Origin of the sequence: Variovorax davisae (genome assembly GCF_030316845.1) — a bacterium.
Lineage (GTDB): Bacteria > Pseudomonadota > Gammaproteobacteria > Burkholderiales > Burkholderiaceae_C > Variovorax > Variovorax davisae.
Window position 1 is genome coordinate 1 of sequence record NZ_JASZYS010000011.1, and the last position, 224,849, is coordinate 224,849.

General features: G+C 70.4%; 212 protein-coding genes, 2 pseudogenes and 3 riboswitches (1 of these 217 running past the window's edge). Of the genes and pseudogenes, 103 read left to right on the top strand and 111 right to left on the bottom strand.

From position 1 onward, the window contains the following. The first annotated feature begins 193 nt into the window (after positions 1-193). The gene (gene arsC, locus QTI33_RS23225; RefSeq protein WP_444814880.1) at positions 194-553 is read left to right on the top strand and encodes an arsenate reductase (glutaredoxin); all 360 of its coding nucleotides are present in this window, start codon (positions 194-196) and stop codon (positions 551-553) included. A gap of 37 nt (positions 554-590) precedes the next feature. Here arsC and QTI33_RS23230 read toward each other — a convergent pair whose 3' ends face one another. Both QTI33_RS23230 and QTI33_RS23235 read right to left on the bottom strand, forming a co-directional pair. Next, complete coding sequence (locus QTI33_RS23230) at positions 591-1,574, bottom strand: DMT family transporter (protein WP_286508716.1); 984 nt, start codon at positions 1,572-1,574, stop codon at positions 591-593. Between the two features lie 80 nt (positions 1,575-1,654). Beyond that, entirely contained in the window at positions 1,655-1,987 is a 333-nt protein-coding gene (locus QTI33_RS23235; RefSeq protein WP_286508717.1) for a FlxA-like family protein, read from the bottom strand. Positions 1,988-2,154: 167 nt separating this feature from the next. Here QTI33_RS23235 and QTI33_RS23240 point away from each other — a divergent pair, with 167 nt between their 5' ends. Both QTI33_RS23240 and QTI33_RS23245 read left to right on the top strand, forming a co-directional pair. Next, the gene (locus QTI33_RS23240; RefSeq protein ID WP_286508718.1) at positions 2,155-2,796 is read left to right on the top strand and encodes a response regulator; all 642 of its coding nucleotides are present in this window, start codon (positions 2,155-2,157) and stop codon (positions 2,794-2,796) included. 147 nt (positions 2,797-2,943) lie between these two features. Further along, entirely contained in the window at positions 2,944-3,240 is a 297-nt protein-coding gene (locus QTI33_RS23245) for a hypothetical protein (protein WP_286508719.1), read from the top strand. Between the two features lie 34 nt (positions 3,241-3,274). On the opposite strand, the gene QTI33_RS23250 is transcribed toward QTI33_RS23245, so the two are convergent. Both QTI33_RS23250 and QTI33_RS23255 read right to left on the bottom strand, forming a co-directional pair. Further along, on the bottom strand, positions 3,275-3,916 hold the full coding sequence (locus QTI33_RS23250; RefSeq protein WP_286508720.1) for a response regulator: 642 nt from the start codon (positions 3,914-3,916) through the stop codon (positions 3,275-3,277). Between the two features lie 144 nt (positions 3,917-4,060). Then, positions 4,061-4,732, bottom strand: coding sequence for an alpha/beta hydrolase family protein (locus QTI33_RS23255; protein WP_286508721.1), 672 nt, complete (start codon positions 4,730-4,732; stop codon positions 4,061-4,063). Between the two features lie 149 nt (positions 4,733-4,881). On the opposite strand from QTI33_RS23255, the gene QTI33_RS23260 reads away from it, so the two are divergent. Then, positions 4,882-5,631 carry a metallophosphoesterase family protein gene (locus tag QTI33_RS23260; protein WP_286508722.1) on the top strand — a complete coding sequence of 250 codons (750 nt, stop codon included), beginning with the start codon at positions 4,882-4,884 and terminating at the stop codon, positions 5,629-5,631. A gap of 104 nt (positions 5,632-5,735) precedes the next feature. Here the strand turns inward: QTI33_RS23260 and QTI33_RS23265 are convergent, their stop codons facing one another. The 3 genes from QTI33_RS23265 to QTI33_RS23275 are packed head-to-tail and all read right to left on the bottom strand — an operon-like array spanning position 5,736 to position 8,363. After that, a complete protein-coding gene (locus tag QTI33_RS23265; protein WP_286508723.1) occupies positions 5,736-6,218 on the bottom strand; it encodes a cyclic nucleotide-binding domain-containing protein in 483 nt (160 codons plus the stop codon). Between the two features lie 53 nt (positions 6,219-6,271). Continuing rightward, the gene (locus tag QTI33_RS23270) at positions 6,272-8,179 is read right to left on the bottom strand and encodes an AsmA family protein (RefSeq protein WP_286508724.1); all 1,908 of its coding nucleotides are present in this window, start codon (positions 8,177-8,179) and stop codon (positions 6,272-6,274) included. A 25-nt stretch (positions 8,180-8,204) separates the two neighbouring features. Beyond that, a complete protein-coding gene (locus tag QTI33_RS23275; RefSeq protein WP_286508725.1) occupies positions 8,205-8,363 on the bottom strand; it encodes a hypothetical protein in 159 nt (52 codons plus the stop codon). Positions 8,364-8,627: 264 nt separating this feature from the next. Between QTI33_RS23275 and QTI33_RS23280 the strand changes: the two genes are divergently transcribed. From QTI33_RS23280 to QTI33_RS23315, 8 genes are all read left to right on the top strand, one after another. Next, positions 8,628-8,861: a hypothetical protein gene (locus tag QTI33_RS23280; protein WP_286508726.1), complete on the top strand. Its 234-nt coding sequence runs from the start codon at positions 8,628-8,630 to the stop codon at positions 8,859-8,861. A gap of 231 nt (positions 8,862-9,092) precedes the next feature. After that, positions 9,093-9,314, top strand: coding sequence for a hypothetical protein (locus QTI33_RS23285; RefSeq protein WP_286508727.1), 222 nt, complete (start codon positions 9,093-9,095; stop codon positions 9,312-9,314). A 19-nt stretch (positions 9,315-9,333) separates the two neighbouring features. Beyond that, the gene (locus tag QTI33_RS23290) at positions 9,334-11,544 is read left to right on the top strand and encodes a phosphocholine-specific phospholipase C (RefSeq protein WP_286508728.1); all 2,211 of its coding nucleotides are present in this window, start codon (positions 9,334-9,336) and stop codon (positions 11,542-11,544) included. Positions 11,545-11,605: 61 nt separating this feature from the next. Next, on the top strand, positions 11,606-12,382 hold the full coding sequence (locus QTI33_RS23295; protein WP_286508729.1) for a DeoR/GlpR family DNA-binding transcription regulator: 777 nt from the start codon (positions 11,606-11,608) through the stop codon (positions 12,380-12,382). Between the two features lie 147 nt (positions 12,383-12,529). Then, on the top strand, positions 12,530-13,654 hold the full coding sequence (locus QTI33_RS23300) for a sugar ABC transporter substrate-binding protein (RefSeq protein WP_286508730.1): 1,125 nt from the start codon (positions 12,530-12,532) through the stop codon (positions 13,652-13,654). An 18-nt stretch (positions 13,655-13,672) separates the two neighbouring features. Continuing rightward, entirely contained in the window at positions 13,673-15,196 is a 1,524-nt protein-coding gene (locus tag QTI33_RS23305) for a sugar ABC transporter ATP-binding protein (protein ID WP_286508732.1), read from the top strand. Continuing rightward, entirely contained in the window at positions 15,196-16,179 is a 984-nt protein-coding gene (locus QTI33_RS23310; RefSeq protein WP_286508733.1) for an ABC transporter permease, read from the top strand. The genes QTI33_RS23305 and QTI33_RS23310 overlap by 1 nt, the downstream gene beginning before the upstream one ends. Positions 16,180-16,189: 10 nt before the next feature. Next, complete coding sequence (locus tag QTI33_RS23315; RefSeq protein ID WP_286508735.1) at positions 16,190-17,158, top strand: ABC transporter permease; 969 nt, start codon at positions 16,190-16,192, stop codon at positions 17,156-17,158. Here QTI33_RS23315 and QTI33_RS23320 read toward each other — a convergent pair. Further along, positions 17,109-18,182, bottom strand: a complete 1,074-nt coding sequence (locus tag QTI33_RS23320; protein ID WP_286508736.1) for an MBL fold metallo-hydrolase — start codon at positions 18,180-18,182, stop codon at positions 17,109-17,111. The two genes, QTI33_RS23315 and QTI33_RS23320, sit on opposite strands and share 50 nt — an antisense overlap. Before the next feature lie 69 nt (positions 18,183-18,251). Here QTI33_RS23320 and QTI33_RS23325 point away from each other — a divergent pair, with 69 nt between their 5' ends. After that, positions 18,252-18,749, top strand: a complete 498-nt coding sequence (locus QTI33_RS23325) for a CinA family protein (protein WP_286508737.1) — start codon at positions 18,252-18,254, stop codon at positions 18,747-18,749. On the opposite strand, the gene QTI33_RS23330 is transcribed toward QTI33_RS23325, so the two are convergent. Together QTI33_RS23330 and QTI33_RS23335 are read right to left on the bottom strand one after the other, a co-directional pair. Beyond that, entirely contained in the window at positions 18,746-21,175 is a 2,430-nt protein-coding gene (locus QTI33_RS23330) for a mechanosensitive ion channel domain-containing protein (protein WP_286508738.1), read from the bottom strand. The two genes, QTI33_RS23325 and QTI33_RS23330, sit on opposite strands and share 4 nt — an antisense overlap. A 40-nt stretch (positions 21,176-21,215) precedes the next feature. Then, complete coding sequence (locus QTI33_RS23335; RefSeq protein WP_444814881.1) at positions 21,216-23,459, bottom strand: heavy metal translocating P-type ATPase; 2,244 nt, start codon at positions 23,457-23,459, stop codon at positions 21,216-21,218. Positions 23,460-23,598: 139 nt separating this feature from the next. Here QTI33_RS23335 and QTI33_RS23340 point away from each other — a divergent pair, with 139 nt between their 5' ends. Beyond that, positions 23,599-23,964, top strand: a complete 366-nt coding sequence (locus QTI33_RS23340; protein ID WP_286508739.1) for a hypothetical protein — start codon at positions 23,599-23,601, stop codon at positions 23,962-23,964. A gap of 43 nt (positions 23,965-24,007) precedes the next feature. Here the strand turns inward: QTI33_RS23340 and QTI33_RS23345 are convergent, their stop codons facing one another. After that, a complete protein-coding gene (locus tag QTI33_RS23345; RefSeq protein ID WP_286508740.1) occupies positions 24,008-24,391 on the bottom strand; it encodes a YidH family protein in 384 nt (127 codons plus the stop codon). Positions 24,392-24,579: 188 nt separating this feature from the next. Between QTI33_RS23345 and QTI33_RS23350 the strand changes: the two genes are divergently transcribed. Then, on the top strand, positions 24,580-25,002 hold the full coding sequence (locus QTI33_RS23350) for a Cd(II)/Pb(II)-responsive transcriptional regulator (protein ID WP_286508741.1): 423 nt from the start codon (positions 24,580-24,582) through the stop codon (positions 25,000-25,002). Positions 25,003-25,144: 142 nt separating this feature from the next. Here the strand turns inward: QTI33_RS23350 and QTI33_RS23355 are convergent, their stop codons facing one another. From QTI33_RS23355 to nirB, 4 genes are read right to left on the bottom strand one after another with little or no spacing between them, the layout of a single operon-like run. Further along, on the bottom strand, positions 25,145-26,872 hold the full coding sequence (locus QTI33_RS23355) for a bifunctional protein-serine/threonine kinase/phosphatase (RefSeq protein WP_286508742.1): 1,728 nt from the start codon (positions 26,870-26,872) through the stop codon (positions 25,145-25,147). A 13-nt stretch (positions 26,873-26,885) separates the two neighbouring features. Next, positions 26,886-27,698, bottom strand: a complete 813-nt coding sequence (locus tag QTI33_RS23360; RefSeq protein WP_286508743.1) for a formate/nitrite transporter family protein — start codon at positions 27,696-27,698, stop codon at positions 26,886-26,888. 52 nt (positions 27,699-27,750) lie between these two features. Beyond that, positions 27,751-28,095, bottom strand: a complete 345-nt coding sequence (nirD, locus tag QTI33_RS23365) for a nitrite reductase small subunit NirD (protein ID WP_286508744.1) — start codon at positions 28,093-28,095, stop codon at positions 27,751-27,753. A gap of 22 nt (positions 28,096-28,117) precedes the next feature. Further along, positions 28,118-30,643, bottom strand: coding sequence for a nitrite reductase large subunit NirB (nirB, locus tag QTI33_RS23370; RefSeq protein WP_286508745.1), 2,526 nt, complete (start codon positions 30,641-30,643; stop codon positions 28,118-28,120). Between the two features lie 621 nt (positions 30,644-31,264). Here nirB and QTI33_RS23375 point away from each other — a divergent pair. Then, on the top strand, positions 31,265-32,629 hold the full coding sequence (locus QTI33_RS23375; protein WP_286508746.1) for a homoserine dehydrogenase: 1,365 nt from the start codon (positions 31,265-31,267) through the stop codon (positions 32,627-32,629). Positions 32,630-32,644: 15 nt separating this feature from the next. On the opposite strand, the gene QTI33_RS23380 is transcribed toward QTI33_RS23375, so the two are convergent. The 3 genes from QTI33_RS23380 to QTI33_RS23390 form a co-directional block, all read right to left on the bottom strand. Further along, entirely contained in the window at positions 32,645-33,214 is a 570-nt protein-coding gene (locus tag QTI33_RS23380) for a GAF domain-containing protein (RefSeq protein WP_286508747.1), read from the bottom strand. Positions 33,215-33,289: 75 nt separating this feature from the next. After that, on the bottom strand, positions 33,290-33,733 hold the full coding sequence (locus QTI33_RS23385) for a hypothetical protein (protein WP_286508748.1): 444 nt from the start codon (positions 33,731-33,733) through the stop codon (positions 33,290-33,292). Between the two features lie 9 nt (positions 33,734-33,742). After that, positions 33,743-34,732: a hypothetical protein gene (locus tag QTI33_RS23390; protein ID WP_286508749.1), complete on the bottom strand. Its 990-nt coding sequence runs from the start codon at positions 34,730-34,732 to the stop codon at positions 33,743-33,745. 178 nt (positions 34,733-34,910) lie between these two features. Between QTI33_RS23390 and QTI33_RS23395 the strand changes: the two genes are divergently transcribed. Beyond that, the gene (locus QTI33_RS23395) at positions 34,911-36,344 is read left to right on the top strand and encodes a hypothetical protein (RefSeq protein ID WP_286508750.1); all 1,434 of its coding nucleotides are present in this window, start codon (positions 34,911-34,913) and stop codon (positions 36,342-36,344) included. A gap of 61 nt (positions 36,345-36,405) precedes the next feature. Here the strand turns inward: QTI33_RS23395 and QTI33_RS23400 are convergent, their stop codons facing one another. Both QTI33_RS23400 and QTI33_RS23405 read right to left on the bottom strand, forming a co-directional pair. Then, a complete protein-coding gene (locus tag QTI33_RS23400) occupies positions 36,406-36,969 on the bottom strand; it encodes a hypothetical protein (RefSeq protein ID WP_444814882.1) in 564 nt (187 codons plus the stop codon). 77 nt (positions 36,970-37,046) lie between these two features. Further along, entirely contained in the window at positions 37,047-37,934 is an 888-nt protein-coding gene (locus QTI33_RS23405) for a DUF3616 domain-containing protein (RefSeq protein ID WP_286508751.1), read from the bottom strand. Between the two features lie 126 nt (positions 37,935-38,060). After that, a riboswitch (cobalamin riboswitch) is annotated at positions 38,061-38,321 on the top strand. A 125-nt stretch (positions 38,322-38,446) separates the two neighbouring features. Between QTI33_RS23405 and QTI33_RS23410 the strand changes: the two genes are divergently transcribed. The 12 genes from QTI33_RS23410 to cobJ all read left to right on the top strand — a co-directional run bounded on the left by QTI33_RS23410 (position 38,447) and on the right by cobJ (position 54,511). After that, entirely contained in the window at positions 38,447-40,690 is a 2,244-nt protein-coding gene (locus tag QTI33_RS23410) for a TonB-dependent receptor (protein WP_286508752.1), read from the top strand. A gap of 23 nt (positions 40,691-40,713) precedes the next feature. Then, positions 40,714-42,231 carry a PepSY-associated TM helix domain-containing protein gene (locus tag QTI33_RS23415; protein WP_286508753.1) on the top strand — a complete coding sequence of 506 codons (1,518 nt, stop codon included), beginning with the start codon at positions 40,714-40,716 and terminating at the stop codon, positions 42,229-42,231. A gap of 12 nt (positions 42,232-42,243) precedes the next feature. Continuing rightward, positions 42,244-42,495, top strand: a riboswitch (cobalamin riboswitch). 71 nt (positions 42,496-42,566) lie between these two features. Beyond that, the gene (locus QTI33_RS23420; RefSeq protein WP_286508754.1) at positions 42,567-43,904 is read left to right on the top strand and encodes a cobyrinic acid a,c-diamide synthase CobB; all 1,338 of its coding nucleotides are present in this window, start codon (positions 42,567-42,569) and stop codon (positions 43,902-43,904) included. Positions 43,905-43,954: 50 nt separating this feature from the next. Beyond that, positions 43,955-45,022: a cobalamin biosynthesis protein CobW gene (gene cobW / locus QTI33_RS23425; RefSeq protein WP_286508755.1), complete on the top strand. Its 1,068-nt coding sequence runs from the start codon at positions 43,955-43,957 to the stop codon at positions 45,020-45,022. A 20-nt stretch (positions 45,023-45,042) separates the two neighbouring features. Beyond that, positions 45,043-48,897 (top strand): cobaltochelatase subunit CobN, encoded by a 3,855-nt coding sequence (gene cobN, locus QTI33_RS23430; protein ID WP_286508756.1) that lies wholly within the window; start codon positions 45,043-45,045, stop codon positions 48,895-48,897. Beyond that, on the top strand, positions 48,897-49,991 hold the full coding sequence (locus tag QTI33_RS23435) for a magnesium chelatase ATPase subunit I (protein ID WP_286508757.1): 1,095 nt from the start codon (positions 48,897-48,899) through the stop codon (positions 49,989-49,991). Before cobN ends, QTI33_RS23435 begins: the two co-directional genes overlap by 1 nt. Further along, positions 49,970-50,671 carry a vWA domain-containing protein gene (locus QTI33_RS23440; RefSeq protein ID WP_286508758.1) on the top strand — a complete coding sequence of 234 codons (702 nt, stop codon included), beginning with the start codon at positions 49,970-49,972 and terminating at the stop codon, positions 50,669-50,671. Before QTI33_RS23435 ends, QTI33_RS23440 begins: the two co-directional genes overlap by 22 nt. 17 nt (positions 50,672-50,688) lie before the next feature. Then, positions 50,689-51,102: a DUF1636 family protein gene (locus QTI33_RS23445; protein WP_286508759.1), complete on the top strand. Its 414-nt coding sequence runs from the start codon at positions 50,689-50,691 to the stop codon at positions 51,100-51,102. A gap of 74 nt (positions 51,103-51,176) precedes the next feature. Beyond that, positions 51,177-52,301: a ferredoxin-like domain-containing protein gene (locus QTI33_RS23450; protein ID WP_286508760.1), complete on the top strand. Its 1,125-nt coding sequence runs from the start codon at positions 51,177-51,179 to the stop codon at positions 52,299-52,301. Further along, positions 52,301-52,927, top strand: a complete 627-nt coding sequence (locus QTI33_RS23455; protein ID WP_286508761.1) for a precorrin-8X methylmutase — start codon at positions 52,301-52,303, stop codon at positions 52,925-52,927. Before QTI33_RS23450 ends, QTI33_RS23455 begins: the two co-directional genes overlap by 1 nt. Next, on the top strand, positions 52,924-53,655 hold the full coding sequence (locus tag QTI33_RS23460) for a precorrin-2 C(20)-methyltransferase (protein WP_286508762.1): 732 nt from the start codon (positions 52,924-52,926) through the stop codon (positions 53,653-53,655). Before QTI33_RS23455 ends, QTI33_RS23460 begins: the two co-directional genes overlap by 4 nt. A 58-nt stretch (positions 53,656-53,713) precedes the next feature. Beyond that, on the top strand, positions 53,714-54,511 hold the full coding sequence (gene cobJ, locus QTI33_RS23465) for a precorrin-3B C(17)-methyltransferase (RefSeq protein ID WP_286508763.1): 798 nt from the start codon (positions 53,714-53,716) through the stop codon (positions 54,509-54,511). Here the strand turns inward: cobJ and QTI33_RS23470 are convergent. Further along, positions 54,472-55,245: a cobalt-precorrin-6A reductase gene (locus QTI33_RS23470; RefSeq protein ID WP_286508764.1), complete on the bottom strand. Its 774-nt coding sequence runs from the start codon at positions 55,243-55,245 to the stop codon at positions 54,472-54,474. The genes cobJ and QTI33_RS23470 overlap by 40 nt on opposite strands. On the opposite strand from QTI33_RS23470, the gene cbiE reads away from it, so the two are divergent. The 5 genes from cbiE (at position 55,244) to cobF (ending at position 59,250) form a co-directional block, all read left to right on the top strand. After that, the gene (gene cbiE / locus QTI33_RS23475; protein WP_286508765.1) at positions 55,244-56,455 is read left to right on the top strand and encodes a precorrin-6y C5,15-methyltransferase (decarboxylating) subunit CbiE; all 1,212 of its coding nucleotides are present in this window, start codon (positions 55,244-55,246) and stop codon (positions 56,453-56,455) included. The two genes, QTI33_RS23470 and cbiE, sit on opposite strands and share 2 nt — an antisense overlap. Then, positions 56,452-56,868, top strand: coding sequence for a cobalamin biosynthesis protein (locus QTI33_RS23480; protein WP_286508766.1), 417 nt, complete (start codon positions 56,452-56,454; stop codon positions 56,866-56,868). The genes cbiE and QTI33_RS23480 overlap by 4 nt, the downstream gene beginning before the upstream one ends. After that, positions 56,865-57,647 carry a precorrin-4 C(11)-methyltransferase gene (cobM, locus tag QTI33_RS23485; RefSeq protein WP_286508767.1) on the top strand — a complete coding sequence of 261 codons (783 nt, stop codon included), beginning with the start codon at positions 56,865-56,867 and terminating at the stop codon, positions 57,645-57,647. The genes QTI33_RS23480 and cobM overlap by 4 nt, the downstream gene beginning before the upstream one ends. A 90-nt stretch (positions 57,648-57,737) precedes the next feature. Further along, a complete protein-coding gene (locus tag QTI33_RS23490) occupies positions 57,738-58,424 on the top strand; it encodes an energy-coupling factor ABC transporter permease (protein ID WP_286508768.1) in 687 nt (228 codons plus the stop codon). A gap of 34 nt (positions 58,425-58,458) precedes the next feature. After that, positions 58,459-59,250, top strand: coding sequence for a precorrin-6A synthase (deacetylating) (cobF, locus tag QTI33_RS23495; protein WP_286508769.1), 792 nt, complete (start codon positions 58,459-58,461; stop codon positions 59,248-59,250). Between the two features lie 669 nt (positions 59,251-59,919). Here cobF and QTI33_RS23500 read toward each other — a convergent pair. The 12 genes from QTI33_RS23500 to QTI33_RS23555 form a co-directional block, all read right to left on the bottom strand. Continuing rightward, entirely contained in the window at positions 59,920-60,132 is a 213-nt protein-coding gene (locus tag QTI33_RS23500) for a RyR domain-containing protein (protein ID WP_286508770.1), read from the bottom strand. Between the two features lie 472 nt (positions 60,133-60,604). After that, positions 60,605-61,108: an OsmC family protein gene (locus tag QTI33_RS23505; RefSeq protein WP_286508771.1), complete on the bottom strand. Its 504-nt coding sequence runs from the start codon at positions 61,106-61,108 to the stop codon at positions 60,605-60,607. Further along, the gene (locus QTI33_RS23510; RefSeq protein WP_286508772.1) at positions 61,105-62,484 is read right to left on the bottom strand and encodes an LLM class flavin-dependent oxidoreductase; all 1,380 of its coding nucleotides are present in this window, start codon (positions 62,482-62,484) and stop codon (positions 61,105-61,107) included. Before QTI33_RS23510 ends, QTI33_RS23505 begins: the two co-directional genes overlap by 4 nt. Before the next feature lie 3 nt (positions 62,485-62,487). After that, a complete protein-coding gene (locus tag QTI33_RS23515; protein WP_286508773.1) occupies positions 62,488-63,624 on the bottom strand; it encodes an ABC transporter substrate-binding protein in 1,137 nt (378 codons plus the stop codon). Positions 63,625-63,674: 50 nt separating this feature from the next. Further along, positions 63,675-64,415, bottom strand: a complete 741-nt coding sequence (locus QTI33_RS23520; protein ID WP_286508774.1) for an ABC transporter ATP-binding protein — start codon at positions 64,413-64,415, stop codon at positions 63,675-63,677. Beyond that, positions 64,412-65,317 carry an ABC transporter permease subunit gene (locus QTI33_RS23525; RefSeq protein ID WP_286508775.1) on the bottom strand — a complete coding sequence of 302 codons (906 nt, stop codon included), beginning with the start codon at positions 65,315-65,317 and terminating at the stop codon, positions 64,412-64,414. Before QTI33_RS23525 ends, QTI33_RS23520 begins: the two co-directional genes overlap by 4 nt. A 157-nt stretch (positions 65,318-65,474) precedes the next feature. After that, the gene (locus QTI33_RS23530) at positions 65,475-66,542 is read right to left on the bottom strand and encodes an ABC transporter ATP-binding protein (RefSeq protein WP_286508776.1); all 1,068 of its coding nucleotides are present in this window, start codon (positions 66,540-66,542) and stop codon (positions 65,475-65,477) included. A 23-nt stretch (positions 66,543-66,565) separates the two neighbouring features. Continuing rightward, positions 66,566-67,468 (bottom strand): carbohydrate ABC transporter permease, encoded by a 903-nt coding sequence (locus QTI33_RS23535; RefSeq protein ID WP_286508777.1) that lies wholly within the window; start codon positions 67,466-67,468, stop codon positions 66,566-66,568. Then, on the bottom strand, positions 67,455-68,363 hold the full coding sequence (locus tag QTI33_RS23540) for a carbohydrate ABC transporter permease (RefSeq protein ID WP_286508778.1): 909 nt from the start codon (positions 68,361-68,363) through the stop codon (positions 67,455-67,457). Before QTI33_RS23540 ends, QTI33_RS23535 begins: the two co-directional genes overlap by 14 nt. 11 nt (positions 68,364-68,374) lie before the next feature. Then, a complete protein-coding gene (locus tag QTI33_RS23545) occupies positions 68,375-69,733 on the bottom strand; it encodes an ABC transporter substrate-binding protein (protein WP_286508779.1) in 1,359 nt (452 codons plus the stop codon). Positions 69,734-69,747: 14 nt separating this feature from the next. Further along, positions 69,748-70,704, bottom strand: coding sequence for a TauD/TfdA dioxygenase family protein (locus QTI33_RS23550; protein WP_286508780.1), 957 nt, complete (start codon positions 70,702-70,704; stop codon positions 69,748-69,750). A 131-nt stretch (positions 70,705-70,835) separates the two neighbouring features. Continuing rightward, positions 70,836-72,443 (bottom strand): rhodanese-like domain-containing protein, encoded by a 1,608-nt coding sequence (locus QTI33_RS23555; protein ID WP_286508781.1) that lies wholly within the window; start codon positions 72,441-72,443, stop codon positions 70,836-70,838. A 132-nt stretch (positions 72,444-72,575) separates the two neighbouring features. Here QTI33_RS23555 and QTI33_RS23560 point away from each other — a divergent pair, with 132 nt between their 5' ends. Then, entirely contained in the window at positions 72,576-73,511 is a 936-nt protein-coding gene (locus QTI33_RS23560) for a fatty acid desaturase (protein ID WP_286508782.1), read from the top strand. Here QTI33_RS23560 and QTI33_RS23565 read toward each other — a convergent pair. Next, on the bottom strand, positions 73,459-74,655 hold the full coding sequence (locus QTI33_RS23565) for an MFS transporter (RefSeq protein WP_286508783.1): 1,197 nt from the start codon (positions 74,653-74,655) through the stop codon (positions 73,459-73,461). The genes QTI33_RS23560 and QTI33_RS23565 overlap by 53 nt on opposite strands. 137 nt (positions 74,656-74,792) lie before the next feature. Between QTI33_RS23565 and mgrA the strand changes: the two genes are divergently transcribed. From mgrA to QTI33_RS23585, 4 genes are all read left to right on the top strand, one after another. Then, entirely contained in the window at positions 74,793-75,833 is a 1,041-nt protein-coding gene (mgrA, locus tag QTI33_RS23570; protein ID WP_286508784.1) for an L-glyceraldehyde 3-phosphate reductase, read from the top strand. Between the two features lie 181 nt (positions 75,834-76,014). Continuing rightward, a complete protein-coding gene (locus QTI33_RS23575; RefSeq protein ID WP_286508785.1) occupies positions 76,015-76,269 on the top strand; it encodes a hypothetical protein in 255 nt (84 codons plus the stop codon). A 37-nt stretch (positions 76,270-76,306) separates the two neighbouring features. After that, positions 76,307-76,903, top strand: coding sequence for a malonic semialdehyde reductase (locus QTI33_RS23580; protein WP_286508786.1), 597 nt, complete (start codon positions 76,307-76,309; stop codon positions 76,901-76,903). Between the two features lie 18 nt (positions 76,904-76,921). Beyond that, positions 76,922-77,473: a cupin domain-containing protein gene (locus tag QTI33_RS23585; RefSeq protein ID WP_286508787.1), complete on the top strand. Its 552-nt coding sequence runs from the start codon at positions 76,922-76,924 to the stop codon at positions 77,471-77,473. Between the two features lie 21 nt (positions 77,474-77,494). Here the strand turns inward: QTI33_RS23585 and QTI33_RS23590 are convergent, their stop codons facing one another. After that, a complete protein-coding gene (locus QTI33_RS23590; protein WP_286508788.1) occupies positions 77,495-77,851 on the bottom strand; it encodes a winged helix-turn-helix transcriptional regulator in 357 nt (118 codons plus the stop codon). A 100-nt stretch (positions 77,852-77,951) separates the two neighbouring features. On the opposite strand from QTI33_RS23590, the gene QTI33_RS23595 reads away from it, so the two are divergent. Then, positions 77,952-78,704: an SDR family oxidoreductase gene (locus QTI33_RS23595; RefSeq protein WP_286508789.1), complete on the top strand. Its 753-nt coding sequence runs from the start codon at positions 77,952-77,954 to the stop codon at positions 78,702-78,704. A gap of 6 nt (positions 78,705-78,710) precedes the next feature. Here the strand turns inward: QTI33_RS23595 and QTI33_RS23600 are convergent, their stop codons facing one another. From QTI33_RS23600 to QTI33_RS23620, 5 genes are all read right to left on the bottom strand, one after another. Further along, positions 78,711-80,054: an LLM class flavin-dependent oxidoreductase gene (locus QTI33_RS23600; protein WP_286508790.1), complete on the bottom strand. Its 1,344-nt coding sequence runs from the start codon at positions 80,052-80,054 to the stop codon at positions 78,711-78,713. Between the two features lie 30 nt (positions 80,055-80,084). Beyond that, complete coding sequence (locus QTI33_RS23605) at positions 80,085-80,909, bottom strand: MetQ/NlpA family ABC transporter substrate-binding protein (protein WP_286508791.1); 825 nt, start codon at positions 80,907-80,909, stop codon at positions 80,085-80,087. Between the two features lie 10 nt (positions 80,910-80,919). Beyond that, positions 80,920-82,164 carry an acyl-CoA dehydrogenase family protein gene (locus QTI33_RS23610; RefSeq protein WP_286508792.1) on the bottom strand — a complete coding sequence of 415 codons (1,245 nt, stop codon included), beginning with the start codon at positions 82,162-82,164 and terminating at the stop codon, positions 80,920-80,922. Between the two features lie 12 nt (positions 82,165-82,176). After that, complete coding sequence (locus tag QTI33_RS23615) at positions 82,177-83,106, bottom strand: TauD/TfdA dioxygenase family protein (protein ID WP_286508793.1); 930 nt, start codon at positions 83,104-83,106, stop codon at positions 82,177-82,179. Between the two features lie 110 nt (positions 83,107-83,216). Further along, positions 83,217-84,479, bottom strand: a complete 1,263-nt coding sequence (locus tag QTI33_RS23620) for an acyl-CoA dehydrogenase family protein (RefSeq protein WP_286508794.1) — start codon at positions 84,477-84,479, stop codon at positions 83,217-83,219. Between the two features lie 146 nt (positions 84,480-84,625). On the opposite strand from QTI33_RS23620, the gene QTI33_RS23625 reads away from it, so the two are divergent. The 7 genes from QTI33_RS23625 to QTI33_RS23655 all read left to right on the top strand — a co-directional run bounded on the left by QTI33_RS23625 (position 84,626) and on the right by QTI33_RS23655 (position 93,143). Next, the gene (locus QTI33_RS23625) at positions 84,626-86,011 is read left to right on the top strand and encodes an LLM class flavin-dependent oxidoreductase (protein ID WP_286508795.1); all 1,386 of its coding nucleotides are present in this window, start codon (positions 84,626-84,628) and stop codon (positions 86,009-86,011) included. Further along, positions 86,008-87,399 (top strand): LLM class flavin-dependent oxidoreductase, encoded by a 1,392-nt coding sequence (locus tag QTI33_RS23630; protein ID WP_286508796.1) that lies wholly within the window; start codon positions 86,008-86,010, stop codon positions 87,397-87,399. Before QTI33_RS23625 ends, QTI33_RS23630 begins: the two co-directional genes overlap by 4 nt. Positions 87,400-87,508: 109 nt before the next feature. Continuing rightward, positions 87,509-89,107, top strand: a complete 1,599-nt coding sequence (locus QTI33_RS23635) for an ABC transporter substrate-binding protein (protein WP_286508797.1) — start codon at positions 87,509-87,511, stop codon at positions 89,105-89,107. A 7-nt stretch (positions 89,108-89,114) separates the two neighbouring features. Next, the gene (locus QTI33_RS23640; protein WP_286508798.1) at positions 89,115-90,065 is read left to right on the top strand and encodes an ABC transporter permease; all 951 of its coding nucleotides are present in this window, start codon (positions 89,115-89,117) and stop codon (positions 90,063-90,065) included. A gap of 11 nt (positions 90,066-90,076) precedes the next feature. Beyond that, positions 90,077-90,997, top strand: coding sequence for an ABC transporter permease (locus QTI33_RS23645; protein WP_286508799.1), 921 nt, complete (start codon positions 90,077-90,079; stop codon positions 90,995-90,997). A gap of 6 nt (positions 90,998-91,003) precedes the next feature. Continuing rightward, positions 91,004-92,704, top strand: a complete 1,701-nt coding sequence (locus QTI33_RS23650) for a dipeptide ABC transporter ATP-binding protein (protein ID WP_286508800.1) — start codon at positions 91,004-91,006, stop codon at positions 92,702-92,704. Positions 92,705-92,714: 10 nt separating this feature from the next. Next, positions 92,715-93,143 carry a GNAT family N-acetyltransferase gene (locus QTI33_RS23655; protein ID WP_286508801.1) on the top strand — a complete coding sequence of 143 codons (429 nt, stop codon included), beginning with the start codon at positions 92,715-92,717 and terminating at the stop codon, positions 93,141-93,143. A 5-nt stretch (positions 93,144-93,148) separates the two neighbouring features. Here the strand turns inward: QTI33_RS23655 and QTI33_RS23660 are convergent, their stop codons facing one another. The 18 genes from QTI33_RS23660 to QTI33_RS23745 all read right to left on the bottom strand — a co-directional run bounded on the left by QTI33_RS23660 (position 93,149) and on the right by QTI33_RS23745 (position 113,176). Beyond that, positions 93,149-94,495: an LLM class flavin-dependent oxidoreductase gene (locus QTI33_RS23660; protein ID WP_286508802.1), complete on the bottom strand. Its 1,347-nt coding sequence runs from the start codon at positions 94,493-94,495 to the stop codon at positions 93,149-93,151. A gap of 43 nt (positions 94,496-94,538) precedes the next feature. Then, positions 94,539-95,402 (bottom strand): ABC transporter ATP-binding protein, encoded by an 864-nt coding sequence (locus QTI33_RS23665; RefSeq protein WP_286508803.1) that lies wholly within the window; start codon positions 95,400-95,402, stop codon positions 94,539-94,541. 22 nt (positions 95,403-95,424) lie between these two features. Further along, a complete protein-coding gene (locus tag QTI33_RS23670) occupies positions 95,425-96,252 on the bottom strand; it encodes an ABC transporter permease (protein WP_286508804.1) in 828 nt (275 codons plus the stop codon). Beyond that, positions 96,249-97,124: an ABC transporter permease gene (locus tag QTI33_RS23675; RefSeq protein ID WP_286508805.1), complete on the bottom strand. Its 876-nt coding sequence runs from the start codon at positions 97,122-97,124 to the stop codon at positions 96,249-96,251. Before QTI33_RS23675 ends, QTI33_RS23670 begins: the two co-directional genes overlap by 4 nt. Continuing rightward, the gene (locus tag QTI33_RS23680) at positions 97,114-98,235 is read right to left on the bottom strand and encodes an ABC transporter substrate-binding protein (RefSeq protein WP_286508806.1); all 1,122 of its coding nucleotides are present in this window, start codon (positions 98,233-98,235) and stop codon (positions 97,114-97,116) included. Before QTI33_RS23680 ends, QTI33_RS23675 begins: the two co-directional genes overlap by 11 nt. A 34-nt stretch (positions 98,236-98,269) precedes the next feature. Beyond that, a complete protein-coding gene (locus tag QTI33_RS23685) occupies positions 98,270-99,784 on the bottom strand; it encodes an amidohydrolase family protein (protein WP_286508807.1) in 1,515 nt (504 codons plus the stop codon). A gap of 84 nt (positions 99,785-99,868) precedes the next feature. Continuing rightward, the gene (locus QTI33_RS23690; protein WP_286508808.1) at positions 99,869-100,726 is read right to left on the bottom strand and encodes an ABC transporter ATP-binding protein; all 858 of its coding nucleotides are present in this window, start codon (positions 100,724-100,726) and stop codon (positions 99,869-99,871) included. Next, positions 100,708-101,685: an ABC transporter ATP-binding protein gene (locus QTI33_RS23695; protein WP_286508809.1), complete on the bottom strand. Its 978-nt coding sequence runs from the start codon at positions 101,683-101,685 to the stop codon at positions 100,708-100,710. Before QTI33_RS23695 ends, QTI33_RS23690 begins: the two co-directional genes overlap by 19 nt. Then, positions 101,682-102,512 carry an ABC transporter permease gene (locus tag QTI33_RS23700; RefSeq protein WP_286508810.1) on the bottom strand — a complete coding sequence of 277 codons (831 nt, stop codon included), beginning with the start codon at positions 102,510-102,512 and terminating at the stop codon, positions 101,682-101,684. The genes QTI33_RS23695 and QTI33_RS23700 overlap by 4 nt, the downstream gene beginning before the upstream one ends. Further along, the gene (locus QTI33_RS23705) at positions 102,509-103,513 is read right to left on the bottom strand and encodes an ABC transporter permease (RefSeq protein WP_286508811.1); all 1,005 of its coding nucleotides are present in this window, start codon (positions 103,511-103,513) and stop codon (positions 102,509-102,511) included. The genes QTI33_RS23700 and QTI33_RS23705 overlap by 4 nt, the downstream gene beginning before the upstream one ends. A 16-nt stretch (positions 103,514-103,529) precedes the next feature. Further along, complete coding sequence (locus QTI33_RS23710) at positions 103,530-105,134, bottom strand: ABC transporter substrate-binding protein (protein ID WP_286508812.1); 1,605 nt, start codon at positions 105,132-105,134, stop codon at positions 103,530-103,532. 37 nt (positions 105,135-105,171) lie between these two features. Beyond that, positions 105,172-106,389 (bottom strand): SfnB family sulfur acquisition oxidoreductase, encoded by a 1,218-nt coding sequence (locus QTI33_RS23715; protein WP_286508813.1) that lies wholly within the window; start codon positions 106,387-106,389, stop codon positions 105,172-105,174. Positions 106,390-106,405: 16 nt separating this feature from the next. Then, the gene (locus QTI33_RS23720) at positions 106,406-107,776 is read right to left on the bottom strand and encodes an LLM class flavin-dependent oxidoreductase (protein WP_286508814.1); all 1,371 of its coding nucleotides are present in this window, start codon (positions 107,774-107,776) and stop codon (positions 106,406-106,408) included. Between the two features lie 239 nt (positions 107,777-108,015). Beyond that, positions 108,016-109,266: an ROK family protein gene (locus tag QTI33_RS23725; RefSeq protein WP_286508815.1), complete on the bottom strand. Its 1,251-nt coding sequence runs from the start codon at positions 109,264-109,266 to the stop codon at positions 108,016-108,018. A 17-nt stretch (positions 109,267-109,283) separates the two neighbouring features. Further along, positions 109,284-110,078: an ATP-binding cassette domain-containing protein gene (locus QTI33_RS23730; RefSeq protein WP_286508816.1), complete on the bottom strand. Its 795-nt coding sequence runs from the start codon at positions 110,076-110,078 to the stop codon at positions 109,284-109,286. Position 110,079: 1 nt separating this feature from the next. Continuing rightward, positions 110,080-111,045, bottom strand: a complete 966-nt coding sequence (locus QTI33_RS23735) for an ABC transporter permease (RefSeq protein ID WP_286508817.1) — start codon at positions 111,043-111,045, stop codon at positions 110,080-110,082. 28 nt (positions 111,046-111,073) lie between these two features. Further along, entirely contained in the window at positions 111,074-112,075 is a 1,002-nt protein-coding gene (locus QTI33_RS23740) for a sugar ABC transporter substrate-binding protein (protein WP_286508818.1), read from the bottom strand. A gap of 852 nt (positions 112,076-112,927) precedes the next feature. Continuing rightward, complete coding sequence (locus tag QTI33_RS23745) at positions 112,928-113,176, bottom strand: hypothetical protein (protein WP_286508819.1); 249 nt, start codon at positions 113,174-113,176, stop codon at positions 112,928-112,930. An 846-nt stretch (positions 113,177-114,022) separates the two neighbouring features. Here QTI33_RS23745 and QTI33_RS23750 point away from each other — a divergent pair. The 12 genes and pseudogenes from QTI33_RS23750 (at position 114,023) to QTI33_RS23805 (ending at position 127,151) form a co-directional block, all read left to right on the top strand. Beyond that, positions 114,023-115,378, top strand: coding sequence for an aromatic ring-hydroxylating oxygenase subunit alpha (locus tag QTI33_RS23750; protein WP_286508820.1), 1,356 nt, complete (start codon positions 114,023-114,025; stop codon positions 115,376-115,378). Positions 115,379-115,393: 15 nt separating this feature from the next. Continuing rightward, positions 115,394-116,077 carry an aromatic-ring-hydroxylating dioxygenase subunit beta gene (locus QTI33_RS23755; protein ID WP_286508821.1) on the top strand — a complete coding sequence of 228 codons (684 nt, stop codon included), beginning with the start codon at positions 115,394-115,396 and terminating at the stop codon, positions 116,075-116,077. Between the two features lie 144 nt (positions 116,078-116,221). Continuing rightward, positions 116,222-116,404 carry a hypothetical protein gene (locus QTI33_RS23760; protein WP_286508822.1) on the top strand — a complete coding sequence of 61 codons (183 nt, stop codon included), beginning with the start codon at positions 116,222-116,224 and terminating at the stop codon, positions 116,402-116,404. A gap of 212 nt (positions 116,405-116,616) precedes the next feature. Beyond that, on the top strand, positions 116,617-117,606 hold the full coding sequence (locus QTI33_RS23765) for a LysR family transcriptional regulator (protein WP_286508823.1): 990 nt from the start codon (positions 116,617-116,619) through the stop codon (positions 117,604-117,606). Between the two features lie 11 nt (positions 117,607-117,617). After that, positions 117,618-119,123 (top strand): flavin-containing monooxygenase, encoded by a 1,506-nt coding sequence (locus QTI33_RS23770; protein WP_286508824.1) that lies wholly within the window; start codon positions 117,618-117,620, stop codon positions 119,121-119,123. Next, entirely contained in the window at positions 119,120-120,094 is a 975-nt protein-coding gene (locus QTI33_RS23775) for an ABC transporter permease (protein WP_286508825.1), read from the top strand. The genes QTI33_RS23770 and QTI33_RS23775 overlap by 4 nt, the downstream gene beginning before the upstream one ends. Beyond that, positions 120,091-120,999, top strand: coding sequence for an ABC transporter permease (locus QTI33_RS23780; RefSeq protein WP_286508826.1), 909 nt, complete (start codon positions 120,091-120,093; stop codon positions 120,997-120,999). The genes QTI33_RS23775 and QTI33_RS23780 overlap by 4 nt, the downstream gene beginning before the upstream one ends. Next, positions 120,996-121,985: pseudogene (locus tag QTI33_RS23785) on the top strand (ABC transporter ATP-binding protein); the annotation flags it as partial. The gene QTI33_RS23780 and the pseudogene QTI33_RS23785, both read left to right, overlap by 4 nt. Before the next feature lie 30 nt (positions 121,986-122,015). After that, entirely contained in the window at positions 122,016-123,062 is a 1,047-nt protein-coding gene (locus tag QTI33_RS23790) for an ABC transporter ATP-binding protein (RefSeq protein WP_286508962.1), read from the top strand. Positions 123,063-123,098: 36 nt separating this feature from the next. Beyond that, positions 123,099-124,664: an ABC transporter substrate-binding protein gene (locus QTI33_RS23795; protein ID WP_286508827.1), complete on the top strand. Its 1,566-nt coding sequence runs from the start codon at positions 123,099-123,101 to the stop codon at positions 124,662-124,664. 11 nt (positions 124,665-124,675) lie between these two features. Further along, the gene (locus QTI33_RS23800) at positions 124,676-125,995 is read left to right on the top strand and encodes an acyl-CoA thioesterase/bile acid-CoA:amino acid N-acyltransferase family protein (protein WP_286508828.1); all 1,320 of its coding nucleotides are present in this window, start codon (positions 124,676-124,678) and stop codon (positions 125,993-125,995) included. Next, a complete protein-coding gene (locus tag QTI33_RS23805; protein WP_286508829.1) occupies positions 125,988-127,151 on the top strand; it encodes a CMD domain protein in 1,164 nt (387 codons plus the stop codon). The genes QTI33_RS23800 and QTI33_RS23805 overlap by 8 nt, the downstream gene beginning before the upstream one ends. Here the strand turns inward: QTI33_RS23805 and QTI33_RS23810 are convergent, their stop codons facing one another. Both QTI33_RS23810 and QTI33_RS23815 read right to left on the bottom strand, forming a co-directional pair. Continuing rightward, entirely contained in the window at positions 127,152-127,670 is a 519-nt protein-coding gene (locus QTI33_RS23810; RefSeq protein ID WP_286508830.1) for a septal ring lytic transglycosylase RlpA family protein, read from the bottom strand. It lies immediately after the preceding gene. Positions 127,671-127,691: 21 nt separating this feature from the next. Then, positions 127,692-127,973, bottom strand: coding sequence for a hypothetical protein (locus QTI33_RS23815; RefSeq protein ID WP_286508831.1), 282 nt, complete (start codon positions 127,971-127,973; stop codon positions 127,692-127,694). Positions 127,974-128,220: 247 nt separating this feature from the next. Here QTI33_RS23815 and QTI33_RS23820 point away from each other — a divergent pair, with 247 nt between their 5' ends. Further along, a complete protein-coding gene (locus tag QTI33_RS23820) occupies positions 128,221-129,564 on the top strand; it encodes a CHASE2 domain-containing protein (RefSeq protein ID WP_286508832.1) in 1,344 nt (447 codons plus the stop codon). 10 nt (positions 129,565-129,574) lie between these two features. Next, on the top strand, positions 129,575-129,919 hold the full coding sequence (locus tag QTI33_RS23825) for a hypothetical protein (RefSeq protein WP_286508833.1): 345 nt from the start codon (positions 129,575-129,577) through the stop codon (positions 129,917-129,919). Here the strand turns inward: QTI33_RS23825 and QTI33_RS23830 are convergent. Further along, entirely contained in the window at positions 129,909-130,748 is an 840-nt protein-coding gene (locus tag QTI33_RS23830) for an alpha/beta fold hydrolase (protein ID WP_286508834.1), read from the bottom strand. The genes QTI33_RS23825 and QTI33_RS23830 overlap by 11 nt on opposite strands. 119 nt (positions 130,749-130,867) lie before the next feature. Here QTI33_RS23830 and QTI33_RS23835 point away from each other — a divergent pair, with 119 nt between their 5' ends. Continuing rightward, complete coding sequence (locus QTI33_RS23835) at positions 130,868-131,959, top strand: GlxA family transcriptional regulator (RefSeq protein ID WP_286508835.1); 1,092 nt, start codon at positions 130,868-130,870, stop codon at positions 131,957-131,959. Positions 131,960-132,143: 184 nt separating this feature from the next. On the opposite strand, the gene QTI33_RS23840 is transcribed toward QTI33_RS23835, so the two are convergent. The 8 genes from QTI33_RS23840 to kdpF form a co-directional block, all read right to left on the bottom strand. Then, positions 132,144-133,247 carry a site-specific integrase gene (locus QTI33_RS23840; RefSeq protein ID WP_286508836.1) on the bottom strand — a complete coding sequence of 368 codons (1,104 nt, stop codon included), beginning with the start codon at positions 133,245-133,247 and terminating at the stop codon, positions 132,144-132,146. Positions 133,248-133,347: 100 nt separating this feature from the next. Then, entirely contained in the window at positions 133,348-133,695 is a 348-nt protein-coding gene (locus tag QTI33_RS23845; RefSeq protein ID WP_286508837.1) for a GFA family protein, read from the bottom strand. A 102-nt stretch (positions 133,696-133,797) separates the two neighbouring features. After that, a complete protein-coding gene (gene kdpE / locus QTI33_RS23850; protein WP_286508838.1) occupies positions 133,798-134,490 on the bottom strand; it encodes a two-component system response regulator KdpE in 693 nt (230 codons plus the stop codon). Positions 134,491-134,493: 3 nt separating this feature from the next. Further along, positions 134,494-137,238 (bottom strand): DUF4118 domain-containing protein, encoded by a 2,745-nt coding sequence (locus QTI33_RS23855; protein WP_286508839.1) that lies wholly within the window; start codon positions 137,236-137,238, stop codon positions 134,494-134,496. Between the two features lie 49 nt (positions 137,239-137,287). After that, positions 137,288-137,866 (bottom strand): potassium-transporting ATPase subunit KdpC, encoded by a 579-nt coding sequence (gene kdpC / locus QTI33_RS23860; RefSeq protein ID WP_286508840.1) that lies wholly within the window; start codon positions 137,864-137,866, stop codon positions 137,288-137,290. Between the two features lie 10 nt (positions 137,867-137,876). Further along, positions 137,877-139,973, bottom strand: a complete 2,097-nt coding sequence (gene kdpB, locus QTI33_RS23865; RefSeq protein ID WP_286508841.1) for a potassium-transporting ATPase subunit KdpB — start codon at positions 139,971-139,973, stop codon at positions 137,877-137,879. Between the two features lie 10 nt (positions 139,974-139,983). Further along, positions 139,984-141,789: a potassium-transporting ATPase subunit KdpA gene (gene kdpA / locus QTI33_RS23870; protein ID WP_286508842.1), complete on the bottom strand. Its 1,806-nt coding sequence runs from the start codon at positions 141,787-141,789 to the stop codon at positions 139,984-139,986. Then, positions 141,789-141,887, bottom strand: coding sequence for a K(+)-transporting ATPase subunit F (gene kdpF / locus QTI33_RS23875; RefSeq protein WP_286508843.1), 99 nt, complete (start codon positions 141,885-141,887; stop codon positions 141,789-141,791). Before kdpF ends, kdpA begins: the two co-directional genes overlap by 1 nt. A gap of 282 nt (positions 141,888-142,169) precedes the next feature. Here kdpF and QTI33_RS23880 point away from each other — a divergent pair, with 282 nt between their 5' ends. Further along, positions 142,170-142,358, top strand: a complete 189-nt coding sequence (locus tag QTI33_RS23880; RefSeq protein WP_286508844.1) for a DUF2970 domain-containing protein — start codon at positions 142,170-142,172, stop codon at positions 142,356-142,358. Positions 142,359-142,390: 32 nt separating this feature from the next. Here the strand turns inward: QTI33_RS23880 and QTI33_RS23885 are convergent, their stop codons facing one another. Further along, entirely contained in the window at positions 142,391-142,918 is a 528-nt protein-coding gene (locus QTI33_RS23885) for an Rrf2 family transcriptional regulator (protein WP_286508845.1), read from the bottom strand. A 139-nt stretch (positions 142,919-143,057) separates the two neighbouring features. Then, positions 143,058-143,405, bottom strand: coding sequence for a hypothetical protein (locus QTI33_RS23890; RefSeq protein WP_286508846.1), 348 nt, complete (start codon positions 143,403-143,405; stop codon positions 143,058-143,060). 109 nt (positions 143,406-143,514) lie between these two features. Between QTI33_RS23890 and QTI33_RS23895 the strand changes: the two genes are divergently transcribed. Genes QTI33_RS23895 through QTI33_RS23905 form a run of 3 tightly spaced genes read left to right on the top strand, consistent with a single transcriptional unit; the run spans position 143,515 to position 145,641 of the window. After that, on the top strand, positions 143,515-144,408 hold the full coding sequence (locus tag QTI33_RS23895; RefSeq protein WP_286508847.1) for an SPFH domain-containing protein: 894 nt from the start codon (positions 143,515-143,517) through the stop codon (positions 144,406-144,408). Positions 144,409-144,460: 52 nt separating this feature from the next. Beyond that, positions 144,461-144,622, top strand: a complete 162-nt coding sequence (locus QTI33_RS23900) for a type II toxin-antitoxin system antitoxin (protein ID WP_286508848.1) — start codon at positions 144,461-144,463, stop codon at positions 144,620-144,622. Beyond that, positions 144,619-145,641, top strand: coding sequence for a serine hydrolase domain-containing protein (locus QTI33_RS23905; protein WP_286508849.1), 1,023 nt, complete (start codon positions 144,619-144,621; stop codon positions 145,639-145,641). Before QTI33_RS23900 ends, QTI33_RS23905 begins: the two co-directional genes overlap by 4 nt. On the opposite strand, the gene QTI33_RS23910 is transcribed toward QTI33_RS23905, so the two are convergent. From QTI33_RS23910 to QTI33_RS23985, 17 genes and pseudogenes are all read right to left on the bottom strand, one after another. After that, entirely contained in the window at positions 145,638-146,150 is a 513-nt protein-coding gene (locus tag QTI33_RS23910; RefSeq protein ID WP_286508850.1) for a hypothetical protein, read from the bottom strand. The two genes, QTI33_RS23905 and QTI33_RS23910, sit on opposite strands and share 4 nt — an antisense overlap. 92 nt (positions 146,151-146,242) lie before the next feature. Then, positions 146,243-146,449, bottom strand: a complete 207-nt coding sequence (locus QTI33_RS23915) for a hypothetical protein (RefSeq protein WP_286508851.1) — start codon at positions 146,447-146,449, stop codon at positions 146,243-146,245. A 21-nt stretch (positions 146,450-146,470) separates the two neighbouring features. Then, positions 146,471-146,848 carry a VOC family protein gene (locus QTI33_RS23920; protein WP_286508852.1) on the bottom strand — a complete coding sequence of 126 codons (378 nt, stop codon included), beginning with the start codon at positions 146,846-146,848 and terminating at the stop codon, positions 146,471-146,473. A 25-nt stretch (positions 146,849-146,873) separates the two neighbouring features. After that, positions 146,874-148,349 (bottom strand): SRPBCC family protein, encoded by a 1,476-nt coding sequence (locus tag QTI33_RS23925; protein ID WP_286508853.1) that lies wholly within the window; start codon positions 148,347-148,349, stop codon positions 146,874-146,876. An 8-nt stretch (positions 148,350-148,357) separates the two neighbouring features. Next, positions 148,358-148,795 carry an SRPBCC family protein gene (locus tag QTI33_RS23930; protein ID WP_286508854.1) on the bottom strand — a complete coding sequence of 146 codons (438 nt, stop codon included), beginning with the start codon at positions 148,793-148,795 and terminating at the stop codon, positions 148,358-148,360. Positions 148,796-148,798: 3 nt separating this feature from the next. Next, positions 148,799-150,487 (bottom strand): flotillin family protein, encoded by a 1,689-nt coding sequence (locus QTI33_RS23935; protein WP_286508855.1) that lies wholly within the window; start codon positions 150,485-150,487, stop codon positions 148,799-148,801. 15 nt (positions 150,488-150,502) lie between these two features. Next, positions 150,503-151,333, bottom strand: a complete 831-nt coding sequence (locus QTI33_RS23940) for a phosphoenolpyruvate hydrolase family protein (protein WP_286508856.1) — start codon at positions 151,331-151,333, stop codon at positions 150,503-150,505. 24 nt (positions 151,334-151,357) lie between these two features. After that, the gene (locus tag QTI33_RS35185; protein ID WP_353506355.1) at positions 151,358-152,605 is read right to left on the bottom strand and encodes a Tm-1-like ATP-binding domain-containing protein; all 1,248 of its coding nucleotides are present in this window, start codon (positions 152,603-152,605) and stop codon (positions 151,358-151,360) included. A gap of 492 nt (positions 152,606-153,097) precedes the next feature. Then, positions 153,098-153,595, bottom strand: a pseudogene (locus QTI33_RS35190) (ABC transporter ATP-binding protein); the annotation flags it as partial. Beyond that, complete coding sequence (locus QTI33_RS23950; RefSeq protein ID WP_286508858.1) at positions 153,595-154,413, bottom strand: ABC transporter ATP-binding protein; 819 nt, start codon at positions 154,411-154,413, stop codon at positions 153,595-153,597. The gene QTI33_RS23950 and the pseudogene QTI33_RS35190, both read right to left, overlap by 1 nt. Positions 154,414-154,426: 13 nt before the next feature. Beyond that, positions 154,427-155,680 (bottom strand): ABC transporter substrate-binding protein, encoded by a 1,254-nt coding sequence (locus QTI33_RS23955; protein WP_286508859.1) that lies wholly within the window; start codon positions 155,678-155,680, stop codon positions 154,427-154,429. Positions 155,681-155,696: 16 nt separating this feature from the next. Next, the gene (locus QTI33_RS23960; RefSeq protein ID WP_286508860.1) at positions 155,697-156,851 is read right to left on the bottom strand and encodes a branched-chain amino acid ABC transporter permease; all 1,155 of its coding nucleotides are present in this window, start codon (positions 156,849-156,851) and stop codon (positions 155,697-155,699) included. Next, complete coding sequence (locus QTI33_RS23965) at positions 156,848-157,792, bottom strand: branched-chain amino acid ABC transporter permease (protein ID WP_286508861.1); 945 nt, start codon at positions 157,790-157,792, stop codon at positions 156,848-156,850. The genes QTI33_RS23960 and QTI33_RS23965 overlap by 4 nt, the downstream gene beginning before the upstream one ends. Next, the gene (locus tag QTI33_RS23970) at positions 157,789-159,072 is read right to left on the bottom strand and encodes a metal-dependent hydrolase family protein (RefSeq protein WP_286508862.1); all 1,284 of its coding nucleotides are present in this window, start codon (positions 159,070-159,072) and stop codon (positions 157,789-157,791) included. The genes QTI33_RS23965 and QTI33_RS23970 overlap by 4 nt, the downstream gene beginning before the upstream one ends. Before the next feature lie 12 nt (positions 159,073-159,084). Next, positions 159,085-160,377, bottom strand: coding sequence for a metal-dependent hydrolase family protein (locus tag QTI33_RS23975; RefSeq protein WP_286508863.1), 1,293 nt, complete (start codon positions 160,375-160,377; stop codon positions 159,085-159,087). 2 nt (positions 160,378-160,379) lie between these two features. Continuing rightward, on the bottom strand, positions 160,380-161,180 hold the full coding sequence (locus QTI33_RS23980; RefSeq protein WP_286508864.1) for an alpha/beta fold hydrolase: 801 nt from the start codon (positions 161,178-161,180) through the stop codon (positions 160,380-160,382). 3 nt (positions 161,181-161,183) lie between these two features. Further along, a complete protein-coding gene (locus QTI33_RS23985; protein WP_286508865.1) occupies positions 161,184-162,050 on the bottom strand; it encodes a fumarylacetoacetate hydrolase family protein in 867 nt (288 codons plus the stop codon). Positions 162,051-162,218: 168 nt separating this feature from the next. On the opposite strand from QTI33_RS23985, the gene QTI33_RS23990 reads away from it, so the two are divergent. Together QTI33_RS23990 and QTI33_RS23995 are read left to right on the top strand one after the other, a co-directional pair. Beyond that, the gene (locus tag QTI33_RS23990) at positions 162,219-162,929 is read left to right on the top strand and encodes a TetR/AcrR family transcriptional regulator (RefSeq protein ID WP_286508866.1); all 711 of its coding nucleotides are present in this window, start codon (positions 162,219-162,221) and stop codon (positions 162,927-162,929) included. A gap of 5 nt (positions 162,930-162,934) precedes the next feature. Continuing rightward, on the top strand, positions 162,935-163,789 hold the full coding sequence (locus QTI33_RS23995; RefSeq protein ID WP_286508867.1) for an alpha/beta hydrolase: 855 nt from the start codon (positions 162,935-162,937) through the stop codon (positions 163,787-163,789). A 7-nt stretch (positions 163,790-163,796) separates the two neighbouring features. Here the strand turns inward: QTI33_RS23995 and QTI33_RS24000 are convergent, their stop codons facing one another. Next, positions 163,797-164,522 carry an OmpW/AlkL family protein gene (locus QTI33_RS24000; protein WP_286508868.1) on the bottom strand — a complete coding sequence of 242 codons (726 nt, stop codon included), beginning with the start codon at positions 164,520-164,522 and terminating at the stop codon, positions 163,797-163,799. A gap of 902 nt (positions 164,523-165,424) precedes the next feature. Here QTI33_RS24000 and QTI33_RS24005 point away from each other — a divergent pair. The 3 genes from QTI33_RS24005 to QTI33_RS24015 all read left to right on the top strand — a co-directional run bounded on the left by QTI33_RS24005 (position 165,425) and on the right by QTI33_RS24015 (position 170,403). Further along, positions 165,425-167,269: an extracellular solute-binding protein gene (locus QTI33_RS24005; protein ID WP_286508869.1), complete on the top strand. Its 1,845-nt coding sequence runs from the start codon at positions 165,425-165,427 to the stop codon at positions 167,267-167,269. Between the two features lie 137 nt (positions 167,270-167,406). Further along, positions 167,407-169,038 carry a long-chain fatty acid--CoA ligase gene (locus tag QTI33_RS24010; RefSeq protein ID WP_286508870.1) on the top strand — a complete coding sequence of 544 codons (1,632 nt, stop codon included), beginning with the start codon at positions 167,407-167,409 and terminating at the stop codon, positions 169,036-169,038. Positions 169,039-169,191: 153 nt separating this feature from the next. Beyond that, positions 169,192-170,403, top strand: coding sequence for a glycosyltransferase family 4 protein (locus QTI33_RS24015; RefSeq protein ID WP_286508871.1), 1,212 nt, complete (start codon positions 169,192-169,194; stop codon positions 170,401-170,403). Positions 170,404-170,415: 12 nt separating this feature from the next. On the opposite strand, the gene QTI33_RS24020 is transcribed toward QTI33_RS24015, so the two are convergent. Further along, entirely contained in the window at positions 170,416-171,381 is a 966-nt protein-coding gene (locus tag QTI33_RS24020; protein WP_286508872.1) for a LysR family transcriptional regulator, read from the bottom strand. A gap of 124 nt (positions 171,382-171,505) precedes the next feature. On the opposite strand from QTI33_RS24020, the gene QTI33_RS24025 reads away from it, so the two are divergent. Together QTI33_RS24025 and QTI33_RS24030 are read left to right on the top strand one after the other, a co-directional pair. Next, positions 171,506-172,858, top strand: a complete 1,353-nt coding sequence (locus tag QTI33_RS24025; protein ID WP_286508873.1) for an MFS transporter — start codon at positions 171,506-171,508, stop codon at positions 172,856-172,858. Between the two features lie 33 nt (positions 172,859-172,891). Beyond that, a complete protein-coding gene (locus QTI33_RS24030; protein ID WP_286508963.1) occupies positions 172,892-173,275 on the top strand; it encodes a DUF2784 domain-containing protein in 384 nt (127 codons plus the stop codon). Here QTI33_RS24030 and QTI33_RS24035 read toward each other — a convergent pair. Next, a complete protein-coding gene (locus tag QTI33_RS24035; RefSeq protein WP_286508874.1) occupies positions 173,208-174,125 on the bottom strand; it encodes an alpha/beta hydrolase in 918 nt (305 codons plus the stop codon). The genes QTI33_RS24030 and QTI33_RS24035 overlap by 68 nt on opposite strands. Before the next feature lie 55 nt (positions 174,126-174,180). After that, on the bottom strand, positions 174,181-175,383 hold the full coding sequence (locus QTI33_RS24040; protein ID WP_286508875.1) for an MFS transporter: 1,203 nt from the start codon (positions 175,381-175,383) through the stop codon (positions 174,181-174,183). 85 nt (positions 175,384-175,468) lie between these two features. Here QTI33_RS24040 and QTI33_RS24045 point away from each other — a divergent pair, with 85 nt between their 5' ends. Then, positions 175,469-176,104, top strand: a complete 636-nt coding sequence (locus QTI33_RS24045; RefSeq protein WP_286508876.1) for a TetR/AcrR family transcriptional regulator — start codon at positions 175,469-175,471, stop codon at positions 176,102-176,104. Here QTI33_RS24045 and QTI33_RS24050 read toward each other — a convergent pair. From QTI33_RS24050 to QTI33_RS24125, 16 genes are all read right to left on the bottom strand, one after another. After that, positions 176,091-176,294: a hypothetical protein gene (locus QTI33_RS24050; protein ID WP_286508877.1), complete on the bottom strand. Its 204-nt coding sequence runs from the start codon at positions 176,292-176,294 to the stop codon at positions 176,091-176,093. The genes QTI33_RS24045 and QTI33_RS24050 overlap by 14 nt on opposite strands. A 26-nt stretch (positions 176,295-176,320) precedes the next feature. After that, positions 176,321-176,989, bottom strand: a complete 669-nt coding sequence (locus tag QTI33_RS24055) for a retropepsin-like aspartic protease family protein (RefSeq protein ID WP_286508878.1) — start codon at positions 176,987-176,989, stop codon at positions 176,321-176,323. Positions 176,990-177,107: 118 nt separating this feature from the next. Then, positions 177,108-177,911 carry a fumarylacetoacetate hydrolase family protein gene (locus QTI33_RS24060; RefSeq protein WP_286508879.1) on the bottom strand — a complete coding sequence of 268 codons (804 nt, stop codon included), beginning with the start codon at positions 177,909-177,911 and terminating at the stop codon, positions 177,108-177,110. Further along, positions 177,908-178,288, bottom strand: coding sequence for an oxalurate catabolism protein HpxZ (gene hpxZ / locus QTI33_RS24065; protein WP_286508880.1), 381 nt, complete (start codon positions 178,286-178,288; stop codon positions 177,908-177,910). The genes QTI33_RS24060 and hpxZ overlap by 4 nt, the downstream gene beginning before the upstream one ends. Before the next feature lie 25 nt (positions 178,289-178,313). Further along, positions 178,314-179,165, bottom strand: coding sequence for an ABC transporter ATP-binding protein (locus QTI33_RS24070; RefSeq protein ID WP_286508881.1), 852 nt, complete (start codon positions 179,163-179,165; stop codon positions 178,314-178,316). Then, positions 179,162-180,379, bottom strand: coding sequence for an FAD-dependent monooxygenase (locus tag QTI33_RS24075; RefSeq protein ID WP_286508882.1), 1,218 nt, complete (start codon positions 180,377-180,379; stop codon positions 179,162-179,164). Before QTI33_RS24075 ends, QTI33_RS24070 begins: the two co-directional genes overlap by 4 nt. A gap of 5 nt (positions 180,380-180,384) precedes the next feature. Next, a complete protein-coding gene (locus QTI33_RS24080; protein ID WP_286508883.1) occupies positions 180,385-181,164 on the bottom strand; it encodes an ABC transporter permease in 780 nt (259 codons plus the stop codon). Beyond that, the gene (locus QTI33_RS24085) at positions 181,164-182,162 is read right to left on the bottom strand and encodes an ABC transporter substrate-binding protein (protein ID WP_286508884.1); all 999 of its coding nucleotides are present in this window, start codon (positions 182,160-182,162) and stop codon (positions 181,164-181,166) included. The genes QTI33_RS24080 and QTI33_RS24085 overlap by 1 nt, the downstream gene beginning before the upstream one ends. After that, positions 182,149-182,685, bottom strand: coding sequence for a VOC family protein (locus QTI33_RS24090; RefSeq protein WP_286508885.1), 537 nt, complete (start codon positions 182,683-182,685; stop codon positions 182,149-182,151). The genes QTI33_RS24085 and QTI33_RS24090 overlap by 14 nt, the downstream gene beginning before the upstream one ends. Before the next feature lie 191 nt (positions 182,686-182,876). Further along, a complete protein-coding gene (locus tag QTI33_RS24095) occupies positions 182,877-183,782 on the bottom strand; it encodes a LysR family transcriptional regulator (RefSeq protein ID WP_286508886.1) in 906 nt (301 codons plus the stop codon). 5 nt (positions 183,783-183,787) lie between these two features. Further along, positions 183,788-184,552, bottom strand: coding sequence for an SDR family NAD(P)-dependent oxidoreductase (locus tag QTI33_RS24100; RefSeq protein ID WP_286508887.1), 765 nt, complete (start codon positions 184,550-184,552; stop codon positions 183,788-183,790). 70 nt (positions 184,553-184,622) lie between these two features. Next, the gene (locus QTI33_RS24105) at positions 184,623-185,120 is read right to left on the bottom strand and encodes a hypothetical protein (protein ID WP_286508888.1); all 498 of its coding nucleotides are present in this window, start codon (positions 185,118-185,120) and stop codon (positions 184,623-184,625) included. Positions 185,121-185,291: 171 nt separating this feature from the next. Continuing rightward, complete coding sequence (locus tag QTI33_RS24110) at positions 185,292-185,468, bottom strand: DUF3606 domain-containing protein (protein WP_286508889.1); 177 nt, start codon at positions 185,466-185,468, stop codon at positions 185,292-185,294. 102 nt (positions 185,469-185,570) lie between these two features. Further along, a complete protein-coding gene (locus tag QTI33_RS24115) occupies positions 185,571-187,493 on the bottom strand; it encodes a GspE/PulE family protein (RefSeq protein WP_286508890.1) in 1,923 nt (640 codons plus the stop codon). Positions 187,494-187,624: 131 nt separating this feature from the next. After that, on the bottom strand, positions 187,625-189,193 hold the full coding sequence (locus tag QTI33_RS24120) for a phospholipase D family protein (protein WP_286508891.1): 1,569 nt from the start codon (positions 189,191-189,193) through the stop codon (positions 187,625-187,627). After that, on the bottom strand, positions 189,190-189,753 hold the full coding sequence (locus tag QTI33_RS24125) for a BPSL1445 family SYLF domain-containing lipoprotein (protein WP_286508892.1): 564 nt from the start codon (positions 189,751-189,753) through the stop codon (positions 189,190-189,192). Before QTI33_RS24125 ends, QTI33_RS24120 begins: the two co-directional genes overlap by 4 nt. Before the next feature lie 109 nt (positions 189,754-189,862). Continuing rightward, positions 189,863-189,962: riboswitch (glycine riboswitch) on the top strand. A gap of 316 nt (positions 189,963-190,278) precedes the next feature. Here QTI33_RS24125 and QTI33_RS24130 point away from each other — a divergent pair. The 10 genes from QTI33_RS24130 to msuE all read left to right on the top strand — a co-directional run bounded on the left by QTI33_RS24130 (position 190,279) and on the right by msuE (position 202,988). After that, positions 190,279-190,737, top strand: a complete 459-nt coding sequence (locus QTI33_RS24130) for a MarR family winged helix-turn-helix transcriptional regulator (protein ID WP_286508893.1) — start codon at positions 190,279-190,281, stop codon at positions 190,735-190,737. A gap of 56 nt (positions 190,738-190,793) precedes the next feature. Continuing rightward, a complete protein-coding gene (locus QTI33_RS24135) occupies positions 190,794-192,368 on the top strand; it encodes an ABC transporter substrate-binding protein (RefSeq protein ID WP_286508894.1) in 1,575 nt (524 codons plus the stop codon). 2 nt (positions 192,369-192,370) lie between these two features. After that, positions 192,371-193,312, top strand: a complete 942-nt coding sequence (locus QTI33_RS24140) for an ABC transporter permease (RefSeq protein WP_286508895.1) — start codon at positions 192,371-192,373, stop codon at positions 193,310-193,312. Between the two features lie 9 nt (positions 193,313-193,321). Continuing rightward, the gene (locus tag QTI33_RS24145) at positions 193,322-194,269 is read left to right on the top strand and encodes an ABC transporter permease (protein ID WP_286508896.1); all 948 of its coding nucleotides are present in this window, start codon (positions 193,322-193,324) and stop codon (positions 194,267-194,269) included. Between the two features lie 4 nt (positions 194,270-194,273). Further along, positions 194,274-195,935 carry a dipeptide ABC transporter ATP-binding protein gene (locus QTI33_RS24150; protein WP_286508897.1) on the top strand — a complete coding sequence of 554 codons (1,662 nt, stop codon included), beginning with the start codon at positions 194,274-194,276 and terminating at the stop codon, positions 195,933-195,935. Positions 195,936-195,961: 26 nt separating this feature from the next. Next, the gene (locus QTI33_RS24155; protein WP_286508898.1) at positions 195,962-197,353 is read left to right on the top strand and encodes an amidase; all 1,392 of its coding nucleotides are present in this window, start codon (positions 195,962-195,964) and stop codon (positions 197,351-197,353) included. Between the two features lie 16 nt (positions 197,354-197,369). Then, complete coding sequence (locus tag QTI33_RS24160) at positions 197,370-198,872, top strand: M81 family metallopeptidase (RefSeq protein WP_286508899.1); 1,503 nt, start codon at positions 197,370-197,372, stop codon at positions 198,870-198,872. A gap of 54 nt (positions 198,873-198,926) precedes the next feature. Further along, positions 198,927-200,084 carry a M20 aminoacylase family protein gene (locus QTI33_RS24165; protein ID WP_286508964.1) on the top strand — a complete coding sequence of 386 codons (1,158 nt, stop codon included), beginning with the start codon at positions 198,927-198,929 and terminating at the stop codon, positions 200,082-200,084. Between the two features lie 305 nt (positions 200,085-200,389). Beyond that, a complete protein-coding gene (locus QTI33_RS24170) occupies positions 200,390-202,288 on the top strand; it encodes an FAD-binding monooxygenase (RefSeq protein WP_286508965.1) in 1,899 nt (632 codons plus the stop codon). A gap of 121 nt (positions 202,289-202,409) precedes the next feature. After that, positions 202,410-202,988, top strand: a complete 579-nt coding sequence (msuE, locus tag QTI33_RS24175) for an FMN reductase (protein WP_286508900.1) — start codon at positions 202,410-202,412, stop codon at positions 202,986-202,988. Between the two features lie 35 nt (positions 202,989-203,023). On the opposite strand, the gene QTI33_RS24180 is transcribed toward msuE, so the two are convergent. Both QTI33_RS24180 and QTI33_RS24185 read right to left on the bottom strand, forming a co-directional pair. Next, positions 203,024-204,010 (bottom strand): CysB family HTH-type transcriptional regulator, encoded by a 987-nt coding sequence (locus tag QTI33_RS24180; RefSeq protein WP_286508901.1) that lies wholly within the window; start codon positions 204,008-204,010, stop codon positions 203,024-203,026. 130 nt (positions 204,011-204,140) lie between these two features. After that, positions 204,141-205,469, bottom strand: coding sequence for an LLM class flavin-dependent oxidoreductase (locus tag QTI33_RS24185; RefSeq protein ID WP_286508902.1), 1,329 nt, complete (start codon positions 205,467-205,469; stop codon positions 204,141-204,143). A 204-nt stretch (positions 205,470-205,673) separates the two neighbouring features. Here QTI33_RS24185 and QTI33_RS24190 point away from each other — a divergent pair, with 204 nt between their 5' ends. The 19 genes from QTI33_RS24190 (at position 205,674) to QTI33_RS24280 (ending at position 223,885) form a co-directional block, all read left to right on the top strand. Next, entirely contained in the window at positions 205,674-206,702 is a 1,029-nt protein-coding gene (locus QTI33_RS24190) for a sulfonate ABC transporter substrate-binding protein (protein ID WP_286508903.1), read from the top strand. A 19-nt stretch (positions 206,703-206,721) separates the two neighbouring features. Continuing rightward, on the top strand, positions 206,722-206,925 hold the full coding sequence (locus tag QTI33_RS24195; RefSeq protein ID WP_286508904.1) for a hypothetical protein: 204 nt from the start codon (positions 206,722-206,724) through the stop codon (positions 206,923-206,925). Positions 206,926-206,947: 22 nt separating this feature from the next. Then, complete coding sequence (locus QTI33_RS24200) at positions 206,948-207,907, top strand: aliphatic sulfonate ABC transporter substrate-binding protein (protein ID WP_286508905.1); 960 nt, start codon at positions 206,948-206,950, stop codon at positions 207,905-207,907. Between the two features lie 34 nt (positions 207,908-207,941). Further along, entirely contained in the window at positions 207,942-209,237 is a 1,296-nt protein-coding gene (locus QTI33_RS24205; RefSeq protein WP_286508906.1) for an O-acetylhomoserine aminocarboxypropyltransferase/cysteine synthase family protein, read from the top strand. 39 nt (positions 209,238-209,276) lie between these two features. After that, a complete protein-coding gene (locus QTI33_RS24210) occupies positions 209,277-210,086 on the top strand; it encodes an ABC transporter permease (protein ID WP_444814884.1) in 810 nt (269 codons plus the stop codon). 2 nt (positions 210,087-210,088) lie between these two features. Then, positions 210,089-210,874, top strand: coding sequence for an ABC transporter permease (locus QTI33_RS24215; protein ID WP_286508907.1), 786 nt, complete (start codon positions 210,089-210,091; stop codon positions 210,872-210,874). A gap of 16 nt (positions 210,875-210,890) precedes the next feature. Next, complete coding sequence (locus tag QTI33_RS24220; RefSeq protein WP_286508908.1) at positions 210,891-211,661, top strand: ABC transporter ATP-binding protein; 771 nt, start codon at positions 210,891-210,893, stop codon at positions 211,659-211,661. 32 nt (positions 211,662-211,693) lie between these two features. Continuing rightward, positions 211,694-212,800 (top strand): ABC transporter substrate-binding protein, encoded by a 1,107-nt coding sequence (locus tag QTI33_RS24225; RefSeq protein WP_286508909.1) that lies wholly within the window; start codon positions 211,694-211,696, stop codon positions 212,798-212,800. Beyond that, entirely contained in the window at positions 212,797-213,306 is a 510-nt protein-coding gene (locus tag QTI33_RS24230) for an SDR family NAD(P)-dependent oxidoreductase (RefSeq protein WP_286508910.1), read from the top strand. The genes QTI33_RS24225 and QTI33_RS24230 overlap by 4 nt, the downstream gene beginning before the upstream one ends. A 10-nt stretch (positions 213,307-213,316) precedes the next feature. Next, entirely contained in the window at positions 213,317-214,201 is an 885-nt protein-coding gene (locus QTI33_RS24235; RefSeq protein ID WP_286508911.1) for a CmcJ/NvfI family oxidoreductase, read from the top strand. Beyond that, positions 214,198-215,562, top strand: coding sequence for an LLM class flavin-dependent oxidoreductase (locus QTI33_RS24240; RefSeq protein ID WP_286508912.1), 1,365 nt, complete (start codon positions 214,198-214,200; stop codon positions 215,560-215,562). Before QTI33_RS24235 ends, QTI33_RS24240 begins: the two co-directional genes overlap by 4 nt. A gap of 110 nt (positions 215,563-215,672) precedes the next feature. Further along, on the top strand, positions 215,673-216,152 hold the full coding sequence (locus QTI33_RS24245) for a rhodanese-like domain-containing protein (RefSeq protein ID WP_286508913.1): 480 nt from the start codon (positions 215,673-215,675) through the stop codon (positions 216,150-216,152). Positions 216,153-216,179: 27 nt separating this feature from the next. Further along, entirely contained in the window at positions 216,180-217,106 is a 927-nt protein-coding gene (gene epsC / locus QTI33_RS24250; protein ID WP_286508914.1) for a serine O-acetyltransferase EpsC, read from the top strand. A 66-nt stretch (positions 217,107-217,172) separates the two neighbouring features. Further along, complete coding sequence (locus QTI33_RS24255) at positions 217,173-218,111, top strand: family 2A encapsulin nanocompartment shell protein (protein ID WP_286508915.1); 939 nt, start codon at positions 217,173-217,175, stop codon at positions 218,109-218,111. A gap of 17 nt (positions 218,112-218,128) precedes the next feature. Next, a complete protein-coding gene (locus tag QTI33_RS24260; RefSeq protein WP_286508967.1) occupies positions 218,129-220,114 on the top strand; it encodes a family 2A encapsulin nanocompartment cargo protein cysteine desulfurase in 1,986 nt (661 codons plus the stop codon). A 124-nt stretch (positions 220,115-220,238) separates the two neighbouring features. After that, the gene (locus tag QTI33_RS24265; RefSeq protein WP_286508916.1) at positions 220,239-221,123 is read left to right on the top strand and encodes a TauD/TfdA dioxygenase family protein; all 885 of its coding nucleotides are present in this window, start codon (positions 220,239-220,241) and stop codon (positions 221,121-221,123) included. An 8-nt stretch (positions 221,124-221,131) separates the two neighbouring features. Continuing rightward, positions 221,132-222,142 (top strand): ABC transporter substrate-binding protein, encoded by a 1,011-nt coding sequence (locus tag QTI33_RS24270; RefSeq protein ID WP_286508917.1) that lies wholly within the window; start codon positions 221,132-221,134, stop codon positions 222,140-222,142. A 4-nt stretch (positions 222,143-222,146) separates the two neighbouring features. Beyond that, positions 222,147-223,016 (top strand): ABC transporter ATP-binding protein, encoded by an 870-nt coding sequence (locus QTI33_RS24275; protein ID WP_286508918.1) that lies wholly within the window; start codon positions 222,147-222,149, stop codon positions 223,014-223,016. After that, a complete protein-coding gene (locus tag QTI33_RS24280; RefSeq protein WP_286508919.1) occupies positions 223,013-223,885 on the top strand; it encodes an ABC transporter permease in 873 nt (290 codons plus the stop codon). The genes QTI33_RS24275 and QTI33_RS24280 overlap by 4 nt, the downstream gene beginning before the upstream one ends. Before the next feature lie 13 nt (positions 223,886-223,898). Here the strand turns inward: QTI33_RS24280 and panE are convergent, their stop codons facing one another. Continuing rightward, positions 223,899-224,849: the 3' portion of a 2-dehydropantoate 2-reductase gene (gene panE, locus QTI33_RS24285; protein ID WP_286508920.1), read on the bottom strand. It continues 9 nt past the right edge of the window; only the last 951 of its 960 coding nucleotides appear in the window; the start codon falls outside the window, past its right edge — the gene reads right to left on this strand; the stop codon is at positions 223,899-223,901.

A 224,849-nucleotide genomic window follows, 5' to 3' on the forward strand; every position in this document is an offset into this window, starting at 1 on the left:
CCAAGCTGCGCGAGAAGGTCAAGCCGGTGATCGACAAGCACGCCGCCGCGGTCGGCGAGCCGACCGTCAAGGAGCTGATGGCGGAGATCGCCAAGGTGCGCAAGTAGGGGGGCGGCCTTGGCCGCGGTGCGGCCGGCGACACAATGGAGCCTTCGGCGTTTCGTCCCGGAATGCCACCGGACCCACCATCGTCATGAGCCAGATCACCATCTATCACAACCCCGCCTGCGGCACCTCGAGAAACGTGCTGGCGCTGATCCGCGAGGCGGGCGAAGCGCCCACCGTCGTCGAATACCTGAAGCATCCGCCCGACCGCGCGACGCTCGAGCAACTCGTCGCCGCCACGGGCGGTTCCGTGCGTGCGCTGCTGCGCCAGAAGGGCACGCCCTACGAGGAGCTCGGCCTGGGCGATGCGAAGTGGTCGGACGAAGCGCTGATCGACTTCATGCTGGCGCATCCGATCCTGCTCAATCGGCCGATCGTGGTAACGCCGCTGGGCACGCGCCTGTGCCGCCCCTCCGAGTCGGTGCTCGACATCCTGCCGCGCCGGTAGACGGCGGCCGATGGGCGCTGGGTCCCGCTGCCCGGGCTCAGGTCCGCGCGGTGGCCTTCGCGCCGATGCCGGCGCCGCTCGGCGCACCCGGCCCGGCCTGGGTCACGCGCCAGATGCCGTAGCACACGAGCACCAGCGCGAGGCCGTTGCGCCACTCGAGAATGCTCTCGCCGAGAAAGACCGCCGACAGCAGCGCGCCGAACACCGGCACCATGAAGTTGAACGCGGTGACCAGGCTCACGCGGTTGTACTTGAGCAGCAGGCTCCAGATCGAGATCGCGAGCGACGACAGCAGCGCCAGGTAGGCCAGCAGCGCCGACGACGCCAGCGTGAAGCCCGCCAACCCGCCGCCCATCGCATAGCCGGCCGCCAGCAGCGCCGCACCGCCGATCGCCAACTGCCAGCCGGTCATGACGATCGGATCGAGGCCCTGCGAGATGCGCTTGCCGTAGATGCTGGCGGCCGCCAGCACGAAGGCCGCGATCACCACGAAGCCCTCGCCGAGCAGCGTGAAATCGAGCTCGAGCAGGCCGCCCAGGCCGTTGCCCAGGTTGACGACCATCACGCCCGCGAAGCCCACCGCGCAGCCCACGGCCTTGCCGTAGCTGAGGCGGTCGTTCCGGTACAGGAAATGCGCCATCAGCACGCTGAAGAAGGTGCCGGTGGCGTTCATGATCGAACCCTTCACACCCGTGGTGTGGGCCAGGCCGATGTAGAAGAAGACGTACTGCAGGGTGGTCTGGGCCAGCCCCAGGAGCGCGATCTGTCCCCAGGCCCGGGCGCCGAGCCCGCGCACCGGCTTGCCGCTGAGCGCGGCGTAGGCCACGAGGGACAGGCCGGCGATCGCGAAGCGCCAGCCGGCGAACACCAGCTTCGACGCGACGTCGGCCGGGGCGATGCCGAACAGGGCGTAGCCGTTCTTGATCGCGGGGAAGGAACTGCCCCACAGCAGGCAGCAGAACAGGGCCAGCAGGAAGACGACCTTGCGGTCGGCGAGGAACGGGTGTTTGGGGGACGGCAAGGCGGGGCTCCGGAGGCGGCGTGATGAGGCGGTCACCTGCCCCAGAGCGGTGCATTCTATTCGTCCGCCATCGGGCTGCCTCAGGCCACGGTGTCGATCCTGCTGCCGGAGGTCAGGCTCGCGTTCGAGGGCGCGCTGCCCGACGCCGTGCTGCCAGCTGCCTGGACGCCCCCCTGCGGGGCCGCTTTCTGCGCTGCGGCGGCCTGCAGGGCGGCGATCTGCGCCTCGATCAGCGCGATCTGCTGGGCGACGAGCATCGTCTGCTGCTGCGTCGCCGCCGTGTCCTCGCCCTCCTGCAGGGTGGTGAGCTGCTTTTGCAGGGCAGTGAGCTGGCGCTGCAACACGGCCAGCTGGGAGCCAGTGTCTTTGGATGCGGATGCGGCAGTGCCGGAGGACGAGACAGCGGAAACCATGATTTCTCCCTAAGGGTCACGTCGATCCTGCGGCAAGAATTAGGAGAAATCGAGGATATCGACCGGAGCGGGCCCGGCCGATGGGGTTCGACATTTCTCCGAGTACTATTGCTTTATCACATGGTGTCAGCCATTGAACCAGAATTGTTTGGCCTGAGAAATGAAACGTGACAATCCGCTTGATCATTGCCGATGACCATCCCCTCATCCGAATTGGATTGAGGATGTTGCTAAAAAACAGGTCGGAATTTTCTATAATTGCAGAAGCCAATTCTTCAAATGCATTGTTGGATGCGCTGCGCCAGCATTCGGCCGATCTCCTGATCACCGATTTCTCGATGCCGGACGGGGAGACGCCCGACGGCCTCGGTTTGATCCAGCGACTGCGGCGCGACCACCGGGACTTGCCGATCATCGTGCTCACGATGATCGCCAATGCGGGCGTGCACGCCAGCATGCTGCGAAGCGGCGTCCGCGGCCTGGTCGACAAGTCGTCCGACATCGGCGAAGTCGTGCTGGCCCTCGATGCCGTCAATGCGGGACGGGACTATGTCAGTCCGTCGTTCCGAAAGAGCCTGTTGGATATGAAGCACCCGTGCCGCGACGGGATGTCGGCCCGGCTGTCGCCGCGCGAAACCGAGGTGCTGCGGCTTTTCGCCTCCGGGCTGACGGTGTCGTCGATCTCCGAGCGGCTGTCGCGCAGCGTCAAGACGGTGAGCAGCCAGAAATCGGTCGCGATGATGAAACTCGGCCTGAAGACCGACCACGACATCTTTTTCTATGCGCGCGAGCACGGCATGAAGTACTGACCCGGCCTGGCCCGCCCCGTGGAGCGCCGTGCGGCTCCTTTGTTTTAGGAATGTTCCGATGGGTTTCGACGGCTGCAGCTTTTAGATTGCATCTCGTGCGTATTGGGCAGTAAACCGCTGCATGAACGCCTGGAAAAAAAGCCGAACGTGAATTCCGAACATTTCGACGTCGAGTACGTGGAGGCCGCCAAGGCTCCCGCCCTGGACGCCTGCGGGGACGAGAACCTGTTGTGCAACTATCCCGGCCCGGGTTTTCTGCGCCTGCGCTGGGCCGAGTGGTGCGGCCTGGCGCGCGACTGCAAGGGAAACTGGCTCGAACTGCCCGACGCCGCGCAGCAGCGGGCGGCGCACAAGGTCAGGGTGGCCATCGTCCAGGGCGCCGCCATGGCGCCGGTCTACGTCGTCGATGCGCTGCGCGTCGACCCGCCGGCACTGGCGGTCTGAGTCCAGGCTGCGCGACCGGCGGACAGGACCACGTTCACGAGGTCAGCCCGTGCTCGCTGGCGTAGACGAAGATGTCGAGGTCGTTCTTGAGCCCGAGCTTGACCATCGCATCGTTCTTCTGCCGGCTCACGGTCTTGATGCTGCGCGACAGGCGCTCCGCGATGTCCGACACCGTGAGCCCGGATGCGAACAGCCGCAGCACTTCGACTTCGCGCGGAGAAAGCCGCGCGGATTCGCCGCTGTCCCGGTCGAACTGGCTCTGGCGCAGCCCTTCCCTGAAGGTCTCGCTGACGTAGTTGCGGCCCTGCGCGACCGCCTGGATGGCCAGCGAGATCTCGGCCATGCCCGCACCCTTGTCGATCAGGCCGCGCGCGCCGGCCTCGAGGATGGTGCCGTGCACGCCGACATTGGCGAGCATGGTCAGCACGATGATGGGCAGTGCCGGATGGTCGCGGCGCACCCTCTGGATCAGCCCGAGGCCATCCGCCGCCTGTCCGCCGGGCATCGAGAAATCGGTGATCAGCAGGTCGGCGGGGGTTTCGCGCAGCACCGACAGCAGCCGGTCCGCCGAATCGGCCTCGGCCACCACCGCGAGCCCGGGGTCGTTGCCAAGCAGTACCCGCACGCCGGCCCGGATCAGCGGATGGTCGTCGGCGAGGATCACGCGCAGGGTCATGGCGGTAGGGGCTTCGTCCTGAGGGTGTGACGATACCGTCCATGCCGCAGCCGTAGGGAATTTTTCTGATTCGCTTCGACGAAAAAGCCCAATGCTGCTCGGATCCGGCCCGGACCCCGGCGAGCGCGCCTGGGGCCTTGCGGCTCAGCGCAGCATCCAGGCCGCGGCGCCGTCGAGCACCTCGGCCATCACCTCGGCGTCGCTGCGGCCCGAGCGCACCAGCACGTGAAAGGAATGATCGGCCTCGGCGATCCGCAGCAGCGTGGCGGCGGGACCGAGCTTCGCCACCAACTGCTCGATGCGGTCGAACGCCGCCAGCTTGTCGCGCGTGCCCTGGACGAACAGCATCGGCACCCGCACGTCGAACAGGTGGCGCGCGCGATCGCTGGACGGCGCGCCGGCCGGATGGAGCGGAAAGCCCAGGAACACCAGGCCCGCGACGCCCGGCAGCGGCGCCAGCGACTGCGCCTGCGAAGTCATGCGGCCGCCGAATGACTTGCCGCCCGCGAACAGCGGCAGCCCGGGCCACCGGCCCGCGGCATGCGCCACGGCGGCGCGCACCGCGGCGTGGGCGACGGCCGGCGCGTCGGTGCGCTTCGAGCCGCGCTCCATGTAGGGGAACTGGTAGCGCAGCGTCGCGATGCCGCGCTGCGCCAAACCATCGGCCGCCCCGGCCATGAACGCGTGCGCCATGCCGGCGCCGGCCCCATGGGCGAGCACGTAGCAGGCGCGCGCCGCGGGCGGCGACAGCAGCAGGGCGGAGACGGTCTGCCCGTCGTCGAGGCGGAGGGTGGCGGACTGGGCGTCGGTCGTCATGGGCGGGGTCTCCGGAGGTCTGCGCCGGCTCGGCGCGGTCGTCAATACGCAATCTGGCGGTGCGCGGCGCGGCCGTTTGCGTCGGTCTGCGGGCCTTGCCGCGCCGGCCCGGACCCGACAATGCGAGCTCCGTCGCTGCAGCCCCCGTCGTGCGCATTCTCCTCGTCTCCGACCTTCACTACGCCTTGCCCCAACTCGACTGGGTGGTGCGCTCGGCCCCCTCCTTCGACCTGGTGGTGCTGGCCGGCGACCACCTGGACGTCGGCTCGGCGGTGTCGCTCGACGCCCAGTCGGTCGTCCTGCTGCGCTACTTTTCGCTGATGCGGCCGGCCCTGTCGCTGGTGGTGGCCTCGGGCAACCACGACCTGACGGGGCCGGACCGGCACGGCGAACGGGCGGCCCTGTGGCTGGCGGAGTGTCGACGCGCCGGGGTCTCGACCGACGGCGAATCGCTGGCCATCGGTGACACCCTGATCACCATCTGCCCCTGGTGGGATGGCCCGGCCGGGCGCGCGGCGCTCGAACGGCAGCTGGCCGCGGATGCGGCAAGACGCCCCGTGCGCTGGGTCTGGATCTACCACTGGCCGCCGCTGGGCTCGCCGACCTGCTGGACCGGCAAGCGTGAATATGGCGACGCCGACCTGGCGGCCTGGATTGCCGAGTACCAACCCGAGCTGGTGCTGTGCGGCCACGTGCACGAGCCGCCGTTCAAGCCGGCGGGCGCCTGGGCCGACCGCATGGGCGCCACCTGGGTGTTCAATGCCGGCAAGCAGATCGGGCCGGTGCCGGCCCACATCGTGATCGACCTGGCCGCCGGCTCGGCCTCCTGGCATTCGATGATGGGCGAGGAAGCGCTGGCGCTGGAGGCCGAGCGCGCCCCCGTGCGTTCGGTCTTCTGAGCCCCCACGCTCCGGCGCTTCGTGTGGGTCGCCGCCCTCCGAGGGGGCCGCAGGCCGCCCTGGGGTGGCCCGGCGCCTGAGCCTCCAACGGCGCGATCGGGGCGTCAGTAGTCGGGATTGGGCTCGCGCGCCGAGCCGGCTCGCGCCGGCGGCCCCTGGCGGTGGGCCAGGTGGCCCAGCACCTCGGACACCATGGCCAGGCCCGGCGAATCGCCGTACTGGTGCTTGAGATCGACGAGGTAGGTGGTGACCAGATTCAGGCGCTCGGCCAGGCCGGCGGCGATGACCCGGGTGATGGCCGGGTCGCTCATCAGAAAGGCCCGGCCGTCGGCCGCGAAGCGAACGATGCTGGGGGCGCTCGCCACCACCGTGGCGCTGTAGGGCGAGTCCAGCAGCAGGGAGATCTCGCCGATCGCCGCCCCGGGGCGGCTGACCGAATTGATCGCCACGCCCGCCTTGCTGACCAGCAACGTGCCCGAGACCAGGATCCAGAGGCCGTCGCCCGCCTCGCCTTCGCGCACCACCGTGTCGCCGGCCGCAAGCCTGATTTCAGGCAGACCGGCGCAGCGCTGAAGGAGTTCGTCCATCCGCCGATGTTAGGCCAACGGCCGCCGGACGACGAGGCCGGGGCGCCGCCGTCCTACCGGGCGGGTGCGGCATTTCGCCACGGCAGCAGGTGGCGCCGTGGCGGCGCCGCCTTCGCCGTCGGACGGCCCGCCGCGGCGGCCGGCTTGCCCTCGGCCTGGGCGCAGCTCGAGGGCGCGCCGCTGAGGGGGCGCAGCATCGGCGCCAGCAGCGTGATGCCGCCGGTCGCCGCCGCCGCGCCGACGTTGGCCGCCTGGCGCACCGCGCCGCGCGGGTTGATGCTGAGGACGGGGGCGTCGAGCGGGCCCTGCAGCACCAGCAGGTCGACCAGGCTGCCCGGATTCAGGTCGAGGCCGCGCTTGACCTGCGGATGGAACGCGAGCGAGAGGGTGCGCCGGGCGAGGTTGATCTCGCCGCTGGCCGAGATCGCCATCTGCCGCGTCTCGACCGCGATCGAACGGTCGATGGCCGCCACCCCGTTGCGCAGCGCAAGCCGCACCACGGCGCATTGCACGAGCAGGTTGTCGCGCGACTGGCCGGTCGGGATCAGGGCGTCGATCAGGCGCGCCAGGATGTCGCGATCCATCGAGGCGGCCCGGCCGACCAGCCCGACGTCGCGGGCGGTCAGCAGCGCTTCGCCGCTCGACGAGCCGGCCAGCGCCCAGGCCGTGCGGCCGCTCATCGCGAGCTTGGCGTCGAGGTTGGCACGGCCGCCCTTGAACAGCCGGGCGCCGCCGCGCACGGCCTCCAGCGATTCGATCGCCATCGATCGGGCGCTCAGCTGCAAGTCGATGCGCGGCGCGGCGTCCGGCGGCAGCCCGACCCGAAGCTGGCCGCGGGCCTGGCCGCCCGCGATCGTGAAGCTGAACGGCTCGACCTCCAGCCGACCGGGTTCGAAGGCGACCCGGGCCTGGAGCGCCGACAGGGCCGGCAGGCCCGCGACGGCCCAGGTCGGCGCCGAGAGTTCGGCCTCGAGCCGGATGGGCGAGCCTGCCGAGGCCTTCAGGCTGGCGTGGCCGGCCAGGCGCTGCCCGGCCAGCGACAGCTGGATCGCATCGGCGCGCCATTGCCCCGGCGTGTGCGTGAGCGTGGCCTGCCACGCGAGGGGGAGGGGGACCGTGGCCGCCGCGTCGCCCCAGGGCGCCAGCGCCTTGGCGGACGTGACCTGCAGCGCCACCTTGGCATCCAGCGCCCCCGCGTGCGCGCCGGTGCCCATGCTTCCTTGCAGCGACGCCGATACGCCCTCGCCCGTGGCCCGCAGGTCGAGCGGCCACTCGGCGGCGCCGGCCAGCAGGGCATCGAGCGGGCCGGTGTGGCCTTCGACGGCCCAGCGCTGGGGGCCCAGCGCCAGGCCGGCGTTCAGCTGGCTGCGCCCGTCGCCCGCCGCCTCGGCGACCAGCGATTCGATGTGCAGTTCCTGCGCAGCGCCGTCGCGGCCCTGGCGATAGCTGATGCGGGCATCGGTCGCGGCCAGCCGGTCGAGCGAGATTTGCGGCACCGCCCGGCCGGGGCCGCCCCCGCCGGCCGCTGCCGCCAGGCGCCAGTTGTACCGGCCGCTGCCATCGGATTCGAAGCGCAGTTCGCCGCCCTCGATGTCGACGCTGCGGATGCGCACGATGCCCGACAGCAGCTCGCGCAGATCGATCTCGAAGCCGATGTGGCGGGCCCGCAGCATGTCGGGCTCCGTGCCCCACTCGGCATTGGCGAGGGCCACCTGGGTGGCGTCGATCGTGAGCCGGGGCAGCAGGTGCAGCGTGAGTTCGCCGTCGATGCGAAAGGCGCGCCCGGTCGCTGTCGTGACGCTCTCCGCGAGCATCGCCGCCAGCCGTTGCGGGGGGTAGGCCCGCCGCAGCGCGACCCAGGCAGCGGCCAGCAGCAGGCCGAGGATGCACAGCGCGATCAGCACCCCGCGCGCGATGCGCCGCGCGCGGCCTGGCTCCTCGCGGACGGGGCTGTTCTCCATCCGCGCATTCTGCGGCCTGCCCGGGTCACTTGAAGGGTTGGTCGCGGATCGTCTCGGCCGACTTGCGCAGTTGGGCCTCGATCTCCTGTGCGATGTCGTCGCGGCGCTGCCTGCGGAGATAGACCGCCACAGCCCCGACCAGCACCGCGGACAGTGCGACAAAGCCGTAGACGCCCACTTCCATCTCCCGCTCTCCCTGTTGCCGGCTGGGGGACCCAACGAAAGGCCCTCCGCCGACTTTCGTCCGCGCGGAGGGCCCCCGCGGTCCCGGAGTGCCCGATGGGGTGTTGCCGAGACCGTGGAGCGACTATGCGACGGGTGGGGCGGCCCCGGGGTTCAGCGGCGAACGCAAGAACAGGACGGACGTTTCCTACTCGACCGTACCCGAAGCACCGCGCCGCGATGGATGCCGGCATACTGTTGCGCTCAACGAGGAAGAGACAGGACCGTGGCCCCAGCTGAACTGACCTTCGTCTACAAGGGCTACCGGGTGCTGACCTCCACCAGCGCGTCGCCGTACCGCCGCTACTGGGCGTGGGTGTCCTTCGATCTCTTCCCCGGCATCCCCGGCGCGCATCCGCGGCATCTCGTGCCCGGCGAATTTTCCGACCCGCACGCCGCCCTCGTCGCCGCCGACGGCTACGCCAAGGCCAAGATCGACCGTGGCGAGGTGTGGAGCTGATCGGCCCGCGCAGCGCACCCTGACTCTCTTCCACCGACGTCGCCTGGCAGCGACGCAGGACGCCTCTGCGCTTGTCAAAGCGCTGACATGTGGCGCGGCCATCATTGTGGCATCCAGAGTGTTTGTGGAAATTCGTGCAAATGCAAGTGTTGCCTCATTGGCAACGAGACGCACCCGGCGCGCTCTGGAGGTTCGCCCACCCGACATCCACTCACGAAAGAAAGAGATTCCATGCCTGCGCGTTTCGCTTCCTCCTTCTCCGAACCCCGGCCCGGTTGGCGTGCGGTTCTGCTCGGCCTCGCAACCGTCTTCGCGCTGAGCGCCTGCGGCGGCGGCGGCAGCAGCGCTGCGATCGCACCGGTCACCGGCGGCACCGCGACCGCGCCGGGGACCGCCGGCACGCCCGCGGCGCCGGACACCTCCGCCAAACCCGAAATGCGCTGCGCGCCCTGATCCCGTACGGAACCCCCCCATGACTTCACGACGCAATTTCCTGCGCGGCGCCGCCACCACCGGCATCGCCGCCGCCACGCTCGCCTCCTTTCCGCCCGCCATCCGCCGCGCGCTCGCCATTCCCGCCAACAACGCGACCGGAACGATCATGGACGTCGAGCACGTCGTGATCCTGATGCAGGAGAACCGCTCGTTCGACCACTACTTCGGCACGCTCGCCGGCGTGCGTGGCTTCGGCGACCGGTTCACGATCCCGCTGCCCGACGGCCGCACGGTGTGGGAGCAGGAATACCTGGCCGGCCAGATCGTGACGCCCTACTACCTCGACAGCACCAAGGGCAACGCGCTGCGCGTCAAGGGCACGCCGCACGACTGGAACGACGGCCAGAACGCCTGGGACGGCGGCCGCCTGAGCAAGTGGCCCACCTACAAGAAGACATCGACCGCGCCCTTCACGCAGTCGATGGGCTACTACCGCGAGGCCGAACTGAAGTTCCAGTTCGCGCTGGCCAATGCCTTCACGGTGTGCGATGCCTACCACTGCGCGATGCACACCGGCACCAACTCCAACCGCAGCTTCCACTGGACCGGCACCAACGGCCCGACCGGCGCCAACGTGGCGATGGTCACCAACGAATGGGACGACATCGGCCCCTCGACCCAGGGCTACGACTGGACCACCTACCCCGAGCGCCTCGAGAAGGCCGGCGTCAGCTGGATCGTCTACCAGAACATGCCGTCGAACTACACCGACAACCCGCTGTGCGGCTTCAAGCAGTACCGCCTTGCCAACGAGGCCTCGGGCAAGCCCGTGAGCCACGACGGCAGCGTGGTGTCGCCGGCCTACGACCCGGCCACCGACAACGTCGGCAACCCGCTCTACAAGGGCATCGCCAACACGATGCCGGACGGCGGCTTCCTCGCCACTTTCAAGCAGGACATCCTGAACGGCAAGCTGCCGCAGGTCAGCTGGGTGGTCGGGCCCTCGACCTACTCGGAGCACCCGAGCCCGTCGAGCCCGGTGCAGGGCGCCTGGTACATCCAGGAGGTGCTGGACGCGCTCACCGCCGTGCCCGAGGTCTGGAGCAAGACCGTGCTGATCGTCAACTTCGACGAGAACGACGGCTTCTTCGACCACGTCCCTTCGCCGGCGGCGCCTTCGAAGGATGCGGGTGGCGTGGCCGCCGGCAAGACCACGCTGAGCGATGCCGACATGGGCGTCGAGTACTTCACCCATCCGGCGCCCCCCGGCACGGCCGACCAGGACACGCCGGACGGCCGCGTGTACGGCCCCGGCATGCGCGTGCCGATGTACGTCATCTCGCCCTGGAGCCGCGGCGGCTGGGTCAACTCGCAGGCCTTCGACCACACCTCGGTGCTGCGCTTCCTCGAGGCCCGCTTCGGCGTCAAGGAGAACAACATCAGCGCGTTCCGGCGCGCGGTGTGCGGCGACCTCACGAGCGTCTTCAACTTCGCGACGCCGAACACCGAGGTGCTGCCGACGCTGGCCGGGCGCACGACCAAGGCCGACGCCGACACGCTGCGGGCGTCGCAGGATGCCCTCACGCAGGTGGCGCTGCCCGGCACCGCGACATTGCCCAAGCAGGCCACCGGCACGCGTCCCTCGCGCGCGCTGCCCTACGAGCTGCACACCAGCGCGCGCTGCGACGCCACGAGCGGCAAGGTGCAGCTGCTGTTCGCCAACACCGGCAAGCAGGCCGCGGTGTTCCACGTCTACGACAAGCTGCACCTGGACCGTCTGCCGCGCCGCTACATGGTGGAAGCGGGCAAGACGCTGGATGACAGCTGGGCCGCGATAACCGACGACGCCGGCCTCTACGACCTCTGGGTGCTCGGGCCAAACGGCTTCCACCGCCACTTCAAGGGCGATCTCAACGCGCTGCGCGCCAACGACGTGGCCCAGCCCGAAGTGCGGGTGTGCTACGACATCACTAACGGCAATGTGTACCTGACGATGATCAACACGGGCAAGAAGGCGGCCGGCTTCACGGTCAAGGCCAAGGCCTATCGCGGCGATGGTCCGTGGACGGTCCCGGTCGCCGGCAACACCACGGTCGACCAGCATTGGGAGCTCGCGGCCAGCGGCCAGTGGTATGACTTCGCCGTGACCTGCGACACCGACCCGCGCTACTACCGGCGCTTCGCCGGCCGGGTCGAGACCGGCAAGCACACGGTCAGCGATCCGGCCATGGGCATGGCCGACCTCTGACCGGGGCGGCGCCGCGGCGTGCATCATGGCGCTTGTCGCCGCGGCGCCCCAACCTCCTCCCATGCTTCAAGAAGAACGATTGCTGCGCATCCGCAGCCTGCTGGCCACCTTCTCCCGCCTGAGCGTCGAGCGGGTGGTTCAGGACCTGGACGTGTCGCGCGAAACCGTGCGGCGCGACCTGGTCGCGCTCGAGGGGCTCGGCGAGCTGCGCCGGGTCCATGGTGGCGCCGTCGCCACCACGCCGTCCCCCGAGCCGCCGCTGGCGCTGCGGCTGATCGCGCGGCAGAAGGAGAAGCGCGCCATCGCCAAGGCCGCGCTCGGCCTGCTGCAGCCGGGCCAGACCGTGTTCCTCGATGCCGGCAGCACGACGGCGATCCTGGCCGAGGAGATCGCCGGCCTCAGCGGCATGACGGTGATCACGAACTCGCTCGCCATCGCGCTCAAGCTGGCGGGTGCCGACGAGGGCCGCGTGTCGGGCAACGCGGTGCGGCTGCTGGGCGGCCAGATCGACGTCAAGACGCAGGCCACCCACGGCGACGGCACGCTCGAGGACCTCCGCCGCTTCCGTGCCGACCTCGCCCTGCTGTCGCCGGTGGGCCTGCATCCGAAGCACGGCGCCATGAGCTTCGAGCACCACGAAGCCGCCGTCGCGCGCGCCATGGCGCAACAGGCGCAGCAGGTGGTGATCCTGGCCGACCACAGCAAGATCGGCCAGGCCAGCCGCGTGACCTACGTTCGCAGCGCCGACATCGACATCATGGTCACCGACGCCAGGTCGCGCGAGATCGCGGCGCTGGCGGCGCTGCGCAAGGTCTGCGCGCGGGTGATCGTGGCCTGAGGGCAAGGGTAATCACCAAGCGGCCCGCGAGACGACACATTCGTATGATGACCGTGCCTCCCGCGCGCCGGACGACGCGCGGGGGGTGCACGGCATTGTTCGTCCGACGGCCGGTCCTGCGCGACCGAGCCTCCCAAGGAGACAGCAATGATCTTTCGCACACGCATTGCCGCGGCGGTCGCCGCATGCCTCGCCACCGGCGCCGTCATGGCGGCCGGCCCGGCAGTGGTCGGCGGACCCGGCGAGAACCCGGCCTGCTTCAAGCCCTGGGACGCCAGCACCAAGTACTTCCAGTGGCCGGCCAAGAAGGGGCCGTACCGCATCGCGCTGGCCAACGGCTTCGTCGGCAACACCTGGCGCATCCAGATGATCAAGATGGCCAAGGCCTACGCGGCGACGCCGGAGATGAAGCCGCAGATCAAGGAATTCAAGATCGTCTCCACCGGCACCGACGTCGCCGCCCAGATCGCGGCCATGGACAACTTCATCAACTCGGGCTACGACGCCATCGTCACGATCGCGGTCAATCCGACGGCCTTCGCGCCGGTCATCAAGCGCGCCAACGCCGCGGGCATCGTCGTCGTGCCTTTCGACAACGTGCTCGACAGCACCGAGGTGATGATGGTCAACGAAGACCAGAACGCGATGGGCGCGCAGTCGGGCGAATGGCTGGTCAAGAACATCCCGTCGAAGAGCGGCCGGCTGCTCGAAGTGCGCGGCGTTCCGGGCAACTCGGTCGACCGCGACCGCCACTTGGGCTTCCGCAAGGTGGTCGAGGCGCCGGGCAACAAGTTCGAGGTCGTCGAAGTGGTCGGCAACTGGGACGACGGCACGGCGCAGAAGGCGGTGGCCGACGCCGTGGCGGTGCACAAGAGCTTCGACGGCATGTACACGCAAGGCGGATCGACCGGCTCGGTGCGGGCGCTGATCGATGCCAAGCACAAGATGATTCCGGTGGCCGGCGAGGCCGAGAACGGCTTCCGCAAGCTGTGCGTCGAGCGCGCCAAGGACGGCCTGCTCTGCACCTCGATGGGCCAGTCGCCGGGGCTGGTCGCGATCTCGATGAAGGCGGCCGTCGCGGCGCTGCAGGGCAAGGTGATGCCGCAGCTGATCTCGGTGCCGATCCCGACCGCCACCCACCCCGACTTCAAGGCCGGCGAGAACTACTTCCCCGACCTGACCGACAACTTCTTCACCACCAACGACTTCCCGCCCTGCGGCGTGACCTTGAAAGCGACCGACATCATGTCGAAGGACGAGAAGAACAACTGACGCCACGGACGCTTCGGTTTGGCCCCGGTCCTCGAGCTGGTCGACGTCTCCAAGCGCTATGGCGGCGTGCGGGCGCTCGACCACGCGCAGTTCGCCTGTGCGCCGGGGCGCATCCATGCGCTGCTGGGCGAGAACGGCGCCGGCAAGTCGACCCTGATCAAGATCATGGCCGGGGTCGTGCAGCCCGACGAGGGCCGCATCGTGCTCGAAGGCACCGATCGCCGCTTCGCGCATCCGCAGCACGCGGTGGCGGCGGGGATCGCCTGCATCTTCCAGGAGCTGTCGCTGATGCCGCACCTGAGCGTGGCCGACAACATCTGCATCACCAATCCGCCGACGCGCCTCGGCCTGATCGACCGCCGGGCCCAGCGCCGCGTGGCCGAGGCGGCGCTGGCGCGCGCCGGGGCAGAGGACGTCCATCCGCTGGCGCCGGTCGACAGCCTCTCGCTGTCGCGCCGCCAGATGGTCGAGATCGCCAAGGCCCTGTCGCGTGAGCCGAAGATCCTGATCCTCGACGAGGCCACCTCGGCCCTCACCGCGGCCGACGTGCAGCGGGTCTACGGCCTGCTCAAGCGGCTGCGCGACGAGGGCCTAGCGATCGTCTACATCTCGCACCGCATGAACGAGATTGCGGAACTGGCGGACGAATGCTCGGTGTTCCGCAACGGCCGGCACGTGGCGACCTTCGCCGCCGGCAGCCAGAGCGATGCGCAGACGGTCGAGATGATGATCGGCCGCGACATCGCGCATGCCTTCCCGCCCAAGCCGCCGGCCCGCAGCGCCGCCGAGACGGCGCCGCCCGCGCTCGACGTGCGCGGCCTGTGCTGGAGCGGCCGGCTGCACGACATCCGGCTGGCCGTCCACCCGGGCGAGATCGTCGGCCTCGGCGGGCTCGACGGCCAGGGCCAGCGCGAATTCTTCCTGGCGCTGTTCGGCGTCCTGCGCGGCGTGACGGGCGAGGTGCGCCAGGGCGGCGAGACGGTCTCGGCCGGCAGCCCGCGACAGGCCAAGCGCCGCGGGATCGGCATCGCCCTGGTGCCGGAGGACCGCAAGACCGACGGCCTGATGCTGCCGATGTCGGTGCGCGACAACCTGAGCTTCGCGGCGCTCGAGCGCCTGAGCCGGGCCGGTGTCGTCATCGCGTCGGCGGAGGCCGAGGCCACGGCCGCGATGGTCCGCAGGCTGTCGATCAAGGCGCCCGAACTCGGCGAGCCGGCGGCCACGCTGTCGGGCGGCAACCAGCAGAAGGTCGTGATCGCCAAGTGGCTGATGAACGCGCCGCGCATCGTGCTGCTCAGCGACCCCACGCGCGGCATCGATGTCGGCACCAAGCAGGAGATCTATGTGCTGCTTCGGCGCTTGGCGGAGGAGGGCGCCGCCGTGCTGCTGTATTCGACCGACTATGCCGAGCTGATCGGCTGCTGCGACCGGGTCGCCGTGTTCTTCGACGGCCGCATCGTGCGCTGGCTGGCCGGCGCCGAGCTGACCGATCATGCGCTGGTGGCCAGTGCCCTCAACCTCACGGCGGAGACCTTGCATTGATGCGCGGCGACTGGCGCTTCCGGTTGCGCGAGCAGCGCGCCTGCTGGACCGCCGCCGCCCTGTTCGTGCTGATCTTCGCGCTCTACATCGCCAAGCACCAGACCGGCTGGAACGTGCCGGTGCTGACCACCGCCGCCAACAAGGGCGTGCTGCTGGCGATCGTCGCGATGGCGCAGACCTTGCCGGTGCTGACCTCGGGCATCGACCTGTCGGTCGGCATGGTGTTCGTGCTGGCGAACTGCCTCGCCTCGCACCTGGTGGTCGGCACGCCCCTGCAGGCGGCGGCCGGCGTGCTCGCCGTGCTGGCCGTCGGCGCGCTGTGCGGCTGGATCAACGGCGCGATCATCGTCTATGGCCGGCTGCAGCCGATCATCACGACGCTGGCCACCGGCGCGATCTATTTCGGCTTCGCGCTGGGCCTGCGGCCGGTGCCGGGCGGCGATGTCCACGCCGGGCTGGCCGACGCGCTCACCGGCGCGCTGCCGGGCGGCGTGCCGGCGATGGGGGTGGTGCTGCTGGCGGTGGTGCTGCTGGTCTGGGTGCCTTACCGCCGCTCGGCGGTCGGCCGCGCGGCGCTGGCGATCGGCTCGGCCGAGGCGGCCGCCTACATGTCGGGCGTGAACATCGGCCGCACCCGGCTCGTGACCTACACGCTGGCCGGCTTCCTGGCCTCGATCGGCGGGCTGCTGCTGACCTTCGTCACCTATTCCGGCGAGGCCTCGGCGGCGATCGGCGGCGTCTACACGCTGAATTCCATCGCCGCCGTGGTCATCGGCGGCACCTCGCTGGCGGGCGGCGCGGGCAGCGCCATCGGCTCGGTGTTCGGCGCACTGGTGCTGCGCACCATCGGCGACCTGCTCTTCGTGTTCGATCTCGAGCCGCTGTGGCAGCCGCTGTTCCAGGGCGTCATCCTGCTGGCCGCGGTCAGCCTCGGGGCGCTGCGGCTGCTCAAGGTGGGCAACCGGCTCGACCTCTTCAAGTGACGCCGCCACCGTGACCGCGCTCGCCCTTCGCCTGAGGCGTTCCCGCCACCTGCCGGTCGTTGCGGCGGCGGCCTGCACGCTCGGGCTGCTGCTGGTCGGCAGCCTCTACTCGCGGAACTTCCTGTCGGCCGACTATCTGTTGCTGCAGTTGCAGATCGCCTCGTTCCTGGGCCTCATCGCGACCGGCGCGATGCTGGTCATCCTGCTCGGCGGCATCGACCTGTCGGTGCCATGGCTGGTGACCGTCGGTGGTGTGATGTCGGCGGCCGCGGCCGGCTGGTGGGGGAGTGCCGGGGAGTGGCTCGCGATGCCCTTCGGCATTCTCTGCGGCGGACTGTTCGGGGTCGTCAACGGCATCGGCGTGGCCTACCTGCGGGTGCCGTCGATGATCTTCACGCTCGGCATCAATGCGGTGGCCCAGGGGCTGATCGTGGTCCAGACCGGCGGCTTCGCGCCGCAGGACCGCGCCACGCCGGCCATGCACCTGCTGGCCACCGGGCGGTCGCTGCTCGGCATTCCCAACCCGCTGCTGGTGTGGATCGTGGTCGGCGGCTGCACCCTGTTCCTGCTGCATCGCACGACGCTGGGCCGCGCCATCTACGGCGTCGGCAACAGCGAGCGCGCCGCCTACCTGTCGGGAGTGGACACGCGGCGGGTCACGCTGCTGTGCTTCGCGATCGCCGGCGCCTGCTCGGCGGCGGCCGGCGTGCTGTTGACCGGCTATTCGACCAAGGCCTACCAGGCCATGGGCGACGCCTACCAGCTGCCCGCGATCGCCGCGGTGGTGCTGGGCGGCACCCACATCCTCGGCGGCCGGGGCTCCTATGTCGGCACGGTGGTGGGCGTGATCCTGATCACGCTGCTGCAGTCGATCCTGTCCGTGATGCAGATCCCCGAGATGGGACGCCAGGTGATCTACGGCGCCGTGATCATCGCGATGCTGCTGATGTATGGCCGGGGGCGCCGGCATTCGCAGTAGGCTCCAGCGGATAGCCGGCCTCGCGCCAGGCCTTCATGCCGCCGTCCAGCGCCACCGCGTGCAGGAAGCCCATCTCCCGCAGCGTGGCCGCTGCCAAGGTCGAGATGTAGCCCAGCTCGCAGCAGGTCAGGATGCGCCGCGTCGGGTCCGGCAACTCCTGGTTGACGCGCAGTTCGAGCTGCCCGCGCGGCAGCAGCCGGGCGCCGGGGATGTGGCCGGCCTCGAAGGCATCGCGCTCGCGCACGTCGAGCACGATCAGGTCGTCTTCGGCGGCCTCGACGCGGCCCTTGAGCTCGACCAGCGACATGAAGGGCACCGACGACGTGGCCTCGGCCAGCAGCCGCGCCACGGTCTTGCCGCCGCTCATGTTGGTGCGCAGGGCCTCCGTGATGTGGGTCGGCATCGTCAGGTTGAGGCTGCGCATCATCTCGACGAAGGCGGCGCGTTCGCGTTTCTGCAGCCGCGGGTTCGACGCCAGCTCCTCGGCGATCGTCGAATGGCTGCGGCCCTTGTAGTCGTGGGCCGGGTACACCTTGAGCGCCGGATCGAGATGCAGCACGCGGTTGAAGAGGCTGTCGTAAAGCGCCTCGGGGTCGCCGCTCGGCAGATCGGTGCGGCCGGTGCCGCCGATCAGCAAGGTGTCGCCGGTGAAGAGCCGGTCGCCGACCTGGATGCACATCGAGTCGGCCGTGTGGCCGGGCGTGTGCAGCACCTGCAGGCGCATCTCGCCGACCACGATCATCTCGCCGTCGCCAAGCCGCATGTCGACGAAGGGCGCCGGGCTGGCGCGCTGCATCACGACCGGCACGGCGAGCTGGCGCGCCAGTTCCTTGGTGGCCGAGAAATGATCGGCGTGGGTGTGGGTGTCGATGAGGTAGCGGATGCGCACCCCGTTCTGGGCGGCGAGGGCCACGTAGTGGTCGATCTGGCTCAGCGCCGGATCGATCAGGACGGCGGCGCGGGTCTGGTCGCAGCCCACGAGGTAGGACTGACAGCCGCCGGTTGCAACTTGCTCGAAGATCATGGTGGGCCTCGCTGGCGGTCGAGTCTAGCGGGCTCTGCGGCCAGGGCAAAGCGCCCTTACGATAGCCGCATGTCCGACCTGCCACCGCTCGCCATCCTCGCCGCCCGCGTCGGCGCCACCCTGAAGGAGCGCGGCCAGACGGTCGCGGTCACCGAATCCTCGGCCGGCGGGCTGGTCTCGGCGGCGCTGCTGGCGATCCCCGGGGCCTCGGCCTTCTTCCTCGGCGGTGCCGTGGTCTACACCCGGCGCGCCGGCAAGGCCCTGCTCGGCCTCACGCCCGCCGACGTCGCCGGCCTGCGCGGTGAGACCGAGCCCTATGCCGCGCTGGTCGCCAACCGGGTCCGCCAGCAGCTGCGAGCCACCTGGGGCCTGGCCGAAAGCGGGGCGGCGGGCCCGTCGGGCAGCCCCTACGGCGACGCGCCCGGCCATGTGTGCCTGGCGGTGGCGGGCGCGGAGACGTCGACCCGGACCATCGCGACCGGCGAAGCCGAACGGGCGCTCAACATGGACCTGTTCGCGCGCCATCTGCTGGCGCTGTTCGACAACGTCCTGCAGGCGCAGGCTTAGGCCGGCGCTGCGGGCTCCTTGCCCGCCAGCGCCTGCGCGAACTCCGCCGACAGGCCGCGCAGGTGCAGGTCGCTCTGCGGCCGGGGCACCTCGATGCCGGCTTCCGCCAGGCCTTCGCGCACCGCCACCGCCAGGTTGCTGCGCACCACCACCCAGCTGACGCTGTCGGTGGTCCAGGCGCGCAGGCTGAAGTCGAGGGCGCCGGCGGTCAGGCCGGTCATGAGGGCGGCAGGTTCCGGCACGGTGGCCACGCCATCGACGGCGCGGGCGATCGCGAGCAGCAGCTCGATGGTGGTGCGCGGCGGCACGTCGGGGCCGGTGCTGACGTTGATGTCGATGCGCCGGCGCGTGCCCCGCAGCGTCCAGTTGACCAGCTTGTCGGCCAGCAGCATGCCGTTGGGCACCACCACGTCGGCGCCTTCGAAGGTGGTCACGATGGTGGCCCGCATGCCGATCTGGCGCACCGTGCCCGACATGCCCGCGACGTCGACCACGTCGCCCGGCTGGATCGGCCGCTCGAACATCAGGATCAGGCCGGCGACGAAGTTCTTCACGATGTCCTGCAGCCCGAAGCCGATGCCGACGCCGAGGGCGCCGAACACGATGGCCAGCTGCCCGATCGGGAAGCCCAGCACGGCCAGCGCCGACAGCAGGCCGACCAGCAGGATCGTGTAGTAGCTCAGGGTCGAGATGCTGTTGCCCACGCCGCGCGTGAGGGCGAGCGAGGGCAGGATGTCTTCGGCCAGCAGCATGCGGATCGTGCGCGCCAGCCAGAAGGCCAGGAAGGCGGCGGCGACGAAAGCCGCGATGTTGCCGAGGCTGAGCGACACCACGCCGATCGTGAAGCCGTAGGAGAGGATCGCCAGCAGGAAATCCGACAGCGGGCGATAGATGCGAAAGGCCTGCAGCCCGATGACGACGCAGGCGACCGCCATCAGCGTGCGGCCGATCCTGGCGCCGGCGTCGATCAGCGAACTGGTGTTGCGCGCGCCCGGGCGCGCCGGCCCGGGTCGCGCCAGCAGCACCCTGAACAGCGCCACCAGCACCGTGGCGCCGGCGTACATGACCAGGGCGAGGTAGCTGGTGTCGAGCACGGCGCTGGTCAGCATGGTCGCCAGCGACACGTTGCCCAGCAGGTTCGAGACCGCGGCCGCCGCCAGCACCACCGAGGCGGCGCCGAGCAGGTAGATCATCGGGGGCGGACTGGACGGCGCCTCCGCCGTGCCGGCGGCGCGGCGCGCCCGCGCGACCAGCCAGACCAGGGTGCCGGCCATCGCCAGGTCCATCAGGAGCAGCATGCTGCGGTAGAGGAACTCGTTGCCGAGCAGCAGCGAGGCCAGCACGTTCAGGAAGTAGAACACCGCGCTGAGGTAGGCCCAGGGGCCGACGGCCTGCAGGATCCGCTCGGGCAGCAGCCGCAGCACGGGCACCCAGGCCAGCAGCATGGCGGCCTGCTGGCGGATGGCCGGACCCTGGAAGTCGAACACCACCGCGCCGAGCGCCAGCAGCACCAGCCAGGCCGCCCAGGGGCGGGTCAGCGCCTGCAGCGAGGCGGCGCTCGCATGGCCCTGGGCGATCAGCTGCCCGGCGCGAAGGCGCAGCCAGAACAGCAGCGGCAGCAGCACCAGGCCGACCGCCACCAGCACCCGCAGCACGGGGGCGTTGGCGGCATCGTGGTCGCGCGCGAACGCGGTCTCGATGGCCAGGCTCTTGCGCAGGCTCACGTTGGCGGTCTCGGCGGCGTGCCCGGCGGCAGCGCCCTGCCACAGGGCCGGCGAATCCATCGACAGCAGGCGCCGGTCGAGTTCCTCGACCTGGGTCAGCACTGCCGTCTGGCCGGCCTCGACCTCGGCCGCCAGCACGCTCGCCTGGCGCCCGAGATCCAGCAGTTCGGCCAGCGGTTGCGCGACCCGCTGCTCGGCCTGCTCGATCTGCGCGACCAGCTCGTCGATGCGCTGCAGCAGCGCCGGCGCCAGCTCGGCCGACCCCGCGCGCGTGGCCTGCCAGGCGGCACGGCGGGCGGCCAGCGAGGCGGCATCCTCGGCGTGCGCGTGGGTGGTGCGCGAGAGGCGGGCGCGGCCGTCGGCGATCTCGCGGGCATAGAGCTGCCAGTGCCGCTGCAGGCTTTCGAGGCGGCGCACCGGCAGCGCGGAGAGGTCGGTGCCGGTGGCCAGCGTCGACAGCTGCTCGACGGCGGCGGACTGGCGGGCCAGCACGTCGTGCGAGCGCTGCAGGTCTTCAGGCGACGCGGTCCGGCGCATGGCCGCCTGGACGAACTGCTCGTCGGCGTCGGCGCGGGCCGTGATGTCGGCGGTGGCGATCGGGGCGGCCGCCGTGGCGGCGGGCGGTGCGTCGGCTGCCGTCGCCGCCGGTGCGCCGACGAGCCACAGCGCGCAGGCGATGAAGGCGAGGAGGCGCGTGGGCATGGTGGGTCGCGGCGATGTTGCTTTCGAAGCCGCCAGCGTGTCAAGGCGATCGAAGAGGCCGGCGCACGCCGTGCAGCAGCCGCAGGCCGTTGGCCACCACCAGCAGGCTGGCGCCCATGTCGGCGAAGACGGCCATCCACATGGTCGCGCTGCCGAACACCGCCAGCACGAAGAACACCGCCTTGATGCCGAGCGCCAGCGCGATGTTCTGCCACAGCACCGCGTGCGTGCGGCGCGACAGGCGGATCGTCTCCGCGATCCGGCCGAGGTCGTCGTTCATGATCACGACGTCGGCCGCTTCCATCGCGGTGTCGGTGCCGGCGCCGCCCATCGCGAAGCCGATGTCGGCCTGCGCCAGGGCCGGCGCGTCGTTGATGCCGTCGCCGGTCATGGCCGTCGGGCCGTAGCGCTGGCGCATGCCCTGGATGGCCGCCAGCTTGTCTTCCGGCAGCAGGCCGCCGCGGGCATCGTCGATGCCGGCCTCGCGAGCGACCGCGAGCGCGGTCGCCTGGTTGTCGCCGGTCAGCATGACGGGGGTGACGCCGAGCGCGCGCAGCGCGGCGATGGCCTTCACCGAACCGGGCTTGATCGTGTCGGCCACCGCGAACAGCGCCAGCACGCCGCCCTCGTCCGCCAGCAGGGTGACGGTGCGGCCCTGGGCTTCGTGGACCGCCAGTTCGGCTTCGAGCGCCGGATCGGCCTGGCCGCGTTCGCTGACCAGGCGGTGGTTGCCGAGCACCATCGTGCGGCCGTCGACCACGCCCTCGACGCCGCGGCCCGGCAGGGCCTTGAAGCCGTCCACCGCCAGCGCGTCGCCCTCGATGCCCAGGGCGATCGCGGCCGACACCGGATGGTCGGAGCGCGCCGCGAGGCGCTTGGCCCATTGCCGGGCCTGGTGCTCGTCGGTCGCGCGCCACGCCTTGGAGGCCACCAGCCTCGGCTTGCCTTCGGTCAGGGTGCCGGTCTTGTCGAGCGCCACCGCCTTGAGCCGGCGGGCCTGCTCGAGGTGGCTGCCGCCCTTGATCAGGATGCCGCGCCGCGCAGCCGCCGCCAGCCCGCTGACCACCGTGACCGGCGTGGAAATCACCAGCGCGCAGGGGCAGGCGATCACCAGCAGCACCAGCGCCTTGTAGATGGCGGCCAGCCAGGGCCAGCCCAGCAGCAGCGGCGGCAGCAGCGCCACCGCCAGCGCGAGGGCGAACACGGCGGGCGTGTAGATGGCGGCGAAGCGGTCGACGAAGCGCTGGGTCGGGGCGCGCGTGCCTTGCGCTTCCTCGACGGCGTGGATGATCCGCGCCAGCGTCGAGTCGCTGGCGGCCGCGGTGACGCGGAACGCCAGCTCGCCGTTCTGGTTGATCGTGCCGGCGAAGACCGGGCTGCCCGGCGCCTTGTCGGCCGGAATGCTCTCGCCGGTGACCGGCGCCTGGTCGATGCTGCTGTGGCCCTGCGTGACCACGCCGTCGAGCACCACCCGCTCGCCGGGCTTGACGCGCGCGATCGCGCCGATCGCGATCTCGGTTGCCAGCATGCGGCGCCAGCTGCCGTCGGGCTGTGCCACCTCGGCGTCGGCGGGCGCGAGATCGACCAGCCCCTTGATCGCGTTGCGAGCCCGGTCCACCGCCCGCGCCTCGATCAGCTCGGCGATGGCATACAGGGCCATCACCATGGCGGCTTCCGGCCACTGGCCGATGACGAAGGCGCCGGTGACGGCGACCGACATCAGGGCGTTGATGTTGAGCTTGCCGTGCCTGAGCGCGCCCAGGCCCTTGGCGTAGGTCTCGACCCCGGCCAGCCAGATCGCCGCGGCCGCGATCGCCATGCCGGCCGCCTTCCAGGCCACGAGGTCGGGGGCGAAGAAGGAGATCGCCTCGGCAGCCGCCGCCAGCGCGAGGGCCGTCGCCAACCGCAGGTGGCCGCCGGTCGCGCCGTGCGCGTGCAGCGCGTCTTCAGACGCTGGCGCCGGCTGGGCCGCCGTCGCCAGCGGCTCGGGCACGAAGCCGGCCTTGCGGATGGCCGCCAGCGCGAGCGGCACCGCGGCGTCGCTGCCGTCGATGCGCAGCGTGCGCTGGCCGAGGCGGAAATGCAGTCCGCGAATCCCGGCGATCGGCTCCACCAGGCGGCGAATCTCGGACTCTTCCACCGTGCAGTCCATGGTGGCGATGCGGAAGGTGTTCGCCGCCGCGCCGGGCTCGGCCCGCGCCGGCTCGGGCGCGCGCAGCGGCGTGGCCGCGCAGCAGGCATCCGCTGCGGCCGCCGGGGCGTGGGGGTGGTGGTGTTGGGCCATGTCGTCGTCGCTTTCGGGGGGTATTTCACACCCTATACCCAGTACAAGGTCAAGCCGGGCGGGCTCGGGTGTCGGGCAGGCTGGTCAAAGGGTTCTGCCTGCCGGACAATCCAGCTCACCCTCACCGAGGAGCAGCACCATGACCCCCAGCCCCGTGCATGCGGTGATCACTTGCGTCGCCCTGGTGGCGAGCACGGCGGCGCTCGCACAATCCGGTCTCGACGCCGCCCAGGCGCGCTACGAGCGCACGATGGCGTACTGCAACGGCGGAAACCTGCCGCGCCCGCAACGCGATGCCTGCGTGCGCGATGCGGGGATGGCGTGGGACCGGGCCCAACGCGGACTGCCGCCCCTGGAAGACGTCACTTCGCCCGGCGGCCGTGCCGTGGTGGTCGTTCCGCGAGGCGCGCCGCCGCCCTTGAGCGACTCCGACACCGTGACCTCGCCGGACGGCGACTCGACGATCGTCCTGCCGGCGGACGGCTCCAGGCCCTTGGCGCAGTGACGGCCTGAATCGGCCCTCCAGGAGGGCGGCCGGCGAGCGCTGGTCAGAGCACCCTGAAGCTGATGCCCAGGAAAGCGCACAGTCCCGTGACCGCCATGATCAGCGCCATGACGAACGAGGGCTGGAACATGCGGAAGTCCTTGGCCTCGCGCAGCTTCTTGATCCGGTACCCGTACTCGAGCACGCCCATCAGCATCGCCACCGTTCCCAGGCCGGTCAGGAACAGCCCCATGTCGCGCGGCACGTGGCTTGCCGTCACGGTACCGCCCTGTTCACGGAAGCCTTCGAGAATCTTGTAGATCGTGAAGCCGAAGCTGATCATGGACAGCGCCGTCCGCACCCATGCCATCAGCGAGCGGTCCGCAGCCATCAAGGTGCGATCGATCGCCAGATCGGTGTTGAACTGCGCCAGCTCGCTGGAGGACATCTGCGGTCGTGCGGCCCCGTCCGGGGTCGAGGTGGTCGGCGTGGCTGGAGGTGGGCCTTGCATGGGGATCCGTTTCGCATGGTTGCGCGCTGCGACAGGGGCATTGTGCCAAGTCCCGTCCCGACGGACCCCTGGTTGACGCCATCATTTGAAAGATGGAGCATGTCTTCACTTAATCTCACGACACCATGAAGATCGGCGACCTGAGCAATGCAACCGGTGTCGACGTCGGCACCATCCGCTTCTACGAACGGGCCGGCCTGCTGGCAGCGCCCGCGCGCCAGCCCAACGGCTACCGGGCCTACGGGCAGGCGCACCTGGAGGGCCTGTCCTTCGTGCGCCATTGCCGGGCGCTGGACATTCCCCTGAGCGACATCAAGAAGCTGCTGGATTTCGCGGCAACGCCGCGGCAGGACTGCGCCGACATCAACCAGTTGGTCGACGAGCAGATCGAGCGCGTGCGCGCCCGCCTCAAGAGCCTCCAGGCCCTGGAGAAGCAGCTGACCGTGCTGCGCGGGCGCTGCTCGCAGCCGCACGCCACCCAGGAGTGCGGCATCCTCAGCGAGCTCGTTTCGGCAGCGCACGGCGAGGCCTGCGCCTGCCACTCATGATGAAACACCCCCGAAGCGCCTGCGGCGCCGCCACCTCGAGGGGGCGATAGCAGCGGCCCGGCAAAGCCGGTTCCGCGGCATCCCTGGCGTTTGGCTGTGCCGGTTTCATGCATCGGTGATATGCACCGCGCCCGCGGTGCGCTCACTTCCCGGCCAGCTGCAGCCCCAGCAGGACCACCGTGGCCGCGCCCAGCAGCGCGGTGGCGCACTGCCAGAACCGCACCGGGTGCCGCTCGATCAGCGGCGCGCTGCGGGGCCGCAGGAACTCCGGCCCCGGCGCCTTCAGGTCGTGCACGAATTCCGACACCGCCTGCTGGCGCCGGGCCGGGTCCGGGTGCAGCGCCTTCTGCAGCACCGCATCGACCCAGGCCGGCAGGTCGGGCCGGAACTGGCGCACCGGCAGGTAGCGCAGGCGCTTCGCGTCGGCGCCCGAACGCACGCGTGATGCGTGCAGGCCGTACGGCAATTGCTTCGTGAGCATCTGATAGACGATCACGGCCAGCGAGAACAGGTCGGAGCGCGTGCTGCCGCCCTGGCCGACGAAGTATTCCGGCGCGGTGTACTGCAAGGTGCCGGCGATGGCGAGCGCGCGCCGGTCCCGGGCGCTGTCGGCCAGGCCCGCCACGTGCGTCGATGCCAGGTCGATGATCTTGACGGTGCCGGCGCGATCGATCATCACGTTCTCGGGCCGGATGTCCTGGTGCAGCATCTCCTTGCCATGCAGCGCCTGCAGCCCCTTGGCCAACTGGGCGACGATGCTGCGCACGCTGTCCAGCGAAGGCCTGTGATGGTCGACCATCCATTGCGCCAGCGTCTGGCCATCGACGTACTCCATGGCGACGAACAGGTGGCCGCGCGTGCGTTCGACCGTGCCGGCCTTGACGACGTGGGCGCTGTCGACCCGGCGTGCCACCCATTCCTCGAGGACGAAGCGGTCCAGGTAGTCGGGGTCGTCGCGCAGGTCGACCGACGGCAGCTTGAGCACCACCTGCTGCCCGCGCGCCTCGTCCACCGCCAGGTGCACGTGGCTGCGGGCGCTGACCTGAAGCTCGCGCACCAGGGTGAAGCCCTCGAAGCGCGCCCGCGGCGCGAGCGCGGGCGGGATCGCCAGCCCCTCGCGCTGCGCCTGCAGCTGCGCGGCATCGGCCGCCGGCAGCTCATCGATGCGCAGCAGCTGCACGGTGCGGTCGTCGTCGCCCCGCGCGCCCGCCACCAGCAGGCGGGCGGCTTCGTCGAGGTCGTCACCGTAGCGCGCGAGCGCATGGTGCACCGCGCGGGCGTCGAGGCCGGCGCAGGCGCCGTCCGTGGCCAGCAGGTAGACCTCGCCGACTTCCGCCTCCCAGCAGCGGTAGTCGATCTCCACGTTGGGGCCCGCCCCCAGGGCGCGCCCGAGGTACGACTCGACCGACGACAGGTGAACCCGGTGGTCCTCCGTGAGCTGCTCCAGGGCCTGCGGATGCAGCCGGTAGATGCGCGCGTCGCCGACGTGCAGCAGGTGCACCTCCCGGCCCTTGAGGACCAGGGCGCTGAAGGTGCAGACGTAGCCGCTGTCCTTGTCGAAGCGGGCGTCGCTGCGCATCGTCTGGGCATGCAGCCAGGCGTTGGTGGCGGCCAGCACCCGCTGGGCGGAGCGGCGCACCGACCAGGCCTCGGAGGTCGCGTAGTAGTCGTCGAGGAAGCCGCGCACCGCCGCGGCGCTGGCGACCTGGCTGACGCGGCTGGAGCCGATGCCGTCGGCGATCGCGATCGCGATGCCCTTGGTCGCCCGCAGCGATCCCTCCGCCAGCATGGCACCGTGAAAATCCTGGTTGACCCGCCCCGGTCCGGCCAGCGATTGCTGGCCGAGCGTCACGCGCAAGGCGCTGCCCATGGCGCTGGCTTGTTCAGCCCACGACGCGCTTCGGCGCCGTCTTGTAGTGCGTCGCGTACAGCGTCGCGCCGACGAAGGTCAGGCCGCCGACCAGGTTGCCGAGCACGGTCGGGATCTCGTTCCAGATCAGGTAGTCCATCAGCGTGAACTTGCCGCCCAGCAGCAGGCCGGTGGGGAACAGGAACATGTTGACGATCGAATGCTCGAAGCCCATGTAGAAGAAGATCATCACGGGCATCCACATGCCGATGGCCTTGCCCGACACCGTGGTCGACATCATCGCGGCGACCACGCCGGTGGACACCATCCAATTGCACATCACGCCGCGGATGAACAGGGTCAGCATGCCGGCGGCGCCGTGCGCGGCATAGCCCAGCGTGCGGCCCTCGCCGATGTGGCCGAGCTTCTCGCCGACGGCGTTGGGCGCCTCGCTGAAGCCGAAGGTGAAGATGATCGCCATGAAGACCGCGACCGTCAGCGCGCCGGCGAAGTTGCCGACGAACACCAGCCCCCAGTTGCGAAAGCATCCGCGCCAGGTCGCGCCGGGGCGCTTGTCGAGCACGGCCAGCGGCACCAGCGTGAAGACGCCCGTCAGCAGGTCGAAGCCCATCAGGTACAGCATGATGAAGCCGACCGGGAACAGCATCGCGCCGACCAGCGGGTTGCCGGTGTTGACGGTCACGGTCACGGCGAAGGCCGCCGCCAGCGCCAGGATGGCACCGGCCATGTAGGAGCGGATCAGCGTGTCGCGGGTGGACATCAGCAGCTTGGATTCGCCGGCGTCGACCATCTTGGTCACGAACTCGGCAGGGGCTAGGTAGGCCATGGGGATTCCTTGGAAGCTTGAAGAAGAAGTGGAGCCGTGCAGGCAGCGGGGATCAGGCGAGCGCGACCAGCACGCGGCCTTCGTGGACGCGCACCGCATGGGCGCGCACCGAGTGCTCGGGCGCCTCGAGGCATTCGCCGCTCTGCAGGTCGAAGTGGTTCTTGTAGAGCGGCGAGGCGACGACGATGCGCTCGCCGATGCTGCCCACCAGCCCGCGCGAGAGCACGCTGGCGCCGGCCTTCGGGTCGACGTTGTCGATGGCATAGAGCGCCTGTGGCCGGCCGACCCGGAAGATCGCGACATGCACGCCCTCGACCAGGGCGCAGACGCCGGTATCGGGCAGGATGTCGCCGTCGGCGCAGACGGCGGTCCAGTGGCGTGCTTCGGTGGTGGTCATCTCGAATGTCCTCGTGTGTTGTTCAGGCGGTGGCGACATCGGCATCGGCGCGTTCATCGACGCGGGCCGGCCGGATCTGGCCGCGCTCCTGCACGAAGACGATGTGCTCGTCCGGCTTCTCGCTGTTGACGAAGGAGCGGAAGCGCGCGCGCGTGTCCGGGTCGTTCACCGCCGTCTTCCACTCGCACTGGTAGGTGTCGACCACGTGCTGCATCTGGGCTTCGAGCTCCGCGCCGAGCCCCAGTGTGTCCTCGATCAGCACGCCCTTCAGGTAGTCGAGGCCGCCCTCGAGGTTGTCGCGCCAGGTGCTGGTGCGCTGCAGGCGGTCGGCGGTGCGCACGTAGAACATCAGGAAGCGGTCGATCAGCCGGACCAGTTCTTCCTTGCCGAGGTCCGAGGCGATCAGTTCGGCATGGCGCGGCTTCATGCCGCCGTTGCCGCAGACGTAGAGGTTCCAGCCCTTGTCGGTGGCGATGATGCCGACGTCCTTGCCCTGCGCCTCGGCGCATTCGCGGGTGCAGCCCGAGACGCCGAACTTGATCTTGTGCGGCGCCCGCAGGCCCTTGTAGCGGTTCTCCAGCTCCACCGCGAGGCCCACGCTGTCGGCCACGCCGAAGCGGCACCAGGTCGAGCCGACGCAGCTCTTCACGGTGCGCAGCGACTTGCCGTAGGCATGGCCCGATTCGAAGCCGGCGGCGATCAGCTCCTCCCAGATCGGCGGCAGCTGCTCGACGCGGGCGCCGAACAGGTCCACGCGCTGGCCGCCGGTGATCTTGGTGTAGAGGCCGTACTTCTTCGCCACCTGGCCGACCGCGATCAGGCCTTCGGGCGTGACTTCGCCGCCGGGCATGCGCGGCACCACCGAGTAGCTGCCGTCCTTCTGGATGTTGCCGAGGAAGTAGTCGTTGCTGTCCTGCAGCGCCGCCAGGTCCTTCTTGAGCACGAACTCGTTCCAGCAGGACGCGAAGATGCTGGCGGCGGTGGGCTTGCAGACCACGCAGCCCAGGCCCTTGCCATGCCTGGCCAGCAGGTCGTCGAAGCTGCGGATCTCGCCGACGCGGATCAGGTGGTAGAGCTCCTGGCGCGAATAGGGGAAGTGCTCGCAGAGGTGGTTGTCGACCGCCAGGCCGCGCCTGGCCATCTCGGCCTTCATCACCTGGGCCACCAGCGGCACGCAGCCGCCGCAGGTGGCGCCGGCCTTGGTGCAGGCCTTGAGGTCGGCGGTGCTGCAGGCGCCTTCGCCGACGGCCGCGCAGATCTGTCCCTTGGTGACGCTGTTGCACGAGCAGATCTGGGCGCTGTCGGGCAGTGAATCGACGCCCAGGCCGGGCTTGGCCTTGCCGTCGCTCGAAGGCAGGATCAGGAATTCAGGCTCGGTCGGAAGCTGGATGCCGTTGAGCGCCATCTGCAGCAGGGTGCCGTACTCGGCCGCGTCGCCGACCAGCACCGCACCCAGCAGCTGCTTGCCGTCCTCGCTGACCACGATCTTCTTGTAGATCTGCTTGTGCTCGTTGACGTACTGGTAGGCGCGCGACTTGGGCGTCCTGCCGTGGGCGTCGCCGATGCTGGCCACGTCCACGCCCATCAGCTTGAGCTTGGTGCTCATGTCGGCGCCGGTGAAGGCGGCGTCGTCCTGCCCGGCGATGTGCCTGGCGGCCACGCGGGCCATGTCGTAGCCCGGCGCCACCAGGCCGAAGGTCTGCTCGTTCCAGGAGGCGCATTCGCCGATGGCGTAGACGTTGCGGTCGCTGGTGCGGCAGTGGCTGTCGATCGCCACGCCGCCGCGCGGACCGACTGCCAGCTGGCACTGGCGCGCCAGCTCGTCGCGCGGCCGGATGCCGGCGGAGAACACGATCATGTCGGTCTCCAGATGCGTGCCGTCCGCGAACACCATGCGATGTCGCGCGGTCGCGCCGTCGGTGATCTCGACCGTGTTGCGGCCGGTGTGCACGTGCAGGCCCAGGCCCTCGATGCTGTTGCGCAGCGCGCGGCCGCCGCCCTCGTCGACCTGGACCGCCATCAGCCGCGGCGAGAACTCGACCACGTGGGTCTCCAGGCCCATGTCGCGCAGCGCCTTGGCGCATTCGAGGCCCAGCAGGCCGCCGCCCACCACCACGCCGGTCTTCGAGCGGGCGCCGCTGGCCTTCATGGCCTCCAGGTCCTCGATGGTGCGGTAGACGAAGCAGTGCGGGCGGTCGCGGCCCGGCACCGCCGGCACGAAGGGCGCCGAGCCGGTGGCCAGCACCAGCTTGTCGTAATGCACCACTTCGCCGTCGGCCGTGGTGATCGTGTTGTTGCGGCGTTCGATGGCCGCGGCCCTGGCGGCCAGCCGCAGCGTGAAGCCGCTGCGCTCGAAGAAGCCGGGTTCGACCAGCGAGAGGTCTTCGGCGGTCTTGCCAGCGAAGAATTCGGACAGGTGCACCCGGTCGTAGGCCGGGCGGGGCTCCTCGCACAGCACGGTGACCTGCGCCTGCGAAAGCCCGAGCTCATGGAGTTGCTCGAGAAACTTGTGGCCCACCATGCCGTGGCCAATCACTGCGATTTTCATGTCGGATCCTGCACGCATCCGCCCGTGGCCGGGTGCAGGCCGCCATGACTGGCTGTGGATCAGCCGATGGCAGCAGGCCCCCGCGTGGAACGGATGCGACTTGGGTTGGAACAGGCGAACCGGCGGCGTCGTTGCTCTCGGTTCACTCGGATCCCTCGCCATCGTTAGCGGAGGCACTGCAAAAATCCGCGACAACGGCGTCGGCGGAACAGCGATGGATTCCAAGCAACATCCGTGCCTGCGTCTTTGGCCTGGCGGGGGGCGCCTTCGCAGGGAAATCCGGCGCCCCGGTTCTCGCAGCCGTGCACCATGCGCCGATGTGGCGCAGCGCTCGCCGGTTTGGTGCGGGCGAGGTCGTCCTGTACACTGCCCGACCATGTCGTGCCGATTCCTCCCTGCCGCATCGAGCGCCGCCCCCATGGGCCGCATGATGTCGCCTGCCTTCGCGCGGGCGAATGGGGCATTGGGTACACGAATGATTACCACCATTACCACCGCGGCCACCTGAGCACGCGCAGGTGGCCGTTTCGGCAGCCACCTGGTGTTCTCGCTCTCCCCGAACGAATCCGACCCAGCTCTGGCAGCTGGGTTTTTTGTTTGTTCGTCCGTTCGGAGATCTTCATGTACCGCGATCCAGTCCAGTCCCTCGAGTCCGCCTGCAGCCGCCTTCCCGCGGCGACCCGTCCCTTGCGCGTCGGCATGATCGGCATCGGCACCGTGGGTTCGGGCACCTTCCGCGTGCTGGCACGCAACCAGGCCGAGATCGCGGGGCGGGCGGGGCGCGGGATCGAGGTGGTGATCGTGGCGGCCCGCAACCTCGGGCGGGCCGCGACCATCGTCGACGGCCGAGCCGCATTGACCGCCGACCCGCTGCAGGTCGCGACCCATCCCGAAGTCGACGTGGTGGTGGAAGTGGCCGGCGGCACCGGCCCGGCGCGCGACTGGGTGCTGGCGGCCATCGCGCACGGCAAGCACGTGGTCACGGCCAACAAGGCGCTGCTGGCGGTGCACGGCGGCGAGATCTTCGCCGCCGCCCGGCAGCGCGGCGTCAGCGTGGCCTATGAAGCGGCGGTGGCCGTGAGCATCCCGATCATCAAGGCGCTGCGCGAGGGCCTGACGGCCAACCGCATCGAATGGGTGGCGGGCATCATCAATGGCACCACCAACTTCATCCTCGGCAAGATGCGCGACGAGGGCATCGACTTCGGCAGCGCGCTCGCGCAGGCCCAGGCCCTGGGCTATGCCGAGGCCGACCCGGGCTTCGACATCGAGGGCGTCGATGCCGCCCACAAGCTCACGCTACTGGCCGCCAATGCCTTCGGCATGCCGCTGCGTTTCGCGGATGCGCAGGTGGAGGGCATCGCGGCCCTGCAGGCGCTGGACGTGGCCGGCGCCGGGCAACTGGGCTATCGCGTGAAGCTGCTGGGCATCGCCCGGCGCCGCGCGGAGGGCGTGGAACTGCGCGTGCAGCCGGCGCTGGTGCCCGCCGCCCACCTCATGGCGCAGGTCGATGGCGCGATGAACGCCATCATGGTCAAGGCCGATGCGGCGGGACTCACGATGTACTACGGCGCGGGCGCCGGATCGGAGCAGACCGCGTCGGCCGTGATCGCCGACCTGGTCGACGTGGCGCGGCTGGACGGCACCCGGGCGGCGCAGCGCGTGCCGCACCTGGGTTTCCATGTCCATGCCATGCAGGCCCTGCCGGTGCTGTCGCGCGCGGCCGTGTGCAGTGCGCACTATCTGCGGGTGCCGCTGCAGGCTGCGTCTCAGGCGGAGGCGCTGGGCGCCTTGCTGGCGGAGCAGGGCGTGCCCGTGCGCCGGGTGCTGCTGGCGGCCGGGGAGGCGGGCCATGGCCCGCAGGCGCTGGTGTTGACGGCGGCGGCGGCGCAGGGGGCGGTCGACCGGGCGGTGCATGCGCTGCAGGGCCATGCGGCGGTGGCTGGCGCGATCGTCACGCTGCGGGTCGAGGAACTGGCCCCCTGAGGCGGGCCGGCGCGGCTACGGCAGCAGCCGCCAGTTCGCGCTGGTTTGTTCGAACTCCCGCGCCCGCTGGGCATCTATCTTCCGTGCCGCGAGCTGGGCGCACATCTCGAGCTTCTTGAGGTCGCGCTCGGTCAGGGCCTGGTTGGCCGAGAAGCTGAAGCAGCAGAAGGTGCCGTAGACCCGCCCGTCGGTCAGCACGATCGGCGTGCTCATGTGGGCGCCGATCGGAAAGTCCGTCGCTGGCAACTCGGCCTTGTCCGGCAGGGATGCCACGTCGTGGACCAGGCGCGGCATGCGGCCATCGACCACCCGCTGGCAGAAGCCCTCCTCGAGCGAGGAGGAGCCGCCTTCGGCGATCACCGCGGCCCCGGGTCGGGTTTCGACGCGGCGGAACACGCGACGGCCATCGACGAACTCCGAGACGAACACCACGTCCATCTTGAGGTGGTCCTTGACCAGCCGCAGCACTTCGGAGACGGAAGGGTCGATCAGCGCGTCCGCGCCTTCGGAGGTGGCGACCAGCAGCTCGGAGATGCGGACTTCGAAGGCGTCGGGGGGGAAGTAGTCAAGCGCGTCGAAACTCATCTGAAACGGGATTCTCGAGTGGAGGAGATGTCCAAGCATAAGACAGTCGTCGACGCGCCGACACGGGATCGCCTGCTAACGCCTTGTCCTGCAGTTGCTCAGGACCACTGAAAAATCGTCGTCGTCCATGCCGATGCTCGCCTCTTCGAACGTGCCGTAGATGGTCGCCCCGACCTTGAAGCTCTTGTCGAACTTCTCGCAGTTGTAGGCAACGACGAACTCCTTGCGAGGCTTGATGGCCTGGAACGCCCAGTTGTTGGGAAGTGCTTCCTTGTAGTGCTTGACCACCTTCAGCTCGACGAGCTTGTCCTCGAGTTGCCGCGTCGACTTGGACGCGCCGCCATCGCCCCCTGCGTATTGGCTGCCCTTTCTTGCCGCCGCGGCGTTCGTCTTGAGGATGCCTTCCAGTTCCTGCGCCTTCATCGGGACAAGGGCCGGGTCCGGCGCGGGCGCGCTGCCCGCGCTGCAGCCGGTCAGGAAAATCTTCAAGTCGAGATACGCGTCCGTCTTCGTGCGCACGGCGACGCGCTAGATCGTGCCGTTGACCCATCCAGCCTGCTCGAAGCCCTTGTTCCACGTGTCGCAGCCGTACACGACGGACGGGTCGCGCCGTGAAGAGCTGACGAACACGTTCTTCTCGTTGCTGAGGGTGTGCTGCATCTGGTGCAGCGGGCCATGGTGCAGGGGCGCGCGCAACTGGACGGACTCAGCGACGACGAAGAACGAGTCTTCGCGCGGCCTGAAGGCAAGGCCTTCCTGGCCCTGTTTCCGGTGCTCTCGAGCTCGATCGAGCGGCTCGACGAGAAGATCGACAAGGCCAAGCTGAACCTGTTGGAGCAGCAGGCCGGACGCGAGCTGCATGGCGCTCGCGGGGTCTACGAGACCTACGGCGCGGCCATGAAGGAGCTGCGCAAGCAGTGGACCAACTATGCCAACGGGACCAGTCCGCAGCTGGACGAAGAAGTCAGGCGCCAGCAGCGCGAGGGCTGGGAGCGCTACGAGAAGGACTTGGCGCGCCGAGGCTGGAAACCCTGGAGCGTGCCGTCCCGATACCGGCCTGCGGTGGCCAATCAGGTCCGCAAAGACCTGCCAGTGCCGGCGGACTGGCAGCCCCATGACATCCGCGGCTTCTACAGGGCCGTGGACGAGCAGGTCAGGGACAAGGCGCGTCGCCGGTCCGACGGTTCCATCCGCGTCGGCGGCCAGCGCGTGCCGGCGGGGCTGGAGTTCAAGGACTTCGTGCTGCATCCGGCGATCCAGGGCGACCTGCGGCGTCAGCTGGAATTGCCGGACAAGGTGGTGGTGGCACCCGGCTACGAATCGGGCGAGCAGTTCGTCGCCCAGTTCTACAAGCCGCTGGTGCAAGCTGTCGCCTCCGAGCCATTGCAGCGTTACACGGCGCCCCTGGCTTCGTTCGAAGCAGGCGGCATCCACGAGAGCCTCGGACGCGACGCGGCCCGGGCTGCGCTGGTTCCCCCGATCGCGCTCCTGTGCTCGCTCATGGGCGCCATGGGTCATCTCGCCAAGCTCCTCTTTCTCGGCGTCAAGGCGCCGGGGACCGTTCTCGACTCGGGCAGGGCCCGCGCCTGCTTCCGATGGGCATGGCTCGTGCCGGTGGTCACGGTCGTGTCGCTGTGGACGGCGTTGAGCGTCATGGGCCGGGCACGACGATTCGACCTATCGGCGCTTCCTGCCCGTGGGGGACGTCCTGAGCGGCTTCGAGCACAGGCTCGGCCATCAGTATCGATGCGAGGTCTGCAGTGGCCAGGGGCAGTTGCGCTGCAGCGGCTGCAGCGGCCGTGGCAACGTTCGATGCTTTTCCTGCCATGGCCAGGGCAGGCTCGACTGCTCGGTCTGCGGCGGCACGAGCAAGCGGGAATGCAGTCGATGCAGCGGAAGAGGGAGCTACAACGAAAGCTACACCCATCAGGTCTGGGACACGGCCGCCAAGATGTATGTCAGCAAGAGCGACTGGCGATGGGTCGCCTGCCCGGCATGCAACGGGGGCAAAGTCAACTGCAACCACTGCGACTATGCCGGGAAGGTTCAATGCGCGGGTTGCGCAGGCCGAGGCGTCTGCGACTGCGGCGCCTGCAATGCGACGGGGCGGGTCGATTGCAGTCATTGCGCCGCGATGGGATGCCGCCATTGCCTGGGACGCCTGAGCTGCAAGATCGAGTCGCAGGACCAACTGACGCTGCTCCACGGCGACCAGGAGGCGATGGACCTGGTGCTGGCCAACATCGACGTGAAACGGCTGCCCGAGTACGGTCGCCGCGGCCGGGCGAGCCACCACCGGCGCGGCGAGCGCGCCGTCGACAGCACCTACCCGGTGAGCGTGGAGGTCACGCGGGCGCACATGGCCGCCGCAGAGCGGTCTTTCGCGATTCACGCCTTCGGCAAACAGCACGAGATCTTCGATTTCAAGAACATCGTCGGGCATCTGCTCGCCAAGGACCTGCACGGCTTGCAGACCTGCGTGCAGCCCGGTCATCGCGATGCCGCCGGGCTGACGCGCCTCGTCGATCGGGCCAATGCATTCCTGGAATCCGAGATCAACCTGCAGATCGCCGAAAGCGTTCTCGCATCGAAGAGCGCCGAGCAGGCGATCGCGCAGGTGCGGTCTCGCCACCAGGGTCTGGTGGACGAACGCTATGTCGCGCAGGCCTCCGCCGCGCTGCAGCAGACGCTGGAGAAGCTGTTCGGCGCCCGGATGCTCAAGCCGGGGATGTACTGGGTGGGTTTGCTGACGATGGCCACCTGTGCCCTGACGCTCTCCCATGGGTCGGGCGGCTGGTACAACGTGGCCGTCTCCGTGCTCGGCGCGGGTCCGGTCTGGGCTGGCATGGAGTGGCAAGCGCGGCGGCGCGTTGGCGCGGACTTCGACAGTTTGGCGCTGGGGGCGCGCATGAAGACCCTCATCGACAAATCGGGGCTCGCGTGGCGGATGCGCGGCGCTGCCTTCCTCATCGCATGCGCCTTCGCCGGCGCGGCTTTCTGGGCAACCCAGTATCTGGGCTCAAGGTACAAGGCGCACTTCGGCGGACCTGAAGGCGTCGCGGCCCGGAGCGAGGCACCGCAGCAGCATCGGGTCGTGCGTCAGCCGCGCGAAGCCGCAAGCTCCGCTTGATCGACCGGTCGCCCGTGCCGCGCTGCCAGCCTCCGGGCGACGCCGGAGCCTGGCCCGTCCCTCACTGGGGCGCGTTTCTTCGAGCCTCCGCGCGCACCTGGGCTGCATTGGGCATGGTCGAGACGACCTTGCTGTTCACGCGCGATCCGCTGGTCACGTTCTGATCGGGGGCGGCCGCAGCAGCTTCCGCCTGGGCGCGGACCACGGCGGGGTCGGCCGTCGAGGTGAAGGGGTCCGCGCCGCGCGAGCCGCGCGTCACGTTCTGATTCGGGGCGCGCGCCGTGTCGACGGCCTGCTGCTGGACTGCCGCGGGGTCGGCCACCGAATTGAACGCTTCGGCGCCGCGCGATCCGCGGGTGACGTTCTGGTTGGGAGCATGGGCGGCGGCGATCGCTTCGGCCTCGACCTCGGCGCGGCTGCGGCCGGCCTGTGCATGCACCGAGCTTGCAAGCATCCATGCAATGGCCGTGGTCGTGACGATCTTGATGATGGGCGAGGCTTTCATGTCGGGTTCCTTGGAATGACGCAGCGGCTGATGTGCCGGCTTCGACCCAAGGCTATGGGCCGCGCATTGCGCGCCGATGACGGCCTGCGATACCCCTTCGTTGCGTGGGTGCTTCGGCATCGTGACCGTGGGCTGCGGCGTCGGCCGCGTCGCGCGAAGCGCTCGGCCCGAACCTGTCGCGCCCCCTGCGGGCGAGGTCAAGATGCAGGCTGCAGTTGATCGAGGCCGATCCAGAGATAGTTCGCGGGCCGTCCGGCCTTGCGATCGCCGTCGTCGCTGACCATGATGATGCCCGCCGCCTTGTCGATGACCGCGGGGCTCACGCCCTCGACGCGCGCCAGGTCCTTCAGGCCCGGAACCACGAGCCGGCGCACGGCATTGCTTCGCCAGCCATTCCAGAGCCAGAGAGAGAAGCGGCCGGGCGCGCGCGATACGGGGCCGCCGACGACCAGGTACTGCCCCAGCGCGGGAAGGAACGACAGGGCGCGGATGCCGTCGCCATCGAGATCCAGTTCATCGAGTTGGGGCGAGAGGCGGGGCTCCTCGCCCGCCTCGAAGATGGCCGTCGGATTGACGATCCCGGCAATGATCGCGCGGCCTTCGTGCAGCGGGCTGCGAAAGCCGACCAGCAGATGATGCTCGAACGGGTCGAATTCCAGCGCCTCGATGTTGAGTCCGCCAGCGGCCTTGACCTCCCGGATCTCGGCCGCCGAGGCCAGCACGGGATGCTGCGTCGTCATGGCTTGCTTCAGTCCCCCGACGACCCTGGGAGCGACGACCCGGTTGCCGTCGACCCGGAAGCGCACCAGTCGCTCGCGCGACTTCTTCGCATGACCTTCATCGTCACGAGAATGGGAGGTGATGGCGTAGGCGAAGCCGGATCGATCCAGGGCGAGCCCTTCGAGATCGTCCAGCTTCCAGAAGTCGCTGAAGGTCTGGAGCAGGGTGGCGGTGAGCGCCACGCTGTGGACGTCGCCCGCGTCGATCGTGACCAGCGTGAAGGGGTGGTCCTTCTCGTCCTCGACGACGAGAAGACGCCCATCCGGCAATTGCCGGATCGCGGACGGCTCGTAGACGCCGGTCAAGGGTCGAAATTGCGGTGGTTCCAGGTTGGCCACCGCTGCATTATCTGCTCATGGGTCCGCTTTCGCCGCCCCATCGGCGCTTCCTATAATCCGCCCCGACGGAAGATCGCTCCCTGCTGGAGCGACCTCCGCCACGGTTCGAAGGTGCCCCCCAGGCCGGCCATGGTCCGGGAGGTTAAACGGGAAGCAGGTGCGCGCGTCATGACGCGCAATGCCTGCGCTGCCCCCGCAACGGTCAGCGGATAGAGAAGTTTCGAGTGAGCACCTGCGGGTGTTCGCAGCCACTGCGTTCGGATCGAACGTGGGAAGGCGAGGCTTCTGTCGTCGTGCGCATGCGCATGACGGCAACCCGCGAGCCCGGATACCGGCCTTCGCAATCGCCTTCGGACGCTGCGGGAGTGCGTTTGTCCGGGCTGCTCGGCACCTGCGTGCCGGGTCGGCATCGGCTCGTGCAATTGCGGCGTGTGTCTCTTTGAAAAGCCCAGCGGGAATGCGGGCTAGAGGAACAGCCAATGTGCAAGTCTGCCGAACTCGGCATCCGGACCCGGGTTTCGGGTCCGTTCGCGTCCCCCCACATCACGATCCCGGGCCTTGTCGCTCTGCTCGCCAGCAGCCCGGCGCTGGCGCAAGAGAGCCTGCGACCCGTCGAGGTGACGGCCACCCTGCAGGATCAGGCGCCGGCGCTCCGGGCAACCACCGAGGTGGCCGGCAGGCTGGGCCTGAGCGTCATGGAAACGCCGGCTTCGGTCGAGGTGATCAGCCAGGAGACCATGGAACGGCGCGGCGCGCGGACCTTCGAGGAGGCCTTGCGCGGCGGCGTGGGCATCACCGCCGGCGGCGCGCCGGGATCGCCCTCGGTGATCTCGACGCGCGGCTTCACCGGCGGCTTCATCACCTATCTGTTCGACGGCGATCGCATTGCGGTGCCGACGATGGTGAGCCGGCCCCAGGACAGCTGGAACTACGAGCGCATCGAAGTCCTGAAAGGCCCCTCCTCGGTGCTCTACGGCGAAGGCGCCATCGGCGCGGCCGTCAACTTCGTGACCAAGCGCCCCGACCGCAACAACCCCGGGGCCGAGGCCATGCTGTCGTACGGAAGCTTCGGCACGGTGCGCGCCGGCGTCGGCCTGGGCGTCAACGTGGGTGAGTCGAGCGCCTTGCGGCTGGACTACAGCCACCAGGAGACCGATGGCTACATCGAGCGCAACAAGCAGCGCTACGACAACCTCACCCTGGGCTACACCACGGCACTGACGCGCGACCTCACCCTGGACCTGTCGATGGACTACGCCAGGGACAGTGCGCTGTCCTACCAGGGCACGCCGCTGGTGCCGCGTGCCTACGCGCTCCAGCCCACGGACATCGTCAGCGATGCCAACGGGCGGGTGGTGGACCGCGGCATCGCGTTTCGCAACTACAACGTCGACGATGCCGAGATGAGCGCGAACAGCCTCTGGACGCGCGCCAGGCTCGGCTGGCAGATCGCGCCGGAGTGGAAGCTGCGCAACCAGCTGTCCTACTACACGGCCGACAGGGCCTGGCGCAACTCGGAGTCCCATGCCTTCGTCGCCCCGGGCCGCATCGTGCGCGACCTGGTCGGCATCACGCACGACCACCAGATCCTGACCGACCGGCTCGATCTCACGAACACCTCGCCGGTCGGGGGAATGAAGAACCGGTTCGTGGCGGGGCTCGAATACACGAAGACCGACTTCTCCTCCGACCGCGATTTCTCCAACGGATCGAGCGCGGCCAACGATGCGCTCTCGGTGGGCGAGTTCGCCACCATCCCGGGAAGCTACCGGCTCTTCGCCGCCAAGCCCGCCCTGTTCGCGGGTGCCGGCAATCGGACCATCTTCGACGCCCGGATTCCCACCGGCTCGCTCTTCATGGAAGACGCCCTGTCCGTCAGCGATCGCTGGACCCTCGTGGGCGGCCTGCGGCAGGACCACGTGAAGCTGGAGCGCCAGAACCTGGACCTCAACACCGGGGCCCAGGCATCGTTCACGCAAAGGTACAAGCCCACATCGGCGCGCCTGGGCGTGGTGTTCGCGATCGACCCCGACACCTCCGTCTACGCCCAGTACTCGAACGCGAGTGCGCCGGTCGGCACGGGCAATCTTCTGCTGCTCTCGGCGGCCAACGCCGCCTTCAGTCTCTCGACCGGCAAGCAGCTGGAGCTCGGCCTCAAGCAGTCGGCGCTGGAAGGCCGTCTCGACTACACGCTGGCGGCCTACCGGATCGCGCTCGACAACGTGCTGTCGCGCGATTTCGGCAACCCGACGCTGACGGTCAACAGCGGCAGGCAGTCGGCGCAGGGCCTGGAACTCGCCGCGGCCTGGAAGGCGACGCGCGAGCTCACGTTGAGCGGCAATCTGGCATGGGTCGATGCGCAGTTCGACAGCCTCATCGAGGCCGGCAACGTCTCGCGCGCGGGCAACATCCCGCCGAACGTGCCGGGCACGGTGGCCAACCTCTGGGTCGACTACAGGGTGCCGGGATGGCCGCTGCGCATCGGCGGCGGCGTCAACCGAACCGGCCACGCCTACGCCAACAACGCCAACACGGTCCGCATGAACGGGTTCACGACGGCGACCGCCTATGCGACCTGGCGCCTGCAGAAGGGCGAAGTCACCTTTCGCGTTCGCAATCTGAGCGACGCGCTCTACGCCTACTGGAGCGGCGCCAATTCGAACAACCAGGTCCTGATCGGCGCGCCGCGCAGCTTCGAACTCAGCTACCGGGCGGCCTTCTGAGCGGCAACGCCGGCGGCACGGACATGAAGCGCACATTGATCTGGGTCCACAAGTGGCTCGGCATTTCGTTGGCCCTGCTGTTCCTGATGTGGTTCGTCAGCGGGATCGTGCTGTACTACGTGCCGTTCCCGAATCTCTCCCAGGCCGAGCGGCGCGCGGGACTGCAGCCCCTGGCGCTGGGCGCCGGTTGCTGCCTGACCGCCGAAGCGGCCGCCGGGCGGGCCGGCCTGGGCTTCACCGAGGCACGCCTGGGCATGGCCGACGCCGGGGAGCCGGTCTGGCGGCTGCTGGTCGATGCCGGCCAGGGGCAGGGCGCGCGGTGGCAGGCCCTCGATGCCCGCACCGGCAGCGCGAAGGCGCCGCTCGGCGCCGGGCAGGCCATGAAGGTGGCCGAGGTCTTCAGCGGCCGGCGCGCGCTGGCGGCCGAAGCGCTGGCGCGTGACCAATGGACGGTGCCGCAGGCCTTCGATCCCTACCGCCCGCTCTTCAAGGTCAGCCTGGAAGGAGACGACGGCCTCGAACTGTACGTGTCGAGCGCCGCCGCCGAAGTGGTGCGCGACACCCGCCGCAGCGAGCGCTTCTGGAACTGGATCGGCGCGGTCCCGCACTGGATCTACCCGACCGTGCTGCGGCAGTTTCCGCAGGCGTGGAACCAGGTGGTCGTCTGGCTGTCGATCCCCGGCGTGGTGCTGGCCGCGACCGGACTGGCGCTGGGCATCTGGCAACTGTTCCTGAACCGGACGCGCTGGATTCCCTATCGCAAGTCCTGGATGCGCTGGCACCACATCGCGGGCCTGGTGGCCGCCGTGTTCACGCTGACCTGGATCTTCTCGGGCCTGATGTCGATGAATCCCTATGGCGTGTTTTCGCCGCGCGGGCTGTCGGCTGCCGAGCGCGAGCGTTGGCTCGGCCCCAGCCGGGAGGCGGTCCTGCCGCCGCCGCTTGCCCTGGCCGCGGTCCGGGCCGGCGAGGCCGGGGCGCAGCCATTGGAACTCGAGCGGATTCGCGTCGACGGGCAGGTCTGGTATCGACTTCAGGGCGCGGAGCGGCGGTGGTGGGTGCGCGCCGACGATGCACGCGCTGCTTCGACAGTGCATCCGGCGCTGCCGGACCCCTTGGTATCGGACCTGCTGCGGCAATTGCGCGGTGCAGACAGACCACCTTCGCGCGTGGAGCGGATCGATCGCTACGACGATGTCTACTACGCGAAGAACCCCGGCTCGGCCGAAGCCGCGGAGGCCCGGCCGCTGCCGGTCTGGCGCGCGCATGGGTCGGACGGCACCGACCTTTATGCCGATCCCGCCTCGGGCAGGGTGCTGTTGCGGGTCGATTCCTCGGGACGATGGCAGCGCTTCATGTACCAGGGCTTGCACAGCCTCGACTTCGAGCCGCTGCGCGAGCGACCCCGCTGGCGCGAAGCCTTGGTGCTGACCCTGTCCGCCCTGGGCATCGCCTTGTGCATCACGTCGTGCGTCATCGGCTGGCGCGCGCTGGCGCCCAGGGCCGCGGCGCGCCGGACAGACCGGCGGCGCAGCGCCTGAGCGAAGGTGTTCCGCTATGATCGGCCCGTTGGTGCTCGCTTCGTCCTTCAGGTCGAAGCAGTTCAACGGGAATCAGGAGGGGTCGCGTGGCAAGCCATCGCACGCCCTAACCTGAGCTGCCCCCGCAACGGTAAGCGAACGTGAGCCCTCGTGCTCGCCGCTCGTGTCTGCAACCCACTGAGTACATCCGCGCAATCGGTGCCTGGGAAGGGAACACGGGTCGTCTTCGCCAGCCCGGATACCGGCCAACGAGGCGGCGCGCCGTGCGAACGGCGCGTCTTGTGGTGCGTACCTGCGGGGAAGCGGGTGAGCATGGCTGGCGCAGTGTTTTCTCTATGACTCCCATCCCGTCCCGGCGACATGGCCCGGGCTCAAGCCGCTGTCCCGCGCTGCTGGTCACGGCACCGGCATCTGGCCAAGGCAAGACCACCGTCACTGCGGCGTTGGCGCATTGGCATCGCAGCCAGGGACGGCGTGTGCGCGTGTTCAAGACCGGGCCGGATTTTCTCGACCCCATGGTCCTCGAACGTGCCAGCGGCGCGCCGGTGCAGCCGCTCGACCTGTGGATGGGCGGGGAGGCGCACTGTGCCGAACTCCTGCACGGTGCGGCGGCGCAGGCCGACCTGATCCTGGTCGAAGGTGCGATGGGGCTGCACGATGGCACGCCGTCGAGTGCCGATCTGGCGCTGCATTTCGGACTGCCGGTGCTGGCCGTGATCGATGCCTCGTCGATGGCGCAGACCTTCGGCGCCGTCGCCCACGGGCTGGCGACCTATCGCCCCGGCCTGCAGCTGGCGGGCGTGCTGGCCAACCGCGTGGGCAGCGCGGGCCATGCGCAGATGGTGCGCGAGAGCCTGCCGGCCGGCATGGCCTGGTACGGCGCGCTGCCGCGCGGCGGCCACTATGCGCTGCCATCGCGCCACCTCGGCCTCGTGCAGGCCGGCGAGGTGGACGACCTCGCCGAGCGCATCGCCGCCGCCGCTCGGGCGCTGGCCGAGCATGGGCCGCTGCCGATGCCGCCTGCGGTGGAATTCGAGGCGCCGCCGCACGCGGCGCCGGATTCCGGCCTGCCCGGCGCACTCGCCGGCGTCACCATCGCCATCGCGCAGGACGCCGCCTTCTCGTTCGTCTATGCCGCCAATCTGGCGCTGCTGCGCCAGCTGGGCGCGCAACTGCGCTTCTTTTCGCCGCTGGCCAACCAGCCGGTGCCGCAAGGGGCGCACGCGCTGTACCTGCCGGGCGGCTACCCGGAGCTGCATTTGCAGGCGCTGGCCGACAATGCGGCGACGCGTGAATCGATTGCCGCGCACCACGCCGCGGGTCGCCCGCTGGTTGCGGAGTGCGGCGGCATGCTGGTGCTGCTGGAGTCGCTGCGCGACGCCGCCGGCCGCGAGGCGCCCATGCTGGGCTTGCTGCCGGGACAAGGCGCGATGTCCGACCGGCTGATCAACCTCGGCATGCACAGCCTGTCGCTGCCCGAAGGCGAGGTCCGCGGCCACACCTTTCATCACGCCCGCATCGACACGCCCGCGCCGGCCGCACTGCACACGCGGGCCCGGCGCCACCACGGCCAGGCCGAAGCGGTGTTCCGCCAGAAGCGCCTGTTCGCGTCCTTCATGCATCTGTACTTTCCGAGCAATCCGGCGGCCATCGCCGCGTTGTTCAAGCCCTGATCGCGATCGACCTCATCGAACCACCCCAGCCCATGCAAACCTCGACGCCCATGCCCACGCCAAGCCGCAAGATCCCCGCCACCATCGTCACCGGCTTTCTCGGCAGCGGCAAGACCACGCTGCTGCGCCACCTGCTGCAGAACGCCCAGGGCCGCCGCATCGCGGTCATCGTCAACGAGTTCGGCGAACTGGGCATCGACGGCGAGCTGCTGCGCGGCTGCGGCATCGGGTGCGACGAGACGGGGGCGCCGGACGGGCAGTTGTTCGAGCTGGCCAACGGCTGCCTGTGCTGCACCGTGCAGGAAGAGTTCGCGCCGGTGATGGAGCAACTGGCCGCGCGGCGCGACCAGATCGATCACCTGGTCATCGAGACCTCGGGCCTGGCCTTGCCCAAGCCCCTGGTGCAGGCCTTCCAGTGGCCGGCGCTGCGCAATGCCTTCACGGTGGATGCCGTGATCACGGTGGTGGATGCACCGGCCGTGGCCGCCGGCCGCTTCGCGCACGACCCGCTGGCGGTGGATGCCCAGCGCCGCGCCGACGAGAACCTCGACCATGAGTCACCGCTGTCGGAGTTGTTCGAAGACCAGCTGGCGACCGCCGACCTGGTGGTCGTGCACAAGACCGACGGGCTCGACGCGGCGGTGCTGGCCGGCGTGGAGGCCGTCATCCGCGCCGAGACCGCGGCCGGCGTGAAGCTGGTGCAGGCGCAGCATGGTCGCATCGACCTGGATGTGCTGCTGGGCATGGCGCGTGCGGTAGAAGATGCGATCGACCAGCGCAAGACCCACCACGACGAGGAGGAAGACCACGACCACGACGCCTTCGACTCGGTCTCGGTGAGCCTGCAGGTCGCTGACCGCGGCCGCCTGCTGGCCGCCTTGCAGGGGCTGGTCGGGCGCCACGAGATCTACCGAGCCAAGGGCTTCGTCGCACTGCCCGGCGCGGCGATGCGGCTGGTGGTGCAAGGCGTGGGCGCGCGCTTCGACAGCTACTTCGACCGGCCCTGGCGCGCCGGCGAGGCGCGGCAGACGCGCCTGGTCCTGATCGGGGCCGGCCTCGATGCGGCGGCCCTGCAAGCCGAACTGGACGCGGCGCTGGTCGCGGCCGCGGCGGCCTGACGCGTCACCGGAAGCCCTGCATGCACCTGCTGTCCACCCGCCCCGGCGGCCACGTCGAAGACGGCGGCCAGGGCGTCGTGCGCGTGGCGCAGACGCCGGCCCCGGTGGTCGTGCTCAGCGCCGCCGACACCACCCTGTCGCTGCTCGCCGACGCGGCCGGGCAGATGGGCGCCGGCTTTCCCGGCGTGCGCCTGGCCAACCTGATGTGGCTGCGGCAGCCGGCTTCGGTGGACATGTATGTCGACGACGTGCTGCGCCATGCCCGCGTGGTGGTGATCGACCACCTGGGGACGCCGAGCGACTGGGCCTACCTGGTGGAGCGCGCCATGTCCTCGGCCCGCGAACGCGGTCAATGGCTGGCGATGTTCTCGGGCGATGCCTTCGAAGACGTGCAACTGCTGATGCGCAGCAGTGCGCCGCACGACGATTGCCGCCACCTCTGGCGCTGCCTGCGCGAAGGCGGGCTGGCCAACGCGAAGGCCTTCTTCTCGCTGGTCGGCCACGCGGCGTTCGGGCTGGGCAGCCGGCCGGCGCCACCAATGCCGCTGCCGTCGGCGCTGCGCTATCGGCCACCGGAGGCGGCCGGCCGCAGCCCGTGGAAGGCCGGCGCGCCGGTGGCGCTGCTGCTGTTCTACCGCGCCCATCTGCAGGCGGGCAACACGGCGGTGTTCGACGCGATGCTGGACGCGCTGTCGGCCGCCGGCCTGAACCCGCTCGCACTCGCCGTGGATTCGCTCAAGAACCCCGACAGCCACGCCGCGGTGCAGGCCCTGGCGGCCGAACACCGCGTGGCGATCGTGCTGAACGCGACCCACTTCGCGGTGGCCTCGATCGACGGCCGCGACGAGGGGCGTGCGGGCGACGGCGACAGCTTGCTCGCCACGCTGGCCGGTGATGCCCCCGTGCTGCAACTCATCACTGCGGGCGGCACGCACGAACAGTGGCTGGCCGACCCGCACGGCCTCGCGCCGCGCGATCTGGCGATGCAGGTGGTGCTGCCCGAGGTGGATGGGCGCATCCTCACGCGCGCCATCAGCTTCAAGGGCATGGCCTGGCGCTGCGAGCACACCGAGCTCGACGTGCTTCGCTACCAGGCCGAGCCCGGCCGGATGGCCTTCGTGGCCGAACTGGCGCGCCGCTGGTGCGTGCTGCGCGACAAGCCCAACGCCGACAAGCGGATCGCGCTGATCCTGGCCAACTACCCGATCGACGATGCGCGCATCGCCAATGGCGTCGGCCTGGACACGCCGGCGTCGACCGTGGGCGTGCTGCAGGCACTGCGGGCCGCCGGCTACCGGACCGGGGAACTGCCCGCCAGCGGTGACGCCCTGGTCGCGGCGCTGCTGCGCGGCATCACCAACAACGCCGACGCCAACGACGCCCGGCCTGCGGCGCAGAGCTTCTCGCTGGCCGACTACCTGGAAGATTTCGATCGCTTGCCCGCCGAGAGCAGGGCGGCGGTCCATGCCCGCTGGGGCGCACCCGAGCAGGAGCCGACGCTGCGCAGCGGGCGCTTCACGATCGCGGGCCTGCGCTTCGGTCATGTCTTCGTCGGCATCCAGCCGGCGCGCGGGCGGGGCGTGGACCTGGCGGCCACCTACCACGACGCCGACCTGGTGCCGCCCCACCACTACCTCGCCTTCTACTTCTGGCTGCGCCGCGCCTTCGCGGTCGACGCGATGGTCCATGTGGGCACGCACGGCAATCTGGAGTGGCTGCCGGGCAAGAGCGTGGCATTGAGCGAGGCCTGCTGGCCCGATGCCATCCTGGGCCCGCTGCCGCATCTCTATCCCTTCATCGTCAACGATCCGGGCGAAGGCAGCCAGGCCAAGCGGCGCACCCAGGCCGTGATCATCGACCACCTGATGCCGGCGATGACCCGCGCCGAGACCTATGGCCCGCTGCAGCAGCTGGAGCGGCAGATGGACGAGTACTACGAAGCCTTGTCGCTCGACCCGCGGCGCGCGCGGCTGCTGCGCGAGGACATCCTCGGGCGCACCGTGCGCGAAGGCTTGCACGAGGAACTGGGCTTCGCGTCGCCGACCGACGAGGGCGCCCGCGAGCGCCTGCTGCAGGGGCTGGACGCCTATCTTTGCGAGATCAAGGAATCCCAGATTCGCGACGGCCTGCATGTGCTGGGGCGTTCGCCGCAAGGCCGCCAGCGCATCGACACGCTGCTGGCGCTGGCGCGCTTTCCGGGCGGCACGGCCGCCAGCCAGAAAAGCCTGCTGGTCGCACTGGCGCAAGACCTCGGCGTGGAGGGCGCGGACGGCTTCAGCGTGCTGGGGCCGGACTGGGCAGTGCCGTGGCGAGGCCCGCGTCCGCAGGTGTTGCAGGCGCTCGGTGCCGAGGCGTGGCGCCACGCCGGCCACACGCGCGAGCGGCTGGAACGGCTGGCGGCGCGCCTGGTGGCGGCGCAGACGGTGCCCGGCGGCACCCGGGCGGGTGCTGCGGACGACGCCTTCGATATCGATGCCTGGCCGCAGGCAGCACCGGTGCTGCAGCGCTTGAAAGAGGTGCTGGCGCCCCGCCTGGACGCCTGCGGTCCGCAGGAGATGACGCAATTGCTGCGCGGCCTGGCCGGACGCTTCGTGCCGCCTGGACCGAGCGGCGCGCCCTCGCGCGGCCGGCCCGACGTGCTGCCCACGGGACGCAATTTCTACAGCGTCGACACCCGTGCCGTGCCTACGCCCACGGCCTACGCCATGGGTGCGGCGGCGGCGGAAAGACTGGTCGAGCGGCACCTGCAGGACCACGGCGCGATGCCTGGCGAGGTGGGCCTGTCGGTCTGGGGCACCAGCACCATGCGCACCGGCGGCGAAGACGTGGCGCAGGCTTTCGCGCTGCTGGGCGTGCGGCCGAAGTGGGCCGACGGCAGCGCGCGGGTGATCGACATCGACGTGCTGCCGATGGCCATCCGCCATCGGCCGCGGGTGGACGTGACCCTGCGCGTGTCGGGCTTTTTCCGCGATGCCTTTCCCAACGTGATCGACCTGTTCGACACCGCCGTGCGCGCCGTCGCCGCGATCAGCGAAGACGACGAGTCCGACGAGGTGAATCCGATCCGGGCCCGCGTTCGGCGCGAGGCCGCCGAGGCCCTGGCGGCCGGACGGCCGGCCGATGAGGCACAGCGCCAGGCCACCTGGCGCGTGTTCGGTCCGCGCCCCGGCGGCTACGGCGTGGGCGTGCAGGCGGTGCTGGACAGCGGTCGATGGCAGCAAGGCGCCGACATCGCCCAGGCCTATCTGCAGGCCGGCGCCTTTGCCTACGGGCAGGGCGGCCACGGCGTGGCCGCGCGCGGCCCGTTCGAGCAGCGGCTGGGGCAACTCGATGCGGTGCTGCACAACCAGGACAATCGCGAGCACGACCTGCTCGACGCTGCCGATCACGCACAGTTCCAGGGCGGGATGGCGGCCGCCGTGACGCATCTGGCGGGCGCACCGGCGGCGCTCTACCACGGCGATTTCAGCGTGCCGGGCTCGCCGCGCATCCGCAGCCTGCGCGAAGAGCTCGCGCGCGTGCTGCGCTCGCGCGCCGTCAATCCGAAGTGGCTGGAGGGCGTGCGCCGGCATGGCTACAAGGGCGCGGCGGAGATCGCCACCACCGTGGACAACCTGTTCGCCTACAGCGCCACCACGGACGTGGTCGGCGACCACCAGTACGCGCTGGTGGCCGATGCCTACCTGCACGACGACCAGACGCGCGCGTTCCTGCAGCAGCACAACCCGCTGGCCTTGCGCAGCATCGGCGAACGGCTGCTGGACGCGATGCGGCGTGGCCTGTGGCAAGAGGCCGGCGACCACCGCGAGCGCATCGAACACCACCTGCTGGCGCTGGAGCGCCGGCTCGAGGAACACGGCGAAGGACCGACCTGATGACATTCCATTCCACCGAAGCGACCACCGGCGCGCGGCTCGAAGCCGCCAGCCGACCGACCTTCCCCTTCAGTGCGCTGATCGGCCAACCCCTGCTGCAGCGCGCACTGTTGCTGGCGGCCATCGACCCCGGCATCGGCGGCGTGCTCATCAGCGGACCGCGCGGCACCGCGAAGTCGACCGCGGCGCGGGCCCTGGCCGCGCTGCTGCCGCCGCCGCCCGCCGCTTCGGCCGCGCCCTTCGTCACCCTGCCGCTGTCCGCCAGCGTCGAACAGCTGGTGGGAACGCTGAACGTCGAGGACGTGCTGCGCGATGGGCGGCTGCGCCTGGCACCGGGCCTCGTGACGCGTGCCCACGGTGGCGTGCTGTACGTCGATGAAGTCAATCTGCTGCCCGATGCACTGGTCGACGCCTTGCTCGACGTCGCCGCCAGCGGCATCCATACCGTGGAGCGCGACGGCATCTCGCAACAGCACGCCGCACGCTTCGTGCTGGTCGGCACCATGAACCCCGAGGAAGGCGAATTGCGCCCGCAGCTGCTCGATCGCTTCGGCCTGTCGGTGGCGCTGGCTAACGCCAGCGAAGCCGCTCAGCGGACGGCGATCGTGCGCGCGCGTTTGCGCTTCGACGAAGACCCGCACGGGGTGGCCGAAGCCCATGCCGGCGAACAGGCCCGCCTGGCCGCGGCAGTCGTTGCAGCCCAGGCCGGGCTGGCGCGCCTGGCGTGGTCGGACGCCGTGCTGCGGCGCGCCGCCGAATGCGCGCTGGCGGCGGGCGTGGACGGGATGCGGGCCGACCTGGTGATGCTCCGGGCGGCGCGTGCGCTGGCTGCCTTCGAGGGGCGCAGCGAAGTCACGGCCGACGATGTGGATGCGGTGGCCGAACTGGCATTGGCCCATCGACGGGAGGAGGGCAGGCGCAGCCCGGCGCCGGAGCCGAAAGGCGGCACGCGGCAGGCGGCGCCGATGCCCTCCGGCAGTTCCGGGCCGTCGGCCCACGGTACCCCCCTGGGTGACTGGGGCGCGCTGCCGCCGATCCCCGAAGCCACGGCCCGCGTGCGGCCCGAAGGAGGGTGGCCGGCAAAAAAAGCCTGAGCCGCCGCAGCCGCCTCATGCGCGCCGGGCGCGGAGGTCTGCGGTGGCTGACGCCACCTGCGCAGCCACTGCTCGCTGCGTCCACGCACATCGATGCCGGGCCTGCGCGGTCTGCCATCGCATGGCTGCCCACCCTGCTGGCCAAGGGTCCGCAGCCCTTGCAGGGCGGGCACCTGCGCTATGGCCAGCGCCCGGTACAGGCGGCGCGCCTGCACCTGATCGTGCTCGACACTTCCGGCTCGATGCGCCAGCGCGGCCGACTGGCGCTGGCCAAGGGCCATGCCACCTGGCTGATCGGGCAGGCGGCGCGTGCCGGCGACAGGGTGGCCATGCTGAGCTTCGGCGGCCAGGGCGTCGAGCTGCAGCTGCCCCCCGGCCGGGCGCGCGCGTCCGGCCGGGAAAAGGTGCGCGCGCTGGGCGGTGGCGGGGGCACGCCGCTGGCGCATGCCCTGGCCCGGGCCGACGAGCTGCTGCGCCGCGCCGAGCGCCGCGACGGCCCCGTGGAATCCTGGCTCTGGCTGTTGACCGATGGCCGGACCCTGGAGCAGCCGGCGCCCCCCGAGGCGCCGCAGCATGTCGTCATCGTCGACTTCGACGAACCCGCGCGCCCCATTGGTCGCTGCGCCGCCTGGGCGCAGCGCTGGGGCGCGGAGCATCGCCTCGCCAGCCGCCCCGAGTGACCCCCGAAAAAAGAGCCATGTCCCACGCAGCCCCTCCCGCGCCCACCGCACCCGTCACCGAAGTCATCGTCTGCACCACCTGCCGACCGGCGGGTGCGTCGCGCGATCTGCCGGCGGCCGGCCAGGTCTTGCTGGACAGCGTGCGGTCGCTGCAGGGCGAAGACCGCCGTGCCGGCGTGCAGGTGCGCGGCATCGCCTGCATGAGCGGCTGCGCGAGGGCCTGCACGGTGGCCTTGCAGGCCGCCGGCAAGCCCACCTACTTCTTCGGCGATCTGCTTGCCGATGCCGAAACGGCGGCCCAGGTCCTGGCCTGTGCCGGCCTGCACGCGCGCAGCGTCGACGGCGCGCTGCCGCGCAGCCAGCGCCCCGAGCGTCTGCGCAGCGGCATCCTCGCCAAGCTGCCGCCGTTCCTTGGGGCGGTGGTCGCATGACACGGTTCGATCCTTCCGCAGCGGACTCGCTGCGCCCTGCCGCCAAGGGCTGGTGCCCCGGCGCGCATCGCGCCATGGCTTCGGGCGATGGCCTGCTGGTGCGTGTGCGCCCGCAGCTGGCGCGCCTGACGAGCGCGCAGGCCCTGGGGCTGTGCGCGCTGGCCCGGCGCCTGGGCTCGGGGCTGATCGACCTGACCCATCGCGCCAACCTGCAGTTGCGTGGCGTGAAGCCGCACGACCACGGCGCGGTGGTCGATGCGCTCTGTGCCCTGGGCCTGGCGGATGCGGACGCCGCGCGGGAGACCCGGCCGCCGGTTCTCGTGGCGCCTTGCTGGCAGGCGGGCGATGACACCGAAGGCATCGCCACGGAACTGCTGTCGCGCCTGGACGAACTCCCCGTGCTGCCGCCCAAGTTCGGGTTCGCCGTGGATGCGGGGCCGGCGCCGGTGCTGGCGGCGGCCCCGGCGGACGTGCGCATCGAGCGGGCCCGCTCGGGTGGCCTGCTGGTGCGCGCCGACGGCGCCACGGCGGGACATCCGGTGTCCCGCGCCGGGGCGGTGGATGCGGCGCTTGCGATGGCCGCCTGGTTCGCCGCGACGGCCCAGGGGGTCGAACCGCCATCACGGCGGATGCGTGGCCATCAACGGACCCTCGGCTGGGCCGAGGGCCCGCAGCCGCTCGAAGCCGCAGCCGCCTCGGTCGCGCTGCCCGCCCCCGGCATGTCCGCGCTCGGACCGGTCTACGGCGTGCCTTTCGGCCGGATCGAGGCTGCGGCCCTCGCGACGCTGCTGCACGACAGCGGCGCCTCGGGGCTGCGCCTGACGCCGCATCGCGCCCTGGTCCTGGAAGGGGGCCGGTGGTGCGATGCCAGGGCTTTCATCACCGTGGCCGACGATCCCTTGCTGCGCGTCGATGCCTGTCCTGGCGCACCCTCGTGCGCCTCGGCGACGGTGGCGACCCATGCCGTCGCCCGCGCGCTGGCTTCGGGAATGGCGGCGGCGGCGGGCGGCGCTGCACCGCGCAGCCTGCACGTGTCCGGCTGCGCCAAGGGCTGCGCGCGGGCGCGCCCGGCCGATGCCACCCTGGTGGGCCGCGACGGCGCCTTCGATCTGGTGCGCGGCGGCTGCGCCTGGGATGCGCCCGTGCAGACCCGACTGCCCCCTGGAGCCCTGCGCTCACTCATCACCGGAACGCCCTGATGCACGTCTATGAAACCGATGGCGCGGAAATCTACCGTCGCTCTTTCGCCATGATCCGGGCCGAGGCCGAGCTCTCGCGCTTCGATGCCGACGACGAGCCGGTCGCGGTGCGCATGATCCACGCCGCCGGCCTGATCGAGCTGGCCGCGCAGCTGCGATTCCAGCCCGGCTTCACGCACGCGGCGCGGGCGGCGCTGGCGGCCGGCGCACCCATCCTGTGCGACGCGCGCATGGTCAGCGAGGGCGTGACCCGCGCGCGCATGCCGGGCGGGAACGAGGTGCTGTGCACCCTGCACGACCCGGCGGTGCCCGGCCTGGCCGCGGCCATGTCGACCACCCGCTCGGCCGCGGCGCTGGAACTGTGGCGGCCCCGGCTGCAGGGCGCCGTGGTGGCCATCGGCAATGCGCCGACGGCCCTGTTCCATCTGCTGAACATGCTGCAGGATCCGGCCTGCCCGCGGCCGGCGGCGATCATCGGTTGCCCGGTCGGCTTCGTCGGCGCGGCCGAATCGAAGGACGCGCTGTGGGCCGGGCAGCCCGCGCCCTGCTGCATCGTGGCGGGGCGCCTGGGCGGCAGCGCCATCACGGTGGCGGCGATCAACGCGTTGGGGAGTCGCCTGGAATGAGCCCGCGCGGCACCCTGTACGGACTGGGCCTGGGCCCCGGGGAACCGGACCTGATGACGGTGCGCGCGCACCGCCTGTTGCAGCGCGCGACCCATGTCGCCTACTTCCGCAAGGCCGGCCGGCCCGGGCAGGCGCGCCGCATCGTGGACGGCCTGCTGCCCGAAGGCGTGACGGAGCATGCGATGGAATACCCCGTCACCACCGAGATCCCGGTCGACGACCCGGCCTACAACCAGCAGCTGTCCGCCTTCTATGCCCAGTGCGCGGCGCGGCTGCGGGCGCTGTCGGACGCCGGCTGCGAGGTGGTCGTGCTGTGCGAGGGCGATCCGTTCTTCTACGGCTCGTTCATGCACCTCTACACCCGGCTGGTCGAGACCCACCCGGTGCAGGTGGTGCCGGCGATCACGGGCATGTCGGGTGCCTGGACCGCCACCGGCCAGCCCATCACCTGGGGCGACGACGTGTTGACGGTGCTGATGGGCACGCTGCCCGAGGCGCGGCTGGCGCGCCACATGGCCGACAGCGAGGCGCTGGTCGTGATGAAGATCGGCCGCCACATCGACAAGGTGCGCCGCGCGTTGACCACGGCGGGCCGGCTGCAGGACGCCTGGCTGGTCGAGTTCGCCACCATGCCGGGCCAGAAGGTGATGCGGCTGGCGGAGGCCGACGGCCGCGTCACGCCATATTTCTCGATCGTGCTGGTGCACGGGAAGGGACGGCGGCCATGAGCGCCGCCCGGCCGCCCGAAGGCGCTCGCACCGCAGTGCGCAGCACGGAGGTCTCCTGATGAGCCTGGCGACGAACACGACCGCGGGCTGGCTGGTCATCGCCGGGCTCGGCCCGGGCGCCATTGCCTGCGTGACGCCCGAGGTGAGCGCGGCCCTGGCCGAGGCCACCGACGTGGTCGGCTACATCCCCTACGTCGCCCGGGTGGCGCCGCGCGCCGGACTCCGGCTGCACCCGAGCGACAACCGGGTCGAGCTCGAACGCGCCGCCCATGCGCTGCGACTGGCGGCCGAAGGCCGGCGCGTGGTGGTGGTGTCGTCGGGCGACCCGGGCGTGTTCGCGATGGCCTCGGCGGTGTTCGAGGCGGCCGAGGCCGGCGATGCGGCATGGCGACGGCTGGACGTGCGGGTGCTGCCCGGCATCACGGCGATGCTGGCCGCCGCCGCGCGCGCCGGTGCGCCGCTGGGTCACGACTTCTGCGCCATCAACCTGTCGGACAACCTGAAGCCCTGGGCGCTGGTGGAACGCCGCCTGCGGCTGGCGGTGCAGGCCGATTTCGCAATGGCTTTCTACAACCCGCGTTCGCGGGCGCGGCCGGAAGGCTTCGCGCGAACGCTGGCGGTGCTGCGCGAGGCCTGCGGTGCGGCCGGAAGCCCGGCGCGTCCGGTGATCTTCGCCCATGCGGTGTCCACGCCCGACGAGCGCCTGCGCGTGGTCGCGCTGCAGGACGCCCAGCCGGAGATGGCCGACATGCGCACCGTCGTCATCGTCGGCTCCAGCCTGACGCGGGTCATCGCCCGCACCGGCCGGCCCTGGGTCTACACGCCGCGCTCGGCGCCGCCCGAGGGGGCCGCATGACGGGGCGCCTCCAGCCACTGCAGCACCTCGGCCACCCGGGTCGCTTCCTGTCGCGGGGGCAGCGCTGGCCGCGCCACCATCACGACCGGCAGTTCGAGCGCGCGGGCCGCCTGCAGCTTGGCCTCGGCACCGGTGCCGCCGGCGTTCTTGCAGACCAGGACGTCGACGCGCTGCGCGCGCATCAGGGCGATGTCGCCCTCCAGGTCGAAGGGGCCGCGCGAGACGATCACCGTGTGGCGCGGCAAGGGCGGCCGCAACTCGGGCCGGTCGACCAGGCGCAGGATGTAGTGATGCTGCGGCTGTGCCGCGAAGGCCGCCAGGTGCATGCGGCCCAAGGCCAGCATCACGCGCCGCGGTGGCCCGCTCAGCGCGGCGACGGCCGCGGGCAGGTCGGGCACGGGCTGCCAGCGGTCGCCGGGGCCGGCCTGCCAGGCGGGGCGCGTCAAGGCCAGCAAGGGCAGGCCGCACTGCGCGCAAGCCGCGACCGCGTTCGCGCTCATGCGGGCGGCGAAGGGATGGGTGGCGTCCACGACGTGCGTCACCTGCGCGTCGCGCAGATGGCGCACCAGGCCTCCCACGCCGCCGAAGCCACCCACGCGCACGGCGATGGGCTGCGCCTTGGGCTGGGCCACCCGGCCGGCATAGGACAGCACGGCGCGTTCGCCTCGTTCGGCAAGCGAGCGCGCCAGCGCGCTCGCTTCGAGCGTGCCGCCCAGGACCAGGACATTGCGCATGGCTGAATTCACTCAAACTACCCCGTGGTTGACGATCATCGGCCTCGGCGAAGACGGCTGGGAGGGCCTGCCTGGCGCCAGCCGCACGGCGCTCGATGCGGCCGAACTGGTGGCCGGCAGCGCCCGGCACCTGGCGCTGTTGCCCGGCCTGCGCGCCGAGCGGCTCGAATGGCCGGTGCCGTTCGCCGATGGCATCCCGATCCTACTGGCACGGCGCGGTCTCCGCGTGGCGATGCTGGTCTCCGGCGACCCGTTCTGGTTCGGCGCGGGCAGCGCGGTGACGCGCCATCTCGGCGCGCACGAATGGCATGCGCTGCCCGCTCCTTCGACCTTCGGCCTGGCGGCTGCGCGCCTGGGTTGGCCGCTGGAGCAGCTCACGTGCCTGGGTCTGCACGCCGCGCCGCTGGCGCGCCTGCGACCGCAGCTGCACACCGGCGAGCGGCTGCTGCTGCTGCTGCGCGACGGCGCCGCCGTGGCGGCGCTGGCACGCTACCTGGTCGACAACGATTTCGGCGCCAGCACGATGAGCGTGCTGGAAGCGCTCGGTGGTCCGAACGAGCGGCGCCGCGACGTCGCTGCGCACGGCTTCGACCTCGTCGACGTGCGGCATCCGGTGGCCGTGGCGGTGCAGCTGTCCGGCACGGGCATGGCCCTGCCGTGCCGCGCCGGCCTGCCGGACGAGGCCTTTGGGCACGACGGCCAGATCACGAAGCAGAAGCTGCGCGCCCTGGCCCTGTGCGCCCTGGCGCCGCGGCCCGGCGAGCGGCTGTGGGACATCGGCGCGGGCTCCGGGTCGATCGGCATCGAGTGGCTGCTGGCGCATCCGCGGTGCGAGGCCGTGGCCATCGAGGGCGACCCCGGGCGCGCGCTGCGGCTGCGCGCCAATGCCGACCGGCTGGGCGTCGATCGGCTCGTCGTGGTGACCGGCCGCGCACCCGAGGCCCTGGCCGGCCTGCCGCCGCCGGATGCGGTCTTCATCGGTGGCGGACTCAGCGACGCGCTGCTGGCGCATCTGTGGCGCCTGCTGCCGCAAGGCTGCCGCGTGGTGGCCCATGCGGTGACGCTGGAATCCGAAGCACTGCTGGGCGACTGGCACGCGCGCGCCGGCGGCAGCCTGACGCGCATCGAGCTGGCGGAGGCCGCGCCGTTGGGCACGCGGCGCGCCTGGCGCGCTTCCTACCCGATCGTGCAATGGAGCGCGACGCGATGAGGGTGGCGGGGTTCGGCTTCAGAAGCGGCGCGACGCTGGCATCGCTGCGCGATGCGTTGGCGCACGCGACCGCGGCCCTGCAGCCCGCGCTGCCGGTGCATTCGATCGAGCTGCTCGCCACCGCACACGACAAGGCCGACGCCCCGTGCCTGCGCGCGCTGGCCGATGCGCTGGGCGTGCCGGTGTGCGGCGTCGAGGCTGCGCGGATCAACGCCACCGCCACGCTGACCGACCACGCCACGGTGCGTGCGCTGCGCGGCAGCGGCAGCACCGCCGAGGCCGCGGCCCTGGCGGCGGCCCTGATCCACGGCGGTCCGGGCGCCGCGCTGCTTCATCCGCGCGCGGTGTCGACCGACCGCCTGGCCACCTGCGCGATCGCCGCGCGAACCCAACCACCGGAGTCTCGACCATGACCATCCACTTCATCGGCGCCGGCCCTGGCGCGCCGGACCTGCTGACCCTGCGCGGGCGCGACCTCATCGGCCGCTGCCCGGTCTGCCTCTATGCCGGCTCGCTGGTGCCCGAAGAAATCCTGGCGCACTGTCCGCCCGGCGCGCGCATCGTCAACACCGCGCCACTCGATCTCGACGCCATCGTCGCCGAATGCGTCGCCGCCCATGCGGCGGGGCAGGACGTGGCGCGACTGCATTCGGGCGACCTGTCCGTCTGGTCGGCGATGGGCGAGCAATTGCGCCGCCTGCGGGCCGCCGGCATCCCCTGCACCGTCACGCCCGGCGTGCCCTCGTTCGCCGCCGCGGCGGCCGCGCTGGGAGCCGAGCTCACGCTGCCGGGCCTGGCGCAGTCGGTGGTGCTCACGCGCACATCGGGGCGCGCCTCGCCCATGCCGTCGGGCGAGACCCTGGCCGGCTTTGCAGCCACCGGCGCCACGCTGGCCCTGCACCTGTCCATCCACAAGCTGGCCGAGGTGGTGGCGGAACTGGTGCCGTTCTACGGCGCCGGATGTCCGGTGGCCGTGGTCTATCGCGCGAGCTGGCCGGACGAGCAGGTCTTCCGTGCGACCCTGGCCACCATCGACGCGGCGATGGGCGAGGGCGTGGAACGCACCGCGCTGATCCTCGTCGGCCCCGCGCTGGCCGCGGAAGGTTTTGCCGAAAGCCGCCTCTATGCCGGCGACTACGACCGCAGATTCCGGCCGACGCGCGCCGGGTCGGGCGGCTCGCCAGCCGCCTGAGACTTGCCCTTTCCCTTCGTCCATCCCTTTCCATCCACCCCCCCCGCAGCGCCGCTCGCCGGACTGCACTCACCTCACGGAGAACCCGCCATGCACATGGAACCCGGAATCGTCGACGGCAGCAAGATCCTGCTGTCCTATGCCACGGCGAGCGCCTGCGCGCTCCATGCAGCGAAGCTGTCGCTGAACCACATTCGCGAGGAGGGTGCGGGCTCGCTGGTGCTGCGCAGCGTACTGGCCGCCCTGCTGGTCTTCGTCTTCTTCGAGGTGTTCCCGCACGTGCCGGTCGGCGTGTCGGAGGTTCACCTGATCCTGGGCTCGTCGCTGTTCCTGGTCCTGGGCGCAGCACCCACCGCCATCGGCCTGGCCGCGGGGCTGGCGCTGCAGAGCCTCTTCTTCGAGCCGCAAGACCTGCCGCAGTACGGCATGAACGTCACCACCTTGCTGGCCGCCCTGTTTGCCATGCAGGCGGTGGCGAAGCGGGTGCTGCCCGCCGGGCTGCCCTATGTCGAGCTGGGCTACGTGCATGTGCTCAAGATGTCGGTGGTGTTCCAGGGCGGGATCGTCGCCTGGGTGGCTTTCTGGACGATCTGCGGCCGCGGCTTCGGTGCCGAGACGCTGCAGGCCGTGGGCAGCTTCGGCGCCGCCTACATGACGGTCGTGCTGCTGGAGCCGCTGGTCGACCTGGCCGTGCTGGCCGCCGCCAAGGGGCTGCGCGGGCGGGCAGGGCAGGGCGGCTCGGTGCTGCTGGCGCGGCGCCTGCACCACACGGCCTGACCACGAACGGGACGATTGCCGCGCAGGCTCTCTGATGGATGCCATTCCCACGATCGAGCTGATGCTGATCGGCATCGGCACCGGCCATCCCGAGCATCTCACGCTCCAGGCCATCGGTGCACTGAAACGCGCCGACCTCGTCCTGATCCCGCGCAAGGGCGCCGACAAGGCCGATCTCGCCGAGCTGCGCCGCGAGGTCTGCGCGACGCATCTGGACGGCCAGGCCCGACTGGTGGAGTTCGACCTGCCCGTGCGCGACAGCGCCGCGTCCCGCTATCTCGATGGCGTGCAAGCATGGCACGCGGCCATCGCCGCCGTGTGGGCGGAGCGGATCGCCACCGGCCTGCCACAGGGCGGTCGCGTGGCACTGCTGGTCTGGGGCGACCCTTCCCTCTACGACTCCAGCCTGCGCATTGCCGAACGGCTGCAGTCGGCTGGCATGGCGCTGCGGGTCGAGGTGATCCCCGGCCTGAGCAGCGTCCAGCTGCTGACCGCCGCCCACGCCATCCCGCTCAACACGCTGGGCGCCTCGGTGCTGATCACCACCGGACGCCAGCTGCGGGCCGGCGGCTGGCCGGCGGGCCTGGACACGGTCGTGGTCCTGCTCGACGGTGCCTGTGCCTTTCAGGTCCTGCCCCCGGAAGGCATCGAGATCTATTGGGCGGCCTATCTCGGAATGCCGCATCAGTTGCTTCTTGCCGGTCCCCTGGCCAGCACCGGTCCGCGCATCGCTGCGCTTCGCGCAGGCGCCCGCGAGGCGCACGGCTGGATCATGGACAGCTACCTTCTTCGACGCAGCGCACGCAGCCCGGCTGGCGCCGGGTGACGAACGGGGCAGCCAGCCCTGTCGAGGCGCCACTGGCGATCGGCCCGAAAATGAAACGACATGAGCGATGCTCATATGTCCGTCCCAGTCCCCTGCATTCCCGTGACCAGGACCACCAGACCCGATCAGCCAGCGAGAAGGCAGCCGCGCCAAGCGCGCGCTCGGCACAAGGTCGAACTCGTCCTGGAAGCGGCCACGCGGCTCCTGGATGGTCTCGACCTCGGGGCGTTGACGACCAACGCCGTCGCCGAAATGGCCTTGGCATCGCTCAAGGGAGAGCCGCCCGCGACGCCGGGTGAACGCACTCGCCGCGTGGTGCGCGCTGTCTTGGGGGCCTATGGCGGGCGCAAGCGGGCGCATCGGCTGTTGATGGAATACGGACTGAGTCGCGGCACCAGTTCACGCCTAATCCGCTCTACGCGAGCATCGCATCCATCCTGGCTTCCGATGGCGTGGCCGGTGCCGGTGGCAAGCCACGGACCATCGGCCAGGCGGACGCCTTCGTGCGGACCTATGCGATTGCAGGCGTGCTGCGCGCCGACGTCGCCCTTGGCGAGGCGCCGGCTGGCAAGCAGGAAATGGAAGATGCACTGGTGCGCCTGACGGTGAAAGTCCCGCGGCAGGGGCGTCGCTGGCTGCAAGGAGGCATGCCAGGTCCGAATGGCCGGTTCAGCCATTTTGTCCAAGCCGCTCGATCGCTGCGTAGACCGCACGCACGGTGCCGCGGTCGAGTTCCTTGGCCAGCTCCGACAGTGCTTCGTAGGGAACCATGAGCTCGTCGCCGCGCTCATCCTTGCGGGACGCCACGCCCTGGGCACGCTTGGTTTCCATCCAGGCAGAATGCACTTCTGCGGCGACGAGTTCGATGTCTGGCAGCTTCATGCTGCTTTCCCTTTCGAAGGCACCCTGGTTGCCGCGCAGGAAGTTGACGGCCGCGGCGTCCTGGGATTTGACACCCGCGTGAGTCTACGCGCCAGCCGCCTCCATGCGCAGCCCTGGCGGCGGTCGCCGATCAAGCCCGGAAGATCTCCCCCAGCCAGCCGCAGCACTCCTGGGTGAGCCGGAGCGATTCGAGCGAATGTCGCGGTGCCAATCCTTGGCCTGCGAGGCGAAGACCGGCGAGTCTCCGGCGCCGAGTATCGAGAGGAACGGCAGGGTGACCCGCGTGGCGTCGGCCTTCATGTTCGCGGTCCGCGCGATGAACTCTTACGGCGTGGCCGCACCCGCCTTCCAGAACGAGGATGTCCGGCCGCCCGCGCAACGAAATAGCCGCCCAGGCTCAGGCCGAGGAGGGCGATGCGTCCGGGACGGGCCGAGAAGCACGGTTGCGCCGCGTGCTTCGGGCGGCCGGGACTCAGGTATGCGACGCCCTCCGGGTCGCAGTCGCTCGGTCGCCCGGGCGGGAGTCGCCGGCGCGGACCGCGGCGGTGGCCTCGATGGGCCCGCCGCGCCGCAGCGTGTTGTAGATCGGGCAGGTGCCGGTGAAGGCATCGACCAGCGACCGGGCGGTCGGCAGGTCGACCCCGTCGAGCACGAAGGCCAGCCGGATGGCCGCGTAGCGCGTGCCGTCGTCCGGGTCGCGCTCGAACGAGACCTCGACCTCGGCGGCCTTCAGCGCCAGCTCGCGTTCGCGCGCCGTCTTCTGTACCAGCCCGAGCCCGCAGGAGGCCAGCGAGGCCAGCAGCAGCTCGCCCGCCTGCACCGCATCGCCGGGCCCGCCGGCCGCCGCCTTCGCGTCGGAGACGAAGTGATGCTGGCGCGCGCTCACGAGGAAGCGGCCGAAAGTGTCGAGGGTGCGCGCGCTCACCGTCACGATCTCGCCGATCGCGGCCGATCCGGTCACGGCCGCTTCGGTCATGCCGCCCTCCTGGCCTGGACGCCCGAGGCGGCCCGCTCCTTCCACGCGCCGACGCCCGGGCGCTCGAGGCCGAGGTTCTCGCGCAGGGTCGCGCCCTCGTAGGCGGTGCGGTAGAGGCCGCGCCGCTGCAGCTCGGGCACCACCAGCCGCACGAAGTCCTCGAAGCCGCCGGGCTGGTAGGGCGCGCTGACCATGAAGCCGTCGCACGCGCCTTCGCGGAACCAGCGCTCCATGCCGTCGGCCACCTTCTCCGGCGTTCCGATCAGGTCGCCTTCGTAGCGGCTGCCGTAGCGCTTGCCGAGGTCGCGCAGCGTGAGCCGGTCGCGCTCGGTGGCTTCGCGCACCTCCTGGTAGTGGCCCTGCACGCCGGGCACGTCGATGTCGGGCAGCGACGCATCGAGCGGGTACTTCGACAGGTCGACGTCGAGGTGGTAGGAGAGTGTCGAGAGTCCTGCATGCGGATCGACCAGCGCCCGCAGCGCGCGGTCCTTCTCGTCGGCGATCGCCTGCGTCTCGCCGACCAGCGGCGTCGCCGCCGGCAGCACCTTGAGCGAATCGGGGTCGCGGCCGTGCGAGCGCACCCGGTCCTTGATCTCCTTGTAGAAGGCCTTGGCGCTGTCCAGCGAGTCGTGGCTCACGAAGATCGCGTCGGCCCACTGCGCCGCGAAGTCGCGGCCGCGGTCGGAGGCGCCGGCCTGCAGGATCACCGGGTAGCCCTGCGGCGGCCGCGACACGTTCAGCGGCCCCTTGACGCTGAACCATTCGCCCTCGTGGTCGACGTAGTTCACCTTGGCCGGGTCGGCGAACAGTGGCGTCTTGCGGTCCTGCACCAGCGCGTCGTCCTGCCAGCTGTCCCACAGCTTGAAGACCACTTCGAGAAACTCGTCGGCGCGGTCGTAGCGCTTGTTGCGCGGGACCTGCTGCTTCTTCGAGAAGTTGCGGGCCTCGGCATCCTGGAAGGAGGTGACCACGTTCCAGGCGGCGCGCCCGGCGCTCAGGTGGTCGAGCGTCGCGAACGAGCGCGCGACCTCGAAGGGCTCGTAGTGGCTGGTCGAGCGGGTCGAGGCCAGCCCGAGGTGCCGCGTCGCGGCCGCCATGATCGACAGCACCACCACCGGGTCCAGCCGCAGCGACCCGAGCGCGCCGTAGCGCAGCTGGGTGTCGTTGCTGCCCTGGTAGCGGTCGGGCACGGCGAGGATGTCGGCGAAGAAGGCGAGGTCGAACAGGCCTTTTTCGAGCGTGCGTGCGATGCCCTGGTAGTAGTCGGCATCGAGCCAGCCGCTTTCGGATGCCGGGTAGCGCCAGCCGCCCGGGCGGCCGGGGCCGGCCGTGACGAAGGCCGCGAGGTGGATCTTCCTGTCGCTGGGTCGGGTCATGAATCAGGCTCCCAGTTCGGCGGTGACGAGCTTCTTGATCGCATCGAACTTCGGGTCGAGCAGGAAGCTGCGCACGTCGACCTTGTTCGGCAGCACGCCGAGCGACTGGAAGTTGTCGGCCAGGTCCTGCGTCGAGTCGGCGGCCGCGGCGTCGATCGGCTTGAGCACGACGGCCCCCGAGTCGGACAGGCGGGCGTCGACGATGAGCTGGCGATAGACCTTCTCCTCGACGCTGCCGGCCTCGAAGCCCCCGAGCTTGGCCCAGGAGGCCACCGTCTCGTCCGGATGCGCGACCGCGTACTGCTGCGCCTCGCGGATCAGCCGCACCAGCCGGGCCACCACCTGCGGGTTCTTGTCGGCGAAGTCGGTGCGCGCCACGTAGAAGGCGTAGTCGTAGGTCTTGACGTTCGGCAAGGTGCGCGCCTTGTCGCCGAGCTTGGCCAGGGCCAGGCCGCTGGCCGGCTGCCAGTGGATCCAGGCGTCCACGCTGCCCTGGGCGAAGGCGGTGTAGGCGTCCGCGCCGCTGAGGCTGACCGCCTGCACGTCGGCCAGCCGCAGGCCCGCGCTTTCGAGGTACTTGATCAGGCTGTAGGTGCCGGTGGTGCCGTTCTGATGGGCGATCTTCCTGCCCTTCAGGTCGGCGGCGGAGCGGATCGGCGAATCCTTCGCCACCAGCACGTCGACCTCGGTGGCCGGCAGCGGGTAGGCCGCCAGCGGCACGATCGGAACGTCGGCCGCGACCGCGTTGACGATCGCCGTGGCGGTCGCGAAGCTGAAGTCGACCCCGCCGGCCTTGATGCCTTCCATGACCGGCAGCGATGCGGTGAAGCCCGGCTGCCACACCACCTTGGCCGCGATCTCGTCTTCGAGCTTGCGGCCGCCGTCGCCAGCGCGCAGCGACGCGAAGACGCCCGTGCGGCCGTCGCCGATGATCGCGATCGTGAGTTGCGGTGGGGCGGCGGCGGTCGGTGCGGCGGGTGCCGGGGCTGCGGGCGCGGCGGCCGGGGCGTCGCCCTTGCCGCAGCCGACCAGCGCCAGCGCGCCGGCGCCGCCGGCCAGTGCCAGCCCGCTCAGGCTGAGGAAACGACGCCTGGCGGCCAGGGACTCGGTGTCGGGAGGGAGGTGCTTGTCGATCGGCATGGCAGAAAGTCCTGTGATGGGCTTGAAAAGAAAAGGGGGTGGGGAACGGCTCAGGCGCCGGCCTGCGCGGCCTGCGCAGTCACCAGGCCTTCGAGCAGCTCTTCCTTGAGCGCGGCCAGTTCCGGGTCGCCGCGATGGCGCGGCCGCTCGCGGTCGATGGCCAGGTCGCGGGCCACGCGGCCGTCGCGCATCAGCAGCACGCGGTCGGCCAGGATCAGCGCCTCCTCGACGTCGTGCGTGACCAGCAGCACGGTGCGCGGCCGGCGCGCGAGCAGGCCTTCGAGCAGCAGCTGCATCGACGCCCGCGTGATCGCATCGAGCGCGCCGAAGGGTTCGTCGAGCAGCAGCAGCTCGGGCTCGTGGATCAGCGCGCGCGCCAGCGCCACGCGCTGGCGCTGGCCGCCGGACAGCACCACCGGATAGTCGTCGTCGCGACCGGCCAGGCCCACCGCGGCCAGCAGCGCGCGGGCATCGTCGTCGCGGCCGCGCAGGCCCAGCGTCACGTTGCGCAGCACCGAGCGCCAGGGCATCAGCCGGTCTTCCTGGAACATCATGCGGATGTCCGGCGCGGGGCTGCGCGAGCGCAGCTCGACCCGGCCCGAGGTCGGTGGCTCCAGTCCCGCCACGATGCGCAGCAGGGTCGACTTGCCGACGCCGCTGGCGCCGATCAGGGCGACGAACTGGCCGGCCGGAATCTCGAGCTCGAGCGCATGCAGCACGCTGCGTTCGCCGAAGGCCTTGGCGACACCCAGCAGGCTGAGTCCGTCGCCTTGGGGCGATGTGCGGGTCATCGGGCCGCTCCCTTGGCGTAGTTCGGATGCCAGCGCAGCAGGCGCCGCTCGATGGCGCGCGTGATCGAGTCGGCCAGCCAGCCGGCGATGGCGTACAGCACGATCGCCAGCAGGATGACGTCGGTGCGCAGCAACTCCCGCGCGTTCTGCACCATGTAGCCGATGCCGTCGCGCGAGGCGATGGTCTCGCCGACCACCAATGTCAGCCAGGCCACGCCGAGCGCATAGCGGATGCCGGTCAGGATCGGCGCCAGCGCGCCCGGCAGCACCACGCCGGCGATCAGGCCGAAGGGCCCGAGTCCGTACGAGCGGCCGAGCTCGATCAGCTTGGGGTCGACGCCGCGGATGCCGCTCATCGTGTTGATGTAGACCGGGAACAGCGAGCCCATCGCCACCAGCAGCACGCGCGGCTCCTCGCCGATGCCGAACCACAGGATCATCAGCGGCACCAGCGCCAGGTGCGGAATGGTGCGCACCATCTGCAGCGAGCGGTCGAGCAGGCCGTGCGCCAGGCTCGACAGGCCGACCAGGAAGCCCAGCACCAGCCCGGTCGCGGCACCGGTCAGGAAGCCGATGGCGACGCGGCGCAGGCTGACCAGGATGTCGCGCTGCAGTTCGCCGCGCTCGGCGAGCACCCAGGCGGCGCGCAGCACGTCGGACGGTGCCGGCAGGATGCCCGCGGGCAGCCGGCCGATGGCCGAGAAGTACTGCCAGAGCGCGACCAGCACGACCGGCAGCAGCCAGGGCAGCAGCAGGCGCCAGCGGCTCGGCGCGCTGCGCACCGAAGCCCCTTGCTTCGGTGCGCGCGCGGCATCCGCGATGACGGTGATGTGGCTCGCGGAAACAGCGGCGGGCGGGGCGGCGGGTGGCTCGGCGGACAGGCGGGGGAGGACGGCACTCATGGAAGGCGATGCGAAGTGCGCGCGCGGATGCAGCGGCACGAACAGCGTGCGGGTCGGACACACGGGGCGAGGGCCAACCTTATCGCCCGCGGTCCTCGGCGTGAACTTGGTTTTCCGACTGTCGATATGAGAAAAACAGGTTTGCGGGACCTTCGGGTCAGTTGAGCCGCTGGCCGCCGGCCGCGTCGAACAGGTGCGCCTCGCCGGCCACCGGCCAGAGCGCCAGTCGGTCGCCCGGGCGGGCGCCGATCCGGTCGCGGAAGGCCGCCATGACGGTCTGGCCGGCCAGGCGAAGCGCGACCTGGGTCTCGGCGCCGGTGGGCTCGACCACGATCACGTCGGCGGAAAGTCCGCGGCTCGGGTCGATCGTGAAATGTTCGGGGCGCGTGCCGTAGAGCACGCGATCGCCGTGCGCGCCGCGGGCTGCCGACGCCAACGGCAGCCGCAGGCCATCGTCCGTCAGGACCGACGGCGCGCCGTCGAGCTGCAGGCGCCCCGGGATGAAGTTCATCGCCGGCGAACCGATGAAGCCCGCCACGAAGGCATTGCGGGGCCGGTCGTAGAGTTCGAGCGGTGCGCCGACCTGCTCGATCAAGCCGTCCTTCAGCACCACGATGCGGTCGGCCATGGTCATCGCCTCGACCTGATCGTGGGTCACGTAGACCGTGGTCGTGCCCAGGCGCTGGTGCAGGGCCTTGATCTCGGTGCGCATCTGCACCCGCAGCTTGGCGTCGAGATTCGACAGCGGCTCGTCGAACAGGAAGGCCTGGGGCTGCCGCACGATGGCGCGGCCCATGGCGACGCGCTGGCGCTGGCCGCCCGAGAGCTGGCGCGGCCGGCGATCGAGCAGCTCGCCGAGGCCCAGCGTCTCGGCCGCCTGCCGCACGCGGCGGGCGATGTCGGCGGGCTTCAAGCCCTGGATCGTCAGGCCGAAACCCAGGTTCTGCCCGACCGTCATGTGCGGATACAGCGCGTAGTTCTGGAACACCATCGCGACGTCCCGGTCGCGCGGCGCCACGTCGTTGATGCGCCGCTCGCCCAGCAGGATCTCGCCCGCGTCGATGCTCTCGAGGCCGGCGATCATGCGCAGCAGTGTGGACTTGCCGCAGCCGGAAGGGCCGACCAGGGCGACGAACTCGCCGTCGCGGATGTCGATGTCGATGCCGCGGATGACGGGCGCAGGCCCGAAATTCTTGGCGAGTTGGCGGATGGTGATGGAGGCCATGAAGAGTTCGGAAAGGGAAGGGGTCAGTCCTTGACGCCGCCGGCCGTGAGGCCGCGCACCAGGTACTTGCGGACCAGCACGGTGAAGACCACGACGGGCAGCATCACGAGCGTGCCGCTGGCGGCGATCTTGGTCCACTCCCAGCCTTCGTACTGCAGGAAATTGACGATCGCCACCGGCGCCGTGATCGCGTTGGTGCGGGTCAGGATCAGCGCGTAGAAGAAGTCGTTCCACGAGAAGATGAAGCACAGCACCGCGGTGGCCGCGAGCCCGGGAGCGGTGAGCGGCAGCGACACCCGCCAGAAGGCTTGCCAGATGCCGCAGCCGTCGATCCAGGCGGCTTCCTCCAGGGTCGCGGGCACCGCCTCGAAGAAGGTCTGCATCAGCCAGATCACGATCGCCAGGTTGAAGGTCAGGTAGACGATCGCGAGACCGACCACGGTGTCCTGCAGGCCGAGGTACTGGTAGGCCAGGAAGAAGGGAATCGTGAAGGCGATCGGCGGCGCCATGCGGGTCACCAGGATCCACAGCGCGATGCGGTCGCGGCCCTTGAAGTTCCAGCGCGTCAGCGCGTAGGCCGCCGGCACGCCGATCACGAGCGAGAAGCCGGTCGACAGCGTGCTGACCAGCAGGCTGTTGCCGAAGGACTTCGGGAAGTTGCCCTGCAGCAGGCTGAGGAAGCCGTCCAGCGTCGGCGTGAACAGCAGGCTGTCCTCGAAGATGTCGGCCGCCGGCCGGAAGGCCAGTTGCACCAGCCACAGGAAGGGCGACAGCACGGCCAGCAGCAGCAGCGCCACCGCGAGTGCGCGCCCATGGCGCGAGAGCCAGGATCGAGGCCGTGCGGTGCGCGCAGGGCGCGCGGCGATGCCTTCGTCGTGGCCGAGCGCGATCTCGTCGGCGCGCCAGGTGCCGCTAGCGCTTGTCATGGTCGCTCCAGCCCAGCTTGCCGACCAGCCAGCTCAAGAGGAAGACACCCACCAGCATCACGGTCGCGATGGCGCTCGCATAGCCCCAGTAGGAGAAGTTGAAGGCCTGGATGAAGCCGTAGAAGTTCGTGACCTCGGTGACGCTGCCCGGGCCGCCGTTGGTCAGCACGTAGATCAGCGGGAAGGCCTTGAAGCTGTCGATCAGGCGAAACAGCGCGCACACCACCAGCACCGGGCGGATGTACGGCAGCACGATATGGCGGAACAGTTGCCAGCGATTGGCGCCTTCGAGCGTGGCCGCCTCGATGGGATCGTCCGGGATCATCTGCAGCGAGGCCAGCACCATCAGCATGGTGAACGGGAACCACTGCCAGGTGTCGGCCAGCGAGATGGCCCACAGCGCCGTGTCCGGGTTGGCGATCAGCGAGCGGACCGGCCAGCCCAGCGCTTCGAGGCCGCGGTGGAGCGGACTGATGTCGGGCGTGTACATGATCTTCCAGATCAGCGCGACCACGATCGGCGGCAGCACCATCGGGATCAGGAACACCGTCCTGGCGCCTTCGAGCACGCGCGACTTGCCGTTCAGCAGCAGCGCCAGGCCCAGGCCCGCGGCCAGCTGCAGGACCACGCTCGACACCGACAGCTTCAGCTGCACGGCGATCGATGCAAGGAAGCGGCCGTCGTGCAGCAGCTGCCGGTAGTTGACCAGCGGATCGTCGAAGCGGAAGGTGCCGGCGGGATCGGTGAGCTGCAGCGGCGTGAAGCTGGCCACCAGCAAGGCGGCCGCCGGCACCAGGGTGATCAGCAGCAGCACCGCCAGCGCGGGCGACAGCCCGGCCAGGAAGGCCCGCCGCCGCTCGCCCTGCCAGCCGGCCGCGGAGAGTGCGTGCGCCATCGTTCAGGCCCTCACAGCTTGGCGCCCGAACGCTTGAGTTCCGCGATGGTGTTGGCCTGCGCCTGCTGGAAGGCCTGCTTGGCCGACAGCTGCCCGCTGGCGATCAGCTCGATGGCCTTGTTGAGCTGCTGGTCGACCTGCGGATAGACCGACACCGTGCGGTACTTCATGTGGCCGGTCTTGGCGGCGAGCTCGATCGAGTCGAGCGACAGCTTCGCGAGGTCGCTGCCGTTGATGACCTGCTTCTCGCGGAAGGCCGCCGAGTCGATGTCGGAGCGCCGCGCCGGCGACCCGTAGCCCGCGGCCACGGCGCGGCCCGTGGTCTGCTTGCTCAGCGCCCACTGGATGAAGGCCCAGGCGGCCTCCTTGTTCTTCGAGCCGGCCGGAATGCCGAGGCCGTGCACGGCAGTGCCCGGGAACCGGCCCGCCGGGCCCTTGGGCACCAGGCCGAACTTCACGGTCTTGATCGTCTTGCTGGTGGCCGGGTCGCCCAGTTGCGCGAGGTGCAGCTGGCCGGCATCGGTGAAGTTGACCCGGCCCAGCTTGAGCGCCTGCGTGACCTGGTCCGGCTGGTAGGTGATCGCTCCGTCGGGGCCGAATTCCTTCAGCAGGTTGGCGTAGTACTCGCCGGCGGCGATCGCCTCGGGCGTGTCCAGCGTCGGGAACAGGTCGTCGGGCGCCTTGCGGAAGACGTCGCCGCCGAAGGCATGCAGGTAGGGCACGAAGGTCCAGCCGTAGTGGTTGTCGGCGACGAAACCGGCCACGCGCTCCTTCCTGTTGACCGCGCGCAGCACCTTGACGAGGTCGTCGGTGGTGTCGGGAAAGCCCAGGCCGGCTTTCTCGACCAGGTCGAAGCGCGACGAGGCGGTGAGCAGGGCCTCGGCGGTCCAGGGAATGCCGTAGAGCTTGCCGTCGCGGCCGGTCTCGGGCGCGCGGGCACCGGCCAGGAAGTCGTTGACGTCCCAGTCGGCGGCGGTCAGGTTGGGGTTGCGGATGAAGTCGTCGAGCGGCGTCAGCCAGCCCGAGTTGATCCAGCGGCTCGAGTAGATGAAGGTGACGTTGACGACGTCGTAGGCCGAGCCCTTGGTCGACAGCTCGAGGTCGGCGCGCTGGTTGTAGACCGGGAAGGACGGCGCATCGAAGTTCACCTTGGCGCCGGTGGCGGCCTCGAACTCGGGCAGCCAGCGCTGCAGCAGCGTGGGGTAGGCGGCGCTGAAGGTCGAGACGTTGAGCGTCACGCCGGCGAATTTCTTCGCGCCACCCTGGGCGGCGGCCAGGCGCGGCAGCAGCAGCGCGCCGGCGCCGAGTGCGGCACCGGCCTGCAGCAGGCCGCGGCGGCGGCGGTCGAAAGTCGGGAGTTCTTGGGTCATGACAGGTTGCAGGTTCAGGCGGTGGCGGAAATGACTTCGTCGATGCGCGCGTCGTTGGTGGCTTCGGGCCGGCTGCGGGTGCGGCTGCGCTGGCCATCGATCGAGACCGCGGTCTCGCCGTGCACCGTGACGCGGCGCACCAGGCGCGGCTGGTTGCCGTAGTCGTTGATCGCGAAATGCTGGGTCGCGCGGTTGTCCCAGATCGCGACGTCGTCCTGCTGCCAGCTCCAGCGCACGGTGTTCTCGAGCCGCGTCACGCGGTTCTGCAGGATCTCGAAGATGCGGGCCGATTCCGCGCTCGACAGGCCGACCAGCTTCTTGACGAAATGGCCGAGCAGCAGCGAACGCTCGCCCGACACCGGGTGCACGTGCACCACCGGATGCTCGGCCTCGTAGACCGCCGAGACGAACACCTTGCGGTGGTGGGTCAGGCGTTCGGCCTCGACCACCACGCGATCGGCGCCGTAGTCGTAGTCGTTGCTGTGCACGGCCCAGAGCTGGTCGGCGAGCTGCTTGAGGTGGGCCGGCAGGCGCTCGTAGGCCAGGGCCGTGTTGGCCCAGACGGTGTCGCCGCCATAGGCCGGGATCCGGACCGCGCGCAGGATCGAGATCTTCGGAAAGGCATCGACGAAGGTCACGTCGGTGTGCCAGGAGTCGGCCCGCCCGCCGCCCTTGGAGGCGTCGAGTTCGAACAGCTTCGTGCCCTGGGGCGACGGCACCGTGGGATGCGCGACGGTGCGCCCGAAGCGGGCGCCGAAGGCCTGGTGCTCGTTGTCGTCCAGATGGCCCTGGCCTCGGAAGAACAACACCTTGTGCTTCACCAGCGCGGCGTTCAGCTGCTCGACGACGTCGGCGGGCAGGTCGGCACGCAGCGCGATGTCCTGCACCTCGCCGCCGATGTGGCCCGCCACGCGCCGGATGCGCAGGTCGCCGATGCTGGTGTCGAGGGATGAAGCGGTGTCGTGGCTCATCGAGGGATCTCCTGGAGGTAGGGAAGTCGTCGGTCGGGATTCGGCGGCCGATTCTGCGGGCCATGCAGCGGATCTCGAACGACCGAATCGTTGAATCCGAATAAGCGAATGATCTGAGCCGCCGAGCGCGCTCAGAACAGCCGGAACCGGACCGTGGGGTCTTGCGCGACCCTGGCGCTGAGGCCGCGCTCCCACCTCAGGTAGTCGGTCCATGCGCGGTCGCGATGCAAGGCCGACACCCGCATCACCGAGCCCCAGTCGTCCTCGAACGGCGTCAGCCGTTGCGCCGGCGCCCAGTCCTGCGTGGTTGGCCAGCCGGCGGCCTGCCATGCCGCAGTGCCTCCGCGCAGCCAGTCGAACGGGCGATCGGGCCAGCGTTCGCGGGCCTGGGCCGCGACCCATCGGGCCGCATGACCGTCCGGTGACGTGAAGACGATGCGCAGCCCGGCGTCCAGCAATGCGTCCAACGGTGCCAGCGTGTGGGGCAGCAGGAAGTCTGCGCCCGGCAGGTGCACGCGTTCGAAATCAGCACTGGGACCCACGTCGACCACCCGCACGCGGGCCGGCTCGGAGGCCCGCAGCGCGGCCACGTCGTCGGGCGCCAGACCTGCGCCGGCGGCTGCCGCGATGGCGTCGAACGTGGCGGTCGATGCGGCGCTTGCGGTCCACGAGGCAGGCGGATCGCCATCGAGGATCCACACCTCGCACTGGTTGAGCTGGCGCAGCCAGAAGGCGGTGACGGCCGCGCGCAGGCGGTGCGCATCGTCCAGCAGCACGATGCGGGCCCCGCGGGTGCCGATCAGGCTTTCGAAATGCATCAGCAGTTGACCGCCGGCGACGCTGCGGATGCCGGGCGCGGCTTGGGCGCCCGGCCGCAGGTCGAACAGGTAAAGCGTCCGATCGCTCTCCGAACGCAACCGCGGCAGTGCGTCCGGCGGCAGCGAGGGCAGTTCATGGCGCTCGATCAGCGCTTCGGCGCGACGTCGCAGTTCCTCGTCGGGCGCGATGGGCAGATCGGCAGCGGGCTGCGCGTCGCTCAGCACCGGCGCGCCGTCCAGTGCCCACTGCATCACGCCGTCTTCCAGGAAGTGCACATCGGCGTGACCGAGCAGCCGCAAGGTGGTGCTGCCGATGATGCCGCGGGTGCGGCTGAAGCAGTGGACCAGCCAGGGTCCGCCTTGCCCTTCGGTGGGCCACTGGCGCAGTGCGAGTTCGGTGCCGGCGTGGTTGTGGCCACCGGGCAGCGACAGGAAGGCGTATTCGTCGGCCGGCCGCGCATCGACCAGGGTCGCCGCACGGCCGGCTTCGCGCAGGGCCCGCAAGGCGGCGCCAGGGAGGGTCGGCGTCGCGTGGCGCGCCAGCACCTGGCCACCGAAGGCCTTGACCAGGGTGGCGTAGCCGTCGATCAGCGCCAGGCCTGCCGCCTGCCAGGCCACCGTTCCGCCGGCCAGCACGCGCACATCCGTGTAGCCGAGGCGGGCCAGCAGCGTCGCGGCACGCGGTGCCGGACCCTGCGGGTCACCCGCGTCGACCAGCACCACCGGTGTGCCCAGGCGTGGAACCAACGCCTGGACCTCGAGCCCCAGCGAGGACAGCGGCGCGAGCCGCGCGAGATTCAGGTGACCGCTGACGAAGGCACGCGCCTCCCGCACGTCGAGCAGCGCGAGTTCCTGGTCGCCGAGCAGCAGGGCATGGAGCGCCGGGGCCGTGATCGACGAGGGCGAGGAGGAGGAGGGCATGGCCACGCGAAGCTACTCCACATGGCGGCCGCGGCCAAGCAGGCTGGGCGCATTTGCTCATGCGCAATGGGAGCAAGCCAAGGCGTCGAATGGCCCCAAGATCGGCCGTCCATCGCCGCCCGACCTGCCCGCATGACCACGCTCGCTCGCACCCTCTCCTCGGATGTCAGGGGCGCCGCGCGCTGGTGGCAGCGCTGCGAAGCGCCGACCCTGGTGCTGGCCGTGGGGGTCTACGTGGCCTGGGCGGCGCTGGTGTACTGGCATGCCGCCATCCCCACCGGCGTCCTGTTCGTGGTGGGTGGCTGCGTCGCCCAGTTGCACGCCTCGCTGCAGCACGAGGCGATCCATGCGCTGCGCCGGATTCCGCGGCGCCTTCGATGGGCCCTGGTCTGGCCGCCGCTCAGCCTGTGGCTGCCGTATCCGCTCTTCCATCGCAGCCACAGCGTGCATCACGTCAACTTCCATCTCACCCATCCGCAGAAGGATTCGGAGAGCGTCTACCACTCCGCCGCAGCGTGGGCCGGCTACGGAGCGCTGCGCCGGGCGGTCATCGCCGCCAACCAGACCCTGGCCTTCCGGCTGATCGTCGGGCCCTGGCTCTGCCTGGGCGACCTGATGCGATCGGAACTGCGCCGATGCGTGGCTGGCGACTTCTCCCACCTCGGCATCTGGCTTGTGCACGCGGTGAGCGTGGCGCCGATCCTCTGGTTCGTGATGTCGGTATCGGACATGGGCCTGGGCCGCTACCTGCTCTGCTTCGTCTACCCGGGCATGATGCTGGGCGCCCTGCGTTCCTTCACCGAACACCGCTGGGACGATTCGCCGCACGAGCGGGTGGCCATCGTCGAGTCGAACGGCGTCTTCGGGCTGCTGTTTCTCAACAACAACCTGCACCATGTGCATCACCGTTGCCCGACGATGCCGTGGTACGAGATACCCGGCCACTTTCGCCGCAACCGGACTGCGGTGCTGGAGGCCAATGGCCACTTCTACTACCGCGGCTACTGGCAGATCGTCAGGCGTTATCTGTGGCGGCCGATCTTCGAGCCGGTTCATCCGCACTGGTGAGGTCGCGAGGACCCGCGCCTTCCCGCCGCCCGTCGCGGCAGGCCCAGGCGGCCAGCGCCAGCAGCAGCGCGGCCGGTGCATAGATCCATACCGGCGCGACGAGCGGGAGCAGCAGGCCTGCCAGCAAAGGCCCGGTGCCGGCGCCGATGTCGCGCCACACCGAACGCGCGGCGAGCGCCTGCACGCGCTGCGGTCCGGGCGTGCGCCGCGCCACGATCGGCGGCAGCAGCGGCAGTTGCAGCGCGCGCAGCACCACGATCAACGCCGCGCAGCTCCACAGCCAGCCGAGTCCGAAGCCGACCAGCGCCAGCGCGGTCACCAGGGACAGCACCACCAGCAGCCGTTCGGCGCCGACGCGTTCGGCGAGATGGCCGCCGGCCGGACCGAGCAGGATCTCGGCCAGATAGCGCGTGGCCATCAGCACGCCCGCGACCACCACCGCGCTGCCGGGCAGCAGGTCCTTGCCCAGGTAGGCCAGGCCGATGATGAACAGGCCGTCGAGCGTGAACCCCTCCATGAACGACCAGAAGTCGAGCGGCGTCGGCCACCGGATGCGTCGGCCGGTGGCCGGTGCACGCGGATGCGGGAGTGCCGGCAGGCTTCGCGTGGCCCACAGCCCGAGCAGGGACACGGCGGCCAGTGCGAAGAAGATCGCGCGTGGTCCGATCCATTGGGCCAGCACGGCGCCGAGCGGCAGCGCCAGCACCGGCCCCATCGCGATGAAGGCGCGCGAGCGTCCGCTGCGCCGCGCGGCACCGATCGGGTCGGCGGTCGCCAGCGCCTGGGTCGAGAGATTCAGCGCCGCGAAGCACAAGCCCCACAGCAGCCGCAACGGCAGCAGTGCCCAGAAGCCCGACAGCGTCGCGTAGCCGAGGGCGCAGAAGGCGGCCGCGACGACGGCGAGGGTGCAGGTCGGCCGGTCGCCGTGCCGCGCATAGAAACGCGCCACCCAACCATAGCCCGCGATGCGGACCAGCCGGTTGGCCGCCAGCAGCATGCCGGCCTCGGCCAGCGTGATCCCGAACTGCGCCGCATACATGGGCAGCAGCAGGTACAGCACGGTGTCCCCGGGCAGCGAGAGGCCGAGCGCGATGGCGGCGTTGCGGGAATGGCGATCGGTGTTCGGGGAGCAGTTCGGAGCCATTCAAGCACTGTCCGTGAGGCCATGGGGCGCTCATTCTCGATCACTTCGCGCCGCGGTGCTCGATCGCTGCGGCCGGCAGCGAGCAAGGCGCGAAGGAAGCTTGCACAATCGATCGTTCCTTTCCTTCGACTCCTCGCATGACCTACCTTGCATCCCCCACGCGCTACGACGACATGCCCTACCGCCGGGTCGGTCGCAGCGGCCTCGTGCTGCCGGCCATCTCGCTCGGGCTGTGGCACAACTTCGGCGACAGCACGCCCCTGGAACTCCAGCGCCGGCTGCTGCGTACCGCCTTCGACCACGGCATCACCCACTTCGACCTGGCGAACAACTACGGCCCGCCCTACGGCAGCGCCGAGCGCAATTTCGGGCGTCTGCTGCGCGAGGACTTCAAGTCGCATCGCGACGAACTGGTGATCTCGACCAAGGCGGGATGGGACATGTGGCCCGGGCCGTACGGCAAGGGCGGCGGCTCCCGCAAGCATGTGCTGAACAGCCTCGACCAGAGCCTGCAGCGACTGGGCGTCGACCACGTCGACATCTTCTACTCGCACCGCTTCGATCCCGAGACACCGCTGGAGGAGACGGCCGGCGCGCTGGCGCAGGCGGTGCGCCAGGGCAAGGCCCTCTACATCGGCATCTCCTCGTACTCCGCGGGCAAGACGCGCGAGATCGCTGCGCTGTTGCGCGCATGGAAGGTGCCGCTGCTGATCCACCAGCCGGCCTACAACCTGCTGAACCGCTGGGCCGAGAAGGACCTGCTGGCAGCGACCGACGAACTGGGTGCGGGCGTGATCGCATTCACCCCACTGGCGCAAGGCCTGCTGACCGACAAGTACCTCGACGGCGTGCCCGCCGATGCGCGCGTCCATCGTCCCGGCGGCGGCTCGCTCAAGCCGGAGCATCTGTCCGAGGCCAATGTGGCGCGGGCGCGCGCGTTGAACGTCATCGCCCAGCGGCGCGGGCAGACGCTGGCCCAGCTCGCCCTGGCCTGGACCTTGAGGGACCCGCGCGTGAGCTCGGCGCTGATCGGCGCCAGCCGGCCGGAACAGATCGTCGACAACGTCGCGGCGCTGCGGGGCCCGGCATTCACCGCCGACGAGCTGGCCGAGATCGATCGCCATGCGGTCGAAGGCGGGGTCAACCTGTGGGAGAAGCCGTCGACCGACTACGCCTGACGGTCTCCGCGCCGGCGCAACGGACAAAGCTGCCGACGTCTATGGATATCCGATATCCGTCGTTGGCAACCGTGCTCGCCGCCGCTATCGTCAAGGTGTTCTCTCCGCAATCGAAGACAGGTTGTCTCCTCGTCGCCTCCGTGCGACGTTCACGGGTCTTCGGGCCCTTTTTTTATCGACCATGACCGACATCACGCTGCCGATGACACGCACTGCCGACTTGGCCCCCGCCGGGCACGCCCGTCGCGTGATCGCGCAAACGGCGTCGGCCTGGAACATCGCACCGGCCTCGCCGCTTGCGTTGGCCCGGCGGGTGCCGCGCGGCCATGTCCCGATCCGGACCTTGCGGCGCATGCGGGCGGCCGTCGCCGAAGCGGCAGCCAACGAGGCCCGGCTGGAGGACGCCTTGACGCAGGGTCTGCGCTGGGCCATCTGACGGGCGCGTTGTCTCGACCCTTCCACTCCCTCTTGCGATGACCACACTCCAAGCCATTCCGGACGCCGCACTCGACCAGCTGTTTCGCCAGGCACGCACCGTGCATGCCTTCAAGCCGGTGCCGGTGACCGACCAGACCTTGCGAGCCCTCTACGATCTCGTGAAATGGGGCCCGACCGCATTCAACGCGCAGCCCGCGCGCTTCGTGTTCGTGCGCAGCACCGAGGCCAAGGAACGCCTTCGGCCGGCGCTGTCGGCGGGCAACACCGCGCAGACGCTGGCCGCGGCGGTGACCGTGATCGTCGCGCACGACACGCGCTTCTACGACCATCTGCCGCACCAGTTCCCGGCCTACGACGCCAAGCCGATCTTCGAGGGCAACGCCGACGCTGCCCAGGCGACGGCCTTTCGCAACGGCAGCCTGCAGGGCGCCTACCTGGTGCTGGCGGCCCGGGCACTGGGACTCGATGCCGGCCCGCAGTCCGGCTTCAACGCCGACCTGGTCGACAAGACCTTCTTCCCGGACGGCCGCTGGCGCACCAATTTTCTCGTCAACCTGGGCGTCGCCGATCCGTCGGGCACCTTCCCGCGGGGGCCCCGGCTGCCGTTCGACGAGGTTGCGCAGATTCTCTGACTGGAGGGCGCGGCAGCCATGGGTGTTCTTGCCACCTTCGATGAAGAGGCCCGATGGGCACAGACCCGTGTGTGCGACGGCCTCGTGCGGGAAGGCCTGCATGCGCTGGGCCTGACGTGGGACCGCCGGACCGGGGTGGAGTCGCTGCAGAGCGGCGAGGTCGAGTTCCGGCAGTTGCGCGAGCGCTTCGATACCCGAGCGCTCGATCGAATTCGCCTCTCGCCTGAAACATCCGCCTGGGCGGAGCGCCGCCGCGACTGGCGCCGGCTGCGCGCCCGCGGCGGGGTGGTGGTGCTGGGGGTGCTGGAAGGCACGCTGCTGGTCTACCTTCGAACCGACAGCGGCTATGCCGGCGTGCTCTGCGAGGCGGGTGAATGGCTGGCGATTCCTGCCGGCCATGCGTACGCGCTCGACGCCGGTGAAAGCCCCGATCTGGATGCGCTGGTGCTGTCCGGGTCGGCTGCCGATCTCGCGCCGGGCGAAGAGGGCGACGAGGTGCCGGCCTTGCCTTCGCTCGATGCCTTCGTGGAGACGATGCTCGAGATGACCGGCCACGCGGCCGACGACTAGCTCCGGCGGCGGCGCTTCGCTTCAGTCCGCAGGCGTCAGCGCGGACTGATGCCGCCGCATCCACAAGGCCAGCGCGTCCAGCGGCGGCCGCAGCGTCTTCCCGAGCGCCGTCACCCTGTACTCCACGCGCGGAGGCACCTCCGCGTAGACCTTGCGCCGCACCAGGCCCCGGGCCTCGAAGAGGCGCAGCTGCCGCGTCAGTTCCTTCTGGGTGATGGGCGCGACCGCGCGCTGCAGGTCGCCGAAGCGGACCGGGCCTTCGATCACGATCAGCCGGTACAGGATCGGGATGGCCCACTTGCCGGAGATCAGGCCGACGAACTGAACCATCGGGCAGGGCTCGATGGCCTTGTCCGGACTGTCGCTTCGGGAATCCATGGTGTGGTCGTGCCTCCTTAGTATCCAAACGGTGCCTACTTCCTTTTGGATACTAATAGAGTGACACTGCGCATTCAACACGCATCTGGAATGACAACGCATGACACGACGATTGACGGGGAAGTACGCACTGGTCACGGGCGCGACCGAGGGCATCGGGCTGGAGACCGCGCGCCAGTTCCTGGCGGAGGGCGCCACGGTGGCCATCACCGCGCGCAGCCAGGCGGGCCTGGACGCTGCCGGACGCGCGCTCGGCAGCGACGTCCTGTGCCTGCGCAGCGACGCGGGCGATCCGGCCGCCCAGCGGGCATTGGCCGCCTCGCTCGCCGCCCGCTGGCCCCGGCTCGACGTGGCCTACCTGAATGCCGCCGACGTCACCCATCGGCCGATGCAGGACTGGGACGAGGCCACCTTCGACCGCCTGATGGCGACCAATCTGAAAGGACCCTTCTTCCTGCTGCAGTCGCTGCTGCCGCTGTTCTCCAATCCGTCGTCGGTGATCCTCTGCGGCTCGGTCAGCGCCCACATCGGCCTGCCCCAGAGCAGCGCCTATGCCGCGAGCAAGTCGGGGCTGTTGTCGCTGGCGCGCACGCTGTCCGGCGAATGGCTCGGGCGCGGCATCCGGGTGAACGGCCTGAGCCCGGGACCGACGCAGACGTCGGCGCTGCAGAAGCTCGGGCTGCCGGCGCGCGAGTTGTCCGACTTGAACGAAGAGATCCTCAAGCTGGTGCCGCTGAAGCGCTTCGGAGCGCCGATCGAAGTGGCGAAGGCCGCCGTCTTCCTGGCCTCGGACGAATCGTCGTTCGTGGTCGGCACCGAACTGCTGGTCGACGGCGGCGTGGCCAACATCTGAAATGTGTCAGGCGGCGGCGCGCTCGGCGCTGCGGCCCGCCGGACGCGGCAGGCCGAAGTGGTCGCGCAGGGTCTCGCCTTCGTACGCGGTGCGAAAGATGCCGCGCCGCTGGAGCAGCGGCACCACACCGTCGACGAAGGCCTGGAGGCCGTCCGGCAGCACGTCCGGCATCAGGTTGAAGCCGTCGGCGGCGCCGGCTCGGAACCAGCGCTCGATGTCGTCGGCGATCTGTTCCGGCGTGCCGACGATCACCCGGTGCCCGCCGCCGCCCGCCAGTTCCCGGATCAGCTCGCGCGTCGTGAGGTCGAGCCGCCGCGCGGTCGCGAGCGTGGCATGGAAGAAGGTGTGGTTGCCGTTGCCGCCGCCGGGCAGCGACAGGTTCTCGGGCAGCCGCTGGTCGAGCTGGAGCCGGTCGGGCGTGATGCCCAGGATCCCGGCCAGCCTGGTCAGGCTGTAGTCCCAGGGGATCAGGTCGACCAGCTCGTCGCGACGGCGGCGCGCCGCCGCCTCGGTGTCGCCGATGATGGTGGTCAGGCCCGGCAGCACGCGCAAGGCCTCGGGGCCGCGGCCCAGCGCCGCGGCACGGGACTTGAGGTCGCGCGCATAGGCCAGCGCTTCCTCGAAGGACTGCGAGGCCGAGAACACCGCTTCGGCATGGCGCGCCGCCAGCGCGCGGCCGTCGCCGGAACCGCCGGCCTGCACCAGCACCGGGTGGCCCTGCGGCGTGCGCGGCAGGTTGAGCGGCCCCTGGACCGAGAAGAACTCGCCGTGGTGGGCGATCGGCTGCACCTTGGCGTCGTCGACGAAGCGGCCCGCGGCCTGGTCGCCGATGAAGGCGTCGTCCTCCCAGCTGTTCCAGAGCGACTTGACGATGGCGGTGAACTCGGCGGCGCGGCCATAGCGCCGCGCATGGTCGGGTACCGCGTCGCGGCCGAAATTGCGCGCCGATGGCAGGTCGGCGGTGGTGACCACGTTCCAGCCCGCGCGTCCGCCGCTCACGTGGTCCAGCGTGGCGAAGCGCCGGGCGATGTTGTAGGGCTCGTTGTAGCTGGTGGAGGCGGTCGCGATCAGCCCGATGTGGCGGGTCGCCGCCGCCACGCTGGCCAGCAGCACGGTCGGCTCCAAGGCCGTGATCGGCCGGAAATGGATCTGGTCGACGATGGCGGCGTTGTCGGCCAGGAACACGGCGTCGAGCTTGCCCGCCTCGGCGATCTGCGCCACGCGGATGTAGTGCCGCACGTCGATGAAGGCCCGCGGGTCGCTGCCCGCCGGCCGCCAGGCCGACGGCAGGAAGCCCGAGTGCAGGATGTTGACGTTCAGGTGCAGGCGGCGCGGCACGGCGGCGGTCATGGCTCGGTGAACCCTTGGGAATCGGTGGCGCTACTTCGAGAAGTAGTCGGGCAGCCGGTAGCCGGCCCAGGCCGGGTTGGCCTTGAAGACCTGCTGGAACTCGGCCGACTGGTAGGCGAGGGCGATGTCCTTGGCGAACTGCGCGTTCTCGTTGCCGCGCTTGACGGCCACCACGTTCACGTAGGGCAGCGTCATGTCTTCCTGCTTGAGCGCATCGGTGAGCTTGAGCCCCGATGCCACGGCGAAATTGCCCTGCACCGCGGCGAGGTCGGCATCGCTCAGCGAGCGCGGCGCCTGTGCGGCGTCGAGCGGCACCAGGCGCAGCCGCTTGCGGTTGGCGACGATGTCGCGCTCCGACACGCTGAGCGGGCTCACGCCCGGCTTGAGTTCGATCCAGCCGATGGCGGCGAGGATGTTCAAGGCGCGCGCGGCATTCACCGGATCGGCCGGCAGGGTCACGGTGGCGCCGTCCGGCACCGCGTCGAGCGTCTTGTGGCGCTGCGAGTACAGGCCCATCGGCGGCGTCGGCACCTGCACCACCGGCACCAGGTCGAAGCCCTGCTGCTTGTTGGTGGCGTTCAGGTAGAGCGTGTGCTGGAAGATGTTGGCGTCGATCTGGCCGCGCTCGACCGCGTCGTTGGGCTGGACGCCCTGGCTGAACTCGACGTACCGGATGGTGTAGCCCTGCTTCTTGAGCAGCGGCTCGATGCCTTTGGCGAAGGCGTCGCGGTAGGGCCCCGGCATGAAGCCGACGCTCAGGTCGGCGGCGTGGGCGGCGCCCGCCAGCAGCAGGGACAGCAGCAGGCCGCCGAGGCGGGGGACGCCGCGCGGGGAGCGGGTGCGTGGGTAAGTCATGGTCTGGACCTCAGGCGGTGCCGACGCGGTAGAAGGTCGGCGGCGGCGCGCCGTTCACCGCGAAGGCGCCGGCCTGGCGCTCGCGGTAGATGCGCGGGTTGTGCGAGGAGATGGTGCGCGCGTTGCGCCAGTAGCGGTCGAGCCCGTGGGTGCGCAGGGTGGCCGATGCGCCCAGCGCGTCGAACAGCACGGTGCTCGCGTCCAGCACCAGGCTGGTGACCACCGAGACGGCCTGGTCGACCTCGACATGGGCGGAGAGTGCGGCGGCGGCGCGTGCCGGCTCGGCGGCCTGCGGGTCGAGATGGGCGTCGTGCGCGCGCTGCAGCGCCGCCGCGGCCTGCAGCACGATGGCGCCGGCACCGTAGGCCGCACCGCGCACGCGGCCGACCACCTGCAGGATCTGCGGGTCGTCGGCGACGCGGGCCGCGTTGCCGTGGCTGTAGGTGCGGTCGCGCTGGCGCACGCGTTCGGCCAGGTCCTCGGCCAGCGCCCGTCCGATGCCCGCCAGCGAGGCCAGGTGCACCATCTGGTAGTAGGCCGCGGCATAGGGAAATCGAACGGTGTTCGGATTGATCCACTGCGGGTCGATGGCGACGTCGTCGAACTGCGCCGTGCCGCTGGCGGTGAGCGCTTGGCCGAAGCCGTCCCAGTCGTCCAGCACCGCCACGCCGGCGGCACTGCGTGGCACCGCGACCATCACCGGCGTGCCTTCGTCGTCGTCGGCGACCGTGTTGATCCAATCGGCGAACAGCGATCCGGTGGTGTAGAACTTGCGCCCCGACAGGCGCCAGCCGGCGTCGGTGCGGCGCAGCCGGGTCGAGAAGGCGCTGACCTTGGCGTCGCCCGATTCGGAGAAGCCGGAGCCCAGCAAGTCGCCGTTCGACAGCCGGTCGAGCCACTGGGCGCGCCAGGGCGAGTCCGCAGCGAGCAGCAGGTCTTCGGTGAAGCCGAAGTGCGCCCGCAGGGCGTTCACGACGTTGGTGTCGGCCGCGCCGAGTTCGATGAAGAGCGCGAACAGCTCGGGCAGGCTGGCGTCCGCCCCGCCGAACGCGGTGGGCAGCCGCAGCCGGGTGAAGCCGGCCTCTCTGAGCCAGCCGATCTCCTCGCGCGGCAGCCGGTGGGCGAGGTCGCGCTCGACGGCGCCCGCGCGGATGCGCGCGAACACAGGTCGGAAGCGTTCGGCGAGCGCTTCATAGCGACTCGTGGGCGGTGCGCCCCAGGGATGGTCGAGTGCGGCGGGAAGGTTCAGGGTCATACAGAGGAGGTGTCAGAAGGGCCGGCTGCCGGCGAGGCTGATGCGCTTGAGCAAGCGGCGCTCCCCGTTGTCGAAGGCATTGCGGGCGTGCAGCGTGGCCTGGTTGTCCCAGTACACGATGTCGCCCACCGACCAGCGATGCGTGTAGGCGTGGCGCGGCTGCAGCAGGTGCTCGCGCAGGCGGGCGATCAGCGCCGCGCCGTACTGCGGCTCGACGCCGACGATCTCGACCTCGGTGCGCGCGCCCAGGTGCAGGATGCGTCGGCCGCTGTCCGGATGGGTGCGCACCAGCGGATGCACCTCGAATGGGGAAAGTGGCTCGATGTCCGGCGTGCGGTAGAGCGGGAAGCCCGCCGCGAGCGGCTTGAGCTTGCGCAGGAAGGGGTTGTAGGTGATCAGCTGCAACCCTTCGATCTCGCGCCGCGTCCCGGCGTCGAGCTCGTCGTAGGCCCGCGCCAGGTTGTACCAGGTGGTGTCGCCGCCGACCGAGGGAACCTCGACCGCATAGAGCAGCGAGCCGGAGGAGGGCGTGGGCGTCCAGTGGTGGTCGGCATGGGCCGAGAGCTCGTCGTGGCCCAGCACGCCGCCGGCCAGGTTGGACACGTGCACGATGTCCGGCGTGTTGCCCCCATAGGGATCGGACCCCAGCACGGGCACGTTGGCCGGCGGATGGAACACGCTGCCGAAATAGCTCGCGAGCCGGGCGAAGGCGTCGTCCTCGAGCTGCTGGTCCTTGATGACCAGCACGTGGTGTTCGAGCAGCGCCTGCTTGAGCGCCAGCACCTGGCTCGCGGGCAAGGGGCGCGTGGCGTCGAGGCCCGTCACCTGGGCGCCGAGCGCGGCCTGCAGCGGCGCGATGCGGAAGACGGCCGCCGGAGGCGAAGGATCGGAAGCAGCCGGTGGGATCGGCCGGGCAAGGTCGAGCGTCGAAGAGTGGGTCATGGCGGGGACGAGGTAGGAGCGCGAAGGCCTGGATTGTTCGGCCGATCGGGGCGCGGCGATAGAAGGGATTCGAGTCTGCTTATGCGCGCAAGGCGCAAGGCCGGCTGCGCTCAGAACAGGCCGGTGGTCGGCGGACCTTCGCCCTTGAGATGCCAGGCGCCCGAAGCGGCGGCCTTCCACTGGCGCGGATTGTGGTTGGCCACCGTGCGCGCATTGCGCCAGTGGCGATCGATGTTGTGGCGCCGGTCGGTGGCGGAGGCGCCGCCGACGTCGAAGGCGAGCTCGGCGGCGCGCAGGGCGGCCTCGACCGCGAAGTACTGGGCCTGGGCAACCGCCACCGAGGCTTCGGTCAAGGCGGCGTCGGCCAGCCGGTCCGCCCAGGCGGCGTCGATCGCATCGGCGGCGCGCAGCACGGTGGCTTCGGCCGCATAGGCCTGCGATGCGATCTGGCCGACGGTCTCCTGCACATAGGGGTCGTCGACCGACTTCTCGGCGCTGCTGTGGCGGATCGGCCTCGCCTTGTGCCGTGCGAAGTGCACCGCGTCGTGCAGCGCGTTGCGCGCGATGCCGGCATGGACCGCCGCCAGGAACAGCTGGAACAGCGGCGTCACCGGGTTGCGCCGGTCGCGCTGGATGTAGCGCGGGCGGATCTCCTCGGCGCGCACCACGGCATCGTGGAAGCGCGTGGTGCCGCTGGCGGTGAGGCGCTGGCCGATGGTGTCGAAGTCGTCGACCAGCTCGACGCCGGCGCGCTCGCGCGGAACGATGAAGTGGGTCTCCCTGCCCTCCTCGTCGAGCGCGATGGAGGCGATCCAGTCCGCGAACAGGGCGCCGGTGCTGTAGTACTTGGTGCCGCTGACACGGAACTGCCCGCCGTCGGGCCGGATGCGCGCACTGATCGCGCCGTGTGCGCCGCCGCGCTCCACGCCGCCGTTGCCGAAGATGTCGCCGGCCAGCAGCCGGGGGAACCAGTGCCGGCGCTCCTGTTCGCTGCCCGAGAACAGCAGGCCGTCGATGATCCCGTAGTTGGGCCGCAGGGCCTGGGCGATGTTGGAGTCGACGGCCGCGAGGTCGATCACGAAGCGGATCACGTCGCGCACCGAGGCCCCGGGTCCGCCGTACTCCCTGGGGATGCGGAAAGTCAGCAGGCCGGCCTCGGCGATGCGGCGCACCAGTGCGTAGGGCAGTTCGCGTGCCTGCTCGCGGGCGGCCGCGCCTTCGGCGATCTCGGGCAGCAGTGCGGCAGCGCGTGCGAACAGGACACTCGCATCGCCGGCCGCAGGCGCGGCCTGTTGGCGGGGCGCAGGATGAGGGGTCGGCGAGGGCCGTGGCGAGACTTCGGCGTCGTGCAACGCCGCGGTGGAGGAGGGCATGGAAATCCTGGATCGAGGGCGGCGGCCGGAGTGCCCGGGCGGTGCGCGAAGCCTGGCATCTTAGGCAGGCCGGTCCTTCGAAATCCGAATATGCAAGCGCGGTTTTCTTCTCTGCACCGGCTCGAACGGCTTCGATAATTTTGGGCTTGACTGCACGAAACCTCTCCCGCCCGATCCTGCTGAACGCGTTCACGATGAGCGCGGTCTCGCACCTCAACTACGGCCTGTGGCGCCACCCCGACGACCAGAGCTGGCGCTACAACGAACTCGACCACTGGACCGGACTGGCCCGCACGCTGGAAGACGGCGGCTTCGACAGCCTCTTCATCGCCGATGCGCTCGGCCTGCTCGACACCCATGGCGGCAGCGCCGACGCATCGCTGCGCACCGGCACGCAGTCGCCGCTGGCCGACCCGCTGCTGCTGGTGTCGGCCATGGCCGCGGCCACCCGGCATCTGGGCATCGGCGTCACGGTGTCCACCACCTACGAGCACCCCTACCTGCTGGCGCGCAAGTTCACCACGCTCGACCAGCTCAGCAACGGGCGCATCGGCTGGAACATCGTCACCTCGCAGCTCGAGAGCGCGGCGCGCAACCTCGGGCTGGACGCGCAGCTGCCGCACGACGAGCGCTACGACCGCGCCGACGAGTTCCTCGACGTGGTCTACAAGCTGTGGGAAGGCTCGTGGGAAGACGATGCGGTGCGGCGCGATCGTGCCCAAGGCATCTACACCGATCCGCGCAAGGTGCACCCGATCCGGCACCAGGGCCGCTGGTACAGCGTGCCGGACGCCCATCTCAGCGAGCCCAGTCCGCAGCGCACGCCGGTGCTGTTCCAGGCCGGCGGCTCGCCGCGCGGCCAGCGCTTCGCGGCGCGGCATGCGGAGCTGGTCTTCGTCGCCGGCGCCAACGCCGCGGGCATCCGGCGCAGTGTCGACGCGATCCGCGCCCTGGCCGTCGAGGCCGGCCGGGCACCGGAGGCGATCCGCTTCGTGGCGCCCCTGGCGGTGGTCACCGGCGCCGACGACCGGGCTGCGGCCGACAAGCTCGCCGACTACCGGCGGCACTACGACGTCGAGGGCGCGATCGTCCACTACTCCGCCAGCACCGGCATCGACTTCTCCACCCACGACCTGGACGCGCCGCTGCGCTACCAGGAAACCAACTCCAACCGCTCCTTGCTGACCCACCTCACGAACGACCCGACCCGCGACCGGCCCTGGACCCTGCGCGAAGCCCTCGCACCTGCCCATGGCCTCGGCCGCCACAAGACCCTGGTGGGCGGCCCTTCGACCGTGGCGGATGCGCTCGAAGCCTGGCTGCGCGAGACCGGCACCGACGGCATCAACCTGGCGGCGGTGGTGAATCCGGGCAGCTTCGCCGACTTCGCCGAGTTCGTGGTGCCCGAGCTGCGTCGCCGCGGTCTCGTGGCCGAGCGGCCCGCAACGCCCGCGACCCTGCGCGAGCGGCTGTTCGGCCAGGCGCGGCTGCGCGCCGACCATCCGGGCCATCGCCATGGGGTGGCGGCATGACCGCGCCGTTGATCCTCAACGGCTTCGGCATGAACGTGGTGGGCCACGTCTCCGCCGGCCTGTGGCGGCATCCGCGCGACCAGGCGCATCGCTACACGACGCTCGACCACTGGGTGAAGCTGGCCCGGCTGCTGGAGCGCGGCGGCTTCGACGGCATCTTCCTGGCCGACGCGGTCGGCCACCTCGATGTCTATGGCGGCAACGCCGACGCTTCGCTGCGCACGGCCGCGCAGTCGCCGGTCAACGATCCCCTGCTGCTGGTCTCCGCGATGGCGGCCGCCACCGAGCACCTGGGCTTCGGCATCACGGTGTCGACCACCTACGAGCAGCCTTACCTGCTGGCGCGCAAGTTCAGCACGCTCGACCACCTCACCAAGGGCCGCGTGGCGTGGAACGTCGTCACCTCCATGCTGGAGAGCGCGGCGCGCAACCTGGGCCTGGGCCAGCAGATCGACCATGACGAGCGCTACGACCGCGCGCAGGAATTCCTCGAGGTGAGCTACAAGCTCTGGGAGGGTTCGTGGGAGGAGGACGCCGTGGTGCGCGACCGCGCGCGCGGGATCTACACCGACCCGCGCAAGGTGCATCCGATCGGCCACCAGGGCCGCTGGTACCAGGTGCCCGGCGCGCACCTGAGCGAACCCAGTCCGCAGCGCACCCCGGTGATCTACCAGGCCGGCACCTCGCCGCGCGGCAAGCAGTTCGCCGCGCTCAACGCCGAGGTGGTCTTCGTGGGCGGCACCAACCCGGCGCTGATCCGCCGCAACATCGAGGCCATCCGGGCGCAGGCGGTGGCGCTGGGCCGCGCGCCCGATGCCATCAAGTTCATCACCGCGGTCAGCGTGGTGGCGGCGGCCACCGATGCCGAGGCCGAGGAGAAGTACCGCGACTATCTCTCCTACACCAGCACCGAGGCGGCGCTGGCGCTGTTCTCGGCCTGGACCGGCGTCGACTGGTCGGTGTATCCGCTCGACCATCCGCTGGAGAACATCGAGACCAACGCCAGCCGCTCGATCCTCGCGGCGCTGTCGCAGGTGGACGCGGGCCGGCGCTGGACGGTGGGCGGCATCGCCGAATACATCGGCGTCGGCGGCATCCATCCGACATTGGTCGGCGGCCCGAAGAAGGTCGCCGACGAACTCGAGGCGCTGGCCGAGGCGGCCGGCGTCGACGGCTTCAACCTGGCCTATGCCATCAGCCCGGGCTCGTTCGAGGAGTTCGTCGAGTTCGTGGTGCCCGAACTGCGTGCGCGCGGCCGCATCAAGGAGCGCCCCGCGCGGCCGCGCACCTTGCGCGAACGCTTCCAGGGCGACGGCCAGCGGCGGCTGCGCGACGACCATCCGGGCGAGGCCTTCCGCTCGCTGGCGGCGAGCATCGCGCGCGCTTGACCGGCGTGCTCCAAGTCCCCCATTTCCTTCATCTTTTCCGGAGCGGCCTTGCAAGGCCGGAGTTGCAGTGACGCCTGATTCGAGAATCCCACCCAGCCCGGCCGAGCCCGTGGACGCCGTGCACGGCCGCCGCCATTTCATGACCGCGATGGCGGCCATGGCCGGCGTCGTCTCGCTCCATCTGCAGGACGCCTCGGCGCAGGAGAAAAAGGGCGCGCCGCGGCGCGGCGGCACGCTGGTGGTCGGCCTCAGCAGCGAACCGTCGGTGTTCGATCCGAACCGCCAGTTCAGCTACGAGACCTACCGCGTCGACCTGCACATCTACGAATCGCTGGTGGCCGAGAACCTGGCCCGCCCCTTCAAGGAGGGCCCGCCCGAGATCGTTCCGGCGCTGGCCGAGAGCTGGCAGGTCAGCGCCGACGCCCGGACCTTCACCTTCAAGCTGCGCCGGGGCGTCAAGTTCCACGACGGCACCGACTTCGACGCCGAGGCGGTGCGCTTCAACGTGCGGCGCTTCACCGACCCCACCTTCGAGTTCTACGACGTGCGCTCCAACGGCTCCATGAAGCCGGTGTACGGCGGCCTGAAGGAGATCAAGGTGCTGGACTCGCACACCGTGCAGTACGTGTTCGAGCATCCGTTCATCGACTTCCTGCGCCTGCTGCCGCAGGGCAATTTCGTCTCCGGCATCTTCAGCCCGGCGGCGCTGAAGAAGCACGGGCAGGACGGGCTGGCAGAGAACCCGACGGGCACCGGGCCGTACCGCTTCGTGACACGGGTGCGCAACGAGAAGACCGAACTGGTGCGCAACACCGGCTACTGGGGCGCGCAGCCCTGGCTCGACAAGCTGATCTTCCGCCCGATCAACGACGACGCCACGCGCCTGTCGGCGCTGCGCTCGGGCCAGATCGACATCCTGAGCAAGATTCCGGCCGACGGCGTCGAGGGCCTGCGCAAGTCCGGCTACACGGTCCACGACAGCCCGGGCGCCAACCAGCTGTTCCTGAGCTGGTACTTCGGCAACCGCTTCGCCAAGGACAAGGCGGTGCGCCAGGCTTTCGTCAAGGCCATCGACCGCGAAGGCCTGGTGAAGTCGCTCTTCAAGGGCCTGGCTTTTCCCTCGTACAGCATCTTCAACGCCGGCAGCACGGCCTACGACCCGGCGCAGAAGGACTTCGCCTACGACCCCCAGGGGGCGCGCAGCCTGCTGGCCGATGCGGGCTACAAGGACGGCGAGATCGAGTTCTCGATCATCACCTACACGCTGCAGCAGCCGGTGATCGAATGGATCCAGCGCGACCTGGCCAAGGTCGGCATCAAGATCAACATCATCTCGCTCGAATGGCTGACCTACGCGAGCAAGCTGGCAACGCCGGCACCCGAGACGGCGCTGTTCACGATGGAGTGGGGCTTCATCACCCCCTACTGGCTCAAGCTCGCCTACCAGACCTACATCGTGTCGCGCGGCAACGGCGAGAAGGTCGTCGACCCGGCCCTCGGCCCGGCCATCGCCAGCGCCGCGGCCCAGACCAGCGAGCCGCTCGCGATCGCAGCGTGGAAGAAGGCCAACCTGATCGCCCAGCGCGACGCCGCCTTCGTGCCGCTGCTGTCGCCCACCGTCAACTTCATCAGCGGCAGGAAGGTGCACGACTTCAACGTGCCGCTGCAGAACTTCTACGACCTGAGCAAGGTCTGGCTCGAGAAGTAGGCGCTGCATGGTCCTGCGCTCCATTGCCGGCCGTTTCCTGCAGGCGATCCCGGTCTTCCTCGCCATCTCGGTGCTGGTGTTCTTCATCTCGCACCTGGGCGGCGGCGATGCGGTCACCAATGCGCTGGCCGGCATCCTGCCGCAGGATGCGCTCGACGCCATCCGGCGCGAGTACGGGCTCGACCAGCCGGTGCATGTGCAGTACCTGCGCTGGCTCCAGCACCTGTTCGCCGGCGACTGGGGGCTGTCGCTCAGCTTGCGCGTGCCGGTCTACGACGTGCTCGGAAAGGCCTTCGCCAACACCTTGCTGCTGACCGTGGCGGCCGTGCTCGTCTGCCTGGTGGCGGGGGTGCTGGTGGGCGTCGTCGCGGGCCTCAAGCGCGGTTCGGTGATCGATGGCCTGACGATGCTGGTGATCCAGCTCGGCCACAACGTGCCGGTGTTCTGGTCGGGGCTGGTGCTGATCTGGGTCTTTGCCGTGCGGCTCGACTGGCTGCCCGCCTCCGGCATGTACGACCTGCGCGGCGACGAGGACCTGGCCGACCTGCTGCGCCACCTGGTGCTGCCGGCCTTCTCGGCGGCCATCGTGTCGATGCTGATCCTGGCGCAGCTGGTGCGCTCGTCGGTCATCGAGATCGTCGGCTCGGACTACATCCGGACCTACTGCTCGCAGGGCTTCGCCCGCGCCACCCTCCTGCGCCGGCACCTCGGGCGCAACCTGCTGAGCCCGGTGGTCAACATCACGGGCCTGCAGATCGGCTACCTGCTCGGCGGCGTGATCTTCGTCGAGAACGTCTTCGCCTGGCCCGGCATCGGCACGCACCTGTACAACGCCGCGGCCGGCAAGGACTACCCGATGACCCAGGCCGGCGTGATGCTCATCACCGGCTGCTACCTGGCCGTCAACCTCGCGACCGACGTGATCCTCGATCTGCTCAACCCGCGCCTGCGCGCCTGAGGCCGTTGCCCATGTCACTTCCCGCTTCCACCTCCGACGCCGTGGTCCTGGCCATCGCCGGGGTCGACCCGTCCACCGACGCATCGCCCGCCGCGCGAGAGGGTGGCCGCTGGTCCCGCCTGCGATCGCACAGGCTCGCGCTGGCCAGCCTGGGCTTCATCGGGCTGGCGCTTCTGGTGTCGGCGTTCGCCCCCTGGATCGCGCCCCACGACCCGAACGCGGTGGCGGACCCTTCGCTGCGGCTGCTGCCCCCGGGAACGCCCGGCCATCTGCTCGGGCTCGACGGCCAGGGCCGCGACCTGCTCAGCCGCGTGATCTGGGGCGGCCGCGCATCGCTGCTGTCGACCATCGCGCCGGTGGCGATCGCCGTGCTGCTGAGCCTCGCACTCGGCCTGTTCGCCGGCTACACCCGCGGCCGCGCCTCGGCGCTGGTGATGCGCGTGGTCGACATCCTGTTCGCCTTTCCGATGGTGCTGCTGGCCATCGGGCTGGCCACTGCGCTGGGGCCGGGTTTCTGGACCATCGCGCTGACCATCGTGTTCTCGGCCACGCCCTACCTCACGCGCGTCGTGTATGCGGGGGTGCGCGCCGAGCGCGACAAGGAATACGTCGAGGCCGCGCGGGCGCTCGGCGCTTCGACCTTCACGGTGCTGTTCGCCGAGATCCTGCCGAACGTGGCGACCGCCGCGGTGGTGTACGGCACCACGCTGGTCGGCAGCATGATCGTCTTCCTGTCGGGGCTGAGCTTCCTCGGCCTCGGCACGCAGCCGCCGACGGCCGACTGGGGCCGGATGGTCAGCGAAGGCGCGCAGGTGCTGGTGCTGGACGCCCCCCACGTGGCCACGGTGCCCGCGCTGGCGATCGTGTTCGTGGCCCTGGCCTTCAACTGGCTCGGCAATGGCCTGCGCGACGTGCTCGACCCGAGAGACTGACCCTTCATGACCGTGCTTTCCATCCGCGATCTCGAGATCGATTTCGCCAGCCGCAGCGGGCGCAGCGAACCCGCCGTGCGCCAGCTCAGCCTCTCGGTCGAGGCCGGCGAGATCGTGGCGCTGGTGGGCGAATCCGGCTCCGGCAAGAGCGTGACGGCCGCTTCCGTGCTCGGGCTGCTGCCGCCGCGCATCGCCACCGTGCGCGGCAGCATCGCCTTCGAGGGGCGCGAGCTGCTCGGCCTGTCGGAGCCGCAGCTCAACACCGTGCGCGGGCAGGGCATCGGCATCATCTTCCAGAACTCCCTGACGTCGCTGGACCCTTCGCTGCGGGTCGGCGAGCAGTTGCAGGTCTGCGCCGCGCACCGGCGCAAGCTGAAGGCCGCGCAGGCACGCGCGCTGGTGCTGACCTGGCTGGACCGGGTCGGCATCCGCGACCCGCAGCGGGTGCTGCGCTGCTACCCGCACGAGCTCAGCGGCGGCATGCGCCAGCGCGTGATGATCGCCATCGCGGCGATGGCGAATCCCCGGCTGCTCATTGCCGACGAGCCCACCACCGCGCTCGACGCCACGATCCAGAAGCAGATCCTGGCGCTGCTCAAGGACATCAACCAGCGCTATGGCACGGCCATCCTCCTCATCACGCACGACTTCGGCGTGGTGTCGTACCTGAGCCACCGGGTGGCCGTGATGCGGGGCGGCGAGATCGTCGAACAGGGGCCGACGGCGCAGCTGCTGCGCGCGCCGGCGAACGACTACACGCGGCGCCTGATCCACGCCGTCCCCGAGATCGGGGAGCGCATCGCCGATCCTTCGCCTTCGCGCCGGCTCGGCGCGGTTGCCGCGCCGCGTCCGGCGCTGCAAGTGGTGCAGGAGGCCGTCCCGCTCGCGCCGGTGATGCTGGAGGTGCAGGACCTGTCGAAGACCTTCGTGATCGACAGGAACCTGTTCCACCGCAGCGGCAAGGCGGTGCACGCGGTCAACGAAGTGAGCCTGCAGGTGCGGCGGGGCGAGATCTTCGGCCTGATCGGCGAGTCGGGCTCGGGCAAGTCCACGCTCGCGCGGCTGGTGGCGCAGCTGCTGCCCGCCAGCTCGGGCAGCGTGCGCTTCGGCGGACTGGACGCGAACGGGCTCGCAGGCGAAGCGCTGCGGGCCTTCCGGCGCCGGCTGCAGTTCGTGTTCCAGGACAGCACGGCATCGCTCAATCCGCGCCGCACCGTGGCCAGCCAGCTGGTCGATCCGGCGCTGCGCCTGGGCGTGGCGGCAAGCCGCGCCGAGGCGCTGAAGCTGGCGGCGGACGCGCTCGACCGCGTGGGCCTCGCGCAGCGCTACCTCGACCGTTACCCGCACGAATTCTCGGGCGGCCAGCGCCAGCGCATCGGCATCGCGCGCGCCCTGATCGTGAAGCCGGAGTTCGTCATCCTCGACGAGCCGACCTCGGCGCTGGACGTCTCGATCCAGGCGCAGATCCTCAACCTGCTGCTCGACCTGCGCCAGCAGCTCGACCTGACCTATCTCTTCATCGGCCACAACCTGCCCGTGATCGAGTTCCTGTGCGACCGGGTCGCGGTCATGGACCAGGGCCGCATCGTCGAGACCTTCGATGCCGGCGACCTCTTCGCCAACGCCCGCCATCCGGTCACGCGCAAGCTGCTCGACGCGGTGCTGCCCGTGCGCCGGGCGGCATTGCGCGAGGCGCTGGCCGCCTAGACTCCCAGCCATGAACTTCACGACCCAGCTCACCGACAGCGCGGACGACAGCGCACGCGTTGCCATCGTGCGCAACCTGCTCGCCTACAACCACAGCCAGACCGGCATCGCCGACCATCGGCCGCTGGCCGTGCTCGTCCATGACGAGGAAGGTCGCGTCATCGGCGGGCTCAGGGGCCGCACGGCCTATGGCTGGCTGTTCACCGAACTGCTGTTCGTGCCGGAAGCGTTGCGCGCCCGGGGCGTCGGCAAGTCCCTGCTGCTGCAAGCCGAGGCGGAGGCGCTGGCCCGCGGCTGCCGGGGCGCCTGGCTCGACACCTTCGACTTCCAGGCGCGGCCCTTCTACGAGCGCCTGGGCTACCGATGCTTCGGCGAGATCGGCGACTACCCGCCGGGTTTCTCGCGCCATTTCATGAAGAAGGTGCTCGCCGAGGCCTGACGGGGTCACGCCGCCAGCAGTGCCCGCGCGGGGTGCACCGGGCGCTTCAGGCCCAGGTGCTCGCGCAGGGTACGGCCCTCGTACTCATTGCGAAACAGGCCACGGCGGCGCAGTTCGGGCAGCACGCCGTCGATGAAATCGTCCAGGCCGCCCGGGAACCACGGCGACATGATGTTGAAGCCGTCGGCGCCGCCCTCCTCGAACCACTGCTGCAGCTGGTCGGCGATGCGCGCGGGCGTGCCGACCACCTGCTGGTGGCCACGCGCACCGGCGATGTGCAGGTACAGGTCGCGGATGCTGAGGTTGTCGCGCCGCGCCAGATCGACCAGCAGCCGCTGGCGGCTCTTCGGGCCGTTGGTCTCGGGCAGTTCGGGCAGCGGACCATCCACCGGGTAGCCCGACAGGTCGAAGCCCCCGACCACGGTGGACAGTAGCTCGAGGCCGACCGTCGGGTGGACCAGGTCCTGCAACTGCTGGAACTTCTCGTCGGCCTCGGCCTGGGTGCGGCCGACGACCGGAAAGATGCCGGGCATGATCTTCACGTCCTCGGGGTGGCGGCCGTGCTGCCGCACGCGGGCCTTGATGTCGGCGTAGAACGCCTTGGCCTCGCCGAAGGTCTGGTGGGCGACGAAGATCACCTCCGCGGTGCGCGCGGCCAGGTCCTTGCCGGCCTCCGACGCACCGGCCTGCACCACCACCGGACGACCCTGCGGCGAGCGCGAGACATTGAGCGGACCGCGCACCGAGAAGTGCTTGCCCTTGTGGCCGAGCACGTGCAGCTTGTCGGGGTCGAGGTAGAGGCCGCTGTCGGGGTCGCGCGTGAAGCTGTCGTCTTCCCAGCTGTCCCACAGGCCGGTGACGACGTCGTGGAACTCCGCGGCGCGCTCGTAGCGCAGGGCGTGGTCCAGGTGCTCGTCGCGATTGAAGTTCTGCGCCTCGGCGCCGCCGCTGGAGGTCACCAGGTTCCAGCCCGAACGCCCGCCGCTGATCTGGTCGAGCGACGCGAACTTGCGCGCCACGTTGAAGGGTTCGTTGAAGGAGGTCGAGACGGTGGCGATCAGGCCGATGCGATCGGTCACCGCAGCGAGCGCGGACAGCAGCGTGAGCGGCTCGAAATGGTCGGCGCGTGCGGTGCGCGCGAGCGAGGGCAGGTTGGTGCTGCGCACGCCCACCGCATCGGCGAGGAAGATCGCATCGAACTTGGCGGCCTCGGCCTTTTGCACCAGCTCGACATAGTGGCGGAAGTTGCTGCCGGCATCGGCTTGGGCATAGGGATGGCGCCAGGCGGCGATGTGGTGGCCGGTCTGCATGAGAAAGGCGCCGAGCTTGATCTGGCGCGTGGAAGCGGTCATGGTCTTGGATCCTGAAATGGCTTTGGAAAAGGGGTCGCGCCGCTCACCAGGCCAGCTGCAGGCCGGACGGCCCGATGGCGGACGGCCAGCGTGGCGCGTCTGGCGCCGGTCCGGGTGGAGGCTCTGTCCGGACGTCGAGGAAATCGCCCAGCACGTCGTCGCGCAGCCGGATGAAGCGCGGGTCGCTGCGGTTGCGCGGGTGCGGAAGATCGACGTCGACGATGCGCCGGATGCGCCCCGGCGAGGGCTGCATCACCACCACCTGGTCGCCGAGGAAGACCGCTTCCTCGACGTCGTGGGTGACCAGCAGCATCGTGATGCGCTCCTTCTGCCAGATCTGCTGCAGCTCGTTCTGCAGCCGCGAGCGGGTCAGCGCGTCCAGCGCGCCGAAGGGCTCGTCCAGCAGCAGCACGCGCGGCCGGTTGACCAGGCCGCGCGCGATCGCCACGCGCTGCGCCATGCCGCCGGAGATCTGGTGCGGCCAGGACTTCTCGAAGCCCTGCAGGCCGACCAGTTCGACATGCTCGGCCACCAGCGCCCGCTTCTGGGCGGCCGTGAAGGGCGCATTGCGCAGGCCGACGGCGATGTTCTGCTCGACCGAGAGCCAGGGGAAAAGGCGGTGGTCCTGGAAGACGATGCCCCGCTCGGGCCCGGTGCCGGTGATCGGCTGGCCGTCGAGCAGGATCCGGCCTTCGTACTGGTCGTCGAGCCCGAGCACGAGCCGCAGCAGCGTGGACTTGCCGCAGCCGCTGGCGCCGACGATGCTGACGAAGCGGCCCGCAGGCACGTGCAGGTCGATGCCTTGGAGCACCTGCAGTTCGCCGTGCTCGCTCTGGCTGTTGGCGTAGCGCTTGCCGACGCCGCGGATATCGAGTTCATTGGAGGCGCGCGTTGCGATCTCGGTCATGCCATGTGCCTTGCAAGTGTTTTCAGGTGCGGCCGGTCCAGCGCGACAGCCGTCGCTCCAGCCGCCGCGCGAAGGCGTTCATCAGCCAGCCGACCAGGCCGATCACGAACATGCCGAAGATCACCAGGTCCATCTGGAAATGCTCGCTGCCCTCGATCAGCAGGTTGCCGATGCCGCGGCCGGCCACCAGCAGGTACTCGGCGCCGATGGTGGCGAGCCACGAATAGATCAGCGCCAGGTAGATGCCGGTGAAGATCGCGGGCATGGCCGCCGGCAGCACCACCTCCAGGAGGGTCTGCCGGCGCGAATAGCCATAGACCCGCGCCACCTCGAGCAGCCCCGGCGGCGTGGTGCGGATGCCGTCGCAGGTGTTCACCACCACCGGCACCAGCGCGGCGAGCGAGAGGAACACCACCTTGGCCACGTCGCCGAGCCCGAACCACACCGAGATCAGCGGGATCCAGGCGAACAGCGAGATCTGCTTGAAGGTGTTGAAGCTCGGCCCGACGATGCGGTTGAACAGCGGCGACAGCCCGAGCAGCGCGCCGAGCAGCAGGCCTAGCATGGTGCCGATCGCGAAGCCGGTCGCCTCGCGCGCCAGGCTCGCGCCCAGGGCGCGCCAGAGGCGCCCGCTCGTGATCTGGTCGAGCGCGGTCGCGAGCACCTTGGCGGGCGACACCAGCAGCGCCGAGTTCACCAGGTCCAGCTGCGCGGCGAGCCACCACAGGGCGATGGCCGCGATCGGCAGGACCAGGCCGCGCCAGCGGCGGGTGTCGACCGGCCGCAGCGGCTGGAGGGTGGCCCGTTCGGCGGTATCGCGCGAGAGGCCCCCGGCCCCCGGTGCACTCATCGCGCCGCTCCCGGCCGACGGCGGTGGGCGGCGCGCTCGACGGCATCGAGCAGCCGGTCGATCGCATAGCCGATGGCACCGACGACAATGACGGCCGCCATCACGAGGTCGAGCTGGAACAGCTGCCGCCCGTAGACGATCAGGTAGCCCAGCCCTTCGCTGGAGGCCACGAGCTCGACCACCACCAGCGACAGCCAGGCCTTGGTGAAGCCCAGGCGCAGGCCCGTGAACAGCGTCGGGATCGCATGCGGCAGCACGATCTCCAGCACCTGCTGGCGGCGGCTGTAGCCGCAGGCCTGGCCCACCTCGCGCAGGGCCGTGGGGGTCTGCCGGAATCCTTGCAGCGTATTGAGCGCCACCGGCACCATCGCGGCCTTGGCGATCAGGATGTACTTGAGCGGCTCGCCGATGCCCACCAGCAGCAGCACGAAGGGCAGCCAGCCGAGCACCGGGATCTGAACCAGTGCGTTGAAGGTCGGCAGCACGTAGGCTTCGAAGCGGCGCGAAAGGCCCATGGCCGCGCCCAGCAGCAGACCGAGCAGCGCGCCGGCCGCGAAGCCGACCAGCACGCGCTGCAGGCTGGCGCTCACGTGGAGCCAGAGGTCGCCGCTGGTCGCCAGGTCGCGCAGCGTCTCGCCGACGAACTGCGGCGACGGCAGGACCTGCGGCGAGATCCAGCCTTGCGCGGCACCCACGGTCCAGAGCACCAGCAGGGTGGCGGGCAGCAGCCAGGGCAGCAGGGCGTCGACCGCGCGCCGCCAGCGCGGCGCCGGGTCGGCGAGCGTCGGTTTCGCGCGCCGCGCCAAGGGGCGGCTCGTCGGCGCCGCTTCCAGGCGGCCACCCGCGGCGATGGCCGTGGGCTCAGCGGCCATTGGCAGTCGCCACCGACTGCTGCGGCTTGTCGGCCTTCGGCTGGCCCTTGGCGTCGTAGGCGGGCCAGTAGTTCTCCAGGCCCTGCTTCTTGAGCGCGTTGCGCAGATAGCGGGTGTCGAACCAGTCGTCCACCGTGACCGAATGGCGGATCAGCTTGAGCTTGAGCGCGTCGGCGACGACCGCCTTGTAGCGGCCGAGAATGAACTCGTCCACCAGCGGTGAATTTCGGCTGGCGAGCGACTGCTTGTCGAACTCCGCCGCCCAGGAGGCGACCGGCACGCCGCTGCGCGACCAGACCTTGAACAACGCGTCGCGGTTCTTTTCCTCGGACGCCCAGTGGGCGGCGCGCACGAAGACGTCGACCACGCGCTGCACCTCCGCCTGGTGGGCCTCCTCGAACTCGCTGCGCACCAGCAGCGAGGCCTGGCGGGTCAGTGCCGGGTCCTGGCCCTGGGTCGAGTAGACGATCTGGGCCAGCCCGGCGTCGCGCACCTTGAACCACTCGTAGCCGCCGAAAGCGGCGTCCACGCCGCTGGAGACCAGCGCCGCCTGGGCGCTGCCGGCATCGAGGTTGACCACCTTCAGGTCGCGCTCCGCGAGGCCGTTGGCGGCCAGCACGTTGATGGCCACGAGGTGGCCGTTGGTGCCGCGGAAGATCGAGACCTTGCGGTCCTTGAGGTCCTTGATCGAGCGGATCGCGGAATCCTTCGGCGTGACGACATAGAGGTTGTTGCGCGCGCCGCTGACCGCCGGCAGCTTGGTCTTCAGGCCGTTGGAGCGCCCGACGATCTGCGGCAGGTCGCCCTGGTAGGCGAAGTCGATCTGCTTGTTGGACAGCGCCTCGTTCACGGCCGGGCCGGCGCCCTTGAAGAACAGCCACTCGACCTGGATGCCGGAGGACTTGAACTCCTCTTCCAGCCAGTTGTTGACCCGCACCAGCCCGCCGGGCGAACCGCCGAAGGTGACAGGGTCGCCGCCGCCGGCGGAGGCGACGCCGATGCGGATCACCTCGGGCGGTGCGGCCTGGACCTGGGCCGCCTCCAGTGACAGCAGGACCAGGACGGACAGGGCGGCGGCCCATCGGCGCAGGCGGGGCGCGGCGAGTTGCATGGGGTTCCTTGGAAAGTCGACCAACAGGTGCGGATCAGGCGGCGGGCTGGCCGAGCTTGCGGCCGACCTCCGTGCCCTCGAAGAAGCGCGGATTGGCCTCGGTGTAGAAGCGGTAGGGGTTGTCGAACACCAGCGCCTTGAAGTCGGCCGCCGTGATCACGCCCTGCGCGACCAGGTCCCAGCTCTCGGCCAGCGGTTCGGTGAACTCCGGCACGTCCCAGTGGCCGACATCGGACGACCAGATGGCGTTGATCTTCACGCCCAGCGGGTTCACGCGGTCGTTGAAGGCTGCCGCCACGGTGCGGTCGTCGGCCTCGGAGCCGAAGTAGAAGCTGTTCACCCAGCGGTCCCGGATGTCTTCGACGCGCTCGATGCCGGCCAGTGCGAAGTCGTCGATCTCGGCGTCGTTCGGCTCGCGGCTGTGCGGCAGCGCCGAAATGCCGAGGCTGTCGCGCAGCAGGGTCGACTTGTCGATGGACCGGCCCTTGAGCAGGTCGCCGCCATAGCGTTCGAACAGCGACGCCAGCAGCTCGACGTCGGCCTCGGCGGGATCGTAGTTGCGCACCGCGATCCGGTTGCGCTTCTCGAAGCGGTCGACCAGGTGGGTGTAGACATGCGAGCCCCAGTCGGCCCCGCCTTCGAGCAGCCCCACGCGCAGGCCCGGGAAGCGCCGGGTCACGCCGCCGAAGAACAGCGCCTTGGCGAAGGCCTGCGAACCGTCGGCGAAATGGCCGATGTGGTTGTTCATGTAGTTGCTGATCGACTGGCGCCCGGTCCAGCCCTGGCTGCCGTAGTGCGTGGTGACCGGCACGCCGAGTTCCACCACCTTGGCCCAGAACGGGTCGTAGTCGTGCTCGCTGTCGATGCCGTAGAAATCGATGTAGCCCGCCTGCTTGGCGATCTCGGGGTGTTCCCTGGCCGGGTACCTGTCGGCGATGGCGCGGATCGGCCGCCGCACGCCGCCGGCGATGTTGATCACCTTCAGGCCCAGCGTCCTGACCGCGAACTCCAGTTCCTCGATGCCTTCCTGCGGCGTGTGGAGCGGGATGCCGGCCACCGGCGTCAGGCGGTCCGCATAGGCGCGGTACTGGTCGGCGTGGAAGTGGTTGATGGCGCGATGCAGGGGCTGGCGAAACTCGCTGCCGGCCGCGGCCGGCGACAGCACGTCGTTCGGGAACAGGACCGAGTAGTCGGAACCCTGCTCGGCCAGCCGCTCGTGCAGCAGCGCGGGCAGCGTGTAGGTCGCGAGGTCGTAGGTGTTGCGCGTGACCCGCGCCCACCACGGCGCTCTCAAGGTGCGGTGGTACTGGCGCTCGTCGGGCGTCTGCTGGTACCAGTCCTTGCCGCCGCCGTTGCGCGTGACGAAGCGTCCGCCCAGGGCCTTGCGCAGGGCGTCCACCAGGGCATTGCCGCCATAGTGCTGGATGTAGTCCTCGAGGGCCGGTGCGTAGTCGTTGACGTGCACGTCGGTGTCGATCACCGGGTGCTGGAGGCCGGCCTTGACGGCGGCGGATCGCGATGCGCGCAGGGGGCTCAATCGGTCGTTCACGGGTGTCTCCTTCGACGTGACCTGGATGCGACGGGCAGGTTAAGTGCGGGTGTCGCGTCGCCCAAGGAAGGCTTTCGCGCTTGCTTAGGTGCGCTGCGCATATCGGCCCGGCGGGCCGCCGAACAGCGGCGCGGCCGCGGCCAGCGCCGCGGTGTAGGGATGCGCCGGATGGTCGAGCACCTGCGCGGTCTCGCCGGCCTCGACCAGGCGCCCCCGGTACATCACGAGCACGCGCTGGCACAGCAGCCGCACCACCTGCAGGTCGTGCGAGACGAACAAGTAGCCGATGCCGAGCTCGCGCCTGAGCTCGTCGAGCAGGCGCAGGATGCCGACCTGGATCGAGACGTCGAGCGCGCTGGTGGGCTCGTCGAGGATCAGCAGCGCCGGCTCGAGCGCCACCGCGCGCGCGATCCCCACGCGCGCGGCCTGGCCGCCCGAGAGTTGGTGCGGGCGCCGCGCCAGCAGGGCGGCCGGCAGGCGGGCCTGCTCGGCGGCGGCATGCACGCGCCGGCGCAGTGCGTCGCCCGTGAAGCCCTTGAGCCGGCGCAGCGGCGCCGCGATGGCGTCGAAGGCGTTCAGCCGCGGGTCCAGGCTGTCGCCCGGGTCCTGGAACACCATCTGGATGTCGGTGCGCCAGGGCGCATGCGCGGCCTTGCGCGCCGGCCAGCGCGCGAGGTCTTGCCCCTGGAAGCGGATTTCGCCACCGTCGGGATCGTCGAGGCGGGCGATGAGGCCGGCCACCGTCGACTTGCCGCTGCCGGACTCGCCGACCAGTCCGAGCGCCTCGCCACGGGCGATTTCGAAACTCAGGTCGTCGACGGCCTGCAGCCGGGGCGCCGGCGCACCGGACAGCCAGCGCGCCGGTGCCGCGCCGGCCATGGAAAAGCTCTTGCGCAGGTGGCGCACTTCGAGCAGCGGCTCGCTCACAGCGGGTTCCAGCATGCGCTTTGATGACCGTCGGCAAGGCGGGTCACCGGGGGTGGCCGGTCGCAGTCGCCGTCGATGCGGCGTTCGCAGCGTTCGGCAAAGCGGCAGGCCGGGAGATCGTCGCGCGCGAGGTCGGGCAGTTCGCCCGGCACCGGGCGCAAGCCCTGCAGCGACAGGCCGCGTCGGGGGGTGGCATCGATCAGGTGCTGGGTGTAGGGATGGGCCGGTGCCTCGAAGAGCCGCCGCACCGGCGCCACCTCGACCAGATGGCCCGCATGCATCACGGCGACGCGGTCGCAGTATTCGGAGGCCAGTGCCAGGTCGTGCGTGATCAGCAGCGTGGCCATGCGGCGCGCCCGCGCCTGCGCCGCGATCAGTGTCATCACGGCGGCCTGCGTCGTCACGTCCAGGCCGGTGGTGGGCTCGTCGGCCACCAGCAGCGCCGGCTCGCCGCTGAGCGCCAGCGCGATCATCACGCGCTGGCACATGCCGCCGGACAGCTGCCATGGATAGGCGCGCGCGCGCGCCGCGGGGTCGGCGATGCCGACCTGCGCCAGGGCTTCGATCGCCTGGGCATGGGCCTGGCGCGCCGGCCGTGGGCGTCGCGCCTGCAGCGCATCCGCGATCTGGTCGCCGACCCGGCGGATCGGGTTCAGCGAGCGGCGCGGGTTCTGGAAGATCAGCGCGATCTGGCTGCCGCGCACGCATCGCAGCGCCGGCTCGCCGGCACCCAGCAGTTCGCGCCCCCGCAGGCGCACGCTGCCCCCCAGGATTTCGGCCGACGGTTCCAGCAGGCCGGCCAGCGCGAGCGCCGTGACGGACTTGCCGGACCCCGACTCGCCGACGAGTGCGAGGGTCTCGCCGGCGGCGAGGTCGAAAGTGACGTTGTCCAGCGCGTGCACGTGGGCGCCGTCGGCGCGCCGGAAGCGCACCGAGAGCCCCTGCACTTCGAGCAGTACCCCGGAGGCGGTCACGTGCGCTGCCTCGGGTCGAGCCGGTCGCGCAGGGCATCGCCGGCCAGCGTGAACGCGTAGACCGCCGCGAACAGCGCCAGGCCCGGGAAGAGCGCGACCCACCATTGGCCGGTGAGGATGAACTGGGCGCCTTCGCCCACCAGCACGCCCCATTCGGGCGTCGGCGGGCGCACCCCCAGGCCGATGAAGGACAGCCCGGCGCCGTTGAGGATCGCCCATCCCAGGTTGAGTGACACCTGGACGGCCAGCATCGGCAGCACGTTGGGCAGCAGCACGCCGAACAGCAGGCGGGCATCGCCGGCGCCGCCGAGGCGCGCGGCCTGCACGTAGCTGGCGTGGCGCCGGACCGCCACTTCGGCGCGTGACAGCCGGATGTAGAAGGGCAGGTTGATGAGCGCGGTGGCGTAGATGACGCTGCCCACCGAATTGCCGAGCGCGGCGACCAGCGCCATGGCCACCACGAACAGCGGAAAGGCCATCAGCACGTCGACCAGCCGGCCGACCCAGCGGTCCAGCGCGCCGCCCAGGAAGCCGCAGGTGGCGCCCACCAGGTTGCCGGCAACGGCCGAGATCAGCACGGCCGAGAACGCGATCGCCATGTCGAGCCGCGTGGCCCAGATCACCCGGCTCAGCACGTCGCGCCCGAGCTGGTCGGTGCCGAACCAGTGCGCGGCCGAGGGCGGCTGCAGGCCGATGGCGACGTCGGTGGCGAACGGGTCCTGCGGCACGATGGCCGGACCCAGGAGCGCGAGCAGCAGCAAGGCGGCCGCCGGCAACAGCGGCAACCCGCGGTGCGCGCCATGGCGCCGGTGTCGAAGCGGCTTCATCGCGCGGCCGACAGGCGCGGGTCGGCGGCGGCGCCTGCCAGGTCGACCAGCAGGTTGACGAGGGCGAAGAGCGTCGCCACCAGCAGCACGAAGCCCTGCACCGGCGCCGGGTCCGAGGCCATGAGCGCGTCGAGCGCGTAGCTGCCGATGCCCGGCCAGGCGAACAGCTTCTCGACCACGACGTTGGCGCCGAGCATGTACGAGAAGACCATGCCCAGCGTGGTGAGCACCGGCAGCAGCGCGTTGCGCAGCGCATAGCCGAAAAGCACGCGGCGGCGGGGAAGACCGAGCGCGCGAGCGCTGCGCATGAAGTCGCTGGCCAGCACCGCGAGCATCGCCGAGCGCGTGATGCGCGCCAGCGGTGCCACCGAGAACAGGGCCATCGAGAGGCCGGGCAGCAGCAGGTGCGACAAGGCCGATCGCCAGGCGGCGCCGTCGCCCGCGAGCAGCGCGTCGACCAGCAGGAAGCCGCTGCGTGTCGGTGGCGGCGCCACCAGGGCGTCGATGCGCCCGATGGGCTCGGCCGCCCAGCCCAGCAGGAAGTAGAAGGCGTAGATCAGCAGCAGGCCGACGACGAAGGTCGGCGCGCAGCTGCCGGCCGTGCCGATCGCGCGGCACAGGTGGTCGATCCAGGAGCCCGGCCGCGTGGCGGCGGCCACGCCGAGCGGGATGCCGGTGGCGAGCGCCAGCCCGAAAGCGAAGAAGGTCAGTTCGAGCGAAGCGGGCAGCCGCTGCAGCAGGTCGGCCGTGACCGCCTGCCCGGTGGTGAACGAACGCCCCCAATCGCCCCGCGCCAGCTGGGCCAGGTAGTGCAGCAGCTGTTCGGGCAGCGGGCGGTCGAGCCCGAGCGACTGGCGCAGCTGTGCGACCTCGGCCGGCGTGGCCTGCCCCGAGGCGAGGAACGACGCCGCATCGCCGGGCAGGACGCGCGTGAGGAAGAAGGTGAACACCGCGGCGCCGATCAGGATCGGCACCGTGGCGAGCAAGCGCCGCACGATCATGGGAAAGGCGGCCGCGTCACGTCCGCGTGAGCGGCCGGAAGTCGACCTGGCCGTGGATGTAGTAGGTGAAGTTGGCCAGGTCGGGCTGCAGCGCGATATCGTACGAAGGCAGCCACAGCGGCACGATCGGCAGTTCCCGGAAGACGATCTGGATCGCCTGGCGGATCAGCGCGTCGTACTTGGCCTTGTCGGTCTCCCAGCGCGCCTGCTCGACCAGCCGGGCGAGTTCGGGATTCTCGAAGGCGCCGAAGTTCCAGCGCCAGTCGCCCTGGAAGAAGATCCGGAAGAAGTAGTCCGGGTCGTTGAACCAGGCCGAGGAGGTGTCGATGTAGAAGGGCAGCTTCTTGTCGGTCTGCAGCGTGCCCCATTGGGCGCCGGGCACCTTCTCGATGGTCACGGCGATGCCGATCTTCGACAGGGCCTCCTGCACCAGCAGCGCCGCCGGCTCGCCGATGGTGGCGTCGCCGACGTTGTAGCTGAAGCTGGTCTTGAAGCCCTGGGGGTAGCCGGCCGCGGCGAGCAGCTCCCTGGCCTTCTGCAACTGCGTGTCGTAGGGGTAGGCCTGCGGAAAGGCGCTGCTGGCGGGCTTGGCCGACGGCGCGCCGAAGAGCGGCTGGCCGTGGCCGAAGCTGGCGCCGCGGAACAGGCTGGTGTAGGGCAGCGCATAGGCCACGGCCTGGCGCACGCGCACGTCGTCGAAGGGCTTGGCGCGGGTGTTGAAGGCGATGAAGCGGAACGAATTGGTGACCGGCACCGACACCACCTGCAGCGTGTGGAGCTCCGCCAGCGCGTCGATGTCCTTGGGCGGCAACTGCAGGGCGACGTCGGCGTCGCCGCGCTGCAGGGCGGCCGAGCGCGTCGCCGCGGTGGGCACGGTCTGGAACACGGCCCGCCGCACGTACGGCAGCGCGCCGCTCTTCCAGTCGTCGAAGCGGGCGTAGACCACCTGCTGGCCCGGGGTCCACGATTCGATCCGATAGGCACCGCCGCCGGCTGCGTTGTTGCGCACCCATTCGGCTGCCCACGGATCGGCGGCGGTCGCATGCTTCTTGGCCAGCTCGGCATTCAGCACCGAGGCAAAAGTCAGGGCCAGGTTCGGCAGCGTGTAGCGGTCGGCGCGCGGCAGCGTGATGCGCAGGGTGTGGGCATCCACGACCGTGAACTGCGCGGGATCGGTCAGCGACCCGGTGGCCAGCTGGCGCTTGGAGGCCGGCAGGCTCACGGCCCGGTCGAGCGACCACTTGACATCGTTCGCGGTCACGGGCGATCCGTCATGAAACGTCGCGTTCCGGCGCAGGTGGAAGGTGAGCGTCTTGCCGTCGGCCGACTGCTCGAAGCGTTCGGCCAGTTCGCCCTTGAAGCGCGCGTAGTCGTAGCGGTACACGCCCGACGGCAGCTTGATGCGGTCGAAGTGGATCAGGCGGTCGTAGATGTTGGTGAAGGTGCCGAGCGATTCCCGGCTCACGCCCTCGCCGTGCGGGTCGCGCGAGTTGGGGGTGCCTTCGGCCAGCACGCGCACGGTTTCCTTGCGGGACTGGGCGTGGGCGAGCGCAAGGGTGGCGGGCAGGGCGGCCAGGAAGCCGGCGCCCGAGCCGGCCTGGAGCAGATGGCGTCGTTGCATGGAGGGTTCGATCCGGAAGGTGAAGGAGCGGGCTGCCTCAGAGCGAGGCGTGGCGGCGCGGCGCGGTGCCGTTCAGCCAGAAGTCGCCGACGGCATGGAATTTCCAGCGCAGCGGGTCGTGCACGGTGTGGGTGCGGGCGTTGCGCCAGTGGCGGTCGAGGTTGTGTTCGGCCAGCGTCGACTGGGTGCCGCCGAGCTCGATCAGGCTGCTGCTGGCGTCGAGCGCGATCTGGGTCGTCGCCACCTTCGCCTCCGCCACCGCGATCGACGCCTCGGTCACCGAGGCCGCGCCCGCGTCGTCGCGCGCCGTGTCCAGATGGCCGGCGGCGCGTTCCTGCAGCAGCTCGGCCGCGTGCAGCCGGATCACGAGTTCGCCGACGCGCGACAGCGTGAGCGGGTCCTGGGCGGCATGCGCGACCCCGCTGTCGGCCCAGGGCCGCGCGCGTTCGCGCACCCAGTGGCGCAGGTCGGCGAGCGCCGCGCGCGCGATGCCGAGGTCGATCGCCGAGTGCAGCAGCTGGGCGAAGGCGCCGTGGATCGTCGGTGGCTCGAACAGGCGGTGCCGGGCCACGACCTGCAGCGGCGTCACGGCCACGTTGTCGGCGATCACCGTGCCGCTGGCCGTGGTGCGCTGGCCGAAGCCGTTCCAGTCGTCCTCGACCATCAGGCCGGGGGCGTGGCGCTCGACGAACACCAGCACCTGCCGGCCCTCGTCGTCGAGGGCCGCCACCGGCACCCAGTGCGCGAACAGCGCGCCGGTCGAATAGGCCTTGCGGCCATCGAGGCGCAGGCCGCCGGGCGTGCGCGCCAACCGGGTCTTGACCACCTTGGCGTTGGCCGTCCCGGTCTCCGACACGGCATTGCCGAAACGCCGTCCGGCCAGCGCCTCGGCGAAGAAGAAGCGCTGCTGCTCCGGGGTGCCGACCAGCCGGATCGCATCGACCAGGCAGTGGTGGTTCTGCGGGATCTGGCCGATCGCCGGGTCGGCCTCGGAAATCAGGGCCGTCACCTCGGACAGGGTCAGGTGCGACACCGCCGGGCCGCCGAAGGCACGCGGCACGGCGAGCCCCCAGAGGCCGCTCTGTGCGTAGCGGTCGATTTCGGCGAAGGGCAGGCTGCGCTGCCGGTCGCGCTCGGCCGCGCCGGGTGCAAAACGGGCGGCCAGTTCACGGGCGACCGCCAGGGCGTGCGCGTCGTCGCGGATCAGGGTGGCGGTCGGCGCATCGGCCGTGGCGTGGGAGGGGAGGGCAGACACGGGGTCTTTCTGATGTTCAGGGGTTGCGGCGCCAGGCGGCACCGGGATGGGGAAGGGCGAGCCGCGGCGGGCCACCCAGCAGCTTCTCGCGCAGCGTGCCGGGCGCGTAGGCGCGCTTGAACCGCCCGCGCGTTTGCAGTTCGGGCACCAGCAGGTCGGCGATGTCGGCGAAGCCCTCGGGCGTCACGGTGCGCACCAGATTGAAGCCATCGACCCCTGTCGCATCGGCCCAGTCGATGAGCTCGGTCGCGACCTCGGCGGCGGCGCCGACGATCGGCGTGAAGCGCCCGCCGAGCGTCATCCCGGCCAGCAGCCGGTTCACCGTCCAGGCGCCCGTGGCGCTGCCGCGGGTGATCGCGTCGTGCGCCGACTGGATCGCTTCGCCGCCCGCGGGGCGGATCGGCTCGTCGCCTTCGTAGCGCGACAGGTCGATGCCGGTGGCGCTGGCGAACTGGGCCAGTGCCGCGCGCGGCTCGGCATGGCGGCGGTAGTCGGCCAGCTTGTCGTTCGCCTCGGCACCGGTCTGTCCGACGATCACTTCCAGGCTCGTGAGGATGCGCACGGAGCCCGGGTCGCGGCCGGCCTCGGCGATGCGTTCGCGCAGTGTCTTCACCAGGCTCGCGGTGGCTGCCCGCCCCTGGTTGGGGATGAACAGGCACTCGGCGTGCTTGATCGCGAAGGCGATGCCGCGCGCGGAGGCGCCGGCCTGGTAGAGCACCGGCGTGCGCTGCGGCGATGGCTCGCTCAGGTGGATCGCGTCGATCTGGTAGTGCGGGCCGTCGTGCCTCACGCGGTGCACGCGCGAGGGCTCCGCGTACACGCCGCGCAGCGCGTCGGCCACCACCGCGTCGTCGTCCCAGCTGGCCTCCCAGAGCTGGTAGACCACGTCCATGAACTCGTCGGCGCGTTCGTAGCGGGCGTCGTGGCCGGTCAACCCCGAGCTGCCCGTGGCGCGCGCGCTGCTGTCGAGAAAGCCGGTCACGATGTTCCAGCCGAGGCGGCCGCGCGAGAGATGGTCGAGCGTCGACATGCGGCGCGCGAACAGATAGGGGGGCTCGTGGCTGAGGTTGACCGTGATGCCGAAACCCAAGTGTTCGGTCACCGCGGCCATCGCCGGCACCAGCACCGCCGGATCGTTGGCCGGCAGCTGGATCGCGTGTCGCAGTGCGGCGTCGGCGCTGCCGCCATAGACGTCGTAGACGCCCGTGGTGTCGGCCAGGAACAGGCCGTCGAACAGGCCGCGCTCGAGCGTGCGCGCCAGGTCCTGCCAGTAGGCGATGTCCTTGTAGTCGGTGGCGCGGTCGCGCGGGTGCCGCCACAGCCCATGGGCGAGGTGGCCGACCGTGTTCATGTCGAACGCGTTGAGCAGCAATTCGCGGCAGGCCAAATCGGGTCGTCTCTCGGAAGAATGTGCGGTGGCGGGGTCGGGCGGCAGCGCCGCTCCAGTGTGTGAGAAGGCGCTTTTTCTGCGGCCCGTTCGGCGTCCGCGACTCTAGGTGCGCGGCGCGACGCGGCCAACGAAGCTTTGCGCATGTGCTCATGCGCAAAGGGAGCAAGCGCAGGCGACGAAGCGCCGCCGAGTGGAGGAAGCGTGCGCTGGGCGGCGGGCTGCGGTGAGGCTGGCCCTCAGCCCGCTCCCTTGTCCAGCTTCAGGAACAGGTCCCGGTCGGGCGCGAAATTGGCATGCAGCGGCAGCAGCGCGCCGCCCAGCGCGCGGGCGTCCGAGCCGGTGGTGCCCGGCAGCAGCTGCGGACATTCGACGCCTTCCCAGCTGTAGCGGCTGCGCGCCGCCGACACCGCCTCGAGCAGCGCCTCGAGCAGCTCGCGGCTGAACGAGCCGTCGATGATCACGCCCTCGAGGTCGAGCAGGCAGGCGGCGTCGTGGATCGCCAGCACGATCGCAGGTGCGGCCTCCTCCAGCCAGGCCTGCGTGATCGGCTGCCAGGGCACCTGCAGCGCGCGCCGGTCGGACACCGCGGCCGGGTCCAGCCCGGCCTGCTCGAAGCGCCGCTCCAGCATGATCAGCGAGGCCACGCTGAGCAGCTGCGGCGGTGGCGCGGTGTCGCCCGGCAGCGCCCGGTGCAGGGCCAGCGAGCCGATCGCGCCGGCGTTGCCGTTGAGCCCACCGCGCAGGTGGCTGTCGATCACCAGTCCGCCGCCGACGAAGGTGTCGACGAAGATGTAGACGAAGCTGCGCACGCTGCGTCCGCGCCCGGCCACCAGCTCGGCCACGCAGGCGGCCGCGGTGTCCTTGACGAAGCTCACCGGCAAGGTCGACAGCGCCGCCACCCGCGCCCGCACGTCGGTGCGGTTCCAGGCCGCGGCGCGGTCGGCCTCCACGCCCAGCAGCGCCTGCCAGCCGCCCAGCGACAGCGGCGCCGCGATGCCGATGCCCTGCAGCCGCTCCTGCTCGGCGGCGCCCAGCAGCGCATGGAACTCGGCCAGCCGCGCCGCGATCTCGCTGAACACCGCCTCGGGCCGGGGATAGTCGTAGCTCAGGCTGCGCCGCGCCCGCACCGCGCCGGTGAAGTCGACCAGCAGCATGTCGAGGCTGCGCCGGCCCAGCTTGATGCCGATCGAGAAGGCGCCGTCCGGGTTCAGCGCCAGCGGCACCGAGGGCTGGCCGACCTTGCCGCGCAACAGGGCGCCGCGCAGCAGCAGGCCGTCGTCGAGCAGCCGCTTGGTGATCAGCGAGATGGTCTGCGGCGTCAGCCGGGTGAGCCGCGCCAGCTCGGCGCCGGGCATCGGGCCGTGGTTGCGGATCGCCTGCAGCACCACGCGCTCGTTGTACTGGCGCAGGCCGCCCTGGCTCGAGCCGCGCGGGCGCAGCCGGGTCGCCTCGGGCGACCCGTCGTCGGCCGATGGGGGGGCCGTCATCGCACGCACCGCCCCGCTCACGCCAGGCATTCGGCGGGCAGTTGCTCGGGCGGCAGGGCCCCGGTCATGACCGCCACCGTGTCGCTCATGCTGATCTTCTTCGGGTTCAGCACCGCGCCGCGCTTGCCGAGGCGGGCCACATGGATGCGGTCGGCGATCTCGAACACATGCGGCATGTTGTGGCTGATCAGAACCACCGGCAGGCCCTTGTCGCGCACCCGGCGGATCAGCTCGAGCACCATGTTGCCTTCCTTGACGCCGAGCGCCGCGGTCGGCTCGTCGAGGATCACGACGTGGTTGGCAAAGGCCGCCGCGCGCGCCACCGCCACGCACTGGCGCTGGCCGCCCGACAGCGTCTCGACCGCCTGCGTCATCGAGCGGATGCCGACCTTGAGGTCGTTCATGCGGGCGATGCTCTGCTCCAGCATCTTCTTCTTGTCGAGCATCCGCAGCACGTTGCCGAGGAAGCCCTCGCGCCGGATCTCGCGGCCCAGGAACAGGTTCTCGGCGATGGTCATGGCGGGCGCCACGGCCAGGTCCTGGTAGACCGTCTCGATGCCTTCGCGGCGGGCGTCGATGGGGGCCTTGAAATGGATCGGCTTGCCGTCCAGCAGGATCTGGCCCTCGTCGGGCACCGTGGCGCCCGACAGGCACTTGATCAGCGAGGACTTGCCGGCGCCGTTGTCGCCGATCACGGCCAGGATCTCGCCGGCGCGCAGCTCGAAGTCGGCGCCGTCCAGCGCCGTGACCTGGCCGTAGCGCTTGACCAGGCCCTTGGCCTGCATCACGAGGGGTGCGGTGGTGGCGGTCATGTCAGCGGCCTCCCTTGCGTGAAAGCTGATCGACGGTCACGGCGACGATCACCAGGATGCCGGTGATCAGCACCTGGTAGACCGAGGACACGCCCATCAGCGTGAGGCCGTTGCGCAGCACGCCCACCACGACGGCGCCGACCAGCGAACCGAGGATCATGCCGCGGCCGCCGAACAGGCTGGTGCCGCCGAGCACCACCGCGGTGATGGCGTCGAGGTTCTCGGTCTGGCCCGCGTTGGGGTCGCCGACGCCGGTGCGCGCCACCGACATCAGCGAGGCGATGCCGTAGAACACGCCGGCCAGCACGTAGACGCCGAGCAGCACGCGCTCGGGCGGGATGCCGACCAGGCGGGTCGCTTCCGGGTTGTTGCCGACCGCGTACACGTGCCGCCCGGCGCCGGTCTCGCGCAGCCAGAACCAGACGCCCAGGTAGAGCAGGATCATCAGCACGGTGCCGTAGGCGACGTTGGTGCCGCCCAGCGCGAAGGTGCTGCCGAACCAGGTCATCATCGGCGGCACCTCGGTCACGGTCTGTGCGCCTGAATACAGCTGGGTGATCGCGAAGGCGATGTTGAAGGTGCCCAGCGTGACGATGAAGGGCGGCAGCTTGATGCGCGTCACCAGCAGGCCGTTGACGAGCCCGAAGCCGGCCGTCACCGCGATGCCGGCCAGGATCGCCAGCGGCGCGGGCAGCCCCATGTCGGCCGCCAGCTTGGTCATCACGATGCTGCCCAGCGCCATGATCATGCCGCACGACAGGTCGATCCCGGCCGTGAGGATGATCAGGGTCTGGCCGATCGCGATCACGCCGACCACTGTCACCTGCTGGAGGATCAGCGAGAAGTTCTCGCCGCTGAAGAACTGGTCGGTCGTGAAGCCGAAGGCGATACACGCGATCAGCAGGGCGATGAACGGGCCCAGCTGTCCCAGCGGGGGCAGCTTGGCATTCAGGGTGGTGGCGGTCATGGTGTGCTGTTCCGTGCGGCGGCAGCGCCTACTTCTTGCCCCAGCAGAGCTCGGTGCCCACCTTGGTGTCCTTGCTCTCGACGCCGCCCACCGGCTTGGCGGCGATCAAGGTGACGCCGGTGTCGGTGTAGCCGCTGACCTTCTTTCCGCTGGTGGCGTAGTCGACGCCGGCGGCCACGCCCATGGCGGCCATCTTCAGCGGGTACTGCTGCGAGGTGGCGGCGATCTTGCCGGCCGCCACGTCCTTGATGCCGTCGCAGCCGCCGTCGACCGAGACGATCATCACGTTCTTGTCCTTGCCCGACTTTTGCAGCGCGTTGAAGGCGCCGGCGGCGGCCGGCTCGTTGATGGTGTAGACCAGGTTGATGTCGGGGTTCTTCTGCAGGCAGTTCTCCATCGCGGTCTGGCCCTTGGCGCGGTCTCCGAAGCTGTCGGCCATGCAGACCACCTCGGCCGGGCGGGCCAGTTCGTTGTTCTTGGCGTCGTTGCTCTTGAGCCCGAAGCCCTGCAGGAAGCCGTTGTGACGCTGGGCACCCACCGGGTGGCCCGGGAACAGGTCGAGCGTCGCGATCTTCACCGGCTTGCCGGCCATGGCCGCCTTGGCGTATTGGCCGATCAGCACGCCGGCCTGGTAGTTGTCGGTGGCGAAGAGGGCGTCGGTGGCGCTCTGCGGATCGGTGGGGCTGTCGAGCGCGATCACCATCACGCCTTTTTCCTGGGCCTTCTTAATGGCCGGGATGATGGCCTTGGCGTCGCTCGGCGTGATCAGGATGGTCTTCGCGCCGGCCGCGATCATGTTCTCCATCGCCGCCACCTGGCCGGCGTTGTCGCCGTCGGTCTTGCCGGCCCCGGACAGCAGCTTGGCGCCCTTGGCCTTGGCCTCGGCCGAGGCGCCTTCCTTCATTTTCACGAAGAAGGGGTTGGTCTCGGTCTTGGTGATCAGGCCGATCACGGGCTCGGCGGCCTGGACGGGGAACTGGGCGGCCAGCGCGGCAGAGGTCAACGCGGCGGCGAGGGTGAGCTTGAGCATCGGTTTTGTCTCCTGTTTGCCAAAAAAGTATTGAGGACGGGCAACAGAGTTTGGAATCCCGTAGTTAATAAATCAAGTGGATTGATTAATGGAAAACCCGGGGTTTGGTGACGGGGTATTTCAGGGCGGGTTGAGGCGGCTGCTCCGACGCGCTGCATTGCGTAACTCTCTGTTACCAAATGTCCAGGTGCCCGCCTTGCGAGAACGACCCCTCCCATTGCGAGAAAGGCGTTCAATCTGAGCTCATCACAATTCACTGGGGAGCGCGATGTCGAGGGCCACTGCAGCGCCAACAGCCGACTCCGTGAATCGGGATTCGGGTCCATCGCCGTCCCGTGCGCTGCATGTCGCGGCGCCGTGATGGCGCACGACGTTCCGCAGGAGCCCGCAAATGACGAAATACTGCGACTCGTGCCACACGGCCAACAAGGACCGCGCCAGATACTGCCATGGCTGCGCGGGCAAGTTCTCCGGTCTGCGCTTCGACGCGGCGGCCTTTCTTCCGACCTTGCCGGACGCGCGCGCGGCGCGGGCCGTGCCCCCGCCCAGGCCGGCGGGTCCAGCGCCTGCACGCGCACCGCTTCGAAAGCCGGTGCCGACACGTGGCCCACGGCCAGCGCTGCCTTCCAGGATCGGCGTCCCGCTGCTGTCGCTGTTCTTCGTCCTCTTCGCCTCGGCGGCGAGCTTCGTGTATTGGTATTCGACCCGCACGGTGCGTGAGGCGCCGGTCGCGGGTTCGCAGCAGCGCCTCCTTCAGGCGGCGCCCGAGACCCGGGACCCGGCCGTGGACGCTGGGTTGCCAGCCCCGAACCCGTCGCCCGTGTCGCTGCAGACCTCGCTCGCATCCGCGCCTCAGGAGGCGCCCCAGAGCCCCGTCGCTGAAACGACGATCGAAGGCGCGCCGCTGCCGGGTCCGGAGCCGCAGCCCGACGCCCGTGCGGACGAACCCCTGAAGTCTGCGAGCTCGCAGGCGACCGGGGTCGAGGCGTCGGCCAGCCGGGACCGGGTCGCTGCCAAGCCGTCGTCGAACCCTCGGCGTCGCGACGAGGTCGCCGCTTCGGCGCCGAAGCGGCGCGTGGCGGCGACCAAGGTCGAGATCATTCCCCGGGCGCCTGCGCCACCTGCGGCGGTGGAGGCTGAGCCGGTGCGACCGAGGGCGCCCGAAAGCTCGCAGGCGCTGCGCTCGGGCATGGCGTCCAGAGCCGTGGGCAACCTGCCCTGCGATCGCTACAACCCCTTCGGGGAGGCCGTTTGCTCGAGCACGATCCAGCCGCCAGGCCAGCCGACGCCGCAATGGGCGGCCACCGAGTCATCGATCGCCAGCGCCCGGGGAACGGGATCGCCTGCGCTGCGCGCCGCGGCCGTGGCGAGCGGCGGTGGAACGCCAGGCATGGCCGATGGCGGCGGCGCAGGCGGCGGCGGCTCGGGCGGTGGAGGCGCGGGGGCGGGTGCGGGTGCCGGAGGTGGCGGCGCAGGCGGCGGCGGATCGGGTGGAGGGGCCGGTGCTGGGGCCGGTGGCGGAGCGGGAGCGGGCGGTGGCGCTGGTGGGGGCGCCGGAGCGGGGGCGGGTGCTGGTGCTGGTGCTGGTGCTGGCGCTGGAGCTGGAGCTGGAGCTGGAGCTGGAGCTGGAGCTGGAGCTGGAGCTGGAGCTGGAGCTGGAGCTGGAGCTGGAGCTGGAGCTGGAGCGGGCGCAGGCGCAGGCGCAGGCGCAGGCGCAGGCGCGGGTGCAGGTGCCGGAGCCGGAGCCGGAGCCGGAGCCGGAGCCGGAGCCGGGCCGGGCGCCGGTCCTGGAGGTGCAGGTGGCGCCGGCGGGGCGGGGGCTGGTCCCGGAGGCGGAGCCGGCGGCGGCGCGGGAGGGGCCGGTGGTGCGGGCGGCGGCCCCGGGGGCGGTGCCGCCGGGCGCTAGATCCGCTGAGGGTAAATCTGGGAACCCGCGCCCGGGAGAGCATGCACACTGGGCGGCCGCAGGCCTGCGAAGACGGGCAACTGCTGCAAGACAAGGGGCAGTCGATGATGAACCTCGATGCGCTGGTCGAGCCCGACCGCGTCCACAAGACCGTCTACACCGATGCCGGGATCTTCGATGCCGAGATGGAGAAGATCTGGGAACGCATCTGGGTCTATTGCGGCCATGTGTCGCAGGTGCCCGATCCCGGCGACTACCACGCCGTCACCATCGGCCGCCAGCCGATGTTCATGGTGCGGCAGGCCGACGGCTCGGTGCAGGTGCTGCACAACCGCTGCCCGCATCGGGGCGTGCAGCTGGTGGGCAACCTGAAGGGCAACACCGGGCACAGCATCGTCTGCTCCTACCACGCGTGGAGCTTCCACCTGGACGGCCGCGTGCGTGCGATCCCGCTGGCCCAGGGCTATGAAGGCACGCGCATGACGCACGACAACCCCGATTGCGGCGTGAAGCGCGCGGCGCGCGTGGAGAGCTATCGGGGCTTCGTCTTTGCCAGCCTGGCGGCCGACGGCCCCTCGTTGAAGGAGTTCCTCGGCGAGGCGCGCGTCGCCTTCGACGACATGTGCGACCGCTCGCCGGTCGGCGAGGTGGAGGTGGTGCCGATCTGCCATCGTGTGATCCAGCATTCGAACTGGAAGTTCTTCATGGAGAACCAGCTCGACGCGCTGCATCCCTCGGTCACGCACCAGTCGACCGGCATCGCGGCCGGGCGGGTCGAGAAGCGGCTGAAGTCGCAGCAGGAGAAGGTGCCGCTGTACTACCACTACCTCTCGGCCTTCGCGTCGAGCTTCGAGCAATGGGACGCGGTGCAGACGATCAACTTCCCGCACGGGCACGGCATCCTGAAGGCCTACATGGGCCTGCGCCCGCAGGACCCCGACACGCTCGCGCACGAGGCCCTGCTGAAGCAGGCCTACGGCGAGCAGCGCGCCGAGGAGTACCTGTCGCGCAGCATCCATCACGTGCTGATCTATCCCTACCTGTCGGTGCAATCACCCTTGCAGCAGCTGCGCTGCCTGCGGCCGATCGCGCCGGACAAGACGCTGTCGGAGATCTGGCACTTCCGCCTGAAGGGTGCGCCCGAGGCCATCTACCGCCGCAGCCTCTGGTACTACAACCTCGTGAACTCCCCCGCCACGATGATCAATGCCGACGACCTGGAGAACTGGACCAAGGGGCAGTGGGGTCTGCAGTCGAATGGCGGCGACTGGGTCAGCTTCCATCGCTACTTCGGCGACGACCGCGAGGAGGGCGGCGTGACCTATTCCAACCATGGCACTTCCGAGGCGGTGATGCGAAGCCAGTTTCGCGCCTGGTCGGCCTACATGGCTTCATAGCGCAGGAGCACCGCCATGAGACCACATGCCTCCGACGGCCCGGGCGCCGCCATTCCGAACGCCGGCCCGGACTTCGAGCACCTGCTCGCGCAGGACGTGGTGATCGAGGCCGCGAGCGGCGATGCGGCCACCGGCGCGCAGGTGATCGCGCCCGACCATTCGCCGCGCGCGCCGCAGCCCGGGGCTGCGCCGGCGGTGCCGCGGGCCGGCCTGGTCGCGGGCAACGACCTGCAGCGCGAGGTCGAGCAGCTGCTCTACCTGCAGGCCGAGCTGCTCGACCGCAAGCTCTGGCAGGCATGGATGGACCTGTTCGACGAACGCGGCGTCTACTGGATGCCGGTCACGCCCGAGCAGACCGAGTGGGAGGACTCGCCCTCGATCTTCGCCGAGGACAAGCTGATGATGGAGATCCGCAAGGGCCGCGTCTCCCACCCCAACGCCTGGTCGCAGGCGCCGATGTGGGAGACCAACCACATCGTCGGCAACGTCGCGATCGAGTCGGTGGACGGCGGGGCGGTCCAGGTGCGCTCGCGCTTCCACCTGATGGAGCTGCGCCGCGACACGGTGCGGCATTTCGGGGGCAGCTACCGGCACACGCTGGTGCGCGACGCGGCTGGCGCGCTGCGCATCGTGCTGCAGCGGGTCGACCTCTTCAACGGGCAGGCGCCGTTCGACTACGTGCTGCAGATCTGGGTCTAGCCGAGGTGCCGTGAAGCCCCTCGAGCGGGTGCAGGACGCGGCGGTGTCGGAGAGCGCCTACGGCTTGTGGGGCTCCTGTCTCGCAACCAAATCTGAGAACCTTTTTCTTATACTGCAAGCCCGCGATTCGTAACAATTCATGACATGAAACAGAGCTTCGACGATTGGGAGAGTCAGTGGTCCTCGGCGCGTCGGCGCGAGCAACTTGCCACCGAGAGGCAGCATCTCGAACAAGAGAGATATGTCGCGGGATGGCGGCGCAACCTGGCCGTTCTGGCCGTCATGGTCGTGGTTCTTGCCGTCCTGCTGATCCGCCACTTTGCCTAGCCGAGGGCGGCCTGCAGCGCAACGGCGCAGTGCCCGCCCGCCAGGGCCCGGCAGAAACATCCACCGGCCAACCGCTGCTTTGGCTGGCGTAGTTCAGACAATTCACCGAATTCCGCCCAACCAAGACACATCCCCTCTAAGCTTATGGGAAGGAAGTATTTGTAGTTGGCATGATAAATGGTTGATGATTATCAATATGGATAGTCAACCCCGTGGAACTGCGGCAGCTTGAGGCTTTTGCCGCCGTCATGTCGACCGGGAGCGTCACAGGCGCCGCCCGGCTGCTGGCGCGCTCGCAGCCGGCGGTGTCCAGGCTGGTGCAGGAGCTGGAAGCCGAGATCGGCTATGCGCTGTTCACCCGCCACGGCCCGCGCGTGACGCCCAGCGAGCAGGGCTTCCTGCTCTATGAAGACGTGGAGCGCGCCCTGGGCGGCCTGCAGCAGATCCACCTGCGCGCCGCCGAGATCGCGCGCGGCAACGCGCAGCCCCTGCTGCTGGCCGCCACCTCCGCGCTGGCGGTCGGCCTGCTGCCGCAGGCCTTGCAGCGCCTGGAGGCCCAGGCCGGCGCCGTCCCGATCCAGCTGCGCAGCGCCGCGCCCGAACAGGTCGTCCATGCGGTGCTCAGCGGCGCGGTCCAGCTGGGCGCCAGCAGCCTGCCGCTGGAGCATCGCGGCCTCGACGTGCATTGGATCGGCGAGATGCCCTGCGTGGCCGTGCTGCCGCACGACGATCCGCTGGCCGCCCACGCGGTGGTGCCGCTGGAGGCGCTGGCGCGGCGCCGGCTGATCACGATGAGCAATCCCTTTCGCCTGCGCCGCCGGCTCGACGCCACCCTGGCGCGCGCCGGCCACCCGCCGACCCAGCAGGCCGCGCTGATCGAGACCAACTCCTCGGTCAACGCGCAGGCCCTGGCGCGGGCCGGCCTCGGCGTGGCGGTGCTGGAGCCGCTGACCGCCCGCGGCGCCCCGCTGGAGGGTCTGGCGGTGCGGCCGCTGGACACCGACATCCCCTTCATCTTCGGCGTGGTCACGCCGCAGGCCCGGCCGGTCACGCCGCCCGTGCGCGCGTTGATCGACGCGCTGCTCGAAGCCGCCAGCGCGCTGCCGCATTTCGTGCGCCACGACCCCTCCGCCCATGCGGCCCTGTTGCAGAGCGTCTATGGCGACTCTGCGCGGCCGCCCGGCGACGACCCCTCTTTCTGAAAGCATCCGCGATGAAGGCCACCCTCCCACCACCGATCGCCGCTGCCCCCGCGGGGCTGGCGGCGCTCGAAGCACGCCTGCGCCAGGACCTGGCCTGGCTCGGCCTGCCCGCCAAGGCCTGGGTGCCCGTGAACGACGGGCCGGGCGAGGCGCCGCTGGACGTGGCCATCGTCGGCGGCGGCATGGCGGGCCTGGCCCTGCTGGCAACGCTCACGCACCTGGGCCTCCGCGCGCGCATCTACGACCGTTCGCCGGCCGGCTTCGAGGGCCCCTGGGCCACGACCGCGCGGATGGAGACGCTGCGCTCGCCCAAGGAACTCACCGGTCCCGCGCTGGGCCTGCCGGCGCTGACCTTCCGCGCCTGGTTCGAGGCCCGGTTCGGGCTGGCGGCCTGGGACACGCTCGACAAGATCCCGCGCCTGCAGTGGGCCGAGTACCTGCGCTGGTACCGCCGCGTGCTGGGCCTGGACGTGCGCAACGACCAGCAGGTGCGGGCGGTGCTGCCGCGCGCCGACGGCGTGGTGCGGCTCGACCTGCTGGACGGCACGGCCGACGGCAAGGCCTACAGCGTCCAGGCGCGCCACGTGGTGCTCGCCACCGGCCGCGACGGCCTGGGCGGCGCCTGGGTGCCCGACTGGGCGGCCGCGCTGCCGCGTGACCAATGGGGGCATTCGTCCGATCTCTGGGATGCCGAGAGCCTGCGCGGCCGGCGGGTCGCGGTGGTCGGCGGCGGGGCTTCGGCGATGGACGCCGCCGCCTCGGCGCTCGAAGCCGGCGCCGCGCGGGTCGACCTGCTGATCCGGCGCGCCGACCTGCCGCGCGTCAACAAGGGCAAGGGCGCGGGCAGCCCGGGGATGGTGCATGGCTTCTGGCAGCTGCCGGACGAATGGAAATGGCGCATGCGCCACTACATCAACGTCCAGCAGGTGCCGCCGCCGCACGGCAGCACGCTGCGCGTGTCGCGCCATGCCGCCGCCCATTTCCAGCTCGGCACCTCGGTGCTCGGCGCCGCCCGGCGAGCCGACGGCGCGCTGCGGCTCGACACCAGCCGGGGCCCGCTGGCGGTCGACTTCGTGGTCTTCAGCACGGGCTTTCGCACCGACTGGGCGCTGCGCCCCGAGTTCGCCGCCTTCGCGCCGCAGGTGCGGGTCTGGCAGGACCGCTTCGCGGCGCCCGAGGGCATGGCCGACACCGAACTGGCCGAGTCGCCCGACCTCGGCCCGCTGTTCGAGTTCCAGCCGAAGACGCCGGGCGCCTGCCCGGGGCTGGAGCGCGTGCACTGCTTCAACTACGCCGCCTCGCTCTCGCACGGCGCCGCCGCCGGCGACATTCCGCAGATCACCGACGGCGCCCAGCGGCTGGCGCGCGGCTTGGCGGCGAAGCTGCTGAGCGAGGACGCCGAGCAGCATTTCGCCGCGATGCAAAGCTACGCCGAGCCTGAGCTCGATGGCGACGAATGGACGCCCTCGGTGCTGCCGCCGTACGTCGAGGCGGCCGACCGCGAGGTCGCGCAGTGACCGGCTGGCTGCTGCGCCGGCTGCTGCAGGCGCTGCTGGTGGTGGTGGCGATGACGCTGATCGTCTTCCTCGGCCTGCACGCCATCGGCAACCCGATCGACATCCTGATCGGCGAGGACATGAACCAGCAGGAGCGGCTGGCCGCCATCGCCCGGCTCGGGCTCGACCAGCCGCTGTGGCGCCAGTACCTGGCCTTCGTGGACGGCGCGCTGCACGGCAGCCTGGGCCGCAGCTTCGTCTACCAGGAGGACGCGGTGCGCCTGATCCTGCAGCGGCTGCCGGCGACCATGGAGCTGGCCTTCGCCGCGCTGCTGATGGCGATCGTGGTCGGCGTGCCGCTGGGGCTGTTCGCCGGCATGAAGCCGGAGCACCCGGTGTCGCGCGCGCTGATGGCGACCAGCATCGTCGGCTTCTCGCTGCCGGCCTTCTGGGTGGCGCTGATGCTGATCATGGTCTTCAGCGTGCAGCTCGGCTGGCTGCCGGCCAGCGGCCGCGGCGAGACCCGGGCGCTGTTCGGCGTGCAGTGGTCCTGGCTCACGCTCGACGGGCTGCAGCACCTGCTGCTGCCGGCCTTCAACCTCGCGCTGTTCAAGATCTCGCTGGTGCTGCGGCTCACGCGCGCCGGCGTGCGCGAGGTGCTGCCGCAGGACTTCGTGAAGTTCGCGCGCGCCAAGGGCCTCTCGCCCACCCGCGTGATGGTGATGCACGTGCTGCGCAACACCATGATCCCGCTGGTCACCGTGCTCGGGCTGGAGCTGGGCGCGACCATCGCCTACGCGGTGGTCACCGAGTCCATCTTCGCCTGGCCGGGGGCCGGCAAGCTGATCCTCGACAGCATCAACTCGCTCGACCGGCCGGTGGTGGTGGCCTACCTGATGGTGGTGGTCGTGATCTTCGTGACCTTGAACCTGATCGTGGCCCTGCTCTACAAGCTGCTGGACCCGCGGGTCCGGCTGGAAGGCGCCCGATGAGCGGCGTGAACGTGGCGAAGACCTACGACGAGCGTTCCATCTGGTGGCGGGTCGCGGCCGACTTCCTGCATTCGCGCATCGCGGTGGGCGGGCTGGTGGTGCTGGGCCTCGTGGTGCTGGCCGCGCTGCTGGCGCCCTGGATCACACCGCAGAACCCCTACGACCTGCTGCAGCTGGACGTGCTCGACGCCCGCCTGCCGCCGGGCTCGCCCAGCAGCGAGGGCGGCTACACCTACTGGCTCGGCACCGACGGCCAGGGCCGGGACCTGTACTCGGCCATCATCTACGGGCTGCGCATCAGCCTGACGGTCGGCGTCGGCTCGGCGCTGATCGCCGCGGTGATCGGCACCCTGGTCGGGCTGGTGGCCGCCTACGCGGGCGGCAAGGTCGACGCGCTGCTGATGCGGCTGGTCGACCTGCTGCTGTCGTTCCCGACCATCCTGATGGCGCTGATGATCCTGGCCTATGTCGGCAAGGGCGTGGGCAACGTCATGCTGACGCTGGTGCTGCTCGAATGGGCCTACTACGCGCGCACCGCGCGGGGCCAGGCCCTGGTCGAGGCGCGGCGCGAGTACGTCGATGCGGCGCAGGGGCAGGGCATTCCGCGCTGGCGCATCCTCACCGGCCACATCCTGCCGAACTGCCTGCCGCCGCTGCTGGTCATCGGCGCGCTGCAGATCGCGCGCGCCATCACGCTGGAGGCGACGCTGTCCTTCCTGGGGCTGGGCGTGCCGATCACCGAGCCCTCGCTCGGCCTGCTTATTTCCAACGGCTACCAGTACCTGCTGTCGAACGAGTACTGGATCAGCTTCTTTCCCGGCGTTGCCCTGCTGGCCGCCATCGTCGCGATCAACCTGGTGGGCGACCAGCTGCGCGACGTGCTCAACCCGAGGCTGCAGAAATGAGCGCCGTTCTCGCACAGGAACCGGAAGTGCCGACGCTGGAGGTGCGCAACCTGCAGACCCGCTTCCACACCCGCGCCGGCGTGCTGCCGGTGGTCGACGGCGTGTCCTTCACGCTGGGCCGCGGCAAGGTGCTGGGGCTGGTGGGCGAGTCGGGCTCGGGCAAGTCGGTGACCGGCTTCTCGATCATGGGCCTGGTCGATCCGCCGGGCCGGGTGGAAGGCGGCCAGGTGCTGTTCCAGGGCCGCGACCTGACGCAGCTGGCGGCCGGCGAACGGCGCGCGCTGCGGGGCAATCGCATCGCGATGATCTTCCAGGACCCGATGGCCACGCTCAACCCGGTGCTGCGGGTCGACACGCAGATGATCGAGGCGGTGCAGGCGCACCGGCGGGTCTCGGCCGAAGAAGCGCGCCGCCATGCCCGCGACACGCTGGGGCGGATGGGCATCCCGAGCCCGGACGAACGGCTGCGCGCCTACCCGCACCAGCTCTCGGGCGGCATGCGCCAGCGGGTGGCGATCGCCATCGCGATGCTGCACGGCCCCGACCTGATCATCGCGGACGAACCGACCACGGCGCTCGACGTCACGATCCAGGCGCAGATCCTCTCCGAGGTGCAGAAGCTGGTGCGTGACACCGGCACCTCGCTGATCTGGATCAGCCACGACCTGTCGGTGGTGGCGGGCCTGGCCGACGAGATCGCCGTGATGTACGCGGGACGCATCGTCGAGCACGGCACGGTGGACGACGTGCTCGACCATCCCCGCCATCCTTACACCCGCGGGCTGATCGACAGCCTGCCGGGCGCCAACGCGCGCGGCGCGCGGCTGCGGCAGATCCAGGGCATGACGCCCAGCCTGCTGAAGATGCCGGCCGGCTGCGCCTTCGCGCCGCGCTGCCCCCATGCGGACGCGGCCTGCGAGGCGCGCCCGGAGCTCTCGCGGCCGCGCCCCGAAGCGCCGTGGCACGAGGTGCGCTGCTTCCATCCGCAGCACGGCAGGCAGGCGGCGCCGGCCGCGGTGCGCCTTCCGGCCGCGCCGCGGGCGCCGGCGGCCAACGACCAGGCGCCGCCGCTGATCGCGCTGCGGCAGGTCGCGCAGCGCTTCGGCGCCACGCCGCCGCCCGGGGTGGTGGGGCGCGCGCTGCGCAGCGTCGGCTGGAGCCGGCCGCCGGTGGTCACGCATGCGGTCGACGGCGTCGACCTGTCGGTGCGGCCCGGCGAAGTGGTCGGGCTGGTCGGCGAATCCGGCTGCGGCAAGTCGACCCTGGGCCGCATCGCGGCCGGCCTGCTCGCGCCCACCGAAGGCGAGGTGATCGTCGACGGCACGCCGGCCGCGGACTTCACGCCGGCCGAGCAGCTGGCCGCGCGGCTGCGCATCCAGATGGTGTTCCAGGACCCGTATGCGAGCCTGAACCCGCGGCTGCGCGTCTCGCGCATCGTCGGCGAGGCCGCCTTGCTGCATGGTCTGACCGACGCGGCCGGGCTCGACGACTACGTCTGCGCCCAGCTGCAGCGCGCCGGACTCGACCCCGCGCTGCGCCACCGCTACCCGCACCAGTTCAGCGGCGGCCAGCGCCAGCGCATCGGCATCGCCCGGGCGCTGGCGGTGCAGCCATCGATGCTGGTGAGCGACGAGGCGGTGGCGGCGCTGGACGTGTCGATCCAGGCCCAGATCCTGAACCTCTTCATGGACCTGCGCGACCAGCTGGGCCTGGCCTACCTGTTCATCAGCCATGACCTCGGCGTGATCGAGCACCTGTGCGACCGCGTGGCCGTGATGTACCTCGGCCGGGTGGTCGAGAGCGCGCCGGTGGCCGAGCTGTTCGCGCGCCCCGCGCATCCCTACACCCAGGCGCTGCTGGCCGAGATTCCGAGCATCGCCGCGCGCGGCGCGCGCTTCAGCGCGATCCGCGGCGAGATCCCGAGCCCGATCGCGCCGCCCTCCGGCTGCCACTTCCACCCGCGCTGCCCGCACGCGATGCCGCGCTGCCGCACCGAGGCGCCGCGGCTGCGCGGCATCGCCATCCACCACACGAGCGCGTGCCACCTGCACGACGCCCACTGAGTCCCTGCTTCACTTGTCCTTATTGAGGGTATCCACATGAACCGCCTGCTTCCCATCGTTGCCGCCGCGCTGCTCGCCAGCGGGGTCGCCGCGTCCGCCCAGACCCTGTCCATCGGCTTCGCCGACCCGATCTCCTCGGTCGACCCGGAGCTCAACAACCATGCGGGCGACCGTTCGCTGGCGCTGCATTTCTGGGACTCGATCATCAATTCGCGCGACGGCGGCAAGCTGGAGCCCGCGCTGGCAACGAGCTGGAAGGCGCTCGACGACAAGACCTGGGAATTCAAGCTGCGCACCGACATCAAGTGGCAGGACGGCCGGCCCTTCACGGCCGACGACATCGTGTTCTCCTTCCAGCGCGCGCGCAACGTGCCGGGCAGCGTGGCCTCGTATTCGGGCGCGCTGCGCACGGTCGAATCGGCCACCGCCAAGGACCCGGCGACGCTGATCGTCAAGACCAGCACGCCCAACCCGATGCTGCCGCTGGACATCGCGTCGATCTACATCGTGAGCAAGCATGTCGGCGAGAAGTCCAAGACCGAGGACTACAACGCCGGCCGCGCCGTGGTCGGCTCGGGCCCCTACAAGTTCATCTCCTACGTGCCGGGCGATCGCACGGTGTTCGAGCGCAATCCCGGCTACTACGGGCCGAAGCCGCTGTGGGAGAAGGTCAACTACCGCTTCATCAGCAACGGCGCGGCGCGCACGGCGGCCCTGCTGGCCGGCGACGTCGACGTGATCGACAAGGTCGCGGTGACCGACGTGGAGAAGCTGCGCAAGGACCCGAAGGTCAGTGTCTACACCTACCCGGGCCTGCGCGTGCTGCTGCTGCAGCCGAACTTCAAGGCCGGGGCCAACGAGTTCATCACCGACAACGCGGGCAAGCCGCTGGAGAAGAACCCGCTGCTCGACGTCCGGGTTCGCCAGGCGCTGTCGCTGGCCATCAACCGCAAGGCGATCGTCGACCGCATCCTGCAGGGCACCGTGACCGAAGCCAACCAGTGGATGCCCAAGGGCAGCTTCGGCTACAACCCCGAGGTGGCCGCCATCCCCTACAACATCGAGCAGGCCAAGAAACTGCTGGCCGAGGCGGGCTTTCCGCAGGGCTTCCAGATCACGATCCACGTGCCGGGCGACCGCTATCCGCAGGCCCCCGAGACGGTGCAGGCCGTGGCGCAGTTCTGGAGCCGCATCGGCGTGAAGACCAAGGTCGAGGTGGTGCCCTGGTCGGTGTATTCGAGCCGCGCCACCAAGAACGAGTACGCGGTCAGCGTGATAGCCTGGGGCAACGGCACCGGCGAGGCCGGCTACGGCCTGCTGCAGACCCTGGCCACGCCAGACGCCAAGCGCGGACGCGGCTCGAACAACTGGGGTGGCTACAGCAACGAGGCAGTCGACAAGGCGCTGGATGCCGCCACCGTCGAGTTCGATGCCAAGCGCCGCGAAGCCATCTTCCGCCATGCCGCCAAGCTGGTGACCGACGACGTGGGCCAGATCCCGCTTTATCACTACCAGAACATCTGGGCCGCGAAGAAGGGCCTGAAGGTCGTGCCGCTGCTGAGCGACCGCACGACCGCGATGCAGGTCACGCAGCTCAAGTGAAGGCTTGGCGCATGAAGCTGAGCATCACGCCCGATGACGCGCTGATCGACGTGCCGCGGCGCATCGCGCTCGATGGCCTGGCGCCGGGCGAGCAGGTCGAGGTCGCCAGCTGCACGCTGCGCGGGGCGGGCGTGCCGTGGCGCGCTTCGGCGCGTTTCGTCGCCGATGCCGCAGGCACGGTCGACCTGGGGCGAGACGCGCCGGTCGCGGGCAGCTACCAGGGCGTGTCGGCGATGGGCCTGGTCTGGTCGCAGGTGCCGGACTCGCCCGGTGCGCGCGAGCTCTTCGGCGGCGAGCCGGCGGCAGCGCTGCGCACCGACATCCAGGCGCGGCGCGACGGCGATGCGCAGCCGCTGCGCGGCGGCTTCGTGCAGCGCCTGGCCGCGGAGGGCGTGACGCGCCGCGAAGTGCGCGAAGAGGGCCTGGTCGGCACGCTCTTCCTGCCCGCCGGGCCCGGTCCGCATCCCGCCGTGATGATCCTCAACGGCTCGGGCGGCGGCATCAACGAGCCGCGGGCCGCCCTGTATGCCTCGCATGGCTACACGGCCTTCGCGCTCGGCTACTTCAAGGCACCGGGCCTGTCGGACTACATCTCGGCCACCCGGCTCGAGTACTTCGAGACCGCGCTGGCCTGGATGCATCGCACGCTGAAGCCGCTGCGGGGCTTCGTCGCCCTCAGCGGCCAGTCGCGCGGCGGCGAACTGGTGCTGCTGCTGGGCACGCTGTTCCCGGCGTCCGTGTCGGCCGTGATCGGCTATGTGCCGGGCGCCGTGGTGCATTGCGCGCAGAACGCCTGCGATCCGGCGCTCGGCCGCGAAGGCCCGGCCTGGATCTTCCGAGGCCGCCCGCTGCCGCATGTGTGGGAGAACAACCGCACGGCGACCTGGGCGCCCTGGGACGAAGGCCCCGAGCCGCGCCGCCATGCCGATGCGCTGCTGACGGCGCTGCAGGACCCGGACGCCGTCGAACGCGCGCGCATCCCGGTGGAGAAGATCCGCGGCCCGGTGATGCTGCTGTCGGCCACGGACGACGGCTCCTGGCCGTCCAGCCTCTACGGCCGCATGGTGGCCGAGCGGCTCGCGCAGTTCGGGCACCCGCATGCGGTGTCGCACCTGGACTTCGAAGGCGCGGGCCATTCGATCCTGTTCCCCTGCGTGCCGACCACGCAGCTCGGCTATGCGCACCCGGTGTCGGGCCGGCGCAGCACGTCGGGCGGCACGCCCGCCCACAACGCGCATGCGGACGAGGCTTCCTGGCAGGGCGTGCTGCGCTTCCTGCAGCAGGCCGTGGCCGCGCGCATCGCATCCCCTGGAGACACAGCCCATGACTGATTCGCATCCTTCCGTCGACCTCGTCGACGCCTCCGTGCCGCTCGCGGCGGGCAGTGCCACGCATGCCGTGCGCCATCAGCGCCACAAGGTGGTGGCCGCCACGCAAGGCAGCTACGAAGCCCTGTTCGAACCCGAGCTGTCGGGCTCGCCGCTGGTCGAGCGGCTGCTGGTCGCCGTCGCCATCGCGCGCAGTGCCGGCAGCGACGCGCTGCACGCGCACTACCGCGCGCGGCTCGATGCGCTGGCGCCGCTGAGCCCGGCCCAGCAGGCCGCGGCAGATGGCGCAGCGCCCGAATCGCTCAGCCAGGACCCGCGCCTGCAGGCCGTCCTGACTTTCGCCCGCACGCTCACCGATCGTCCGGTCGAGGGCGATCGCGAAGCGCTGCTGAAGCTGCCGGCGGCCGGCCTGTCGACGCCGGAGGTGGTGGCGCTGGCGCAGCTGATCGCCTTCGTCGCCTACCAGGTGCGGGTGGTCGCGGGCCTGCGGGCCCTGGCCGAACTGGGCGGCGACGGCGCCGCGCCGGCCGCGGACGAAGCCACGGCGCCGTTCGTTCATCCGGCGAATCTGCCGCCGCCCGGCGCGCCTCTGCGCATCAACGGCTACACCAGCGAGACGCTGGGCTGGAAGGCCTGGCTGCCGACCCTCGACCTCACGCAGGCATCGCCCGAGCAGGTGCGCGTGCTCGACAGCAGCCACCCGAAGGCGCGCAGCTCCGACTACTACCTGCTGCTGGTGCTGCAGCCGCGCATCCTGCAGGAGCGGGCGACGGTGTTCAACGCGATCATGTACGCGCCCGGCGGCCTGTCGCGCGCCGAGCGCGAACTGGCGAGCGCCGTGGTCTCGCGCATCAACGGCTGCGTCTACTGCGCCTCGGTGCACGCGCAGCGCTTCGAGCAACTCGCGCGGCGCAACGACGTGATCGCGCAGGTGTTCGAGGACCCGGAGACGGCCGGCACCACGGCGCGCGAGCGTGCGATCGTCCGGCTGGCGATCGCGCTCACCCGCGACCCGGCGGGATTCGGCGCCGGCCAGCTCCAGGCGGCGCGCGCCGCCGGGCTCACCGACCTCGAGATCCTCGACACCCTCCACGCCGTCGCGATCTTTGCCTGGGCCAACCGGCTGATGCTCAACCTGGGCGAGCCGGTGTACGGCTGATCATCGCCCGGCGTCGCCGGCGGGCTTCCTGCCATCCGGCTGCGGGATCGAAAGCGGCGTCACTTCGACCGGCGCCACGCCGTCTTCCCGCGAGATGCCGATCTGGCGCGCCGTGGCGGGGGAGAGGTCGACGATCCGGCCCTTCACGTAGGGGCCGCGATCCTGGATGGTGACCACCGCGCTGCGCCCGGTCTCCAGGTTGGTCACCCGGGCGGTGGTGCCGAGCGGCAGCGTCTTGCTGGCCGCGTTGTCGTCTTGCGGGTCCATCCGGCTGCCGTCTGCCATCTTCCGGCCGCTGAACTTGTCGGCGTAGAACGACGCCTTCCCGACCTGCTTGCTGCCGCTGCGGTCGAGGCCGGGCTTCGTCGCGGCGGGGGCTGGTTTCGGCGCCGGCAGGGTGGCCTGTGGCGGGACCTGGGCCGGCCGCTCCTGTGGGGTCGGCGCCGTTGCGCAGCCGGCGACCAGGCATCCGATGCAGACCGCTGCCGCGAGGCGCTGCGATGAAGGGGGCGTTGACATGGCACGCAGACCGCGTGGGCGCTACAGGTACCGGGCGCTGCCCGCGTCTTCGGAGTCGCTGGGCGCCAACAGGTCGGCGTCGTCGAGCTGCCCCTGCAGGGCCGCGCTGCCCTTGGCGGTGATCGCCAGGACCTGGGCGGCCTTCTGCATCTCTGCGCCGGAGCGCATCGCCTCGGCGGGTGGAATGAAGGCAGTGACCAGGCCGGCGGCGCGCAGCACGCGCAGCTTGTCGATGTCTGCGGGTGCAAAGACCGTGAACGGCAGTTTCTCTTCGGCGACCTGGCGAAGAAGCTCCATCGGCATGGCGTCTCCTTTCTGGAAATCCCTGAAGCTGCAAAGTGGAAGGGGCGGGTGTTCGATCGGAACCGGTACAGAAAGTTTGGTCCGCCGCCGAACGGCCGAGGGCAGGAGGAGTCCGCCAACCTGGCGCCGCGCTGTCCGACTGCCGTCGGCGCCAGCCTACCGCGGGCCGGCGCCCCGGCTCGCGCCGCGGCCCCTGCCATGCGGCGGATTGCCGTCCGCAGGGGCTTCAGCCTATGCTGCGAGCACCATGCGCAGCCAGCAATCGCCGTATTTCGTCGGGCCACCCGACCGGCGCCCGCCCTGGAAAAAAGCCGCGGGCCGGCCGGCCCGATGGCTGCGCCAGATCGTGCTGTTCGTGGCCGCCTGCATCGCGACCTACTGGCTGGAGCACACGGTCATCCACTATCTGGCCCATTCGGAAGGTGCGGCGACGACCTTGTCGCAGTCCCTGTTCGGCGGCCGGGAGCTCTACCGCAGCGCGGTGGCGGCTTGGCCGCGCCGGCTGGTGCCGCGCTACACGGCCCTGGTCTACATCGACCCCCAGGCCGACCCGACGGCGGACGGACTGGCCGGCAACATCTGCGAGCAGCGCGACTACCTGGCGCAACTGCTGCCCGCGATCGTCGAGCGGCAGCCGGCCCTGATCGTGATCGACCGCAGCTTCTCGCGCGCACCCTGCCGCAGCAACGACCCGACGCCGCGGCTGCAGGCCGCCATCGCCCAGGCCAGCGCCCGCCTGCCCGTGGTGGTGGGTCTGTTCATCGACAAGGAAGAGGCGGCCGGCGGCGAAGCCGGCGCGCCGGTGCGTTCCGTGCTGAAGACGATGGTGCTGCCGGTGGCGCCCCTGCTGCGCGAAGGCATCATGAACCTCGATACCGACACCACGCGCATCGCGCTGGGCTGGACGGTCCGGCGCGAGGAGGGCGCCACGCCGGCCTGGGTCGACGGCCTGGCCTTGGCCGCCGCGGGCGCCTACGACCCGCTGCTGCTCCAGAAGTACCCGCGCCTGCGTGCGCTCGTTGCGGCGCGCAGCAACCCCTACATGAGCCTGATCGAGCCCAGGGACCTGGTGGTCTTCCAGGGCGGCGACCTGCTCTGTGCGCTGGCGGCGCCGACGGCGCGGATGCAGCCGCCCTGCGCCGAGCGCCGGGTGGCCGACGTCGACGTCGACTACCTGCGCGGCCGCATCGTGATCGTCGGCGAGCGCAGTCCGACCCTGGACCGCCACCGCTCGGTGATCGGCGATGGCGGCGACGTCCAGGGGATGGACCTGCAGGCCAATGCGCTCGAGGCCCTGCTCGACCAGCGCTACTTCGCGCCGGTGCCGAACTGGATCAACTACCTGGTGGGCTTCCTGTTCTTCGTCGCCATCGAGGCGGCGCTGGTGAGCGCGGGCGGCGTCGTGCGGACCTTGCTGTGGATCGCGGCGGCCGCCGCGGTCACCTTCTTGCTGATGTCGCTCACAGTGCGCTATCTTGGCTTCTACGTGAATCCGGTGACGGTCAGCCTGCCGGTGCTGATCGTCAAGCTGCTCGGCTGGATCAGCGAACTGACCTATCGCTTTGTTGGAGGCCGCCACCATGAAGCCTGACAGACCTCGCATGCGGATGCGCCCCGGTGCGGCCGGACGCTCGCTGCTGGCCGGCGCCGTCCTGGCCTGCGGCGCGTGCTGGGCGGCCGATCCCGCGACCCCGCCCCCCATGCCCTCCGCACCGGCGCCGCCACCACCGCCCGAGCCCAAGGTGGGACCCGCCGGCGGCACCATCGGCCGGTCGATGTCCGACAGCCCCGGCGGCTTGCTGCGCTCCGAGACGATGCGCTCCGGCGCGACCGCCAACATCGAGCGGCGCGCGGCGCCCGCGGCCAAGGCCAAGGCGAGGGCGGCGGACCCGACCGAGCCGGCCGACACGCCGCCCCGCAGCGACCCGCCGCGGGTCAGGCCTTGATGAACGCCAGCAGGTCGGCGTTGATCGTCTCGGCGTGCGTGGTGGGCATGCCGTGGGGCAGCCCGGGGTAGCTCTTGAGCGTCCCGTGCTTCAGGAACTTGACCGATTCGGCACCGGTGGTCGGGAAGGGGCAGATCTGGTCGTCCTCGCCGTGCATCACCAGGACCGGCACCTCGATCGCCCGGAGATCGTCGTAGAACTCGGTTTCGGAGAGCACCCGGATGCACTCGTACTGGGCCTGGATGCTGCCCATCATGCCCTGGCGCCACCAGTTCTCCCGGATGCCCTCGGAGATCGTCGCGCCCGGCCGGTTGAAGCCGTAGAACGGCATCGTGATGTCCTTGTAGAACTGGGAACGGTGGTTCGCCGTGCCGTCGCGGATGCCGTCGACCACCTCCTTCGGGACGCCGTGGGGGTTCTTCTCCGACTTCATGAAGAGCGGGGCAATCGCGCTGATCAGGACCGCCTTCGCGACCCTCCCCTGGCCGAACCGGGCGACGTAGCGCGTCACCTCGCCGCCCCCGGTGGAGTGGCCGATGTGGACCGCGTTGCGCAGGTCGAGCGCCTGGGTCACCGCGGCCACGTCGGCGGCATAGGTGTCCATGTCGTGGCCGCTGGCCGTCTGCGTCGAACGGCCGTGGCCTCGCCTGTCATGGGCAATCACGCGGTAGCCGCGGGCCAGGAAGAACATCATCTGTGCGTCCCAGTCGTCGGCCGACAGCGGCCAGCCGTGATGGAAGAACAGCGGCTGGCCGGTGCCCCAGTCCTTGTAGAAGATCTCGGTGCCGTCGGCGGTGGTGACGTAGGAACCTCGCGCTTGCTGAGCCATCTCGCAGTCCTTTCGGTGGGCGTTCAAAAATGGGGTGCAGGTCGCTAAGATCCGGCGACCTGCCGACCCAGCGTAGGGGCAGCCGGTGTGCTCGACAACGGACGGATCGGACAAAAAGCATGGCTGAATCGGCAATCGCGCCCCTCGCGCAACTGGAAATCGGCCTGGCGTGCGACGCCGGCAGCTCTCCCGCCGGCATCCACGGGCTGGGCGATCTGTTCCGGTACGCGAGCGAGTTCGCGGCGCGGCAGCGTCCCGGGGCGGGCGCGGCGCCGGTACGCCTCACGCATTGGCTGGCCGACGACGCCGATGGCGAGGTGCGCTGCATCCACGACAGCTGCCCGGGCACCCCGCACGCCCCCGCCGTGCTGGTGATCCCGGGCAACGAGCGGGCCACCCGGCAGACGAAGGCGGACGACCCGCTGGCGTCCTGGCTGCGCCGGCAGCACGCCCAAGGCGTCGTGCTCGCGGCGGTCTGCGGCGGGGTCTTCATCCTGGCGCGGACCGGCCTGCTGGCCGGCCGCCAGGCGACCACCCACTGGGCGTTCAGCGAGCAGTTCGCGCACCAGTTTCCCGACGTGCTGACCGAGAGCGACCGCATGGTCATCGACTATGGCGACGTGGTGACCGCCGGCGGCGTGCTCGCCTGGGCGGATCTCGGGCTCCGGCTGGTGGAGCGCTTCCTCGGCCCGGCGGTCATGATGGCGACCGCGCGCTACATGCTCGTCGACCCGCCCGGGCGGGAGCAGCGCTTCTACAGCGACTTCCATCCGCGCACCGCGCACGGCGACGGCGCAGTGCTCAAGGCCCAGCTCTGGCTCGCCTCCCAGCGGGAGCAGGCCGTGAGCGTGGCGGACATCGCGCGCTACGCCTGCCTCGAGCCGAGGACGCTGCTGCGCCGCTTCCTCCGGGCCACGGGCATGCGGCCCAGCGAGTACCAGCAGAACCTTCGGATCAGCCGGGCCCGGGAACTGCTGGAATTCTCGCGGCGCAGCATCAGCGAGATCGCATCGGCCGTCGGCTATGACGACGTCGGGGGCTTTCGCCGCGTGTTCCAGCGGACCACGGGTCTGTCGCCGTCCGACTATCGCCGGCGCTTCCGCCTGAACGTCGAAGTGTCGCGCGGGCCGGACGCGCCCTCGGGTCGGCCGGCGAGGGCGCGGCCTCGGTCGGCGGCCGTCCCCTGCGGCGGCGGACACCCCGCTGCTTGATGGCCCCCGGTTTGCAAGACGCGGCCGCGTCCGACAGAAAGACGCCGCGCGCCGGACCATATTTCAGCCAGGTTCTCCGGTGCGCCTCTCACGTAGGCAACGCAGCCTCTCGCAGGCAAACGCAGCACCCCGCGAGAACCCGGGCCCGGCGGGGCGACCCGCCGGGCTTCTTCGTTTCCGGCGCCTAGGAAGCCGACTCCGGCACCGGCTGCACCTTGTCGCGGATGGCCCGCGCGGTGAAGGTCGTCTTCATGCCGAGCTGGTCGGAGACCTCGGCATCGTTCATGCCGCGCGCGATCAGCCGCGCGGCATAGGCGTTGCGCACGAACTGCGGGCCATGGAAGGCGGCCTCGTGGCCCAGCGATTCGAGGGTGCGCTTGACGCAACTGGTCACGACCCGCTCGGCCAGGTCGGGCGCCACCGGGCTGCAGGCGGCGCCGAGCCCGCCGCCGACCAGCTCGGCCGACTGCACCATGTCGGCCTGCCCGAGGAACAGGCGGTTGGAGTTGCGCGCGTTCTCTTCGCGCTCGCGCCGGGTCCGCACCACCCGCAGCGTGCTCCGGGTGGCCAGCCAGCGCTGCAGCGCCTTCGCCAGGGGGGCGCGGCCGACCAGCACGCGCGCCTCGACCTGGCGGTGCCCGGGGGCGCGGACCACGACGCTGCCGTCGGGCCGCAGCGTGATGTTGCGCGGGATCAGCTTGCAGACTTCGGACAGCTTGAGGCCGCACTCCGCCACCACCAGGCGCAGGGCCAGGTTGCGCGCCGGCGTCCAGCCGTCGGGCAACTGGGCTGATTCCTCCTCGAACAGTCGCGCGGCCATCCGCTCGTAGGACGCCAGGAAGCTGGTGCCGGGCGGCAGCGGAGGGTCGGTGGCGAAGCGGGTCTCGGGCTGGCGCCGCTTGTGTTCGAGCACCACGGAGGCGGGGTTCGCCGCCACGATGCCGATGGCTTGCAGGTGCGTGAACACGCGATGGATCTCGGCCAGGTAGGTGCGCATGGTGCGCACGCTGGCGGGCGCATCGGAACGGCCGCGCAAGCTGTCCAGGAACGTTTCGACATGGGCCTGGCTGACCTCGTCGAGCCGCAGCGAGCGCCCTGCCAGCCAGCGGCAGAACTTGCCCCAGAACGACTGGTAGAGCTTGTTGCTGTGCGCGGTGTAGAGCGGCGCGTCGTCGCTGCCGGCGTCTTTCTTCCAGCTCAGCGTCGCGCGCCACTGGCGGTGGGCTTCGAGCGGGTTCTGGAGCCAGGGCAGGGGCGCTTGGCGGGAGACGGCGATGGTGTGGGGCATGGTTGGAGCGGCAGCATACCGAGCGCCGGCCGCGCTGTCCATTGCGCGGTATATCATGAAAAAGCTCCGTACCGGGCGCCGCTGCCGCCACGCGCGGGGCTCACATCGACCGGCCGTCGTGCTGCGAAACGGGGATCGCCTGCAGGTCGATGCCCTCGATGCAGCGGATGTTGATGGCCGCCATCGCCTCGCCCGTGGGTGCCGTGCCTTCGCCGTACGGATGGATGCCGCAGGTCGGGCAGAAGCGGTGCCGGATCAGGTGCTTGTTGAAGAGGTAGGTGCGGGCGTTGTCGTCGGGCGTGAGCAGCCGCAACGCGCTGTGCGGGACGAACCACAGCAGCGAACCCCTGCGCTGGCAGATCGAGCAGTTGCATGCCATTGCCGACGAGAGTTCTCCCTCGACTTCGAATCTGACCTGGCCGCAGTGGCAGCTTCCCTGGTATTTCATCTGGGGTCTCCGGTGGAGGGGCCTCCGCTTGGGCTGTTTCAGTGAACCAAAGAGTTCAGTATCACCGGGCGGCATCGCCGTGTCAAGCGCGGCGCTGCGCCTTCACACCACGAGCCGGTACCCCACCGCGATCTCGGTGATCAGGTGCTTCGGCTGCGCGGGGTCGCGCTCCAGCTTCTGCCGCAGGTGCCCCATGTAGATCCGCAGGTAGTGGCTCTGCTCGCCATGCGACGGCCCCCACACCTCGCGCAGCAACTGGCGCTGGGTCAGCACCCGCCCCGCATTGGCCACCAGCACCGTCAGCAGACGGTACTCGGTCGGCGTCAGGTGCACCTCGGCGCCGGCCCGCCGCACCAGCCGGGCACTGCGATCGATCTCGACCTCGCCGAAGCGGAACACGGCCTCGGGCTCCTCGCCCCCTGCTGCCGCCCGCGGCCGGCGCAGGTTGGCGCGCACCCGGGCCAGCAGTTCGCCGGTGCCGAAGGGCTTGGTGAGGTAGTCGTCGGCGCCCGCGTCGAGGGCGGCGATCTTGTCGGCCTCGTCGGTGCGCGCCGAGAGCACGATGATCGGCACCGCCGACCAGCCGCGCACGTCACGGATCAATGAGACGCCGTCGCCGTCGGGCAGGCCGAGGTCCAGCACCAGCAGGTCGGGCTGCCGGGTGCCGGCGGCCGCCAGGCCATCGCGCAAGGTGCCGGCCTCGTGCACCTGCCAGCCCTCGGCCTCGAGGGCGCCGCGCACGAAGCGGCGGATCTGCGGCTCGTCCTCGATCACGATGGCAACGGGCGTGGGCATGGTTCAGGCGGGAAGTTCGATCGGATCGGGCGGCGCGCGGCGCGGCAGCGTGACCGTGAATTCTGCCCCGCCGCCGACCGCGTTGGCGGCCTCGATCTCGCCGCCGTGGGCGTTGACCACCGCCTTGCAGATCGCCAGCCCGAGCCCGACCCCCGGCGTCGCCGATTCGGCCTGGCCGCGCGTGAACTTGTCGAACAGGGTGGCCTCCCGACCCTCCAAGCCGGGGGGCAGGCCGGCTCCGTGGTCGCGCACCCGCAGCACCAGCGCCCGCTCGGTCGCCTGCGCCCCGACCTCGATCGGCGCCGCGCCGTACTTGGCCGCGTTCTCCAGCAGGTTGACCAGCACGCGCTCGATCAGCACCGCGTCGAATTCGACCAGCGGCAGGTCCACCGGCAGCGCCGTCTGCACCGGCAGGTCGCCGAGCGCCGGCCGAGCCGAACGGATCGCCGACCCCACCACCTCCTCGACCGACTGCCAGTCCCGGCGCAGGTTGACGGCGCCGCCGGCGATGCCGCTTTCGAGCCGCGCCATGTCCAGCAGGTTGCTGACCAGCGCATGCAGCTGGTGCGCCTGGGCCACGATGGCCCGGGCCGCCGCCTGCCGCGCCTCCGCGCCCTCGGGCAGCGTCTGCAGCGATTCGGCCAGCGCGATGAGGGCGGTCAGCGGGGTGCGGACGTCGTGCGAGATCGCTCCCAGCAGCGCATTGCGCAGGCGCTCCGACTCGATCTCGACCACCGCCTGCTGCGCCACCTCCACGTAGTGCACCCGCTCCAGCGCGATCGCGATCTGGCGCGCCAGCGTGTCGAGCTGCTGGGCCTGCTCGGGAATCAGCAGCCAGCGCGGCTGCGCCGGCGCCAGCGCGAGCACGCCGCGCACCCGCATCGGGGCCTGCAGCGGCACATAGTGCCAGGGCTGGGCGGCCAGCGTGGCGGTGCCCAGCCCGGCCGGCTGGCCGTGCCGGAAACTCCAGTCGGCCACGCTGGCATCGAAGCCCGTCGGGGCCGGCTCGGGCATCGTCAGCCGATCGCCGGCGTCGGTCACCAGCACCACCGCCCGGCCGCCGAAATGGCCCTGCACCGCGGCCGCGCCGAGCGTGACCACCTGCGCGCTCTCGAGCGCCGCCGACAGCTCGCGGGTGAGCTCGAACAGCGAGCGCGCGCGCCGCTCGCGGCTGGTCGACACGCCGGCCGCGAAGCGCAAGCCTGCGGTCAGCTGGCCCACCAGCAGCCCGACCACCAGCATGACGCCGAAGGTCACGAGGTACTGCACGTCGCTGACCGCCAGCGACAGGCGCGGCGAGACGAAGAAGAAGTCGAAAGCCGCCACGTTGAGCAGCGCCGACAGGGCGGCCGGCCCGCGGCCGAAGCGCACCGCCACGCCCACGACGCCGAGCAGGAACAGCATGACGATGTTGGTCAGTTCCAGCACGTTGGCCAGCGGCGTGGCCAGCAGCGTGATGGCGGCGCCGACCAGCACCGTCCAGGCGTAGCCCGGCCAGCGCGCCCGCGCCGCGCCGGTCTCTTCGTGCGGCTCGCCGTCGCCGCGCGCGGCCGGCCGCAGCTTCGCCAGGCGGCGCGAACTGTGGACGGGCGCGACTTCGACGATGTCGACGGCCGGCGCGTGGCGAGCGAGTTCGCGCACCAGCAGCGTCCCCGGCCACCAGCGGGCCCAGCCCCGGGCCGGCTCGGCGCGGCCGACCACCAGCGTGGCGCAGTTGAGCCGCTGCGCCTGCGCCGCCAGCGCCTGCGCGATGTCGACGCCGGTCAGCACCGCGGTCTGCGCGCCGAGCTCCTCGGCCAGCTTGAGCACGGCCAGGATGCGGTCGCGCTCGGCGGCGGCCAGGCGCTGCAGCCGGGGCGTCTCCACATAGGCCGCGTGCCAGCGCACGTTGAGCTGGCCGGCCAGCCGGGCGGCGGTGCGCACGGTCTGTCCCGCGCCTTCGTGCGGGCCGACGCAGGCGAGGATGGCGCCCGAGGTGTTCCAGGCCGGCGGCCCCGCGTCGCCCTGCGGGCCCGACTGCTCGACCCGCCAGCCGCGCACGTCGTCCTCCACATGTTCGGCGGTGCGCCGCAGGGCGATCTCGCGCAGCGCGATGAGGTTGCCCTTGCGGAAGAAGTTCTGCGCCGCGCGCTCGGCCTGCTGCGGCAGGTAGACCTTGCCGGCGGCCAGCCGCGCCGTGAGCTCGTCCGGCGTGACGTCGACCAGCACCACCTCGTCGGCATCGTCGAGCACGCTGTCGGGCACGGTCTCCTGCACCCGCACGCCGGTGATGGCGCCCACGGTGCCGTTCAGGCTCTCCAGGTGCTGCACGTTGAGCGCCGACCAGACCTCGATGCCGGCGGCGAGCAGCTCCTGCACGTCCTGCCAGCGCTTGGCATGGCGCGAGCCGGGCGCGTTGGTGTGCGCCAGTTCGTCGACCAGCAGCAGCGCCGGCTGACGCGCCAGCGCGGCGTCGAGGTCGAACTCGCCGAGCGTGCGGCCGCGGTAGGCGACTTCGCGCAGGGGCAGCGATTCGAGCCCGGCCAGCAGGGCCGCGGTTTCGCTGCGGCCGTGGGTCTCGACCACGCCGACCAGCAGGTCGCGCCCGGCGGCGCGTTCGCGCTGCGCGGCGCTCAGCATGGCCCAGGTCTTGCCGACACCGGCGCTGGCGCCGAAGTAGATGCGCAGCCGGCCGCGCCTTGCGCGCTGCGCGTCCGCGCGCAACTGGGCGATCAGGGCATCGGGGTCGGGGCGGGTGTCGTCGATCATGGAACGGGCAGGGGGCCGAAGGTTATCTCATCGGCCGCCGCACCCGCCATCACGGCGCGGGCTGCAGGTCGAGCGCCAGGTTGAGCGCCAGCACGTTCACGCGCGGCTCGCCGAGCAGGCGCCACAGCGGCGCTTCGGTGTGGGCGTCGATCAGGCGCTCGACGGCCTCGAGCGGCAGCTGCCGCTGCCTGGCCACGCGCGGCGCCTGGTAGTGCGCGGCGGCCGGGCTGATGTGCGGGTCGAGCCCGCTCGCCGAGCTCGTCACCAGGTCGACCGGCACCGGCACGCTGTTGCCCGGATCGGCCGCGCGCAGCGCTTCGACGCGCGCCTTGACCGCATCGACCAGCGCCGGATTCAGCGGCCCCTGGTTGGCGCCTCCCGAGGCGGCCGCGTTGTAGGGCATCGGCGCCGTGGCCGACGGCCGGCCCCAGAAGTGGGCGGGGTCGCTGAAGTTCTGGCCGATCAGCGTCGAGCCGATCGGCGCGCCGTCGCGCAGCACCAGGCTGCCGGCCGCCTGGGCCGGGAACACCGCCTGCGCGACGCCGGTCACGGCCAGTGGATAGACGATGCCGGTGAGCGCGCCGAGCAGCGCGAACAGGACCAGCGCGGGACGAAGGATGTTGGCCATGGAGATGCTTTCAGACCAGCCCGGCCGCAACCAGCAGCCAGTCGATGAGCTTGATGCCGATGAAGGGAACGACCAGGCCGCCGAGGCCGTAGATCGCGAGGTTGCGGCGCAGCAGGGCCGCCGCGCCGACCGGGCGGTAGCGCACGCCCTTGAGCGCCAGCGGGATCAGGAACACGATCACCAGCGCATTGAAGATCACCGCCGACAGGATCGCCGACGACGGGCTCGCCAGCCGCATCAGGTTCAGCGCCCCGAGCTGCGGGTAGGTCGACACGAAGATCGCCGGGATGATCGCGAAGTACTTCGCCACGTCGTTGGCGATCGAGAAGGTGGTCAGCGAGCCGCGCGTCATCAAGAGCGCCTTGCCGGTCTCCACCACCTCCAGCAGCTTGGTCGGGTTGGAGTCGAGGTCGACCATGTTGCCGGCCTCCTTGGCGGCCTGGGTGCCGCTGCCCATCGCCACGGCGACGTCGGCCTGCGCCAGCGCCGGGGCGTCGTTGGTGCCGTCGCCGGTCATCGCGACCAGCCGGCCCTCGGCCTGGTAGCGGCGGATCAGCGCCAGCTTGTCCTCGGGCGTGGCCTCGGCCAGGAAGTCGTCGACCCCGGCCTCGGCGGCGATCGCCGCCGCCGTGAGCTTGTTGTCGCCGGTGATCATCACGGTCTTGATGCCCATGCGGCGCAGCTCCGAGAAGCGCTCCTTGATGCCGGTCTTGACGATGTCCTTGAGCTCGACGATCCCGAGCACGCGCGCCCCCTCGGCCACCGCCAGCGGCGTGCTGCCGCGCCGCGCCACCTGGTCGGCGGCCTGCAACAGGGCGCCGGGCACCGTGCCGCCGAGCGCCTCGACATGCCGGCGCACCGCTTCGACCGCGCCCTTGCGCAAGACGATCGCCTCGGCGTCCAGGCTGTCCGGCGCGGCCGGCAGGTTGGCGCCGCTCATGCGGGTCTGCGCCGTGAAGGGAACGAAAGTGGCGCCCTCCACGCCCTTGTCGTCGACGCCGCCGCGACGCGCCAGCTCGACGATGCTGCGCCCTTCAGGCGTCTCGTCGGCCAGCGACGCCAGCACCGCGGCCCGCGCCAACCGGGCTTGCGACACGCCCGGCGCCGTCAGGAAGGCGCTGGCCTGCCGGTTGCCGTGCGTGATGGTGCCGGTCTTGTCGAGCAGCAGCACGTCGACGTCGCCCGCGGCCTCGACCGCGCGGCCCGAGGTGGCGATCACGTTGGCCTGCATCATGCGGCTCATGCCGGCCACGCCGACGGCCGACAGCAGGCCGCCGATGGTGGTCGGGATCAGGCACACCAGCAGCGCCACCAGCGCCGTCAGCGACACCACCGTGCCGGCACCGGCCGCGCCGACGCTGAACTGCGAGAAGGGCAGCAGCGTGGCCGTGACCACCAGGAACACCAGCGTCAGCGCCACCAGCAGGATCGTCAGCGCGATCTCGTTGGGCGTCTTCTGGCGCTTGGCCGCTTCCACCATGCCGATCATGCGGTCGAGGAAGGACTCGCCCGGGTTCACCGCGATGCGCACCACCAGCCAGTCCGACAGCACCCGCGTGCCGCCGGTCACGGCCGAGAAGTCGCCGCCCGACTCGCGCACCACCGGCGCCGATTCGCCGGTGATCGCGCTCTCGTCGACCGAGGCCACGCCCTCGATCACCTCGCCGTCGAGCGGGACCACGTCGCCGGCCTCGACCAGCACCACGTCGCCGCGGCGCAGGTTGGGCGCCTGCTCGGGCAGGAAGGCGGCGCCATGGAAGGGCTGGGTCAGCTTCTTGGCCCAGGTGTCCTTGCGCAGGCCGCGCAGGGAGGCGGCCTGGGCCTTGCTGCGGCCCTCGGCCAGCGCCTCGGCGAAGTTGGCGAACAGCACGGTGAACCAGAGCCAGACCGACACCGCGAGCACGAAGGCCGGCGGCATGCCGCCGTCGCCCTCGAAGCCGAGGGCGTGCAGCCACAGCAGCGTGGTCAGGATGCTGCCGATGTAGACGATGAACATCACCGGATTGCGCCACTGCACCCGCGGGCTGAGCTTGGTGACGGCGGCCCACAGGGCGGGGCGGACCAGCGAGGCGTCGAACATCGACGCGGGAATGGAAGTCTTGATCATGGTCGGGGCCTCACTTCGCCCACAGCATCAGGTGCTCGACCACCGGCCCGAGGGCCAGCGCCGGCACATAGTTCAGGAGTCCCACCAGCAGCACGGTGCCCACCAGCAGGGTGACGAACAGCGGGCCGTGCGTGGGCATCGTTCCGGCCGTGACCGGCAGCCGCTTCTTGGCCGCCAGGGCGCCGGCGATCGCCAGCACCGGCACGATCACCGCGAAGCGGCCGAACCACATCGCCACCGCCAGCAGCGCGTTGTAGAAGGGCGTGTTGGCCGACAGGCCCGCGAAGGCGCTGCCGTTGTTGTTGCCGGCCGAGGTCAGCGCATAGAGGATCTCGGAGAAGCCATGGGCGCCCGGGTTGGCGATGCCGGCCTTGCCGGCGTCGGCGATCACCGCCACCGCGGTGCCCGCCAGCACCAGGATCGGCGTCACCAGGATCGCGATCGAGGTCAGCTTCATCTCGTGCACCTCGATCTTCTTGCCGAGGTACTCCGGCGTGCGGCCGATCATCAGGCCGGCGATGAACACCGCCAGGATCGCGAACACCAGCATGCTGTAGAGCCCGGTGCCGACGCCGCCGAAGACCACCTCGCCGAGCTGCATCAGCACCATCGGCACCATGCCGCCGAGCGGCGTGAAGGCTTCGTGCATGGCGTTCACCGCGCCGCACGAGGCGGCCGTGGTGACGGCGGCGAAGAGGGCCGAGGCGGTGATGCCGAAGCGCAGCTCCTTGCCCTCCATGTTGCCGCCGGCCTGCAGCGCGCTGGCGGCCTGGTCGACGCCGAGGCTGCCGAAGAGCGGGTTGCCCGCCTGCTCGGCCGGGATCACCAGCACCACCGCGGCGACGAACAGCACGGTCATGGCCGCCAGCACCGCCCAGCCCTGGCGCAGGTCGCCCACCACCCGCCCGAAGGCGAAGCACAGCGCGGCCGGAATCAGGAAGATCGCCAGCATCTGGGCCAGGTTGGCGAGCGCCGTCGGGTTCTCGTAGGGATGCGCCGAATTGGCGTTGAAGAAGCCGCCGCCGTTGGTGCCCAACATCTTGATCGCCTCCTGCGAGGCGACCGGGCCCATCGCCAGCGTCTGGGTCGCCGTGCGGGCGTCTTCCAGCACCGGGTTGCCCGCTGCGTCCTTCAGCGGCTGGCCCGCCGGGTCCAGCCTGGGATTCTGGTAGGCGGTGGCCTCGACCGTGGCGACGGTCTTGTAGGCCTCGAAGTTCTGGATCACGCCCTGGGCCGAGAAGAAGAGCGCCAGCACGAAGGACAGCGGCAGCAGCAGCCACAGGGTGATGCGCGTGAGGTCGACCCAGAAGTTGCCGACCACGCCGCGGCCGTCGGTGCTGCGCGCCGCGAAGCCGCGGGCCAGCGCGAAGGCCACCGCGATGCCGGTGGCGGCGGAGAAGAAGTTCTGCACCGTGAGGCCGAGCATCTGCGTCAGGTAGCTCATCGTCGACTCGCCGGCATAGCCTTGCCAGTTGGTGTTCGAGACGAAGCTGACGGCGGTGTTGAACGAGGAGTCCGGCGACACCGCCGCCAGGCCCGCGGGGTCCAGCGGCAGCACGGCCTGCAGCCGCTGCAGGCCGTAGAGCGCCAGCGCGCCGATGGCGTTGAAGCCCAGCAGCGCCAGGGCGTAGGGGCGCCAGTGCATCGGCTGGCCGGGCGAGGTGCCGGCGAGCCGGAACAGCGGCGTTTCGACGCGCTGCATCCAGCGCGGCAGCGCGCCGTTGCACAGCAGCGCCAGGTAGCGGCCGAGCGGCCAGGCCAGCAGGCCCAGCACGGTCAGGAAGAGGGCCAGCAGGCCCCAGGCCGGGGTGTCCATCAGAACTCCTCGGCGCAGATCAGGGCGAAGACCAGGTAGGCGAACAGCGCGATCGCGATCAGCCCGGCGAAGCCGTACAGCACTTCGAGGCCGATCATGAGCGCTCTCCCCTGGGCGCTTCCAGCCGGCCGAGCGCCCACACCAGGGCCGCGGTCGCGGCCCACATCGCCGCCAGGGCGGCTATCCACACGATGTCCATCGATCACTCTCCTGCATACGAATCAGGCAGCCAGTGTCGGAAGACGGGCGTAAAGACGGGGAACAGACTGGGGGAGGGGGCGTAAAGAAAGCGTAAATGCGGCGGCGCCGCCGGATCTGCCACGGTCGAATCGTCGCGATCTGCTTCTTTACCCGGCCACGGCGATGGGCCACAGTGCCCCATGTCCAGGTTTTTTCGCTATCTGCGCGCGGTCCTGTGGGGATTCATCGGCCTGGGCGGCCGGCGGGCCGACGCCGACGAGCGGGTCGACCAGGCCGGCGCGATACCGACCATCGCCATCGCGCTGGTGCTGGCACTGCTGCTGGTGGCCGGCCTGATCGGGCTGGCCAAGTTCGCCGCCGGGACCTGATTCAAGCCTCGGCCCCGGGGCGGCGAAAGGGCTCAGCGCTTGGCCAGCAGCGCGCCCATCGCGAACACCGAGTTCGGCGCATTCACCGGCGGCGACTTGACCCGGCCCGGGACCACCGGCACGCTGGCCTTGCGGGCCGCCCGCACGCCCTTGCTGATCTGCTCGTCGACCAGGCTCTGCAAGGTGATCGACTCCAGGAACTCGACCGCGCGGCGGTTGACCGATTCCCACAGCTCGTCGGTGGTGCAGCGGTGCAGGGCGCCCGGCGCGTCGGGGCGCTGGGCGCGGTTCTTGAGTTCGGTCTCGTCTTCGATCGACAGGATGATTTCGGCCACGCTGATGGCCGAGGCCTGGCGCCCCAGCGAATAGCCGCCGCCGGGCCCGCGGGTCGATTCGACCAGCCCCTGGCGGCGCAGCTTGCCGAACAGCTGCTCGAGATAGGACAACGAGATCCGCTGGCGCTGGTGGATGGAAGACAGGTTGACCGGGCCGGTGCGGCCGTTGAGTGCCACGTCGATCATGGCGGTGACTGCGAAGCGGCCTTTGGTGGTGAGACGCATCGATGATTCTTTCTGAGTGGGGCGCGATGGCGCCGCCGGGGGGGTGCAGGCCGACGTGAGAGACGTCTTGCTGCGGGGTGCTGGCGGGCGAGGGAACGCGGCGGTTCCCCGCGCGCAGCGGGCCTGGGGCGGGGAAGGCCTAGGCGCGGGGTGGCCGCTTCGGGTGCTCGAGGAAGGCCGAGGCACCCAGGGCCGGCGGCGCCGGCGCCGCGGGCTCCGACATCGCCACCGGGACGAAGAGTCCCGAGACGCCGATCAGGATCTCGCTGCAGTCGTGGCGCTGCTCGTCGTTGCCGGGGGATTCGTCCCCGGATTCGCTCGGCATCCCGGCATCGAAGGCCTTCGCCAGCACCGGATCGAGCGTCTGCCCCGCGGCCACGGCGTCGCAGCCGTGCTGGCGCGCACCCGCGTGCCCCTGGGCCGCGGCGGAGAAGCCGAGGCAGCAGAGCACGAAGGCGAGGACAGCGGTGACGAGCCAGCGGGGCATGGGAACGGATTTTAACAATCTGCGGGCGGGGACGGCCGCGTCCGCGAGTCACCGTTGACTTCGCTCCATCTCGATATTAAAGTGATATCACTTTCCTGGAGGAGACCGAATGACCGAAGCCCCCGCCCCTGCGCGCGTCGTCCGCAGCGAACGCCGCTACCAGTCCATCAGCGGCTACGCCATGGCCCTGGCCGCGCTGCTTCTGTTCGGCTTCGGCGCACTGGTGTTCGCCCGCCACCTGGCCCACCCGGCGGTGGGCGTGGTGCTGGTGCTCGCCGGCGCCGCGCTGGTGCCCGGCTTCTACATGCTCAAGCCGAACGAGGGCATCATCTTCACGCTGTTCGGCGAGTACAAGGGCACCGACCGCTCCGAGGGCCTGCGCTGGACCCACCCGCTGCTGAGCGGCCAGAAGATCTCGCTGCGCGCGCGCAACCTCAACACGCCGCCCCTGAAGGTCAACGACAAGCGCGGCAACCCGGTGGAGATCGGCGCCGCGGTGGTCTGGCGCGTGCACGACACGGCCCAGGCGGTGTTCGAGATCGACGACTACACCAAGTTCGTCAGCATCCAGGCCGAGGCGGCGATCCGCCACCTGGCCACGCTCTATGCCTACGACAGCGGCGAGGATCTCGAAGGCGACGAGACCACGCTGCGGGCCGGCCTCGACGTGGTGGCGGATGCCCTCAAGGCCGAACTCAACCAGCGCTTCGCCAGCGCCGGGGTCGAGGTGCTCGATGCCAAGCTCACCCACCTGGCCTACGCGCCCGAGATCGCCCAGGTGATGCTGCGGCGCCAGCAGGCCACGGCCATCGTCAGCGCCCGGCACCAGATCGTGGCAGGCGCGGTGGGCATGGTCGAGGCGGCGCTCAAGGGCCTGTCCGAACGCAACCTCGTGACCCTGGACGACGAGCGCAAGGCGGCGATGGTGTCGAACCTGCTGGTGGTGCTGTGCTCGGACAACGACGCCCAACCCGTGATCAACACCGGCACGCTGTACACCTGAGCCGCAGCGGCGCGTTCGTCCGATGGCCAGCCCAGGCAAGAAGTCCTTTCCATTGCGCATCGATCCCGTGTTGTGGGCCGAGATCGAGCGGCTCGCGGCCCGGGAGCTGCGCAGCGCGAATGCGCAGGTCGAGTTCATGCTGCGCGAGGGACTGGAGCGAAGAGGGCACCTGCCGGCCCGCGCTGCGGCCCCCAGGAAAAAGGAGACCCCATGAAGCGCCTCGCACGCCTGCTCCGGCTCGGCTGGCTGCCGATGCTGGCCCTGCTCGCGCCGGCCTTGTGCGCCGCCCAGTTGCGCGCTGCCTCGCCCGCCGAGCAGGCGCTGGACGCCGAAGCCTTCCAGGGCATGGACCAGGCCATCGCCGAGCGCCTGCCGGACGTGCAGGCGGCGGTCGTGCTGCTGAAGGGGCGCGTCGTCTATGCCTATCACCGCGACGGCCGTCCCGACACCCTGCACGACGTGCAGTCGGTGGCCAAGAGCGCCCTGTCGGCGCTGGTCGGGATCGCGCTGGGGCAGGGCCTCCTCGCGAGCCTGGACCAGCCGGTGCTGGCGCTGATGCCCGAATGGGCCGCGCTGAACCCCGATCCGCGCGCTGCCGAGATCACGCTGCGCCACCTGCTCACCATGACGGCAGGCTTCGCCATCGACGACCCGACGGGCACGGCGGCGCCCGGCCGGCCGCAGGGCGCCTGGGCCCGCCCGCTCGGCAGCGCCCCCGGCCAGCGCTTCGCCTACGACAACGCCCTGGTCCCCGTGCTGGCGGCGGTGCTCGAAAAAGCGACCGGTATGCCGCTGGCCGACTATGCCCGGCGCGAACTCGTGGCGCCGCTCGCGATGCAGGAGCCCTCGTACCGGCGCGGCCTGCACCTGCGCACCGAAGACATGGCCCGGCTCGGCCAGCTGTTCCTGCAGAAGGGCGCCTGGAATGGCAAGGTGCTGGTGCCCGAGCCCTACGTCATGGCCGCCACCCAGCCGCAGAACGCGGGCGGCCCGCCGGCGTCGATGCCCTACGGCTACCTGTGGTGGGTGCTGCCGACCGAGGCGCCGCGGCGCACCTTCATGGCCAGCGGCTATGGTGGCCAGGCGATCTGGGTCCATCCGCCGCTGGACCTGGTGATCGCGACCAGCGCGACCGCCTCCGTCGAAAGCCAGCGCCGGGGCCAGGCAGTGCAGCTGCTGCGCACCCGCCTGTTCGCCGCCGCGCAGAAGCGCTCCGCGGCGGTCGAGCGCTAGTTACTGACGCCGCCGGGCAGGCCCGCCGGCGTCGTCCGCTTCGCCAGGCCGCGCAGCTGCAGCACGCAGCCGATCACCAGCAGCACGAAGCACGCGCCCACCGCCTTCTGAAGGCTCGGGTCGTCCGGCCCGCTGAACCAGGGCGCGCCCTGCGGCAGCCGGGTGAAGGTCTCGGTGAGACCGGGGATCATGTGGAAGAACAGGGTGGTCGAGTACGCGACCATCTCGATCGGGCGCGAAGCGCGGCCGAACCTGCCGCCGCCGGCCAGCGCCGCCACCGCCAGCACGAGCAGCGTGAGGATGCCCAGCGCATGCGGGGCGCCGACGCCGCCGTGCCGGAAGATGCCGAAGCCGGTGACGCAGGTCAGCACCGTGGCCCAGACATAGGTGCGGCCGAGTGGATGCCGGGCCGCGATCTCTCCGAAGCGCAGCAGGGAAGCGAGGCCGGCCGCCAGGGCCACCAGGCTGATGGCGGTGTGGACGAGGCCGAGCGGGGTCAAGCCGAACATGGGGACTCCTTCGATGGGGTGGCGATTGCGCCGCCCGCATCATCCCGGTTTCGAGGTCTTTTGTCGCGCCCCGCGTGCGGGCGCGGCCGCGCTCAGCGATCGCAGACGAACAGCACGCCGCTTTCCGCCGGCGCCTTGCCGACCACCCGCAGGGTCGTGCGGTCCTTCTGGCAGTACGCGGCCGCCTCGGCGGTGGTGGTGGCTCGGAGCACGCCGTCGCGCGTGCGGACGACTTCGTGGGACGGTGCGCCGCAGCCGGCGAGCGCGATGGCGAGGGTCAGGAGAAGGAGCCGGTTCATGAGCCGGACTTTAGCGCACGCCTAAGGCGTCTCCGACGGATCGAAATCCAGCTCCACCTTGGCCCCGCTCGGGTCGTGGCAGAACAGCTGCCAGGTGCCCGCGCCGGCCTGCTGGCGCAGGTCGTACTTGACGCCGGCCTGGTCGAAGCGGGCCTTGACCGCACGCAGGTCCTGCGCCGTGAACGCCATGTGGTCGATGACGCCGGTGCGCTGCGCCGGCACCGGCCGGCCGAAGTACAGGTGCAGCACCGCCTGCGGTCCGCTGCCGTAGAGCCAGGCCCCCGGAAAGCCCAGGTCCGGCCGGTGGCCGACGCGCAGCCCGAGCAGGCCGGTGTAGAAGGCCAGCGTCTTCTGCTCGTCCTCCGCGGTCACGGTGAAATGGTTCATGCCGACGATCATGTCGTTGACTCCTTGGTTCGAGCGTTCAGGGCAGCAGCACCAGCGCACCGATGCTGGCGCGTGATTCAAGACGGGCGTGCGCCTCGGCGGCTGCGTCGAGCGCAAAGCGCTCGATCGGCGGCAGGCGGATCGCGCCGTCGGCGAGCGCCTGCCAGACCCGCTGCGCGCGCTCGGCGAGCTGGGCCTGGGTGGCGACATAGTCGAACACCACGGGGCGCGAGAAGCTCAGCGACTTGGCCACCAGCGCGTCCGGCGCGAGCGGCGCCAGCGGCCCGCTGGCCTGGCCGAGGCTGATCCAGTGGCCGCGGCGCGCCAGGGCTGCCAGGTTCTCGTCGCGGGCGGCGTCGCCCAGGCCGTCGATCACCACGTCGGCGCCGCCGCAGACGCGCTGCACCGCCTCCGCGAAGCGGTAGTCGCGGGTCACGATCACGTGCTCGCAGCCGTGCGCGCGCGCCACCCGGGCCTTGTCCTCGCTCGACACCGTGCCGATCACGACGGCGCCCAGGCGCCGCGCCCAGGCGCAGACCAGCAGGCCGACGCCGCCGGCCGCGGCGTGCACCAGCAGCCGGGTGCCGCGCTGCACATGACCCAGGTCATGCAGCAGGTAGTCGGCCGTGATGCCCTTGAGCAGCAGCGCAGCGGCCGTCTCGTCCTCGATCTCCGGCGGCAGCCGCACCACCCAGTCGGCCGGCACGCTGCGCACGCCGCAGTAGGCGCCCGGCACCGGTCCGAGGTAGGCGACGCGGTCGCCGGGCAGCAAGCCCGAGACCTGCGGGCCCACATCGAGCACGCCGCCCGCGGCCTCCATGCCCGGGACGCCCGGCGCACCCTCGGACACAGGGAACATCGAAGGCACCCAGCCGCGCCGCAGGTAGATATCGATGAAATTGACGCCCACCGCCCGCTGCCGGATGCGCACTTCGCCGGCACCGGGCGCCGCGGCCTCGGCGTTCTGTGGCCACAGCACCTCCGGGCCGCCATACCGCGCGACGGCGATGCGGCGGCTGGGCAGCGGCAGCGCCGTCGGCATCGGGCCGGCACCGGGCGAGCGCTGGTCCGCGCCGCCGCGCAGGTAGCGCCGCAGGTCCTCGAAGCCGGTCTCGTAGACACCCTGAGCCACGGTGTCGCGCAGTTCGCGCTCCATGCCCGGCGGCGTCGCGAAGCTCGACGTCCAGTGCCAGAAGGTCCGGTCACCGTCGGTCACGGGCTTCAGCGTCACTGTCGCCACGTAGCGCTGCAGCGGCAGGCTGGCCTCGACGATGCAGTAGGTGCTCTGGTGCTCGCGGTCGGACAGGGTCAGCAGCTGTTCGCGGATGTGGTGGCCGTCCTTCAGGGTGAAGTTGCGCACGCAGCCGACCTGGTCGCTGCGCTCGCCGCCCTCGATGTGGCTGGAAGCGATCGCGCTGTGCCACTGGTCATGGCTGTTGAAGTCGCGCAGCACGGCCCAGACGCGTTCGATCGGCGCATCGATGATGGCGGAGCGGACGACCTTCTGCAGCATGGCACGTGTCAGCGCAGCGAGCGCCGCTTCAGGGCATCGAAGCCGGCCTGGAACACGCCCTGGCCGATCGATTGCGTCAGCTCGCCTTCGCGGCCGGGGTCGCAGTCGAACTCGGCGCTCCACTCGGCAAAGCAGCGCCCGCCGTCGGTCACCGGCGTGAGCTTGAGGGTGGCGGTGTAGTTGGCCACGCCCATCGGGCTTTCGAGGATCTCGTAGGTGCAGCTGTAGTCGTAGTCCGAGAGCGCCAGCAGCCGCTCGCGGATCATGCCGCCGTCCTTCAGGTGGAAGTGCCGGATGCAGCCGACGCGGTCGGCCGGCTGGCCGTTCTCGATCCGGCTGTCGGCGATGGCCGGATGCCATTGCGGCAGGCCGTTGAAGTCGCGCAAGCGCGTCCAGACGCTGTCGGCGCCGGCATCGATCACGCTGGACACATAGACGTTGACCATGCGCTATTCCTTCGGTGCGGCCGAGGGCAGGGCGGCATGGGCGCCGCTGGCATCGCCGACCAGGCGCTGGATGTCGCCGCCCTCGATGCCGATCTCGCGCAGCAGCTGGTCGACCAGCGGCGCCTGGGCCCGGAAGCGCAGCGCCGAGTTGACCAGCCCGTCGGCGAAGCCGCCGCCCTCGCCATTGCGCCCGCCGTCGCCCGACGAACCACCGAGTCCGTCCACATGCAGGATCTTGATGCCCTCGATGCGCTCCAGCGGCCGCACCGATTCGCGGATGATCGCCTCGGCCTTCTCGACCAGCTTCATGCGCAGCGCCGACATCCGCGCCTCGGGCGACAGCATGTTGTGCGACTCGTTCATCATGCGCGCCGCCTCGGCCTCGATCTCGGCGCGCACCCGCATCGCCATCGAACGGATCTTGTCGGCGTCGGCATCGGCCTCGGCCTGGGCCCGCACCGCGGCGCCGCGGGCGGCGCTGGCATCGCTCTCGGCCTGCGCCGCGGAGGTCAGGCGCAGCGCATCGCGCTCGGCCACCTGCTGGGCGCCGATCAGGTCGATGGCCTTCTTGCGCTCGGCCATTTCGACCTCGCGCGCGGTGAACACCTTTTCTTCGGCCGACACCGCCAGCGCGCGGGCGACCTCGGCCTCGGCCTGGGCCTCGCTCTGGGCCTTGCTCTCGCGCGCGACCGAGATCGCGCGCTGCTGCTCGGCGAGCTCGAGCGACATGCGCCGTTCGATCTCGGCGCCCTGGATCGCGCGCTCCTTGCCGATGCGGTCTTCCTCCAGCGTCTGCTCGGAGCGGATGCGGGCCTGGTCGATGCTCTGCTTGGCGGCGATCTGCGCCGCTTCGGCGTCCTGCTCGCGCTGGGCCCGCTCGGCCGACACTTCGGCGCGCTGGCGGGCGCGCGCGATCTCCAGCTCGCGCTGCTGCGCCAGGCGCGCATGCTCGCCCTCGCGGTCGATGTCCAGCGACAGCTTCTCGGCTTCGAGGTTCTTGTTGCGGATGGCGATCAGCGTGTCCTGCTCGACGTCGTTGCGCTGCTTCTTGCGGTGCTCGATCTGCTCGGTCAGCCGGGTCAGGCCCTCGGCGTCGAAGGCATTGCTCGGGTTGAAGAACTCCATGCCGGTCTGGTCGAGCTGGGTCAGCGAGGCGGCTTCGAGTTCGAGGCCGTTCTTGGTCAGGTCTTCGGCGACCGCATCGCGCACCCGCTTGACGTAGGCGCCGCGCCGTTCGTGCAGTTCTTCCATCGTCATCTCGGCGGCCGCCGTGCGCAGGGCGTCGACGAACTTGCCTTCGACCAGTTCGCGCAACTGGTCGGGCTCCAACGTGCGCAGGCCGAGTGTCTGCGCCGCGGCCGCCACCGCCTCCTCGCTGGTCGCCACCCGGACATAGAACTCGGCCATCACGTCGACCCGCATCCGGTCCTTGGTGATCAGCGCCTTGTCGCGGCCGCGGCTGACCTCCAGGCGCAGCGTGTTCATGTTGACCGGGATCACGTCGTGCACGATCGGCAGCACGAAGGCGCCGCCGCCCAGCACCACCTTCTGGCCGCCGAGGCCGGTGCGCACGAAGGACCGTTCCTTGGAGCTGCGCAGGTAGAGCCAGTGCAGCAGCCAGACCGCGATCGCCACGACGATCGCGACGACGATCAGCGCGAGGATGAAACTTCCGAATTGAGCGCCTGACATGGATCTGGTCTCCTGTTATCTCGTCATTCCAACGAAGCGACGCGTGGTCTCGGTGAGGGCCACCTCGGTCGGCAGCCGCTCCATCGAACTCGCGCCATAGAAGCCGTGGCACGCGGGGCAGCGCGCGAGCACGTACTGCGCGTCCTCGGGGGTGGCGATCGGGCCGCCGTGGCACAGCACGATCACCTCCGGGTTTACCGCCTGCGCCGCCGCCGCCCAGGCGTTGATCCGCGGCACGCAGTCGGCCAGCGTGAGCGCGGTGCCGGCACCGATCGCGCCACCGGTCGTGAGTCCAAGGTGGCACACCACGATGTCGGCCCCGGCCGCCGCCATGGCACGCGCATCGGCCTCGCAGAACACGTAGGGCGTGGTCAGCAGGTCGAGCGCACGGGCGCGGGCAATCAGCTCGACCTCGAGCCCGTAGCCCATGCCGGTCTCTTCGAGGTTGGCGCGGAAGACGCCGTCGATCAGCCCGACGGTCGGAAAGTTCTGCACGCCCGAGAAGCCCAGCGACACCAGCCGGGCCAGGAATTCGTCGGGAATCATGAACGGGTCGGTGCCGTTCACGCCGGCCAGCACCGGCGTGTGCCGCACCACCGGCAGCACCTCGCGCGCCATCTCGCAGACGATCTCGTTGGCGTTGCCGTAGGCCAGCAGGCCGGCCAGCGAGCCGCGCCCGGCCATGCGGTAGCGGCCCGAGTTGTAGATCACGATCAGGTCGATGCCGCCGGCCTCCTCGCACTTGGCCGACAGGCCGGTGCCGGCGCCGCCGCCGATGATCGGCCGGCCGGACTCGATCTTGGCGCGCAGGCCGGCCAGCAGGGTCGAGCGGGAGATGCGTGGCATGGGCGGTTTCCTCCTCGTGGGCCTTCAGGCGCGCCGGGCGCCGGCCGGCGCGCGCGACACCGCGTGCCAGGCCGCCACCAGGGCCGCGGCGAAGGCCTCGTCGTTGATGTGCAGCGGCAGCCGCTGCAGCTGGCGGTCGGGGCCGCTGCGGAAGCCCCGCTCGATGCTGTCGAACAGCTGCCGGTCGGCCTCGGGGTCGTGGAAGGGCTGGCCGGGCCGGTCGATCGCCGACACGCCGCCCTCGGGGATCAGGAAGCGCACCGGGCCGCGCATCGCATTGAGCTTGGCGGCGATGAACTCGCCGATCGCCCGGCATTCGTCGGCCGAGGTCCGCATCAGGGTCACGGTCGGGTTGTGGCGGTAGAGCCGGCGGCCCTTGAAGCGCTCGGGCACCGTGTCCCAGGCGCCGAAGTTGGCCATGTCGAGCGCACCGCAGGAGCCGACGTAGGGCAGGGCATGGCGCGCGAACACGTCGAGCCGGGTGGGGCCGGCCGACAGCACGCCGCCGGCGATCTCGTCGGCGATCTCGGTGGTCGAGACGTCGATCACGCCGGCGATCAGGCCGGACTCGGCCAGCTTCTCCATCGACTGGCCGCCGACGCCGGTGGCGTGGAACACGAGGCAGTCGTAGGCCTCTTCGAGGCGATGGGTCACGGCCTGCACGCAGGGCGTGGTGACGCCGAACATCGTCAGCCCGATCGCCGCCTTGGTCACGGTCGACTCGACCGGCGGATGGGCGATCATGCCGGCCAGCGCATGGGCCGCGTTGGCCAGCACGCGCTCGCTGATGCGGTGGATGCCCTGCACGTCGGTGACCGAATACATCATGCAGATGTCGCTCGGGCCGACATAGGGGCGGGTGTCGCCGCTGGCCATGGTCGAGACCATCATCTTCGGCACGCCGATCGGCAGGGCGCGCATGCCCTGGGTCGCCATCGAGGTACCGCCGCTGCCGCCGGCCGAGATGATGCCGCCGAGGTCGCGGCGGGTGCCGAGAAAGGCCTCGAAGGCCAGCGCCATCGCGGCGGTGGCGCTGCCCCGGTCGTTGCTGAACACCGCCGATTCGCCCTGCGGATGGTGCCGTGCCACCTCGCGCGGATGGACGCTGGCGGGCGAGGGCTTGCCGGAGGTCGACAGGTCGACCGTGACCACGCGCAACCCGAGCTTCTCGATGCACTGGCGCAGGAAGGACAGCTCGCGGCCCTTAGTGTCGAAGGTGCCCACCACATAGGCCGGGCGCTCGCTGCTGGCCGCGACCGGGAACTCGAACACGCGCGGCGACGCGGCCGCCGCCGGCGGCGGCGCGGGTTCCGGCGCGGGCGGCACCAGGCGCACGATGTCGGCTACCGGCGCGGCCGTGCCGCCGGCGTTCCAGCGCGTGAAGCCGCGCACCGTGCTCGGCGCCAGGTCGTCGAGCGACGGGGCGCCGTCGCCATGGGCACGGCGGACGGTGAAGACCTGGGTCGGGGGCGGTCCGTCGTCCGCCGGGGCGGCCGACGGGTCCTCGAACTCCTCGCCCGCGCCGCCGGAACGCACGCCGAGCAGCCGCTCCTGCAGTTCGCGGTCGGCCGCCAGTTCGGCCGCCGGCATCTCCCTGGTGATGCGGCCATTGACCATCAGGCCGATGCGGTCGGCCACCGAGATGGCGACACCGAGGTTCTGCTCGATCAGCAGCACCGCGATGCGGCCTTCGGCCGACAGGTCGCGCAGCGCCTGCGCCACCTGCTCGACGATCACGGGCGCCAGCCCTTCGGTCGGCTCGTCCATCACCAGCAGCTTCGGGTTCAGCAGCAGCGCGCGCCCGATCGCCAGCATCTGCTGCTCGCCGCCCGACAGCTGGGCGCCGCCATGGCCGCGTCGCTCGGCCAGCCGCGGGAACATGGCATAGACGCGGTCGACGTCGCGCCGGCGGCCGGCCACCAGCCGCAGGGTCTCGTCGACCGACAGCGACGGCCAGACCCGGCGCCCCTGCGGCACGTAGGCGATGCCGCGCTTCGTGATTTCGTTCGGCGCCAGGCCGAGGATCTGCTCGCCCGCGAGCCGGATGCTGCCGCGCGCCGGCACCAGCCCGGTGATCGCGTTGCACAGCGTGGTCTTGCCCATGCCGTTGCGCCCGACGATGCCCAGCACGCCGCGCTCCAGGGTCAGGGCCACGCCCTGCAGCGCATGGGCGCGGCCGTAGTACACGTCGAGGCCGTCGATCGCGAGGATCGGCGCGGCGCTGGCCGCGCCCGCTTCGCGGTCGCTGCGAAACCATGCCATCAGTGCCTGCTCCCCATGTAGATCGCCTGCACCTGCGCGTCGTTCTCGATCTCGGCCGGCGTCCCGGTGCGCAGCACCCGGCCGTTGTGCATCACGGTGACTCGGTCGACCACGCGCAGCGCGATGTCGAGGTCGTGCTCGATCAGCACGAAGCTCATGTGGGCCGGCAGCGAAGCGAGCAGGGCGACCAGTTCGCGCCGCTCGACCGGCGACAGGCCGGCCGCCGGCTCGTCGAACAGGATCAGCCGCGGCGCGCCGGCCAGCGCCATGCCGATCTCGAGCTGGCGCTGCTGTCCGTGGGCCAGGTTGGCCACGCGCTCGTCGGCGATGTGGCTCAGGCGCGCCCGTTCGAGCAGGTCGCGGGTGGCGCGGGTCGAGGCGTGGCCGGCGCGCGCCCGCAGGAAGCTGAAGCGGCCGCTGGCCACCCCGCGCACCGCCAGGAACAGGTTGTCGCGCACCGTCAGGTCGCGAAACAGCAGCGAGGACTGGTAGGTGCGCCGCAGCCCCTTGCGGATGCGGTCCTGCGGCGCCAGTTCGGTGATGTCCTCGCCGAAGAAATGGATGCGCCCCGCCGTCGGCGGGAAGTCGCCCGTGACGGCGTTGAAGAGCGTGGTCTTGCCGGCCCCGTTGGAGCCGAGGATCGCGTACTTCTGCCCCGCCGCGACGGTCAGCGACACGTCGTCGACCGCGCGCAGGGCGCCGAAGGCGCGCGTCACCCCGTCCAGCCGCAGCGCATCGCCCGAGAGCAGCTGCGCGCCGGCGCCGGAAGCCGCGCCGCCGCGTGCGGCGCCGGGCTTGAGCGGGGTGATGGTGGCCATGCCTGTCGCGGTCCTACGTGCGGCAGTCGGGGACGTCGCGCGTCCCGAGGCCCATCTTCTTGAAGTCCGCCTCCGGCAGGCCCAGCGTCTGCGAGATGTTGGGCACCTGCTTCACGACCTTGTTGTAGAACGAGCCGTCGGGTGCCTTCGTCACTTCGGTGATGTAGGTGGTGCCGACGCCGTTGCGGTTGGCGTCGATCTTGACGTCGCCGGCCGGGCCCTTGAAGTTGGTCTTCTGCAGCGCATCGCGGTAGGCCTTCTGGCCGTTCGACAGGTCGCCCTTGACCGCATCGAGGCCGTCGAGCGCGGCCTTGGTGTTGATGTAGTACAGGTAGGCGAACAGCGACGGGCTCGGGAAGCCGTCCTTGAAGTTGGCCTTGTAGTCGGCCACGAACTTCTTCCACTCGGGGGTGTCGATCGAATCGGCCATCGGCCCGGCGGACGCGGTGCCGAGCAGCGACTCGCGCCGCTTGCCCTTGAAGTTCAGCACCGTCTGGTCGACCGTGATCGAGCCGCCGACCATCGGCTTGTCGCCGCCGGCCTGCTCGTACTGCGTGAGGAAGTTGACCGCGTCCGAGCCGCCCAGCACCACCACCAGCGCGTCGACGTCCTTCGGGATCTTGGCGATCACCGAGGCGTAGTCCTTGGTGCCCAGCGGCACCCAGGCCTTGTCGACCACCTTGCCGCCCTTGGCGCAGTAGCTGGCCATGAAGCCCTGCACCTGCGAGTAGGGGAAGCCGTAGTCCTCGGCGATCAGGAAGGTTTTCTTGTAGCCCTTGGAGAGCGCATGCTCGCCCAGGCCCACCATCCACTGCGCGCCTTCGGTGTTGAAGCGGTAGAAGTTCGCCGCCGGGTCGCCCAGCGTCGCTGCCTGCGCGCCCGACGAACCGTTGATGAAGGTGATGTTGGGCTGGGTCTTGGCGTAGTTCTTGACCGCGATGCCTTCGTCGCCCGACAGCGGGCCGATCATGATCTGGACCTTGTCCTGCTCGACCGCCTTGCGCGTCGAGTTGACCGCCTTGTCGGGGGTCGCGTCGGACGACACCTTGACGAATTCGATCTTCTTGCCCCCGGCCATGCCGTTCTTTTCCTTCAGCGCCAGGTCGGCGCCGCGCATGCCGTCCTGCCCGGGCGCCGCGAACGGTCCCTCCAGCGACGCCAGCAGGCCGATCTTCAAGGTCTCCTGGGCCTGCGCGAGGCCGCCCATCGTGACCATCACTGCGGCAGCCACGATGCTGCGCCCGAACACTGTCTTGCCTCTGCTCATGTCTCGCTCCTTCTTTTCATCGATGAATGCGGCCACGGCCGCGGGGGGTGAAAGAGGCGCCCAGACGATGGCGCAGGCCCTGCCAGAGGCCCAGCAATCCGTCGGGGGAAAACAGCACGATCGCGAGGAAGACCCCGCCGATCACGAGATTGAAGCGTTCGCGGTCGACCAGGTCGATGGCGAAGTTCTGCAGCAGCACGAACACGATCGCGCCGACGAAGGCACCGATCGGATGCTTCATGCCGCCGAGCACGGCGATGATGAGGATGTTGATCATCGCGCCCACACCCACGGTGCCGGGCGAGATGCGGCCGTTGTACCAGACCATCAGCACGCCGCCGACCGCCGCCAGCAAGCCCGCCACCGCGTAGGCCGCCACCCGGTGCGCCGTGACGTCGAAGCCCAGCGCCTGCATGCGGCGCGGGTTGTCGCGGATGCCCTGCAGCGCGATGCCGAAGGGCGCGCGGACCAGGTGCTTGACGAAGAAGTAGCCCGCCAGCGCGCAGGCCAGCACCAGGAAGTAGAAGGGCATCGGCTCGTGCAGGTCGAGGCCGAACACGGTCGGCGGCGCGATCCGGCTGAAGCCCTGGAAGCCGTTGAAGACCGTGTAGTTCTGCTGTGCGAGGTAGAAGAAGGCCACGCCCACCGCGAGCGTGATCATGATGGTGTAGATGCCCTCGGTGCGCACCGACAGCCAGCCGATGGCCGCGGCCACCACGGTGGCCAGCGCGAGCGCGACGACCAGCGCCAGCCACCAGGGCCAACCCAGGCTGATCGCCAGGTTGCTGCTGCTGCCGAAGATCGCCAGCATGTAGGCGGCGAAGCCGGCGACCGTCATCTGGGCCAGCGACACCATGCCGCCGTAGCCGCCTAGGAAGGTGAGCGACAGCGCGATCAGGCCCAGCGCCAGCGACTGGGCGCCGATCTGGAAGGTGAAGAAGGGCGTGGCCACGAAGGGGTAGCCGACCACGAACACCAGCACCAGCAGGTGGCGCAGCCGGATGGCCGCGAGCGCCCGGCGCCACCAGGCCATGGCGGGTGCCGACGCTGCGGCACCGGCGCCAAGGGGCAGGGACGGCATCGGCACCACTGCGGACCCGCGGCCGCCGCGGGCCGCCGCGGCCGCGCCCGCCGACCCGCCCATCGCCCGCCGCCAGCGTGCCGCGCTCACTGGCTCTTCCCCATCAGCCCGCGCGGCTTGAAGGCCAGCGCGATCACCATGATCACGAAGGTGAAGACCACGCTGTAGGTCGGCGCGTAGGCCAGACCGAACTGCTCGGCCAGGCCGATCAGCAGCGCGCCGATCGCCGCCCCCACGACGCTGCCCATGCCGCCCACGATCACCACCACCAGCGAGGCCAGCAGGTAGCGCGTGTCCTCGCCGGGCGAGATCGACAGCGCCGTGCCGCCGACCACGCCGGCCAGCCCGGCCAGTCCGGCGCCGATCGCGAAGGTCAGCGCGAAGACCCGCTGCACGTTGACACCCGAAGCGGCCAGCATCGCGCGGTCGTCGACGCCGGCGCGGATCATCATGCCGATCCGCGTGCGCGCCAGCAGCAGCCAGAGGCCGACGCCGATCACGATCGAGGCCAGCAGGACGAACAGGCGGTAGGTCGGGAACTTGGCGACCAGCGGCAGCGTGGTCGAGCCGTAGATCCACGCCGGCGGATCGAAGGTGTAGATCTCGGCGCCCCAGATCCACAGCATCAGGTCGGCCAGCACGATCGACAGGCCGATCGTGACCAGGGTCTGGCGCAGGTCCTGGCCCTGCATGTGGCGAAACACCAGCACCTGCATCAGCAGGCCCATCAGCGCCGCGGCGAGGAAGCCGGCGATGACCGCCAGCACCCAGGAGCCGGTGCGCTCGCCGACGAACCATCCCACGTAGGCGCCGAAGAGGTAGAGCGAGCCGTGCGCCAGGTTGACGTTGCGCATCAGGCCGAACACCAGGGTGAAGCCGCTGGCGACCAGGAAGTAGAGCGACGCCAGGGTCAGGCCGTTCAGGAAGGTCTTGAAGAACAGGGTGTGGTTGTCCGAGATCGCCCAGACCACGAACACCGCGATCGGCACGCCGAAAAGCAGCCAGAGGGCGAGGCCTTTCCTGTTTCTCACGCAGCGCGCTCCCAGGCCCGCCGCGAGGCGATCTCGGGCGCCTTGGCGAACTCGCCGTCCTTCATCACGGCGAGGATGCGCTTCGGGTCGCGCAGGATCGACAGGTTGGCCAGCGGGTCGCCGTCGACCAGCATCAGGTCGGCCAGGTAGCCGTCCTTGATGCAGCCGAGCTCGTCGGGCCGCATCATGATCTGGCCGCCGTACAGCGTGGTCGAGCGGATCGCCTCCATCGGCGTGAAGCCCAGGTACTTGACGAAGAATTCGAGGTCGCGCGCGTTCTGGCAATGCGGCGTGAAGGCAAAACCGTAGTCGCCGCCGGGCAGCACCCGGATGCCGCGCTTGTGCATCTTCGCGAGCGACACCACCGCGGCTTCCCACTCGGCCTCGTAGCCCATGCCGACCGCCATGTCGTGCGTGACGCCGTAGGGCTCGGCCTCGTACAGCATGGCGTAGAGGATCGCGATGCCCGGCGCCACGAAGACCCGGTCCTTGGCGGCTTCCAGCATGTCGATCGCCTCGTCGTCTACGAAGCTGGCGTGGTAGATCAGGTCGATGCCGTGGCGCAGCGCCTGCTTGACGCTCTCGGACGAGCGCGCATGCGCGATGCCGCGCTTGCCGCGGATGCGCACCTCGCGCATCGCGGCCGCGACCTCCTCGTCCATCATCCAGGTGGTCTCGGACGGCGATTGCGGCGTGAAGTTGTCGCCCGACAGGTTCATCTTGACCGAGTCGACGCCGTACTTCAGGAACAGTCGCACCGCCTTGCGCATCTCCTCGGGCCCCGAGATGTTGACGCCGAAGCTGAACTCGGGGAAGGGCAGGTGAGGCAGCGTCTCGTCGCCGAGGCCCCCGACCACGGTGATCTCCTGGCTGGCTGCGAGATAGCGCGGGCCCGGGATCTGCCCGGCGTTGATCGCGTTGCGGATCACGACGTCGAGCCGCGGCTTGGCGCAGGCGGCGCCGACGCAGGACGTGAAGCCGGCCTCGAGGTAGCGCCTGGCGACCTTGGCGCACCACAGCACGTGCTCCTCCAGCGGCAGGGTCTGGATCTCGGCCAAGGTGGCGGCGTCGTTCCAGGAGAAATGGGTGTGGGCCTCGCACATGCCGGGCATCAGGGTGGCGCCGGCGCCGTCGATCACGGTGGCGCCGCCGGGCGCGATCGGCGCCGTGCTGCGGCCGACCTGGCGGATGCGGTTGCCGCGCACCAGCACGCTGCCGGTGTAGGGGTTCTGCCCCGTGCCGTCGAGGATGCGGACGTTGGTGAAGACGACATCGGCCATGGGCTTCTCCTGTCAGGCCGTGGCCCAGCGCGTGGTGCGCGCCGAGCGCAGCGGCGGCGCGCGGTGGAACTCGCCGTCCTTCATGACGGCCATGATGCGGGCCTTGTCCTGCAGCACCGTGATGTCGGCCAGCGGATCGCCGTCGATCAGCAGGATGTCGGCCAGGTAGCCTTCGCGGATGTGGCCGAGCACCTTGCCCATGCGCATCATCGGACCGCCCCAGGCGGTGGCCGACAGCAGCGCTTCCATGGGGCTCATGCCGACGTACTTGACGAAGTATTCGAGGTCCTTGGCGTTGGTGCCGTGCGGCGTCCAGGCGAAGCCGTAGTCGCCGCCGGGCAGGATGCGAACGCCGCGCCGGCGCAGCGCGCGCATGCTCTCGACCGCCGCCTCGAGCTCGCGGTGGTAGCCCATCTTCTTCGTCACCTCCGGCGTCAGGCCCCACTGGCTCGCGTGATGGGAGGTGTTGATGAGCCAGGCCAGTCCCGGCGCGATGAAGTGCTCGGTCTTGTGGGCCTCGAGCATGTCGAGCGCCTCGGTGTCGGTGAAGCTGGCGTGGTAGATGACCTCGATGCCCTGCTTGACGCACTGCTTGATCGACCAGGTGGAGCGCGCATGCGCGGCGACGCGCTTGCCCCAGGCCTTGGCCTCCTGCACGCAGACCGTGATCTCTTCCTCGGTGAACTGGCTCATCTCGCTCGGCATGCCGGTGATCGACTCGCCCGAGAGATTGATCTTGAGCGAATCGACCCCGTACTTGGCGAACATCCGCACGCAGCGCCGCATCTCCTCGGCGCCGCTGACGATCGCGCCGAAGGCGAACTCCGGCTGCGGCAGGTGCGGCCGGGTGGTGTCGCCCAGGCCGCCGGGCACGGTGATCTCCTGGCTGGCCGCGAGGTAGCGCGGCCCGACGATGGTGCCGTCGTTGATCGCGTTGCGGATCACGACGTCGAGCCGCGGCTTGGCCGTGGCGGCGCCGACGCAGCTGGTCCAGCCCATGTCGAGGTAGCGCTTGGCCACCTCGGCGCACCACAGGATGTGCTCCTCCGGCGGCATGCGCTGGATGGCGTCGAGGCTGGGCTGGTCGTTCCACGAGAAATGCGTGTGGGCCTCGACCATCCCGGGCATCAGGAAGGCGCCGGCGCCGTCGATCACCTGCGCCCCGGACACCGGTGCCGGCCGCGCCCCGTAGCCGGTCTTGACGACCCGCGCGATGCGGTTTCCCTGCACCAGCACGTCGCCGCTGAAGGGCGCCTCGCCGCCGCCGTCGAAGATCCGCACGTTGGTGAAGAGGACGTCGGCCATGGTCAGATGCTCCTTGCCTGCGCCGCGAGAAAGTCGCGCAGCTCGCGCTGGCACTCTTCGGGCCGCTCGATCGGGGTCCAGTGGCCGCAGCGCGGCAGCACCACCACCCGCTTGCTGGCGGCACGGTGCAGCCGCTCGGCCATCGCTCGCACGGCCTGCGGGGGCGCGACGCCGTCCTCGTCGCCGGTCACGAGCAGCACCGGCGCCTCGATCTGTTCGACCGCCGCCGCCTGGGCGCCGGCCAGCGCCTCGCAGCTGCGCGCATAGGCCTCGCCGTCCTGGCGCATCAGGCTCTCGCGCACGTAGGCGACCGCCACCGGCAGCCGCTGGCGGGTGTCGGCGGAGATGGCGCCCTGCAGCAGCGCCTGGGTGATCTCGTGCATGCCGGCCGCGCCCTCGCGCGCCTTGGCGGCCCGCGCCGTCATCGCGGCGCGCGCGGCATCGGGCGGCGCGATCAGCGGACCGAAGAGCGCCACGCTCGCGACCCGCTTCGGGTGGGCGGCGGCGATGTGCTGGCAGACGATGGTGCCCATCGAATGGCCGATCCAGTGGGCGCGAGCCACCTTGAGGCGATCGCAGACATCGAGCAGCGTCCCGACATAGCGCTCGATCGACAGCGCGCCCTCGGCCCGCTGCGACCGGCCGCTGCCCGGCAGGTCGATGCGGACCACCCGGTGCCGCGCGAGCGCCGGCATCAGCGGCGTGTAGGTGTTGCCGCTGCCGCCGAGCCCGTGCACGCAGACCACGGCCGGGCCGTCGCCTTCTTCTTCCACCGCGATGCGGTCGATCAGCTGGAAGCCCATGGCCTACTCGAACCGGTTCTCGATGACGCCGATGCCATCGATCTCGATGCGCACCACGTCGCCCGCGCGCAGCCACTGCGGCGGCTTCAGTCCCATGCCCACGCCCGAGGGCGTGCCGGTGGCGATGACGTCGCCCGGGTGCAGCGTGATGCCGCGCGAGCAGGTCTCGATCAGGGTCGGGATGTCGAAGATCATGTCGCGGGTCTGGCCGTCCTGGCGCAGCGCGCCGTTGACCCAGCCGCGCACGCGGGTGGCGCGGCCGTCGAGTTCGTCGGCGGTCGCGATCCACGGGCCCATGGGGCAGAAGGTGTCGAAGCTCTTGCCGAGGTCCCACTGCTGGTGGCGCATCTGGACGTCGCGGGCCGTGACGTCGTTGACCACCGTGTAGCCGAACACGTGGTCCATCGCATGGGCCGCCAGGATGTCACGCCCGCCGCGGCCGATCACCACCGCGAGTTCGGACTCGTAGTCGATCTGGATCGAGGCGGCGGGGGAGGGCAGGCGCACCGCGTCGTGCGGGCCGACCACGCATTCGCCGAGCTTGCCGAAGACGATCGGCCAGGGGTCGGTCTCGGGCATCGCGGCGCGGAACACCGAGCCGGCCAGCTCGGCCGCGTGGGCGTGGTAGTTGCGTCCGACGCAGAACAGGCTGCGCAAGGGGCGCGGCAGCGGCGCGCGCAGCGTGATCACCTCGACCGGCAGCCGCGTGCCCGAAGGCTGCGGCAGCGGCTCGCCGGCGGCCAGCGCCTGGATCAGCGGCAAGGCCCCGAGCGAAGGGTCGCGCACGCCCAGGGGCGTGGCCTCCCGCCCGTCGGGCGAGATCGTTCCCACGTGGTCGCGTCCACCCCAATTCCAGCTTGCCAGGCGCATCGACTTTGTCTCCATATCGCTCCGGGGTCCGGCGGCGTGCGCCGCGGCCTCGAAGTCTCGGAAGTCATGTTTGAGACTTGCGTCTCAAATCGGGATCGCTGCATCATACGATCCGGCATCCGCTGTTCACAATAGATTCCAGGCCCTCCAAAGCCCCGTACAAACCCGATGGCGAGACTGAAACACAAGCTGAGCGAACCCCCGCTCCCCCCCGAGCGCGGGGTCAAGGCGGCCACCTTCCGGCTGCTGCTCGACACCGCCATGACGATCATCCAGGAGAGCGGCCACATCCCCTCGGTGGCCGAGGCGGCGGCCCGCTCGAAGGTGTCGCGGGCCACCGCCTACCGCTATTTCCCGAGCCGCAGCGCGCTGGTCACGGCGGTGATCGACAGCTCGCTCGGGCCGGTGCGCAAGCTGGCGTCGGCCAACCCGAACGGCCGCGACCGGGTGCACGAACTGTTCCTGCAGACCTTCCCGCGCTTCAAGGAGTTCGAGGCCCAACTGCGCGCCGCCGCCCAGCTGTCGCTGGAACAGTGGGGACTCGAGCGGGCCGGCCTGCTGGAGGAGGAGCCCTACCGCCGCGGCCACCGCGTGCGCATCCTGGAGCATGCGATCGAGCCGCTGGCGCCCTTGATGAGCCCGGCCGTGCGCGACCGGCTGCACCACGCGCTGTCGGTGGTCTACGGCATCGAGCCCTACGTGATCCTGAAGGACATCTGGGGCCTGGGCGACCGCGAGGTGGAACGCACCGCCCTGTGGATGGCCGACGCGCTGATCGACGCCGCGCTGCGCGATGCCGAGCAGAAGCCGGCCCGCCGCCGGCCGGCCAACAAGGCCCATGGCGCACGCGCGACGGCGTTGGCTGCCAAGGGCGGTTGAACGGCATGCCGCGCCCATCGCCTGCGTGGTTCGATGCCCAGTACAACGCCCGGGCCGGCATTCCCGGGCATCCCGCGATCCTGCGCCATTGGGCCGAGGCCTCCGCCCGTGCACTGGCCCGGCCGGGCTGGGTGTTCGACCTGGCCTACGGCGACGACGCCAGCGAACGGCTCGACATCCTGCCGGCCGCGGGCGCAGCGGCGCCGGTGCTGGTCTACATCCACGGCGGCTACTGGCGCGCGCTCGACAAGCGCGACCAGGCCTTCGTGGCGCCGCCCTTGGCCGATGCCGGCGCGATGGTGGTGCAGCTCAACTACGCCCTGTGTCCGGCCGTCGGCATCGAACACATCGCGCTGCAGCTGACGCAGGCGCTGGCCTGGGTCTGGCGGCATGCGGCCGATCACGGCGGCGACCGCGGGCGCATCGTGGTGGCCGGCCATTCGGCGGGCGGGCATCTGGCGGCCATGCTGCTGGGCTGCGACTGGCGAGCGGTGGCGCCCGGCCTGCCCGCGGACCTGGTCAAGTCGGCGCTGGCCATCTCCGGCCTCTATGAACTGGAGCCGCTGCGGCATGCCCCCTTCCTGGCCGCCGACATCGGCCTCAGTGCAGCGTCGGCACGGCGCCTCAGCCCGGCACTGTGGCCTGCGCCCGCGCGCGGCAGGCTCGCCACCGTGGTCGGTGGCGACGAGAGCGAGGAGTTCCGGCGCCAGGCCGGGCTGATCGCACGCGCCTGGGGGCCGGACGTGGTGGTGGCCAGCGAAACGGTGGCGGGGCGCAACCACATGGACGTGCTGCACGAGGTCGCCGACCCGCGCTCGCGCACGCACGCGATGGCGCTGGAACTGCTCGGAATCCCTTGAGCGCGCCCTAGAACTTGTACGTCACCGCGAGGTACGGGACGATCGGGTTGAGCTTCAGGCTGGCTTCGCTGTTGGCCACTGGGATGCCGCGGGCCGTGGTGGTGAGCTTGGCCGTGGTCTTCAGGGGGATGTAGGAGACCGAGAAGGCCATGCCCCAGTGCGGATCGAACTGGTAGGCCACGCCGGCGTTGAAGACCGCCGCGAACGAGCTGTCGAGCTTGGCCGTGGTCGCCGACAGCGCCGAGGCCGGCAGGCCCAGGCGGTTGGCCAGCGCGCCCTGCAGGCCGGGCGTGAGCTTGACGTCGCTGTACCAGACGTAGGTGGCGCCGAGGCCGACGTAGGGGCGGAACTTGGCATCGCCGTCGTTGAAGTAGTACTTGGCCAGCACGGTCGGGCTCCACTGGCGGGCTTCGCCGAGTTCGCCGATCGGGCCCAGCGTGCCTTCGCCGGAGAGCTTGAACTTCGGCGGCACGCCCATCACGCCTTCGACCGCCCAGTGGCTGTCGATGAAATAGGTGAGGTTCAGGCCCAGGGTGTCGGAGGTGCCGACGCTGGCGCCGGAGCCCGGCACCACGGCGGCGACTGGCGAGGTGAACGTGAGAGGCTTGCTCGAGTCCTGTGGGGCGAAGTGCAGCCAGCCGGCACCGACTTGCCAGTCGCCGGCCTTTTGTGCGAGTGCGCTGCCGGAACCGAGGGCAGCCATGGCCGCCAATGCAAGGAATCCAATCTTCATGAGTTGTGGATGTTGTGGATCCAAGAGGAGAACCTGGGACAAGCGGTCCGCTCGAATGATTCCGACTGCCGCGTCGCCTCCCGAACATCGCGGCGGCCTCGATGGCTTGCCTCGTCTTTCTGGTCTTACGCGAGGCTGTAGATAGCAAGGCTGGTTCTCCAAAGATCTTCTCATCGGAGATCATGCTGGCCCGCTGGGTGCGGGCCGCTTTTTGACTCAGACGAGTCTGTCGTCGCAGACGTTTCGTCGCACCTCGCCGCGCCGCGCTCTGCCGCCCTGGCAGTTCGAAGTGGATTCGGTGAAGCCGGGCTTGCCGACGATCGCCCGGGTGCTGGAGGATGAATCGGCCGGCGCGCGCGGCTGTCCGACAGCGACTCCACGCGCGACCACATGGGGCCGGCACGCTGATCCTGTCGGGCGGCATCACCGGGGCGGTGGCGGTGCAAGCCGGCGAGTCGGGGGACGCCCGCCCTCATTCGAAGACGGGATGCGCCTGGTAGTGAATGGTCTGGCCGGCACGAAGCGGTCGCGTGATAGCTGCGGGTGCTATAGAAGAAGGTGATGGTCCAGGTGCGGGTTGGACAGCGCTCATCGGGGGTTCACCTTCGTCTTCCGCGCAACCTTGCAGCACCCCGAGCACGGCCATCAACGTTGCAGTCGCGAGCCTCCGGCGTGTCTCTTTTCTATCCAGATGGCTCACGATTGGATCTTCATTTGGGGGCGTTTTTTATAGCCCCTCGGCGGCCAAACGAAATCCATTTTTCGTTCAGAAATTTCCCTTTGATTTTCGAGAAATCTCTTGCATCCGATGGTTGCCTTCCCTGCGCCAGCATCGTCCCATTTCCCGGGAGGAGCGGGGCCGCGCGCTGCGACCTCGTGCGAATCTCGGCCAGAATTCCCGGATGCGAAATTGGCTGATCGGATTGTTGGCTGCCCTGGCGCTGCCCGCCTGGGCGGCCCACGGATTGGGCATGGGATACGAGCCGAAGTACCCGGCCTCGTTCAAGCATTTCGACTATGTCTATCCTGACGCGCCCAAGGGCGGACACTTGACGCTTTCAGCAAGCGGGAGCTTCGACAAGCTCAACCCCTTCACCCTCAAGGGCACCCCCCCGGCCGGCATGGGTTACAGCAGCAACGGTTTCGTGTTCTCCGAGTACGGCCTGGTCTTCGATTCATTGATGACGCCCAGTGAAGACGAGCCTTTTTCGAGCTACGGGCTGCTGGCGGAAGACGTGCTCGTCGCCCCTGACCAGATGAGCGTCACTTTCCGCCTGAATCCCAAAGCCCGCTTCTCGGACAACACACCCGTCCTGGCGCAGGACGTGAAGCACTCCTTCGACACCTTGATGAGCCAGCAGGCCGGCCCGACCTTTCGTTCCTATTGGAGCGACATCAAGGCGGCTGTCGTGGTCGACGATCACAGGATTCGCTTCGAGTTCAAGCGCCGCAATTCGGAGCTGCACATGATCATCGGGCAATTGCCCGTGTTCTCCCGAGCCTGGGGTCGAGGCAAGGCGTTCGATCAGAACGTCGATGAGCCGCCAGTGGCCAGCGGGCCCTACGTCATCGACAAGGTGAATCTGGGCAAGTCCATTTCCTACCGGCGACGACCGGACTACTGGGCCGCCGATCTTCCCGTTCGCAAGGGAATGTTCAACTTCGACGAGGTCAGCTATCAGTACTTCAGGGATCGACTCGGGGAGGAAGAGTCGATGAAGGTGGGGGCGCTCGACGCCCTTGAAGAGGGATCGATCACCGCCTGGATTCGCCGCTACAAGGGCCGCCGCTTCGACTCTGGCGAAATCGTCAAGGCCGAGATCGCGCATCGCCGCTTCACCGGCATGCAGGGCCTGGTCGTGAACCTGCGCCAGCCCCGCTTCGCCGATATCCGGGTGCGTCAGGCGCTGGCGCTGGCCTTCGACTTCGACTGGCTGAACCAGCATCTCTTTTATGGTCGCAGGGCTCGGACCTTCAGCTACTTCCAGAACAGCGACGACCTGATGGCAAAGCCCGAGCTCGGCTCGGACGAGCAGGCGCTGATCGCGCGGCTCGTGCACAAACAGGCCTATCTCAAGATCGTGCAAGGGGCATTGCCCCGACCCGCTGAGACCGGCAACACGGCCGAGGGCCTGCGAAGCAACCTGATCGCAGCGCAGGCGCTGCTGAAAGAGGCGGGTTGGTCCTACGGTGATGGCGCGCTGCGCGACGGCGGCGGCACACCCTTCGTGATCGAGATCGACATCGTCGACCGCAGTTCCGAGCCCGTGCTGGCGCCCTACGCCAGAAACCTGAGCAAGCTCGGGATCTCGCTGCAGTCTCGCCTTCGTGATGCCAGCCTGATGAAGAAGAAGCTCGACGATTTCGACTTCGACATGGCCATTCAGATCCTTGGTGGCTCGTCGAGTCCCGGCAACGAGCTCTATGACGATCTGGGCTCGAAGTCCGCGGCCGAAAAGGGAAGTCAGAACATCAGCGGGATCAGCGATCCGGTGATCGATGAACTGATCGAAATCATCGTCGCAAGCCCTGACCGCACTTCCCTTGCCACTGCCGTCCGGCTGCTCGACAGGTTGTTGCTGCATCAGCACTACGTGGTCCCCATGTACTACGGCAAGCAGTACTACATCGTCCACAAGCGCAACCTGAGGCGCCCCAAGGCCGAGTTGCCGCAGCGTCTGCTGGCGGGCTCTGCCTTGCTGACGACTTGGTGGATGGACCCGGCGACGATGAGTGCGCGTGATTGAGTACCTGCTGCGGCGACCGCTCCTCATGACCTGATCCGCGCCCCGACTGCTCGCAATCCCTCGAACGCGCGGCGCATCTCCCGCCCTATCATCCGGCCCGGCCAAGGTTCGTTCGCGCCCCTCGACGGAGACAGACGATGCAGTCCACCATGATGCCGGTGCAGCTCAGCACCAACCAGATCCTCGACCGCGCCGGCACCTATTTCGGCGAGCAGAGCGTGCTGGGCCGGCTGCCCGACAAGTCGACCTACAGGCGCAGCTACCGCGAGATCCGGCGCCGGGCCCGGCAGCTGGCGCAGGCCCTGCGCGACAAGGCCGGCATCGCCCGCGGCGACCCGGTCGCCACCATGAGCTGGAACCACGCCTGGCACCTCGAGAGCTACTTCGGCATCCCGGCCGCGGGGGCGGTGCTGCACACGCTGAACCTGCGGCTGTCGCCGGAGGACATCGCCTACATCATGGACGATGCCGGCGACCGCGTGCTGATCGTCGACGACGTGCTGCTGCCGGTCTGGGAGCGGGTGTCGCCGCTGCTCAGGCGGCAGCCGCGGGTCATCGTCGTGCCGTTCAGCGGTGCCGCCTTGCCCGCGGGCCAGGAGAGCTACGAAGACTTCATCGAAGGCGACGCCACCGACTACCGGTACCCCGAGCAGGACGAGAACGAGGCGGTCGGCATGTGCTACACCTCGGGCACCACGGGCCGGCCGAAGGGCGTGGTGTACTCGCACCGCTCGATGGTGCTGCACGCCATCACCGGCTGCATCCCCGACCTGTTCGCGCTGTCGGCGCGCGACCAGGTGATGATGGTCACGCCGATGTTCCACGCCAATGCCTGGGCCGTGCCGTTCTCGGCCATGATGGTCGGCGCCGGCCAGGTGCTGCCCGGCCCCCATCTCGGCGGCGAGGACCTGCTCGACCTGATGGAAGAAGGGCAGGTCACGATGGCGCTCGGCGTGCCGACCATCTGGATGATGATCTGGCAGGCCATGCAGAAGCCGACGCGCGAGCGCCGGCTGGTAAAGGGCATGCGGATGCTGATCGGCGGCGCCGCGGTGCCGCAGACGATGATCGCCAACTTCGCTTCGCACGACATGCACATCGTCCAGGGCTGGGGCATGACCGAGACCTCGCCGCTCGGCAGCGTGCCGGTCATCAAGCCGAAGCATCTCGCGCTGCCCGACGAGGCGCGGCATGCGCTGCGCGCCATGCAGGGCATCGCCACGCCGCTGGTCGAGATGCGCATCGTCGACGAGGCCGCGGGCCTGCAGCCATGGGACGGCAAGGCCTCGGGCGAGGTGCAGGTGCGCGGGCCGTGGGTCACGGGCGCCTACCACGCGACGCCGAACGACCCGGGCAAGTTCACCGCCGACGGCTGGCTGCGCACCGGCGACATCGGCACCATCGACCCCGAGGGCTACATGCACCTGGTCGACCGCAGCAAGGACATGATCAAGTCGGGCGGCGAATGGATCAGCTCGGTCGAGCTCGAGAACCTGGTCATGGGCCATCCCGCGGTGGCCGAGGCCTCGGTGGTCGCGATCGCGCACCCGAAGTGGGGCGAACGGCCGCTGGTGGTGGCGGTGCGGCGCCCGGGCGCCGAGGTCGACGGCGCGGCGCTGCGCGAATTCCTGCGGCCGAAGCTGGCGCGCTTCCAGCTGCCGGACGACTTCGAATGGGTCGAGGCGATCCCCAAGACCGCGACCGGCAAGTTCCTGAAGACCCGGCTGCGCGAGATGTACCGCGACCGGGTGTCGCAGTCGCCGGACTGATCCCGGGGCAGGGGAAAGGTCGCGATCGCTGGCCGCTCTTGCCGCCAGGAAGCTTCAGATCGTCCGCGTGATTCCGGGGAAACTTCCTCTGCGTGGCTCGCCCCGACATTGGTGCCGCAGCGACGGCTAGCATCCGCGGATTTCCCCCTGTCGATGAAGCTCCTTCTGATCCATCAGAACTTTCCTGGCCAGTTCCGTCACCTGGTCCAGGATCTCCAACAGTCCGCAGAACACGAATTGCTGGCCATCGGCCGCGACACCGCGCCGGGCCTGCCGGGCGTCGAACTGCTGCGCTACGCGCCCAGGCGCCAGGCCTCGACCCAGACGCACCCCTACCTGATCAGCTCCGAGGACGCGGTGCTGCACGGCCAGCAGGTGCTGCGCGTGCTGCTCGAGCTCAAGGCGCGGGGCTATGTGCCCGATGTCATCCTGGCGCACCCGGGCTGGGGCGAGACCTTGTTCGCCAAGGAGGCCTTCCCCGGCGCGCGCCTGGTCCACTTCTGCGAGTACTACTACCACGGTCGTGGTGCCGATGCCGGCTTCGATCCCGAGTTCCCGCTGTCGATCGACGGCGCGGCGCGCATCCGGGCCCGCAATGCCATGCACCTGCTGAACCTGGAGCAGTGCGATGCCGGCATCACGCCCACGCACTGGCAGCACGGCCTGCATCCCGCGGCCTATCGCGACAAGATCTCGGTGGTCCACGAGGGCGTCGACGTCGAAACCCTGCGGCCCGACCCGGCTGCCGGCCTGAGGATGGCCAGCGGGGCGCTGCTGGCGGCCGGCCAGCCCATCGTCACCTACGTGGCGCGCAACCTGGAGCCCTTGCGCGGCTTCCATGTCTTCATGCGGGCCGCCAGGCAGATCCTGGGCCGCCATCCCGGTTGCCGGATCGTGGTCGTCGGCGGCGACGCGGTCAGCTATGGCAGCCGCCCCGCCGATGCCGAGAACTGGCGCGCGAAGATGCTGGCGGAAACCGGCATCGACACCACGCGCGTCCATTTCCTCGGACAGATCCCGCACGCGCTCTACCTCAAGGTGCTGCAGGTCTCTGCCGCCCATGTCTACCTGACCTATCCCTTCGTGCTCTCATGGTCGATGCTGGAGGCCATGGCCTCGGGCTGCCTGCTGGTCGGCTCGGACACCGCGCCGGTGCGCGAAGTCCTGAGGGACGGCGAGAACGGCCACCTGGTCGACTTCTTCGACGTGCAGGGCATCGCGCACAAGGTGCTCGAGGTGCTGCATTCGCCGCAGCGGCAGATCCCGCTGCGCGCCAACGCCCGCGAGACGGCCGCCCGCTACGGCATTCGGCGCGGGATCGAGGCCTACCGGCGCCTGCTCTTCGAGGCCGCGCCACCGGCCTGAGGCGCAGCCGGCTCAAGCGACGCCGCGCTTCGCCCCGGTCGTCAGCGAGGCCACCGACGGCGCGATCCAGCGCGGCTCGTCGAGCACCTGCCGCATGCGCTCGCGCAGCCATCGATGCGCCGGGTCTGCGCTCTGCCGTGGGTGCCAGGCCATGCGCATGGCCTCGGAGGGGACCGTGACCGGCAGCGCGAAGACCTGCAGGCCGAGCGAGGGCGCCATGCCGCGCGCCGTGCGCTCCGGCACGCTGGCGACCAGGTCGGTGCGCGAGGCGGCGATCAGCGCCGAGAAGGAACTGGGCACCAGCAGCGCCACCTGCCGTGCGAGGCCCAGTGCGTCCAGCGCAACGTCGACCGGCGACAGCTCCCCCGAACGCGGCGTCACGCCGACGTGGCGCGCGGCGGCGAAGCGCTGCGTCGTCATGGGCCGCTTCTTGGGCATCGCGAGCAGCGGGTGGCCCGTGCGCACCGCGCCCACCAGCGTCTGCTGCGACAGGACCTGGCTCTCGGTTTCGGGGTCGGTGTTGCGGAAGCTGCCGACGTCGAGGTCCAGCCGCCCTTCGCGCAAGGCACCCGGGTCGGCTTGCGTTTCGGGCAGGAACTGCAGGGTGGCCAGCGGCATGTCGATCTCCAGCGCGCGCGACAGGCTGGCGCCGAACACCACCGCGATGCCCTCGGGCGCCCGGACCACGAAACGGCGCCGGACCGACGCCAGCCCCTGCGCGTCGACCGGTGCCCGCAGCGCCTGGGCCTGCGCCAGCAGCGCCCGCACCGGCTCCACCAGGGCCAGGGCGCGCGGCGTCGGCACCAGCTTGCGGCCGGCACGCACCAGGATCGGATCGCCGAAGGCCTCGCGAATGCGCGCCAGCGTGTGGCTCATCGCCGGCGTGCTCAGGTGCATGCGGGCCGCGGCCTGCGTCACGCTGCCGGTGGCGAGCAGGGCGTCGAGCGCGGTCAGCAGGTTGAGGTCGTAGGTGTTCACGTGGCGAAATCATATGTTCAATTCATTGCACTGTACAAAATCAAGGTCGCTGCCGACACTGGCGTCCCCCTGCCCGAAAGCCATTCCCGTGAAACACCCGCCGTCCCCCCTGTGGCCATTCGCCATGCTCGTATTGACGCTGGTCCTGGCCGCGCTCGACCAGACCATCCTGTCGACGGCACTGCCGGTGATGGCGCGCGAGCTCCCCGGCGGATGGCCGCTGGCCTGGGTGTTCTCCGCCTACCTGCTCGCGGCCACCGTGGTGATCGCGCTGTACGGCCGGCTGGCCGACCTGCTGGGCAGGAAGCCCATGCTGCTGCTGGCGATCGGGCTGTTCCTGCTCGGCTCGCTGGCTTGCGGCGCGAGCCACGACCTGCGCCAACTGGTGCTCGCGCGGGCGCTGCAGGGCGCGGGCGGCGGCGGCCTGATGACCCTGGCCATGCTGACCGTGCCCGACCTGTTCGGACCCGACCAGCGCGGTCGCTACCAGGCCCTGCTGGGCGCGACCTATGGCGTGGCGACGATGCTCGGTCCCTTGGTCGGCGGCGCCCTGGTGCAATACCTGTCGTGGCACTGGGCCTTCTGGCTCAACGTGCCGCTGGCGGCGCTGGCCTGGGGCGTGCTGGCGCTGACCCTGCCGCCGAAGCAGGCGTCGCCGCTGCCGGGCCCGCGGCCTCGCATCGACGGGCTCGGCGCCGTGCTGCTCGCGGCCGCGCTCGTGAGCCTGCTGCTGGCGACGCAGCACGACCGGCTGGACCTGCCCGAGCGCGTCTCGTTGGGGCTGCTGCTGGCGCTGGGCGCCAAGTTCACGCTGGCTTTCGTGTGGCGGCAGCGCCGCGCGGCGCATCCCCTGCTGCCGTTGTCGCTGTTCGCCCGTCCGGCCTATGCGGCGGCCTGCTTCATCGGCTTGACCAGCGGGGTCGCCCTGTATGCCGCGGTGGTGTTCCTGCCGCAGTACCTGCAGAACGGGCTGCACTTGTCGCCCACGGCCTCGGCCTGGCACCTGCTCCCGCTGATGGCCGGCATCACGGTCGCCGCCGTGGCTTGCGGCAAGCTGCTGCGGGCGCAGACGCCGGCCGCCGCGCTGGCGCGGCTGGCGTGCGCGCTGGTGCTGCTGTCCATGGGCTTGCTGATCGCCGCGCTGCACTGGCTGCCGCGGCAGCCGGCGGCGATCTCCGCCGGCCTGCTGCCCCTGGGCCTCGGCCTGGGCCTGCTGTTCCCGATCGTCACCGTGGTGGCGCAGCGCGTCTCGCCGGTCGAGCACATGGGCATCGCCACCGCAGCGCCGATCATGCTGCGCAGCCTCGGCGGGGCGGCCGGGGTGGCGCTGCTGGCCGCGCCGGGCCATGGCTTGCAGCCGGTCTTCGCCTGCGTCGGCGGGGTGGTGCTGGTGGCGCTCGTGGCTTGTCGGGGGTTGCCGCGCGGTGGCCGGCGGCCGGCAGCGCAGCGCGCCGGCCTCCCGCAGGCGGCATCCTGAGTCAAGGCAGGACTAGCATCCCCTCCCATGGGAATGCTCGACCGCCTGCTGGCCGACGCCGTGCTGCTGTTGCACGGGTCGTTCATCCTGTTCGCCGTCTTCGGCGGCCTGGGCGTGTGGCGCTGGCCGTGGCTGGCATGGCTTCACCTGCCGGCGGCCGCCTGGGCCGGCTGGGTGGTCGCGGCCGGCTGGATCTGCCCGCTGACGCCGCTCGAGAACAGCTTGCGCCGCAGTGCCGGCGAAGCGGGCTATGACGGCGGCTTCATCGAGCACTACCTGCTCGGCCTGATCTATCCGGAAGGCCTGACGCGGCCGGTGCAGGTCGGGCTGGGGGCGGGCGTGCTGCTGTTCAACGCGGTGCTCTACGGCTGGCTGGTTGTGCGCCGGATCCGGGCGGCTCGGGCGTCAGGCCGATGAAGGCCAGCAGCGGCGGCAACACCGGCCCGCCGATCCATTCGAGCGGCTTTGCGATCGCACCGATCAGCGTGACGTGGTCGAGGTCGCCGAACTCGCGCACCTCGACCTTCACGCCGGCCGCCCGCAGCCGCTCGGCCATCCGGCCCGTGTTGCGCGCCGGATCGACCAGCCGGTCGTGGGCGGCCACCATCAGCAAGGCCGGTGGCGAAGCGGCGGACGCATGGGCGAGCGGCTGCGAGCTCGGCGCCGTCTGCGGCCACTCGAAAGCCGCCTGCGTCCTCGGGTCCCCGATCGGCAGGAAATCGTAGGGACCAGCCAGGCCGATCCAGCCGGCGAGCTGCGACGGATCGCCACCGTCGGCGCGCAGCCAGCGGGCGTCCAGCGCCACCATCGCAGCCAGGTAGGCGCCGGCGCTGTGTCCCATCACGAAGACCTGCCTCGGATCGGCACCCAGCCGCGCCGCGTTGTCGATGCCCCATCGGGTGGCCCTCGCACTGTCGCTGACGAAGGCCGGGTAGGTCGCCTGCGGCGACAGCCGGTAGTCCGGAATCACCACCACGGCACCGCGTGCCGCCAGCGCCTCGCCGACGAACCTGTAGTCGGCCCGCTCGCCGGTGGTCCAGTTGCCGCCGTAGAAGAAGACGACCAGTGGACGCTGGCCGTCGGCCGGAGGGCGGTCGGCGAGCGGGCGGTAGACGTCGAGTCGCTGGCGTGGCTGGGGGCCGTAGGCCAGGCCGGCTTCCGACCGGTAGCTGCTGCTGGGCACCAGGCCGTTGACGATCCGCGCCGGCGAACAACCCGCCAGCAGGGCGCCGGCCAGCGCGGCGGCCCAGGAGAAATGCAGCGTCATGCGGGCTGATACGCACGCCGGCCGCCGCCGGATCACCAGAGGGCGCCCGCCGGTCTCAGCGGCGGGCCGTGCCCAGCAGCGCCAGCAGCGCCAGCAGGACCACGCCGCCTGCGAACTCGTACGCCGTCATGACGATGTTGCCCTGGTGCGCCACGCCGTACCCTGCCACCATCGCCGGCAGCCCCATCGCCAGATAGGCGATCACGAACAGCACCGAGAGCACGCCGGCACGCTCCTGCGGTGTGATCAGCAGCACCACGCTGCGCAGCGCGCCCTGGAAGCCGGTGCCGAACCCCAGCCCGGCGACCGCGCTGCCAAGCAGGAACAGCAGCACCGAGTGGTGCGCGATCGCGGTCATCACGAGGGCCATGCCGGCGATCAGGGCCAGGGCGCCGAGCCGCATCAGCGCCCTGGGCGAGGCTTCGCGGATCAGGTACACCGCCAGTGCGCCGCTGCCGGCCAGCACGAACAGCGCGAATCCGCCGAGCAGGATCGAGGTGGTGCCCGCGAAGCTGCGGATCAGCGTCGGCCCGAGCGAGGCGTAGAAGCCGGCCATGGCCCAGACCGCGACCAGTGCAGGGGCCGCCAGCAGCAACGGCCCGCGCACCGCGAGCGGCACCGCCAGCCGGGGCCGGAGCGAGGCCCAGGCGCCGGGCCGAACGGGGGCCGTCTCTGCCATGAAGAACACCGCGACGCCCTGCAGCACGAAGATGCTGCCGAGCAGCGCGTAGACCAGGTGCATCGGCGCCGGCAGGTACTGGATCATCAACCCCGCGACCAGGCCGCCGGCCGCCGTGCCCATCATCGGCGCGACCGAGTTCGCGATCGCACCCCGGCCCTTGTCGATGTCGAGCAGGCCGGCGCCGGCCGCCGCGATCGCGGCGCCGGCCGAGAGGCCCTGGACCACGCGCGCCAGCAGCAGGTCGGACAGGCCGTCGGCGGTCGCGAACACCCCCATGCTCACGGCCTGCGCGACGGCGGCGCCGATCAGGATCGGCCGCCGCCCGACGTGGTCCGACAGCCGGCCGCCGACCAGCAGCGCCGACAGCACCGCCAGGGCGTAGATGCCGAAGGCCAGCGTCAGCATCGTGGCCGAGAAGCCCCATTGCTTCTGGTAGATCGCATAGAAGGGCGTCGGCGCGCTCGATCCGGCCAGGAAGCCCAGCGTCATCGATGCCTGCAGCAGGAAGGCCGCGTTCGGCGAGAGGCGGCGGCGTGCGGGCGCAGCGGCGGAGGCGGTCGGGCAGAGGGAGGTCATGGGCGTGCTCCGGAACTCAAGAAACTATACAGACCGATCTGTCTGGTGCTTGCAGTGTACAGACCGGTCTGGTAATGTCAAGCCCATGGAAACGAAACAAGCGGTGGCGCCGGAACGCCGCTCGGCGCGCGACCGCCTGCTGGCGGCGGCGGACGAGCTTTTCTACGAAGGCAGCATCCACACGGTCGGCATCGAGCGCGTGATCGAACGCGCGGGCGTGGCCAAGGCCTCGCTCTACGACACCTTCGGCAGCAAGGAGGAACTGATCCGGGCCTACCTCGAGGCCCGCCAGGCGGCCCGCAAGGCGCGCATCAGCGCCAGGCTGGCGACCTGTGCCACCCCGCGCGACCGGCTGCTGGGCGTCTTCGATGCAATGGAAGACTTGATGGCCACGCCGGGTTATCGCGGCTGCGCCTTCAACCGGGCGGCGGCGGAGTCGAAGCCGGGCACCCCGGTCAAGAGCGCCTGCGACGACGCCCGCAGCTGGATGAGGGAACTGTTCACCAACCTGGCCCGCGATGCCGGCGCGGCCGATCCCGACCACCTGGCGAGCCAGCTGGTGCTGCTCTACGACGGCGCCTCGGTGTCCGGTCAGATGGGGGCGGGCGGCAGCGCGGCGGTCGCGGCGCGCGAGATGGCGGCATTGCTGCTGGATGCGGCGACGGCGAAGACGTCCCCGCCAAGACCAGGCGGCGCGAAGGCCGCGTTCAGATCTCGATGATCTGATTCAAGGTTTCGCAAGCCGCTTCGAAGACCGAAGGAGGCACCTGTTTCCAGGGGTGCGCCTTGGCTCCGCGCAGGCGCCAATCGAAGGACTTCGGCTGGTGCGCGACGGATGCCGTCAACCGCAGCGCCAGGTCATTGCCCCAATCCTGGATGGTTTGCTCGGCCTTGACCTGGCCGGGAGACATGGCTTCCCATTCATACGAAGGTGACTCTATCTTCTCGACTTCGACGTATCGACAGGTAGAAGCGGCTGTCGTGCAGCCTCGGTTTTGCTCACGATCGTCATCTCGCGCTCGTTGGCCGTGACCTCGAACATCGACAGCAGTTCCTGGCCGAGCAGGGCCTCCGGCGACTTGCCGCCCAGCGACCCCACGACCACCGTCGCCTGGCGCACCCGGAACGGACCGAAGGTCATCGGGATTCCTTCGACCCGGCGCCCTTCCATGATGCCGCCGCTGGTCTGGACATGGGCCGGCGCGCCGCCGATCAGGTTGGCGCGGGCGGCGAAGGCCTCGGTGACGGCGACGCCGGCCTGCACGGTCGATGCCTTGTCGATCACGAACTGCACCGGGAAGCCGTTGACCGAGCCGCGGATCCAGAAGCGGCCGTCCTGGCCGATCGGGACCGTGATCTGGCGGGAACCGTCGATCGCGATGTCGGCCGTCTTGGCGGCCTGCGGCCGGTCCGGGTCGACCAGCACGCAGCCGCGCGATTTGAGCTGCGCCGGCCCTTCGCCGGACGGCACGTTGGTGTAGGTCTTGCCGCATTTGAAGATCGGGTCCGCGGCGGCCGGCTGCAGGAGCAGGACGCCAGCGGCCATGGCGGCCGCCGCGCCCAGGCGGCGCAGCGTGGATCGGGCGTGCTGGGAAATGCGGTTCATGGAGCACCTCGCGCGACAAGGGACAAGCCGGACGATGCCTCAATCGATCGCGACGCGGCGTCGGCCGGCTTCGGCGGCAGCCGAGCGGTGGACTGGACGCGCCGGACGGCGCCCGGATTCAGAACTGCAGGGCGAGCGCGCCGAGGTCCGCGAAATGCAGTGCCACGCGCTCCCCTGGGGCGGCGTCGCCCAGGCCGCTCCAGCTGCCGGTGGTGACCACGGTGCCGGCGGGCACCGTGCGGCCGCCGCGGGTCGCATGGGCCAGCCACGGCGGCAGCAGCCAGGCCGGGCCGCCCAGCGGATGGGTGCCCTCGAACGACTGCGGCGGGGCATCGCCGATCCGCAGTTCGCAGCGCTGGCGCGACCAGTCGCGGTCGTCGAAAGCGCGCCATTCCCCGAGCACCAGCGCGCCGTGCGACTGCTGGTCGGCCAGCTTCAGCCAGGCGACGTCCTGCGCCTCCGGCGCCGGCGGGGCCCAGCGCGTGTCCACCACCTCGACCGAGACCGCCATCGCGTCGACGAGCTCATGCGCCGGCGGGATCTGGCCGGTGGCCCAGGTGGCGACTTCCGCGGCCGTGACGTCGCGCCGCGTGCGCAGCGCGACCTCGGCCTCGATGCCGCGACGGTGAAAGTGCTGCCCCTGCAGCGAGGCCGTCTGCCCCGGCGCCACGGCCTGCACGCCCGCCGGCGGCAGGCCGGCATGCGTGAGCGCCGTTTGGCGCGAAGGCCCGCCCGACTTCCAGAAACGCGGCGGCGCGCCGCCGAACCAGCCGAGCGCGGCGGCCACGCGGTCCTGCACCGCATAGGCCTCGTCGGCATCGCGCAGGCCGCCGAGCCACGGCGCCATCGGCAGGGCCTGCCCACGGCGCCGCGCGCCGACGAGCGCATCGGCCAGGCGCTGGATGCCGTCGTCGCCGATCACAGCATCAGGCTCACGTGCGCCGACACCACGCGCCAGCCGTCCGCCATCCGCACCCAGGTCTGGCTCTGGCGGCCGATGCGCTCGCTGCCTTCGCGGCGGAACTCGATGTTGGCGACCGCGAAGTCCTGCCCGAAGGTGGTGATCGCGCGGGCCGTGATGGTGCGATCGAGGTTGTTCGCCGGCCGGCCGCGGCGAAAGGCCTGGATCGCCTCGAAGCCATAGAGGTTCTCGCCGGCGCCGTAGCGCAGGGTGTGGGGGGAGACCCAGAACAGGCGGTCGAGCGCGGGCACGTCGTTGCTGGTGAGCGCGCGCTCGTATGCGTCGAAGACGGCCTCGACTTCGGCGAGGACGGGCGGCAGGTTGATGGCGGGATCCATGGTGTTCGGATGAAGTGGTGGGGGTTCAGTGGCGCGGCACTTCGCGCTGGAAGATGTCGAGGCATCGGGCCTTGATCTCGACGAAGCGGGGATCGGCCAAGGTCGCCGCGCTGCGCGCGCGCGGCACGTCGACATCGACCCAGGCCGCGATGCGGGTGGGGCGGCGCGTGAGCAGCAGCACGCGGTCGGCGATGTAGACCGCCTCTTCGAGGTCGTGCGAGACCAGCACCATGGTCGTGCCGGTCTGCTGGAAGATCGATTGCAGCTTGTCGCGCATGAACAGCGTCATCTCGTAGTCGAGCGCCGAGAAGGGCTCGTCCAGGAACAGCACCTCGGGCTCGGGCGCCAGGGCCCGCATGATCGACACCAGTTGCTGCTGTCCGCCGGAGAGTTCATAGGGGTAGCGGTTGAGGTCGAAACGCACGTCGAAGGAGCGTACCAGTTCCTCGAGCCGGGCCTCGGTCTCGCCGCGCGTGCGCCCGGCCAGCCGGAGCGCGTAGCGGATGTTGTCGGCGGCGCGCTTCCAGGGCAGCAGGGCCTCGCGGTAGTTCTGGAACACGTAGCCGATCTGCGTCTCGCGCAGCGTCTTGCCTTCGAACAGCGCCTCGCCGCCGTCCATCGGGACCAGGCCGGCCACCATGTTGATCAAGGTCGACTTGCCGCAGCCGTTGGGCCCGAAGACCGAGACGATGCGGCCCTTCGGGATGTCGAGGTCGAAGTGCTCGTAGAGCGGCTGGCCGGCGAAGGACTTGCGCAGCCCGCGAACCGTGATGTGGGTGCCGTGCGGCCCGGGCACGAAGGGCCGGGTGGCGGGTTCGGTCTCGGCGCGCGACCTGGCGGCCAAGGGGACAGAGGGGTGGACGGCGAGGGTGTTCATGCAAGGCTTTCTTCCCGCCGCGCGCGCCCCAGGCGCTCGCTGTCGCGGTACATGTGCGCGAGTTGCGCGAGAAAGGCGGGCTCGCGCTTGGCGGCTTCGCTCAGGGCCGGCCGCGCGCCGGCCAGCATCGAGTCGCTGGCCGCCCAGGACAGGCGGGCGATGAAGGCCACCCGCTCGGCGCGGCGGGCCGCCACCGCCCGGCTGATCGCCGGCGCCTGCGGCCGGCCGCCATCGAGGGCGGCGCACAGTTCGTCGACCACCGCCACCGCGTCCTCCAGCGCCTGGGTCGCGCCCTGGCCCAGGGTCGGCGCCATCGGATGGGCGGCGTCGCCGACCAGCAGCAGGCGGCCGCTCGCATCGTGGAAGGCTGCGTCGGCTTCCTGCACCCGCGACCAGTGCAGGGCTCCGGGGTCGGCGCAGAGCTGGTCGACGATGTAGGCCGCCTGCGGGCACAGCCGCGCGCCGGGCGGTGCCAGCGCCGCGCGCAGCGTGTCGGGCTGCTTCGTGGCCTCGGGAATCGGCTCGCCGGGCTGCAGCGGGTAGGAGGTCGTGAGGTAGAGCTGGTCGCCCGGCACCTTGAAGGCGAACAGGCGGTGCGGTCCGCTGAACCACTGGGCGTAGTCGTCGAACAGGCCGCCCGACGCATCGGGCAGCAGCGAGCGGCCCAGCGCGATGCCCAGGTGCCGCACCGCGGGCCGGCCCATGAGCGTCTCGCGCAGCATCGAGTAGCGGCCGTCGCCGGCGATCACCAGGTCGAAGCCGGTCTCCCATTGCGCCAGGCCGTTCTCCTCGACCTGCAATTCGAGCGTCCGCCCCCCGGGGCCGAAGCGCAGGTCCCGCACCTCGCTGCGGAACTGCACGCGCGGCGCGACCAGCCCGCGCAGGAAGCCGTACAGGCCGGCCCAGCGGATGCGGATGCCGGGGTTGTCGGCCACCGAGAGCAGGTCGAGGTCGAAGACCGGCGTGCCGTCGGCCAGGCTCACGGCCCAGCGCCGCCAGGGCAGGCTGCGGGCCGCGAACTCCGCCGCCAGCGCCGGGTCGAGGCTGGCCAGCGCCTTCACGCCGTTGGGGCCGATGTTGAGCCCGGTGCCGGCGTCGACCTGGTCGGCGGTCGCCACTTTCTCGAAGCAGACGATCTCGACGTCGTCGCGTTCTCGCAGCCCGTGCAGCACCACGCTGCCGGCCACGCCGCAGCCGACGATGGCAATGCGCATCCGGCTCATTTGCCGCCCCAGTGCACGAAGCGGCGTTCGATCAGCAGGAACACCAGGTTGAGGCCGTAGCCGAGGATGCCCGCGGCCAGGATGGCGGCGTACATGGTCGGCATCTCGAACACCATCTGGGCATTGAGCACGCGCTGGCCGAGGCCGTCGACCGAGCCGATGAACATCTCGGCCACGATCACGATGATCAGCGCGAAGGAGATGCCGGCACGCATGCCGATGAAGGTCTGCGGCAGCGATTCGAGCAGGGTCACGTCGACCATGATGCGCAGCCGGCCGGCGCCCATCACGCGGGCGGCGGCCTGGCGGGTCTTGCGCGCGTTCATCACGCCGTAGGCGACATTGAACAGGATCGTGAGCCCGGCGCCGAAGGCGGCCACCGCCACCTTGGTCTTCTCGCCGACGCCGAACAGCACCAGGAACAGCGGGAACAGCGCCGAGGCCGGTGTCGAGCGGAAAAAATCGATCAGGAACTCGACGTAGCCGTAGAGCCGCTTCGACGAGCCGAGCACGATGCCGCAAGGCACGGCGATGGCCAGCGCGATCACGAAGGACAGCAGGGTGCGCTGCACCGTCACCAGGAAGTCGTGGACCATGGCGCCGCCGACGAAGCCGTCCCACAGGGCGCGCAGCACGGCGCCCGGGGTCGGCAGCAGCACCGGGTCGACCAGCTTGAGCGCGCAGGCCCACCACCAGAGCGCGACGAAGGCGAGGGCGCCGACCAGCGGCGACAGGGCGCGCAGGCGGCCCGGCCAGGCAGAGATCGTCCCGCTCATCAATAGGCCTTGAGGAAGGTCTTGACGTCGATCTTTTCCTTGACGACGCCGAAGCCGACGCCGAGGTCGACGAAGCGCTGGAAGTCGGCCAGGTCCTCGGGCTTGAGGTCCCTGACCATGGTGAACTTGACCATCGGCACGATCGGCGCCACCGTGGGCGCGATGTTCATGTGCTGGACGAAGAGGGCGCGCGTCGACGGGTCGCTGTTGGCGTCCTGGATGCCCTGCGACCAGGCCTTGGCATAGCGGGCCGCGACCTCCGGGCGATCGGCGATGAACTTGCTGGTCACGGCGCCGCCGGCCGCGTACGAGAACGCGTCCTTGCGCTCGAGCAGGTAGGTCGAGATCACGCCGGCCTCGAGCCGCCGCGCCACGCCCTGCGAGATCGCCACCGTGGCGACCGGCTCGATCACGTAGCCGCCGTCGAAGAGGCCGGCCTGCAGCGCGCCGACCTGCACGCCGCCCTGCTGTTCCTGGATCGTGAAGTCCTTGCCGTCGACCAGCCCCACCTTGGCCAGCACCGCGCGCGCGGTGCCGATGTTGGCCGGGCCCGCGGCCGACAGCAGCTTGGTGCCCTTCAGGTCCTTGAGCGACTGCGCCGTGCTGCCGGTGCGCACGATGAACTGCTCGGTCATGTACTGGGCGTTCTGGCCGTTGATCGAGATGTAGACCGCGGTGCCGGGGCGGCGCGTGTTGATGTTGGCGCCTTCCAGCGTGACCAGGTTGGCGACCGCATCGATGTCGCCCGACACCATGGCCTGGATCATCAGCGGATAGGTCGCGAACACCACCGCCTCGGTCTCCAGGCCGGCCTGCTTGAAGTAGCCGCGGTCGGCGGCGACGAAGTAGGGCAGGGCCGAGTTGCCCAGGAACACGCCGACCTTGACCTTGTCGGCCGCGAAGGCGGGCGTCGAGGCCAGGCCCGCGGCCAGCACGCAGGCGCTGGCGAGATGGAGGGCGCCGCGCCGGCTGGCGCAGAGGAAGTCAGGCAGTCTCATCGGGAAGGGCTCCGGAACGTTGAAGGGAGGAAAGAGGCGGGTAGGACGAGGCATCGAAGAACGAGCCGCCCGCGCGGTAGCGGCGCGCCGGCGACATGTCGGGCGCGGCGCCATGCTCCACCGCGCCTTCGAAGGTCAGTTCGAGCTGCACGCCGCTCGGGTCGTAGACGAAAAGCTGCCACAGCGTGGTCCCGGGCACGAGGAATTCGCGCCAGTCGAGGCCGGCGGCGCGCAAGCGCGCGACGTAGGCATGGAAGCCGCTGCATGACAGCGACACGTGGTCGATGGCGCCGCTGCCCGGCGGCACGCGGCCCGAGTCGCCCAGCGCCGGTCCGCCGGCGTAGACGTGGACGATGGCTTGCCCGCCCGGCTGGCCGCAGGCGAGCCAGGCGCCGGGGTAGCCGAAGTCGGGCCGGGCCACTTCGCGCAGGCCCATCACGCCGACCCAGAAGGCCAGCGTGCGCGGCAGGTCGGCGGTCTTGATCGCCAGGTGGAACAGGCCGTGGGTGAGGGCGGACGTCATGCGGCTTCGGGCCAGCAGGTTGCGTGCCACGCCGGCGTCGGTCGGCGAAGGGTCAGGGATGCGGGGAGGAGGAGGAGGTCGGGCATGGATGCTGCGGTGCAACAGATGACCGCAGTATGGGCAGCCGTGCTGCAAACCTCCAGCGCATAGTTTCGCTCGGACCGAGCGCAAATTGTGTGCAGTACGCGAATTCAGCCCGGCAGCGCTGCCAGCCGGTTCACCAGCGCCTCGACGAACGACAGGGTGGCGATCGGCAGCATCCGCGTCGCCCGGGCGGCCAGCACCAGCCGGCTGTGCGTGAGCGCGCGGTCGCTCAGCGGGATCGCCACCAGCTCGCCGCGCCGCACTTCGTTCTGGGTGCCGATCTGGAACTGGAAGCTGATCGCGCCGGTCTGGCGCGTGAATTCCTTCAGCGCCTGGACCGTGCTGGCTTCGACCGCGATCTGCAGCGCGATGCGCGAACGCGCCATCACGCCGTCGAGCAGCCGCCGGCTGCCGAAGCTGCGGTCGCTCAGCGCCACCGGGTACTTCTGGCAGTCGGCCAGCCGCAGCGTCTCGCGGCCGGCCAGCGGATGGTCGGGCCGCAGCATCGCGCACAGCGGCTGCGCCAGGGCACTGATCACGCGCAGGGTTTCGGAGGGTTCGGGGTCGTGCACCAGCACCAGATCGATGTCGTCGGCCATCAGCGACGCGACCAGCCTGGCGGTGACGCTGGTGGCGATCTGGAACTGCACCCCCGGATGGGCCAGCTGGTACTGGGCGATGGTGGCCGGGATCAGGTCGCTGGCCACCGACTCGGCGCAGCCGATGCGCACCGTGCCGCGCACCAGGCCGCGCAGCTGCTCGATCTGCGATTCGGCCGAGCGCATGTCGGCCATGCTGCGCCGGACCGCGGCGATCAGCACCTCGCCGGCGGCCGTGAGCCGCACGCCGCGCGGCAGGCGCTCGAACAGCGGCGTGCCGACATCGGACTCGATCTCGAGGATTTTCCGGTTGAGTGCCGTCGAGGCGACGTGCAGGGTCTCGGCCGCCTTGCGGATGGAGCCGGCGCGGGCGACGGCGTCGAGGTAGACGAAATGGCGGGGCGGATGGAGCATCCGGATCAGCAGGTGACGCCGCCGTCGATGACCAGGCTCTGCCCGGTCATGAAGGCGCCGGCCTGCGAGGCCAGGAAGACCGCCGCGCCGGCGATCTCGTCGGGCTCGCCGATGCGCCGCAGCGGCGTGCCGGCGGTGCGGCGCTGCAGGGTCTCGGGGTCTTCCCAGAGGGCGCGCGCGAAATCGGTCCGGATCAGGCCGGGCGCGATGCAGTTGACGCGCACGTTGTGCGGCCCGTACTCGACGGCCAGGTTGCGCGCCAGCTGGAAGTCGGCCGCCTTCGAGACGTTGTAGGCGCCGATCACCGGCGAGCCGCGCAGCCCGCCGATCGACGACACGATGATGATCGAACCCTCCTTGCGCTCGATCATCTGCGGCACGGCGAAGTTGATCAGCCAGTGGTTGGCGATCACGTTGTTCTCGAGGATCTTGCGGAACTGGTCGTCCTCGATGCCGCCGAGCGGGCCGTAGTAGGGGTTCGACGCCGCGTTGCACACCACGATGTCGACCCGGCCCAGCTGCCGCGTGGTCTCGTCGACCAGGTGCTTGAGCTCGTCCTTGGACGAGATGTTGGCGGGGATGGACACGGCCGCGCCGGCACCCCGGGCGCGGTTGATCTCGTCGCGCACCTCGGCGCAGGCGTCGGCCTTGCGCGACGAGATCACGACCCTGGCGCCGTGCTCGGCCAGGCGCAGGGCGATGGCGCGGCCGATGCCGCGCGACGAGCCGGTGACGATGGCCACCTTGCCGGCCAGCGAGAACAGGGACATGGAACTCTCCGTTGGAAATGGGCACGCCGGGCCCGGCAAGAGCCGGCGCGCGCCGGCCTGGGTCAGTCGCTCACGATTCGGCCCGCCAGCCGGCGATCAGGCGCCGGATCACGCCGGCACCGCCCTGGGGGTCGGAGCCGACGGGCCGATCGCGGTACAGCGCGCGCAGTTCGCAGAGCACCTCGTTCAGCGCGGCGAGGTTGCGTTCGGTGTAGAGCCAGACGCCGGTGACGACGAAGTGCCCGGGCACGGTGGACGGCTTGGGCGCGACCTGGACGTCCTCGATGCCGATGCGATGCATGATCTCCGCCCGATCGGCCGAGTGCTGGGTGGCGCCGGCCAGCACCGTCACCGGGCGCGAAAAGGCAAAACTCACGGCCTGCACCTGTTCGAAGTGCTCGACCACGAAGGCGCAGATCTCCAGGAACACCAGCCGGCCCAGATGCCGCGCCTCCTCCAGGCCGCTCAGCGGCGGCGTGAAATGCTCGACCCGGATCTCGGCCCCCGACGGGCTGACCGGCACCGGGTCCAGGGTGCAGACCAGCACCTCGCCATCGTGCACCAGCATGGGGTCGCCCAGCCTGTACGTCGCCCCTCCAGGGCCGGTGATCCGAAGTTTCTTTGTCTTCATCGCCACATGCACGGACCCGCGCCCGCTTCCTCCAAACCGTATGACCACCGACTGTAGTGGATCGCGCCGACCCCGGGCAGCGCCGAGGCGACAGCCGCCGGATCTTCTCTAGTTCTTCTTGAGGAAGAGCCGCACGGCTTCGGCGCTGTCGCCGACCGCCTTGACGGCTTCCCGGAGCTGTTCGGCGGTACAGCCGAGGGTTTCGGACCAGCTGCGCACTTCGTGCGGCTCGTGGATGGCGATCAGCTTCCGGTCGAGACCGGTTTTCTTCGGGTCGTCTGCCATGGTGGTCTCCAAAATCACGAGACAGCCAGTTTTTCGTGCCGCGCCGGCATGGCTGTCCGCCATTTCCCGGCCTTCATGTCGGCCAAGGCCCCGTCCAGGACGTCAGGCGTTGCTGGTCGCGCGCACCTCGGCGAGGGTCGTGAGCCCCTGCAGCACCTTCTCGATGCCATCCTGGCGCAGGGTGTGCATGCCGCCGGCCTGCGCCGCCGCGAGGATCGTCTCGAGCGGGGAGCGGGCCTGCACCAGGCGGCGCAGATCCTTGGACATCGCCATCAGTTCATGGATGCCGATCCGCCCGCGGAAGCCGGTCTGGCCGCAGGCTTCGCAGCCCGGGCAGGTCGAGGTCATGAGCTGGCCTTCGCGGCCGAAGCGGCGCAGCCAATGCGCCAGCACGGCATCGCGCGCCGGCGGCGCCAGGCCCTCCGCGAAGGCGCGCAGGTAGTCCGCCAGCAGCGCGTCCACCTCGGCCGCCGTCGCCGGGCGGCTGGTGACGCACTTCGCACAGAGCTTGCGCACCAGCCGCTGCGCCTGGATGGCCAGCAGCGAATCGGCGAAGTTGAAGGCGTCCAGGCCCATGTCGAGCAGCCGGGTCACGGTCTCCGCGGCGCTGTTCGTGTGCAGCGTCGACAGCACCAGGTGGCCGGTGAGCGAGGCCTCGATGGCCATCTTCGCGGTCTCCTCGTCGCGGATCTCGCCCACCATCACCACGTCCGGATCGGCCCGCAGGAAGGCGCGCAAGGCCTTGGCGAAGGTCCAGTCGATGCGCGGGTTCACCTGGACCTGCCGCAGCCCGGGCTGCGTGATCTCGACCGGGTCCTCGGCGGTCCAGATCTTCCGGTCGGGCGTGTTGATGTGCATCAGCGCCGAATGCAGGGTCGTCGTCTTGCCCGAGCCGGTGGGGCCCACGCACAGCACCAGTCCGTACGGGCGCTCGACGGCTTCGCGCAGCTTCTGCAGGTTGCGCGGCGACAGGCCCAGGTTCTCCAGGGCGATCGCATTGGCCGAGGCGAGCAGGCGCATCACCACGTCTTCGAGGCCGTTGTTGGTCGGAATGGTCGCCACCCGCAGCTCGAGCGGATGCTGGGCCGAAAACTTCGAGAAGATGATCTTGCCGTCCTGCGGCTTGCGCTTCTCGCTGATGTCCAGGTCGCACATGATCTTGATCCGCGCGATGATGGCATTGCGGTAGTTCGGCGGCAGCTCGAGATAGGTGTGGAGGCGGCCGTCGCGCCGAAAGCGGATGCGGATCTTCTCTCGCCCCGGATAGCTCTCGATGTGGATGTCCGAGACGCCCTCGGCGTGGGCCTCGATGATCATCCGGTTCACCATCCGCACCAGCGAGTTGTCCGACTGCTCGATGGGCAGCTCCTCGCTGGTCTGCTCGCGCCCCTCCTTCTCGAGCGTCTCGAGCAGCTCGCTGGCGTCGATGTCGAACTCGAGCGGCCGGGACGGATCGTCGGCGGCGGCCTTGGCGTCCATGGCGCCGATCGCCTCGTAGGCCTTCTTGAGCACCTGGTCGAGGTTGCGGCAATGGGCGAGCACGGGCACCACCTTCGCCTGGGCGATGAACTCGAGCTCGTCGATGGCGGCACGCCGGCCCGAGGGGTCGTCCAGCGCCGCGATCAAGCGCCCGTTCGACACCATCAAGGGCATGACCTGCAGCCGCTGCGCCGCGCCGTGACCCACCTTGCGCAGGGCCTCCACCGCGGCCGGGAAGCGGTCGAGGTCGACCAGGGGGTAGCCCATCTTGTGGGCGAGGGCCGATTGCAGGTCGCTGCGGGACATGACGCCCATGCGAACCAGCGTTTCGCCGAGCGGCACGGCGCGGTCGAGCTGCTGCGCGGCCAGGCCGGCGTTCAGTTGCGCGTCCGTGATGATGCCGAGCGAGGTCAGCGCCTGCCCGATCCGCACCAGTGGCATCCGGCCCTGCGCCTCCAGGCGGGTCAGCAGTTCCTCGGGCGTGCGCACTTCGGTCATCGACGGCGTGCTGCGAGAAGGGGCTGCAGGCACAGTGGTTGCGGTCATCGGTCTTTCCTGTTGAGCTTGCCGACGCGCCATCGAAGACGCTCCCGAAGCCAGTTCGAGGCGGGCGCTGCCTCTGCTATCGGCAGCGCCCGCGATTCCTGAAGGCTCCGGTGCCGGAAAAAATGCGCGCCTCAGAGCAACCAGTCGAGCGGCAGCGGTTCGAGCAGGCGCACGGCGGCGCGCTGCCACCAGCTCGTCAGGGGTTCGACCGCCACCGACCGGCCCGTGGCGTCGACCCAGCGCAGGCCTGCGCTCCCCGGATCGAGCCGCAGCTCCCAGCTGCTGCGCGGAACGCGCAGCTCGAAGACATGCGCGATGGCGGCGGCCAGCTCCGGGCTGTCGATGATCAGGCCCAGCTCGGTGTTCAGCCGGGCCGAGCGCGGATCGAAGTTGAACGAACCGACGAAGACGCGTTCCATGTCGACACCGAAGGTCTTCGCATGCAGGCTGGAGCCGGAGCTGCCGGATCCGCCGGGCATGCGCGGGCCGTCGTCCCGGCGCGCCGCCTTGGCGGCCTGGTCACGCGGGTCCGGCCGGAGCTCGTACAGCGCCACGCCCGCCGCCAGCAGCGGCTGCCGATGGCGCGCGTAGCCCGAATGCACCACCAGGACGTCGGTGGCGGCCAGCGAATTGGTGAGGATGCGCACCCGCACGCCGCGCCGGGCCAGGCCGGCGAAGTAGTCGGTGCCGGCCTCGGTGGGCACGAAGTACGGCGACACCAGGTCGAGGCTGCGCGCCGGCACGCCGACCGCCTGCGCCATGTGATGCAGCAGCAGCTGCTCCGGCTGGGCCAGGGCCAGGCCCTTGGACGGGTCGTCGACCACCAGGTGCGCGGGGGCCCAGACCAGCGGATAGTCCTTGCGGACCAGGCTGCCGTAGAAGGGCAGCTCGCGCACCGCCTGCTTGTAGGTCGCGGCGGCTTCGGAGCGCTCCACCAGGGCCGTGCGCTGCCCGATGGCGGCCAGGACCTCGGCCGAGGGCGGCGTCACCAGCGAAGCGATCGGATAGGACGAGGCGCTGGCCCAGTAGGCGTCGAAAGCGCTCGACACCTGCGCCACCGCCGGCCCCATCGCCAGCACGTCGAGGTCGGCGAACAGGACGCCATCGGTGGCGCCGAAGTACTCGTCGCCGACGTTGCGCCCGCCCACGATGGTGATCCCGTTGTCGGCCGTGAAACTCTTGTTGTGCATCCGCCGGTTGGCGCGCGAGAAGTCGGTGACGAAGCCCAGCGGCTTGAAGGCACGCAACAGGAAGGGATTGAAGAGCCGCACCTCCACCTGGGGGTGCGCGTCCAGCGCCGCCAGCTCTTCGTCCAGCCCCGCATGGCCGTGGTCGTCCAGCAGCAGGCGCACGCGCACCCCGCGATCGGCGGCCGCGCGCAAGGCCTCGAGGAGCAGGTGGCCGGTGGTGTCGTCGCGCCAGATGTAGTACTGCACATCCAGCGTGCGCTGGGCGAGCTGCGCCATCTGCACCCGCGCCGCGAAGGCTTCGCGCGGGTCTTCCAGCGTATGGATGCCCGTCAGGCCCGGATGCTGCGCCGCCAGGTCGCCGACCGCCCGGCCGAGCGGGGTTTCGCGCGCCTCGACGGCCGACAGGGCCTGCGACTCGCTGCGCCCCTCGAGCGGCGGCAGCGAGCAGCCGGCCAGCAGGCCCGCCAGCGCCAGTGCCAGCAGCCAACGCCCCACGGCGCAGGGGCTCACAGGTCGAGCTTGCTGATCTTGGTTCCGTCGAGACTCAGGTTGGCCATCAGTCCGGCATTGCTCAGGGCGAAGCCCACGATGGGCTGTTGCGCGGTCTGGGTGTCGATGCTGGCCGAGGCGCCCACCTTGAGCATGGTGACCGAGGCATCGGCGCCGGCGGTCCAGCCATTGCTCGCGCGGAATTTGTCGAGTGCATCCTGGGTCATGAAGAGCAGGAAGACCGCCTTGGAGTCGGCCCCGGCCAGCAGGCCGACCGACGCGGCGGTGGTGCTGTAGTAGCCGACGGACTTGCCGCCGACGCGCAGCGCACCCTGTCCGTAGGAGCCGCCGACGCCCAGCCCGGCCGAGACCACCGAGGGGAACACCAGCACCCCCCTGGCCTTGGCCGTCAGTTCGCGCGAGCCCGGCACCTGGGCATAGAGCCTGGTCATCGCGCTGTCGACCGAGGCGTCGATGCTGCTGCGTCTGGCCGCAGGATCGCCGCCGGTGGTGGAGGTGGTGGTGCATGCGGACGCGAGCACCGCCAGAAGCCCGCACGCGAGGAAGGAACGCTTGTCCATGACTCACTCTCCTGTCGTTGTTGGAGCGGTCATTGTGCGCGCCGGGTCGGTATCGCTCAAGCCGTGCGCGCCGCTGGCCCGCCGCCTTGGCACGCAACCTGCAACGATGAAGCCGCATCCAGGAGAAATGCGCCGTCCATGAACAAAGACGGTGCATTACCGAAGGCGAGTTCCCACGAACGCTCAGGTTCCAGGACTGGATGCACGAAAACGCTGGAGAGCGCTGCCCCGGGCATCCGGGCCAGCCGCCGAAGGGGCAAGCCGCAGGCGCACGGGGCGCGGGCGGTGAATCTCTCAGGCACAAGGGACGGCGAGGGATGAGGGCTGCGCCATGGCGCGCCCGCGCACCCTTTGTCGAGGTCATTGTGTCGCTGTCGCTTCTTCCTGGTTCCCGCTTCCGTTGCGCCTGCAACGCACGCTGATGGTGCGGACGCCTTGGCACGCTTGCTGCTGTTTGTTCGTCCAACAGTTGCGAACGGCAACTGTTGCCGGACGCACCTGATCGCACATCCAACGGAGCAGCACATGGCGGGCCTTGCCGATTTCCTCACCTTCCGGATCGACGTCTTCAACGACCAGGCCAAGCAGCTGGCCACCGAGGTCTACGAGCAGGCCCATGGCGTCAGCCTGCGCGAACTGCGGGTGCTGCGGCTGGCGCATGCCACGCCGGGCATCACGCAGGGCGAGGTGGTGGCGGCCAGCCGGTTGGAGAAGACGCTGGTGTCCAAGCTGGTCACCGCGCTGGTCCGGCGCCAGCTGCTGCTGCGCGAGATCGGCGCGCAGGACGCCCGCTGGGTCCATCTGCATCTGACCGAGGCGGGCCGCAGCACGGTGCAGCAGTGCAACCGGCTGGGCCGGAAGATGGAGCGCTCCCTGCTGCGCGTGCTGAGCGAATCGGAACTCGCACTGTTCGACAGCTGCCTCGCGCGCCTGACCGCCCAGGTCGAGCGCGATGCGCTCGACGCCCGGCGCTTCATCGGCTGAAGGCCCTGGCCCGCCATCGCTTTTCTTTTCTTTCTTCATTCACCAGGAGTTGATCCATGTTCAAGAAGTCTCTGGCCGCCGTCCTGCTTGGCGCCGCCCTCGCTGGCCTCGCGCCGCTCGCCCAGGCCGAGGACAAGGTGCTGCGCATCGTGCCGCAGTCCGACCTGAAGATCCTCGACCCGATCTGGACCACCGCCTTCATCACGCGCAACCACGGCTACGCCGTGTATGACACCCTCTTCGGCGTCGATGCGCAGGGCAAGGTGCAGCCGCAGATGGTGGGCGACTACAACCGCAGCGCCGACGGCAGCACCTGGACCTTCACGCTGCGCGACGGCCTGGCCTTCCATGACGGCAAGCCGGTCACCTCGGCCGACGTCATCCAGTCGATCAAGCGCTGGGGCCAGCGCGACGGGCTGGGCCAGAAGATGATGGCCGCGCTCGGCAGCATGGAGGCGAAGAACGACAAGACCTTCGTCATGAGCTTCAAGGAGCCCTTCGGGATGGTGCTGGAGGCGCTGTCCAAGCCCTCGTCCAACCCGCCCTTCATCATGCCCAAGGCGGTGGCCGAGACGCCGGCCGACCAGCAGATCAGCAGCACCATCGGCTCGGGGCCGTACATCTTCAAGGCCGACGAATACCGTCCGGGCGAGAAGATCGTCTATGTCAAGAACAGCAAGTACCTGCCGCGCAAGGAAGCCGCCAGCGGCACCGCGGGCGGCAAGGTGGTCAACGTCGACCGCATGGAGTGGGTGGTGCTCAACGACGCGCAGACCCAGGCCAACGCCCTGGCCAACGGCGAGGTGGACATGATCGAGTGGGTGCCCTCGGAACAGTACCAGGCGCTCAGGGACGACCCCCGGATCGAGCTGGCCAGCCCGGTGCCCACGGGTTCTTACGCCCTGCACCTGAACCGCCTGGTGCCGCCCTTCAACAACGTGAAGATCGCGCAGGCCGCCCTCATGGCGATGAACCAGGAGGCGCTGCTGCGCGCCCAGATGGTGCACAAGGAGCTGTACGCCGCCAACCCCTCCATCTACCCGGCAGGCACCCTCTACCACTCGACCAAGACCTCCTACTTCACCGGCAAGCCGCAGTTCGAGAAGGCCAAGGCGCTGCTGAAGGAGGCCGGCTACAAGGGCGAGCCGATCGTCTTCCTGTATCCGGCCAACTTCCCGGCCATCAACAAGTTCCCGCCGGTGATGGCGGCGCTGCTCAAGCAGGCGGGCTTCAACGTCGACCTGCAGTCGATGGACTGGCCCACCCTGGTCACCCGCCGCGCGGTCAAGAAGCCCGCCAGCGAGGGCGGCTGGAACGCCTTCATCACCGGCTGGGGCCTGGCCGACAACATCAATCCGATGTTCTTCGCGCCGATGACCGGCAACGGCGAGAAGGGCTGGTTCGGCTGGACCACCGACGACGAACTCGAACGGCTCAAGGGCGAGTTCCTCAAGACCAGCGACGAGGCCCAGCGCAAGGCGCTCGCCACCAAGATCCAGGAGCGCGTGTACGACGCGGCGGTGTTCGCGCCGGTCGGCGAGTACAAGCCGCTGACCGCCTATCGCAAGGGCGTCGTCTCGGGCCTCGTCACGGGTCCGGTGGGCGTGCTCTGGGGCATCCGGAAGAACTGACCATGATCGCCTTCCTGCTGCGGCGCATCGTCGCCACCCTGCCGGTGCTGGTGGTGGTGGCGCTGATCGTCTTCCTGATGACGCGGCTGGCCCCGGGCGATCCGGCGGCCGCCATCGTGGGCGACAACGCCACCACCGAGAACCTGGCGCAGGTGCGCAAGAACCTCGGCCTGACCGACTCGCTGCCGGTGCAGTTCGGCCGCTGGAGCGCGCAGCTGCTGCAGGGCAACCTGGGCGAGTCCTTCTTCATGAAGAAGCCGGTGGTCGAGCTGATCGGCCAGCGCATCGAGCCGACCCTGGCGCTGGCCGGCGTGACGCTGCTGCTCACGCTGCTGATCGCGGTGCCGCTGGGGGTGCTGGCGGCATGGCGCCACGGCGGCTGGCTGGACCGCACGCTGATGGGGTTTTCGGCCCTGGGCTTCTCGGTGCCGGTGTTCGTGGTCGGCTACCTGCTGATCTGGTTGTTCGCCCTCCAGCTGCAATGGCTGCCGGTGCAGGGCTACAACCGCATCGCCGACGGATTCTGGCCCTGGCTGCGCAATCTCGTCATGCCGGCGGTGGCGCTGTCGGTGATCTACGTGGCGCTGATCGCGCGCGTCACGCGGGCGGCGGTGGCCGAGGCACTGACCGAGGACTACATCCGCACCGCGCGCGCCAAGGGCATCCCGGAAGTGCGGGTGCTGATGCGCCACGCACTGACCAATGCGGCGGTGCCCATCGTCACGGTCATCGGCATCGGCATCGCGCTGCTGATCGGCGGGGTGGTGGTCACCGAGTCGGTGTTCGCGATTCCCGGGCTGGGATCGCTCACGGTGGACGCCGTGCTCTCGCGCGACTTCCCGCTGATCCAGGGCATCACGCTGTTCTTCTCGGTGATCTACGTGCTGGTCAACCTGCTGGTGGACCTGAGCTACCTGGTCTTCGACCCCCGCATCCGTTACTGAGAACCGCCCATGACCCCCGCCATCCTCGACCCCGACGCCATCGATCCCTCCGCCGGCGCGCCGCCCGCGCCCCGGCGCAAGCCGTTGTGGCGCCGCGTGCTGGCCAACGGCGCCGTGCGCTTCGGCGGCTGCGCCCTGGTGCTGCTGGTGGCGATGGCCGCCGCCGCGCCCTGGCTCGGCACCATCGACCCCACCGCCATGGACCCCGGCAGCGGCAACCTGATGCCCGGCAGCCGGGGCGACTTCAACAACCTCTCGGGCGACGTGATCGAGAATCACCGGTTCGTGATGGGCACCGACAGCCTGGGCCGCGACATCTGGAGCCGTACGCTCTACGGCGCGCGGGTCTCGATCACGGTGGGCCTCGCGGCGGCCGCGGCCGCGCTGGCGGCCGGACTGGTGGTGGGCCTGCTGGCCGGCTACTTCCGCCGCCTCGACGGCATCGCCATGCGGCTCATGGACGGCGTGATGGCGATCCCCGGCATCCTGTTCGCGGTCAGCCTGGTGGCGCTCTTCGGCGGCACGCTGGCCACCGTGGTGTTCGCCATCGCCGTGCCGGAGATCCCGCGCGTGGCCCGGCTGGTGCGCTCGGTGGTGCTGAGCGTGCGCGAGGAGCCCTATGTCGAAGCCGCGATCGCGCTCGACACGCCCACCTGGAGGGTGCTGGCGAAGCACATCATGCCGAACGCGATCGCGCCGCTGATCATCCAGGGCACCTACGTGTGCGCCTCGGCGATCCTGGTGGAGGCCATCCTGTCGTTCCTGGGCGTCGGCCTGCCGGCCGAGATGGCCACCTGGGGCAACATCATGGCCGAGGGCCGGGCCCAGTTCAACCAGTACCCGCACAACGTGCTCTTCCCGGGCATCTTCCTGGCCGTCACCGTGCTGGCCGTCAACATCCTGGGCGACGGTCTGCGCGACACGCTCGACCCCAAGTTCAACAAGCGCGCGGAGTAGCCACATGGACATGACTGTCGAGATGGAAGTGGTGGAGGCCGCCGGCGCGAGCGCCGCCCGGCCGGTGTTGTCGGTGCGCGACCTGGCCGTGGCCTTGCCGCGCGGGGGCGACCGTGCGCACGCGGTGGCGCAGATCAGCTTCGACGTGCCGCCGGGGCAGATCGTCTGCCTGCTGGGCGAATCGGGCTCGGGCAAGTCGGTGCTCGCCGGCGCCGTGATGGGCCTGCTGCCGCCCGGCCTGGTGCCGGTGGCGGGGTCGATCCAGCTGCACGGCCGCGAGCTGGTCGGCGCCTCGCAGGCCGAGTTCCGCGCGCTGCGCGGGCCGACCATGGCGATGGTGTTCCAGGAGCCGATGACCGCGCTGAACCCGGTCATGACCTGCGGCCAGCAGATCGACGAGATGCTCAGCGAACACGTGCGGATGGACCGGGCGCGACGCCGCGAAGCCATCCTCGACATCATGGTGCGCGTGCGGCTGCCCGAGCCGCAGCGCATCTACGATTCGTATCCGCACCAGCTGTCGGGCGGCCAGCGCCAGCGCATCGTGATCGCCATCGCGCTGATCCTCAAGCCGGCGCTGCTGATCTGCGACGAGCCGACCACCGCGCTGGACGTGACCACGCAGGCCGAGATCCTGAAGCTGATCCGCGAGCTGCAGACCGAGAACGGCACGGCGGTGCTGTTCATCACCCACGATTTCGGCGTCGTGGCCGAGATCGCGGACCAGGTCGTGGTGCTGCAGCTGGGCCGGATGATCGAGCGCGGCGCCGCGCGCACGGTGCTCACGCAGCCGCGCGACCCCTACACGAAGATGCTGCTGGCCGCCGTGCCCGAACTGGAGGTGCATCCGCGGCCGCCCATCACCGACAACTTCCCGCTGCTGGACGCGCGTGGCATCGTCAAGACCTACGTCAGCGGCAGCTGGCCCGGAAAGCGGCGCGAAGTGCAGGCCGTCAAGGAAGCGTCGCTGGTGGTGCGGCCGAAGGAGACCGTGGGCATCGTGGGCGAATCGGGCTCGGGCAAGTCGACGCTGGCGCGCTGCATCGCGCGGCTGATCGATCCGACCGCCGGTGAGATCCATGCCAACGGCCGTTCCGTGGCCCACCTGCGCGGGCGCCTGCTGTCGCCCTTCCGGCGCGACGTGCAGGTGATTTTCCAGGACCCCTACCGCTCGCTCAACCCGCGCCAGACGGTCGGTGCTTCGATCATCGAGGGGCCCCTGAACTTCGGCGTGCCCTACGACGTGGCCTGGCAGCGGGCCGAGGCGCTGATGCACCTGGTGCGGCTCCAGCCCGCGGCCCTTCGCCGCTACCCGAGCGAGTTCTCCGGCGGGCAGCGCCAGCGCATCTGCATCGCGCGCTCGCTGGCCTGCGAGCCCAAGCTGCTGATCGCCGACGAGGCGGTGTCGGCGCTCGATGTCTCGGTGCAGGCGCAGATCCTGAAGCTGCTGGACGAGATCCAGCAGCAGACCGGCGTCGGCATCCTGTTCATCACGCACGACCTGCGCGTGGCCAGCCAGATCTGCGACCGGGTGATCGTGATGCGGCAGGGCGTTATCGTCGAGCAGGGCCCGGCGCGCGACGTGCTGCTCTCGCCACGCGAGGACTACACCCGCGCCCTGCTGGCCGCCGCGCCCGGGCGGGGCTTTGCCTTCGGCCGGGGTTGAGTTCGCGCAAGAAAGGAGCTGTACTCATGTCCTCGACCCGCCTCTTCGAACTGTCTGCCGTCGAGCTGCTGGCCCGCTACCGCGACCGGTCCCTGTCGCCGGTGGAGGTGGTGCAGTCCGTGCTCGACCGCATCGGGCTGTGGGAGCCGCACATCCGCGCCACCTATGCCCTCGACGCCCAGGGCGCGCTGCAGGCCGCCCGGGCCTCCGAGCAGCGTTGGGCGAAGGGCGCGCCGCAAGGCGATCTCGATGGGGTGCCGATCACGCTGAAGGAGAACATCGCCACCCGCGGCACCCCGGTGCCGCTGGGCAGCGCCGCCACCGAGCTCAAGCCCGCCGCCGACGACGCGCCGGCGGCGGCCCGGGTGCGCGAGGCGGGCGCCGTCATCGTGACGAAGACCACCATGCCGGACTTCGGCTTCCTCGGCGCTGCGCCGTCGAGCTTCCACGCCCTGACGCGCAACCCCTGGAACACGGCGCACAGCACCGGCGGCTCCAGTTCGGGCGCCGGCGCCGCGGCGGCCGCCGGCTACGGGCCGCTGCACCTGGGCACCGACATCGGCGGCTCGGTGCGCATCCCCGCCAGCTTCTGCGGCGTGTTCGGGCTCAAGCCCAGCCATGGCCGGGTGCCGGTCGACCCGCCCGCGCCCGCCCGGGTGATCGGGCCGATGACCCGCACCGTGGCCGATGCCGCGCTGCTCATGCAGGTCGTCTCGCGCCCCGATCCGCGCGACTACCTCGGCCTGCCGCCGCAGGACGTCGCCTGGCAGCGCCTGGCCCGCGGGCCCGCCGGCCTGCGCATCGGCCTGTGGGTCGAACCGCCGGCGTCGGACTGGCAGGTGGACCCGGAGATCCTCGCCGCGGTGCAGGCGGCGGCGCGCTGCTTCGAGGCGGCCGGCGCCATCGTCGAGCCGCTGAAGGACTGGAGCACCGACGAGATGCAACTGGGGCTGGTGCACTTCTTCACGATGCGCTGCCGCGTCGACCTGGCCGCCCTGCCGCCCGAGCGAGCCAGGAAGGCAGCCGCCTATATCCACGCAGCGGCCGGGTTCGCGGCCTCGTTGACACCGGAAGACACCTTCCGCGCCTTCACGCGGATGCAGGCGATGCAGGCGGCCACGGCGGCGGCCACGCAGCCGTACGACTTCGTGCTGTCGCCGGTCTCGCCGGTGCTGCCCTTCGCGGCGGCGTCGACCGGCAGCGATGCGGAGATGTCCACGCGCGACTCCCATTTCACGGTGCCCTTCAACCAGTCCGGCCAGCCGGCGGCGTCCATCCGCTGCGGGCACTCGGCCTCGGGACTGCCGATCGGCCTGCAGATCGTCGGACGTCGTTTCGACGATCTGGGCGTGCTGCAGATGGCCCATTTCTACGAGTCGGTGCGCGGACCGCAGGCGCCCTGGCCCGAACCCCGCTGATCTCCAAGGTCGATCCATGAACGTCTTCATCGCCGGTTTCCAGCACGAAACCAACACCTTCGCCCCCACCCTGGCCGACTGGGCCGCCTTCCAGGCGGGCTCGGGCTTTCCGCCCTATCGGCGCGGCCCCGAGATCGTCGAGGCCTACCGGGGCAAGGCCATTCCCATCGGCGGCTTCATCGTCGAGGCCGAGGCCCGGGGCTGGTCGCTCATCGCCTCGGGCTGGGCCGGTGCCAATCCCTCCGCGCACGTCACGCGCGATGCCTTCGAGCGCATCGCCGGCGACATCGACGAGGACCTGCGGGCCGCGCTGGCCGGACCGGGCGTGGACGCGGTCTACCTCGACCTGCACGGCGCGGCCGTGGCCGAGCACCTGGACGATCCCGAGGGCGAACTGCTGGCCCGCGTGCGCGCCCTGGTGGGCCCGCAAGTGCCGATCGTCGCCAGCCTGGACCTGCATGCCAACGTCACGGCCCGGATGCTGGCGCTGGCCGATGCGCTGGCCGCCTACCGCACCTACCCGCACGTCGACATGAAGGACACCGGCGCCCTGGCGGCGACGCTGCTGGCCCGCCGGCTCGAACGCGGCGCGCGCGAGCCGCTGGCCGTGCGGCGGCTGGACTTCCTGTTGCCGCTCAATGCCCAGAGCACCATGACGGCGCCGGCCGACGCGGTGTACGACGAGCTCCTTCGGCTCGACGCGACGCATGGCAGCGTGCTGAGCTTCGCGATGGGCTTTCCCGCCGCCGACATCGCCGAATGCGGCCCGGTGATCTGGGCCCATGGCGAGGCGGCGGCGACGGCCGTCGACGCGCTCTTCGCGCGCGTGGACCAGCCCCGCAGCCAATGGCGCCTGGACCTGAAGACGCCCGAGGCGGCGGTGCGCGAGGCGCTGGCGCTTGCCGCCGGCGCAGACCAGCCGGTCGTGATCGCCGACACCCAGGACAACCCGGGCGCGGGCGGCGACAGCAACACCACCGGCATGCTGCACGCGCTGCTGGCCGCCGGCGCCGGGGAGCGCTTCCCGGGCCAGGTGGCGATCGGCCTGCTGGCCGACCCCGAAGCCGCCGCCCAGGCCCACGCGGCCGGCGAGGGCGCGCAGATCGAGGTCCGGCTCGGCCGCAGCGTGCCCACCTGGGGCGGGCGGCACAGCGATGCGCCGGTGACGGCGCGCGCCACCGTGCGCCGGCTCGCCGACGGACAGGTCACGCTCAAGGGCCCGATGGGCATGGGCGGCGAAGTGCGGCTCGGTCCGAGCGCCTGCCTGGAGGTGCAGGGCGTGCTGGTCGGCGTGTGCAGCCGCAAGACCCAGATGCTGGACCGGGAGCTGTTCCGCTTCCTGGGCATCGCGCCCGAGTCGATGAAGCTCCTGATCAACAAGAGCTCGGTGCACTTCCGCGCCGATTTCGCCCCCATCGCCAGCCACATCCTGGTGGCCAAGGCGGCGGGCCCGATGGCGGCCGACCCGGCCGACCTGCCGTGGACCCGGCTGCCCGCCACGATGTCCCTGCGTCCCTGAACCCGAACCAAAGGAAAGCCTGTGCCCAAGAGTCCCGAACACTACCTGCAATACATGCGCGACCACGCCCCGGAATTCGTCACCGTGCGGCAGACCATTCACCAGAACCCCGAACTGGGCTTCGAGGAGCACGGCACCAGCGCGCTGGTGGCGGAGCGCCTGCAGCAGTGGGGCTACGAGGTCCAGCGCGGCGTGGGCGGCACCGGCGTGGTCGGCCGGCTGCGGCGCGGCAGCGGCGGCAAGAGCGTGGGCATCCGCGCCGACATGGACGCGCTGCCGATCGAGGAGAAGACCGGCCTGGCCTACAGCAGCCGGCGGCCCGGCATCATGCACGCCTGCGGGCACGACGGCCACACGGCCATGCTGCTCGGCGCCGCCCAGTACCTGGCGACCGAAGGCGACTTCTCCGGCACGCTCAACTTGATCTTCCAGCCGGCCGAGGAAGGCATGGGCGGTGCCGTGCGCATGATGGACGACGGCCTGTTCGAGAACTACCCCTGCGATGCCATCTTCGCGATGCACAACATGCCCGGCCGGCGCCAGGGCGACCTGGCCTTCCGCGACGGGCCGACCATGGCCTCGTCCGACTACGCCACGGTCACCTTGCACGGCGTGGGCGGCCACGGCGCCATGCCGCAGCACACGCGCGATCCGATCGTGGCCGCCGCCAGCATCGTGATGGCCTTGCAGACGCTGGTCTCCCGCAATGCCGATCCGCAGCAGACCGCCATCGTCACCGTGGGGGCGATCCACAGCGGCAAGGCCAACAACGTGATCCCGCAGACCGCCACCCTCGAAATCAGCATGCGCGCGCTCACGCGCGAGACCCGCGTGCTGCTCGAGCAGCGGCTGAAGGCGGTGGTGCAGGCGCAGGCGGAGAGCTTCGGCGTGCGCGCCGAGATCGACTTCCGCCCAGGCTACGCGGTGCTGGTGAACACGCTGGAAGAGACCGAGTTCGCGCGCGCCATCGGCCGCCAGCTGGTGGGCGATGCGCACGTGGAGCTCCAGGCGCCGCCGGTGACCGGCAGCGAGGACTTCGCCTTCATGCTCGAGAAGCGGCCCGGCTGCTACCTGATGATCGGCAACGGGCGCGGCGGCGAGCACGGCGGCTGCATGGTCCACAACCCGGGCTACGACTTCAACGACAGCAACCTGCCCATCGGCGCGGCCTACTGGGCCATGCTCACGGAACACTACCTGGCGCGCGGCTGAGCCGCGCCGAAGGCCAGGGCCGCGCCGACCCGGGCGCGCCGGCCGCCGACAAGGCGGCGACGGCTTCCGATCCGACACATCGACGATCCCGATCTTCGTCATCGGCGCGACGCCCTGGGCCCGATCCCGTGCGGGTGCCGATCTTCCGCCGCTGCCCGCACCGCTGCGCAGCGCCTCGGAAGAAGGGAAAACCCTGATGCCAAGTGCCAGTGCATCGAGGGTGCGCCTGCGCGCGCCGAAGAACAATGGTCCTCATCGGAGCGAGCAGCCCGAGACCCATGCGCAAGACCCACAACGGAGGCAACATGCAGTTCTACCTGAATGGCTACGCTCCCGGCGACCCCGACATCATCAAAGAGGCGCTCCCCGACAGCGTCGACGTCCTCATCGTCGGCAGCGGGCCCGCAGGGGCCTTGCTGGCGGCTCAGCTGTCGAACTTCCCGCGCATCAGCACCCGGCTGGTCGAGCGCCGCGACGGCCCGCTCAAGGTCGGCCAGGCCGACGGCATCGCCTGCCGCACGGTCGAGATGTTCGAGGCCTTCGGTCTGGCGCAGAAGCTCATCCGCGAGGCCTACTGGGTCAACGAGACCGTCTTCTGGCGGCCGTCGAAGCAGGACCGCACGCGCATCGAGCGCACCGGCCGGGTGCAGGACACCGAGGACGGCCTGTCCGAGTTTCCGCACCTGATCGTCAACCAGGCCCGGCTGCAGCAGTACCTGCTCGACCACATGCGCATGTCGCCGACCCGGCTCGAGGCCAGCTACGGACTGGAATTCGTCGCCCTGACGGTGGAGCCCGAGGGCGAGCACCCGGTCGTCGTGACCTTGCGCGACGTCGCCAAGGGCGCCGAGACCACGGTCCGCGCGCGCTACGTGGTGGGCTGCGACGGCGCGCGCAGCGGGGTGCGCCAATCGATCGGCGCCATGCCGCACGGCGACTTCGCCAACCATGCCTGGGGCGTCGTCGACATGCTGGCCGTGACCGACTTCCCGGACATCCGGCTCAAGGCCGCCATCCAGTCCGCGGACGAGGGCAACATCCTGCTCATCCCGCGCGAGGGCGGCTACATGGTGCGGCTCTATGTCGACCTCGGCGACATCGACCCGGACCATCGCGAGGCCATCAGGGACTTTACCCAGGAGAAGGTCATCGCGACCGCCCAGCGCGTGCTGCACCCGTACTCGCTCGACGTCAAGCGGGTGGTGTGGTTCGCGGTGTACCAGGTGGGCCAGCGCGTCACCGACCGCTTCGACGATGTGCCCGCGGACCAGGCCGGCGCGCGCCTGCCGCGCGTCTTCATCGCCGGCGATGCCTGCCACACTCATAGCGCGAAGGCCGGCCAGGGCATGAACGTCTCGATGCAGGACGCCTTCAACCTGGGCTGGAAGCTCGCCGCGGTGCTCGAGGGACGCGCCGGCGCGGAACTGCTGCGCACCTACAACGTCGAGCGCCATGCGATCGCGCAGCGGCTGATCGACTTCGACAAGGAGTGGTCGAAGATCATGGCCTCGCAGCCGTTGGATCCGGACCATCCGGAACTCGGCGGTGTCGATCCGCAGGAGCTTCAGGCCTACTTCGTGAAGTCCGGCCGCTACACGGCCGGCGTCGCGACGCACTACACGCCGACGACGGCGCTGACGGCCGAGGCCACCCACCAGGACCTCGCGCGCGGCTTCACGATCGGCATGCGCTTCCACTCGGCCCCGGTCGTGCGCCTGGCCGATGCCAAGCCGGTCCAGCTCGGCCATGCCGCCCGCGCCGATGGCGCCTGGCGCCTCTATGCGTTCGCCGATGCGGCCGGCCGGCGCCTGCGCGAGCTCATGGCCTTCCTGGCGGATTCGGCGGCTTCGCCGATCCGCCGCTTCACGCCCGCCGGGGCCGATGTCGACATCGACAGCGTCATCGACGTGCGCGCGGTCTTCCAGCAGGGGCACCTCGCGCTCAAGGTGGAGGCGCTGCCGTCGATCCTGCTGCCGCGCAAGGGCTGCTTCGGCCTCGTCGACTACGAGAAGGCCTACTGCCCCGACCTCCGGAACGGCCCCGACATCTTCGACCTGCGCGGCATCGACCGTGCGCAGGGTGCGATGGTGGTCGTGCGTCCCGACCAGTACGTCTCGAACGTGCTCCCGCTCGACGCACACGACGAACTCGCCGCCTTCTTCGGGCGCTTCCTGCTCGACCAGCGGCCGTCGCGCAGGCCATAGCGCTCCAGAGTTTTCCTCATATGAATAGCTGAAATGCTTCTAGCCCGGCAGGGCTGGAACGCGCGCGTTGGCGGCACAGTCGGATATCCAACAACTTCGCGCAGCGCGAGCTCCCCCTGTCATGGCCCACAAACTCAAGATCGTCGCCGTCTCCGGCGGCCTGCAGCGCCCGTCCCGCACGCTGGCATTGGTCGAGCAGCTGCTCGAAGGACTCACCGACGCGCTTCCGGCCGAAGCGCGCCTGATCCAGCTCGGCGACATCGTGCCCAAGTTCGGCAGCGTGCTGCAGCGCAAGCATCTGCCGGCCGAGGTCGAATCGCATCTGCGCGACATCGAGACCGCCGACCTCCTGCTGGTGGCGAGTCCGATCTACCGGGGCTCCTACACGGGCCTCTTCAAGCACCTGTTCGATTTCGTCCATCACGAGTCGCTGATCGACGTCCCGGTGCTGCTCGCCGCCACCGGCGGCAGCGACCGGCATGCGCTCGCCATCGACCATCAGCTGCGCCCGCTGTTTAGCTTCTTCCAGGCGCACACGCTGCCGATCGGGGTCTATGCGACCGACAAGGAGTTCGACGACTACCGTGTCGCCAGCGCCTCGCTGCAGGCACGCATCGACCTGGCGGTCGAACGCGCGCTGCCGGTGCTGCGCCAGCGCGCCAGGGGCGCCGCGGCCGTGTCCGTGCTCTCGCTGGCCTGAGCCGCCTCGGCGCGCCGCCGCGCCGACCTGTCGGGTCAGTGCTGGGCGTGCGCCAGCAGCTGCTCCAGCGCCGATTCCGGAACGGCCTCGCCCTCGTCGGCCGCACGGTTTCCGAGTGCTTCTTCCACCGCCGCGCGCGACAGGGTGGGGGAGAAGGCCTCGATGAAGGCGTAGACGTAGGCCCGCAGATAGGTGCCACGCCGCACCGCCACCTTGGTCAGGTTGATCCCGAACAAGCGGCCCGCATCGACGGCGCGCAAGCGGGTGTCGCGCTCGGTTTCGAAGGCGATGCCGGCGACGATCCCGATGCCCAGGCCGAGTTCCACGTAGGTCTTGATGACGTCGGCATCCATGGCGGTGATGGCCAGGTTGGGCTTCAGGCCGGCATCGGCGAAGGCCTTGTCGATGCGCGTGCGGCCGGTGAAGCCGCTGTCGTAGGTGACCAGCGGATAGGCCGCCAGCCGCTCCAGGCTCAGCGGGCCGTCGAGCAGGGGATGCCCGGGCGGCGCGATGATCGAATGGGTCCAGCGAAAGCTCGGCAGGGCGACCAGCTGCGGATAGTCGCTGAGCGCCTCGGTCGCGATGCCGACGTCGGCCTCGCCGTCCAGCAGCATCTGCGCGACCTGCTTGGGCGAGCCCTGCCGCAGGTGCAGCTGCACGTTGGGAAACCGGCCCCTGAACTCCTGCACCGCCACCGGCAAGGCGTAGCGGGCCTGCGAGTGGGTGGCGGCGATCGACAGCAAGCCCTCGTCCTGGGCCAGAAACTCCTGTCCGGCCTGGCGCAGGTTGTGGCTCTCCAGCAGCATGCGTTCGATGATCGGCAGCAGGTGATCCCCGGGCGCCGTCAGTCCGGTCAGCCGCTTGCCGGCGCGAGCGAACAGCGCGATGCCCAGTTCGTCTTCCAGTTCACGGATCTGGCGGCTGACGCCCGGCTGCGAGGTATGCAGCGCATGGGCTGCTTCGGTGAGGTTGAAGCCGCAGCGCACGGCTTCGCGCACGGAGCGCAACTGTTGGAAATTCATGGCGTCCAGGCAAGCAAGCAAGAAAGAAGTGCCCGATGGCACTCGGCGGCCGATTGTGCGTTTGCCGTCCTGAATCCCGAACGAATGAATCGTTGATTTCAAATAAGCGAATGATCTGAGGGCCTTGCCCTCACGCCGGAAAGAAGCGGTTCGGCGGCCGCGGCAGCCCGAGGTTCTCGCGCAGGGTGCGGCCTTCGTATTCGCGCCGGAAGATGCCGCGCCGCTGCAGTTCCGGCACCACCTTGTCGGCGAAGGCGTCGAGCCCGCCCGGCAGCCATGGAAACATGATGTTGAAGCCGTCCGCGCCTTCGCGCTCCAGCCACTCCTGCATCTCGTCGGCAATCGTCTGCGCAGTGCCGACGAAAGCCAGTCCGCCATAGCCACCCAGGCGCTGGGCCAGCTGGCGCACCGTGAGGCCCTCGCGCCGCGCCAGCGCGATCACGCGCTCGCGGCTGCTCCGGCTGGCGTTGGTCTCGGGCACCTCGGGCAGCGGCTGGTCGAGGTCGAAGCCGGAGACGTCGTGGCCGAGGGCGACCGACAGCGAGGCGATGGCGCTGTGCGCATGCACCAGGCTGTCGAGCCGGGCGCGCTGGGCGCGGGCTTCTGCCACCGTGTCGCCCACCACGACGAAGGCGGCCGGCAGGATCTTGAGGTGGTCGCGCTCGCGGCCCAGCGCCGCGAGCCGGCCCTTGACGTCGGCGTAGAAGGCGCGCCCCTCGTCCAGCGTGCCGTGGGCCGCGAAGATCACCTCGGCGGTTTCGGCCGCCAGCTGGCGGCCGGGCTCCGAGGCACCGGCCTGCACGATCACCGGCCAGCCCTGCACCGGCCGCGCGATGTGCAGCGGGCCGCGCACCGAGAAGTACTTGCCCTTGTGGTTCAGGGTGTGCAGCCGCTGCGGATCGAAGTACTGTCCGCTGGCCGCATCGCGCACGAAGGCGTCGTCGGCCCAGCTGTCCCACAGCCCGGTCACGACATCGTGGAACTCGCGTGCCCGGGCGTAGCGCTCGTCGTGCGGCATGTGGTCCTCGAGGCCGAAGTTGAGCGCCGCGTCGGGGTTGGAAGTGGTCACGATGTTCCAGCCGGCGCGCCCTTCGCTGAGATGGTCGAGCGACGCGAAGCGGCGCGCGACATGGAAGGGCTCGTCGAAGGTGGTGGAGGCAGTGGCGACCAGTCCGATGTGCCGGGTGGCCTGGCTCAGCGCCGACAACAGCGTGAACGGCTCGAAGGAGCTGACGGTGTGGCTGCGCTGGAGTGCCTCCATCGGCATGTTGAGGAGCGCCAGGTGGTCGGCCATGAAGAAGGCGTCGAAGCGCGCGCGCTCCAGCGTCTGCGCGAAACGCCGCAGGTGCGCGAAATTGAAGTTGGCGTCGGCGAAGGCGCCCGGATAGCGCCAGGCGCCGGTGTGGATGCTGACGGGGCGCATGAAGGCGCCCAGCCTGAGCTGGCGGGTGGAGGTCATGGTGGGCGCTTTTACGCCGGTCCGGCGCGGCTGCCAAAGACCGATTGCTTCGATGCTTATGCGCCCCTGGCGAGGGCCACCTGATCTCGGGCGGCGCGCGGGGATGGTTGATTTGGCTATATCCAACTGACGAATCGGTCGTTCCCCTTCTGCCTGCCCTTTTCGACAATCGCGCCTCCAAGAACAAAAGACCGGACGCCCTTGATGCTGCCCACCCTCACCGAAGACTTCGAACTCGATCCCTCCGGCGTCTCCATCTGGCAGACCCTGCGCGCACTGGCGCTCGGCGCGCTGGTGGCCTTGGCGCTGGCATTGATCGCCAGCTTTCTGGTGGTCACGGGCGCCCATGCACAGCAGGCCAGGGGCGAGCTTCGCATCGGCTACCAGAAGTCGGCCAGCCTGTTCGTGCTGCAGAAGGCCCAGGGCAGCCTGGAGAAGAAGCTCGCGCCGCTGGGCTTCGGCGTCAAGTGGGTCGAGTTCCCGGCCGGACCGCAATTGCTCGAAGGCCTGAACGTCGGCGCGGTCGACGTCGGCTACGTCGGCGAGGCGCCGCCGATCTTCGCCCAGGCCGCGGGCGCCAGGTTCGTCTACTTCGGCTTCGACCCGGCCGCGCCGCGGGCCGAGGCCATCCTGGTGACGAAGGATTCGCCGATCCGTTCGGTGGCCGATCTCAAGGGCAAGAAGGTCGCGCTGAACAAGGGCAGCAACGTGCACTACCTGCTGGTGAAGCAGCTCGAAAAGAATGGGCTCAAGCCGACCGACATCCAGCCCGTCTATCTGGCGCCGGCCGACGGCCGTGCCGCCTTCGAGAGCAAGAACGTCGATGCCTGGGTGATCTGGGACCCGTTCCAGGCCGCCGCGGAGAAAGCCACCGGGGCCCGCGTGCTGGCCGACGGCGCGCCGGACGTGGTGAACAACTACCAGTACTACCTGGGCGAGCGCGGCTTCGTCGGCAAGAACCCGAAGGTCATCGAAGCGCTGTTCGAGGATTCGGTCTCCCAGGGCATCTGGCTCAAGAAGAACCTGCGGCAGGCGGCCGAGCTGATCGCGCCGCTGCAGGGGCTGCCGGTCGACGTGGTCGAGCTCGCGCTGCAGCGCTACGAGTTCAACGTCAAGCCGATCACGCCGGCCGTGGCGGCGGACCAGCAAAAGATCGCCGACACCTTCTTCGACCTGAAATTGATTCCCAAGGCCATCCGGATCAGCGACGCGGTCGTGGTGGCGAAGCCCTGAATCCGAACCGAGTCTTCCGATGACGCAGCTCGCCCCTTCGACCCCCGCCGAGCAGGCCCGCGCCGTGATCGCGCGCACGGCCACCGCGTGGCGCATCGCCCCGGCCTCGCCGCGCGCGGTGGCCCGGCGGGCGCCGCACGGCCACGTGCCCGTGCGCATCCTGCGGCGCATCGGCGCCAGCGCGCGGGCGCCCGGCCTGCCGGTCTTCGCGCATTCCTGGTGAAACCGGCAAGGACCCCGAGACCATGCACATCCATCGCATCCTTCGCAGCGTCGCGCTCGTCGCCGCCTTCGCCCTGAGCGGCACCGTCGCGCTGGCCCAGAACAGCGCCGTGGTGCGCATCGGCTACCAGAAGTCATCGACCCTGATCGCGGTGCTCAAGGCGCAGGGCGTGCTTGAGAAGGAACTCGCGCCGCTCGGCGTCAAGCTGAGCTGGCACGAGTTCACCAGCGGCCTGCCGCTGCTCGAGGCGCTGAACCTCGACAACCTCGACTTCAGCGCCGACGTGGCCGACACGGTGCCCGTGTTCGCGCAGGCCGCCGGCGCGCAACTCAGCTTCGTGGCCCAGGAGGCGCCGTCGCCGACCGCGCAGGCGATCGTGGTGCGGGCCGATTCGCCGATCCGGTCGCTGGGCGACCTGAAGGGCCGGAAGATCGGCGTCGCCAAGGGCTCGGGCGGCCACTACCTGCTGCTGGCCGCGCTCGACAAGGCCGGCATTCCGCTGAAGGAAGTCGAGACCGCCTACCTCACGCCGGCCGACGGCCGCGCAGCCTTCGAGAAAGGCGCGATCGACGCCTGGGTGACCTGGGACCCGTTCTTCGCGGCGGCGCAGCGCCAGGCCGGCGTGCGCGTGCTCGCCGATGGCACCGGCATCGCCTCCTACCAGCGCTACTACCTGGCCTCGACGAAGTTCGCGCAGGCCCGCCCGGACGTGCTGGGCGTCATCTATGCAGCACTCGGCAAGGCCGGCCGGTGGGTCAAGCAGAACCCGCGCGAGGCGGCCGAACTGCTGGCGCCGGTCTGGGGGCTGGACGTGGCCACCATCGAGCAGGCCAACGCGCGGCGCAGCTACCAGGTCCGCCCGGTGGTGGCCGCCGGCGTCGGCGAGCAGCAGCGCATCGCCGATGCCTTCTTCGCCGAGAAGCTGCTGCCGCGCCGGGTCGACACCCTGCAGGCGAGCTTCTTCCAGCCGCCCGCCCCATGAGCGCCCCCTCTTCAACTCACTCCTGGACCTGAGCATGTCGAACAACTGGAAATTCGAAACCCTGTCGGTGCATGCCGGCTATTCGCCCGAGCCGACCACGCGTGCCGTGGCGCCGCCGATCTACCAGACCGTGGCCTACGCCTTCGACAGTGCCCAGCACGGCGCCGACCTGTTCGACCTCAAGGTGCCCGGCAACATCTACAGCCGCATCAACAACCCGACCCAGGACGTGCTCGAGCAGCGGGTCGCGGCCCTCGAAGGCGGCATCGCGGCGCTGGCCGTGGCGTCGGGGCAGGCGGCCGTGACCTACGCGATCCAGACCATCGCCGAGGCGGGCGACAACATCGTCTCGAGCACCGCGCTCTACGGCGGCACCTACAACCTGTTCGCCCACACGCTGCCGCAGTTCGGCATCACGACCCGCTTTGCCGACCACCGCGATCCGGCCAGCTTCGAGAAGCTCTTCGACACGAGGACCAAGGCGGTGTTCGTGGAGTCGCTCGGCAACCCCGCGGGCAACGTCACCGACATCGCCGCCATCGCCGAGATCGCGCACCGCCACGGCGTGCCGCTGATCGTCGACAACACGGTGCCGTCGCCCTACCTGAGCCGGCCGATCGAGCACGGCGCGGACATCGTCGTGCATTCGCTGACCAAGTACCTCGGCGGCCACGGCACCAGCATCGGCGGCGCGATCGTCGACTCGGGCAAGTTCCCGTGGGCCGAGCACAAGGAGCGCTTCAAGCGCCTCAACGAGCCCGACGTCAGCTACCACGGGGTGGTCTACACCGAGGCGCTGGGCGCCGCGGCCTACATCGGGCGGGCGCGCGTCGTGCCGCTGCGCAACACCGGCGCGGCGATCTCGCCCTTCAATGCCTTCCTGATCCTGCAGGGCATCGAGACGCTGGCGCTGCGGGTCGACCGCATCAGCGCCAACGCGCTGGCCGTGGCCCAGCACCTGCGTTCGAGCAAGGCCGTGAAGTGGGTCAACTATGCCGGCCTCGAAGACCATCCGGACCATGCGCTGGCGAAGAAGTACCTGGGCGGCAAGGCCAGCGGCGTGCTGACCTTCGGCCTGGCCAGCCAGGGCGGCGATGCCCGCGCCGCCGGCGCCCGCTTCCTCGATGCGCTGCAGCTGTTCACGCGGCTGGTCAACATCGGCGACGTGCGCTCGCTGGCGACCCATCCGGCGTCGACCACGCACCGCCAGCTCGGGCCCGACGAGCTGGCCCGGGCCGGTGTCTCGGAAGACACGGTGCGCCTGTCGGTCGGCATCGAGCACATCGACGACCTGCTGGCCGACCTGGACCAGGCGCTGGCCAAGCTCTGAGCCTGCCGCGTGTCGATCCCGTCCGCCGACCTGTCCCTGATGGCCGCCGCCGGGCGGTCGTCGCCCGTTTCGGCCTGGCGGCGGCTGCAAGAGCGCATCGCGCCCCGCCTGGTGGCCTGGCCGTTCCCGCTCGCGGTGCTGCTGCTGTGGTACCTCGGCGCCCGCTTCGAGTGGATCGCGCCGCAGGTGCTGCCGTCGCCGGCCGCGGTCTGGGCGACCTTGCTCGACCTGTTGCGCACCGGCGAGATCTGGGGTCATCTGCAAGTCAGCATGACGCGCGTGTTCGCGGGCTTCGCCGTGGGGCTGGCCGTCGGCGGCGCGCTGGGGGTGGCGATGGGCCTGTCGCCGACCTTCAAGGACTACGTCTATCCGCTCTTCAAGGCCTTCAGCCAGGTGCCGGTGCTGGGCTGGCTGCCGCTGCTGATGCTGCTGGTGGGCATCGACGAGGCGCTCAAGATCATCCTCATCGCCAAGGCGGCGCTGGTGCCGATCGCACTCAACACCTGCAAGGGCATCCAGGGCGTGCCCACGCGCTACATCGAAGTCGCGCGGGTGCTGCGCTTCACGCGCTGGCAGCTGCTCACCAAGGTGGTGCTGCCGTCCGCCTTTGCGCCGATCTGGAGCGGCGTGCGCTATGGCTTCACCCACGCCTGGCTGGCGCTGGTGGTGGTCGAGCTGCTGGCGTCCAGCGAAGGGATCGGTTTCCTGATCGTCTATGGCCGGCAGTTGTTCCAGCTCGACGTCGTGCTGGCCGCGGTGGTGGTGGTCGGCATCGTCGGCTACCTGCTCGACAAGGCGCTGGCGCTGGTCGAGCTGCGGCTCACGCGCTGGCGGCGGGCCGGGTTCTGAACATGGCGACACGGCCGCATCCCGTGCCCAAGGCCCTGCGGGGTTGGGTGTTGCCGCTCGGGCTGCTGCTGCTCTGGTGGTTCGCGGCGCGCTTCGGCTGGAGCAGCTCGCCGATGCTGGTCGCGCCGGAGGCGGTCTGGGCGCGGGCCGTGCGCTACACGGCGAGCGGCGAGCTCCGCAGCGCACTGGGATCGAGCCTGTGGCGCAATCTCGCGGGCTTCGCGATCGGCGCCTCCGGCGGCCTGCTGTTCGGCGCGGCGCTGGGCTTCTCGCGCCTGTTCGAGCGCGCCGTGGGACCGAGCTTCCACACGCTCAAGCAGATTTCCCTGTTCGCGTGGATTCCGCTGATCTCGGTCTGGTTCGGGCTCGGCGATGCGGCCAAGGTGGCCTTCCTGTCGCTGGCCGCCTTCTTCCCGGTGGTGCTGAACACCTTCGAGGGCATTCGCAGCGTGCCGCGCGAGTTCATCGAGGTGGCGCGGGTGCTGAAGTTCAGCCGCCGGCAACTGCTCGGGCGGGTGGTGCTGCCGAGCGCCTCGCCATCGATCTTCGCGGGCATCCACCTGGCCCTGATCTACGCCTGGCTGGCCACGCTGGGCGCCGAGTACCTGCTGGTGGCCGGCAAAGGCATCGGCAACACCATGATCGACGGCCGCGAACATTTCCAGATGGACCTGGTGATCTTCGGCGTGATCGTGGTCGGCGCGGTGGGCTTCACGCTCAATTGGATCGCGACCCGCATCGAGACCCGTCTGCTCGCCTGGCGCGGGCGGTCGGTCGCGCAGTTCTGAACCCGGAGACGCACGCATGGCCGACAAGGCAGGAACCCTGGACATTCGCCACCTCGGCAAGCAGTACGTGGTCGAGGGCGCACCGCTGCAGGTGCTGAGCGACATCACGCTGCGCATCGAGCCGGGCGAGTTCGTGAGCATCGTGGGCGCCAGCGGCTGCGGCAAGTCGACGCTGCTGCGCCTGGTGGTGGGCCTCGAGGAAGACTACCGCGGCGAGCTGCTGCTCGACGGCCAGCGCATCGCCGGCACCAGCCTGGACCGCGGCATCGTGTTCCAGGAGCACCGGCTCTTTCCCTGGCTGACGGTCGAGGACAACATCGGGCTGGGCCTGCTCAACGCGCCCTTGACCGAGGGACAGAAACGCATGCAGGTCCGCGAGCACATCGAGCTGGTCGGGCTGCAGGGCTTCGCCAAGGCCTGGCCGCACCAGCTCTCGGGCGGCATGGCGCAGCGCGTGGCGATCGCCAGGGCGCTGGTGAACCGGCCCGAGATCCTGCTGCTCGACGAGCCCTTCGGCGCGCTCGACGCGATCACCCGCGCCCACCTGCAGCAGGAGCTGCACCGCATCTGGCGCGCCGAGGGCATCACCACGATCCTGGTCACGCACGACGTCGAAGAGGCGGTGTTCCTCGGCGACAAGGTGGTGGTGATGGAACCCCGGCCGGGCCGCATCCGGCGCATCGTCCCGGTGCCGCTGCCACATCCGCGCCATCGTGCGTCGCGCGACTTCGCCGACGTCAAGGAGACGGTGCTGGCCGAGTTCGGGGCCGAGGCGGCCGTCTTCTAGACCTTCTTCATTTTTCCCTTCCGGACCTTCACATGACTTCCTTCGAACTTTCCCGCGGCCGCCGGCCGTTCCTGGCGACCGCCCTGGCGCTGGCCGGGCTGCTGGCCGCCGCGGCCACGCCGACGGCCGGCGCGGCCGACCTGCCCAAGGTGATCCGACTGGCCGCGCCCGAACAGGGCAGCGCCGGCAAATCCTTCGCCGGCGCCGGCCCGGTGTCGCTGGCCTATGCGAGCAAGGCGATCGAGGCCGAGTTCGCGAAGGACGGCGTCCAGGTCGAATGGAAGTTCTTCAAGGGCGCCGGCCCCGCCATCAACGAGGCGCTCGCCACCGGCCAGCTCGACGTGGTGTTCCTGGGCGACCTGGCCGGCGTGATCGGCCGCGCCAGCGGGCTCAAGACGCGGCTGGTGCTGGCCGGCGGGCGCGGCAGCAACAGCTACCTGGCGACGGCGCTGGGCGCCAACATCCAGAGCTTCAAGGACCTCAAGGGCAAGCGGGTCGCGGTGCTGCGCGGCACGGCCTACCAGCTGTCCTTCAACCGCCTGCTCGAAGACCAGGGCCTGACCGAGAAGGACGTGCGCTTCACCAACCTCGACTGGCCGACCTCGAAGGCGGCGCTGGTCAGCAAGGACATCGACGCCACCTTCGGCGGCTCGGACCTGCAGCTGCTCAAGATCGCGGGCACGGCCGACATTCCGGTCAGCACGCGGGGCAGGGGGCCGATCTACGGCATCAACTCGGGCACCATCGCCACCGACGACTTCGCGAAGAAGTACCCGCAGGCGCTGACCCGCCTCGTCAAGGTGATCGTGCAGCAGGCCCATGCCGCCTCGCTCGACGAGGGCCAGCGGGCCGCGCTGTTCACCCGCTTCCACGACATCAGCGGCCTGCCGGTGGCGCTGTTTGCCAGCGATTTCGAAGGCACCGTGATCAAGGAGCGCTATTCGCCACTGCTCGACAACGGCTTCGTGTCGCACTACACGGACGTGATCGACGGCGCGCGCAAGCTCGGCATCATCCGCCAGACCTACGACGCACAGGCCTGGGCCGACCCGAGCTTCCTGAACCAGGCCTTGAAGGAGCTGAAGCTCGAGACCTTCTGGACGCCGACCAACGCGGCCGGGCTGGTGGCGTCGCGATGAGCGTCGAAGCCCGCGAGCCGGTGGCATGGATCGCCGGCGTCGGTGCCGGCGCCGGGCTCGGCGCCGCCCTGGCGCGGCGCTTCGCGCGCGGCGGCTTCAGCGTCGCGCTCACCGGACGCACCGGCGAGCAGCTGCAGGCCAACGGCATTCCCGGCACCGCGCCCGGCGGTCGCGGCACGCTGCTGTTCACGGGCGCGACGGCCGCGCTGCGCGGCAAGCCTCCGTTCGCGGCCTTCGCCGCAGCCAAGGCCGGGCTGCGCTCGCTGAGCCAGAGCCTGGCGCGCGAGTTCGGGCCAGAGGGCATTCACGTCGCGCACGTGGTCATTGACGGCGGCATCGACGGCGAGCGCCTGCGCACCAGCGCGCCGCAGCGGGTGGCGCAGGCCGGCGACGACGGCCTGCTGCAGCTCGACGCCATCGCCGAGAGCTACTGGCAGCTGCATCTGCAGCACCGCAGCGCCTGGACCCAGGAGATCGACCTGCGCCCGTTCAAGGAACCTTTCTGAGGAGATCGCCATGAGTGCCGTATTGAATCCCTGGCCCGGCGTGCACACGATCCCGGCCGTGCAGGCGGAGCTCAACTACCTGGCCCCGGGGGTGGCGCGTCCTGTCAGCTACACCTTCGAGCCGCCCCCCGGCGTGCCCTGGAGCACCGGGGAGCTGGTGCCGAAGCGGGTCGTGATCCACGACGGTCGCCCGCTGGCCGCGCTGGGCGAGCTGTCGCTCGACCGCAGCGGCTTCGCGCAGCTGTCGCACCGCAGCGCCGTGACCGCCTTCTCGGACGAGGCGGCGATCCGCTCGGTGTACTACGCCGAGTCGGCCGCGCTGCTGCGCGAAGCCACCGGGGCCGAGAAGGTGGTGGTGTTCGACCACACCCTGCGCGACAGCGCGCACGGGTCGCGCGCCAACGCATCGCTGCGCGAACCGGTGCGGCGCGTGCACAACGACCAGACCTTCGTCTCCGGGCCGCGCCGCGTGCGCGATCACCTGCCCGCGGCAGAGGCGGCGGAACGCCTGCAGCACCGCTTCGCCATCATCAACCTGTGGCGGCCGCTGGCGACCGTGGAGCAGCTGCCGCTGGCGCTGTGCGATGCGCGCTCGATCGCACCCGCCGACCTGGTGCCGAGCGACCTGGTCTACCGCGACAAGGTGGGCGAGACCTACGCGTTCCTGCACAACCCGGCGCACCGCTGGTACTGGTTCCCGCGCCTGCGCGGCGACGAGGCGCTGCTGCTGAAGATCTACGACTCGCGCGACGACGGCACCGCGCGGTTGACGGCGCACACCGCCTTCGTCCACCCGGACACGCCCGCCGATGCGCCGGCGCGCCGCAGCATCGAGCTGCGGGCGCTGGTGTTCTGGCCCGCCGACGGCGGACCGTCCCCTGACCCTTCCCCATGACCGCATCCCAAAGACACATGCATCTCGGCGCCTTCTTCTTCGGCGTCGGCCATCACCTCGCGGCCTGGCGCCACCCCGACGTCGATCCCGGCGCGGCCAGCCGGATCGAGGCGCTGAAGGAATGGACCCGGATCGCGGAGGAGGCCAAGTTCGATGCCATCTTCTTCGCCGACAACGTCGGCCTGCCCGGACCGCCCGACGCCGTGGTGGCGAAGAACGCGCTCTGGTATCCGCTCGACCCGCTGATCTCGCTGGCGGCGCTGTCGCAGTCGACCACCCACATCGGGCTGGTGGCCACGGTCTCGTCGACCTACCTGCCGCCCTATCACCTGGCGCGCAAGTACGCCTCGCTGGACCAGGTCAGCGGCGGCCGCAGCGGCTGGAACCTGGTCACCTCGGGCAGCGACTTCGAGGCCCGCAGCTTCGGCCTCGACCAGCAGCTGGCCCATGCCCACCGCTATGCGCGGGCGCACGAGTACGTGAAGATCGTCAAGGGCCTGTGGGACAGCTGGGAAGACGATGCCTTCATCCACGACAAGGCCGCCAACCGCTTCTTCGATCCGGCCCGGCTGCACCGCGTGGCGCACGAGGGCGAGCACTACAAGGTGCATGGCGCGCTGCAGACGCCGCGTGCGCCGCAGGGCTACCCGGTGCTGGTGCAGGCCGGCTCGTCGGGCGACGGCCAGGAGCTGGCCGCGGCCACGGCCGAGGTGGTGTTCACGGCGCAGCAGACGGTCGAGGACGCGCGGGCCTTCTACGCCGGGCTCAAGTCGCGGCTGGCCGCCCACGGGCGCACGCCGGACCAGCTCAAGATCCTGCCCGGCATCTCGCCCTTCGTGGGCCGCAGCCAGCAGGAGGCCCAGGAGAAGTTCGAACAGCTGCAGGGCCTGATCGACCCGGTGCTCGGCGTCGGCCTGTTGTCGACCTTTCTGGGCAACGTCGATCTCTCGGGCCACGACATCGACGGGCCCTTCCCTCAGGACCTGCCCGTGACCGAGGGGTGGAAGAGCCGCCAGGAACTGTTCGCAGCGATGGCCAAGCGCGACAACCTGTCGATCCGCCAGCTCTACGAAAAAGTGGCCGGCGCGCGCGGCCACTGGACGATCGTCGGCACCGCCGAATCGATCGCCGACCAGCTCGAGCACTGGTTCAGCACCGGCGCGGCCGACGGCTTCAACGTCCTGGCGCCCACCTTGCCGTTCGGGCTGCGGGACTTCGCGGAGCTGGTCATTCCGGAACTGCAGCGGCGAGGGCTCTTCCGCACCGCCTACACGGGCCGCACCTTGCGCGACCACCTCGGCTTGAAGCGGCCCGCGCATCCGCACCGCCATGCCCTCGAAGCCGCCATCACAGATGAATAGGTTCTAAGGAATTCACTTTTCAGTAGTTTGTGTCTGATGGCGGCCCCCCTAAAGTGGGCCATCGCCATCCGGCGAAGCCCACTCACTACTTTTCGACGGAGCGCCTTTTCATGTCATCGGAAGCCGAAACCCTTGCATTGCCAGAGGCCCTGGAGCAGGCCAGAAGCCAGGCGGAACAGCAGAAGCTGCCCTACGCGGGCGGCGTCGTGCCGCCGGTGGCCTGGCAGCTGGTCCAGCGCCGCGAGGCAGTCCTGGTGGATGTGCGTTCCGGCGAAGAGCGCAAGTTCGTCGGCCAGGTGCCGGACAGCCTGCACGTGCCGTGGGCCACCGGCACCGCGCTCACGCGCAATCCGCGCTTCGTGCGGGAGCTCGAAGCCAAGCTGGCCAAGGACGGCGGCAAGGACGCGGTGGTGCTGCTGCTGTGCCGCAGCGGCAAGCGCTCGGCGCTGGCGGCGGAAGCCGCGGCCAAGGCCGGTTTCACCCATGTCTTCAACGTGCTCGAAGGATTCGAAGGCGAGATCGACGCCCGGCAGCATCGCGGCGGCTCCGACGGCTGGCGCTTCCACGGGCTGCCGTGGATCCAGGACTGACCGTCCGGGACCCACCAGGAGCCAACCATGTCCGCATTCGACGTTGACCAGGTGGTCAGCGCGCTGCGCCGCGTGCGCGGCGAATGGCGCGATGCCCAGAAGCGCTCGCGCGAGCCCGCTGGCCGGGAGTTCCCGTCGCGCGAATCGCTGGCGGCGGTGGTCGCGCAGCTCAAGGGCGCGCTCTTTCCGATGCGGCTCGGGCCCTCGGACCTGCGCCACGACGGCGAGGACTTCTATGTCGCGCACACGCTGGATGCCGCCCTGCACACGCTGCTGGAGCAGGCGCGGCTGGAGCTGCACTACGTGGCGCGGCACGCACCGCGCACCGCGGCGGACATCGATGCGCAGGCGCGCCAGGCCGTGCACGACTTCGGTGCGGCGCTGCCCGGCATCCGCCGGCTGCTCGACAGCGACGTGATCGCCGCCTACCACGGCGACCCGGCCGCGCACAGCGTCGACGAAGTGCTGCTGTGTTATCCCGGCGTGCTGGCCATGATCTTCCACCGACTGGCGCACCAGCTCTACCGGCTGCAGCTGCCGCTGCTCGCGCGCATCGTCGCCGAGCTCGCGCATGCCGAGACCGGCATCGACATCCATCCCGGCGCGCGGATCGGCTCGGGCTTGTTCATCGACCATGGCACCGGCGTCGTCATCGGCGAGACCGCGGTGATCGGCGAGCGCGTGCGCATCTACCAGGCCGTGACGCTGGACGCCAAGCGCTTCCCGACCGACGCCCACGGCGTGCTGCAAAAGGGCCTGCCGCGCCACCCGGTGGTCGAGGACGAGGTCGTCATCTATGCCGGCGCCACCATCCTGGGACGGGTCACGATCGGCCGCGGCGCCGTCATCGGCGGCAACGTCTGGCTGACCGAGGACGTTCCGGCCGGCGCCAGCGTGACCCAGGCCGGCGTGCGCAACTCGGCGTCGGCGACCGCGGCGGCGCTCGCACGGTGAGCGCCGCTCGACACTTTCCCGCGATTCCTTTTCGACTTCCTTTCCACCCCTACGGAGTTTTCCCTCATGACAGCAACAGTCGGCGGAACGCACGCCCTCGGCGACAGCGCCGCACGCCAGCTCGCCAATGCCACCAAGAGCGTTCCCCAACTCGAGACGATCAGCCCGCGCTGGCTCACGCATCTTCTTCAGTGGGTTCCGGTGGAAGCCGGCATCTACCGCCTGAACAAGGTCAAGAACCCGGAATCGATCCAGGTCGTCTGCACGGCCAAGGAAAGCGAGAACCAGCTGCCGCGCACCTGGGTCGACTACGAGGAGCAGCCGCGCGAGTACAACCTCAACGCGGTGAGCACGGTGCTCGACGTCCACACCCGCATTTCCGACCTCTACAGCAGCCCGCACGACCAGATCAAGGAACAGCTGCGCCTGACGATCGAGACGATCAAGGAAAACCAGGAAAGCGAGCTGATCAACAACCCGGACTACGGCCTGCTGTCGCAGGTGACCGAAGAGCAGCGCATCTTCCCGTTGACCGGCGCGCCCACGCCCGACGACCTCGACGAACTGCTGACCAAGGTCTGGAAGGAGCCGGCCTTTTTCCTCACCCATCCGCTGGCGATCGCCGCCTTCGGCCGCGAAGCCACGCGCCGCGGCACGCCGCCGCCGACCGTGAGCCTGTTCGGCTCGCAGTTCATCACCTGGCGCGGCATTCCGCTGATCCCGTCGAACAAGGTGCCGGTCGCCGACGGCAAGAGCAAGATCCTGCTGCTGCGCGTGGGCGACAAGCGCCAGGGCGTGATCGGCCTGTTCCAGCCGGGCCTGGCGGGCGAACAGAGCCCGGGGCTGTCGGTGCGCTTCATGGGCATCAACAACCATGCGATCGCCTCCTACCTGATCTCGCTGTACTGCTCGGTGGCGGTGCTGACGACCGACGCACTGGCGGTGCTCGACGACGTCGAGGTCGGCAGGTACCACGACTATTCCGTCCTCGACACCTACAAGTAAGAAGCCGCACCGTGAGCATGTCCGACTTCCCACCCGGCCCGACCGGGGCGCCGTTCGATCCGGCCGTCCTCGCGCGCCTGGCGACGCAGCTGTTCGCCGCGCTGCCCGGCGAGGTCGCGGCGCCCGCCGGCCTGCATTCGGCGGGGGGCCTGCCGGGCACGCCGCCCACCGGCTTCACCAGCCTGCCGGGCGTGGCGCCGGGCCTGCAGGCGCCCGCCAACATCGCGCCGCCGGGGTCGCCCCTCGTGAGCCCGGCCGGCTTCGGGCCCAGCGTGCCGGGCACGCCGATCCCGCAGGGCCAGATCCCCGGCATCAACCTGATCCCGGCCTCGCCGACCCAGGTGCTGTCGCTCGGCCACCGCGCGCCGGCGCTGTTGCCGCACGCCACGTCTGCGAACGGCGTCCCCGACCAGGTGACCAGCGCCGTTCCCGCCTACGAGCCGCGCTTCGGCAGCGGGCTGCTCGGCGTGCCCGAAGCCCAGGCGGCGTCGCCGTTCTACTTCCTCGGCGCCGGCTACGGGCAACCGTCGCCGGGCGGCCGCGGTGCCGACGGCGCCAGCGCGCCGGTGCACGACGAGCTGGCGCGCTTTCCCTTTGCGCAGCCCGACGGCGCTGACGTGCGGGCGCTGCTGGCGACGCAGGCCCCGAGCCAGCCCACCCCGTCGAGCGAGCCCCAGTACTACTTCGTCGACTCGGTGCGTCTGACCAGCGGCCACGTGACGCCGGCCATGCCGTCTCCTCGGGACGATGTCCCGACGGCCACCGTGGGCCAGCGGCAGCCTTTCGACGTCCATGCGGTGCGGCGCGACTTCCCCGTGCTGCAGGAGCGCGTGAACGGCCGCCAGCTGGTGTGGTTCGACAACGCCGCCACCACGCACAAGCCGCAGTCGGTGATCGACCGGATCAGCCACTTCTACGCCCACGAGAACTCCAACATCCACCGCGCCGCGCACGCGCTCGCCGCGCGCGCCACGGATGCCTACGAAGGCGCGCGCGAGCGGGTGCGGCGCTTCATCAACGCGCCGGAGGCGGACGAAGTCATCTTCGTGCGCGGCACCACCGAGGCCATCAACCTGGTGGCCAAGAGCTGGGGCGGCCAGCACGTGGGCGAGGGCGACGAGATCGTCGTCTCGCACCTGGAGCACCACGCCAACATCGTGCCGTGGCAGCAGCTGGCGGCCGCCAAGGGCGCGAAGCTGCGCGTCATCCCGGTGGACGATTCGGGCCAGGTGCTGCTCGACGAGTACCGCAAGCTGCTCAACGACCGCACCAAGATCGTGGCCGTCACGCAGGTCTCCAATGCCCTCGGCACCGTGGTGCCGGTGAAGGAGATCGTCGAACTGGCGCACCGCGCCGGCGCCAAGGCGCTGGTCGACGGGGCGCAGTCGGTGTCGCACATGCGCGTGGACGTGCAGGACCTGGGCGCGGACTTCTTCGTCTTCTCGGGCCACAAGGTGTTCGGGCCGACCGGCATCGGCGTCGTGTGGGGCAGGCGCGAGGTGCTGGAGGACATGCCGCCCTGGCAGGGCGGCGGCAACATGATCGCCGACGTGACCTTCGAGAAGACCGTGTTCCAGCCGATTCCCAACAAGTTCGAGGCCGGCACCGGCAACATCGCCGATGCGGTGGGGCTCGGCGCGGCGATCGACTACGTGAACAAGGTCGGCATCGAGAACATCGCGCGCTACGAGCATGAACTGCTGGTCTACGGCATGCAGCAACTCGGGGCGATCCGGGGTGTGCGGCTGATCGGCACCGCGGCGGACAAGGCCAGCGTGATGTCCTTCGTGCTGGCCGGCCACAGCACCGAGGAAGTGGGCCAGGCGCTGAACGACGAAGGGATCGCGGTGCGCACCGGCCACCATTGCGCGCAGCCGATCCTGCGGCGCAACGGGGTCGAGACCACGGTGCGGCCCTCGCTGGCGTTCTACAACACCTTCGACGAGATCGATCGGATGGTGGCGGTGATGCGCCGCCTGGCCAGCCAGCGGCGCGCGGGATGAGCCGCCGGGGCCGGATCGGAGGCTGCTTCAGATGAGTTTTTCATAAGCAAGCGAGAATTCAGTCGTTCCCCGTTGGTTGCGCGATCTTTAGAGTGGCGGACTTGTTCACTTGTCCGTCGCTTCCATGGCCGTCGCAACCGCCCCCACGGCACCCGCCCAGACTTTCGAGATTCGCCGCTTCGACGCCCCCGTCGGCGCCGAGATCATCGGCCTCGACATCTCGAAGCCGATCAACGCGGATGATTTCGCGCGCATCCACCGCGCCCACCTCGACCACCACGTGCTGGTCTTTCGCGACCAGCAGGTCGCACCGGCGGACCACGTGGCCTTCAGCCGCCGCTTCGGGCCGCTGGAGATCCACGTGCTGCACCAGTTCCAGCTCCCCGGCCAGCCGGAGATCCTGATCGTCTCCAACATCAAGGAGAAGGGCGAACCCATCGGGCTGGGCGACGCCGGCGTCTACTGGCACTCCGACATCTCCTACAAGGACAAGCCCAGCCTGGGCTCGCTGCTGCATGCGCAGGAGCTGCCGAGCGAAGGCGGCGACACGCTCTTCGCCGACCAGCACCTGGCGTGGGAGGCACTCGATCCGGCATTGCAGCAGCGCATCCTCGGCCTGAAGGCCGAGCACAGCTACCTGGCCAAGTACGAGGAACTGCGGTCCAAGAACCCGTGGCGCCCCAAGCTCTCGCAGGCCCAGATCGACCAGGTCGCGCCCGCCATCCAGCCGGTGGTCCGCACCCATCCCGAGACCGGCCGCAAGGCGCTCTTCGTCAGCGAGCATTTCACGACCCGCATCGTCGGCCTGCCGCAGGACGAGAGCGAGGCCCTGCTGGCCGAACTGTTCGCCCACAGCGTCAAGCCGGAATTCGTCTACCGCCACCAGTGGGCGCCCCACGACCTGGTGTTCTGGGACAACCGCTCGCTCATGCACCTGGCCGCCGGCACGCCGGACGCGCTGCGCCGCAAGCTCTATCGAACCACCATCCAGGGCGACACGCCCTTCTGATCCGCACCATGAAGAACATCATTCGCAAGACCGCCACGGTCATCGCCGGCCTCGGCCTGCTGGCCGGCAGCCTGGCGGCCCGCGCCGAAGGCCAGATCCGCATCGCCGAGCAGTTCGGCGTCGTCTACCTGCTGCTCAATGTGGCGCAGGACCAGAAGCTCATCGAAAAGCACGCCAAGGCGGCCGGCATCGATGCCAAGGTCGAGTGGGTCAAGCTGTCGGGCGGCTCGGCGGTGAACGACGCGCTGCTCTCGGGCAACATCGAGATCGCCGGCGCCGGGGTCGGGCCGCTGCTCACCATCTGGGACCGCACCAAGGGCCGGCAGAACGTGAAGGGCGTGGCCTCGCTCGGCAACTTCCCTTACTACCTGGTCAGCAACAACCCCGCCGTGAAGAGCATCGCCGACTTCACCGACAAGGACCGCATCGCGGTGCCCGCGGTCGGCGTGTCGGTGCAGTCGCGCGTGCTGCAGCTGGCGTCGGCCAAGCTGTGGGGCGACAAGGACTTCGCCCGCCTCGACAAGATCAGCGTGGCGCTGCCGCATCCCGATGCGGCCGCGGCGATCATCAAGGGCGGCACCGAAATCACCGGCCATTTCGGCAACCCGCCATTCCAGGAGCAGGAACTCGCCGGCAACCCGCAGGCGCACATCGTGCTCAATTCGTACCAGGTGCTCGGCGGGCCGGCCTCGGCCACGGTGCTGTATGCCACCGAGAAGTTCCGCGCCGAGAACCCGAAGACCTACCAGGCCTTCATCGATGCGCTGAACGATGCGGCGCAGTTCGTCGCCGCCAACCCCGAGAAGGCGGCCGACATCTACATCAAGGTGAGCAACGCCAAGATCGACCGCGACCTGCTGGTGAAGATCATCAAGAACCCCGAAGTCCAGTTCAAGACCACGCCGCAGAACACCTACCAACTGGCCGAGTTCATGCACCGCGTCGGCGCCATCAAGAACAAGCCCGCCTCGGTCAAGGATTACTTCTTCGACGACGCCCAGAACGCGGCGGGGAACTGAGCGCATGACGACGACGATGCTGCGCGCCGGTCCGGCCTTTGCGCCGCCGGTGCCCGCGGCGCAGACCGCAGCGCCCGAACGCGCCGCGCAGGCCGCGGCGCTGGGCGCGCCGCTGCTGCAAGTCGACGGCGTGAGTCTTGAATACCGCACCCGCGAGCGCGTGGTGCGCGCCACCCACCGCGTGAGCTTCGACATGCACGAGGCCGACCGCTTCGTGCTGCTGGGCCCCTCGGGCTGCGGCAAGTCGACGCTGCTCAAGGCGATCGGCGGCTTCATCCGGCCGGTCGAAGGCGAGATCCGGCTCGACGGCCGCAGCGTCAGCGCGCCGGGACCCGACCGGATCGTGGTGTTCCAGGAATTCGACCAGCTTCCGCCGTGGAAGACGGTCCATCAGAACGTGATGTTCCCGCTGCTGGCCTCGCGCACGATAGGCCGCAAGGAAGCCGCCGAGCGCGCGCTGCACTACCTCGACAAGGTGGGCCTGGCCAAGTTCGCCGACGTGCATCCGCACCAGCTCTCCGGTGGCATGAAGCAGCGCGTGGCGATCGCCCGCGCGCTGGCGATGCAGCCGCGTGTGCTGCTGATGGACGAGCCCTTCGCCGCCCTCGACGCGCTCACCCGCCGCAAGATGCAGGAAGAGCTGCTCGCGCTGTGGGACGAGGTGCGCTTCACGCTCCTGTTCGTCACCCATTCGATCGAGGAGGCGCTGGTGGTGGGCAACCGCATCGCGCTGCTGTCGCCGCATCCGGGGCGCATGCGGGCCGAGATCAACAGCCACGGCTTCACGCTCGACAGCCTGGGCGGCGGCGAGTTCCAGGCAGCGGCGCAGCGCATCCACCGGATGCTGTTCGAAGAAGAGGGCGTCGACGCATGAGTGCTTTGCTGGATCCGCCGGTCCGTGGCGAATACGAGCGCAGGCTGGAGCCGTTCACCGAAGTGCCGGTCGAACGCGCGCTGCCTTGGGCGACCCGCATCTGGGCGCAGGGCGCGGTGCGCAAGGGCCTGATCCTGGCGCTGCTCGCCGTGCTGTGGGAGCTGCTGGCGCGCTGGCAGGACAACGACCTGCTGCTGCCGACCTTCAGCGCCACCGCGCGCGCGCTGGTCGACGGCCTCGCAAGCGGCGAGTTGATCGAGAAGGTGCGCATCTCCTTCGCCGTGCTGCTGCAGGGCTACCTGGTCGGCGTGCTGCTGGCCTTCGTCCTGACCACCCTCGCGGTGTCGACCCAGCTCGGGCGCGACCTGCTGGACACGCTGACCTCGATGTTCAACCCGCTGCCCGCGATCGCGCTGCTGCCGCTGGCGCTGCTGTGGTTCGGGCTGGGCCGCGGCAGCCTGGTTTTCGTGCTGATCCATTCGGTCTTGTGGCCGCTGGCGCTGAACACCTACGCCGGCTTCCAGGGGGTGCCCGAGACCCTGCGCATGGCGGGCCGCAACTACGGCCTGCGCGGCCTGCGCTACGTGCTGCAGATCCTGGTGCCGGCCGCATTGCCCGCGATCCTGTCGGGGCTGAAGATCGGATGGGCTTTCGCGTGGCGCACGCTGATCGCGGCCGAACTGGTGTTCGGCGCCTCGTCGGGCAAGGGCGGCCTCGGCTGGTACATCTTCCAGAACCGCAACGAGCTCTACACCGACCGGGTGTTCGCCGGCCTCGCCATGGTGGTCCTGATCGGGCTGCTGGTGGAAAGCCTCGGCTTCGCGACATTGGAACGCCTGACGGTCCGGCGCTGGGGCCAGCAGCGATAGCGCCCGTCCGCCCTCAGGCGGCCAGCCGCTGCTGGGCGGCGGCCTCGGCCGCGTCGCGTGCGCGCCGGGCTTCGTAGCTGCGCAACTGGGCGTAGGCCAGGGGCAGCAGCACGGTGTCGGCGGTGGACCAGCGCCCGCGGCGCAGGAAGTCGCCCAGGATGTGATCGCCTTCGGTCGGCGCGCCGCGCTCGATGTCCTTCAGCAGGGACGCGCTGAGGGTGGAGCCCGGCGCGGTGACGGCGGCGCGCGTGCGGCCCAGCGCCTCGGCGCCGGGCGGGAAGCCGTTGTGCGCGGCGATGCGGCTGCATTCGTTGAGCAGCTCCAGCGCGACGTCCTGCGCCCCGGCCTGGACGATGTCGCCCACGCTGGCGCGCATCAGGCTGGTGGCACTGGCCAGGGTGGCGATGTGCACCCATTTCTCCCACATCGCCTGCAGGATCCTGTCGCTGGGCTGGCTGTCGAAACGGGCCGAGGCGAAGGCGGCCGCGATCGCGTCGACCCGGGCGCTGCGCACGCCGTCGAGCTCGCCGAAGGCCAGCTGGTGGTCGCGGCTGAGGTGCAGCACCTCGCCGCGCGCGTCGAGGGCGGCGGAGATGACGCCCAGGCCGCCCAGCACCCGCTGGTAGCCGAAGCGCTCGGTGAGCCGGTCCAGGTGCCGCAGCCCGTTGAGCAGCGGCAGGATGGCGGTTTCGGGACCGACCGCCGGCGCGAATGCAGCGATGGTGGCCTCGAGGTCGTAGGCCTTGCAACCCACGATCACCAGGTCGTAGCTCGACCGGACCTGCGCGGCGAGCAGGGCGGGCGGCGAGGGCAGGTGGGCGTCGCCCTGGGGACTGTGGATGGCGAGGCCGCCGGCGGCGAGCTGCCGGGCGCGCGCGGGCCGCACCAGAAAAGTCACGTCCTGCCCGGCCTGCAGCAGCCGGCCGCCGAAGTAACCGCCCAGGGCGCCGGCGCCCACCACCAG

Coding starts and splice junctions, on each gene's coding strand:
- QTI33_RS23650 (WP_286508800.1), top strand. CDS start 91,004: ATGACCGTGCTTTCCATCCGCGATCTCGAGATCGATTTCGCCAGCCGC.
- QTI33_RS23310 (WP_286508733.1), top strand. CDS start 15,196: ATGCGCGGCGACTGGCGCTTCCGGTTGCGCGAGCAGCGCGCCTGCTGG.
- mgrA (WP_286508784.1), top strand. CDS start 74,793: ATGACCTACCTTGCATCCCCCACGCGCTACGACGACATGCCCTACCGC.
- QTI33_RS23905 (WP_286508849.1), top strand. CDS start 144,619: ATGAAGCGCCTCGCACGCCTGCTCCGGCTCGGCTGGCTGCCGATGCTG.
- cobM (WP_286508767.1), top strand. CDS start 56,865: ATGACCATCCACTTCATCGGCGCCGGCCCTGGCGCGCCGGACCTGCTG.
- QTI33_RS23275 (WP_286508725.1), bottom strand. CDS start 8,363: ATGGAAGTGGGCGTCTACGGCTTTGTCGCACTGTCCGCGGTGCTGGTC.
- nirB (WP_286508745.1), bottom strand. CDS start 30,643: ATGAAAATCGCAGTGATTGGCCACGGCATGGTGGGCCACAAGTTTCTC.
- kdpA (WP_286508842.1), bottom strand. CDS start 141,789: ATGGACACCCCGGCCTGGGGCCTGCTGGCCCTCTTCCTGACCGTGCTG.
- QTI33_RS23735 (WP_286508817.1), bottom strand. CDS start 111,045: ATGACCGCCACCACCCTGAATGCCAAGCTGCCCCCGCTGGGACAGCTG.
- QTI33_RS23590 (WP_286508788.1), bottom strand. CDS start 77,851: ATGGATTCCCGAAGCGACAGTCCGGACAAGGCCATCGAGCCCTGCCCG.
- QTI33_RS23580 (WP_286508786.1), top strand. CDS start 76,307: ATGACCACACTCCAAGCCATTCCGGACGCCGCACTCGACCAGCTGTTT.
- cobJ (WP_286508763.1), top strand. CDS start 53,714: ATGAGCCTGGCGACGAACACGACCGCGGGCTGGCTGGTCATCGCCGGG.
- msuE (WP_286508900.1), top strand. CDS start 202,410: ATGGCCCACAAACTCAAGATCGTCGCCGTCTCCGGCGGCCTGCAGCGC.
- QTI33_RS24195 (WP_286508904.1), top strand. CDS start 206,722: ATGACGCAGCTCGCCCCTTCGACCCCCGCCGAGCAGGCCCGCGCCGTG.
- QTI33_RS24100 (WP_286508887.1), bottom strand. CDS start 184,552: ATGTCCCTGTTCTCGCTGGCCGGCAAGGTGGCCATCGTCACCGGCTCG.
- hpxZ (WP_286508880.1), bottom strand. CDS start 178,288: ATGGATCCCGCCATCAACCTGCCGCCCGTCCTCGCCGAAGTCGAGGCC.
- cobN (WP_286508756.1), top strand. CDS start 45,043: ATGCACCTGCTGTCCACCCGCCCCGGCGGCCACGTCGAAGACGGCGGC.
- QTI33_RS23745 (WP_286508819.1), bottom strand. CDS start 113,176: ATGATCTCGACCTTGGTCGCCGCCACGCGCCGCTTCGGCGCCGAAGCG.
- QTI33_RS23920 (WP_286508852.1), bottom strand. CDS start 146,848: ATGATCGTCGGCATGAACCATTTCACCGTGACCGCGGAGGACGAGCAG.
- QTI33_RS23510 (WP_286508772.1), bottom strand. CDS start 62,484: ATGACCCGACCCAGCGACAGGAAGATCCACCTCGCGGCCTTCGTCACG.
- QTI33_RS24220 (WP_286508908.1), top strand. CDS start 210,891: ATGGCCGACAAGGCAGGAACCCTGGACATTCGCCACCTCGGCAAGCAG.
- QTI33_RS24240 (WP_286508912.1), top strand. CDS start 214,198: ATGACCGCATCCCAAAGACACATGCATCTCGGCGCCTTCTTCTTCGGC.
- QTI33_RS24275 (WP_286508918.1), top strand. CDS start 222,147: ATGACGACGACGATGCTGCGCGCCGGTCCGGCCTTTGCGCCGCCGGTG.
- arsC (WP_444814880.1), top strand. CDS start 194: ATGAGCCAGATCACCATCTATCACAACCCCGCCTGCGGCACCTCGAGA.
- QTI33_RS23545 (WP_286508779.1), bottom strand. CDS start 69,733: ATGACCCAAGAACTCCCGACTTTCGACCGCCGCCGCCGCGGCCTGCTG.
- QTI33_RS23690 (WP_286508808.1), bottom strand. CDS start 100,726: ATGCTGGAACCCGCTGTGAGCGAGCCGCTGCTCGAAGTGCGCCACCTG.
- QTI33_RS23250 (WP_286508720.1), bottom strand. CDS start 3,916: ATGACCCTGCGCGTGATCCTCGCCGACGACCATCCGCTGATCCGGGCC.
- QTI33_RS24155 (WP_286508898.1), top strand. CDS start 195,962: ATGTCCTCGACCCGCCTCTTCGAACTGTCTGCCGTCGAGCTGCTGGCC.
- QTI33_RS23660 (WP_286508802.1), bottom strand. CDS start 94,495: ATGACCGCTTCCACGCGCCAGATCAAGCTCGGCGCCTTTCTCATGCAG.
- QTI33_RS23270 (WP_286508724.1), bottom strand. CDS start 8,179: ATGGAGAACAGCCCCGTCCGCGAGGAGCCAGGCCGCGCGCGGCGCATC.
- QTI33_RS23740 (WP_286508818.1), bottom strand. CDS start 112,075: ATGCTCAAGCTCACCCTCGCCGCCGCGTTGACCTCTGCCGCGCTGGCC.
- QTI33_RS23830 (WP_286508834.1), bottom strand. CDS start 130,748: ATGGCTCAGCAAGCGCGAGGTTCCTACGTCACCACCGCCGACGGCACC.
- QTI33_RS24180 (WP_286508901.1), bottom strand. CDS start 204,010: ATGAATTTCCAACAGTTGCGCTCCGTGCGCGAAGCCGTGCGCTGCGGC.
- QTI33_RS23995 (WP_286508867.1), top strand. CDS start 162,935: ATGCCGCGCCCATCGCCTGCGTGGTTCGATGCCCAGTACAACGCCCGG.
- QTI33_RS23845 (WP_286508837.1), bottom strand. CDS start 133,695: ATGAAATACCAGGGAAGCTGCCACTGCGGCCAGGTCAGATTCGAAGTC.
- QTI33_RS24245 (WP_286508913.1), top strand. CDS start 215,673: ATGTCATCGGAAGCCGAAACCCTTGCATTGCCAGAGGCCCTGGAGCAG.
- epsC (WP_286508914.1), top strand. CDS start 216,180: ATGTCCGCATTCGACGTTGACCAGGTGGTCAGCGCGCTGCGCCGCGTG.
- QTI33_RS23450 (WP_286508760.1), top strand. CDS start 51,177: ATGGCTTCGGGCGATGGCCTGCTGGTGCGTGTGCGCCCGCAGCTGGCG.
- QTI33_RS23585 (WP_286508787.1), top strand. CDS start 76,922: ATGGGTGTTCTTGCCACCTTCGATGAAGAGGCCCGATGGGCACAGACC.
- QTI33_RS23840 (WP_286508836.1), bottom strand. CDS start 133,247: ATGCCCCACACCATCGCCGTCTCCCGCCAAGCGCCCCTGCCCTGGCTC.
- QTI33_RS24165 (WP_286508964.1), top strand. CDS start 198,927: ATGCGCGACCACGCCCCGGAATTCGTCACCGTGCGGCAGACCATTCAC.
- QTI33_RS24185 (WP_286508902.1), bottom strand. CDS start 205,469: ATGACCTCCACCCGCCAGCTCAGGCTGGGCGCCTTCATGCGCCCCGTC.
- QTI33_RS24215 (WP_286508907.1), top strand. CDS start 210,089: ATGGCGACACGGCCGCATCCCGTGCCCAAGGCCCTGCGGGGTTGGGTG.
- QTI33_RS23705 (WP_286508811.1), bottom strand. CDS start 103,513: ATGATCGTGCGGCGCTTGCTCGCCACGGTGCCGATCCTGATCGGCGCC.
- QTI33_RS24110 (WP_286508889.1), bottom strand. CDS start 185,468: ATGGCAGACGACCCGAAGAAAACCGGTCTCGACCGGAAGCTGATCGCC.
- QTI33_RS23290 (WP_286508728.1), top strand. CDS start 9,334: ATGACTTCACGACGCAATTTCCTGCGCGGCGCCGCCACCACCGGCATC.
- QTI33_RS23355 (WP_286508742.1), bottom strand. CDS start 26,872: ATGGGCAGCGCCTTGCGCGTGACGCTCGGCCAGCAATCGCTGGCCGGA.
- QTI33_RS23930 (WP_286508854.1), bottom strand. CDS start 148,795: ATGGTCAACGTCTATGTGTCCAGCGTGATCGATGCCGGCGCCGACAGC.
- QTI33_RS23890 (WP_286508846.1), bottom strand. CDS start 143,405: ATGCCCCGCTGGCTCGTCACCGCTGTCCTCGCCTTCGTGCTCTGCTGC.
- QTI33_RS23295 (WP_286508729.1), top strand. CDS start 11,606: ATGCTTCAAGAAGAACGATTGCTGCGCATCCGCAGCCTGCTGGCCACC.
- QTI33_RS24000 (WP_286508868.1), bottom strand. CDS start 164,522: ATGAAGATTGGATTCCTTGCATTGGCGGCCATGGCTGCCCTCGGTTCC.
- cbiE (WP_286508765.1), top strand. CDS start 55,244: ATGGCTGAATTCACTCAAACTACCCCGTGGTTGACGATCATCGGCCTC.
- QTI33_RS23755 (WP_286508821.1), top strand. CDS start 115,394: ATGAGACCACATGCCTCCGACGGCCCGGGCGCCGCCATTCCGAACGCC.
- QTI33_RS23345 (WP_286508740.1), bottom strand. CDS start 24,391: ATGTCCTCCAGCGAGCTGGCGCAGTTCAACACCGATCTGGCGATCGAT.
- QTI33_RS24070 (WP_286508881.1), bottom strand. CDS start 179,165: ATGAACACCCTCGCCGTCCACCCCTCTGTCCCCTTGGCCGCCAGGTCG.
- QTI33_RS23235 (WP_286508717.1), bottom strand. CDS start 1,987: ATGGTTTCCGCTGTCTCGTCCTCCGGCACTGCCGCATCCGCATCCAAA.
- QTI33_RS23825 (WP_286508833.1), top strand. CDS start 129,575: ATGCGGATGCGCCCCGGTGCGGCCGGACGCTCGCTGCTGGCCGGCGCC.
- QTI33_RS23925 (WP_286508853.1), bottom strand. CDS start 148,349: ATGCTGCAGAAGGTCGTCCGCTCCGCCATCATCGATGCGCCGATCGAA.
- QTI33_RS24045 (WP_286508876.1), top strand. CDS start 175,469: ATGGAAACGAAACAAGCGGTGGCGCCGGAACGCCGCTCGGCGCGCGAC.
- QTI33_RS23535 (WP_286508777.1), bottom strand. CDS start 67,468: ATGACAAGCGCTAGCGGCACCTGGCGCGCCGACGAGATCGCGCTCGGC.
- QTI33_RS23560 (WP_286508782.1), top strand. CDS start 72,576: ATGACCACGCTCGCTCGCACCCTCTCCTCGGATGTCAGGGGCGCCGCG.
- QTI33_RS24270 (WP_286508917.1), top strand. CDS start 221,132: ATGAAGAACATCATTCGCAAGACCGCCACGGTCATCGCCGGCCTCGGC.
- QTI33_RS23730 (WP_286508816.1), bottom strand. CDS start 110,078: ATGACCGCCACCACCGCACCCCTCGTGATGCAGGCCAAGGGCCTGGTC.
- QTI33_RS23935 (WP_286508855.1), bottom strand. CDS start 150,487: ATGTCAGGCGCTCAATTCGGAAGTTTCATCCTCGCGCTGATCGTCGTC.
- QTI33_RS23645 (WP_286508799.1), top strand. CDS start 90,077: ATGTCACTTCCCGCTTCCACCTCCGACGCCGTGGTCCTGGCCATCGCC.
- QTI33_RS23985 (WP_286508865.1), bottom strand. CDS start 162,050: ATGCGCCTGGCAAGCTGGAATTGGGGTGGACGCGACCACGTGGGAACG.
- QTI33_RS23725 (WP_286508815.1), bottom strand. CDS start 109,266: ATGACGGCCCCCCCATCGGCCGACGACGGGTCGCCCGAGGCGACCCGG.
- QTI33_RS23565 (WP_286508783.1), bottom strand. CDS start 74,655: ATGGCTCCGAACTGCTCCCCGAACACCGATCGCCATTCCCGCAACGCC.
- QTI33_RS23915 (WP_286508851.1), bottom strand. CDS start 146,449: ATGAACCGGCTCCTTCTCCTGACCCTCGCCATCGCGCTCGCCGGCTGC.
- QTI33_RS23350 (WP_286508741.1), top strand. CDS start 24,580: ATGAAGATCGGCGACCTGAGCAATGCAACCGGTGTCGACGTCGGCACC.
- QTI33_RS23420 (WP_286508754.1), top strand. CDS start 42,567: ATGACTCCCATCCCGTCCCGGCGACATGGCCCGGGCTCAAGCCGCTGT.
- QTI33_RS23655 (WP_286508801.1), top strand. CDS start 92,715: ATGAACTTCACGACCCAGCTCACCGACAGCGCGGACGACAGCGCACGC.
- QTI33_RS23615 (WP_286508793.1), bottom strand. CDS start 83,106: ATGACCCACTCTTCGACGCTCGACCTTGCCCGGCCGATCCCACCGGCT.
- QTI33_RS23470 (WP_286508764.1), bottom strand. CDS start 55,245: ATGCGCAATGTCCTGGTCCTGGGCGGCACGCTCGAAGCGAGCGCGCTG.
- kdpF (WP_286508843.1), bottom strand. CDS start 141,887: ATGATCGGCCTCGAAGTGCTGTACGGCTTCGCCGGGCTGATCGCGATC.
- QTI33_RS24235 (WP_286508911.1), top strand. CDS start 213,317: ATGAGTGCCGTATTGAATCCCTGGCCCGGCGTGCACACGATCCCGGCC.
- QTI33_RS23335 (WP_444814881.1), bottom strand. CDS start 23,459: ATGGCCCAACACCACCACCCCCACGCCCCGGCGGCCGCAGCGGATGCC.
- QTI33_RS24015 (WP_286508871.1), top strand. CDS start 169,192: ATGAAGCTCCTTCTGATCCATCAGAACTTTCCTGGCCAGTTCCGTCAC.
- QTI33_RS23980 (WP_286508864.1), bottom strand. CDS start 161,180: ATGGGCTTCCAGCTGATCGACCGCATCGCGGTGGAAGAAGAAGGCGAC.
- QTI33_RS23800 (WP_286508828.1), top strand. CDS start 124,676: ATGAAGCTGAGCATCACGCCCGATGACGCGCTGATCGACGTGCCGCGG.
- QTI33_RS23770 (WP_286508824.1), top strand. CDS start 117,618: ATGAAGGCCACCCTCCCACCACCGATCGCCGCTGCCCCCGCGGGGCTG.
- QTI33_RS23760 (WP_286508822.1), top strand. CDS start 116,222: ATGAAACAGAGCTTCGACGATTGGGAGAGTCAGTGGTCCTCGGCGCGT.
- QTI33_RS23390 (WP_286508749.1), bottom strand. CDS start 34,732: ATGACCCATGGCGCCCATGAGCGAGCACAGGAGCGCGATCGGGGGAAC.
- QTI33_RS24205 (WP_286508906.1), top strand. CDS start 207,942: ATGTCGAACAACTGGAAATTCGAAACCCTGTCGGTGCATGCCGGCTAT.
- QTI33_RS23820 (WP_286508832.1), top strand. CDS start 128,221: ATGCGCAGCCAGCAATCGCCGTATTTCGTCGGGCCACCCGACCGGCGC.
- QTI33_RS24280 (WP_286508919.1), top strand. CDS start 223,013: ATGAGTGCTTTGCTGGATCCGCCGGTCCGTGGCGAATACGAGCGCAGG.
- QTI33_RS24140 (WP_286508895.1), top strand. CDS start 192,371: ATGATCGCCTTCCTGCTGCGGCGCATCGTCGCCACCCTGCCGGTGCTG.
- QTI33_RS23640 (WP_286508798.1), top strand. CDS start 89,115: ATGGTCCTGCGCTCCATTGCCGGCCGTTTCCTGCAGGCGATCCCGGTC.
- QTI33_RS23410 (WP_286508752.1), top strand. CDS start 38,447: ATGTGCAAGTCTGCCGAACTCGGCATCCGGACCCGGGTTTCGGGTCCG.
- QTI33_RS23675 (WP_286508805.1), bottom strand. CDS start 97,124: ATGGCCGCTGAGCCCACGGCCATCGCCGCGGGTGGCCGCCTGGAAGCG.
- QTI33_RS23700 (WP_286508810.1), bottom strand. CDS start 102,512: ATGAAGCCGCTTCGACACCGGCGCCATGGCGCGCACCGCGGGTTGCCG.
- QTI33_RS23375 (WP_286508746.1), top strand. CDS start 31,265: ATGTACCGCGATCCAGTCCAGTCCCTCGAGTCCGCCTGCAGCCGCCTT.
- QTI33_RS23975 (WP_286508863.1), bottom strand. CDS start 160,377: ATGGCCGACGTCCTCTTCACCAACGTGCGGATCTTCGACGGCGGCGGC.
- QTI33_RS23665 (WP_286508803.1), bottom strand. CDS start 95,402: ATGACCGAGATCGCAACGCGCGCCTCCAATGAACTCGATATCCGCGGC.
- QTI33_RS23605 (WP_286508791.1), bottom strand. CDS start 80,909: ATGACTTACCCACGCACCCGCTCCCCGCGCGGCGTCCCCCGCCTCGGC.
- QTI33_RS23815 (WP_286508831.1), bottom strand. CDS start 127,973: ATGCCGATGGAGCTTCTTCGCCAGGTCGCCGAAGAGAAACTGCCGTTC.
- QTI33_RS23265 (WP_286508723.1), bottom strand. CDS start 6,218: ATGGACGAACTCCTTCAGCGCTGCGCCGGTCTGCCTGAAATCAGGCTT.
- QTI33_RS24190 (WP_286508903.1), top strand. CDS start 205,674: ATGCTGCCCACCCTCACCGAAGACTTCGAACTCGATCCCTCCGGCGTC.
- QTI33_RS24150 (WP_286508897.1), top strand. CDS start 194,274: ATGGACATGACTGTCGAGATGGAAGTGGTGGAGGCCGCCGGCGCGAGC.
- QTI33_RS24030 (WP_286508963.1), top strand. CDS start 172,892: ATGCTCGACCGCCTGCTGGCCGACGCCGTGCTGCTGTTGCACGGGTCG.
- QTI33_RS23710 (WP_286508812.1), bottom strand. CDS start 105,134: ATGCAACGACGCCATCTGCTCCAGGCCGGCTCGGGCGCCGGCTTCCTG.
- QTI33_RS23300 (WP_286508730.1), top strand. CDS start 12,530: ATGATCTTTCGCACACGCATTGCCGCGGCGGTCGCCGCATGCCTCGCC.
- QTI33_RS24210 (WP_444814884.1), top strand. CDS start 209,277: ATGGCCGCCGCCGGGCGGTCGTCGCCCGTTTCGGCCTGGCGGCGGCTG.
- QTI33_RS23340 (WP_286508739.1), top strand. CDS start 23,599: ATGACCCCCAGCCCCGTGCATGCGGTGATCACTTGCGTCGCCCTGGTG.
- QTI33_RS24010 (WP_286508870.1), top strand. CDS start 167,407: ATGCAGTCCACCATGATGCCGGTGCAGCTCAGCACCAACCAGATCCTC.
- QTI33_RS23750 (WP_286508820.1), top strand. CDS start 114,023: ATGCACACTGGGCGGCCGCAGGCCTGCGAAGACGGGCAACTGCTGCAA.
- QTI33_RS23400 (WP_444814882.1), bottom strand. CDS start 36,969: ATGCCGAAGCACCCACGCAACGAAGGGGTATCGCAGGCCGTCATCGGC.
- QTI33_RS23680 (WP_286508806.1), bottom strand. CDS start 98,235: ATGCAACTCGCCGCGCCCCGCCTGCGCCGATGGGCCGCCGCCCTGTCC.
- QTI33_RS24200 (WP_286508905.1), top strand. CDS start 206,948: ATGCACATCCATCGCATCCTTCGCAGCGTCGCGCTCGTCGCCGCCTTC.
- kdpC (WP_286508840.1), bottom strand. CDS start 137,866: ATGGCCAACATCCTTCGTCCCGCGCTGGTCCTGTTCGCGCTGCTCGGC.
- QTI33_RS24005 (WP_286508869.1), top strand. CDS start 165,425: ATGCGAAATTGGCTGATCGGATTGTTGGCTGCCCTGGCGCTGCCCGCC.
- QTI33_RS24040 (WP_286508875.1), bottom strand. CDS start 175,383: ATGACCTCCCTCTGCCCGACCGCCTCCGCCGCTGCGCCCGCACGCCGC.
- QTI33_RS23505 (WP_286508771.1), bottom strand. CDS start 61,108: ATGACCGAAGCGGCCGTGACCGGATCGGCCGCGATCGGCGAGATCGTG.
- QTI33_RS23445 (WP_286508759.1), top strand. CDS start 50,689: ATGTCCCACGCAGCCCCTCCCGCGCCCACCGCACCCGTCACCGAAGTC.
- QTI33_RS24255 (WP_286508915.1), top strand. CDS start 217,173: ATGACAGCAACAGTCGGCGGAACGCACGCCCTCGGCGACAGCGCCGCA.
- QTI33_RS23255 (WP_286508721.1), bottom strand. CDS start 4,732: ATGACGACCGACGCCCAGTCCGCCACCCTCCGCCTCGACGACGGGCAG.
- QTI33_RS24115 (WP_286508890.1), bottom strand. CDS start 187,493: ATGACCGCAACCACTGTGCCTGCAGCCCCTTCTCGCAGCACGCCGTCG.
- QTI33_RS24095 (WP_286508886.1), bottom strand. CDS start 183,782: ATGCTCCATCCGCCCCGCCATTTCGTCTACCTCGACGCCGTCGCCCGC.
- QTI33_RS24145 (WP_286508896.1), top strand. CDS start 193,322: ATGACCCCCGCCATCCTCGACCCCGACGCCATCGATCCCTCCGCCGGC.
- QTI33_RS24035 (WP_286508874.1), bottom strand. CDS start 174,125: ATGACGCTGCATTTCTCCTGGGCCGCCGCGCTGGCCGGCGCCCTGCTG.
- QTI33_RS23950 (WP_286508858.1), bottom strand. CDS start 154,413: ATGGCCACCATCACCCCGCTCAAGCCCGGCGCCGCACGCGGCGGCGCG.
- QTI33_RS23330 (WP_286508738.1), bottom strand. CDS start 21,175: ATGCCCACGCGCCTCCTCGCCTTCATCGCCTGCGCGCTGTGGCTCGTC.
- QTI33_RS24225 (WP_286508909.1), top strand. CDS start 211,694: ATGACTTCCTTCGAACTTTCCCGCGGCCGCCGGCCGTTCCTGGCGACC.
- QTI33_RS24085 (WP_286508884.1), bottom strand. CDS start 182,162: ATGAGACTGCCTGACTTCCTCTGCGCCAGCCGGCGCGGCGCCCTCCAT.
- QTI33_RS23835 (WP_286508835.1), top strand. CDS start 130,868: ATGGCTGAATCGGCAATCGCGCCCCTCGCGCAACTGGAAATCGGCCTG.
- QTI33_RS24050 (WP_286508877.1), bottom strand. CDS start 176,294: ATGTCTCCCGGCCAGGTCAAGGCCGAGCAAACCATCCAGGATTGGGGC.
- QTI33_RS23970 (WP_286508862.1), bottom strand. CDS start 159,072: ATGGCCGATGTCGTCTTCACCAACGTCCGCATCCTCGACGGCACGGGG.
- QTI33_RS23955 (WP_286508859.1), bottom strand. CDS start 155,680: ATGAGCAGAGGCAAGACAGTGTTCGGGCGCAGCATCGTGGCTGCCGCA.
- QTI33_RS23515 (WP_286508773.1), bottom strand. CDS start 63,624: ATGCCGATCGACAAGCACCTCCCTCCCGACACCGAGTCCCTGGCCGCC.
- QTI33_RS23600 (WP_286508790.1), bottom strand. CDS start 80,054: ATGACCGCCGCCGTGCCGCGCCGCCTGCACCTGAACGTCAACATCCTG.
- QTI33_RS24090 (WP_286508885.1), bottom strand. CDS start 182,685: ATGACGTCCGCCCTCACCCACGGCCTGTTCCACCTGGCGATCAAGACC.
- QTI33_RS24055 (WP_286508878.1), bottom strand. CDS start 176,989: ATGAACCGCATTTCCCAGCACGCCCGATCCACGCTGCGCCGCCTGGGC.
- QTI33_RS23595 (WP_286508789.1), top strand. CDS start 77,952: ATGACACGACGATTGACGGGGAAGTACGCACTGGTCACGGGCGCGACC.
- QTI33_RS23780 (WP_286508826.1), top strand. CDS start 120,091: ATGAGCGGCGTGAACGTGGCGAAGACCTACGACGAGCGTTCCATCTGG.
- QTI33_RS23895 (WP_286508847.1), top strand. CDS start 143,515: ATGACCGAAGCCCCCGCCCCTGCGCGCGTCGTCCGCAGCGAACGCCGC.
- QTI33_RS23530 (WP_286508776.1), bottom strand. CDS start 66,542: ATGGCCTCCATCACCATCCGCCAACTCGCCAAGAATTTCGGGCCTGCG.
- QTI33_RS23455 (WP_286508761.1), top strand. CDS start 52,301: ATGCACGTCTATGAAACCGATGGCGCGGAAATCTACCGTCGCTCTTTC.
- QTI33_RS23435 (WP_286508757.1), top strand. CDS start 48,897: ATGACATTCCATTCCACCGAAGCGACCACCGGCGCGCGGCTCGAAGCC.
- QTI33_RS24105 (WP_286508888.1), bottom strand. CDS start 185,120: ATGCTGGTGCACGATGGCGAGGTGCTGGTCTGCACCCTGGACCCGGTG.
- QTI33_RS24170 (WP_286508965.1), top strand. CDS start 200,390: ATGCAGTTCTACCTGAATGGCTACGCTCCCGGCGACCCCGACATCATC.
- QTI33_RS23540 (WP_286508778.1), bottom strand. CDS start 68,363: ATGGCGCACGCACTCTCCGCGGCCGGCTGGCAGGGCGAGCGGCGGCGG.
- nirD (WP_286508744.1), bottom strand. CDS start 28,095: ATGACCACCACCGAAGCACGCCACTGGACCGCCGTCTGCGCCGACGGC.
- QTI33_RS23500 (WP_286508770.1), bottom strand. CDS start 60,132: ATGAAGCTGCCAGACATCGAACTCGTCGCCGCAGAAGTGCATTCTGCC.
- QTI33_RS23795 (WP_286508827.1), top strand. CDS start 123,099: ATGAACCGCCTGCTTCCCATCGTTGCCGCCGCGCTGCTCGCCAGCGGG.
- QTI33_RS23810 (WP_286508830.1), bottom strand. CDS start 127,670: ATGTCAACGCCCCCTTCATCGCAGCGCCTCGCGGCAGCGGTCTGCATC.
- QTI33_RS23525 (WP_286508775.1), bottom strand. CDS start 65,317: ATGAGTGCCGTCCTCCCCCGCCTGTCCGCCGAGCCACCCGCCGCCCCG.
- QTI33_RS24075 (WP_286508882.1), bottom strand. CDS start 180,379: ATGCGCATTGCCATCGTCGGCTGCGGCGTGGCCGGCAGCGTGGTGCTG.
- QTI33_RS23285 (WP_286508727.1), top strand. CDS start 9,093: ATGCCTGCGCGTTTCGCTTCCTCCTTCTCCGAACCCCGGCCCGGTTGG.
- QTI33_RS23855 (WP_286508839.1), bottom strand. CDS start 137,238: ATGATCGACGACACCCGCCCCGACCCCGATGCCCTGATCGCCCAGTTG.
- QTI33_RS23620 (WP_286508794.1), bottom strand. CDS start 84,479: ATGCCCTCCTCCACCGCGGCGTTGCACGACGCCGAAGTCTCGCCACGG.
- QTI33_RS23940 (WP_286508856.1), bottom strand. CDS start 151,333: ATGCCACGCATCTCCCGCTCGACCCTGCTGGCCGGCCTGCGCGCCAAG.
- QTI33_RS23990 (WP_286508866.1), top strand. CDS start 162,219: ATGGCGAGACTGAAACACAAGCTGAGCGAACCCCCGCTCCCCCCCGAG.
- QTI33_RS23360 (WP_286508743.1), bottom strand. CDS start 27,698: ATGGCCTACCTAGCCCCTGCCGAGTTCGTGACCAAGATGGTCGACGCC.
- QTI33_RS24260 (WP_286508967.1), top strand. CDS start 218,129: ATGTCCGACTTCCCACCCGGCCCGACCGGGGCGCCGTTCGATCCGGCC.
- QTI33_RS24025 (WP_286508873.1), top strand. CDS start 171,506: ATGCTCGTATTGACGCTGGTCCTGGCCGCGCTCGACCAGACCATCCTG.
- QTI33_RS23630 (WP_286508796.1), top strand. CDS start 86,008: ATGACCGCGCCGTTGATCCTCAACGGCTTCGGCATGAACGTGGTGGGC.
- QTI33_RS23610 (WP_286508792.1), bottom strand. CDS start 82,164: ATGACCCTGAACCTTCCCGCCGCACTCGACCATCCCTGGGGCGCACCG.
- QTI33_RS23550 (WP_286508780.1), bottom strand. CDS start 70,704: ATGAGCCACGACACCGCTTCATCCCTCGACACCAGCATCGGCGACCTG.
- QTI33_RS23460 (WP_286508762.1), top strand. CDS start 52,924: ATGAGCCCGCGCGGCACCCTGTACGGACTGGGCCTGGGCCCCGGGGAA.
- QTI33_RS23555 (WP_286508781.1), bottom strand. CDS start 72,443: ATGCCCTCCTCCTCCTCGCCCTCGTCGATCACGGCCCCGGCGCTCCAT.
- QTI33_RS24125 (WP_286508892.1), bottom strand. CDS start 189,753: ATGGACAAGCGTTCCTTCCTCGCGTGCGGGCTTCTGGCGGTGCTCGCG.
- cobF (WP_286508769.1), top strand. CDS start 58,459: ATGGATGCCATTCCCACGATCGAGCTGATGCTGATCGGCATCGGCACC.
- QTI33_RS23575 (WP_286508785.1), top strand. CDS start 76,015: ATGACCGACATCACGCTGCCGATGACACGCACTGCCGACTTGGCCCCC.
- QTI33_RS24160 (WP_286508899.1), top strand. CDS start 197,370: ATGAACGTCTTCATCGCCGGTTTCCAGCACGAAACCAACACCTTCGCC.
- QTI33_RS23670 (WP_286508804.1), bottom strand. CDS start 96,252: ATGAGTGCACCGGGGGCCGGGGGCCTCTCGCGCGATACCGCCGAACGG.
- QTI33_RS23880 (WP_286508844.1), top strand. CDS start 142,170: ATGTCCAGGTTTTTTCGCTATCTGCGCGCGGTCCTGTGGGGATTCATC.
- kdpB (WP_286508841.1), bottom strand. CDS start 139,973: ATGATCAAGACTTCCATTCCCGCGTCGATGTTCGACGCCTCGCTGGTC.
- QTI33_RS23805 (WP_286508829.1), top strand. CDS start 125,988: ATGACTGATTCGCATCCTTCCGTCGACCTCGTCGACGCCTCCGTGCCG.
- cobW (WP_286508755.1), top strand. CDS start 43,955: ATGCCCACGCCAAGCCGCAAGATCCCCGCCACCATCGTCACCGGCTTT.
- QTI33_RS23415 (WP_286508753.1), top strand. CDS start 40,714: ATGAAGCGCACATTGATCTGGGTCCACAAGTGGCTCGGCATTTCGTTG.
- kdpE (WP_286508838.1), bottom strand. CDS start 134,490: ATGCCCACGCCCGTTGCCATCGTGATCGAGGACGAGCCGCAGATCCGC.
- QTI33_RS23320 (WP_286508736.1), bottom strand. CDS start 18,182: ATGATCTTCGAGCAAGTTGCAACCGGCGGCTGTCAGTCCTACCTCGTG.
- QTI33_RS23380 (WP_286508747.1), bottom strand. CDS start 33,214: ATGAGTTTCGACGCGCTTGACTACTTCCCCCCCGACGCCTTCGAAGTC.
- QTI33_RS23480 (WP_286508766.1), top strand. CDS start 56,452: ATGAGGGTGGCGGGGTTCGGCTTCAGAAGCGGCGCGACGCTGGCATCG.
- QTI33_RS23490 (WP_286508768.1), top strand. CDS start 57,738: ATGCACATGGAACCCGGAATCGTCGACGGCAGCAAGATCCTGCTGTCC.
- QTI33_RS23520 (WP_286508774.1), bottom strand. CDS start 64,415: ATGACCCGCACATCGCCCCAAGGCGACGGACTCAGCCTGCTGGGTGTC.
- QTI33_RS24130 (WP_286508893.1), top strand. CDS start 190,279: ATGGCGGGCCTTGCCGATTTCCTCACCTTCCGGATCGACGTCTTCAAC.
- QTI33_RS23910 (WP_286508850.1), bottom strand. CDS start 146,150: ATGTTCGGCTTGACCCCGCTCGGCCTCGTCCACACCGCCATCAGCCTG.
- QTI33_RS23885 (WP_286508845.1), bottom strand. CDS start 142,918: ATGCGTCTCACCACCAAAGGCCGCTTCGCAGTCACCGCCATGATCGAC.
- QTI33_RS23325 (WP_286508737.1), top strand. CDS start 18,252: ATGTCCGACCTGCCACCGCTCGCCATCCTCGCCGCCCGCGTCGGCGCC.
- QTI33_RS24080 (WP_286508883.1), bottom strand. CDS start 181,164: ATGAGCGGGACGATCTCTGCCTGGCCGGGCCGCCTGCGCGCCCTGTCG.
- QTI33_RS24135 (WP_286508894.1), top strand. CDS start 190,794: ATGTTCAAGAAGTCTCTGGCCGCCGTCCTGCTTGGCGCCGCCCTCGCT.
- QTI33_RS24230 (WP_286508910.1), top strand. CDS start 212,797: ATGAGCGTCGAAGCCCGCGAGCCGGTGGCATGGATCGCCGGCGTCGGT.
- QTI33_RS24265 (WP_286508916.1), top strand. CDS start 220,239: ATGGCCGTCGCAACCGCCCCCACGGCACCCGCCCAGACTTTCGAGATT.